Origin of the sequence: Streptomyces sp. NPDC051183, assembly GCF_040682455.1 — a bacterium.
Lineage (GTDB): Bacteria > Actinomycetota > Actinomycetes > Streptomycetales > Streptomycetaceae > Streptomyces.
Map to the genome: position 1 here is coordinate 1 of NZ_JBFBBA010000004.1, position 227,132 is coordinate 227,132.

At 72.5% G+C, this 227,132-nt stretch carries 196 protein-coding genes, 1 other RNA gene, 4 pseudogenes and 2 riboswitches (1 of these 203 running past the window's edge); of the genes and pseudogenes, 108 read left to right on the plus strand and 93 right to left on the minus strand.

All coding sequences use genetic code 11. From position 1 onward, the window contains the following. Positions 1-202: 202 nt before the first annotated feature. Positions 203-1,417: an FG-GAP-like repeat-containing protein gene (locus tag AB0M99_RS04495; RefSeq protein WP_365917376.1), complete on the plus strand. Its 1,215-nt coding sequence runs from the start codon at positions 203-205 to the stop codon at positions 1,415-1,417. Between the two features lie 98 nt (positions 1,418-1,515). On the opposite strand, the gene AB0M99_RS04500 is transcribed toward AB0M99_RS04495, so the two are convergent. Both AB0M99_RS04500 and AB0M99_RS04505 read right to left on the minus strand, forming a co-directional pair. Next, a complete protein-coding gene (locus AB0M99_RS04500; protein WP_365917168.1) occupies positions 1,516-2,157 on the minus strand; it encodes a class I SAM-dependent methyltransferase in 642 nt (213 codons plus the stop codon). Between the two features lie 100 nt (positions 2,158-2,257). Continuing rightward, positions 2,258-2,671 (minus strand): ATP-binding protein, encoded by a 414-nt coding sequence (locus AB0M99_RS04505; RefSeq protein ID WP_365917169.1) that lies wholly within the window; start codon positions 2,669-2,671, stop codon positions 2,258-2,260. Between the two features lie 84 nt (positions 2,672-2,755). On the opposite strand from AB0M99_RS04505, the gene AB0M99_RS04510 reads away from it, so the two are divergent. The 5 genes from AB0M99_RS04510 to AB0M99_RS04530 all read left to right on the plus strand — a co-directional run bounded on the left by AB0M99_RS04510 (position 2,756) and on the right by AB0M99_RS04530 (position 9,308). Then, on the plus strand, positions 2,756-3,604 hold the full coding sequence (locus AB0M99_RS04510) for a helix-turn-helix transcriptional regulator (protein WP_365917170.1): 849 nt from the start codon (positions 2,756-2,758) through the stop codon (positions 3,602-3,604). Further along, complete coding sequence (locus AB0M99_RS04515) at positions 3,564-3,899, plus strand: DUF397 domain-containing protein (RefSeq protein WP_365917171.1); 336 nt, start codon at positions 3,564-3,566, stop codon at positions 3,897-3,899. The genes AB0M99_RS04510 and AB0M99_RS04515 overlap by 41 nt, the downstream gene beginning before the upstream one ends. Before the next feature lie 44 nt (positions 3,900-3,943). Beyond that, positions 3,944-5,845: a serine/threonine-protein kinase gene (locus tag AB0M99_RS04520; protein WP_365917172.1), complete on the plus strand. Its 1,902-nt coding sequence runs from the start codon at positions 3,944-3,946 to the stop codon at positions 5,843-5,845. A 106-nt stretch (positions 5,846-5,951) separates the two neighbouring features. Further along, positions 5,952-8,102: an acyl-CoA dehydrogenase family protein gene (locus AB0M99_RS04525; RefSeq protein WP_365917173.1), complete on the plus strand. Its 2,151-nt coding sequence runs from the start codon at positions 5,952-5,954 to the stop codon at positions 8,100-8,102. 15 nt (positions 8,103-8,117) lie between these two features. Then, entirely contained in the window at positions 8,118-9,308 is a 1,191-nt protein-coding gene (locus AB0M99_RS04530; RefSeq protein ID WP_365917174.1) for a lipid-transfer protein, read from the plus strand. A gap of 162 nt (positions 9,309-9,470) precedes the next feature. Here the strand turns inward: AB0M99_RS04530 and AB0M99_RS04535 are convergent, their stop codons facing one another. After that, positions 9,471-9,830: a DNA-binding response regulator gene (locus AB0M99_RS04535; protein WP_365917377.1), complete on the minus strand. Its 360-nt coding sequence runs from the start codon at positions 9,828-9,830 to the stop codon at positions 9,471-9,473. Between the two features lie 253 nt (positions 9,831-10,083). Between AB0M99_RS04535 and AB0M99_RS04540 the strand changes: the two genes are divergently transcribed. From AB0M99_RS04540 to AB0M99_RS04550, 3 genes are read left to right on the plus strand one after another with little or no spacing between them, the layout of a single operon-like run. Further along, positions 10,084-10,938, plus strand: a complete 855-nt coding sequence (locus AB0M99_RS04540; protein WP_365917175.1) for a MaoC/PaaZ C-terminal domain-containing protein — start codon at positions 10,084-10,086, stop codon at positions 10,936-10,938. Between the two features lie 22 nt (positions 10,939-10,960). Further along, complete coding sequence (locus AB0M99_RS04545; protein ID WP_365917176.1) at positions 10,961-12,037, plus strand: Zn-dependent alcohol dehydrogenase; 1,077 nt, start codon at positions 10,961-10,963, stop codon at positions 12,035-12,037. A gap of 24 nt (positions 12,038-12,061) precedes the next feature. Beyond that, positions 12,062-13,003 (plus strand): 3-oxoacyl-ACP reductase, encoded by a 942-nt coding sequence (locus tag AB0M99_RS04550; protein ID WP_365917177.1) that lies wholly within the window; start codon positions 12,062-12,064, stop codon positions 13,001-13,003. 100 nt (positions 13,004-13,103) lie between these two features. On the opposite strand, the gene AB0M99_RS04555 is transcribed toward AB0M99_RS04550, so the two are convergent. Further along, the gene (locus AB0M99_RS04555) at positions 13,104-14,186 is read right to left on the minus strand and encodes a hypothetical protein (protein ID WP_365917178.1); all 1,083 of its coding nucleotides are present in this window, start codon (positions 14,184-14,186) and stop codon (positions 13,104-13,106) included. 208 nt (positions 14,187-14,394) lie between these two features. Here AB0M99_RS04555 and AB0M99_RS04560 point away from each other — a divergent pair, with 208 nt between their 5' ends. The 4 genes from AB0M99_RS04560 to AB0M99_RS04575 all read left to right on the plus strand — a co-directional run bounded on the left by AB0M99_RS04560 (position 14,395) and on the right by AB0M99_RS04575 (position 18,457). Next, on the plus strand, positions 14,395-15,438 hold the full coding sequence (locus AB0M99_RS04560; protein ID WP_365917179.1) for an iron-siderophore ABC transporter substrate-binding protein: 1,044 nt from the start codon (positions 14,395-14,397) through the stop codon (positions 15,436-15,438). 87 nt (positions 15,439-15,525) lie between these two features. Next, positions 15,526-16,392 carry a Nif3-like dinuclear metal center hexameric protein gene (locus tag AB0M99_RS04565; protein ID WP_365917180.1) on the plus strand — a complete coding sequence of 289 codons (867 nt, stop codon included), beginning with the start codon at positions 15,526-15,528 and terminating at the stop codon, positions 16,390-16,392. Then, positions 16,389-17,132 carry a C4-type zinc ribbon domain-containing protein gene (locus AB0M99_RS04570; RefSeq protein ID WP_365917378.1) on the plus strand — a complete coding sequence of 248 codons (744 nt, stop codon included), beginning with the start codon at positions 16,389-16,391 and terminating at the stop codon, positions 17,130-17,132. The genes AB0M99_RS04565 and AB0M99_RS04570 overlap by 4 nt, the downstream gene beginning before the upstream one ends. After that, a complete protein-coding gene (locus tag AB0M99_RS04575; RefSeq protein WP_365917181.1) occupies positions 17,132-18,457 on the plus strand; it encodes a bifunctional RNase H/acid phosphatase in 1,326 nt (441 codons plus the stop codon). Before AB0M99_RS04570 ends, AB0M99_RS04575 begins: the two co-directional genes overlap by 1 nt. A 68-nt stretch (positions 18,458-18,525) precedes the next feature. On the opposite strand, the gene rnpB is transcribed toward AB0M99_RS04575, so the two are convergent. Then, positions 18,526-18,928, minus strand: an RNA gene (rnpB, locus tag AB0M99_RS04580) — RNase P RNA component class A. A gap of 76 nt (positions 18,929-19,004) precedes the next feature. Here rnpB and AB0M99_RS04585 point away from each other — a divergent pair. Further along, positions 19,005-19,742, plus strand: coding sequence for a MerR family transcriptional regulator (locus AB0M99_RS04585; RefSeq protein ID WP_365917182.1), 738 nt, complete (start codon positions 19,005-19,007; stop codon positions 19,740-19,742). Continuing rightward, positions 19,739-20,629, plus strand: a complete 891-nt coding sequence (locus AB0M99_RS04590) for a hypothetical protein (RefSeq protein WP_365917183.1) — start codon at positions 19,739-19,741, stop codon at positions 20,627-20,629. The genes AB0M99_RS04585 and AB0M99_RS04590 overlap by 4 nt, the downstream gene beginning before the upstream one ends. Before the next feature lie 130 nt (positions 20,630-20,759). Here the strand turns inward: AB0M99_RS04590 and AB0M99_RS04595 are convergent, their stop codons facing one another. Then, positions 20,760-21,647 carry a helix-turn-helix domain-containing protein gene (locus tag AB0M99_RS04595; protein ID WP_365917184.1) on the minus strand — a complete coding sequence of 296 codons (888 nt, stop codon included), beginning with the start codon at positions 21,645-21,647 and terminating at the stop codon, positions 20,760-20,762. 130 nt (positions 21,648-21,777) lie between these two features. Next, the gene (locus AB0M99_RS04600; RefSeq protein WP_365917185.1) at positions 21,778-23,220 is read right to left on the minus strand and encodes an RNB domain-containing ribonuclease; all 1,443 of its coding nucleotides are present in this window, start codon (positions 23,218-23,220) and stop codon (positions 21,778-21,780) included. 102 nt (positions 23,221-23,322) lie between these two features. Here AB0M99_RS04600 and yaaA point away from each other — a divergent pair, with 102 nt between their 5' ends. Next, positions 23,323-24,123: a peroxide stress protein YaaA gene (yaaA, locus tag AB0M99_RS04605; protein ID WP_365917186.1), complete on the plus strand. Its 801-nt coding sequence runs from the start codon at positions 23,323-23,325 to the stop codon at positions 24,121-24,123. 21 nt (positions 24,124-24,144) lie between these two features. Here the strand turns inward: yaaA and AB0M99_RS04610 are convergent, their stop codons facing one another. The 3 genes from AB0M99_RS04610 to AB0M99_RS04620 all read right to left on the minus strand — a co-directional run bounded on the left by AB0M99_RS04610 (position 24,145) and on the right by AB0M99_RS04620 (position 26,501). Further along, on the minus strand, positions 24,145-24,726 hold the full coding sequence (locus AB0M99_RS04610; RefSeq protein ID WP_365917187.1) for a GNAT family N-acetyltransferase: 582 nt from the start codon (positions 24,724-24,726) through the stop codon (positions 24,145-24,147). Next, entirely contained in the window at positions 24,723-25,631 is a 909-nt protein-coding gene (locus AB0M99_RS04615; RefSeq protein ID WP_365917188.1) for a PhzF family phenazine biosynthesis isomerase, read from the minus strand. Before AB0M99_RS04615 ends, AB0M99_RS04610 begins: the two co-directional genes overlap by 4 nt. Before the next feature lie 108 nt (positions 25,632-25,739). After that, the gene (locus AB0M99_RS04620; RefSeq protein WP_365917189.1) at positions 25,740-26,501 is read right to left on the minus strand and encodes an SDR family oxidoreductase; all 762 of its coding nucleotides are present in this window, start codon (positions 26,499-26,501) and stop codon (positions 25,740-25,742) included. A gap of 108 nt (positions 26,502-26,609) precedes the next feature. Between AB0M99_RS04620 and AB0M99_RS04625 the strand changes: the two genes are divergently transcribed. Beyond that, positions 26,610-27,968 carry a Bcr/CflA family multidrug efflux MFS transporter gene (locus AB0M99_RS04625; RefSeq protein ID WP_365917190.1) on the plus strand — a complete coding sequence of 453 codons (1,359 nt, stop codon included), beginning with the start codon at positions 26,610-26,612 and terminating at the stop codon, positions 27,966-27,968. Positions 27,969-27,993: 25 nt separating this feature from the next. Beyond that, positions 27,994-29,019, plus strand: coding sequence for a small ribosomal subunit Rsm22 family protein (locus tag AB0M99_RS04630; protein WP_365917191.1), 1,026 nt, complete (start codon positions 27,994-27,996; stop codon positions 29,017-29,019). 28 nt (positions 29,020-29,047) lie between these two features. Here the strand turns inward: AB0M99_RS04630 and ddaH are convergent. Beyond that, positions 29,048-29,884: pseudogene (ddaH, locus tag AB0M99_RS04635) on the minus strand (dimethylargininase); the annotation flags it as partial. A gap of 98 nt (positions 29,885-29,982) precedes the next feature. Between ddaH and AB0M99_RS04640 the strand changes: the two are divergent. Next, complete coding sequence (locus AB0M99_RS04640) at positions 29,983-30,597, plus strand: TetR/AcrR family transcriptional regulator (RefSeq protein ID WP_365917192.1); 615 nt, start codon at positions 29,983-29,985, stop codon at positions 30,595-30,597. Positions 30,598-30,760: 163 nt separating this feature from the next. Next, entirely contained in the window at positions 30,761-31,510 is a 750-nt protein-coding gene (locus tag AB0M99_RS04645) for a bifunctional DNA primase/polymerase (RefSeq protein ID WP_365917193.1), read from the plus strand. Between the two features lie 88 nt (positions 31,511-31,598). Here the strand turns inward: AB0M99_RS04645 and efeU are convergent, their stop codons facing one another. The 6 genes from efeU to AB0M99_RS04675 all read right to left on the minus strand — a co-directional run bounded on the left by efeU (position 31,599) and on the right by AB0M99_RS04675 (position 38,312). After that, positions 31,599-32,435, minus strand: coding sequence for an iron uptake transporter permease EfeU (gene efeU, locus AB0M99_RS04650; RefSeq protein WP_365917194.1), 837 nt, complete (start codon positions 32,433-32,435; stop codon positions 31,599-31,601). 22 nt (positions 32,436-32,457) lie between these two features. Beyond that, a complete protein-coding gene (gene efeB / locus AB0M99_RS04655) occupies positions 32,458-33,759 on the minus strand; it encodes an iron uptake transporter deferrochelatase/peroxidase subunit (RefSeq protein WP_365917195.1) in 1,302 nt (433 codons plus the stop codon). A gap of 32 nt (positions 33,760-33,791) precedes the next feature. After that, complete coding sequence (efeO, locus tag AB0M99_RS04660) at positions 33,792-34,946, minus strand: iron uptake system protein EfeO (RefSeq protein ID WP_365917196.1); 1,155 nt, start codon at positions 34,944-34,946, stop codon at positions 33,792-33,794. Positions 34,947-35,134: 188 nt separating this feature from the next. Then, a complete protein-coding gene (locus AB0M99_RS04665) occupies positions 35,135-35,998 on the minus strand; it encodes a heme ABC transporter ATP-binding protein (RefSeq protein WP_365917379.1) in 864 nt (287 codons plus the stop codon). Positions 35,999-36,015: 17 nt separating this feature from the next. Next, positions 36,016-37,296 carry an iron ABC transporter permease gene (locus tag AB0M99_RS04670; RefSeq protein WP_365917197.1) on the minus strand — a complete coding sequence of 427 codons (1,281 nt, stop codon included), beginning with the start codon at positions 37,294-37,296 and terminating at the stop codon, positions 36,016-36,018. Then, positions 37,296-38,312 carry an ABC transporter substrate-binding protein gene (locus AB0M99_RS04675; RefSeq protein WP_365917198.1) on the minus strand — a complete coding sequence of 339 codons (1,017 nt, stop codon included), beginning with the start codon at positions 38,310-38,312 and terminating at the stop codon, positions 37,296-37,298. The genes AB0M99_RS04670 and AB0M99_RS04675 overlap by 1 nt, the downstream gene beginning before the upstream one ends. A 115-nt stretch (positions 38,313-38,427) precedes the next feature. Here AB0M99_RS04675 and AB0M99_RS04680 point away from each other — a divergent pair, with 115 nt between their 5' ends. From AB0M99_RS04680 to AB0M99_RS04690, 3 genes are all read left to right on the plus strand, one after another. After that, a complete protein-coding gene (locus tag AB0M99_RS04680) occupies positions 38,428-39,879 on the plus strand; it encodes an HtaA domain-containing protein (protein ID WP_365917199.1) in 1,452 nt (483 codons plus the stop codon). 70 nt (positions 39,880-39,949) lie between these two features. Beyond that, positions 39,950-41,401, plus strand: coding sequence for an HtaA domain-containing protein (locus tag AB0M99_RS04685; protein WP_365917200.1), 1,452 nt, complete (start codon positions 39,950-39,952; stop codon positions 41,399-41,401). Between the two features lie 19 nt (positions 41,402-41,420). Continuing rightward, positions 41,421-42,113: a PhzF family phenazine biosynthesis protein gene (locus tag AB0M99_RS04690; protein WP_365917201.1), complete on the plus strand. Its 693-nt coding sequence runs from the start codon at positions 41,421-41,423 to the stop codon at positions 42,111-42,113. A 95-nt stretch (positions 42,114-42,208) separates the two neighbouring features. Here AB0M99_RS04690 and AB0M99_RS04695 read toward each other — a convergent pair whose 3' ends face one another. Together AB0M99_RS04695 and map are read right to left on the minus strand one after the other, a co-directional pair. Continuing rightward, the gene (locus AB0M99_RS04695; RefSeq protein WP_365917202.1) at positions 42,209-42,856 is read right to left on the minus strand and encodes a biliverdin-producing heme oxygenase; all 648 of its coding nucleotides are present in this window, start codon (positions 42,854-42,856) and stop codon (positions 42,209-42,211) included. A 137-nt stretch (positions 42,857-42,993) separates the two neighbouring features. Then, positions 42,994-43,851 (minus strand): type I methionyl aminopeptidase, encoded by an 858-nt coding sequence (gene map / locus AB0M99_RS04700; RefSeq protein WP_365917203.1) that lies wholly within the window; start codon positions 43,849-43,851, stop codon positions 42,994-42,996. Between the two features lie 72 nt (positions 43,852-43,923). Here map and AB0M99_RS04705 point away from each other — a divergent pair, with 72 nt between their 5' ends. Then, entirely contained in the window at positions 43,924-44,160 is a 237-nt protein-coding gene (locus AB0M99_RS04705) for a hypothetical protein (RefSeq protein WP_365917380.1), read from the plus strand. 66 nt (positions 44,161-44,226) lie between these two features. Here AB0M99_RS04705 and AB0M99_RS04710 read toward each other — a convergent pair whose 3' ends face one another. Next, the gene (locus AB0M99_RS04710; RefSeq protein WP_365917204.1) at positions 44,227-44,832 is read right to left on the minus strand and encodes a hypothetical protein; all 606 of its coding nucleotides are present in this window, start codon (positions 44,830-44,832) and stop codon (positions 44,227-44,229) included. 85 nt (positions 44,833-44,917) lie between these two features. On the opposite strand from AB0M99_RS04710, the gene npdG reads away from it, so the two are divergent. The 3 genes from npdG (at position 44,918) to AB0M99_RS04725 (ending at position 46,683) form a co-directional block, all read left to right on the plus strand. Further along, positions 44,918-45,634 carry an NADPH-dependent F420 reductase gene (gene npdG / locus AB0M99_RS04715; protein ID WP_365917205.1) on the plus strand — a complete coding sequence of 239 codons (717 nt, stop codon included), beginning with the start codon at positions 44,918-44,920 and terminating at the stop codon, positions 45,632-45,634. Positions 45,635-45,733: 99 nt separating this feature from the next. After that, positions 45,734-45,922: a hypothetical protein gene (locus AB0M99_RS04720; protein ID WP_365917206.1), complete on the plus strand. Its 189-nt coding sequence runs from the start codon at positions 45,734-45,736 to the stop codon at positions 45,920-45,922. A 125-nt stretch (positions 45,923-46,047) separates the two neighbouring features. Continuing rightward, a complete protein-coding gene (locus AB0M99_RS04725) occupies positions 46,048-46,683 on the plus strand; it encodes a VOC family protein (RefSeq protein ID WP_365917207.1) in 636 nt (211 codons plus the stop codon). Positions 46,684-46,714: 31 nt separating this feature from the next. On the opposite strand, the gene AB0M99_RS04730 is transcribed toward AB0M99_RS04725, so the two are convergent. After that, the gene (locus AB0M99_RS04730) at positions 46,715-47,515 is read right to left on the minus strand and encodes a site-2 protease family protein (RefSeq protein ID WP_365917208.1); all 801 of its coding nucleotides are present in this window, start codon (positions 47,513-47,515) and stop codon (positions 46,715-46,717) included. Between the two features lie 61 nt (positions 47,516-47,576). On the opposite strand from AB0M99_RS04730, the gene AB0M99_RS04735 reads away from it, so the two are divergent. After that, positions 47,577-50,936 (plus strand): BTAD domain-containing putative transcriptional regulator, encoded by a 3,360-nt coding sequence (locus AB0M99_RS04735; protein ID WP_365917209.1) that lies wholly within the window; start codon positions 47,577-47,579, stop codon positions 50,934-50,936. A 60-nt stretch (positions 50,937-50,996) separates the two neighbouring features. Here AB0M99_RS04735 and AB0M99_RS04740 read toward each other — a convergent pair whose 3' ends face one another. From AB0M99_RS04740 to panB, 3 genes are all read right to left on the minus strand, one after another. After that, on the minus strand, positions 50,997-51,851 hold the full coding sequence (locus AB0M99_RS04740) for an ABC transporter permease (RefSeq protein WP_365917210.1): 855 nt from the start codon (positions 51,849-51,851) through the stop codon (positions 50,997-50,999). Then, complete coding sequence (locus AB0M99_RS04745) at positions 51,848-52,849, minus strand: ATP-binding cassette domain-containing protein (RefSeq protein WP_365917211.1); 1,002 nt, start codon at positions 52,847-52,849, stop codon at positions 51,848-51,850. Before AB0M99_RS04745 ends, AB0M99_RS04740 begins: the two co-directional genes overlap by 4 nt. Positions 52,850-52,946: 97 nt before the next feature. Then, entirely contained in the window at positions 52,947-53,807 is an 861-nt protein-coding gene (panB, locus tag AB0M99_RS04750) for a 3-methyl-2-oxobutanoate hydroxymethyltransferase (RefSeq protein WP_365917212.1), read from the minus strand. A 297-nt stretch (positions 53,808-54,104) separates the two neighbouring features. Here panB and AB0M99_RS04755 point away from each other — a divergent pair, with 297 nt between their 5' ends. Further along, positions 54,105-55,133: an endonuclease/exonuclease/phosphatase family protein gene (locus AB0M99_RS04755; protein ID WP_365917213.1), complete on the plus strand. Its 1,029-nt coding sequence runs from the start codon at positions 54,105-54,107 to the stop codon at positions 55,131-55,133. Between the two features lie 121 nt (positions 55,134-55,254). Here the strand turns inward: AB0M99_RS04755 and tnpA are convergent. Next, positions 55,255-55,588 (minus strand): annotated as a pseudogene (gene tnpA, locus AB0M99_RS04760) (IS200/IS605 family transposase). A gap of 26 nt (positions 55,589-55,614) precedes the next feature. Here tnpA and AB0M99_RS04765 point away from each other — a divergent pair. Further along, positions 55,615-55,995 carry a zinc ribbon domain-containing protein gene (locus AB0M99_RS04765; protein ID WP_365917214.1) on the plus strand — a complete coding sequence of 127 codons (381 nt, stop codon included), beginning with the start codon at positions 55,615-55,617 and terminating at the stop codon, positions 55,993-55,995. 126 nt (positions 55,996-56,121) lie between these two features. Here the strand turns inward: AB0M99_RS04765 and AB0M99_RS04770 are convergent, their stop codons facing one another. The 4 genes from AB0M99_RS04770 to AB0M99_RS04785 all read right to left on the minus strand — a co-directional run bounded on the left by AB0M99_RS04770 (position 56,122) and on the right by AB0M99_RS04785 (position 61,663). Then, positions 56,122-57,876: an NAD+ synthase gene (locus AB0M99_RS04770; protein ID WP_365917215.1), complete on the minus strand. Its 1,755-nt coding sequence runs from the start codon at positions 57,874-57,876 to the stop codon at positions 56,122-56,124. An 83-nt stretch (positions 57,877-57,959) separates the two neighbouring features. Then, positions 57,960-59,081: a hypothetical protein gene (locus AB0M99_RS04775; protein WP_365917216.1), complete on the minus strand. Its 1,122-nt coding sequence runs from the start codon at positions 59,079-59,081 to the stop codon at positions 57,960-57,962. 308 nt (positions 59,082-59,389) lie between these two features. Then, complete coding sequence (locus AB0M99_RS04780) at positions 59,390-61,060, minus strand: multicopper oxidase family protein (protein WP_365917217.1); 1,671 nt, start codon at positions 61,058-61,060, stop codon at positions 59,390-59,392. 90 nt (positions 61,061-61,150) lie between these two features. Further along, positions 61,151-61,663 carry a hypothetical protein gene (locus tag AB0M99_RS04785; RefSeq protein ID WP_365917218.1) on the minus strand — a complete coding sequence of 171 codons (513 nt, stop codon included), beginning with the start codon at positions 61,661-61,663 and terminating at the stop codon, positions 61,151-61,153. Between the two features lie 71 nt (positions 61,664-61,734). Between AB0M99_RS04785 and AB0M99_RS04790 the strand changes: the two genes are divergently transcribed. Together AB0M99_RS04790 and AB0M99_RS04795 are read left to right on the plus strand one after the other, a co-directional pair. Beyond that, positions 61,735-62,451: a DUF998 domain-containing protein gene (locus tag AB0M99_RS04790; protein ID WP_365917219.1), complete on the plus strand. Its 717-nt coding sequence runs from the start codon at positions 61,735-61,737 to the stop codon at positions 62,449-62,451. Positions 62,452-62,453: 2 nt separating this feature from the next. Next, positions 62,454-63,377 carry an alpha/beta hydrolase gene (locus AB0M99_RS04795; RefSeq protein WP_365917381.1) on the plus strand — a complete coding sequence of 308 codons (924 nt, stop codon included), beginning with the start codon at positions 62,454-62,456 and terminating at the stop codon, positions 63,375-63,377. On the opposite strand, the gene AB0M99_RS04800 is transcribed toward AB0M99_RS04795, so the two are convergent. The 4 genes from AB0M99_RS04800 to AB0M99_RS04815 all read right to left on the minus strand — a co-directional run bounded on the left by AB0M99_RS04800 (position 63,362) and on the right by AB0M99_RS04815 (position 65,726). Next, positions 63,362-63,781, minus strand: a complete 420-nt coding sequence (locus AB0M99_RS04800) for a CBS domain-containing protein (RefSeq protein WP_365917220.1) — start codon at positions 63,779-63,781, stop codon at positions 63,362-63,364. The two genes, AB0M99_RS04795 and AB0M99_RS04800, sit on opposite strands and share 16 nt — an antisense overlap. A gap of 154 nt (positions 63,782-63,935) precedes the next feature. Then, on the minus strand, positions 63,936-64,601 hold the full coding sequence (locus AB0M99_RS04805; RefSeq protein ID WP_365917221.1) for a DUF305 domain-containing protein: 666 nt from the start codon (positions 64,599-64,601) through the stop codon (positions 63,936-63,938). Further along, positions 64,598-65,251, minus strand: coding sequence for a DUF3105 domain-containing protein (locus AB0M99_RS04810; protein WP_365917222.1), 654 nt, complete (start codon positions 65,249-65,251; stop codon positions 64,598-64,600). Before AB0M99_RS04810 ends, AB0M99_RS04805 begins: the two co-directional genes overlap by 4 nt. Before the next feature lie 58 nt (positions 65,252-65,309). Continuing rightward, positions 65,310-65,726, minus strand: coding sequence for a hypothetical protein (locus AB0M99_RS04815; RefSeq protein WP_365917223.1), 417 nt, complete (start codon positions 65,724-65,726; stop codon positions 65,310-65,312). Between the two features lie 173 nt (positions 65,727-65,899). Here AB0M99_RS04815 and AB0M99_RS04820 point away from each other — a divergent pair, with 173 nt between their 5' ends. Further along, positions 65,900-67,261 (plus strand): glutamine synthetase family protein, encoded by a 1,362-nt coding sequence (locus AB0M99_RS04820; protein ID WP_365917224.1) that lies wholly within the window; start codon positions 65,900-65,902, stop codon positions 67,259-67,261. Positions 67,262-67,585: 324 nt separating this feature from the next. Continuing rightward, positions 67,586-69,337, plus strand: a complete 1,752-nt coding sequence (locus AB0M99_RS04825; protein ID WP_365917225.1) for a serine/threonine-protein kinase — start codon at positions 67,586-67,588, stop codon at positions 69,335-69,337. Positions 69,338-69,386: 49 nt separating this feature from the next. Here the strand turns inward: AB0M99_RS04825 and AB0M99_RS04830 are convergent, their stop codons facing one another. The 3 genes from AB0M99_RS04830 to AB0M99_RS04840 all read right to left on the minus strand — a co-directional run bounded on the left by AB0M99_RS04830 (position 69,387) and on the right by AB0M99_RS04840 (position 75,819). Beyond that, positions 69,387-70,292 carry a hypothetical protein gene (locus AB0M99_RS04830; RefSeq protein ID WP_365917226.1) on the minus strand — a complete coding sequence of 302 codons (906 nt, stop codon included), beginning with the start codon at positions 70,290-70,292 and terminating at the stop codon, positions 69,387-69,389. A gap of 122 nt (positions 70,293-70,414) precedes the next feature. Then, entirely contained in the window at positions 70,415-72,511 is a 2,097-nt protein-coding gene (locus AB0M99_RS04835) for a PIG-L family deacetylase (protein WP_365917227.1), read from the minus strand. A gap of 158 nt (positions 72,512-72,669) precedes the next feature. Next, positions 72,670-75,819, minus strand: a complete 3,150-nt coding sequence (locus AB0M99_RS04840; RefSeq protein WP_365917228.1) for a PIG-L family deacetylase — start codon at positions 75,817-75,819, stop codon at positions 72,670-72,672. Positions 75,820-76,446: 627 nt separating this feature from the next. Here AB0M99_RS04840 and AB0M99_RS04845 point away from each other — a divergent pair. Continuing rightward, the gene (locus tag AB0M99_RS04845) at positions 76,447-79,434 is read left to right on the plus strand and encodes a bifunctional [glutamine synthetase] adenylyltransferase/[glutamine synthetase]-adenylyl-L-tyrosine phosphorylase (protein ID WP_365917229.1); all 2,988 of its coding nucleotides are present in this window, start codon (positions 76,447-76,449) and stop codon (positions 79,432-79,434) included. A gap of 19 nt (positions 79,435-79,453) precedes the next feature. Here the strand turns inward: AB0M99_RS04845 and AB0M99_RS04850 are convergent, their stop codons facing one another. Then, a complete protein-coding gene (locus AB0M99_RS04850) occupies positions 79,454-80,215 on the minus strand; it encodes a CAP domain-containing protein (RefSeq protein ID WP_365917230.1) in 762 nt (253 codons plus the stop codon). A 385-nt stretch (positions 80,216-80,600) separates the two neighbouring features. Continuing rightward, the gene (locus tag AB0M99_RS04855) at positions 80,601-81,224 is read right to left on the minus strand and encodes a 1,4-alpha-glucan branching protein (protein WP_365917231.1); all 624 of its coding nucleotides are present in this window, start codon (positions 81,222-81,224) and stop codon (positions 80,601-80,603) included. A gap of 157 nt (positions 81,225-81,381) precedes the next feature. Between AB0M99_RS04855 and AB0M99_RS04860 the strand changes: the two genes are divergently transcribed. Beyond that, positions 81,382-82,971 (plus strand): amidohydrolase, encoded by a 1,590-nt coding sequence (locus AB0M99_RS04860; protein WP_365917232.1) that lies wholly within the window; start codon positions 81,382-81,384, stop codon positions 82,969-82,971. A gap of 89 nt (positions 82,972-83,060) precedes the next feature. Here the strand turns inward: AB0M99_RS04860 and AB0M99_RS04865 are convergent, their stop codons facing one another. The 3 genes from AB0M99_RS04865 to AB0M99_RS04875 all read right to left on the minus strand — a co-directional run bounded on the left by AB0M99_RS04865 (position 83,061) and on the right by AB0M99_RS04875 (position 86,769). Beyond that, a complete protein-coding gene (locus tag AB0M99_RS04865; RefSeq protein ID WP_365917233.1) occupies positions 83,061-83,960 on the minus strand; it encodes a phosphatase PAP2 family protein in 900 nt (299 codons plus the stop codon). A 125-nt stretch (positions 83,961-84,085) separates the two neighbouring features. Beyond that, positions 84,086-85,120, minus strand: coding sequence for a LacI family DNA-binding transcriptional regulator (locus AB0M99_RS04870; protein WP_365917234.1), 1,035 nt, complete (start codon positions 85,118-85,120; stop codon positions 84,086-84,088). A 26-nt stretch (positions 85,121-85,146) separates the two neighbouring features. After that, positions 85,147-86,769, minus strand: a complete 1,623-nt coding sequence (locus AB0M99_RS04875) for a glycoside hydrolase family 13 protein (protein ID WP_365917235.1) — start codon at positions 86,767-86,769, stop codon at positions 85,147-85,149. A 222-nt stretch (positions 86,770-86,991) separates the two neighbouring features. On the opposite strand from AB0M99_RS04875, the gene AB0M99_RS04880 reads away from it, so the two are divergent. Next, complete coding sequence (locus AB0M99_RS04880) at positions 86,992-88,266, plus strand: extracellular solute-binding protein (RefSeq protein ID WP_365917236.1); 1,275 nt, start codon at positions 86,992-86,994, stop codon at positions 88,264-88,266. On the opposite strand, the pseudogene AB0M99_RS04885 reads toward AB0M99_RS04880, so the two are convergent. Then, positions 88,250-89,023 (minus strand): annotated as a pseudogene (locus AB0M99_RS04885) (RNA-guided endonuclease TnpB family protein); the annotation flags it as partial. The gene AB0M99_RS04880 and the pseudogene AB0M99_RS04885 sit on opposite strands and share 17 nt — an antisense overlap. A gap of 130 nt (positions 89,024-89,153) precedes the next feature. On the opposite strand from AB0M99_RS04885, the gene AB0M99_RS04890 reads away from it, so the two are divergent. The 6 genes from AB0M99_RS04890 to pulA all read left to right on the plus strand — a co-directional run bounded on the left by AB0M99_RS04890 (position 89,154) and on the right by pulA (position 102,337). Beyond that, positions 89,154-90,167, plus strand: coding sequence for a sugar ABC transporter permease (locus tag AB0M99_RS04890; protein WP_365917237.1), 1,014 nt, complete (start codon positions 89,154-89,156; stop codon positions 90,165-90,167). A gap of 2 nt (positions 90,168-90,169) precedes the next feature. Further along, positions 90,170-91,009 carry a carbohydrate ABC transporter permease gene (locus AB0M99_RS04895; RefSeq protein WP_365917238.1) on the plus strand — a complete coding sequence of 280 codons (840 nt, stop codon included), beginning with the start codon at positions 90,170-90,172 and terminating at the stop codon, positions 91,007-91,009. Between the two features lie 62 nt (positions 91,010-91,071). Then, positions 91,072-92,661, plus strand: coding sequence for a glycoside hydrolase family 13 protein (locus AB0M99_RS04900; RefSeq protein WP_365917239.1), 1,590 nt, complete (start codon positions 91,072-91,074; stop codon positions 92,659-92,661). Further along, the gene (locus AB0M99_RS04905; RefSeq protein WP_365917240.1) at positions 92,649-93,668 is read left to right on the plus strand and encodes a LacI family DNA-binding transcriptional regulator; all 1,020 of its coding nucleotides are present in this window, start codon (positions 92,649-92,651) and stop codon (positions 93,666-93,668) included. The genes AB0M99_RS04900 and AB0M99_RS04905 overlap by 13 nt, the downstream gene beginning before the upstream one ends. 1,454 nt (positions 93,669-95,122) lie before the next feature. Next, on the plus strand, positions 95,123-96,877 hold the full coding sequence (locus AB0M99_RS04910; RefSeq protein ID WP_365917241.1) for a carbohydrate-binding module family 20 domain-containing protein: 1,755 nt from the start codon (positions 95,123-95,125) through the stop codon (positions 96,875-96,877). A gap of 138 nt (positions 96,878-97,015) precedes the next feature. Next, positions 97,016-102,337: a pullulanase-type alpha-1,6-glucosidase gene (pulA, locus tag AB0M99_RS04915; protein WP_365917382.1), complete on the plus strand. Its 5,322-nt coding sequence runs from the start codon at positions 97,016-97,018 to the stop codon at positions 102,335-102,337. Between the two features lie 93 nt (positions 102,338-102,430). Here pulA and AB0M99_RS04920 read toward each other — a convergent pair. The 8 genes and pseudogenes from AB0M99_RS04920 to AB0M99_RS04955 form a co-directional block, all read right to left on the minus strand. Further along, positions 102,431-102,514, minus strand: a pseudogene (locus AB0M99_RS04920) (hypothetical protein); the annotation flags it as partial. 75 nt (positions 102,515-102,589) lie between these two features. Continuing rightward, complete coding sequence (locus AB0M99_RS04925; protein ID WP_365917242.1) at positions 102,590-103,114, minus strand: GNAT family N-acetyltransferase; 525 nt, start codon at positions 103,112-103,114, stop codon at positions 102,590-102,592. Positions 103,115-103,138: 24 nt separating this feature from the next. After that, positions 103,139-103,918 (minus strand): TetR/AcrR family transcriptional regulator, encoded by a 780-nt coding sequence (locus AB0M99_RS04930; protein ID WP_365917243.1) that lies wholly within the window; start codon positions 103,916-103,918, stop codon positions 103,139-103,141. Positions 103,919-103,968: 50 nt separating this feature from the next. Beyond that, a complete protein-coding gene (locus AB0M99_RS04935) occupies positions 103,969-105,015 on the minus strand; it encodes a PDR/VanB family oxidoreductase (protein WP_365917244.1) in 1,047 nt (348 codons plus the stop codon). Further along, positions 105,012-105,908, minus strand: coding sequence for a metal-dependent hydrolase (locus tag AB0M99_RS04940; protein ID WP_365917245.1), 897 nt, complete (start codon positions 105,906-105,908; stop codon positions 105,012-105,014). The genes AB0M99_RS04935 and AB0M99_RS04940 overlap by 4 nt, the downstream gene beginning before the upstream one ends. 98 nt (positions 105,909-106,006) lie before the next feature. Next, positions 106,007-107,971, minus strand: coding sequence for a hypothetical protein (locus AB0M99_RS04945; RefSeq protein ID WP_365917383.1), 1,965 nt, complete (start codon positions 107,969-107,971; stop codon positions 106,007-106,009). A 65-nt stretch (positions 107,972-108,036) separates the two neighbouring features. Next, the gene (locus tag AB0M99_RS04950) at positions 108,037-108,837 is read right to left on the minus strand and encodes a tyrosine-protein phosphatase (protein ID WP_365917246.1); all 801 of its coding nucleotides are present in this window, start codon (positions 108,835-108,837) and stop codon (positions 108,037-108,039) included. A gap of 52 nt (positions 108,838-108,889) precedes the next feature. Then, complete coding sequence (locus AB0M99_RS04955) at positions 108,890-109,468, minus strand: rhomboid-like protein (RefSeq protein WP_365917247.1); 579 nt, start codon at positions 109,466-109,468, stop codon at positions 108,890-108,892. A gap of 176 nt (positions 109,469-109,644) precedes the next feature. Here AB0M99_RS04955 and AB0M99_RS04960 point away from each other — a divergent pair, with 176 nt between their 5' ends. Further along, positions 109,645-110,274 (plus strand): hypothetical protein, encoded by a 630-nt coding sequence (locus AB0M99_RS04960; RefSeq protein ID WP_365917248.1) that lies wholly within the window; start codon positions 109,645-109,647, stop codon positions 110,272-110,274. A 75-nt stretch (positions 110,275-110,349) separates the two neighbouring features. Continuing rightward, on the plus strand, positions 110,350-111,822 hold the full coding sequence (locus AB0M99_RS04965) for a PepSY domain-containing protein (RefSeq protein WP_365917249.1): 1,473 nt from the start codon (positions 110,350-110,352) through the stop codon (positions 111,820-111,822). A 73-nt stretch (positions 111,823-111,895) separates the two neighbouring features. Here the strand turns inward: AB0M99_RS04965 and AB0M99_RS04970 are convergent, their stop codons facing one another. Both AB0M99_RS04970 and glnII read right to left on the minus strand, forming a co-directional pair. Further along, on the minus strand, positions 111,896-112,477 hold the full coding sequence (locus AB0M99_RS04970; protein WP_365917250.1) for a winged helix-turn-helix domain-containing protein: 582 nt from the start codon (positions 112,475-112,477) through the stop codon (positions 111,896-111,898). Between the two features lie 498 nt (positions 112,478-112,975). Beyond that, positions 112,976-113,995, minus strand: a complete 1,020-nt coding sequence (gene glnII, locus AB0M99_RS04975) for a glutamine synthetase (RefSeq protein ID WP_365917251.1) — start codon at positions 113,993-113,995, stop codon at positions 112,976-112,978. A gap of 263 nt (positions 113,996-114,258) precedes the next feature. Between glnII and AB0M99_RS04980 the strand changes: the two genes are divergently transcribed. Next, positions 114,259-115,179: a Gfo/Idh/MocA family oxidoreductase gene (locus AB0M99_RS04980; protein WP_365917384.1), complete on the plus strand. Its 921-nt coding sequence runs from the start codon at positions 114,259-114,261 to the stop codon at positions 115,177-115,179. Positions 115,180-115,253: 74 nt separating this feature from the next. On the opposite strand, the gene AB0M99_RS04985 is transcribed toward AB0M99_RS04980, so the two are convergent. Together AB0M99_RS04985 and AB0M99_RS04990 are read right to left on the minus strand one after the other, a co-directional pair. Continuing rightward, complete coding sequence (locus tag AB0M99_RS04985) at positions 115,254-115,814, minus strand: hypothetical protein (protein ID WP_365917252.1); 561 nt, start codon at positions 115,812-115,814, stop codon at positions 115,254-115,256. 97 nt (positions 115,815-115,911) lie between these two features. After that, complete coding sequence (locus AB0M99_RS04990; RefSeq protein ID WP_365917253.1) at positions 115,912-116,283, minus strand: ArsC/Spx/MgsR family protein; 372 nt, start codon at positions 116,281-116,283, stop codon at positions 115,912-115,914. Between the two features lie 106 nt (positions 116,284-116,389). Here AB0M99_RS04990 and AB0M99_RS04995 point away from each other — a divergent pair, with 106 nt between their 5' ends. Further along, complete coding sequence (locus tag AB0M99_RS04995; protein ID WP_365917254.1) at positions 116,390-116,653, plus strand: hypothetical protein; 264 nt, start codon at positions 116,390-116,392, stop codon at positions 116,651-116,653. A 41-nt stretch (positions 116,654-116,694) separates the two neighbouring features. Here AB0M99_RS04995 and AB0M99_RS05000 read toward each other — a convergent pair whose 3' ends face one another. Then, entirely contained in the window at positions 116,695-117,771 is a 1,077-nt protein-coding gene (locus AB0M99_RS05000) for a PP2C family protein-serine/threonine phosphatase (RefSeq protein WP_365917255.1), read from the minus strand. Positions 117,772-117,847: 76 nt separating this feature from the next. Here AB0M99_RS05000 and AB0M99_RS05005 point away from each other — a divergent pair, with 76 nt between their 5' ends. The 3 genes from AB0M99_RS05005 to AB0M99_RS05015 all read left to right on the plus strand — a co-directional run bounded on the left by AB0M99_RS05005 (position 117,848) and on the right by AB0M99_RS05015 (position 121,809). Beyond that, on the plus strand, positions 117,848-118,534 hold the full coding sequence (locus AB0M99_RS05005) for a VIT family protein (protein WP_365917256.1): 687 nt from the start codon (positions 117,848-117,850) through the stop codon (positions 118,532-118,534). A gap of 929 nt (positions 118,535-119,463) precedes the next feature. Then, entirely contained in the window at positions 119,464-120,366 is a 903-nt protein-coding gene (locus tag AB0M99_RS05010) for a TIGR01777 family oxidoreductase (RefSeq protein WP_365917257.1), read from the plus strand. Positions 120,367-120,582: 216 nt separating this feature from the next. Beyond that, a complete protein-coding gene (locus AB0M99_RS05015) occupies positions 120,583-121,809 on the plus strand; it encodes an NAD(P)/FAD-dependent oxidoreductase (protein ID WP_365917258.1) in 1,227 nt (408 codons plus the stop codon). 59 nt (positions 121,810-121,868) lie between these two features. Here AB0M99_RS05015 and AB0M99_RS05020 read toward each other — a convergent pair whose 3' ends face one another. Then, positions 121,869-123,308: a regulator gene (locus AB0M99_RS05020; protein WP_365917259.1), complete on the minus strand. Its 1,440-nt coding sequence runs from the start codon at positions 123,306-123,308 to the stop codon at positions 121,869-121,871. Between the two features lie 173 nt (positions 123,309-123,481). Here AB0M99_RS05020 and AB0M99_RS05025 point away from each other — a divergent pair, with 173 nt between their 5' ends. The 5 genes from AB0M99_RS05025 to AB0M99_RS05045 all read left to right on the plus strand — a co-directional run bounded on the left by AB0M99_RS05025 (position 123,482) and on the right by AB0M99_RS05045 (position 126,896). Continuing rightward, a complete protein-coding gene (locus AB0M99_RS05025) occupies positions 123,482-123,757 on the plus strand; it encodes a hypothetical protein (RefSeq protein ID WP_365917260.1) in 276 nt (91 codons plus the stop codon). 76 nt (positions 123,758-123,833) lie between these two features. Further along, positions 123,834-124,631, plus strand: coding sequence for a lipoyl(octanoyl) transferase LipB (gene lipB / locus AB0M99_RS05030; RefSeq protein ID WP_365917261.1), 798 nt, complete (start codon positions 123,834-123,836; stop codon positions 124,629-124,631). A 109-nt stretch (positions 124,632-124,740) separates the two neighbouring features. Continuing rightward, positions 124,741-125,694, plus strand: coding sequence for a lipoyl synthase (gene lipA, locus AB0M99_RS05035; RefSeq protein WP_365917262.1), 954 nt, complete (start codon positions 124,741-124,743; stop codon positions 125,692-125,694). A gap of 295 nt (positions 125,695-125,989) precedes the next feature. After that, the gene (locus AB0M99_RS05040; protein WP_214937012.1) at positions 125,990-126,187 is read left to right on the plus strand and encodes a hypothetical protein; all 198 of its coding nucleotides are present in this window, start codon (positions 125,990-125,992) and stop codon (positions 126,185-126,187) included. Between the two features lie 10 nt (positions 126,188-126,197). Then, positions 126,198-126,896, plus strand: coding sequence for a DUF4191 domain-containing protein (locus AB0M99_RS05045; RefSeq protein WP_365917263.1), 699 nt, complete (start codon positions 126,198-126,200; stop codon positions 126,894-126,896). A gap of 90 nt (positions 126,897-126,986) precedes the next feature. On the opposite strand, the gene AB0M99_RS05050 is transcribed toward AB0M99_RS05045, so the two are convergent. Next, positions 126,987-127,454 carry an RDD family protein gene (locus AB0M99_RS05050; RefSeq protein WP_365917264.1) on the minus strand — a complete coding sequence of 156 codons (468 nt, stop codon included), beginning with the start codon at positions 127,452-127,454 and terminating at the stop codon, positions 126,987-126,989. A 184-nt stretch (positions 127,455-127,638) separates the two neighbouring features. On the opposite strand from AB0M99_RS05050, the gene glnA reads away from it, so the two are divergent. Next, on the plus strand, positions 127,639-129,048 hold the full coding sequence (glnA, locus tag AB0M99_RS05055; RefSeq protein ID WP_365917265.1) for a type I glutamate--ammonia ligase: 1,410 nt from the start codon (positions 127,639-127,641) through the stop codon (positions 129,046-129,048). Positions 129,049-129,132: 84 nt separating this feature from the next. Continuing rightward, entirely contained in the window at positions 129,133-129,450 is a 318-nt protein-coding gene (locus AB0M99_RS05060; RefSeq protein ID WP_365917266.1) for a MazG-like family protein, read from the plus strand. A gap of 45 nt (positions 129,451-129,495) precedes the next feature. Here the strand turns inward: AB0M99_RS05060 and AB0M99_RS05065 are convergent, their stop codons facing one another. After that, positions 129,496-130,149: a TetR family transcriptional regulator gene (locus AB0M99_RS05065; RefSeq protein ID WP_365917267.1), complete on the minus strand. Its 654-nt coding sequence runs from the start codon at positions 130,147-130,149 to the stop codon at positions 129,496-129,498. Between the two features lie 87 nt (positions 130,150-130,236). Between AB0M99_RS05065 and AB0M99_RS05070 the strand changes: the two genes are divergently transcribed. After that, on the plus strand, positions 130,237-131,007 hold the full coding sequence (locus AB0M99_RS05070) for an SDR family oxidoreductase (RefSeq protein WP_365917268.1): 771 nt from the start codon (positions 130,237-130,239) through the stop codon (positions 131,005-131,007). Here the strand turns inward: AB0M99_RS05070 and AB0M99_RS05075 are convergent, their stop codons facing one another. The 8 genes from AB0M99_RS05075 to AB0M99_RS05110 form a co-directional block, all read right to left on the minus strand. Then, a complete protein-coding gene (locus AB0M99_RS05075; RefSeq protein WP_365917269.1) occupies positions 131,008-131,526 on the minus strand; it encodes a DUF4240 domain-containing protein in 519 nt (172 codons plus the stop codon). Positions 131,527-131,644: 118 nt separating this feature from the next. Beyond that, entirely contained in the window at positions 131,645-134,329 is a 2,685-nt protein-coding gene (aceE, locus tag AB0M99_RS05080) for a pyruvate dehydrogenase (acetyl-transferring), homodimeric type (protein WP_365917270.1), read from the minus strand. Between the two features lie 232 nt (positions 134,330-134,561). Next, positions 134,562-135,185 (minus strand): GntR family transcriptional regulator, encoded by a 624-nt coding sequence (locus tag AB0M99_RS05085; protein ID WP_365917385.1) that lies wholly within the window; start codon positions 135,183-135,185, stop codon positions 134,562-134,564. Between the two features lie 107 nt (positions 135,186-135,292). Beyond that, entirely contained in the window at positions 135,293-139,090 is a 3,798-nt protein-coding gene (locus tag AB0M99_RS05090; RefSeq protein ID WP_365917271.1) for a caspase family protein, read from the minus strand. Beyond that, positions 139,083-140,501 carry a hypothetical protein gene (locus tag AB0M99_RS05095; protein ID WP_365917272.1) on the minus strand — a complete coding sequence of 473 codons (1,419 nt, stop codon included), beginning with the start codon at positions 140,499-140,501 and terminating at the stop codon, positions 139,083-139,085. The genes AB0M99_RS05090 and AB0M99_RS05095 overlap by 8 nt, the downstream gene beginning before the upstream one ends. A 92-nt stretch (positions 140,502-140,593) precedes the next feature. Further along, positions 140,594-142,363, minus strand: coding sequence for a 2-oxoglutarate dehydrogenase, E2 component, dihydrolipoamide succinyltransferase (gene sucB, locus AB0M99_RS05100; protein ID WP_365917273.1), 1,770 nt, complete (start codon positions 142,361-142,363; stop codon positions 140,594-140,596). Between the two features lie 54 nt (positions 142,364-142,417). Beyond that, entirely contained in the window at positions 142,418-143,806 is a 1,389-nt protein-coding gene (gene lpdA / locus AB0M99_RS05105) for a dihydrolipoyl dehydrogenase (RefSeq protein WP_365917274.1), read from the minus strand. Between the two features lie 336 nt (positions 143,807-144,142). After that, entirely contained in the window at positions 144,143-145,681 is a 1,539-nt protein-coding gene (locus AB0M99_RS05110; protein ID WP_365917275.1) for a leucyl aminopeptidase, read from the minus strand. Between the two features lie 354 nt (positions 145,682-146,035). Here AB0M99_RS05110 and AB0M99_RS05115 point away from each other — a divergent pair, with 354 nt between their 5' ends. The 5 genes from AB0M99_RS05115 to AB0M99_RS05135 all read left to right on the plus strand — a co-directional run bounded on the left by AB0M99_RS05115 (position 146,036) and on the right by AB0M99_RS05135 (position 152,706). Next, complete coding sequence (locus AB0M99_RS05115) at positions 146,036-148,066, plus strand: hypothetical protein (RefSeq protein ID WP_365917386.1); 2,031 nt, start codon at positions 146,036-146,038, stop codon at positions 148,064-148,066. Positions 148,067-148,158: 92 nt separating this feature from the next. Further along, positions 148,159-149,673, plus strand: a complete 1,515-nt coding sequence (pelF, locus tag AB0M99_RS05120; protein WP_365917276.1) for a GT4 family glycosyltransferase PelF — start codon at positions 148,159-148,161, stop codon at positions 149,671-149,673. Then, complete coding sequence (locus AB0M99_RS05125) at positions 149,670-151,202, plus strand: hypothetical protein (protein ID WP_365917277.1); 1,533 nt, start codon at positions 149,670-149,672, stop codon at positions 151,200-151,202. Before pelF ends, AB0M99_RS05125 begins: the two co-directional genes overlap by 4 nt. 23 nt (positions 151,203-151,225) lie before the next feature. Continuing rightward, positions 151,226-151,873, plus strand: a complete 648-nt coding sequence (locus tag AB0M99_RS05130; protein ID WP_365917278.1) for a spherulation-specific family 4 protein — start codon at positions 151,226-151,228, stop codon at positions 151,871-151,873. Further along, the gene (locus AB0M99_RS05135) at positions 151,870-152,706 is read left to right on the plus strand and encodes an endo alpha-1,4 polygalactosaminidase (protein WP_365917279.1); all 837 of its coding nucleotides are present in this window, start codon (positions 151,870-151,872) and stop codon (positions 152,704-152,706) included. Before AB0M99_RS05130 ends, AB0M99_RS05135 begins: the two co-directional genes overlap by 4 nt. A 181-nt stretch (positions 152,707-152,887) precedes the next feature. Here AB0M99_RS05135 and AB0M99_RS05140 read toward each other — a convergent pair whose 3' ends face one another. The 5 genes from AB0M99_RS05140 to AB0M99_RS05160 all read right to left on the minus strand — a co-directional run bounded on the left by AB0M99_RS05140 (position 152,888) and on the right by AB0M99_RS05160 (position 159,204). Then, complete coding sequence (locus AB0M99_RS05140) at positions 152,888-154,114, minus strand: histidine kinase (RefSeq protein ID WP_365917280.1); 1,227 nt, start codon at positions 154,112-154,114, stop codon at positions 152,888-152,890. Between the two features lie 29 nt (positions 154,115-154,143). Continuing rightward, a complete protein-coding gene (locus AB0M99_RS05145; protein WP_365917281.1) occupies positions 154,144-154,869 on the minus strand; it encodes a hypothetical protein in 726 nt (241 codons plus the stop codon). Beyond that, positions 154,866-156,734 carry a phosphatidylglycerol lysyltransferase domain-containing protein gene (locus AB0M99_RS05150; protein ID WP_365917282.1) on the minus strand — a complete coding sequence of 623 codons (1,869 nt, stop codon included), beginning with the start codon at positions 156,732-156,734 and terminating at the stop codon, positions 154,866-154,868. Before AB0M99_RS05150 ends, AB0M99_RS05145 begins: the two co-directional genes overlap by 4 nt. Positions 156,735-156,844: 110 nt before the next feature. Then, on the minus strand, positions 156,845-157,912 hold the full coding sequence (gene cobT, locus AB0M99_RS05155) for a nicotinate-nucleotide--dimethylbenzimidazole phosphoribosyltransferase (RefSeq protein ID WP_365917283.1): 1,068 nt from the start codon (positions 157,910-157,912) through the stop codon (positions 156,845-156,847). A gap of 83 nt (positions 157,913-157,995) precedes the next feature. Continuing rightward, the gene (locus AB0M99_RS05160; RefSeq protein WP_365917284.1) at positions 157,996-159,204 is read right to left on the minus strand and encodes a bifunctional adenosylcobinamide kinase/adenosylcobinamide-phosphate guanylyltransferase; all 1,209 of its coding nucleotides are present in this window, start codon (positions 159,202-159,204) and stop codon (positions 157,996-157,998) included. Positions 159,205-159,308: 104 nt separating this feature from the next. Here AB0M99_RS05160 and AB0M99_RS05165 point away from each other — a divergent pair, with 104 nt between their 5' ends. Then, positions 159,309-159,521, plus strand: coding sequence for a hypothetical protein (locus AB0M99_RS05165; protein WP_365917285.1), 213 nt, complete (start codon positions 159,309-159,311; stop codon positions 159,519-159,521). 86 nt (positions 159,522-159,607) lie between these two features. Here AB0M99_RS05165 and AB0M99_RS05170 read toward each other — a convergent pair whose 3' ends face one another. Then, entirely contained in the window at positions 159,608-160,315 is a 708-nt protein-coding gene (locus AB0M99_RS05170) for a methyltransferase domain-containing protein (protein WP_365917286.1), read from the minus strand. A 101-nt stretch (positions 160,316-160,416) separates the two neighbouring features. Next, positions 160,417-161,025, minus strand: a complete 609-nt coding sequence (locus AB0M99_RS05175) for a DUF3043 domain-containing protein (protein ID WP_365917287.1) — start codon at positions 161,023-161,025, stop codon at positions 160,417-160,419. A gap of 253 nt (positions 161,026-161,278) precedes the next feature. Here AB0M99_RS05175 and AB0M99_RS05180 point away from each other — a divergent pair, with 253 nt between their 5' ends. Both AB0M99_RS05180 and AB0M99_RS05185 read left to right on the plus strand, forming a co-directional pair. Continuing rightward, positions 161,279-162,073: a PspA/IM30 family protein gene (locus tag AB0M99_RS05180; RefSeq protein WP_365917288.1), complete on the plus strand. Its 795-nt coding sequence runs from the start codon at positions 161,279-161,281 to the stop codon at positions 162,071-162,073. A gap of 13 nt (positions 162,074-162,086) precedes the next feature. Continuing rightward, positions 162,087-162,365, plus strand: a complete 279-nt coding sequence (locus AB0M99_RS05185) for a hypothetical protein (protein WP_365917289.1) — start codon at positions 162,087-162,089, stop codon at positions 162,363-162,365. Between the two features lie 78 nt (positions 162,366-162,443). Here the strand turns inward: AB0M99_RS05185 and AB0M99_RS05190 are convergent, their stop codons facing one another. Beyond that, entirely contained in the window at positions 162,444-163,220 is a 777-nt protein-coding gene (locus tag AB0M99_RS05190; RefSeq protein WP_365917290.1) for a hypothetical protein, read from the minus strand. 70 nt (positions 163,221-163,290) lie between these two features. Between AB0M99_RS05190 and AB0M99_RS05195 the strand changes: the two genes are divergently transcribed. The 3 genes from AB0M99_RS05195 to AB0M99_RS05205 all read left to right on the plus strand — a co-directional run bounded on the left by AB0M99_RS05195 (position 163,291) and on the right by AB0M99_RS05205 (position 168,116). Continuing rightward, the gene (locus tag AB0M99_RS05195; RefSeq protein WP_365917291.1) at positions 163,291-164,112 is read left to right on the plus strand and encodes an adenosylcobinamide-GDP ribazoletransferase; all 822 of its coding nucleotides are present in this window, start codon (positions 163,291-163,293) and stop codon (positions 164,110-164,112) included. A gap of 29 nt (positions 164,113-164,141) precedes the next feature. After that, positions 164,142-164,849 (plus strand): response regulator transcription factor, encoded by a 708-nt coding sequence (locus tag AB0M99_RS05200; protein ID WP_365917292.1) that lies wholly within the window; start codon positions 164,142-164,144, stop codon positions 164,847-164,849. A 156-nt stretch (positions 164,850-165,005) separates the two neighbouring features. Then, entirely contained in the window at positions 165,006-168,116 is a 3,111-nt protein-coding gene (locus tag AB0M99_RS05205; RefSeq protein WP_365917293.1) for an efflux RND transporter permease subunit, read from the plus strand. Between the two features lie 93 nt (positions 168,117-168,209). Here the strand turns inward: AB0M99_RS05205 and nadA are convergent, their stop codons facing one another. Beyond that, positions 168,210-169,397, minus strand: a complete 1,188-nt coding sequence (gene nadA, locus AB0M99_RS05210; RefSeq protein WP_327735092.1) for a quinolinate synthase NadA — start codon at positions 169,395-169,397, stop codon at positions 168,210-168,212. Between the two features lie 320 nt (positions 169,398-169,717). Between nadA and erpA the strand changes: the two genes are divergently transcribed. Further along, complete coding sequence (erpA, locus tag AB0M99_RS05215) at positions 169,718-170,074, plus strand: iron-sulfur cluster insertion protein ErpA (protein ID WP_214949940.1); 357 nt, start codon at positions 169,718-169,720, stop codon at positions 170,072-170,074. An 87-nt stretch (positions 170,075-170,161) separates the two neighbouring features. Here the strand turns inward: erpA and AB0M99_RS05220 are convergent, their stop codons facing one another. Next, on the minus strand, positions 170,162-171,652 hold the full coding sequence (locus tag AB0M99_RS05220; protein WP_365917294.1) for a hypothetical protein: 1,491 nt from the start codon (positions 171,650-171,652) through the stop codon (positions 170,162-170,164). A 95-nt stretch (positions 171,653-171,747) separates the two neighbouring features. After that, positions 171,748-171,963 carry a hypothetical protein gene (locus tag AB0M99_RS05225; protein ID WP_365917295.1) on the minus strand — a complete coding sequence of 72 codons (216 nt, stop codon included), beginning with the start codon at positions 171,961-171,963 and terminating at the stop codon, positions 171,748-171,750. A 133-nt stretch (positions 171,964-172,096) separates the two neighbouring features. Between AB0M99_RS05225 and AB0M99_RS05230 the strand changes: the two genes are divergently transcribed. Continuing rightward, entirely contained in the window at positions 172,097-173,074 is a 978-nt protein-coding gene (locus AB0M99_RS05230; RefSeq protein ID WP_365917296.1) for a carbohydrate kinase family protein, read from the plus strand. 79 nt (positions 173,075-173,153) lie between these two features. On the opposite strand, the gene AB0M99_RS05235 is transcribed toward AB0M99_RS05230, so the two are convergent. Beyond that, complete coding sequence (locus AB0M99_RS05235; RefSeq protein WP_365917297.1) at positions 173,154-174,533, minus strand: aminotransferase class V-fold PLP-dependent enzyme; 1,380 nt, start codon at positions 174,531-174,533, stop codon at positions 173,154-173,156. A gap of 283 nt (positions 174,534-174,816) precedes the next feature. On the opposite strand from AB0M99_RS05235, the gene coxB reads away from it, so the two are divergent. The 4 genes from coxB to AB0M99_RS05255 all read left to right on the plus strand — a co-directional run bounded on the left by coxB (position 174,817) and on the right by AB0M99_RS05255 (position 179,295). After that, positions 174,817-175,791 carry a cytochrome c oxidase subunit II gene (coxB, locus tag AB0M99_RS05240; protein ID WP_365917298.1) on the plus strand — a complete coding sequence of 325 codons (975 nt, stop codon included), beginning with the start codon at positions 174,817-174,819 and terminating at the stop codon, positions 175,789-175,791. Further along, complete coding sequence (gene ctaD, locus AB0M99_RS05245; protein WP_365917299.1) at positions 175,788-177,518, plus strand: cytochrome c oxidase subunit I; 1,731 nt, start codon at positions 175,788-175,790, stop codon at positions 177,516-177,518. The genes coxB and ctaD overlap by 4 nt, the downstream gene beginning before the upstream one ends. Then, positions 177,515-177,913: a cytochrome c oxidase subunit 4 gene (locus tag AB0M99_RS05250; RefSeq protein ID WP_365917300.1), complete on the plus strand. Its 399-nt coding sequence runs from the start codon at positions 177,515-177,517 to the stop codon at positions 177,911-177,913. The genes ctaD and AB0M99_RS05250 overlap by 4 nt, the downstream gene beginning before the upstream one ends. Before the next feature lie 137 nt (positions 177,914-178,050). Beyond that, on the plus strand, positions 178,051-179,295 hold the full coding sequence (locus AB0M99_RS05255; RefSeq protein WP_365917301.1) for an Ig-like domain-containing protein: 1,245 nt from the start codon (positions 178,051-178,053) through the stop codon (positions 179,293-179,295). A gap of 124 nt (positions 179,296-179,419) precedes the next feature. Here the strand turns inward: AB0M99_RS05255 and AB0M99_RS05260 are convergent, their stop codons facing one another. Beyond that, positions 179,420-179,824, minus strand: coding sequence for a hypothetical protein (locus AB0M99_RS05260; protein WP_365917302.1), 405 nt, complete (start codon positions 179,822-179,824; stop codon positions 179,420-179,422). A gap of 221 nt (positions 179,825-180,045) precedes the next feature. Between AB0M99_RS05260 and AB0M99_RS05265 the strand changes: the two genes are divergently transcribed. From AB0M99_RS05265 to AB0M99_RS05295, 7 genes are all read left to right on the plus strand, one after another. Beyond that, positions 180,046-180,666, plus strand: a complete 621-nt coding sequence (locus AB0M99_RS05265) for a heme-copper oxidase subunit III (RefSeq protein WP_365917303.1) — start codon at positions 180,046-180,048, stop codon at positions 180,664-180,666. Between the two features lie 76 nt (positions 180,667-180,742). Further along, on the plus strand, positions 180,743-181,552 hold the full coding sequence (locus AB0M99_RS05270) for a c-type cytochrome (protein WP_365917304.1): 810 nt from the start codon (positions 180,743-180,745) through the stop codon (positions 181,550-181,552). After that, positions 181,549-182,607 carry a Rieske 2Fe-2S domain-containing protein gene (locus AB0M99_RS05275; protein WP_365917305.1) on the plus strand — a complete coding sequence of 353 codons (1,059 nt, stop codon included), beginning with the start codon at positions 181,549-181,551 and terminating at the stop codon, positions 182,605-182,607. Before AB0M99_RS05270 ends, AB0M99_RS05275 begins: the two co-directional genes overlap by 4 nt. After that, complete coding sequence (locus AB0M99_RS05280; protein ID WP_365917306.1) at positions 182,604-184,229, plus strand: cytochrome bc complex cytochrome b subunit; 1,626 nt, start codon at positions 182,604-182,606, stop codon at positions 184,227-184,229. The genes AB0M99_RS05275 and AB0M99_RS05280 overlap by 4 nt, the downstream gene beginning before the upstream one ends. A 184-nt stretch (positions 184,230-184,413) precedes the next feature. Continuing rightward, positions 184,414-185,478 carry an anthranilate phosphoribosyltransferase gene (trpD, locus tag AB0M99_RS05285; protein WP_365917307.1) on the plus strand — a complete coding sequence of 355 codons (1,065 nt, stop codon included), beginning with the start codon at positions 184,414-184,416 and terminating at the stop codon, positions 185,476-185,478. Between the two features lie 79 nt (positions 185,479-185,557). After that, a riboswitch (SAM riboswitch) is annotated at positions 185,558-185,674 on the plus strand. A 219-nt stretch (positions 185,675-185,893) separates the two neighbouring features. Beyond that, positions 185,894-187,291: an aminotransferase class V-fold PLP-dependent enzyme gene (locus tag AB0M99_RS05290; RefSeq protein ID WP_365917308.1), complete on the plus strand. Its 1,398-nt coding sequence runs from the start codon at positions 185,894-185,896 to the stop codon at positions 187,289-187,291. Positions 187,292-187,303: 12 nt separating this feature from the next. After that, the gene (locus tag AB0M99_RS05295) at positions 187,304-187,894 is read left to right on the plus strand and encodes a hypothetical protein (RefSeq protein WP_365917309.1); all 591 of its coding nucleotides are present in this window, start codon (positions 187,304-187,306) and stop codon (positions 187,892-187,894) included. A 10-nt stretch (positions 187,895-187,904) separates the two neighbouring features. Here AB0M99_RS05295 and AB0M99_RS05300 read toward each other — a convergent pair whose 3' ends face one another. Both AB0M99_RS05300 and AB0M99_RS05305 read right to left on the minus strand, forming a co-directional pair. After that, positions 187,905-188,186, minus strand: coding sequence for an Lrp/AsnC ligand binding domain-containing protein (locus AB0M99_RS05300; RefSeq protein WP_365917310.1), 282 nt, complete (start codon positions 188,184-188,186; stop codon positions 187,905-187,907). Then, positions 188,183-188,905: a rhomboid family intramembrane serine protease gene (locus AB0M99_RS05305; protein WP_365917311.1), complete on the minus strand. Its 723-nt coding sequence runs from the start codon at positions 188,903-188,905 to the stop codon at positions 188,183-188,185. Before AB0M99_RS05305 ends, AB0M99_RS05300 begins: the two co-directional genes overlap by 4 nt. A 127-nt stretch (positions 188,906-189,032) precedes the next feature. Here AB0M99_RS05305 and AB0M99_RS05310 point away from each other — a divergent pair, with 127 nt between their 5' ends. The 7 genes from AB0M99_RS05310 (at position 189,033) to AB0M99_RS05340 (ending at position 197,361) form a co-directional block, all read left to right on the plus strand. Continuing rightward, positions 189,033-189,272, plus strand: coding sequence for a hypothetical protein (locus AB0M99_RS05310; protein WP_008738811.1), 240 nt, complete (start codon positions 189,033-189,035; stop codon positions 189,270-189,272). Between the two features lie 40 nt (positions 189,273-189,312). Continuing rightward, entirely contained in the window at positions 189,313-190,677 is a 1,365-nt protein-coding gene (locus AB0M99_RS05315) for an NYN domain-containing protein (protein WP_365917387.1), read from the plus strand. A gap of 255 nt (positions 190,678-190,932) precedes the next feature. Next, a complete protein-coding gene (locus tag AB0M99_RS05320) occupies positions 190,933-191,955 on the plus strand; it encodes an NlpC/P60 family protein (protein ID WP_365917388.1) in 1,023 nt (340 codons plus the stop codon). A gap of 241 nt (positions 191,956-192,196) precedes the next feature. After that, complete coding sequence (locus AB0M99_RS05325; RefSeq protein ID WP_365917312.1) at positions 192,197-193,240, plus strand: NlpC/P60 family protein; 1,044 nt, start codon at positions 192,197-192,199, stop codon at positions 193,238-193,240. A gap of 25 nt (positions 193,241-193,265) precedes the next feature. Further along, a complete protein-coding gene (locus AB0M99_RS05330) occupies positions 193,266-194,402 on the plus strand; it encodes a hypothetical protein (protein WP_365917313.1) in 1,137 nt (378 codons plus the stop codon). A gap of 57 nt (positions 194,403-194,459) precedes the next feature. Beyond that, positions 194,460-195,602 carry a glycosyltransferase family 4 protein gene (locus tag AB0M99_RS05335; protein ID WP_365917314.1) on the plus strand — a complete coding sequence of 381 codons (1,143 nt, stop codon included), beginning with the start codon at positions 194,460-194,462 and terminating at the stop codon, positions 195,600-195,602. Positions 195,603-195,744: 142 nt separating this feature from the next. Beyond that, positions 195,745-197,361, plus strand: coding sequence for a GMC oxidoreductase (locus AB0M99_RS05340; RefSeq protein WP_365917315.1), 1,617 nt, complete (start codon positions 195,745-195,747; stop codon positions 197,359-197,361). 12 nt (positions 197,362-197,373) lie between these two features. On the opposite strand, the gene AB0M99_RS05345 is transcribed toward AB0M99_RS05340, so the two are convergent. After that, a complete protein-coding gene (locus tag AB0M99_RS05345; protein WP_365917316.1) occupies positions 197,374-199,170 on the minus strand; it encodes an AMP-dependent synthetase/ligase in 1,797 nt (598 codons plus the stop codon). Positions 199,171-199,398: 228 nt separating this feature from the next. Here AB0M99_RS05345 and AB0M99_RS05350 point away from each other — a divergent pair, with 228 nt between their 5' ends. The 6 genes from AB0M99_RS05350 to AB0M99_RS05375 all read left to right on the plus strand — a co-directional run bounded on the left by AB0M99_RS05350 (position 199,399) and on the right by AB0M99_RS05375 (position 204,441). Continuing rightward, entirely contained in the window at positions 199,399-200,193 is a 795-nt protein-coding gene (locus tag AB0M99_RS05350; RefSeq protein ID WP_365917317.1) for a metallophosphoesterase, read from the plus strand. Between the two features lie 79 nt (positions 200,194-200,272). Continuing rightward, positions 200,273-200,716, plus strand: coding sequence for an SRPBCC family protein (locus AB0M99_RS05355; protein WP_365917318.1), 444 nt, complete (start codon positions 200,273-200,275; stop codon positions 200,714-200,716). A gap of 113 nt (positions 200,717-200,829) precedes the next feature. Beyond that, positions 200,830-202,095 carry an ArsA-related P-loop ATPase gene (locus tag AB0M99_RS05360; protein WP_365917319.1) on the plus strand — a complete coding sequence of 422 codons (1,266 nt, stop codon included), beginning with the start codon at positions 200,830-200,832 and terminating at the stop codon, positions 202,093-202,095. Positions 202,096-202,171: 76 nt separating this feature from the next. After that, positions 202,172-202,627, plus strand: a complete 456-nt coding sequence (locus AB0M99_RS05365) for a DUF5304 domain-containing protein (RefSeq protein ID WP_365917320.1) — start codon at positions 202,172-202,174, stop codon at positions 202,625-202,627. A 61-nt stretch (positions 202,628-202,688) separates the two neighbouring features. Next, complete coding sequence (locus AB0M99_RS05370) at positions 202,689-203,630, plus strand: ROK family glucokinase (protein ID WP_365917321.1); 942 nt, start codon at positions 202,689-202,691, stop codon at positions 203,628-203,630. 67 nt (positions 203,631-203,697) lie between these two features. Continuing rightward, positions 203,698-204,441 carry an endonuclease/exonuclease/phosphatase family protein gene (locus AB0M99_RS05375; protein WP_365917322.1) on the plus strand — a complete coding sequence of 248 codons (744 nt, stop codon included), beginning with the start codon at positions 203,698-203,700 and terminating at the stop codon, positions 204,439-204,441. Positions 204,442-204,543: 102 nt separating this feature from the next. Here the strand turns inward: AB0M99_RS05375 and AB0M99_RS05380 are convergent, their stop codons facing one another. Further along, positions 204,544-205,095, minus strand: a complete 552-nt coding sequence (locus AB0M99_RS05380) for a hypothetical protein (RefSeq protein ID WP_365917323.1) — start codon at positions 205,093-205,095, stop codon at positions 204,544-204,546. Next, entirely contained in the window at positions 205,088-205,867 is a 780-nt protein-coding gene (locus tag AB0M99_RS05385; RefSeq protein WP_365917389.1) for an alpha/beta fold hydrolase, read from the minus strand. Before AB0M99_RS05385 ends, AB0M99_RS05380 begins: the two co-directional genes overlap by 8 nt. A gap of 166 nt (positions 205,868-206,033) precedes the next feature. Between AB0M99_RS05385 and AB0M99_RS05390 the strand changes: the two genes are divergently transcribed. From AB0M99_RS05390 to AB0M99_RS05410, 5 genes are all read left to right on the plus strand, one after another. Beyond that, entirely contained in the window at positions 206,034-206,798 is a 765-nt protein-coding gene (locus AB0M99_RS05390) for a 1-acyl-sn-glycerol-3-phosphate acyltransferase (protein ID WP_365917390.1), read from the plus strand. 40 nt (positions 206,799-206,838) lie between these two features. Further along, positions 206,839-208,047 (plus strand): DUF5931 domain-containing protein, encoded by a 1,209-nt coding sequence (locus tag AB0M99_RS05395; protein WP_365917324.1) that lies wholly within the window; start codon positions 206,839-206,841, stop codon positions 208,045-208,047. A gap of 50 nt (positions 208,048-208,097) precedes the next feature. After that, the gene (locus AB0M99_RS05400) at positions 208,098-208,742 is read left to right on the plus strand and encodes a response regulator transcription factor (protein WP_365917391.1); all 645 of its coding nucleotides are present in this window, start codon (positions 208,098-208,100) and stop codon (positions 208,740-208,742) included. A 145-nt stretch (positions 208,743-208,887) separates the two neighbouring features. Continuing rightward, entirely contained in the window at positions 208,888-209,916 is a 1,029-nt protein-coding gene (locus tag AB0M99_RS05405; RefSeq protein WP_365917392.1) for a 6-phosphofructokinase, read from the plus strand. Positions 209,917-209,987: 71 nt separating this feature from the next. Continuing rightward, a complete protein-coding gene (locus tag AB0M99_RS05410; protein ID WP_365917325.1) occupies positions 209,988-210,986 on the plus strand; it encodes a 2-hydroxyacid dehydrogenase in 999 nt (332 codons plus the stop codon). A gap of 40 nt (positions 210,987-211,026) precedes the next feature. Here AB0M99_RS05410 and AB0M99_RS05415 read toward each other — a convergent pair whose 3' ends face one another. Beyond that, positions 211,027-212,907 (minus strand): anthranilate synthase family protein, encoded by a 1,881-nt coding sequence (locus AB0M99_RS05415; protein ID WP_365917326.1) that lies wholly within the window; start codon positions 212,905-212,907, stop codon positions 211,027-211,029. 336 nt (positions 212,908-213,243) lie between these two features. On the opposite strand from AB0M99_RS05415, the gene AB0M99_RS05420 reads away from it, so the two are divergent. Together AB0M99_RS05420 and AB0M99_RS05425 are read left to right on the plus strand one after the other, a co-directional pair. Beyond that, the gene (locus tag AB0M99_RS05420) at positions 213,244-214,599 is read left to right on the plus strand and encodes a class II 3-deoxy-7-phosphoheptulonate synthase (protein ID WP_365917327.1); all 1,356 of its coding nucleotides are present in this window, start codon (positions 213,244-213,246) and stop codon (positions 214,597-214,599) included. 166 nt (positions 214,600-214,765) lie between these two features. Beyond that, the gene (locus AB0M99_RS05425; protein ID WP_365917328.1) at positions 214,766-215,026 is read left to right on the plus strand and encodes a (2Fe-2S)-binding protein; all 261 of its coding nucleotides are present in this window, start codon (positions 214,766-214,768) and stop codon (positions 215,024-215,026) included. A 35-nt stretch (positions 215,027-215,061) separates the two neighbouring features. Here AB0M99_RS05425 and bfr read toward each other — a convergent pair whose 3' ends face one another. After that, entirely contained in the window at positions 215,062-215,538 is a 477-nt protein-coding gene (gene bfr, locus AB0M99_RS05430; protein ID WP_112446344.1) for a bacterioferritin, read from the minus strand. A 173-nt stretch (positions 215,539-215,711) separates the two neighbouring features. On the opposite strand from bfr, the gene AB0M99_RS05435 reads away from it, so the two are divergent. Then, positions 215,712-216,344 carry a sulfite oxidase-like oxidoreductase gene (locus tag AB0M99_RS05435; RefSeq protein ID WP_365917329.1) on the plus strand — a complete coding sequence of 211 codons (633 nt, stop codon included), beginning with the start codon at positions 215,712-215,714 and terminating at the stop codon, positions 216,342-216,344. 13 nt (positions 216,345-216,357) lie between these two features. On the opposite strand, the gene AB0M99_RS05440 is transcribed toward AB0M99_RS05435, so the two are convergent. The 6 genes from AB0M99_RS05440 to thiO all read right to left on the minus strand — a co-directional run bounded on the left by AB0M99_RS05440 (position 216,358) and on the right by thiO (position 222,144). After that, a complete protein-coding gene (locus tag AB0M99_RS05440; protein WP_365917330.1) occupies positions 216,358-216,879 on the minus strand; it encodes a DUF4396 domain-containing protein in 522 nt (173 codons plus the stop codon). An 83-nt stretch (positions 216,880-216,962) separates the two neighbouring features. Next, a complete protein-coding gene (locus AB0M99_RS05445; RefSeq protein ID WP_365917331.1) occupies positions 216,963-217,835 on the minus strand; it encodes a deoxyribonuclease IV in 873 nt (290 codons plus the stop codon). Positions 217,836-217,844: 9 nt separating this feature from the next. Beyond that, on the minus strand, positions 217,845-219,761 hold the full coding sequence (gene pknB / locus AB0M99_RS05450) for a Stk1 family PASTA domain-containing Ser/Thr kinase (RefSeq protein WP_365917332.1): 1,917 nt from the start codon (positions 219,759-219,761) through the stop codon (positions 217,845-217,847). A gap of 192 nt (positions 219,762-219,953) precedes the next feature. Next, positions 219,954-220,748, minus strand: a complete 795-nt coding sequence (locus AB0M99_RS05455; protein WP_365917333.1) for a thiazole synthase — start codon at positions 220,746-220,748, stop codon at positions 219,954-219,956. Between the two features lie 5 nt (positions 220,749-220,753). Then, positions 220,754-220,966 carry a sulfur carrier protein ThiS gene (thiS, locus tag AB0M99_RS05460; protein ID WP_365917334.1) on the minus strand — a complete coding sequence of 71 codons (213 nt, stop codon included), beginning with the start codon at positions 220,964-220,966 and terminating at the stop codon, positions 220,754-220,756. After that, positions 220,963-222,144: a glycine oxidase ThiO gene (gene thiO, locus AB0M99_RS05465; protein ID WP_365917335.1), complete on the minus strand. Its 1,182-nt coding sequence runs from the start codon at positions 222,142-222,144 to the stop codon at positions 220,963-220,965. The genes thiS and thiO overlap by 4 nt, the downstream gene beginning before the upstream one ends. Beyond that, a riboswitch (TPP riboswitch) is annotated at positions 222,142-222,254 on the minus strand. (Overlaps the previous gene by 3 nt.) A 78-nt stretch (positions 222,255-222,332) precedes the next feature. Between thiO and AB0M99_RS05470 the strand changes: the two genes are divergently transcribed. From AB0M99_RS05470 to AB0M99_RS05490, 5 genes are all read left to right on the plus strand, one after another. Then, a complete protein-coding gene (locus AB0M99_RS05470; RefSeq protein ID WP_365917336.1) occupies positions 222,333-223,553 on the plus strand; it encodes an FAD-dependent oxidoreductase in 1,221 nt (406 codons plus the stop codon). Positions 223,554-223,650: 97 nt separating this feature from the next. Further along, positions 223,651-224,016: an Rv2175c family DNA-binding protein gene (locus AB0M99_RS05475; protein WP_053676030.1), complete on the plus strand. Its 366-nt coding sequence runs from the start codon at positions 223,651-223,653 to the stop codon at positions 224,014-224,016. 99 nt (positions 224,017-224,115) lie between these two features. Next, on the plus strand, positions 224,116-224,766 hold the full coding sequence (thiE, locus tag AB0M99_RS05480; protein WP_365917337.1) for a thiamine phosphate synthase: 651 nt from the start codon (positions 224,116-224,118) through the stop codon (positions 224,764-224,766). A gap of 80 nt (positions 224,767-224,846) precedes the next feature. Beyond that, entirely contained in the window at positions 224,847-225,761 is a 915-nt protein-coding gene (gene metF, locus AB0M99_RS05485; protein ID WP_365917338.1) for a methylenetetrahydrofolate reductase [NAD(P)H], read from the plus strand. A gap of 51 nt (positions 225,762-225,812) precedes the next feature. After that, positions 225,813-226,754, plus strand: a complete 942-nt coding sequence (locus AB0M99_RS05490) for a hypothetical protein (RefSeq protein ID WP_365917339.1) — start codon at positions 225,813-225,815, stop codon at positions 226,752-226,754. Here the strand turns inward: AB0M99_RS05490 and AB0M99_RS05495 are convergent. After that, positions 226,748-227,132 carry the 3' portion of an NAD(P)/FAD-dependent oxidoreductase gene (locus tag AB0M99_RS05495; protein ID WP_365917340.1) on the minus strand. 1,040 nt of this gene lie beyond the right edge of the window, so 385 of the gene's 1,425 nt are visible here — the last part of the coding sequence; its start codon lies off the right edge, out of view; the stop codon is at positions 226,748-226,750. The two genes, AB0M99_RS05490 and AB0M99_RS05495, sit on opposite strands and share 7 nt — an antisense overlap.

The following is a 227,132-nucleotide window of genomic DNA, read 5'->3' on the forward strand; positions in this document are numbered from 1 at the left end:
GAGCTTCGTTGCGTCCGGCGTGTCCAAACTGAAGGTCCGCCACACGGCTGTGACCTGCCGCTTCTCCTCACAGCCAAGACTATGAATCAGCCCTGAGCCCACCCCGCTGACCGCCGGCAAGCCAGCTCTCAAGGCCAAGGCGACGCTGAGCAATGGCCAGTCTCTCGAGATCACAGAGCTCGCCCCGCTCGCCGACCGGGACCTGGTACTGGCACGGCTGGCCGCTCCGGTCACCGGCATCGCAGCCGTCCAGCGTGCCAGCACCGCACCGGCAACCGGAACAGCCTTGACCTCAGCTGGGTTCGGGCGCACCAAGAGCGATTGGGTGCCCGGCAGGCTGCATACCGGGACGTTCACCACCAACGCGATCGATGCCACCACCGTCGCCATCACCGGCAGAGACACAGATGTCGTGTGCAAGGGCGACACCGGCGGCCCCCTCCTCAACACGGCCGGCGAGCTGGTCGGCGTCAACAGCCAGTCCTGGCAAGGCGGATGCCTGGACGCCAACCCCGCCGAGACCCGCACGAACGCGATCGCCGTGCGCGTCGATGACCTCGGCCAGTGGATCAGCCAGGTAACCGCTCCCCGCCGCTCCGCCGCCTCCAACGAGGCTGGCGGCAGTGAGCGGGTGCGGTGGGCGGACTTCGACGGGGACCGCAAGCCCGACTACATCACCATTGCCGACAGTGGCGAGGTCAAGGTCTGGCTCAACCGCGGCGGAGACCCGGCCGGAGCAGGCGGCTGGCAGCCCGTCGGGAAGGTGGCCGGCGGACTCACCACCGACCGCAGCCGCGTACGTCTCGCTGACTTCGATGGCGACGGAAAGGCCGACTACATCGTCATCGACGCGGGCGGCTCGGTGTACGTCTACCTCAACCGTGGCGGCGACACCGGCGGCGGCTGGCAGGCCGTTGGCAAGGTCGCCGTCGGCCTGACCAACGACGCGAGCAAGGTCCGCTTCGCGGACTGGGACGGCGACGGCAAGACCGACTACATCGTCCTCAGCGACACTGGGGCCGTCGAGGTCTACCTCAATCGTGGCGGCGACACCGGCGGCGGCTGGCAGGGCGTCGGCACCGTCACCACCGGCGCCACCACCGATCGCACCCGGATTCGGTTCGCCGACAACGACGGGGACGGCAAGGCCGACTACTACATCGTCAAGCCCGGCGGAGGCATCGACCTCTTCAACAACCGCGGCGGCGACACCGGCGGCGGCTGGAAGCCCATGGGCCAGATCGCCGTCGGTCTGACCAACGACCACCCCAAGGTCCAGTTCGTCGACTTCGACGCCGACACCCACGCCGACTACATCCTCGGGGACGCCAACGGCGGCGCCACCGTCTACTCCTGGAACGGCGGAGACGGCGCAGGCGGCTGGAACGGCCTCGGCAAGGTCGCCGGCGGCGCCTAATGGGAGCTATGGAACCAGGGATGCTTGGTTCCGTAGCCGCCGGTGAGTGAACGCTCTCCACGGACGCGCTGCCCTTCATTGGGTGGCGCGTCCGGCTGTTAGATGCCTGTTGACGTGCGGCGGAGGACTCGGAGGGAGTTTGTGGCCGAGACCTCTTCGAAGGCGCCCGAGGCCAGGGCGCGGAGGTAGATGCGGTACGGGGCCTGGCCGCCGTCGGCGGGGTCGGGGAAGACGTCGTGGATGACCAGGGTGCCGCCCACCGCGAGGTGCGGGGCCCAGCCTTCGTAGTCGCCGGTGGCGTGTTCGTCGGTGTGGCCGCCGTCGATGAAGACCAGGCCGAGCGGGCCGCCCCAGGCCGCCGCGACCTGGGGGGAGCGGCCGACCATCGCGATCACGTGCTCCTCCAGGCCGGCCCGGTGCAGGGTGCGGCGGAAGGTGGGCAGGGTGTCCATCAGGCCGATCTCCGGGTCCACGACCGTCGGGTCGTGGTACTCCCAGCCGGGCTGCTGCTCCTCGCTGCCGCGGTGGTGGTCGACGGTGATCGCCGGGACCCCGGCCTCGCGGGCGGCGTCGGCCAGGAGGATCGTGGAGCGGCCGCAGTACGTGCCGACCTCCAGCAGCGGGAGCCCGAGGGCGGCGGCCTCGGCTGCGGCCTCGTACAGGGCGAGGCCCTCGTCCACGGGCATGAACCCCTTGGCGGCCTCGAAGGCGGCGAGGGTCTCCGGCTTGGGGCTGGCCATGTGGTTCCTCCTGCTGAGCTGCGTGTGGGCGGCCCATGCTGCCCTACCGCCCGGTAGGGCGCCATGCCCGGGGTGCCGGGACCGGGAGGGCGCCGCCGCCTCATACGTCGCACTCGAACCAGACCGTCTTGCCGGTGGGCCGGGGCTCCGTGCCCCAGCGGTCGGCTACCGCCTCGACCAGGAGCATCCCGCGGCCGTCCTCCGCGAGGAGGTGCTTGCGGCCCCGGGTGACGCGCGGCGGGTGCGGGCAGCCGTCCGTGACCTCGACCCGCAGCCCCTCCGGCCGCCGCAGGATCAGCACCGCGCAGCCCCGCCCGGGCACGTGCCGTACGACGTTGGCGACCAGCTCCGTCAGCGCGAGCTCGGCGGCGTCCGTCAGCTCGGCGATGTCCCACTCCGCGAGGAACATGCGCAGGATGCGCCGCATGTGCCGGGCCGAGTGCTCACCGACGGTGAAGCCCATGTGGTAGCTGTCGCCAATCTCCGCCGGGAAGGCGTCAGTTGCGTGATTCATGCCACCAGGGTGGACGGGTCTGGTTACGCTCGGCTACGGGTTGAAACGAACGCCGCACCGCGTGAACTTGGGGGTGACCGCCTCATGGTCAACATCCGCGATCTCGATCCCAGCGCCTCACCGCTGGACTACTACGGCTCGGAACTCCGCCGCCTGAGAGAGGAAGCGGGGCTGAAACAGGGACAGCTCGGCGGCATCGTCTTCTGCACCGCCTCGCTGATCGGGCAGATCGAGACGGCGAGGAAGGTCCCGACCCGCGACTTCTCGGAGCGAGTTGACGCGGCCCTGGGGACCGGTGGGTTCTTCTCCCGGTTGGTGGGGCTCGTGCTGAGGAGTCAGCTTCCGGCTTGGTTCCAGGCATACGCGGAGATGGAGGCGAAGGCGTCGTACATCTCCACGTTCCAGCCGCAGCTGGTGTATGGGTTGTTGCAGACGGGAGAGTACGCACGAGCGGTGCTGGGTGTGCGCAAGGAGAAGAACCTCGACGCACGGGTAGAGGCCCGGATGGAGCGCCAGCGCATCCTGGACCGCGAGAATCCGCCACTGATGTGGATCGTGCTGAGCGAGGCCGTGCTCCGTCAAGAGATCGGCGGCCCGGACGTCATGCGGAACCAACTCGCGCACTTGTTGGCTCTGCGGGAGCGGGAGTGGGTGAAGGTACAGATCCTGCCCTTTGGGGCGGGTGCCCATGCCGGACAGATGGGCGAGTTCAACATTCTGCGCTTCGACGACGACCCGGACATTGTCTATACCGAGGACTTCATCCAGGGTCACATGACGGCTAATCCGCAGGCCCTCAGGGAGGGTTCGCTCCGTTACGATCACTTGCAGGCCGCCGCCCTCTCGCTGGAGGACTCGGCGGGGCTGATCGCCCGCGTAATGGAGGAGCGCTATGGACAGCATCCAGGACTTGAAGGGCGCGCAGTGGCGTAAGTCGTCGTACAGCGGCGACACCGGCGGGAACTGCGTCGAGTGCGCCCCTCTCGGCGGAGCCACCTGGCGGAAGTCCTCGTACAGCGGCAACACCGGCGGCGACTGCATCGAGTGCGCCCCCCTCGGTGGAGCCGCCTGGCGCAAGTCCTCGTACAGCTCCGACACCGGCGGCGAATGCGTCGAGATCGCCGCCCAGCCCTGCGTCGTCGCCGTCCGGGACTCCAAGAACCCCGACGGGCCGGTCTTCACCGTCGGCCCCGTCGCCTTCGCCACCTTCGTGGGGTCCGTTCGATAACAACGCTTACCCTGAGGCCAGTTCGGACGGCCACGGGGGGAAGCATGAGCAGCAGTGGGATCAGTGACGACGACGACAACGTCGACGGTGGCATAAAGCCGCTCACCGGCACGGATCCGAGCCGGATCGGGCCCTACCTGCTGCTCGGGCGGCTCGGGGCCGGGGGCATGGGGCGGGTGTTCCTGGCCCGGTCCGAGGGCGGGCGTACCGTCGCGGTGAAGGTGGTGCACGAGGAGCACGTCTCGAACGCGCAGTTCCGGGCCCGCTTCCGCCGCGAGATCGACGCGGCCAGACGCGTCGGCGAGCGGTACACCGCGCCCGTCATCGACTCGGATCCGGACGCCGACCGGCCCTGGGTGGCTACGGGTTACGTGCCCGGGCTGTCGCTGGAGCAGATCGTGCGCCGGCACGGGCCCCTGCCCGTGGAGTCCGTGCACGCGCTCGCCGACGGGCTGCTGCATGCGCTGGGGGACATCCACGCGGCCGGGATCGTGCACCGCGACCTCAAGCCGTCGAACGTGATGCTGACCGTCGAGGGCACCCGCGTCATCGACTTCGGCATCTCGCGCGCCCTGGAGACCTCCGTCGAGTCGCTGCTCACCAGCACCGGCATGGTCGTCGGCTCGCCCGGGTTCATGTCGCCCGAGCAGGTCCGCGGACAGCGGGCCGGGGTGAAGAGCGACGTGTTCACGCTCGGCTGCGTGCTGACGTACGCGGCCACCGGGCAGCTGCCCTTCGGCGCCGGGGCCAGCAACCAGCACGCGGTGATGTTCCAGATCGTGGAGGCCGAGCCGGAGCTGGACGGCATCGGGGACGAGGCGCTGCGCGCGTTCATCCGGCGCTGCCTGGTCAAGGGCGTCGACGAGCGGCCCGGCGTGGAGGAGCTGCTGGCGGACCCGGAGCGGGTACGTCCGGCCGTGCGCGGTGGTGCGTGGCTGCCGCCCAAGGTCGTGGCGCGCCTGGCCCAGCAGGCGGCCCAACTGCTCGACGCCGAGGCGGCGCCGCCGGAGCGGGAGGCGCCGGAGGCCGGGGCGCCCACCGACCGGGCGACGATAGGGCTGCGGCCGGAGGCGGGCTCTGCCGGGCCGGTGGTCGCCGCGCCCGCGCCCGCGCCCGGCGCAGGTACGGCCGAGGGCGAGCGGCGGCGGCGCAAGCGGCCGTGGACGGTCGCGGTGCCGGCCGTCTTCGTGATCTCGATCGGTGGCGGCACGGTGGCCCTGATCCAGCCGTTCGGCGGCGACGGGAACCGGGCGGCCTCGCCCCCGGCGAGCAGCGCCCCGGTGACGCCCGGCGCGACCGGCGGCTCCCCTTCCGCGGCGAGCGGTTCGCCGAGCGCGGGCGCGCAGAGCCCCCAGGCCCCCCAGAGCCCCGACGCCTCGGCGCAGGGCGCCCAGGTCGGCGGCGCCGCGCAGGGTGCCGCGGCGGGCGCGGGCACGCCCGGCGGCGGCTCCGGCACCCCGGGCGGGAGCGGTACGGGCAGCAGCGCCGGCAAGGAGACCAGCGCGGGCCCCGCCGCCGGGGGCGCGAACGGCGGCGGTTCTCCCGCGGGCGGCACCGGCACGCAGCCCACCACGCCCGGCGGCGGGGGCTCGCCCAGTGGCGGCGGTTCGTCCGGCGGTGACGCGGTCCCGGCGTACTTCGTCGGCACCTGGGTCTACAAGGGGCAGTTCAACATCGGTCAGCCGGACACGGTGACCGTCTCCCGCACCGGGGCCGTCCGCCTGATCTCCGACCAGAACATGGGCCATTGCGAGCACATCGCCAAGGTGGTGTCGGTGGTCGGGAACCGGATGAACATCAGCTCGGGGGCGGAGGACAAGAGCAAGTCCACCGGCCAGTTCTGCGGGACGCTCGACGCGTCGTTCTTCACCAAGAGCGAGCCGATCGGGCTCATGCACAACGTGGGGCCGTCCCACGGCGAGGGGTACTACTACGAACGCTCCTGACCCCTCCTCCTGACCTGCCGGCTCCGAGGCCCGCTCCGAGGCCCGCGCCGAGGAACACGTTCATCTGACCTTCCGTCAGATTGGAACGTGTTCTAGTCTGCCGCGCATGGGCATCGGAATCACGCAAGAGCAGCGGGAGTTGGCCGAGGCGGTGCGCGGCTGGGCAGCGCGCGCCGTACCGCCCGAGGAGGTGCGCAAGCTCCTCGACACCCCGCCGCAGGCCGGGGCGCGGCCCGCGTACTGGGACGGGCTCGCCGCCTCCGGGCTGCTCGCGCCGCACCTGGAGGGCGGCACCCTGCTCGACCTCGCCGTCGTCGCGGAGGAGGCCGGGCGGGCGGCGCTGCCCGGGGCCTTCCTCGGCAGCGCACTGGCCTCGGTGCTGCTGCACCGGGCCGGGGCGGAGGAGCTCACCGCCGCGCTGGCCGACGGCAGCCGGGTCGGCGCCGTCGCGCTGGGGCCCGGCAGCCTGACGGCCGTGGCCGTGGAGGGCGGCGGGTACCTGCTCGACGGCACCGCGCCGCCCGTGCTCGGCGCCGGGGAGGCCGACCTCGTACTGCTGGCCGCCGAGGCCGCGCACGGGACCCGCTGGTTCGCGGTGGACGCCGCCGCGCTGGACATCCGTACCCACGAGAGCGCCGACCCGACGCGGCCCACCGCCGAGGTGCACGCCCGCGGGGTCGTCGCCGGGCCCGGCCGGGTGCTGGAGCTGGACGCGGCCCTGGTCCGGGACCTGGCCTGCACGGTCTTCGCGGCCGATGCCTGCGGCACCGCGGCCTGGGCGCTGCAGACGGCCGCCGAGTACGCGAAGGTCCGCGAGCAGTTCGGGCGGCCCATCGGGCAGTTCCAGGGCGTCAAGCACCTGTGCGCCGACATGCTGGTGCGCCTCGAACAGGCGCGGGCCCTGGCCTGGGACGCCGCACAGGCCATGGAGGAGCCCGCCGAGGTGCGCTCGCTGGTCGCCGCCCTCGCCGCCGGGACCGCGCTCGACGCCGCCTACACCTGCGCCAAGGACTGCATCCAGATCCTCGGCGGCATCGGCTTCACCTGGGAGCACGACGCGCATGTCCACCTGCGCCGGGCCGTCGTGGCCCGCCAGCTGCTGGGCCCCGGCGACGGGCACCGGGTACGGGCCGTGCGGTGCGCGGCCGGGGGCGCGCGGCGGGAGCTGCGCCTCGAACTCCCGGCGGAGGCGGAGGCGTACCGGGCGAAGGCCCGTACCGCCATCGAGGACGCGCGCGGCCTCGACCCGGCCGCCGCCCGCCGGGTGCTGGCCCCCACCGGGTACGCGGCCCCGTACCTGCCGCCGCCGTACGGACTGGGCGCCGGGCCCGTCGAGCAGCTCGTCGTCCAGCAGGAGCTGCGGGCGGCCGGGGTCAAGGTCGCCGACCTCGGGATCGCGACCTGGGTCGTACCCTCGCTGCTCGCCTACGGGACCGAGGCGCAGCGCGACGCCTACGCGCTGGCGACCCTGCGCGGGGACGTCACCTGGTGCCAGCTCTTCTCCGAACCGGGGGCGGGCTCGGACCTGGCCTCGCTGCGGACCCGGGCGGAGCGCACCGAGGACGGCTCCTGGAGGATCAACGGGCAGAAGGTGTGGACGAGTTCCGCGCACAGCGCCGACTTCGGGATCCTGCTGGCCCGCACCGATCCGGAGGCACCCAAGCACAAGGGGCTCGGCTACTTCGTCGTCGACATGAGGAACAGCCCCGGCATCGACATCCGGCCGCTCAAGGAGATCACCGGCGAGGCCCTCTTCAACGAGGTCTACTTCGACGACGTGCTGCTCCCGCCGGACGCGCTGGTGGGGGCGGCCGACGACGGGTGGAAGGTCGCGCGCAACACGCTGGGCAACGAGCGCGTCCACATGGCCGACCAGATGACCTTCGACACCGGCCTGGAGGCGCTGATCGCGCGCAGCGCCGGGCTCGACGGGGCATACCGGGCGCGGATCGGGGCGCTGGCCGCCGAGGCGCACGCCCTGGCCTGCATCGGGCTGCGCACCACCCTCCAGCAGGTGTCGGGGCTGGAGCCGGGCGCGGGTGCGTCCGTACGCAAGCTCGTCCAGACCCCGCACCAGCAGCGGACCGCCGAGCTCGCGCTCGAACTGCTGGGTCCGGCGGGCGCGGTGTGCGAGGGGGCGGGGGAGAAGGCGGTGCACGGGATGCTCATGTCCCGCTGCCTGACCATCGCCGGGGGCACCACGCAGGTCCAGCTCAATGTCGTCGCCGAGCGGATTCTCGGCCTCCCGAGGGACTGAAGGGACACCAGGGGCATGAAGTCGTACATCGTGGGCGTCGGCATGACGAAGTTCGAGAAGCCGGAGTCGAGGGACTGGCAGTACTGGGACATGGCCGAGGAGGCCGGGTCCGCGGCGCTGGCGGACGCGGGGGTGGACTACGGGCTGGTCGAACAGGTCCCGGTGGGTTACTGCTTCCAGGCCTCCACGGCCGGCCAGCGGGCGGCGTACGAACTGGGGCTGAGCGGGGTCCCGGTCTACAACGTCAACAACAACTGCGCGACCGGGTCGACGGCGCTGATGATGGCGCGGCAGTTCGTGGAGGGGGGCATCAACGACTGCGTGCTCGCGCTCGGCTTCGAGAAGATGAAGAAGGGCGCGCTGGGCGGCGGGGCCGACGGGGGCGACTTCAAGACCTCCCCGGTGGCCCGGCACTACGGGATCATGGCCGCCGGGCACGGCTTCGAGATGTCGCCGCCGACCGCGCAGATCTTCGGGAACGCGGCGCGCGAGCACATGGAGCGTTACGGGACCACGGCCGCGCAGCTGGCGATGGTGGGCGCCAAGAACCACCGGCACTCGGCGAACAACCCGAACGCGCAGTTCCAGGACGTGTACTCGGTGGAGGAGATCCTGGCGGCGAAGTCGATCCACGAGCCGCTGACGAAGCTGCAGTGCTCGCCGACCTCGGACGGCGCGGCGGCCGCGGTGGTGGTGTCGGAGCGGTTCGTGGAGCAGCACGGCCTGGCCGACCGTGCGGTGGAGATCGTCGCCCAGTCCATGACCACGGACACGGAGGCGTCCTTCTCCTCCGGCTCCTGCATCGACGTGGTCGGCAAGCCGATGACCGCTGCCGCGGCCCGTCAGGTGTACGAGGCTTCGGGGCTCGGGATCGAGGACGTCGACGTGGTCGAGCTGCACGACTGCTTCTCGATCAACGAGCTGCTGACGTACGAGGCGCTGGGCATGTGCGAGGACGGCTCCGCCGGGGGCCTGGTGCAGTCGGGGGCGACCACCTACGGCGGGCGGTGGGTGGTGAACCCGTCGGGCGGGCTCATCTCCAAGGGGCACCCCCTCGGGGCCACTGGGCTGGCGCAAGCCGCGGAGTTGGTGTGGCAGCTGCGTGGGCAGGCCGGGGCCCGCCAGGTTTCGGGCGCGCGGGTGGGGCTGGCGCACAACATCGGCCTGGGCGGCGCGGCCGTGGTGACGCTGCTGCGGCGCCGCTAGGGCTGGGCCTGGGCCTGGCGCTGGGCCCGGGCCCTGCGGGCGCTGTCCCCTACCCGCCCTTCCGCCGTTCCCCGGGCTCTGCCCGGACCCGCGCCTCAAACGCCGGCGGGGCTGAAATTGCCCTTCGGGCAATCCAGCCCCGCGGGCGCCCCGCCAGTGTTTTCAGGGTTCGAGGGCGGGGTCCACCACCGTTTCGCCCATCGACGCGCGGCGGATCGAATCGGCCAGGTCCTCGATCGGGCCGTCGCGCAGGACCAGGCCCGCCGCGCCCGCCTCCAGCGCGGCCTCCCGCAGGCCCGGGTGGGCCGAGCCCGTCAGGACCAGGACCCGGCACTCCGGGTCCTCCCCGAGGAGCTCGGCGACCGCTCCGGGCTCCTCGACCAGCGCCACCGCGGGCCGGGCCAGCGCGGTGGCCACCACCTCGATGTCGGGCTGGAGCCCGAGCCGCACCGCCAGAGCCGCGGCGTCCGGGAACGCCAGCAGCACCCGCAGGGAGCGGGTCGGGCGGTGGTTCACGGGCATCTCGTCCACCCGGCCAGGGTAGGACCCCCTCGCCCGCACGGAACGTGCAACACGCCTCTCCGCCAGTGATTCTGACGTCAAGTCAGGAGTCTTCCCAACTGCTGGGGCGTGCGTTATACATTCCCTCACCGGATACCTAGAACGCGTTCTAGAGTGCCGGTCCCGCATACGACCTCGGTGCGGCCGACGGTGCGGACGGCCGCACCGAGGTCTTCCATCGCGTCGATTTCTCAAGACAGGGAGCAGCATCCCCATGCCGATCGATGCCGCCAGGGCCCTCGCCGCCGACCCCCGCCAGGGGGAGATCGCCTGGGACCACAAGGACATCCAGCTCTACCACCTCGGCCTCGGCGCGGGCCTGCCCGCCACCGACCCCGACGAGCTGCGCTACACCCTGGAGTCCAAGCTCCACGTGCTCCCCAGCTTCGCGACCGTCGCCGGCGCGGGCATGGCCATGATGGGCGGCCTCGCGGCCCCCGGCATCGAGGTCAACCTCGCCCACGTGCTGCACGGCGGCCAGTCCATCGAGCTGCACCGGCCCATCCCCGTCAAGGGGCAGGCCGCGTCCACCGCCAAGGTCGCCGCCGTCTACGACAAGGGCAAGGCGGCCGTGGTCGTCCTGCGCACCGAGGTCGCGGACGCCGACGGCCCCCTGTGGACCTCCGACGCGTCGATCTTCGTACGGGGAGAAGGCGGCTTCGGCGGCGACCGCGGCCCCTCCGTGAAGACGGAGCAGCCCGAGCGGGCGCCCGACCGCGTGGAGGAGCGGACGATCCGCGAGGAGCAGGCGCTGCTGTACCGCCTCTCCGGCGACTGGAACCCCCTGCACGCGGACCCCGAGTTCGCCAAGCTGGCCGGCTTCGACCGGCCGATCCTGCACGGCCTGTGCTCGTACGGGATGACCCTCAAGGCCGTGGTCGACACCGCCCTCGGCGGCGACGTGTCCCGGGTCCGCGCCTACCGCACGCGCTTCGCCGGGATCGTCTTCCCCGGCGAGACCCTGCGGATCCGGATGTGGCAGGAGCCCGCCCGCGTCCTGGTCTCGGTGACCGCCGTCGACCGGGACGACGCGCCGGTCCTCGCCGACACCGTCGTCGAACACCAGTAACACCGACACAAGGAGCCGCACCGTGCGCGCAGCACTGCAGAGCGAGATCGGCCAGGACAAGCTCGAAGTGGTCGACGACATGGAGGCCGTGGGCTTCGGTCCCGGCAAGGTGAGGATCCGCATCAAGGCCACCGGCCTGTGCCACTCCGACCTCTCCGCCATGAGCGGCGTCCTGCCGCAGCCCGCCCCCTTCATCCCGGGCCACGAGGGCTCCGGCGTGATCACGGACGTCGGCGACGGGGTCACCAGCCACAAGATCGGCGATCGGGTGCTCGTCTGCTGGCTGCCGCCCTGCGGGCACTGTCCGTCCTGCCGCCGCGGCCAGGGGCACCTGTGCCTGGAGGCCTTCGGCAACGTCGCCACCGCCAACTTCCGCCGCGCGGGCAGCGACATCTTCGGATTCGCCGGCACCGGCACCTTCGCCGAGGAGATGGTGGTCCCGGCGGGCTGCGCCGTGCCCATCCCCGACGACGTCCCCTTCGACATCGCCGCGCTGATCGGCTGCGGCGTGACCACCGGCCTCGGTGCGGCCATCAACACCGCCAAGGTCGAGGCCGGATCCTCGGTCGCCGTCATCGGCTGCGGCGGCGTCGGCATCTCCGTCATCCAGGGCGCCAAGGTGCAGGGCGCCGCCCAGATCGTCGCCGTCGACCCGGTCGCCTCCCGCCGCGAGGCGGCGCTGCGCTTCGGCGCCACCGAGGCGGTCGCCCCGGACGCCTTCGGCGACGCCAAGAACCGGATCACCGCCGGCGAGGGCTTCGACTACGTCTTCGAGGTGGTCGGCAAGTCCGCGACCGCGCACACCGCCTACGAGATGACCCGGCGCGGCGGGTCGGTGGTCGTGGTCGGCGCGGGCGCGCTCGACGACAACTACTCGATCAACATGTTCTCGCTGTTCTTCGACGAGAAGAAGATCCTGCCGTCGATGTACGGGGGCGGCGACGTGCTCCGCTCGTACGAGCGCACCATCGCGCTGTGGCGGGCCGGCCGGGTGGACCTGGCGGGCCTGATCACGCACCGGGTGCAGCTCGGCGAGATAAACGACGCCCTCGACCAGATGCGCACCGGCGTGGCCCTGCGCACCTGCATCGAACTCTGACCTGTTTCGAGAGGAACCGTACGGATGTCACTGCCACTTGAGGGACTCTCCGCCATCGTCACGGGCGCCGGCCGCGGTCTCGGCCGGGCGGAGGCGATCGAACTCGCCCGGCTCGGCGCGAGCGTGGTCGTCAACGACTTCGGCCAGAGCGGGCGCGACGGCTCCGGGGAGGCCTCGGCCGCCCCGGCGGAGGAGGTCGCCGCCGAGATCCGTGCCGCGGGCGGGCAGGCGGTGGCGCACCTCGGAGACGTGGCCGACTTCGAGCAGGCGCGCGAGCTGGTCGAGCTGGCGGTGGGCAGCTTCGGCAAGCTCGACATCCTGGTCAACAACGCGGGCATCCTGCGCGACCGGATGGTCTTCTCGATGTCGGAGGCGGAGTGGGACTCGGTCATCCGGGTCCACCTCAAGGGCCACTTCAACACCACGCACTTCGCCTCCGTGCACTGGCGGGAGCGGTCGAAGGCGGCGGGCGGCCCGGTCTACGGCCGGATCGTCAACACCTCCTCCGAGGCCTTCCTCGGCGGCTCCGCAGGGCAGCCGAACTACGCCGCGGCCAAGGGCGGGATCGTGGGTCTGACCACCTCGACCGCCCTGGCCCTGGCCAAGTACGGGGTCACGGCCAACGCCATCTGCCCGCGCGCCCGGACGCGTATGACGGAGGACGTCTTCGCGGGCTTCCAGGTCCCGGAGGAGGGCAAGCTCGACGCCCTCGCCCCCGAGCACGTCGCGCCGCTCGTCGGCTACCTGGCCTCGCCCGCCTCGGCCAGGGCGAACGGGCAGCTGTTCGTCGTGCACGGCGGCATCGTGGTCGTGATGGAGCGTCCGAAGGTGGCGGCGAAGTTCGACACCACCAAGGAGGCGTTCTCCTACGAGGAGCTGGACGAGGTCCTCACCCCGCACTACGAGTCCCGTCCGGCGAACGAGACCTTCGCCGCCGCGGAGGTGCTGGGCCTCAAGCACGGCTGACCGCGGCCGGTACGACCACGCGGGGGGCGGGCCCGGGGTGCTGACACCCCGGGCCCGGTCCGTCGTGCGGGCCCGGGCCGGGGCCCTTCCGCAGCGGCGCCTACCGCAGCGGCGCCTGCTGGAGCGGTACGGGCCTCGGCGCGGCCGCCGGGAGCGGCTCCAGCCGGACCGGCGGCGGCGGGGCCACCGGCAGGCTCATCCCGAGGATCCCGCACGGCACTTCCGCGGTCGCGTACGGCAGGTGCAGCCGGCCCTCCGCGCTCCACAGCCCCGTCCCGCCGAGCCAGCCGACGGGGCCGCCGAGCCGGAACACGTGCCGGTCGGCGGGGCGCCACAGGGCCAGGCCGCCGTCGTCCAGCCGCAGTGCGACCCCGCAGCTCTCGGGCATCAGGGCCTGCCCCGGCTGGACCGCGAACGGCACGGCCGTGGCGCCGTCGGCGCGCAGGCACTCCGGGAACCGCACCGGCCGGGCGCTGCCCAGCACCCCCCAGCCCAGGCGCTGTTCGCCCGGGGCGTCGGAGCGGATCAGCAGCAGCCCGCTGTCGGGGTCGGCCAGCAGCAGCCGGTCGGAGCTGCCCTCCGCGATCTGGAGCAGCGGGGAGACCTCGCCGCCGCGGCCCAGGTCGACGGCGACGGCCTTGACGACCCCGTCCAGTTCGCGGTCCAGCGCCAGCATCCGGCCCGTCCGGTCCAGCCAGACCCCGCCGGAGCAGCGCCCGGGGATCCGGGCCACCGGCTCGGGCCCGAACGGGGTGCCGGCCACCCGCCACACGGTGGTCCCGGAGTCGCCCGCGGCCAGGGCGAAGGCCCCGCAGCCGTCGGGGGACGGGGGCAGCAGGGTGACCCGTACGCCTTCGTCCTCGGGTACGACCGCGCCCAGCTCCAACTGCCCGGTCCGCGGGCCCGCCGCGGCGCCGCCCGTCGGGTACAGGAGCGCGAAGGCGTGCCGTTCCGCAACCCGCCGGTGGATCAGCACGCGTCCGTCGGCGAGCGGCAGCACCTCGCTGTCCGCCTCCTCGGGCTGCGCGAGCGGCAGCGGCACCGCGTACGGCTCGGGCCCGGTCAGGGTCCACCGCTCCGGGTAGCGCGCCTCACCGTCCCCGGCGAGCCGCGCGGCGTACGAGCCGTCCGCGGCGATGGTGAACGGGGCCGTCGTCGTGATCTCGATGGCACAGACAGTCATCTGCGCGTCACCTCCGGTTAGGGAAGCTAGTTTTCGCACTTCCTGCCGAACAACACGACTGCTCATGCTTCACACATACGGGTGGCCGGGCGGTGATTCGCCCATGGCCGTGGTGACGATTGTGCTGTGCGATATCGGGGCGTTTAGGGTAAGGAGCTGGTTAGGCTTGCCTAACTGCCGTGTCGCCCCCGACCCCAGGAGTTCTCCCATGTCCCTCCGACGCCGCTCAGCCGCAGCCGCAGCCGTCGCCCTCGCCACCGCCGCCGCGCTCGTCCTCACCGCCTGCGGCGGCAAGGACGACAAGGCGGGCAAGGACGCCCCGGCCGCGGGCGGCGAGAAGAAGGCCGTCGCCCAGGGTGGCAAGGACTTCTCGGAGGCGGCGAAGAAGACCGCGGCCTTCGGGACCACCGCCGCGGCCGGCCAGTTCCCGCGCACCGTCACCCACGCGATGGGCAGCACGGAGCTCAAGGCCGCGCCCAAGCGCGTCGTCGTCCTGGACGTCGGTGAGCTGGACAACGTTGTCTCCCTCGGGATGCAGCCCGTCGGCTACGCGCCCACCGAGGGCGACGACGGCATCCCCGCCTACCTCAAGAAGGACGCGGGCGAGCCCAAGTCCGTCGGCACCATCAACAACCTCAACCTCGAAGCGATCAACGCGCTCAAGCCCGACCTGATCCTGGGCAGCCAGCTCCGCTCCGCGGACAAGTACGACGCGCTCTCCAAGATCGCCCCGACCGTGTTCTCCATCCGCCCGGGCTTCCCCTGGAAGGAGAACTACCTCCTCAACGCGGCGGCGCTCGACAAGACCGCCGAGGCCAAGGCCGAGCTCGACGCCTACCAGGCCAAGGCGAAGGAGCTCGGCGACGACCTCGGCGAGAAGAAGCCGACCGTCACGATGCTGCGCTTCATGCCGGGCAAGACCCGCCTGTACGCGGGCGCCTCCTTCATCGGCACGATCCTGAAGGACTCCGGCATCCCCCGCCCGCAGAACCAGCAGGCAGAGGACCTCGCGGTCGAGATCAGCCCCGAGCGCATGGACGAGGCCGCGGCCGACTGGATCTTCACCGGTGTTTACGGCGCCCAGGACAAGACCAAGCGCGACTCCGCCGAGGGCAACCCGCTCTGGAAGGGCCTGGAGGCCGTGAAGAAGGGCCAGGCCAAGGACGTCCCGGACGAGACCTGGTACCTGGGCCTCGGCGTGACCGCCGCCGACAAGGTCCTGGACGACCTGCGCGGCTTCCTCGTGAAGTAGCGGCCCGCCCCGGCCCCGCCCGACCGCCCGGCCGGTCCCCGAAAGGGGGAACGGCCGGGCGGTCGCCACGGACGGTAGCCTTGGCCCGTGCCCCGTCTCTCTGAAGTCATCGCCGCGCTGGACGCTCTCTGGCCCCCCTCGCGGGCCGAGCAGTGGGATGCCGTCGGCACCGTCTGCGGCGACCCCGACGCCGAGGTCTCCCGGGTGCTGTTCGCCGTGGACCCCGTACAGGAGATCGTCGACGAAGCCGTGAAGCTGGGCTGCGACCTGGTCGTCACCCACCACCCCCTCTACCTGCGGGGCACCACCACCGTCGAGGCCGGCACCTTCAAGGGCCGCGTCGTGCACACGATGATCAAGAACGACATCGCGCTGCACGTCGCCCACACCAACGCCGACACCGCCGACCCCGGGGTCTCCGACGCCCTCGCCGGCGCCCTGGACCTGCGCATCACCGGCCCCCTCGTGCCCGACCCCACCGACCCCGAGGGCCGCCGCGGCCTCGGCCGGATCTGCGAGCTGGACCACCCCGAGACCCTGCGCGAGTTCGCCGCCCGCGCCGCCGCCCGGCTCCCGCACACCGCGCAGGGCATCCGCGCGGCCGGCGACCCGGACGCGCTCATCCGTACCGTCGCCGTCAGCGGCGGCTCCGGCGACAGCCTCTTCGCGCAGGTCCGCGCCGCGGGCGTGGACGCCTTCCTCACCGCCGACCTGCGCCACCACCCGGTGTCCGAGGCCCGCGAGCAGAGCCCGCTCGCCCTCGTCGACGCCGCCCACTGGGCCACCGAGTGGCCCTGGTGCGAGCAGGCCGCCGCGCAGCTCGACGCGATCTCCGAGCGCCACGGCTGGGGTCTTCGCACCCACGTCTCGCGCACGGTCACCGACCCGTGGACGGCCCACGCGCCGTCCGTCGTTTCCTCACCCCCCTCTTCTATCTCAGGAGCCCCCAACTGAACGCCGAGCCCGCCGACCAGATCCGACTTCTCGACGTCCAGGCCCTGGACGTGCGGCTGTCTCAGCTCGCCCACAAGCACAAGTCGCTGCCCGAGCACGCCGAGGTCGACTCGCTGACCAAGGACCTCAGCCAGCAGCGCGACCTGCTCGTCGCTGCCCAGACGCAGGCGAGCGACGCCGCCCGCGAGCAGACCAAGGCGGAGCAGGACGTGGACCAGGTGCGCCAGCGCGCCGCCCGCGACCAGGCGCGCCTGGACTCCGGCACCGGCGTCTCCGCCCGGGACCTGGCGAACCTGCAGAGCGAGGTCGTCTCCCTGGCCAAGCGGCAGGGTGACCTGGAGGACGTGGTCCTGGAGGTCATGGAGCGCCTGGAGGCCGCGCAGGAGCGGGTCACCGGGATCACCGAGCGCGTCGCCGCCCTGGAGGCCAAGCTGGCGGACGCCACCGCGCGCCGCGACGCCGCCACCGGCGAGATCGACGCCGAGGTCGCGGGCATCGCCAAGGACCGCGAGGTCATCGTCGCGTCCATGCCGGCCGCGCTGATCGCCCTGTACGAGAAGATCCGAGTCAAGCAGGGCGGCGTCGGCGCCGCGCGCCTGTACCAGCGCCGCTGCGAGGGCTGCCGCCTGGAGCTCGACCTCGCCGAGGTCAACGAGATCAAGGCCGCCGCCCGCGACCAGGTCGTCCGCCACGAGAGCTGCGGCCGCATCCTGGTCCGTACGGCCGACTCGGGCATCTGATGCAGAAGCCCGTCCGGTTCGTCGTCGAGGCCGACGGGGGCTCCCGGGGCAACCCGGGGCCCGCCGGCTACGGCTCGGTGGTCCTCGACCCGGTGACGGGGGAGACGCTGGCCGAGCGCGCCGAGTACATCGGCGTGGCGACGAACAACGTCGCCGAGTACAAGGGGCTCATCGCCGGGCTGAAGGCCGCCCGCGAACTCGCCCCCGACGCGGTGGTCCTCGTCCGCATGGACTCCAAGCTCGTCGTCGAGCAGATGTCGGGCCGCTGGAAGATCAAGCACCCGGACATGAAGCCGCTCGCGGCGGAGGCGGCGACCATCCTGCCGCGCTCGCAGGTGAAGTACGAGTGGATCCCGCGAGAGAAGAACAAGCACGCGGACCGGCTCGCCAACGAGGCCATGGACGCGGGCAAGCGCGGCAAGCAGTGGGAGCCTTCGGCCTCGTCGGCCGCGCTGGACTCCTCGGCGGCGAGGGCACTGGCCGGGCCTCCGGGTGACGCGGCGAAGGGTGCCGCGGCCGTACGGGCGGCCCTGGCCTCCGCCTCTGCCTCCGGCGGCGGTACGAGGACGGGCGCGGCCGAGGCCCGGTCCGCCGAAGCGGGCGGCGCCGACACGCTGTTCGGCGAAGCCGGGGCCCGTGTGCCCGGCCAGACCGGTACGGAACCCGCGCCGGGCGCCGCGAACGGCTGGGGGCCCGACATGGGGACCCCCGCCACCTTCGTGCTGCTGCGGCACGGGGAGACCGCGCTCACCCCGCAGAAGCGCTTCTCCGGCAGCGGCGGCACCGACCCGGAGCTGTCCCCGGCCGGCCGCCGCCAGGCCGAGGCCGTCGCCGGGGCGCTGGCCGCGCGGGGGACCGTACAGGCCGTGGTCAGTTCCCCGCTGCGCCGCTGCCGGGAGACCGCCCAGGCCGTGGCCGACCGCCTCGGACTGGAGGTGGTGGTCGAAGAGGGCCTGCGCGAGGTGGACTTCGGCGCCTGGGAGGGGCTCACCTTCGCCGAGGTGCGGGAACGCTTCCCCGACGACCTCCAGGCATGGCTGGACTCCCCGAAGGCGGCCCCGACCGGTGGCGGCGAGAGCTTCACGGCCGCCACCCGCCGCATCTCGGCGACCCGGGACCGGCTGCTGGCCCGGTACGCGGGCCGCACGGTGCTGCTGGTCACGCACGTGACCCCGGTCAAGGTCCTGGTGCGCCTCGCGCTGGGGGCGCCGCCGGAGGCGCTGTTCCGCATGGAGCTGTCGGCGGCCTCGCTGTCGGCGGTGGCCTACTACGCCGACGGCAACGCCTCGGTCCGGCTGCTGAACGACACCTCGCACCTGCGCTGAGGCGCCGTACGCGATACGCGGAAGGACCCCCGCCCATCGGGCGGGGGTCCTTCTTCCGTGTGTGACGGCAGACGAGCCGGCCTGTACGCCGGGTTCTGTCACCCGGAGACCTCGCGGTCGCCGGGGAGACGGCCATCCATCTAGGACCGGCGTTGCCGCCGGTCTCGTGCGGTCTACCCGCGAACATCGGGCGGGCAGCCCTCAAGCGTTCGCGCAGACCCGTCCGGGGACGGATCCTCTTGACCTTGCTCCAGGTGGGGTTTACCTAGCCGCCTGAGTCACCTCAGGCGCTGGTGGTCTCTTACACCACCGTTTCACCCTTACCGGGGACCGAAGCCCCCGGCGGTCTGTTTTCTGTGGCACTGTCCCGCGGGTCACCCCGGGTGGGCGTTACCCACCACCCTGCCCTGTGGAGCCCGGACGTTCCTCGGCGGGATCCGGGGACCCCGACGCGGCCGCCCGGCCGACTCGTCTGTCGTGCCGACCATGCTACCTGCAACGTGTAAGCGCTTGACCTTGACGCAGCGGCAGGGTTTCTACTGGGCCCATGCGGATCGGAGAGATCGCCGCGCTCGTCGGGGTCACCACCCGGGCGGTCCGGCACTACCACCATGTCGGCCTGCTCCCGGAGCCGGAGCGGCGCCCCAACGGCTATCGCGCCTACAGCGTGCGCGACGCCGTCCTGCTCGCCCGCGTGCGCCGGCTGACCGAGCTCGGGCTGAGCCTCGACGAGGTGCGCGACGTGCTCGCGGACGACGCGGGGCGCGAGCTGGCCGACGTACTCGAAGAGCTCGACGCCGACCTCGCGCGGCAGGAGGCCGAGCTCCACGAGCGCCGCAGCCGCCTCGCGGTGCTGCGGGCCGCGCCGCCCGGGGAGGGCGAGCCGCTCTCGCCGCAGCTCGCCGCACTGCTGGCGAAGGCGCCGCCGACGGACTCACCGGCCGCCGCCAAGGACCGCGAGCACCTGACGCTGCTCGACGCCTCGGGCACGATCGGCGACGGGGTCTATGCCGCACTGGGGCAACTCGCCGCCGATCCGGGCGTGCTCGCGCTCTACGAGCGGCTGGACGAGCTGGCCGACGCCCCCGCCGACGACCCGCGGATCGTGCCGCTCGCCGCCGCGCTGGTGGCGGCCGTCCCCGACGAGGTGTTCGAGCTGATCGAGACCGACGGCAGGCCGGTCGTGGCCGGGTTCAAGGAGGCGCTGCTCGCCGAGTACGCCCCCGCACAGGCGGAAGTCGTACGCCGGGTGATGGAGGCGTTCATGGAGAGGGGCCGGGGATGAGCGGCAACGGCAACGGCAACGGCAACGGCAACGGGAGCGGGCCCGCGCGGCTGCGGGGTCTGCGCGCGGCGCGGCTGGCGGCGGCCGCCGTCGTGCCCGGCGAACTGGCCCTCGTCCTGTGCCTCGTGGCCGGGGTGCGGCCGCCCGGGTGGCTCCTCGCCGTCGCCGAGGCGCTCGTGCTCGGGGTCCTCGTCCTGGAGGCCGCGGTACTGCGCGGCCTGTACGCCGGGCAGCGCGCGGGCGGCGCGGCTCCCCGGGCGGCCCTGCTGGGGGCGGTCCGGGCCGTCGTACCGGCGCCGGTGCGGCGGCTCCTGCTGCACGAGCTGCGGGCGGGCGCCGCACTCGTACGGTGGGTGCTGCGCCGGCCGCCGCACGGGGTGCGCCCCGGCGACCTCGGCGCCGCGTACACCGGACCGCAGACGGCCATGATGTACGGGATGGCCTTCGTGTCGGTGATCGAGACCGTCGCGCTGGGCTTCCTCATCCCCTGGCCGGCCGTCCACCGGGTGGTGCTGGTCCTGGACCTCTACGGGGTCGCGCTCGTGCTCGCGCTGCACGCGGCCTGCGTCACCCGGCCGCACGTGGTCCGCCCCGACGGTTCGCTGCGCATCCGCTACGGCGCGCTCTTCGACCTGACCGTCCCGCCGGACGCGGTGGCCTCGGTCCGGGTGGACCGCCGCTACCCCGAGGGCCGGCTGGTCACCGTGTCCGAGGACGGGGTCCTCGACCTGATCGTCGGCAGCCAGACCACCGTCACCCTGGAACTGTCCCGGCCGCTCGGCTTCACCCGCCCGCTCGGGGCCCGGGCCGAGGCCCGCACGATCCGCTTCCACGCCGACGACCCCCGCGCGCTGGTGGCCGCACTGCGGCAACCCGCACCCCCGTGACGGGCTGCCGCAGTGCGTGGGGACTCTCCGGGGGGAGGAGGAGTCGTACGCCGAGCGTGGCAAGCCCGACCGGCCCTGTCTTGTCAAAAACGGCACTCCGGCCGGGCCGGTCGCAGTACTCGGCGGGGGCTCAGCCCGCCAGCACCACGCTGGTGATCCGGCCGGGGAGCCGGTCCAGGGCCGACCCCGGGGGCAGGCCGCCGCGGAGCCTGACGAAGCCCGACGGGGACAGCCCCGTCATGGCCTTCACCTCCCGGCTCAGGTGCGCCTGGTCGTGGAAGCCGCAGACGGCCGCGACCTGCGCCCCCGCCATCCCCGCCGACAGCAGCCGCAGGGCGTGCTGGAGCCGGAACACCCGCGCCATGCCCTTGGGGGACAGGCCCACCTGCTCGCGGAAGCGCGCCCGCAGGTTGCGCGCGCTCCACCCGGTCTCGGCGGTCGCCCGGGCCAGCGACCCGCTGTCGGCCCACAGCAGGGCGAGCGCCCCGCGCACCTCCGGCGCGGCGGCGGGACCGCGCTCCAGCCGCCCGCAGAACACCTCGTCGAGCAGGGCGAAGCGCTCCGGCCAGGAGGGGAGCGACTGCAAGCGGTCGGCGAGGTGGCCGCCCGAGGGGCCGAGCACGTCGAGCAGGTCCACGTGCGCGTCCTCGAAGTGCGCCATCGGGATGCCGAACAGCCGGTAGGCGCCGAGGGGGCTCATGTTCACCTCCAGGCCGCGCACCGCGCCCGAGTGGACCCCGATCGCGGGCACCGTGCGCGGGCCGCTGATCATGGCCCGGGAGGCGGGTCGCAGCCGGGTCGTGGCGAGCCCCTCCGTACGGGTCACCCACAACCCCTCCGTGAAGGTGAAGACCAGGGTCACGAACCCGGTGGGCAGCTCCAGTCGGCGGCGCGGTGCGGTGAACTCCGTCTCGAATCCGGTGTAGTTGACGATGAACGGCCGCAGCGCGGCGGCCGGCCGGCGGCGCGCCCCGCGCAGACCCGCCGGGGGCGGCTCGTGCACGTCGACGGACCCCATGTCCGGGCCCTCCCCTGCCGTTGCCAGCGGTCCCTCGGACCGCGCGGTGCGCAGATGATGACAGGCCCGGGGCCGTCGTGCCAGAGCCGTGGCGCCGGAGCCGTCGGGAAGCGGGGGAGGGCCGGACCGGTCAGGCCGGGGCAAAAAGGATCTTCGAGGTCCCCGGGTCGGCCTGTGTGAGCCGGACCCTGATCCGGTCGCCCAGCGGCAGTTCCCCCGAGGAGGACTCGATGCGGCCGACGACCGCGGGCTCCACCAGGTGGACGGTGCCGACCAGCGGCTCCCGCTCCTTGACGTCGATCACGGTGCCCTCGAAGGTCTCCCCGACGCGGTCCTTGAGCAGCGCCGCCTCCACCAGGTCCACGCACTCCCGCTCCACCGCGTTGGCCCGCCGGCCGCCGTCCGCCATCTCCCGCGGCAGCGCCTCCAGCGCGTCCAGCGCCCACTGCGGCGGCTCGGCGCCCGCGGCCGCCGCCACGCACAGCTCGCCCGTGTACCGGTCGACGAGCCGGCGCAGCGGCGCGGTGCAGTGGGCGTACGGGGCGGCCACCGCCGCGTGCAGGACCGGGTCGGGTGCCTGCCCGCCGCTGAAGGCGGTGTACCCGGCGCCGCGCAGCAGGGCGGTGCACTCCTGGAGGAACGCCGCGTGGGCCGGCAGGTGCGGGTCGAGGGAGCGGACGAGCTCGGAGTACGGGACGTGGTGCGGCCAGTCGATCCGCAGGGCCTTCGCGGCCCGCCGCAGCCGGCCGACCGCCCCGTCGGGGGCGCTGGGCAGGGTCCGCAGGATGCCGGTGCCGGCGGCGAGCATCAGCTCGGCGGCCGCCATGCCCGTCATCAGGGAGATCTGCGCGTTCCAGCCGTCCGCCGGGAGCGGGGCCCGGTAGGCCAGGGAGTACGAGCCGTCCTGCGCGACGATCTCCTGCTCGGGCACGTTCAGCGAGATGCCGCCGCGCTCCTGCTCCAGGGCCTCGCGCAGCCGTCCGACGTCCTTCAGGAGGGCCGGCGCCTCCTCCGCCGTACCGGTGTCGATGGCCTTCTGGACGCCGTCGTAGTCGAACTTGGCCCGGCTGCGGACCAGGGCCCGGCGTACGTCGGTGGTCTCCACCCGGCCGTCGGAGTCCAGGTCCAGCCGCCACAGCAGGGCCGGGCAGGTCTGGTCGGGCAGCAGGCTGGCCGCGCCCTCCGAGAGCACGGCCGGGTGCAGCGGGACCCTCTCGTCGGGGAAGTAGAGGGTGCTGATCCGCCGGTGGGCCTCGGCGTCGAGGGCGCCGCCGGGGGTGACGTAGGCGGCGACGTCGGCGATGGCGTAGTGCACGCGGTAGCCGCCGCCGGGCCGCTTCGCCAGGTGCATGGCCTGGTCCAGGTCCCGGGAGGCCGGCGGGTCGATCGTGAAGAGGGGGACGTCGGTGGCGTCGAGGTCCGGGAGGCGCGGACCGGCGACCGCGCGCTCGGCCTCCGCGAGTGCCGCGGCCGGGAACTCCTCCGGCACCTCCAGCTTCGTCCGCAGTTCACGCAGCGCGGCCCGCAGGGCAGCCCCGTCTGCGCCGGTCATGCTCATGTGACGGCGTGGCATGGACCGAGCCTATGGCGGCGGGGCCGGGGCGGCGCGGCGAGAGCCTTACCCTGGGCCGGGGGCCGCACCCCCTGCGCCGCGTCGTACCGAAGGAGAACCACCGTGCTCGTGCTGCTGCCGCCGTCCGAGGGAAAGGCCGCCGGCGGGCCCGGCGTACCCCTGGAGCCGCAGACGCTGTCGCTGCCGGGACTGGCCGCCGCGCGCGCTGCCGTACTGGAGGAGCTGGTCGACCTGTGCGCGGGGGACGAGACGAAGGCCCGTGAGGTGCTGGGCCTGAGCGAGGGGCTGCGGGGCGAGGTCGCCAAGAACGCGGAGCTGCGCAGCGCCGCCGCCCGCCCGGCGGGGGAGATCTACACCGGAGTCCTGTACGACGCGCTGGGCCTGGCCACCCTGCCGGCGCCGGCGCGCTCGCTCGCGGAGGAGTCCCTGCTGGTCTTCTCCGGGCTGTGGGGCGCGGTGAAGGTCACGGACCGCATCCCCTCCTACCGCTGCTCGATGGGTGTGAAGCTGCCCGGCCTGGGCGCGCTGAACGCGTACTGGCGCGAGCCGATGGCCTCGGTGATGCCCGAGGCGGCGGGGGAGGACCTGGTCCTGGACCTGCGCTCCTCCGCGTACGCCTCGGCCTGGAAGCCGAAGGGGGAGACGGCCGGCCGGACGGCCACGGTGCGGGTGCTGCACTCGCAGATCGTGGACGGGGTGGAGAAGCGGTCGGTGGTCAGCCACTTCAACAAGCACACCAAGGGCGTGCTGGTACGCGAGCTGCTGCTGGCGGGCGCGCGGCCCGGATCCCCGGCGGAGCTGGTCACGGCCCTGCGGGACCTGGGCTTCACGGTGGAGGCGCAGGCCCCCGCCAAGGCGGCGAAGGCCTGGTCCCTCGACGTGGTCGTGACGCAGATCCACTGACGGGCCCGCCCCCCGGCAGGGTCACCAGAGGCGGTCGACCGTGCCCGGGTGGAGCGGGATGCGGGCACCGGTGAAGGCGGCGCGGTCCGCGGCCGGGTCGGCGGTGAAGAAGGCCGCCAGGACGTTCTTGTCGAAGCCCGGAGCGTCCGTGGCGAGCGGGTCCGGGTCCTGCGGGGTCCCGCCGACCAGGACCGCGCCCGGCAGGACGGCGAAGCCGGCCGCCTCGTAGAACGGGGTCAGCTCCCGGTCGCAGCTGAACAGCGCCACGTCCACGGCCGGGTCGGCGGCGAGCGCCGCGCGGGCCGCCGCCACCAGCCGCCCGCCGTACCCCCGGCCGCGCGCGGAGGCCCGGGTCACCACCGAGCTGAGCCCGGCCGCGCGGTACGTCCGGCCCGCGAGCGGCACCGGCTTGTACAGCAGCGCCAGCGAGGCGGCGACCGCCCCGGCCCCGTCCAGCAGCACCATCGCCCGCGGCGCGAGCGCCGGGTCGTGGCCGGACTGCGACCCGGGCCAGGCGTGCGCCTCCAGGGCGGCGACCTGTGCGGCGACTGCGGCGGGCAGGGCGTCGGCCGCGTACGTCTCGATGGTGGGGCCGGGCGTCACGGGATCCGCACTCCGGCGCCGCCCACCCGGACCCGGGGATCGCCCGCCCGCAGCTCCACCGTCAGGACCCCGGGGCGGCCCATGTCCTCGCCCTGGTGGAGGGTGAGCTCCGCGTCGGCCGGGACCAGGCCGAGCTCGCGGGCGTACGCCCCGAACGCGGCCGCGGCGGCTCCGGTGGCGGGGTCCTCGACGACGCCGCCGACGGGGAAGGGGTCCCGTACGTGGAACACCGCCGGGCCCGCCCGGTGCACCAGCTGGACGGTGGTCAGGTCCAGGCGCCGCATCAGCGCCTCCAGCCGGGCGAAGTCGTACGCGAGGTCCGCGAGCCGGGCCCGGGTGGCGGCGCCGAGCACGAGGTGGCGGGCGCCGGCGTAGGCGATCCGGGGCGGGATGCCCGGGTCCAGGTCCGCGGCGGGCCAGTCCAGCGCGGCCAGCGCCTCGGCGAGGCCGGCGTCCGAGATCGCCTCCACGTGGGGTTCCACACTGGTCAGCGTGGCCCGCAGGCCCGAGCCGCCGTCCTGCGAGCCGGTCGCCGAGCCGGTCGCCGACCCGGTCACCGAGACGGGCACGGTCCCGGCCCGGGTCGCGAAGAGCAGCTCGCCGGGGCCGATCCGCTCGCCCAGCGCCACGGCGGTGGCCACGGTGGCGTGCCCGCAGAACGGGACCTCGGCCTTGGGGCTGAAGTAGCGCACGGTGAAGGCCCGGCCGGGCTCGCCGCCGAGTGCCTCCGGCGGTGCGGTGAGGAAGGCGGTCTCGCTGTAGCCCAGCTCGGCGGCGATGCCGAGCATGGCGGCCTCGTCGAGCCCGGACGCGTCGAGCACGACCCCGGCGGGGTTGCCGCCCGCCGGGTCGGCGGAGAAGGCGGTGTAGCGCAGAACCTCGGGCGTTGCGGCAGTCTCGGTCATGATCGCCTCAACTCCGCGCTCCGGCCCGGCATTCCTCACGCGGCCCCGGGTCCGCACCCGGCCCCGGCCCCGGCCCCGGTCCCGGCCCGGCCCGGCCCGGGCCGGGGGTCACCCGCGTCCGATGTACGGCATGGCCGTGGCCATCACCGTCGCGAACTGCACGTTCGCCTCCAGGGGGAGCTCCGCCATGTGCAGGACGGTGCGCGCCACGTCGGCCGCGTCCATCACCGGCTCCACCGCCAGCTGCCCGTTGGCCTGCATGATCCCGGTCTGCATCCGCTCGGTCATCTCGGTGGCCGCGTTGCCGATGTCGATCTGCCCGCACGCGATCCGGTGCGGGCGCCCGTCCAGCGACAGGGACTTCGTCAGGCCGGTCATGGCGTGCTTGGTCGCGGTGTAGGCGATCGAGTTCGGCCGCGGCACGTGGGCGGAGATGGAGCCGTTGTTGATGATGCGGCCGCCCTGCGGGTCCTGGGCCTTCATCTGGCGGAAGGCCGCCTGGGCGCACAGGAAGGCCCCGGTGAGGTTGACGTCGACCACCGAGCGCCAGGCCTCGTAGGTGATGTCCTCCAGCGGGACGCCGCCCGGCCCGAAGGTGCCCGCGTTGTTGAAGAGCAGGTCGAGGCGCCCGTACCGCTCCCGTACGGCCTCGAACAGCGCGGCCACGTCGGCGGGGTCGGTCACGTCGGCCCGTACGCACAGCACGTCCGCGCCGTCGCCGGCCATACCGGCCGTCTCCTCCAGCGGTTCGGTGCGGCGGCCGGCGGCGGCCACCGCCCATCCGGCGGCGGCCAGGGTCAGGGCCACGGAGCGGCCGATCCCGGAGCCGGCCCCGGTCACCACGGCGATCTTCTTCCCACTTGCGTTCATGGGGCCGCAGGGTACGTCACAGCGGGCACGGGCCCCGGGAGGGTCCGATTGCTGAGAGCATGGGTCGGTCGGGGGTGTGAGGAAACGATAAAAGGACTGGAGTTCCGTATGTCGGAGAGAGGCCCCGCGACGGCCCCCTCGGAACCGTCGCCCGCGACGCCCTCCACCACCACACCCGCCGCACCCCTGACGGCCGCCCGCCGTACGGGACTGCTCGTCACCTTCATCCTCGGCGGGCTCAGCGCCCTGCCCCCGCTGTCCATGGACATGTACCTCCCGGCACTGCCGGAGGTCACCAACGCCCTGAACAGCCCCGCCGCGACCGTCCAGCTCACCCTCACCGCCTGCCTCGCCGGCATGGCGCTGGGCCAGCTCGTCATCGGCCCGATGAGCGACAAGTGGGGCCGCCGCAGACCCCTGCTCGCCGGCATGGTCGTCTACGTCCTCGCCACCGCGATCTGCGCCCTCGCCCCGAGCGCCGAGCTCCTGATCGGCTTCCGCCTGCTCCAGGGCCTGGCCGGCGCGGCCGCGATCGTCATCGCGCGGGCCGTCGTGCGCGACCTGTACGACGGGGTCGAGATGGCCAGGTTCTTCTCCACCCTGATGCTCATATCCGGCACCGCCCCGATCATCGCCCCGCTCATCGGAGGCCAGGTGCTGCGCTTCGCGGACTGGCGGGGGGTCTTCGTCGTGCTCACCGCCGTCGGCACCGTGCTCACCCTGGTCACCTGGCGCTGCCTGGGCGAGACCCTGCCGCCCGAGCGCCGGCAGACAGGCGGGGTGGGCGCCGCGCTGCGGACCATGCGCGGCCTCCTCGGCGACCGGGTCTTCGCCGGGTACACCCTGGCGGGCGGCTTCGCCTTCGCCGCGCTCTTCGCGTACATCGCGGCCTCGCCGTTCGTGGTGCAGGAGATCTACGGGGCTTCGCCGCAGGCCTTCAGCCTGCTGTTCGGCCTCAATTCCATCGGCCTGATCGCCGCCGGCCAGGTCAACGGCAAGCTGCTGGTCGGCCGCGTCAGCATGGACAAGGTGCTGGCCGTCGGCCTCGGGCTGATCACGGCCGCCTCGGCGGCCCTGCTGCTGATGTCGGCCGGGGCGTTCGGCGAGGTCGGGCTCGTGCCGATCGCCGCCGGACTGTTCGTGCTGATGTCGGCGATGGGCGTGGTCCTGCCGAACACCAACGCACTGGCCCTGATGCGCACCCCGCACGCGGCCGGGTCGGCCTCCGCGCTGCTCGGCACCTCCTCCTTCCTCGTCGGGGCCGTCGCCTCGCCGCTGGTCGGGATCGCGGGCGAGGACACGGCGGTGCCGATGGCCGTGGTCCAGGTGGCGTGCGCGCTGCTGTCGGTGGCCTGCTTCCTCGGCATGTGCCGGCCGTGGCAGAACCGGGAGCCGGCCGCCGCCCAGCCGTCCGCCGAGCGGTCCGCCGAGCGGTCCGCCGAGCGGTCCGCCGAGCGGTCCGGGTGACCCGCGGGAGCCGTAAACTTCGGAGGTGAACGACTCCGCCGCCTCCGCCTCCTCCACCACCGCCGCAACGCTGCGCAGCGCGCTCGGCGGACTGCTCGACGGGCTCCCGCCGAAGCAGGCCGCGGCCGCCGTCGAGCGGCTGATCGCCAACTACCGCGGGCAGACCCCGACCAACGCCCCCGTGCTGCGGGACCGCTCCGACGTGGCGGCGTACGCGGCGTACCGGATGCCGGCCACCTTCGAGGCCGTACGGGCCGCCCTGGACGCACTCGCCGAAGCGGCTCCGCAGTGGGTCCCGGGCTCGCACGTGGACGTGGGCGGCGGCACGGGAGCGGCGACCTGGGCCGTGGACGCCACCTGGGACGGGCCGCGGACCACCGCGGTACTGGACTGGGCGGAGCCGGCGCTGACCCTCGGCCGTGAACTGGCGGCGGCGTCCGGCTCCCCGGCGCTGCGCGGCGCCGACTGGCGGCGGGCCGTCATCGGAGCGGGACTGAAGCTCCCGGAGGCGGACCTGGTGACGGTCTCGTACGTGCTGGGCGAGCTGACGGCGGAGGCCCGCCGGGCGGTCGTCGCCGAGGCGGCCCGCGCCGGGCAGGCCGTGGTCCTGATCGAGCCGGGCACCCCGGAGGGCTACCTGCGCATCCGCGAGGCCCGCGACCAGCTGATCGAGGCCGGGCTGCGGGTCGCGGCCCCGTGCCCGCACGACGGGACCTGCCCGATCGAGGTCGGGCAGGACTGGTGCCACTTCTCGGCGCGGGTCAGCCGCTCCTCCCTGCACCGGCAGGTCAAGGGCGGCTCGCTCCCGTACGAGGACGAGAAGTTCAGCTACGTCGCCGCGACGCGCTTCCCGGTGGAGCCGGCCGCCTCCCGGATCACGCGCAGGCCGCAGATCCGCAAGGGGCTCGTCCTGCTGGAACTGTGCGGCCCGCAGGACGGTGACACGCCGGGCCTGACCCGGGTCAACGTGACCAAGCGCCACGGGGACCTCTACAAGGCGGCGCGGGACGCCGACTGGGGTCAGGCCTGGCCCCCCGCCACCGAGGGCTAGCGCCACCGGGAGCCGGTGCCTGCGCGGATCAGGGCCGTAGCTCCTGGGTGCAGCACTTCACGCTGCCGCCGCCCTTGAGCAGCTCGCCCAGATCCATCGGCACCGGCTCGAACCCCCGGTCGCGCAAGGGCCCCAGCAGTCCGGTGGCCGCCTGCGGGAGCAGGACGTGCAGTCCGTCCGAGACGGCGTTGAGCCCGAGGGCCGCCGCGTCCTGGCCGTCGGCGATCAGCGCGTCCGGGAAGAGCCGCCGGAGCACGGCCTGGCTCCCCGCGGAGAACGCGGGCGGGTAGTACATGACCTCGTCGCCGTCGAGGACGGACAGCGCGGTGTCGAGGTGGTAGTAGCGCGGGTCCACCAGGTCGAGGCCGATGACCGGACGGCCGAAGAACTCCTGGGCCTCGTCGTGCGAGAGCGGGCTGGAGCGGAAGCCCCGGCCCGCGAGGATGTAGGTGGCGGTGACGGCGAAGTCGCCCTCGCCCTCGTTGACGTGGGACGGCTCGTGGACCTCGGGGAAGCCGTTGGCCCGGAACCAGTCGAGGTGGACCTCCGCCTCGGGGGCCCGCTCCGGGTACGCGAACCGCGCGCCCAGCACCCGGCCGTCGACGACCAGGGCGCCGTTCGCCGCGAAGACCATGTCGGGCAGCGCGGGGTCGGGCACGAGGGTCTCGACGGTGTGGCCGAGGGAGCGGTAGCGGTCCCTCAGGTCTTCCCACTGGGCGAGTGCGAGGGGCAGGTCCACCGGTTTCGTGGGGTCCATCCACGGGTTGATGGAGTACGTGACCTTGAAGTGCGCGGGCGGGCACATCAGGTAGCGCCGGGGTGTGGCGTCTCTGCGCAAAGAAGGCTCCTCACGATGATGAGAAGAGAATCGTCTCTCCTCAACGCGGACGGCGCAGTGAACTGATTGGGTGGTTTCCGGGACGGCTGAAAGACGAGAGGTCCCGGGTTGGTAAATTGCCGAAAATGAACCCCAAGTCTCCCGACGCGTCGCGCCGTAGCGACCGGTCCCGGCGCGCGATCCTCGACGCAGCGCTCGCCCTGGTCGGGGAGGTCGGCTACAACAAGCTGACCATCGAGGCCATCGCCGCCCGGGCCGGCGTGGGCAAACAGACCATCTACCGCTGGTGGCCGTCGAAGGCGGCGGTCCTCCTGGACGCCTCGCTCGCGCTCGCCGGGGACTCCGAGGCGGAAGCCGGCTGGGCAGGCTTCCCGGACACCGGGGATCTGGCGGCCGACCTCAAGCACGTACTGCGGCTGACGGTGGACGAGTTCAACGACGAGAAGTACGAGGCGCCCGCGCGCGCCCTCACCGCGGCCGGCGCGACCGACCCCGAGCTGGGCGCCCGCTTCACCGAGCAGCTGCTGGAGCCGCAGCTCGCCCTGTACGAGGTGCGGCTGCGCGCCGCCCGGGAGGCCGGGCAGATCGACCCGGACGTGGATCTGCGCCTGGTGGTCGAGATGCTGCTCGGGCCGCTGACGTACCGGTGGCTGCTGCGGACGGCTCCGCTGACGCACGCCCATACCGACGCGCTGGTGGACCGGGTCCTGGGCGGCGTGGGAAAGGTCACCGGCGTGTAGGGGCCAGATCAATGGCCGAGAACTTATGGCCGATTTCTGTGCTTATGTAGGGGCTGCCAGTGCCCTGTCCGCAACCCCCCGGTTGAGGAGAGCGGTCACCCGGGGCGCAGGATGGTGGGACCATGTGAGGGTCCGCCGGGGCAACGGTGAGGTGAGGGGATAGATGGGGTCCGAGTCCGGCCGCGTCAAACGCGGCGAGCAGAGCAGGATTTCGCAGTGGCTGCGCCGCAGGCCGAAACCCGCTCCCGAGGACCCCGGCAGGGAACGCGAGGCGCTGCTCCTGGCCGTCGCCGCCGCAGGCCTCCCGATCGCCCCCGCCGCCCATCCCGCCGGCTACCGCTGCTCCTGCGACCGGATCGGCTGTCCGACGCCCGCGCGGCACCCGCTCTCCTTCGCCTGGCAGACCCAGTCGACCACCGACCGCGCCCAGGTCGAACGCTGGGCCCGCAGCCAGCCGCAGGCCAACTTCATCACCGCGACCGGCATGGTCCACGACGTCCTGGACGTCCCGCTGGAGGCCGGCGCCGCCGCTCTGGCCCGGCTGCTGGCCGCCGGCGTCGAGGTGGGACCGGTCGCCGAGTCCCAGGGCACCGGGGACCAGGCCCGCATGCTGTTCTTCACGGCCACCCGCGGCACCCCCGAGGACGAGGACGAGTGGTGGCCCTGCGAACTGGACTGCCACCCCGAGACGATGGACGAGCACCCGGGCCTGCGCTGGCACTGCCGCGGCAGCTACGTCCTCGTACCGCCGGCCGCACTGCCCGGTGACCAGGCGGTCACCTGGATCCGCGGCATGGAGCACCCGCTCCCGGACCCCCTCACCCTCCTGGAGACCCTGACCGACGCCTGCGCCCAGTACGCCGGCGCCTCCGAGCAGACCCCCGCGGCGGTCGCCTGGCCCCTGGGCCGCTGACGCCCGGTCCGCACGACGAAGGCCCCGGCCGCGCGCACCGCGCGTACCGGGGCCTTCGTCATGCGTGCCCGTCATGCCTTCCGCGTACTCAGGAGCGGCTCGGCTGCGGCTGCGCCTTGCTGCGTGTCACGGCCGGGGCCAGGAAGAGCGCCAGCACGGGGATCAGGTACAGCGCCCACACCGTCAGCTGGACCACCGTCGGGTCGGGCTGGAAGTTGAACACGCCCTTGAGCAGGGTCCCGTACCAGCTGTCCGGCGGGACGGCCGAGCTGACGTCGAAGGCCTTGTCGTTCAGGCCGCCCAGGAAGCGGGCCTCCTGGAGGTCGTGGACCCCGTACGCGAGGACGCCCGCGGCCACGATCACCAGCATGCCGCCGGTCCACTTGAAGAACCTCGCGAGGTTGATCCTCAGGGCGCCCCGGTAGAACAGCCAGCCCAGCACGAGGGCCGTGGCGATGCCCAGCAGCACCCCGATCAGCGGCGCCGAGGAGCCCTCGCCGCTCGCCCGGACCGAGGCCCACACGAACAGCGCGGTCTCCAGCCCCTCGCGGCCCACCGCCAGGAAGGCGGTGGCGACCAGCGCACCGGTGCCCATGGCCAGCGCCGTGTCAAGCTTGCCGTGCAGCTCGCTCTTCAGGTGCCGCGCGGTGCGCTTCATCCAGAAGACCATCCACGTCACCAGGCCGACCGAGACGATGGACAGGCTGCCGCCCAGCAGCTCCTGCGCCTCGAAGGTCAGCTCCTGGCTGCCCCAGGTCAGCAGGGCGCCGAAGGCCAGCGAGATCGAGCAGGCGATCGCGATGCCCAGCCAGACGGGGCGCAGCGCCTCCCGCCGATCGGTCTTCACCAGGTACGCCACGAGGATGCAGACGACCAGGCTGGCCTCCAGCCCCTCGCGCAGGCCGATCAGATAGTTGCCGAACACGGCGGTTCCTCTCCGGCGGGGACTACGCGAACAGCGTCCGGCCCCACCAGTCGTCCTTGTCGCGGACGCCCGGCGGGACGGCGAAGACGGCCGAACCCACGTGCTGGATGTATTCGTTGAGGACGTCGGACTTCGCCAGATTGCGCTGGATCGGGACGAAGCCCTTGCGGACGTCGCGCTGGTAGGCCAGGAAGAACAGGCCCGCGTCGAGGCGGCCCAGACCGTCCGTGCCGTCCGTGAAGGAGTAGCCGCGGCGCAGGATCGTCGCACCGTTGTTGGTGTCCGGGTGCGCGAGGCGGACGTGCGCCTCCGGCTTCATCGCCTTCAGGAACGGCTCGTCGCGCTCCTTGGACTTGCCGACCGGTGCGCCCTCGCCCTTGTCGCGGCCGAAGATGTCCTCCTGCTCCTGCAAGGAGGTGCGGTCCCAGGTCTCGATGTGCATCCGGATGCGCCGGGCCACCAGGTACGAGCCACCGGTCAGCCAGTCGCTGCCGTCGCCCGGGCCGACCCACACGTGCTTCTCCAGGGCCGCCTTGTCGGTGCCCGAGATGTTCCGGGTGCCGTCCTTGAAGCCCATCATGTTGCGCGGGGTCTGCTCCTCGGGCGTGGTCGAGGAGGTCTTGCCGAAGCCCAGCTGCGACCAGCGCACCGCCACCCTGCCGAAGCCGATGCGGGCCAGCTGGCGGATCGCGTGCACCGCGACCTGCGGGTCGTCGGCGCAGGCCTGCACGCAGAGGTCGCCGCCGGAGCGGGCCGGGTCCAGGTTGTCGCCGGGGAACAGCTCCAGGTCGACGAGCGCCTCGGGGCGCTTGCCCTCCAGGCCGAACCGGTTCTTGGCGAACAGGCCCGGACCGAAGCCGATGGTCAGGGTCAGGCGGGAGGCCTTCAGGCCCAGCGCCTCGCCGGTGTCGTCCGGCGGAGCCTCGGGCAGGCCGCCGAAGCCGCCCTCGCCCACCGGCCGGCCGGCCGTCATCCGGCGGGCCGCCTCGGTCCACTCCTTCAGGAGCTCGACCAGCTCCGCGCGGTCCTTCGTCTTCACGTCGAAGGCCGCGAAGTGCAGGCGGTCCTGCACCGCGCTCGCGATGCCGGCCTGGTGCTCGCCGTGGAACGGCACGGCCGCCCCGGCCGCGGCCGCCGACACCATGTCCGAGCCGCCGCCGAAGGCCGCCGCCGCACCGCCGGCCGCGGCGGCGCCGAGCGCGAGCCCCGCCCCGCCCCAGCCCAGGACGGAACGCCGCGAGGGCGCGGCCGCTGTCGTCGCGGCGCTGTCGTCGCCGTCCTGCTGCTGCGGCTGCTGCTGCGCCGCCGACTCGGACCCGCTCATCCTGCTCTCCCGCCTGCTTCTGTCTCTGCCGGTTACTTCGCGACCGCGGCGGCGAGCTTGGAGAGCGGCTCGCCGAGGGCGCTGACGCCGTCCGAGAGCTCCTTGCGCTCCGGCTCGCCGACCTTGTCGTACGAGGTGAACTCGTAGGAGGCCTTGTCGGTGCGGTACTTGTCCAGGAGGGTGTTCATCGCCGCGAACTGGGTGTCCAGCTGCTTGGCGAGCTCCGGGTCGTTCTTCGCCGCGATCGGCTTGAGCAGCTCGTACGCCTTCTGCGCGCCCTCGACGTTGGCCTTGAAGTCGACCAGGTCGGTGTGGGAGTAACGCTCCTCCTCACCGGTGACCTTGCCGGTGGCGACCTCGTCGAGGAGCTCCTTGGCGCCGTTGGCCATCGAGGTGGGGGTGATCTCCGCCTGGCCGACCTTCTTCTGCCAGTCGGTCAGGTCCGCCATCAGGGTGTCGGCGAGCTTCTTCTCCTCGTCGCCGATCTTGTTGTCGACCCACAGGGCCTTCTCCAGGCGGTGCCAGCCGGTCCAGTCCTTCGCGGGGTCCTGGCCGGCCTCCAGGCCGTCCTCGCGGACGTCGACCTTCGGGTCGATGTCGCCGAAGGACTCGGCGACCGGCTCGGTGCGCTCCCAGCCGATGCGGGAGGGCGCGTACAGCTTCTTCGCGGCCTCGACGTCACCGGCCTTGACGGCGTCGGCGAAGGCCTGCGCCTTGGGGAGGGTCTCCTCGGCCTGCGTGACCACGTACGCGCGGTAGGCGGCGACCGCGGCGTCCGCCTCGGGGCTGCGCTTCTCCTCGGCGGCACCCTTGCCGGTGGCCTTGACCTTCTGCTTGATGCCGTCGCCCTTCATGCCGGGCTTGCAGACGATCTCGTAGTCGCCCGGCTTGATCTCGGCGGTGATGGAGGCCTTGGTGCCGGGGCCGATGTTCTCGCGCTCGGTCACGATGCGGGCGTCCGGGAAGAGGACGTAGACCTCGGTGACCTTCGAGCCCTTGTTCTCGACGTCGATCTGCACCTTGCCCGCGGGGAACTCGGTCTTCGACACCTCGCAGGCGCTGTCGGAAGCCGCCACCTTGATCGCGTCGTCGCCGCCCGCGTCGCTCTTCTGGGAGCAGCCGGTGACGGCGGTCAGAGCGGCCACCAGGGAGGCGGCGGCGACGACGGTGAGGCGAGCGGGGCGCATGGGGGGCTCCTGGGCGTCGGGCGAAGGGGCCGTCCCAACAGGGAAAGGCCGGTGAGGCGGACCTAACTTAACCGAGGCTTACCTGACCCATACCCACTCGTCCAGTGATTCAGCGCACACCTGCTACCGCCGGATACAGGGCGATCACGGGCCACCCATGGGCCCCCCAATCCCGGGTCAAAAGCAGGTCAAGCCGCCGGATGCCCGTTCCGTACAGCGGAACGGGCACCGTCCGGGCCGCGGACGGGAACCACCAGCGGGGCCCCGGTGCGCGGGTGCGGGAAGACCTCGACCGGCTGCCGGTAGACCAGGCTGAGCAGGTCGCCGTCGAAGACCTCCGACGGCAGGCCGTCCGCCGCGACGCGCCCTTCGTGCAGCACGGCCGCGCGGTCCGCGTACGCGGCGGCCAGGCCCAGGTCGTGCAGGACGACGACCACGGCGTCCCCGGCCGCGGCCCGCTCCCGGCAGATCCGCAGCACCAGCTCCTGGTGGCGCAGGTCCAGCGCGGCGGTGGGCTCGTCGAGCAGCAGCAGCGGGGCCCGCTGGGCCAGTACGCGGGCCAGCGCGACGCGGGCCCGCTCGCCGCCGGAGAGCGCCGAGAAGGGGCGGTCGGCGAAGGCCGTCACCTCCGTGGCGGCCATGGCGGCGGCCACCGCCTCCTCGTCGGCCTCGGCGTACGGGGTGCCCGCCCAGGGGGCCCGGCCCATCCGTACGACGTCCCCGACGGGAAAGGGGAAGGACAGTTCGGCCGACTGGGGGAGTACGGAGCGCCGCAGGGCCAGCTCGGGCGCCGACCAGTCGCCCACCGGGCGCCCGTCGATCCGTACGACCCCGGAGGTCGCCGGCAGGTCCGCGGCGAGCGCGGCCAGCAGCGTGGACTTGCCGGCGCCGTTCGGGCCGACCAGGGCCAGCACCTCGCCCGCCCGGGCGGTCAGGTCGATCCCGGCGAGGACCTCGCGCTCCCCGAGCCTGACGTGCAGGTCCGCGATCTCGGCGAGGGCGTCCCCGGGGGCCGGGCGGGCCGGAACGGTGCGCTTGTGGCGGCCGAACAGCCCGGTCAGCTTGCTGGTCACGCCCAGCCTCCTTGCTTGCGGCGGGTGCGGCGCAGCAGCCAGAAGAAGAACGGGCTGCCGATCAGGGCGGTCAGCACGCCGAGCGGGAGCTCGGCGGGCCGGGCGATCGTACGGGCGGCCAGGTCGCCCGCCATGAGGACGACGGCGCCGGCCAGGGCGCTGCCCGGCACCAGGAAGCGGTGACCGGGACCGTTGGCCATCCGCAGCAGGTGCGGGACCAGCAGCCCGACGAAGGTGATGACCCCGGCCACGGCCACGGCGGCGGCGGTGAGCAGGGCGACGACCAGGATCAGGGCGAGCCGCAGCCGCTCGACGTCGATGCCCAGGTGCCGCGCGGGCCGCTCGCCGAGCGCGAGGAGGTCGAGGCGGCGGGCGTAGAAGGGGGCGGCGAGCAGGCCGGCCAGTGCGCAGGGCAGGACGGCGAGCACCTTGGGCCAGGTGGCCTGGGCGAGGGAGCCGAGCTGCCAGAAGGTGATCTGGTTGACCTGGCCGCTGTCCGCGAAGAAGACGAACAGGCCGATCAGGGCGCCGGCGAAGGCGTTGACCGCGATCCCGGTGAGGATGAGCGTGACGACCTCGGTCTTTCCGCCGTTGCGGGAGAGGAGGTAGACGGAGGCGACGGTGATCAGGCCCGCGACGAACGCGCAGACGGTGATGGTCCAGTTGCCGAAGAAGCTGAGCCCGAGGCCGATGGCGGCGACCGCGCCCACGGCGGAGCCGGCCGAGATGCCGATCACGCCCGGCTCGGCGAGGGGGTTGCCGAAGACGCCCTGCATGAGCGCGCCCGCGCAGCCGAGGCTCGCGCCGACCAGCAGCGCGAGCACGACCCGGGGGAGCCGTACGTTCCACAGCACGCTCTCGCCGACCCGGTCGAGCGGAGCTCCGCCGAGGCCGACGCGGTGCTGTACCGAGGCGAGCACGTCGCCGAGGGGGATCTCGTACGCGCCGACTCCTGTGGAGAGCAGGGCGAGCAGGAGCAGGGTGCCGACCAGCCCGGCGGTGAGCAGTGCGGCCTTGCGGCTGCGCGGCTTCCCGGGTTCTGCGGCTGGATCTTTACCGGTGCCGATGCCGCTTGTCTGCGGGCCCGGTGCCGGCGGGGCAACCTCGGGTCCGTGGGCGCTGGACCGCCCGCCGGGCAATGGCGGCGCCGCCTGACAGGAATCAGCCTCGCCGGCGTTTGAGGCGCGGGGTCCGGGGCGGAGCCCCGGGTCTTTGAGCCGCGCGGGCTGAGCCGCCGCGGCGTCGGCGAGTGCGTCGGAGTCGTACGGCAGGGTCATCACGCGGCCTTGCCGTAGAGCTGCGCGACCAGGGAGGAGAGCACCTGGTCGGTGCGGGGCCCGTAGTTGAGCAGGACGCCGTCGTCGATCGTGACCACCCGGCGGTCCATGCCGGCCGGGGTCTGGGCGACGCCCGGCACCTTGACCAGGCCGTCGACGCCGCCGACCGATTCGAGGCCCTTCGACATGACCAGGATCGCGTCGGGCGCGGCGGCCGCCAGGGCCTCGCTGGTGATCGGGGTGAAGTCCTTGCCCAGCCCGGAGTCCTTGCCCGTGTCGACCGCGCCGGCCGCCTCCAGCAGTGAGGCCGCGCCGGAATCGGAACCGCCCAGCAGGTAGACGGAAGCGGTGCCGCGCAGGTAGAGGAAGGCCACCCGGGGCTTCTTGGCCGAGGCGGTGGCCGGAACGTCCTTGCGGGCGGCGGCGATCCGCTCGGCGGTGCGCTGGTTCAGCCGGGCCCCGGCGTCCTTGACGCCCAGCGCGGCGGACACCGCGTCGATCCGCTTCGGTACGTCGTCGAGGCTCTTGGCGGGGGCGAGGACCAGGACCGGGATGCCGGCGTCGCGGATCTGCTGAATCGCTTCTGCGGGACCGCTGGTGGTCTCCGCCAGCACCAGCGTCGGGCGGAGCGAGAGCACGCTCTCCGCCGAGACGTCGTGGCCACGTGTCACCACCGGCAGTGCCGAGGCCTGTTCGAAGGTGGCGGTGATGTCCCGGGCCACGACCCGGTCGCCGAGCCCCAGCGTGTGGACGATCTCGTTGAGGCTGCCGGTCAGCGGTACGAGCCGGTCCGCCGAGGCGACCGTGACCCGGGTCCCGTCCACCGAGGGCACGGTCACCGGCAGAGCCGGAGCCGGCGCCGGGGTGAGCGGCTCCACCCGGTCCGGGGCGGCGGCGGGGCGGGCGGATGAGCCCGGAGTGGTGGCCGTACCTCCGCAGCCCGTGAGCGCAAGTGCCAGTGCTGCCAAGGCAAGAGCGATACGGGGAATGCGGTGTGACGCGGCGGGCGTAGGCACGAAGGCACCGTCCTGATCGTCCGACTGAGGTTGTGGGGACCGGGGGGTTCCGTACCCGGCCGGGGATAGCTTAGGTTAGCCTAACCTTGCTTGCTAGACCCTGGAGGGGACATTCATGCCCGCAAGACCCGCCCGTACCCTCGCAGTCGCCCTGTTGGCGGCCCTGCTGGGGGCCCTGCTCCCGGCCGCCGCCGCCCATGCGGGCACCGTGCAGGGGGGTCGGCTCGACTGGGGCATCAAATCGTCTTTCCAGAGTTATGTCACCGGGCCGGTGGCGAAAGGTTCTTTCAAGCTGAAGAGCGGCGCCGCCACCGTGGGCGGCAGCCTGTTCCGCTTCCACTCGGCGAGCGGCTCCTACGACCCGGACTCCGGCACCTTCGAGGCCTCTTACTCGGGAGGGGTCACCTTCCAGGGGCACCAGAAGCCCGACGGCGCCCACGAGCTCGACATGACCGTCAGCCGGCCCACCGTCAAGATCTCGGGCGGCCGCGGCACTCTGTACGCGGACGTCTCCAGCAAGGCCAAGGACACCGGCGCGGTCACCAGCCAGTCCCAGGTGCCCTTCGCCACGCTCGGCGTCGGCGGCATCGACATGAAGGGCGGCCGCAGCCCGCTGACCCTCACCAACGTCCCGGCGACCCTGACCGATCAGGGCGCCAAGGCCTTCGCGGGCTACTACGCCGCCGGTGCGCAGCTCGACCCCGTCTCGCTGTCCGCCGACGTCAAGACCGCCCCGGCCGCACAGCAGCCGACGGCGCCCACCGGGACCCCGCAGGCACCGCAGACCCCCGAGACCTCGCAGGCCACCTTCGCCGACGCCGCCGTCGACTGGGGAGTGCGCCGCACCTTCCGCGAGTACGTCACCGGCTCCATCGGCCAGGGCAAGTGGACCCTCGCCGAAGGCGCCCAGGACGGCGGGGCCCTGTTCCGCTTCCCGCAGGGCAAGGGCTCGTACGACGGCCAGAAGGGCGTCCTGGACGCGGCCTTCGCGGGCACGGTCCGGTTCACCGGCGCCGACCTGGACCTGAAGTTCGGCAAGGTGAGCGTCAAGGTGGAGAACGGCAAGGGCGTCCTGTCCGCCGACGTCACCACCGCCGCCGGGACCAAGAACGCCGTCGCGCTGGTGGAGTTCGACGCCGGGGGGCTGAAGACCGAGGGCAAGCTCGCCACGCTGACCGAGGCCCCGGCCACGCTCACCGAGGGCGGGTCCGAGGCCTTCAGGACCACGGCCCTGTCCTCCATGTACAAAGCGGGCACCGAGATGGACCCCGTCTCGCTCGCCGTCGCCCTGGAGTCCGGCGCGCAGCTGCCGGCCCTGCCCGACCTCGGCTCCACGGCCCCGCCCGCGGCAGCCTCGCCGAGCGCCCCCGCTCCCGCCGCCACCGGAGCCGACGCGGAGGGGTCCTCGAACACCGGGCTGTACGTCGCCCTCGCGGTGGCCCTGCTGGTCCTGGCGGGCGGTGCCGCCTTCCTGGTGGTCCGCAAGCGCCGTACGACCGGTGCGACCGGTGCGGACGCCGCGACGGACGCGCCGGCCGAGGCCCCGGCCCCGCCCGGCGCGCCGTAGCGCCGCACCGCCCCGCCCCGCCCCGCCCATCTCGCCTTCCTCTTCCCTCTGCTTCAGGAGACCCCCAGCCATGTCCTCGAACCGCCGCCCGATCAACCTCGCGGCCGCCGTCCTCACCGCCGCCGCCCTCGGTGTCACCGCCTTCGCCATACCCGCTACGGCCGCGGGCGAGGCGGCCCCCGGCGCGGCCCCCGCCGCGGCACCGGTCATGAAGGTCATCGGCGGCACGTTCGACTGGGGCGTCCTGGAGCGGTACCGCAAGTACGTGACGCGCCCGGTCGAGCAGGGCGGCGCGGGCGGAACCATCACGGGCTCCGACGGGGCCAGGGTGAACGCCGACGGAACTTTCCAGCTGGGGGCGGTCGGTGGCGCGTACGACCCCGCCGCGCACACGGTGAAGGCCGCCTTCAAGGGTGGAGTCACCTTCGCCTCGCCGGCGCACGGCTTCGAAGTCACGCTGTCCGACTTCCGGTTCGACACCGCCACCCAGAAGGTCACGGCCGACGTGGCGAAGAAGGGCGCGGAGACCAAGCAGGACGTGCCGCTCGCCGACTTCGTCGCCGGCCGCAGCACCGAGAACCTGCCCACCAAGATCACGGAGCAGGCCGCGGCCGAACTCGGCGGCCCCTACAAGGGCGTGGACGGCGACCCGCTGACGGTGAAGCTGGAGTTCGAGAAGCCCGCCTCGCCGAGCGCCACGCCCAGCTCGACCCCGTCGTCCAGGCCCACGCCCACCCCGACCCCCACCCCCACCCCGTCGAGGACGGCGACCACCACCGCGCAGCCCACGGCGACGGCGACCGCCGACGGCCCGCAGAAGGTGCTCGGCGGCAAGCTGACGTGGGGCGTGAAGGAGTCCTTCCGCCGCTACGTGCAGAGCGCGGGCTCGATCACCCCGGCCGGCGGGGCCGTCAAGAGCGGTGACCTCTTCGACTTCGCCTTCGGCAAGGGCGAGCTGGACGCCAAGAAGCAGAAGCTGAGCGCCTCCTTCGAGGGCAACCTCCGCTTCCAGTACGCGGCCCACGGCATCGACATGAGCTTCGCCAACCTCCGCGTCGAGGCCACCGGCAAGGCCGGCACCCTGTACGTCGACGTCACGAACGCCTCCGGCACCAAGGCGGGCGTCCCCTTCGCGACGCTCGACCTGTCGAAGACCGACTACAGGACCAAGGGCGGCGTGCTCGCCCTGAACGCGGTCCCGGCGGCCTTCACCGCCGAGGGCGCGGCCACCTTCGCCAACGCCACCACCGGTTCCATGTACCACGCGGGGGACCCGGTCGACCCGGTCAGCTTCTCCGTGGCCGTCGACAAGGACGCCACCCTCTCGGCCACGGGCGGCACCACCGGTGGGACCGCCGCCGGCGGTTCCACGGCCGGAGGCGCCGGTTCCGTCGGCGGAAACCTCGCCACCACCGGCTCCGAGATCCCGGCGGGGACCCTGCTCGGCGCCTCCGCCGCGGTGATCGCGGCCGGTGCGGGCGCGGTGTTCCTCGGGCGCCGCCGCCGCACGGTGCTGAGCTGACCCGTGTTTGAATGCCCGCGTGAACGATCTCGATGTCCTCAAGGTCTTCTGCGCGGGTGACGGCCGGTACGGCAACCTGCTCGGTGTCGTGCGCGACGGCCGGACCTGCCCCGACGACCGGTCGCGGCAGGAGCTGGCCGCCGAACTCGGCTACAGCGAGACGGTGTTCGTCGACGACCCCGAGCGCGGGGTCGTCGACATCCGCACCCCCGGCACGCGGATGACCTTCGCCGGTCATCCGCTGGTCGGGGTCGCCTGGTTGCTCGACATCGGGGAGCTCCAGCCGCCGGCCGGTTCCGTATGGGCCCGCGACGACGGGGAGTTCACCTGGATCACGGCCCGCCCCGAATGGGTCGCGGGCAAGCGCACCGAGCAGTACGCCACCGTCGCCGAGGTCGAGGCGCTGCCCGCCCCGCCGCCCGGCGAGGGCTGGCTGTACGCCTGGGCCTGGGAGGACGAGGCCGCGGGGCGGGTCCGCGCGCGCGGCTTTCCGCGCCGACATTCGTGCGGCGACAGCCGCTCCTGTGGAGCCGGGGCTTGCCCCGGGGGAGCCATCGTCGAGGACGAGGCCACCGGCTCGGCGGCGATCCTGCTGACGGCCGAGCTGAACCGCGCCCTGAACATCACCCAGGGCGCGGGCTCCCAGATCCTCACCGCCCCCGGACCGGACGGCACGGTGGAGATCGGCGGCCGCGTCCGCTTCGCGTCGTAGGGCGGCGCCCGCACTTCACGGGACGTACGCGAGAGGGCCGGCCCGGTGCGCCGTGCACCGGGCCGGCCCTCTCGCCGTAGGCCTCGCCGTTCTTGCTACGCGCTCAGCGGGAACTGCTCGCCCAGCTCGCGGAAGACCGCGCCGTTGAAGTCGAAGGCGCGCTTGCACTCGTCGATGATGCGCTGCTTCTCCAGGTCGTCCGCGGCGATCGCGTCCAGCAGCTCGCGGTAGGTCCGCTTGAAGGCCGCCGGGTTGGAGATGTCCGCGAAGACGTAGAAGCGGACGCCGTCGCCCTTGCGCTCGAAGCCCCAGGTCCGCTCGGCCTTGTCGCGGATGATCTGGCCGCCGGAGAGGTCGCCCAGGTAGCGGGTGTAGTGGTGGGCGACGTACCCGCCCGGCCACTGGGCGGCGCACTCCGCCACGCGGGCGGCGTAGGCCTCCGTGGCGGGCAGCGCCACGACGCTCTCGCGCCAGTCGGCGCCCAGCAGGTGCGCGAGGTCCCGCTCGATCTCGGCGACGCGCATCAGCTCGGGCTGGATGAACGGGCCGGCCACCGCATCGTCCTTCAGGGACTCGGCGGCGTCCTCCAGGGCCCGGTAGACGAACCACAGCTGCTCGGTGTAGCGCGTGTAGGCGTCCACCCCGAGCCGGCCGCCGAGCAGGTCGCTCATGAAGGTCGAGGTCTCTGCCTCGGTGTGCTGCTCGTGCGACGCGACACGGATGACGGTCGAGAAGGCGTCCAAGACGGACCTCCGGAGGAAGAGGAAACGGGCGTGGCAGCACTGCCGCCACACCTGATCCTCTTACTTAGGCTTGCCTAAGTCAATGTGTTCCCGACGCCTTGTCGGTAAAAAAATTCCAGCCGGGCTCCACCGGAGGGCTACGGCAGGGTCAGGATCTCCGTCCCGGTGTCCGTCACCACCAGGGTGTGCTCGAACTGCGCGGTGCGCTTGCGGTCCTTCGTGACGACCGTCCAACCGTCCGCCCACATGTCGTACTCGTGGGTGCCCAGGGTCAGCATCGGCTCGATGGTGAAGGTCATCCCGGGCTCGATGACGGTGGTGGCGTGGGGGCTGTCGTAGTGCGGGATGATCAGGCCGGAGTGGAAGGACGAGTTGATCCCGTGGCCGGTGAAGTCACGGACCACGCCGTAGCCGAAACGCTTCGCGTACGACTCGATGACCCGGCCGATGACGTTGATCTGGCGGCCCGGCTTGACGGCCTTGATGGCCCGGTTCAGAGCCTCGCGGGTGCGCTCCACCAGCAGCCGCGACTCCTCGTCCACGTCGCCGCACAGGTACGTGGCGTTGTTGTCGCCGTGCACTCCGCCGATGTACGCGGTCACGTCGAGGTTCACGATGTCGCCGTCGCGCAGGACGGTCGAATCGGGGATGCCGTGACAGATGACCTCGTTGAGCGAGGAGCACAGGGACTTGGGGAAGCCGCGGTAGCCCAGAGTGGAGGGGTACGCGCCGTGGTCGCACATGTACTCGTGGGCGACCCGGTCCAGCTCGTCGGTGGTCACCCCCGGCGCGATCAGCTTGGCGGCCTCTTCCATCGCCCGGGCGGCGATGCGGCCGGCGATGCGCATGGCCTCGATGGTCTCGGCCGTCTGCACCTCCGGTCCGGTGTACGGAGTGGGCGCGGGCTTGCCCACGTACTCGGGCCGGCGGATGTTTCCGGGAACGGAACGGACGGGAGAAAGCTCGCCTGGTACGAGCAGTGACTGGCCAGACATGCAAGCGAGTGTATCCAGCGGGGATGGGGCAGCATGGCGGCAGAGAGCGGTATCGAGAGGAGCCTGACGACGATGGCCGTGTTCAAGAAGCGCCAGGTGGGCAAAGCGGGCGAGTGGTACTACTGCCTGGTCCACCACAAGGTCGAAGAGGGACCCGAGTGCCCCGCCAAGGACCGGTTCGGCCCCTACGGCACCCCCGAGGAAGCCGCACGCGCCATGGAGACGGCGCAGGAACGCAATCTCGAATGGCAGAACGACCCGAAGTGGAACGACAAGACCCGTGAGGAAGAAGAGGGCACGGCCCAGTAGCGGGGCCCGGGTCCGCTCCTGGGCCCGGGTCCGGATCCGGCCCCGGGTCCGCCGCCCTCGGACCGGCTACCAGCGGCTGGGCGGCGGCGCGGTCAGCTGATCGGCCAGCCGCGCCAGCCGGTCCCGCAGCCCGCGCGGCCCGCGCTGCACGGGCAGGCTGTTCTCCCCGGCCGCCGCGCTGACCAGGTGCTGCACCGTGTCCAGGTCCAGCTCGGCGGAGCCCTCCGGCACCGACAGCGCGTCGTGCGCGAGCGTCCCGAGATCCGGATCGCCGCCGTCCAGGGACAGCACGGTCGCTCCCGCCCGGCGGGCGTCGTGGACCCGCTCCAGCAGCCCCTCGCCGGGCCGCTCCGGAGCCACCACCAGCAGGGTGTGCCCGCGCCGGGCCGCCTCCAGCCGGCTCAGCCCGACCGACAGGTGCGCCGGCTCCCCCGGCAGCACGCGGTGGCGTACGAGCGTGGGCGCCAGCTCGGGAAGCCCGGACCAGGCGGCCTCGTCCACCAGGTGGGCCGCCAGGTGCCAGGGCTCGTACTGCGCGGTCCCCACGAGCAGCAGACCACCGCCGGCCGGCACCACGGCACGCCTCAGCGAGCCCGCGAAGCGCCGCGCGGCACCCGGCCACTGCGTACCGGCCAGCACCTCGCGCAGCAGCGCGACTCTCACGGCGTCCATACCGGCATCCTGCACCATGCAACGGACATACGGGAGCGCTTCCCCGCTCTTCGACTGTGCGGTACTCGGCAGTACCCTCGCCCCCATGACCTCCACAGACAGCACGCAGCAGACCCCCGCCAAGGCGCCGGCCAAGGACCCGTGGGACCTGCCGGACGTCTCCGGCCTCGTCGTCGGCGTCCTCGGCGGCACCGGCGACCAGGGCCGCGGCCTCGCCTACCGGCTCGCCCGCGCCGGACAGAAGGTGATCATCGGCTCCCGCGCCGCCGACCGCGCGCAGACCGCCGCCGACGAGCTGGGCCTCGGCGTGGAGGGCGCGGACAACGCCGAGTGCGCGCGCCGCAGCGACATCGTGATCATCGCCGTGCCGTGGGAGGGCCACGCCAAGACCCTCGAAGCACTGCGCGAGGACCTCGCGGGCAAGCTCGTGGTGGACTGCGTCAACCCGCTGGGCTTCGACAAGCAGGGCGCGTACGCCCTCCAGGTCGAAGAGGGCAGCGCGGCCCAGCAGGCCGCGGCCCTGCTCCCGGACTCCCGCGTCACCGCGGCCTTCCACCACCTGTCGGCGGTCCTGCTCCAGGACGAGTCCATCGACGAGATCGACACCGACGTGATGGTCCTCGGCGAATCCCGCGCCGACACCGACCTCGTCCAGGCCCTGGCCGCCCGCATCCCGGGCATGCGCGGCGTCTTCGCCGGCCGCCTGCGCAACGCGCACCAGGTCGAATCCCTGGTCGCCAACCTGATCTCCACCAACCGCCGCTACAAGGCCCACGCGGGCCTGCGCCTCACGGACGTCTGAGCCGCACGGCGGGGGCCCGCGCCCTTACACGGGCACTGCGGGGCATGGGGGACACTGGAGGGGCTCGACCCGCTTCAGTGTCCCCGAGGAGTTCCTTCCATGCCGCGCCTTGCCGTGTTCGCCATCGTCGTCTGCGTCCTCGCCATCGCCGCGGCCGTGGTCGCCTTCGTGGAGGGCAGCTTCCTCGGCATCGTCTGGGTGCTCATGGCGGGTGTGACGTCCAACATGGCGTGGTTCTACATGCGCAAGGCCAAGGCCCAGAAGGCCGCGGGCGCCGCCCGGCGCTAGGCCGTCTCTTGAGGATGACCGATCCGCTCCGCGGCTGAATCCGCGGCTGAAGCCGCCGGGGGACGCGGCCGGGGCGGCGGGCGTGGCGTCGGGATTTGTGCGGGTTGCCGGGTGATGATGGCGCGGTGCGACTTGATCACGTGTCCTATGCGGTGGCCCGCGACAGCTTCGTCTCGACCGTCCAGTGGATCGGATCGGCCCTCGGTGCCGGGTTCGTCGACGGGGGCGTGCACCCGCGGTTCGGCACCCGCAATTTCATTCTCCCGCTGAGCGGCGGCACCTACGTCGAGGTCGTCACCACGCTTGACCACCCCGCCGCCGACCGCGCACCCTTCGGCCAGGCGGTCGCGCGCCGCGCCGCCGAGGGCGGCGGCTGGCTCGGCTGGGTGGTCTCCGTCGACGACATCACCCCGGTCGAGGCCCGCCTCGGACGCACCTCGGCCGAGGGCCACCGTGTCCGCCCCGACGGGTTCGACCTGAGGTGGAAGCAGATCGGCCTGCTGGAGCTGCTGGAGGACCCGCAACTGCCCTACTTCCTCCAGTGGCTGGTCCCCACCGAGGAGCGCCCGAGCGCCGAACCGCGCACCCCCACCACCATCCACGGGGTCTCCATCGCCGGCGACGCCGCCTCCATCGCCGAATTCCTCGGCGAACCGGCCGACCACCCCCTCGACCAGATCGACGTCACCTGGGTCGAGGACGAGGAACCGGGCCTGGTCTCGGTCGAGTTCGCCACCGTCCACGGCCCCGTCACGATCTGACCAGGGGCCCGACCGTCCCGCCAGACACCCCCTAGTCGACCGGGACCGCGCAGAAGCCGTCGCCGTCCTGCCAGAAGCGGTAGAGGTCGCGGCCGCAGTACGTCTCCAGGTCGGTCACGCCCAGCGCGGAGAGGACGCCGTTCACCGCGTCGAAGAAGAACGCGTTGACCTCCGGGATCCACAGCAGCGCGAAGACGGCGATCAGGCCGAACGGGGCCAGTGGCGCCACCTCGCGGCGGACCCGGTAGGAGAGCCAGGGCTCGATGATGCCGTAGCCGTCGAGGCCCGGCACCGGCAGGAAGTTCAGGATCGCCGCCGAGACCTGGAGCAGCGCGAGGAACGCGAGCGCGAAGCGGAACGGCACCGGGACCCCGTCGAGGGCGTTCAGCCAGAACGGGGCGGTGCACACGGCCGCGAAGGCGACGTTCGTCAGCGGGCCCGCCGCCGAGATGAGGCTGTGCTTCCAACGGCCCTGGATCCGGTCGCGCTCGATGTACACCGCACCGCCGGGCAGGCCCAGCCCGCCCATGATCACGAAGAGCACCGGCAGGATGATGCTGAGCAGCAGGTGCGTGTACTTGAGCGGATTCAGCGTCAGATAGCCCTTGGCACCCACCGACAGGTCGCCGCTGTGCAGGGCCGTGCGGGCGTGCGCGTACTCGTGCAGGCACAGCGAGACGATCCACGCCGACGTCACGAAGAGGAAGACGGCCAGGCCGGTGCTCGTCGAGTACCCCGTCCACACGGCCCACCCGGTCACCGCCATGACGGCCGCGATGCCGAGGAATACGGAACTGATCTGCCGCTCGCCGCGGCTGCCCTGGTGACCCATGCGGCGAAACCTATCCCGGGCCCCGGCCCGGCCGGGGCCCGGGGCCGGGGACAATGGGCCGGTGCGCTACGTGATTCTCGGCACCGCCCAGGCCGCCCGCGACGACGGCACCCCCGTCGCCGTCGGCGGAGCGCGCCTGCGCGCGCTCCTGACCGCGCTCGCGCTGCGGCCGGGGCGCGCGGTGCCGGCGCCGCTGCTCGTCGACGAGGTCTGGGCCGGGGACCCGCCCGCCGACGGCGTGGCCGCCCTCCAGGCGCTGGTCGCGCGGCTGCGGCGGGCGCTGGGGCACGGGGCCGTGCGTTCCGAGGAGGGCGGGTACGTCCTGGCCGCCGCCCGGGAGGACGTCGACCTCTACCGCTTCGAGCGCCTCGTACGCTCCGCCGCGGCCGAGCCGGACCCCGCAGGCGCCGCCGCACTCTACGACGAGGCCCTCGCGCTGTGGCGCGGCCCGGCGCTCTCGTCCCTCCCCGACCCGGTCCGGGAGGCCGCGCGCTGGGAGGCCGTACGGATGGACGCGCGCCGGGGCCGACTGGAGGCGGCCCTGGCCCTGGGCGAGGCGGAGCGGGCCCTGCCCGAGCTGGCCGCACTGTGCGGGCAGCAGCCGCTGGACGAACCCCTGCACGCGCTGCGCATCCGGGCGCTGCGGGACGCGGGCCGCCCGGCGGAGGCACTGGCCGCCTACGAGGAGGTCCGGCGCGACCTCGCCGCCCGCCTGGGCACCGACCCGGGACCCGCCCTGCGCGCCCTGCACGCGGAACTCCTGGTCCCGGACCCGGCCCCGGTGGCCCCGGCCGCAGTGGCCCCGACGACCCCGGCGCCGAGGCCCGTACCGCCCGACCAGGGCAATCTGCGGGCCCGGCTGACCACCTTCGTCGGCCGCGAGGAGGACATCCGGGCCATCGGGGAGGACCTCGCGCGGGCGCGGCTCGTCACCCTGCTCGGCCCCGGCGGAGCCGGCAAGACCCGGCTCTCGCAGGAGGCCGCCGAAGCGCACGCCGCCAAGGCGCACACCGAGGAGGGCGGCTGGCCCGACGGGGTGTGGCTCGTCGAGCTGGCACCCGTCGACGGACCGGCCGACCCCGAGGAGGTGGCCGAGGCGGCGCTCGCCGCGCTCGGCGCACGCGAGACCAAGCTGCGCGGCGCCTCCGCCGAGGAGCTGCGGGCACTGACCGACCGGGCCGGGGACGAACCGCTCGGCCGGCTCGCCGAACACTGCGCGCGCCGCCGCCTCCTGCTGCTGCTCGACAACTGCGAGCACGTCATCGACGCCGCCGCCGAGCTCGCCGAACGCCTCCTCACGCACTGCCCCGGCGTGCAGATCCTGGCCACCAGCCGCGAACCCCTGGGCGTCCCCGGCGAGCTGCTGCGCCCGGTGGAACCGCTGCCCGACCCGGTCGCGCTGCGGCTGCTGGCCGACCGCGGGGCCGCCGCCCGCCCCGGGTTCACGCCGGACGAGGACCCGGCCGCCGCCGCGGAGATCTGCCGGCGCCTCGACGGGCTGCCGCTCGCGATCGAGCTGGCGGCCGCCCGGCTGCGGCTGCTCACCCCGCGCCAGATCGCCGACCGGCTCGACGACCGCTTCCGCCTGCTGACCACCGGCGCGCGCACCTCCCGTACGCTGCTGCCCCGCCAGCAGACCCTGCGCGCTGTCGTCGACTGGTCCTGGGACCTGCTGGACGCACCCGAACGCACCGTCCTGCGCCGCCTGTCCGTCTTCGCCGGCGGCTGCGACCTGGCCGCCGCCGAGGCCGTATGCGCCGAGGACGACGGCCCCGAGGGCGACGGCCCCGCGGCCTGGGACGTGGCCGACGTACTCGGCTCCCTCGTCGACAAGTCCCTCGTCGTCGCCGCCCCCGGACCCGACCGCTCCGGGATGCGCTACCGGCTCCTGGAGACCGTCGCCGAGTACGCCGCCGAGCGGCTCGCCGAGGCCGACGGCGACCGCGAGGCCACCGAGCACCGCCACCTCGTCCACTACCGCGAGCTCGCCCGGACCACCGAGCCGCTGCTCCGCGGCCACGGCCAGCGTGCGGCGGCCGACCGGCTCGGCACCGAGTACGAGAACATCCGTACCGCCCTGCGCCGGGCCGTCGCCACCCGGGACGCCGACGAGGTGCTCTGCCTCATCCACTCCTTGGGCTGGTACTGGCACATGCACGACCTGCGCAGCGAGTCCCGGCACTGGACCGAAGCGGCCGTCGGACTGGGTCCCGACCCCTTCGTGGCGCCCGTCGTCCCCGCGGAGCCCGTGTACGAGCGGCTCGTCGACACGCCCCCGCCCTACAGCGGCGAAGTGCTCACCGAGGCCTGGCGCGCGGTCCACCTGGTCCGGCTGGCCGCCCGCGACCAGACCAACGAGGAGTGGAACACCCCGGGGGTCCGCGCCCAGGTCGACGGCATGCTCGCCACCTACCGGCCCGGACTCCCGCAGACCTGCCGGACGCCCGCCTCCCTCTGGATCTACGCCGTCATGATCTCCGGCGACCCCGGGCTGCTCCAGCTGGTCGTCGACGAGACCGTCGCCACCGCCCGCGCGCTCGGCTACCGCTGGGAACTGGCCTCCGCGCTCCAGCTCCGCGCCAACATCCTCGCCAACCGGGCCGACTGGGCCGGCGACGCCTCCCGCGACGCCGACGAGAGCCTGGCCCTGTTCCGCGAGCTCGGCGATGCCTGGGGCTGCGCCGAGGCGCTCTCCGCCCGCGCCGAGTCCCGGGAGAAGCGCGGCGAGTACGGCCTGGCGGCCCGGGACTTCCGCGAGGCGATCGCGTACGCCGAACGGCTGGGCGCCAAGGCCCAGGTGACGGTCCTGCGGGTGCGGATGGCCGGGACCCTCGTCGAGAGCGGCGAGATCGCGGAGGCCGAGGAGATCCTCACCGAGATCGTCGCCACCGTGGCGAAGTTCGGCAACGAGGCCATGCCCGCCGCCCGGATGTTCCTCGCGGGCATCCTCGGCCGCACCGGGCGGATCCCCGAGGCCCGCGCCCAGCTCCGCATGCTGCGCGAGGAGTTCGCCTTCGGCGCCTTCGCCATCTTCGACGGCTTCCTGCTCGGCACCATGGCCTGGCTGGACAACCAGCAGGGCAGGTACGAGGAGGCGCTCGCACACCTCCGCCAGGCCGTGGGGACCGTCCAGGACCCGCTGGTCCGGATGGTGGCCCCGCAGATGCCGGCGGTCTACCTGATGACCGCGGCCGTCTCGCTGGTCTCGCTCGGCGGCCCGCGGCGGGAGTACGACGCGGCCCGGCTGCTCGGCGCCTACCGCGCCCACCTGCCGCCCCGGCACTTCCCCGTCACCACGGAACGCGAGGACGCCGCCCGGGCCGAGGAGCTGGCCCGGGCGGCGCTCGGTGACGCCGCGTACGAGGCGGCGCACGCCGAAGGCGGCGGCCTCACCCTGGAGGAGGCCACCGCCCTGGTCTGACCCGGCCCCCCGTGCGGGGCCCGTCCCGGGACGCGATCCGGACCGGACCTTCGTCCCGGATCAGGTCTTCTGGCGGAACTTCCGTACCGCGAGCGGCATGGTGACCGCCGTGATGGCCAGCGACCAGCCGAGGGTCATCCACACGGAGTGGGCGACCGCTCCGCCGTTGATCAGGCCGCGCGCCGCGTCGGCCAGGTTGGACAGCGGGTTGTAGTCGGTGAAGGACTGGAGCCAGCCCGGCATGGTGGACGGCGGGGCGAAGATCGAGCTGCCGAACTGGAGCGGCATCAGGACCAGCATCGCCATGCCCTGGACGGCCTGAGCGGTCTTCATCGTCAGACCGAGCAGGATGAAGATCCACATCAGCGAGGCGCCGAAGACGGTCGACAGGCCGATCGCCAGGAACAGGTCCAGCACCGAGGTCTTGATCGACAGGCCCAGGATGAAGCCCACCGACAGCAGGATCGTGATCGCGACGAGCATCCGGCCCACCTCGACGACGATCTTCGCGAGGAGCACGGAGGACCGCGCGATCGGCATGGACCGGAAGCGGTCCATGACGCCCTTCTTGAAGTCGTCGTTGACGCCGGTGCCGACCGCCATCGAGATGTTCATGCCCATCATGGCCATCAGGCCCGGGATGACGTAGTTGACGTACGCCTCCTGGTTGCCCTTGCCGGAGATCGCGCCGCCGAAGACGAACACGAACAGCAGCGTGAAGATGATCGGCATGAGCACGGCGTCGAACATCGACTCCGGGTCCTGCTTGATCTGCAGCGCGTTGCGGCGCACCAGGGCGCCGATGTGCCGCAGGTTGGCCCGCAGGCCGATGCGGCCCTCGTCGGGCGGCTCGGCGGCCGGGACCCGGGCGGGCGCGGTGTCGGCGGGCTGCTTCGTCGTGGTTACGGTGCTCATGCCGCGACCTCCTCGGTCATCTCGATGGTGGGCTTCTGGCCGGTGATCGACAGGAACACCTCGTCCAGGCTGGGCAGGTAGGTGCCGAGGTCGGCGATCGCGTACCCGCGGGCGGCCAGCAGGCCCACCACGGCGGTCAGCTGCTCGTCGCTCAGGATCGGGACCAGCAGCACGCCCTCGTCCGGCACCGCCTGGGAGCCGGCGAGCCCGTCCAGCCCGGTCTCCGCCAGCGCGCGGGCCATCCCGGGCAGGTCGGAGGGGTCGACGGGGCGGACCTTCAGGGTCCGGCCGCCGACGCGGGCCTTCAGCTCGTCGACCTTGCCGTTGGCGATGACCTTGCCGCGGTCGATGACCGTCAGCTCGCTGGCGAGCTGCTCGGCCTCCTCCATGTACTGGGTGGTGAGCAGGACGGTTGCGCCCTCGGCGACCAGCCGCTGCACCTCGTCCCACACCTCGTTGCGGGTGCGGGGGTCCAGGCCCGTGGTCGGCTCGTCCAGGTAGAGGACGGCAGGGTTGCCGATCAGCGAGGCGGCCAGGTCCAGCCGGCGGCGCATGCCGCCGGAGTAGTTCATGGCGGCCTTCTTGGCCGCCTCCGTCAGGGAGAACCGCTCCAGCATCTCGTCGGCGCGGGTCCGGGCGTCCTTGCGGGACAGGTCGAGCAGCCGGCCGATCATGTAGAGGTTCTCCCAGCCGGAGAGCTTCTCGTCGACCGAGGCGTACTGGCCGGTCAGGCCTATGGTGCGGCGCAGCTGCCGCGGCTGGCGGACCACGTCGAAGCCCGCGACCGTCGCCGTTCCGGCGTCGGGGGTGATCAGGGTGGAGAGGCAGCGTACGAGGGTGGTCTTGCCGGCGCCGTTGGGGCCGAGGACCCCGAGGACGGTGCCCTCGCGGACATCGAGGTCCACACCGTCCAGGGCTCGTGTTCCCTGAGGACCGCCGTAGTGCTTGACCAGCCCCCGCACCACCACGGCATTGGGGTTCTTGTCGTTTCGCGTCATGTCCACCATGGGACCAGGCGCCACTGACAGCCCGCCGACAGATGACCGACAGCCCGCCGATGGACGCATCGGCGGGCTGTCGGTACCGGTGGACGTACTAGTGGAAGGCGTGCTCCGCCTGCGGGAACGTTCCGCCGACCACGTCCTCGGCGAAGGCCTTCGCCGCGTCGCCCATCGTCCGGCGGATGTTCGCGTACTGCTTGACGAAGCGCGGCAGCTTCCCGCTCGTCAGGCCCATCATGTCCGTCCACACCAGCACCTGCGCGTCGCACTCCGCGCCCGCGCCGATGCCGACCGTCGGAATGTGCAGGGACCGGGTGACCTCGGCGGCCAGCTCGGCCGGGACCAGCTCCAGCACCACCGCGAAGGCGCCCGCGTCCTGCGCGGCCTTCGCGTCGCGCAGCAGCTGGTGCGCGGCCTCGTCGCCGCGGCCCTGCACCCGGTAGCCCATGGCGTTCACGGACTGCGGGGTCAGGCCCAGGTGCGACATGACGGGGATGCCGGACTGCACGATCAGCTCGGTCTGGGCCAGCGAGCGCTCGCCGCCCTCCAGCTTGACCGCGCCGACCCCGGCCTCCTTGACGAGGCGGGTGGCGCTGCGCAGCGCCTGCACGGCGCCTTCCTGGTACGAGCCGAACGGCAGGTCGCCGATGATCAGGGCCCGGCTGGTGCCCCGCACCACGGCCGCCGACAGCAGGGTCATCTCGTCCATCGTGACCGGGACGGTGGTCTCGTAGCCGAGGTGACAGTTGCCCATCGAGTCACCGACGAGCATGACCGGGATGCCGGCCTCGTCGAAGACCGACGCGGTCATCGCGTCGTAGGCGGTCAGCATGGGCCACTTCTCGCCGCGCTCCTTGGCGAGGGTGAGGTCGCGGACGGTGATGCGCCGGGTGCCCGTGCCTCCGTACAGGGTGGGGGAGGCGGCTTCGCGGGCAGGCGAAACGGCATGCGTCATTGCAACTGCTCCTTGATGTCATCTCGAGGCGCCCTCACGGCGTCCCCGGACTCACTCACCATGGTGGCACTCGTCCGGCCCGGGGCGGAAGTGGCGCGAGGCCCGGTTCGTCACACTCCTGGCCGGCCCCAGGGGTGCGCGAGCGAATGTGCGCGTTTCGTGACAACCGGAACTGCGTCCGCATGGCCGTTCGTCCTCCCGGACGTACGGCCGGGACAAACGGCACGGAAGGCTCCGCTCATCGCCTAGGGTCAAGAGGCGGGAACGGAGCGCGAGCACGGCAGCGAGGGCAGTGGCATGGCACAGGCGTACATGACGGAATCGGGGAACGGCGGCTCGGATCCCGAGCCCTCCGGATCCCCGTTCCGGCGCCGGCTGGCCGAACTGAGGCGCGACCCGGGCATCTGGCGCCGCGGGCTCGTACTGGCCGGCCTCGCCGCGCTGCTCTCCCTCGTCATGATCTTCCACGCCGAGCTGCCCAACGACGTCGGCAACCTCGGCAGCCTCACCGAGACCTTCCTGCCCTGGCTGGGCCTGGCCGTCCCGGTCCTGCTGGTCGGCGCCGTGATCCGCAAGTCCGCCACCGCGCTGATCGCGATACTGCTGACGGCCGTGGTCTGGGCGAACCTCTTCGGCGGCCTGGTCACCGACAAGTCCGGCTCCGGCGGAAACCTCATGGTCGCCACCCACAACGTCGACGCCGACAACACCGACCCCCGCGGCACCGCCGAATCGGTCGCCAAGTCCGGCGCCGACATCCTGGCCCTGACCGAGCTCAAGGGCAGCGCCGTCCCCGTCTACGAGAAGGCCCTGGCGGGGACGTACAAGTACCACTCGGTCGAGGGCACGGTCGGCCTGTGGAGCAAGTTCCCGCTGACCGCCAGCCAGCCGGTCGACATCCGGATGGGCTGGACCCGCGCCATGCGCGCCACCGTGGACACCCCCCACGGGCAGGTCGCCGCCTTCGTCGCCCACCTGCCCTCGGTACGGGTCAAGCTGAAGGCCGGCTTCACCGCCAACCAGCGCGACAACAGCGCCGACGCGCTGGGCGCCGCGCTCGCCGCCGAACCGCTGAAGAACGTCATCCTGCTCGGCGACCTCAACGGCACCATGAACGACCGCGCCCTGTCCGAGGTCACCTCGCAGATGCGCTCCACCCAGGGCGCGGCGGGCGACGGCTTCGGCTTCAGCTGGCCCGCGCAGTTCCCGATGGCCCGCATCGACCAGATCATGGTCCGCGGCATCAAGCCGGAGGCCTCCTGGACCCTGCCCCGCACGGGCAGCGACCACCTCCCGGTCGCGGCCCGCCTCACCGTCAAACCGTAGCGGGTACGCCGTGCGCGGGTCTCCGGTGAGACCCGCGCACAGCTGCTACCGGGACTAGTCGCAGTGCATCGGGCTTTGGCCCGGTGGTGAAGCGATTCTCAGGACTGCTCTGACCCGCGCGTCACGGCGGGCGATTCTGCTGCTCGATGTACTGATGGACCATCGACAACGAGGCCCCGCCGAACTGACCCGGCAAAGTACGAGCCGGACCAGAGTCGTTGTGCCCGCCAGAAGTGGCGGACGAGGCCGGGGAACTCCTGGCGGAGTCGGCGGGAGCTGACGCCCTTCAAGCTGTTGACCAGCTTGGACAGGGCGGCCTTCGGGGGGAGGTTCACCAGGGGGTGGACGTGCTGGTCGTTGAAGACCTTGTGCCGGTACTTCGTCACGAAAACCAAGTGGGCGTGGAGGATGAAAGTGCAGTGCCGACCTGTGCGGATGTTCTGATAGTCAGCCATAAACCAACCGTAGTACGATCGTTGGTATGCAGCTGCGGTACTCCTTCCGCGTGTACCCGCACGCCACCCAGCGCACGGCGTTGGCAAGGGCGTTCGGGTGCGCCCGCGTGGCCAAGGGCAAGCGCGGCAAGTCCGTCCACGACCAGTCCCCCGGCATGTTCGCCCGCACCCTCGAAGCCAAATGCGCACGGTACGGGCGTACCTTCGCCAAGGTCTCCCGCTGGTTCCCCAGCACGCAACTGTGCTCCGCCTGCGGATCGATCGAGGGACCCAGGGGACTGGAAGGACTCAAGGTCCGCCACTGGGTGTGCTCCTGCGGAGCAGTCCACGACCGGGACGAGAATGCAGAACTCAATCTCCGCCGCGAAGGACGGCGCATCGTGGCCGAGGGACGCCCGGACACGTGAAACGCCTGCGGAGCCCACGTAAGACCCGGCATGCCGGGCGGCGGGTGATGAAACAGGAACCACCACGCACCCGCTGGAAGCAGCGGCGGCACGGTGGGAATCTCCCGCCTTCAGGCGGGATGAGCGTCAAGCCTGCTCGCGCCACCCGTTCGTGATCGGGAGGCGGCGGTCCTTGCCGAAGCCCTTCGCGGAGATCTTCGTGCCCGGCGGGTACTGCCGGCGCTTGTACTCCGCCGTGTCCACCATGCGCAGGGTCTTCGCGACCAGCTCGCCCTCGAAGCCGGCCTCGACGATCGCCTCCAGCCCCTGGTCGCGGTCCACGTACATCGCCAGGATCGCGTCGAGGACGGGGTAGTCCGGCAGCGAGTCCGTGTCCACCTGACCCGGGCGCAGCTCGGCGCTCGGGGGCTTCACGATGGAGTTCTCGGGGATCGGCGGGGTCTCGCCGCGCTCGGCCGCCGCCCGGTTGCGGTACTCGGCGAGGCGGAAGACGTCCGTCTTGTACACGTCCTTGATCGGGCCGTACGCGCCCACCGAGTCCCCGTACAGGGTGGAGTAGCCCACGGCCAGCTCCGACTTGTTGCCCGGCGCCAGCACGATGTGGCCCTCCTGGTTGGACACCGCCATCAGCATGGTGCCGCGCAGCCGGGACTGGAGGTTCTCCTCCGCCAGGCCGGTCAGGCCCAGCGAGCCCATGTACGCGTCGAACATCGGCTCGATCGGCACCGTGCGGAAGTTCAGGCCGGTGCGCTCGGCCAGGTCGGCCGCGTCGCCCTTGGAGTGGTCCGAGGAGTACTTCGAGGGCATCGAGATGCCGTACACGTTCTGCGCACCGATCGCGTCGCAGGCGATGGCCGCCACGAGCGCCGAGTCGATGCCGCCGGAGAGCCCGATCAGGACGGAGCGGAACCCGTTCTTCCTGACGTACGCGCGCAGGCCCACGACCAGCGCGTCGTAGATCTCCTCGTCGTCGTCGAGGCGGTCGGCGTAGCCGCCGGTCACGACCGGCTCGTACGGCTCCACCGGCTCCTCGGAGAGGATCACCCGGTCGATGCGCAGCCCGTCGTCCACCACGCCCTCGGGGGCGTTCGCGGCGGCGGCCGGCAGGTCCAGGTCCACGAGGACGCAGCCCTCGGAGAACTGCGGGGCGCGCGCGATGACCTCGCCGGAGCTGTCGACGACGATCGAGTCGCCGTCGAAGACCAGCTCGTCCTGGCCGCCCATCATCGCCAGGTAAGCCAGGGTGCAGCCGGCCTCCTGGGCCCGCTTCTGCACCAGTTCCAGGCGCAGGTCGTCCTTGTTGCGCTCGTACGGGGAGGCGTTGACGGAGATCAGCAGCCCGGCCCCGGCGGAGCGGGTGGCCGGGACCCGGCCGCCCTCCTGCCAGAGGTCCTCGCAGATGGCCAGGGCCACGTCCACGCCGTGCACCCGGATCACCGGCTGGGTGTCGCCGGGCACGAAGTAGCGGAACTCGTCGAACACGCCGTAGTTGGGGAGGTGGTGCTTGGCGAAGCGCAGGACGACCTCGCCGCGGTGCAGCACGGCCGCCGCGTTCTCCGGGGAGCCGGCCGGGCGGCCGAGCCGGGGCGTCGCCCTCTCGGTGCGGTCGAGGTAGCCGACGACGACCGGCAGTTCGCCGAGCCCCTCGGCCGCCAGCCGCGCGGCGAGCTCGCGGAGTGCGGCGCGCGAGGCCTCGACGAAGGAGTCGCGCAGGGCGAGGTCCTCTACGGGGTACCCGGTCAGCATCATCTCCGGGAACGCCACCAAGTGGGCGCCCTGCTCGGCGGAGTGCCGGGTCCAGTGGACGACCGAGTCGGCGTTGGCGGCGATGTTGCCGACATGCGAGTCGATCTGATTCAGAGCGAGGCGAAGTTGAGGCACGGGGCCCAGTCTAATCGTCTTTCTGACGCGATGTCCTGGGCCCCGCTCTTTTCGTGCCGGAGTCGGGCGGTCCGGCGGCCGGCTCAGCCGACCGGGCCCGCGTACTTCACGGCGGGCAGCAGGCCTCCGGGGGTGATGTCGGCCGTGACCTCCCGGCTGCCCTCGGGGACCTCGAAGGCGACGACCCCGCTGGCCGATGCGCCCGGCAGGATGTCACCCCTGATCATCTTCGGCACGGTGCCGTCGAAGACCGGCTTGCCGGTCATGCCGTCCGCGCCGCGGAGGTTGGGGACCGCGTAGATGACGTTGATGGTCTGGGACGAGCCGTTGGTGATCGTGACGGTCGTCTGCACCGCGTTGCCGACCTTCTGGTAGTCGTTCTTCGTGACGTATTTCTTCGGCTTCGACAGGCTCACCTTGACGCCGTTGGGGTACGTGAACGTTTCGCCGAACGGCAGCGCGCTGGTCAGGCCGGGGACCTGGGAGGGCGACGGGGACGGCTTCGGCGCCGGCGCCGACGGCCGGGTGCTCGGCAGTTCGGGGTACTGGTCGAGGCTCTGCCGGTATTCGCGGTCGAGGTCCCGGTCGATCCGCTCGAAGACAGCGCCGGTGAGGAAGAAGCCGCCGACCGACGCCCCGAGTCCGAGGACGGCGAGGACGGTGCCCACGGTGGCCATCGTGCCGCGCGGGGCGCCGGAGCGGGAGCGGACCACGGCTGCGATGCCGAGGCCGACGCCGACGGCGGACAGGAGGCCGCCGAACCAGAAGACGATCGGGATGGGGCCGATGACGAGGCCCAGCAGCCCGAGGACCAGCGCGGCGACGGCCAGGCCGTTGGTGTCCTGCGGGGCCGGGTAGCCGGGGTACGGCGCGCCGCCCCAGCCGGGGCCGCCGGGGCCGCCGGGGCCGCCGGCGGCGGCGGTGTACGGGGCTCCGGGCACGGCGGCGTACGGGGCTCCCGTGGGAGCGGGGGCCACGGGGGCGAACGGCGCGGGGGCGGGGGGTATGGGCTCCGCGACCGGGGTGGGGACGGCGTTCGCCTCGGCCGGGTTGGCCGGGGTGGGCTCGGGGGCCGGGGTCAGGGGCTTCTCCAGCGACGGGGGATTCGCGGGGGCCGGTATGGAGGCGGTTTCGGGTACGGATGTGCCCGTGGGCTCCGCCGGCGGACCGGGCGGGGTGCTGGGCGGGTTCGGCGGGGTGCTCATACCGGGTGAATCCTCGTGTCGCAGTCGCAGTGGGCGCGTGATGATCACCACCCTGCCACGTCACGGAGCGGGCCCGCCCCTGCTTTCGGGCCCGGCGGCCGGGTCCGGCCCGGCGCGAACCCCGCGCCGGGCCGGACCGCGGGGACCTAGCGCCGCGTCGGGCAACGTTCGCCCGTCGCGGCGTCCGGCACGCACTCTCGCCGCACCGGCCGCAAGCCCAAGTACGTCCAGTACGAGGGCTTGCGGCCGGCACGCCGAGAGCACGCACCGAACGCCGCTCCTCGGGGCAAACGTTGCCCGACGCGGTACTAGCGCCGGTACCCGAGCACCGTCATCATCCCGGCCTCCGAGTGGTACACGTTGTGGCAGTGCACCATCCACAGCCCGGGGTTGTCGGCGTCGAAGTCGGCCGTCAAGGTCCCGTTCGGCAGGACGATCGCGGTGTCCTTGCGGGCCCCGCCGGCCCGCCCGCCGAGGGCGAAGGTGTGCCCGTGCAGGTGGAGCGGGTGCCACATCGACGTGGAGTTGCTGAACTCCAGCCGGACCCGTTCGCCCGCCTTCACGGGGTGCCGCTGGTCCGCCGCGTACGGCTTGCCGTCGAAGGCCCAGTCGTACGCGGCCATCCCGCCGGTCAGCTTGATCCTGACCGTACGGTCGGGCTCGCGCGGGGCGAGCGCGGCCGGTTCGGCGGCCTTCAGCCCCTCCGCCGTCAGCGGTCGCCCGGACAGCTCGGCGGGCCGGGTCGCGGCGGTGGGCGCCGCGCCCGAACCGGTGCGCAGCAGCGCGAGTGCCGAGCCTCCCTTGCCCTCGGCGAGCGCCGTCAGCGGGAACACCCCGTCCCCGGCGGTGACCAGGACGTCGTACCGCTCGCCCATGCCCAGGAGCAGGGAGCGGGCGGTGACGTGCTCGACCGGGTAGCCGTCGGTGTGGGTGACCGTCAGCTCGTGGCCGCCGAGGGCGATGCGGAAGGCGGTGTCCCCGCCCGCGTTGACGATCCGCAGCCGGATCCGCTCGCCGGGGCGCGCGGTGAAGACCGACGGGTCCTGCGGGGTCCGGCCGTTGACGAGGTAGTGCGGGTACGCGACGTCCCCCGCGTCCTTGCCGAGCACGTCGCTGTCGCCGCCCATGAGGACGCGGGACGGGCCGCCGGTGGCGGGAGCGGCGCTGCTCCCCGTACTGCCGTGGCCCGCGTGGCCGCCGCCGGATCCGCCGGATCCGCCCGAGCCCGTGCCCATGCCCTTGCGGAGTTCGGCGAGCACGGCGTCGGGGGTGGAGCCCTCGACCCCGTCGAGCCAGTCGTCGAGGACCACCACCCACTCCTTGTCGTAGGAGAGCGGCTCCTTCGGGTCCTCGACGATCAGCGGGGCGTACAGTCCGCGGTCCTGCTGGACCCCGGAGTGCGGGTGGAACCAGTACGTCCCCGGGTGCGGGACGGCGAAGCGGTACGTGAAGGAGCCGCCCGGGGCGATGTCCCGCTGGGTCAGCCCCGGGACACCGTCCATGTCGTTGCGCAGCGCCAGGCCGTGCCAGTGCAGGGAGGTGGCCTCGGGGAGGTGGTTGGCCAGGGTCAGGGCGAGCGTGCCGCCCGCGGCGACCCGTACCTCCTGCCCGGGGAGCCGGTCCCCGTACGCCCATGAGCGGACGGAGAGCCCGCCGCCGAGGTCGAGCGGGGTGGCGGTGGCCGTGAGCCGGACCTCGGTGAGCGGGCCGGAGGCCTTGCGGGCGGCCTCGGCGGCCCGGACCTCGGGGCCGGCCGGGTCGACGTAGCCGCCGGGGGCGGCCGGGGCGGCGGAGGCGCCGCCGTGGTCCATGGAGCCGGAGCCGTGGTCCATGCCGGCCATGCCGGACCCCCCGGAGCAGGCGGCGAGCAGCCCGGAGCCGGCGACGGCCGCGGTGGCGCCGAGCACGGCGCGGCGGGAGGGAAGGGAGCGGAGGGAGGGGAGCGAGGGGAAGGTGTGGGGAGCGCGGGAAGAGCGCATGGTGGAGCACCTCGTGGCTGTGTGGTGCGGTCGGATGGGCGCCGTCTGCCGCCGCCCCGCGGGCATGCGGGGGCGACAGCGGGGCCCGTCCTATACGCGCAGCACCGCCAGCCGGGTGAGGAGTTCACGGGGTGGCGGCGGGTCCGGACCGCCGGACCGGCCCGGCGCGCGGGCCGCGCCCCCGAGCGGCGCGGCACGGCGCGGGCCGGCCGGTCCGGCTCCGAGGAACAGCAGGGTGAGCCCGGCCAGTACGGCGAGGCAGACGGACATGGGGTCCATGCCGATGCCGGACAGGGGCGCCCCGGCTGCCGGCTGGTCCGCGAGGACACCGGGTGCGAGGGCGGGCGCAAGGCCGTGTGCGAGGCCGGGCGTGTGCGCAGTGCCGCCGGGTGCGTCCGGTGCACCGGGTGTGTCGGCACCGGCCGGTGCGTGCGCGGCGGCGCGGGCAACGGAATGGCCCGTCGGTGCGTCCTCCACGGCGTGGCCCTGCGCCGGATGGCCCAGCGTGTGCATGGTCACGATGCCGAGCAGCAGCGCGGCGAGCAGCAGCAGCCGGGGCCACCGGACAGCTCGTCGCGCGAAACGCAGGGCAGGGCGTGTCATGGACGGAACCCTACCCGGGGTGGGTATCCGATCGTAGGACCGGTGCCGCCGTGTTTAGGATTAGTCACATTATGTCCATCAGGTCTCGTGACAACAGCGCCCGCACCGCGCCGCACTCATGGCCGGTCGCCGCCCTCATCGGCCTCGGCGCCGCGGCCTACACCGCGTGGGTGCTCGAAGTCGTGCTCTCCACCGGCCTCAACCCCATCGAGACGTACGTCAGCGAACTCGCCGCCCAGGACCAGCCGCTCGGCGGCCTCTTCCGGGCCACCGACTTCACCGCCGGACTGCTCGCCTTCCTCGGCGGGGCGCTGGCCCTGCTCCGGCTCGTCCGGCGCCCCGAGTCCCGCCGCCCCTGGGCGGTCGTCGGCTGGGCCGGCGTCACCCTCTTCGGCGCGGCCACCGCCGCCGATGCCTGGCTGCCGCTGAGCTGCACGCCCACCGCGGACCCGGAATGCGCCGCCCGGGAGACCGCCGGACTGGTCCCCGCCACCCATCAGGCCCATGCCGTCAGCAGCAGCCTCGCCATGACCGGCGCGCTCGTCGGGATAGTCGCCCTGATGGTCGCCGCCCGCCGCTACGGCTGGTTCGCGCCGCTCGCCCGGTTCGGCCCCGCGGTCGTCGTGCTCGAACTGCTCGCCACCGTCTGGACGCTGTCCGCCATCGCCCTGTTCACCGCCGGCCGCGGGACCTGGGCGCTCGGCGCCGGACAGCGGCTACAGGTGCTGCTGGTGGCGGTCTGGCTGGCGCTGCTCGCGTACTCCGTGCACAAGGAGCGCCGTACGTGACCATGACTGCGAACGCCGATGGCGTCGGCCGGTTCGTCCGGGTCGGCGGGGTCCCGCTGCACGTGGTCGTCGAGGGCGAGGGGCCGGTGTGCGTGCTCAGCGCCGGGCTGGCCATGGCCTGGTTCGACTGGGACCCGGTAGCCGAACTGCTCGTCGCCGCGGGCCGTACGGTCGTCCGGTTCGACCGCCCAGGACACGGCCTGAGCGGCCCGGCCGCCGAGCCGCCGACCGCCGCCGGGGAGGCCCGCCGGATCGCCGGGCTGCTGGACGCGCTGGGCCTGCCCGGCCCGGTGACCGTGGTCGGGCACTCCATCGCCGGGTTCCACGCCGAGGCCTTCGCCCGCCTGTCCCCGGAGCGGACCGCCGCCGTGGTGCTGGTCGACTCCAGCGTCGAGGAGGCCCCCCGTGCGCTGCTGCCCGCCGGGCTGCGCACCGGCGCCGCCCGCGCGTTCGGCCGGGCGCTGACCGCCGCCGGGCTGCCGGCCGCGCTGGGGCCGTGGGCCCGGCGGGCCACCGTACGGGCCTCCCGCGCCGGCGGCGGCGACCCGGCCGCGCGGGACCTCGTACGCCGCTGCTACCGCACCGGCCGGGTCTGGCGGGGGGCCCTGCTGGAGAACTCCCGCTACCTGGACGTGGCCGCCGAGGTCCCGGCCCTGCGCCGGACGCACGCGCTGACGGCCCCCGCCACCGTGCTCGTCGGGTACGACGGCTCGGCGCGCGCGGGCGCCCTGCGCTGGCTCGCCCGCCAGGCGGAGCTCGCCGACGTGCTCGGAGCCCGGTTCGAGGTCGCCGAGCCGGCCGGGCACCTGGTCATGCTGGACCGCCCCGGCCAGGTGGCCGGGGCGGTCCTCAACACGGCGGACGCGGCCTACGCAGCCGACGCGGACGCGGTCGGTGCGGCCGACGGGCCTCAGCTGCGGGCGTAGACCTTCTCCGCCCAGCCCGCTATCTGCTGATCGGAGAGGTGCTTGGCCAGGTCGGACTCGCTGATCATGCCCACGAGCTTCTTGTTCTTGATCACCGGCAGTCGCCGGATCTGGTGGTCCTGCATCTCCTCCAGCACCTCGGAGACGTCGGCGCCCGCGTCGATCCAGCGCGGCGTGCCCCGGGCCATGTCGCCCGCGGTGACCTTCGACGGGTCGTGGCCTTTGGCCACACAGCCGACCACGATGTCGCGGTCGGTGAGGATGCCGCAGAGCCGTTCCGTCTTGTCGCTGATGGGCAGCGCGCCCACATTGAGGCGCGCCATCAGCTGAGCGGCCCGGTCCAGGGTCTCGGTGGCGGGGATCCACTGGGCCCCGGGATGCATGATGTCTCCGGCGGTGGTCATCGCGTAAACCTCCCTGCGCCGTGGCGACCGGACGCGGACGCGCTCCGGTCCCGGCGTCTCCATCGTCGTGCCGCCGTTCGGACCGCGCGACTCCAAACGGGGGAACGCACGCCCGTACGGGTGACCGTACGGGCGTGCGTTCCGCTCCTTCGGGTCAGCCGCGCGGTGCGGCCCCGCGCTTCGCCAGCATGTCGGCCATCAGGGTGAGCTCCGACTCCTGCGCCGCCACCATGCCCTGGGCCAGCGCCCGCTCGGTGGGGGTCTCGCACTGGGTGGCGCAGCCCTGCGCCATGGTGACGCCGCCCTTGTGGTGGTCGGTCATCAGCTGGAGGTAGAGCACCTCCGCGTCCCGGCCGCTCAGGGTGCCGAGCTGCGCCAGCTCCTCCTTGGTGGCCATGCCGGGCATCAGCGCGCCCGGCTTGGCCTCGTGCGCGGAGTGCGCGGAGTGCTCGCCACCGGTCCCCATCCAGGACATCGGCGGCTCGTCGGCCACCACCTTCGGCAGCCCCCACAGGTCCAGCCAGCCCAGCAGCATGCCGCGCTGGTTGGCCTGGGTGTTGGCGATGTCGTAGGCGAGGCTGCGCACCGCCTCGTCCCCGGTGCGGTCGCGCACGATGAAGGACATCTCCACCGCCTGCTGGTGGTGCACCGCCATGTCCCGGGCGAAGCCGGCGTCCGGCGAGTGGAGCCCCGGGGCGCGGGAGGACGTACCGGAACCGCCTGCCCCGGTGCCGCCGCTCGCGGTGGCGACCGTGGCCCCCACCGCGAACAGCAGCGCCAGGACGACGGCCGCGCCCGCGGCCCAGTACGTACGGCTCACTTGTCGGCCAGCCCGTTCGTGCAGGCCGCGCCGGGCTCGGGGGTCTGCGGGCCCTGCACGTACTTGGTGAAGAACTGCGCGACGCGGGGGTCGGCCGCGTTCTCGACGGTCAGCTGCTTGCCCCACGCGCTGAGCATGATCGTCCCGGCCTGCTCCTTGTCCGGGCTCATCAGTGTGTACGGGGTCTTGCCGACCGTCTCGGCGAGCTTGTCGACGTCGGCCTTGGCGGCCTTCTCGTTGTACGTCACCCAGACCGCGCCGTGCTCCAGCGAGTGGACCGCGTTCACCTGGGGGAGCGGGTTCTTGTAGACGTCGCCGTTGCAGTTCATCCAGCGGGGGTGGTGGTCCCCGCCGACGGGCGGGTTCATCTCGTACTTCACCGGGGTCTCGACGTGGTTGCGGCCGAGCTTCGCGGCGTCCCAGCTCTGCTCGCCGTTGACGGGGGCCTTGCGGGCCGCCTCCTCGGCGTCCTTCTTGTTCTGCTGGTCGATCATCACCCAGGCGCCGAAGCCGATGAGCCCGGCGACGACGGCCGCCGAGACGGTGATCGCGATGGCCTTGTTGCGCCGGTCGCGCGCCCGCTCGGCGCGGCGCATCTCGGCTATGCGCGCTTGACGGGAGTTGTTGCTGTCGGACGTCCTGCTGGCCATGTGCCCTGATTCCTTCTGCTGAGGGGGGTGGAGGAGAGATGTGACGACGCCGGACCCGTCAGGTCCGCAGGACTTGGAGTGCGTACAGGTCAGGGGCGCGCGCGAGCGTCCCGGGCGGGCGGCCGCGACCCGTGTGCGCGGGCCGGGCGGCCGGGACCGGGCCGGTCCCCGCCACGGCCACGGCGGGCGGCGGGACGGGCAGCACGCCGGGGGTCGCATGCGCATGGGGGCCGCAGCCGGGCAGGTCGTACGGGGACGCGCAGAAGGCGTGCGTGCCGTGCGGGTCGTGCGCGGCGTGGGCGTCGAGCACCGCGAACCGGTCCTCGGCCGGGGCCGCGCCGGGCCGGGCGCACAGGAGCCCGGTGGCGAGGAACACGGCGGCGAGGAGGAGCACCCCGAAGGCACCCGGCAGAACGGCACGCCGAGCCGCGGTACGCCTGTGGCGTACCCCCTCGGCCTGCTCCCAGCCCCCCATGGGCGCCGATGGTAATGCTCATGACGGGTGCTGGGTCAGTGCGGGGGTGCCACGAGGTTTGCGGGGTGCGTAATGTGGCGGAAACCACCGCTGGCGATACTGGGCCGGCCCGACTGTGCCCCCGAGACCCGGGGCAGTGGTGCACAGGCCGCCTGAACTGCGAGGATGAAGGTATGGACAAGCAGCAGGAATTCGTCCTCCGGACGCTCGAGGAGCGCGACATCCGCTTCGTGCGCCTGTGGTTCACCGACGTACTGGGCTTCCTCAAGTCCGTCGCGGTCGCGCCCGCGGAGCTGGAGCAGGCCTTCGACGAGGGCATCGGCTTCGACGGCTCCGCGATCGAGGGCTTCGCACGGGTCTACGAGTCGGACATGATCGCCAAGCCGGACCCGAGCACCTTCCAGATACTGCCGTGGCGCGCCGAGGCCCCCGGGACCGCCCGGATGTTCTGCGACATCCTGATGCCGGACGGCTCGCCGTCCTTCGCGGACCCCCGCTACGTCCTCAAGCGCATCCTGGCCAAGACCTCCGACCTGGGCTTCACCTTCTACACCCACCCGGAGATCGAGTTCTTCCTGCTGAAGGACAAGCCGCTGGACGGCACCCGCCCGGTCCCCGCCGACAACTCCGGCTACTTCGACCACACTCCGCAGAACGTGGGCATGGACTTCCGCCGCCAGGCGATCACCATGCTCGAATCCATGGGCATCTCGGTGGAGTTCAGCCACCACGAGGGTGCTCCGGGGCAGCAGGAGATCGACCTGCGCTACGCCGACGCGCTCTCCACGGCCGACAACATCATGACCTTCCGCCTGGTCATGAAGCAGGTCGCCCTGGAACAGGGCGTCCAGGCCACCTTCATGCCGAAGCCGTTCTCCGAATACCCCGGCTCGGGCATGCACACCCACCTCTCCCTCTTCGAGGGCGACCGCAACGCCTTCTACGAGTCGGGCGCCGAGTACCAGCTCTCGAAGGTCGGCCGCTCCTTCATCGCGGGCCTGCTGCGCCATGCCGCCGAAACGGCGGCGGTCACCAACCAGTGGGTCAACTCCTACAAGCGCATCTGGGGCGGCTCCTCGCGCACCGCCGGCTCCGGCGGCGAGGCCCCCTCGTACATCTGCTGGGGCCACAACAACCGCTCCGCCCTGATCCGCGTCCCGATGTACAAGCCGGGCAAGACCGGCTCCTCGCGCGTCGAGGTCCGCTCGATCGACTCGGGCGCGAACCCGTACCTCACGTACGCCGTCCTCCTGGCCGCGGGCCTGAAGGGCATCGAGGAGGGCTACGAACTCCCGGCGGGCGCCGACGACGACGTCTGGGCCCTCTCCGACGCCGAACGCCGCGCGATGGGCATCGAACCCCTCCCGCAGAACCTCGGCGAGGCCATCGCCCTGATGGAGCGCAGCGAACTGGTCGCCGAAACCCTCGGCGAACACGTCTTCGACTTCTTCCTCCGCAACAAGAAGCAGGAGTGGGAGGAATACCGCTCGGAGGTCACGGCCTTCGAACTCCGCAAGAACCTCCCGGTGTTGTAGGGGCAGGTCAAAGCCTCTCGGGGCGGGTACGGCATTCCGGGCCGGCGGTCGGTGACCGCCGGCCCGGAGTCGTGTCGTCCGCCCCGGGGGCGGCGGGGCGGACCGGTGATCCGCGGTCACCCGTTCGGTCGAACCTGTGCGGCAGGGCGCCCGACTTGGGGATGCCGCCCGTGGCCGTTTCGACGCGGCCCCGGGGCTCTGACCGGGTGGTTCCGGCGTGGGTTCTCCGTTTGCCCGGCTATCAGACGGTATGCGATACCTGTGGAGAGGGGGCTCACACCGATCGCCGGGGAACCTGCTGGCCATCCTGGAAGAGGCAGAGCCATGACAGGAGCACACGAGGCCGCCGGGCGCGTGATCGCCGGGCGGTACCGGCTCTTGCGCCAGCTCGGCGCCGGAGGCATGGGCAAGGTGTGGCTCGCCTACGACCAGGAACTGGCGTGCGAGGTCGCCCTCAAGGAGATCGCCCTGCCGCCGGACCTCCCGGAATCCGAGGTGGGCAGCCGGATCGCCCGGGCCCGCGGAGAAGCCCGCCACGCCGCGCGGCTGCGCGACCACCCCCATGTGGTCACCGTGCACGACATCGTGGAGGACACCGGCCTGCCGTGGATCGTCATGGCGTTCGTCCCCGGCGCGACCGATCTGGACGCGGTCGTGCGCGCGGACGGGCCGCTGCCGCCCCGGGAGGTCGCGCGGATCGGGCTGGCGGTCCTGGACGCCCTGCTGGAGGGCCACCGGCTCGGGATCCTGCACCGCGACGTCAAACCGGCCAATATCCTCCTGACGCGCTCCGGCGTGAATTCCGGGCAGTACGCCGAGCGCGGCAAGGTGTTCCTCGCCGACTACGGCATCGCACTCGAACCGAGCTCCGGCGACCCGCGCCTGACCGGCACCGCGGGCATCCTCGGCTCCCCGCCCTACATGGCGCCGGAGCGAGCCCGCGGCGAACCGCCGACCCCAGCGGCCGACCTGTTCGCACTCGGCGCGACCCTGTACTTCGCGGTGGAGGGGGCCGGTCCCTTCGAACGGGACTCCGCCTCCGCCACGCTGGCCGCCCTGCTCACGGAGGACCCCACCCCGCCGCTCCGGGCAGGGGAGCTGGCCCCGGTCATCCAGGGGCTGCTGGCCAAGGACCCCGCGCAGCGGATGGAGGGGGAGGAGGCGGTGCGCAGGCTCGGCCTCATCGCCGACCGGCTCAACCCGGTTCAGCAGACCGTCGTTTCGGAGGCGCCGCCGCCCGAGCACCCCAGGCCCCCGGTGATGACGACCCTCATGGGATCGGCCCCGCCCCCGGGCTCTCGCCCGCCGCCCGATCAGGCCGGCCAAGGTCCCGCTCCCACTCCCGCGCCCCGTCCCGAACCCTCCAGGAAGCGTTCTCGGCGGAGCGTCGCCCTGGTCGTCACCGGGGTGGCCGTGGTGCTGGCGGTGGGCTTGGCGCTGCTGATGCGAGGCGGCGGCGGTCCGTCGAAGGGGGGTGATGCGCCGTCTTCCCCGGACACCACGTCCGCGGTCGCGGAGGCGCACAAGATCGTGTCGGCGGTGCCGCTCTCACCCGCGGACTGGGGCGCCGGCTACGTGCGGAGCGACCCGTACGAGTACGACCCGGCCCCGGAGACCACGGTCGGGGCCGATTGCGAGCTGTTCGAGAAGCCCGCCCGGACGGGCACCCTCGCCACGGTCCTACGCGCAGTGCAGCACGACGAACAAACCCTCTCGGCCACCTCTCAGGCGGCGGTGTACGTGGACGACCGCACGGCACACGAATTCGTCGCCGACTACAAGGACGCGGTCCATCGCTGCACGGCGCCGCGCATGGGCAAAGCCCGCTGGGCGGACGTGCACGAATCGATCGCCCCGCAACTGTCCGGCTTCGACGAGGTGTTCTCCGAGGACGGCAAGCTGACCGCCTACGACGACGGCACCAAGGCGAACGTGTCGTACGTCCTGCTGATGGGCCGGACGGGGCACAAAGCCGTCTCCGTCTACATGGGCGGCCCGCCCGAGAAGCTGGCAGAGGTCCGGAAGAAGGTCGCCGAGGTCATGGCGCTGATGCGCACCCGCCTCGGCGCCCAGTAGAGGCCTCCGGCTGCCCCGGGGCGCGGTCGCGCCCCGGGGATGGGCCGGGTCAGCCCTTCGAGAGGGTCACGACCTTGACCACCGCGGGGGAGATGCTGCCCTGGCCCGTCTCGGGGTCATCGGCGTACGTGTGCAGTTCGGCGCGGACCTGGCCCTTGGTGAAGCGGCTGTTCGGCTGCCAGGGGAGGTTCACCTCGCCCTGCCAGGCGACCGCCTTGCCCGGGGTGCAGGGAACCGAGACCCCGATGACGCCGTTCAGTACCTCGGTGTTGGTGACCTGGGTGACCGGGCCGTTCACGTACACGCTGGTCGGCTTGTTGCAGGTGACGGTGCCGTGCAGGAGCGCCTTGCCGTTCGAGGACAGGGCCTTGCCGGTGCCCGCGATGGTGACGCCGGTCTTGAGCGGGACGGGCGTCGGCGTCACGGTGGAGCTCAGGCTCAGCGTGCCGGACAGGACGTTGCGGTCGTCGCAGTCCTGCTCGAAGCGGGCGTTGAGGGTCTTCAGCTTGCCGTCCGCGCCGAACTCCAGCGCACCGATCCAGAAGCCGCCGGTCAGGCTGTCGCAGCCGGCGCGGTAGCCGTTGACGAGCATGGCCGGGGCGCCCGAGTCCGCGGGGGCCGGGAAGTGCACGGCCTCCGTGTACGAGCCCACCGCGAGCGCCTGGCCGGCCGGCGCGGCGAACTCGGCCGTCCACGGGTCGCCCGCGCGGTTGATCGTGACCCGGATCGAGTTGCGGTCGGCCGAGGTGGTGACGTCGAAGCGGTCGCCCTGCTTGGTGTCGTACCAGCGGGCCTGGTCGTCGCCGCCCTCGCCCGGGTCCCCGGCCCAGTGGAACTGGCCCGTGCCGACCGGGGCGGCCTGCGCCGCGGTGGTGCCGAGGAGCCCGGCCGCCAGCGGCAGGGTCAGCGCCACCAGGGCGGCCGAGCGGGTGAGTCTGCGGGCGCGCGTGGACATGCGGAAGTGCACTCTGGATCCCCCGTGAAGTGTGCGTCAGGAAGGGCCGGTGATGATCACCGGCCCGGCCCGAGTCTGCCAAGGAGGACGGGCTGACACAACATCTTTGCCCCTTAAGGGAGTTATCGCGCAGAGTCGGGGACCGCCCGGTGCCAGACGGTACGGGCGGGATGGGGCAGGGAGCCCACGACGTGGAGCTCTGCGTCCAGCCCCAGGACCGCCGTCGTGGTCGCGCCGTCCGCCTCCTGGACGCCCGCCGGGGCACCCGCGAACAGCATCCGGGACTCCGTCCACGCGGGCGGCCCGCCCAGGCCCGTCGTGCTGACGGTGCCGGAGTCCGCGCGCCCGGACAGCAGCCGGCCCGCGACGCCGACCGCGCCGTAGCCGGCCCGCCCGCCGGCCTCCGAGACGCTGGAGACGGCCGGCTTCCCGGTACCGCCGCCGCCCGCCGTGGCCAGGGCGGTACGCACGACCCCCGAGTCCGGCCGCCGGAAGTACAGGCGGACGCCCGCGCCCTCCGGCGCCGCCGTCAGCGGGACGGTGGTGGCGGGCAGCCCCGTCGGGAACGGGCCCCGCAGCGCGCCGGCCGCGTCCGCGGAGGTCCAGGCCAGTACCGACTTGGTGGTGGTGGCGTACAGGTGGCGCCGCCCGGCGGCGTCCGTCACCGTCACCGGATCGCTCTGCAGGTCCTCCCCGCCGAGCCGCAGCCACTCGCCGAAGCCACCGCCCGGCTGCTGCTCGCGGGCCCGCAGCGTGCGGTGCGCGTCGCGGACGTACACGGCCAGGCGGCCGTCGGCCGTCACCGCCGCCGAGGGGGTGCTGATCGCCGAGGTGCCGTCCTCGTCGTCCGCCTCGGGGGTGCCGAGCGACTGCCACGTCCCGAACGGGCCGCCGGGCGCGGACTGGACGGCGTACACGATCTCGCGCCGGTAGTCCTGCGGCCGCTCGCCCAGGACCGTACGGGTGGCGAGGACCGCGACGCGCCCGTCGGGGAAGCGGGCGGTGGTCGCGCCCGGGTCGATGCCGGTGCCGGGCAGCAGGGCCGGTCCGGTCCAGTCGGCCCCCGGGCCCGGGCCGCGGCTCCAGACGGCCATCCGGCCGTCCAGCGGGGAGAACGCGTACAGCCGGCCGGGCACGCCCTCCACCAGCCACGACGCGCTGTCCCCGCGGGCGTAGCGCAGCGACTGCGCCCAGTTGCGGCCGGTCGGGCTGCCCGCCACCTTGCGGTCGCCGCAACCCGAGGGGCTGCCGCAGTAGTTCTCGCGGTCGTGCCAGGCGTACGTCTTCAGGTAGCCGGTCTTCGTCTCGGCCGTCTGCGGGTCCAGCGCGTGCGGGAGGGTGCTGTTGTGGTAGCCGAGGTAGTTCTGGACGGTGAACCGCGGCCGCTCCCCGACCGGCACGTCGGCGGCGTACCGTGCCGTCGCGGCCTGCGCGAACCGCGCCCCGTACATGTGGTCCTGGTGGTCGGTGTACCTGCCGGTCTCGGCGTACCGCCCCGGGGTCGGATCCTGTATCCGTATCGTCGTCGGCCGGTACTGCCCCAGGAGTCCGGCCATCGCCCGTATCACCTGGTCCTTGGTGTACGTGTACGGCTGCCGGACCGGGGTGCCGTTGGCCAACTGGGGCTCCAGCGCCGGTATCCGGCCGTTCCACAGGCCGCGCAGGCTGTCGGGGTTGTCGCTGAAGGAGTTGCGGGCCTCGCGCAGTTGCAGCCAGACGAGGTTGACCTGGGGCCGGGCGACGAGCACGTCGAGCTCGGCCCGGCCGCCGCCGGCCGTGGCTATGACCGTGCGCTGCCAGGGGGCGGCGCGGTCGCCGGTGGCCATCTGGGCGTAGGCGGAGCGGATGCCGTTCTGCCGGGCCTCCGCGTAGTGGGCGCGGTCGGCGGGCTGGTCCGGGTCCTTGGCGGCCGCGCCGTGGGCCTGGTTGCGGCCGTCGGACTCGCCGGAGGTGAGGTAGACGGTGGTGACCGGGGTGCCGGCCGTCAGCGAGCGGCTGAGGTCGGGGTTCATGAAGAACAGGTCGTCGTCGGGGTGGGCGACGATCTGTACGACCGATCCGGCCGTGGTGCTCACGGGCAGTTCGGCGGCGGGGTTGCGCGTCTGGGTGGCCTCGGCCGCCGTCTGCTGGCCGGAGGCGACGGCGAGTACACCGGTGGCACCTGCGGTGAGCATGGGCAGCACGGCCGCGAGGAGGAAACGGCGGCGGGAAACGGGCATCGCTAACCCTTGAGGTCGTTCCGGACGGGAAGAACCGCTGTGCAGTCAGTGAGAGGCCGAACGGGGGGAGTTGGTTCACCGGGATCGCCGATGACTTTGGATGTGGTCCACGGCGCCCGGTGGTCTGCGGCGCCCGGTTGTCCACGGCGCCCGGTGGTCTACGGCGCCTGGTTGCGCGGGCCCACCGGCAGCCACGGCGCGAGGTACGCGTCGGGCTCGTCCGCCGACGAGGTCACGTACAGCCGCGCGTCGAGCCCCACCACCGCCAGGCTGACCGTGTTCCTGCCGGTCATCGTGGACGACGGCGCGCCGACGAACATCAGCGGCGACCGCCGCCACGGCCGGCCGGAGCCCACGTCCGCACCCAGCAGCCCGCCCGCCGAACGGCCCGCGAGGACGTGCCCGCTCGCCGTGACCGAGCCGAAGCCCTGCAGTCCGCCGAGGTCCGTGAGGCTGTTGACCTTCAGTCCGCCCTCGCCCGTGACCAGGGCCGTACGCACATTGCCCGAGCCCGGCTTGCGGAACCACAGCCGTACCCCGCCCTCGCGGCCCTCCGCGGTGAGGGGGAGCGTGGTGTCCGGCAGCCCGGTGGGCGTGGCCGGGCCCAGCGGGGCGCCCGGCTTCGGCTGCACCCACCCCAGCACCGTCTTGGTGGTGGACACGAACACCATGCGCCGCCCGGCCCCGTCGGTCGCGGCCGCCGGTGTGCCGTGCAGGTCGGAGCCCCCGTACTGCTCCCAGGGGCCCCAACTGCCGTCCGCCGCCTGCACACGGCCTCGCAGGGTGTACGAGCCGTCGCGCACGTACGCCGCCAACTGCCCGGCCCCGTCGACCGATACGGCGGGCGCGCTGATGTCGGAGGTCCAGTTCTCGTCGGCGGTCTCCGGGGTGCCGAGGGACTGCCAATCCCCGAACTCCTCGGAGCCGGGGCCCTTCTGGAGGGCGTAGACGACCTCGCGCTTGTAGTCGGTGGGCTTGGCGCCGAAGGACGTACGGGTGCCGAAGGCGGCGATCCGGCCGTCCTTCAGGGTGACGGTGGAGATGCCCTGGTCCATGCCGGTGCCGGGGAGCAGGCGCGGCCCGCTCCAGGTGCCGATCGGCCCGGCCCGGTGCCAGACGGCGACCTGGCCGTCGAGCACCTTGAAGGCCCACAGGCCGTGGCGGCTGTCGGAGGTCAGCCAGGAAGTGCTGGTGCCTCGCGCGTAGTTGATGGAATCCGTCCACCGGTTGCCCGCCGGGTGATCGGCGACCTTGAGGTCTCCGCAGCCGGCGTCGCTGCCGCAGTGGTTCTGCTTGTCGAGCCAGGCGTAGGTGTCCAGGATGTCCAGCTTCGCCTTGGCCTCGTCCGGGTCCAGCGCGCTGGGGAGCGACCCGTTGAAGTAACCGAGGTAGTTCTGCACCGCGAAGTGCGGGCGGTCCTTGACGTCCTTCGCGTACGAGGCCAGCGCGAGCTGCGCGAAGCGGGCGCCGTAGAAGTGGTCCTGGTGGTCGGTGTACCGCTTGGTGTCCGGGAACCGGCCGGGGGTCGGGTCCTGGGAGCGGATGGTCGTCGGCTTGTACTGCGCGAGGAAGCCGACGAGGGTCTGGACGACCTGGTCCTTCGTGTACGTGAACCTCTGCTTGACCGGGGTGCCCGAGGCGAGCATCGACTCCAGGCGGGGGACCTTGCCGTCCCACAGGCCGTGGAGGCTGTCGGGGACGTCGGCGTAGACGTGGCCGGCCTCGCGCAGTTGCAGCCAGACGAGGTTGACCTCGGGCTTCGCGACGAGGACGTCGACCTCGGCGTGGCCGCCGCCCTTGGTGGGGACGACGGTGCGCTTCCAGGGGCTGCTGCGGTCGCCGGTGGCCATCTGGGCGTAGGCGGCGCGGATGCCGTTCTGGCGGGCCTCGGCGTACGCGGGCTTGTTCGCCGGGGTGGAGGCTTCCTTGGCGGCGCCGGCGTTGATGCCGTCGGCTTCGCCGGAGGTCAGGTAGACCGAGGTGACGGGGTGGCCGGCGGCTATGGAGTACCGCAGGTCCGGGTTCATGAAGTAGAGGTCGTCGTCGGGGTGCGCGACGATCTGGAGCACCCGGCCGGGGTCGGGCGCGTCGGCGGGGGCGGCCGCGGCGGGTTTTCCGTGCGGGGCGGTGGGGGCGCCGAGGCCGGCGAGGGCCTCGTTGCCCCGGAGTATGAGCATGCTTCCGGCGGCGGTGGCCGCGCAGAGGGCGACGACCTTGACGAGCCGGGCCCTGCCGTGTGCCCTGCCGGGCGGTACGGGGGCACCGGGCGCCGCGGACCCGGCGGCGGCTGCCGCGCGGCGCGCGGCTCGCCCGGGCGCCTGCCGCGCAGGCGGGGAGCCGTGGCCGCCGGTGCCGTCCTGCGGGTCGTCGCCCTGCCCCGCCGCCCCGTACGACGACGCGCCTCGGCGCCCCGGCCCGGGCCGCCGGGCGTCGTGACCGGCGGGGCCGCCGGGGTCGGGGTGCCCGGCGGCGCCGTGCGACGGGTTGGGGCGCGGGGCGCCTCGGCCGTCGGGGCCGGGGTGCGGGGCGTGGTGGCCGGTGGGGCCGCGGTGTCCGGCGGTGTGGTCTGACGGTCCGTACTGCGGCGCGCCGTGGCCGACTTGGTCGGGGTACCAGGGGGCCTGGGCGGCGGGGCCGGACTGCCAGGGGCCGTGGCCGAACGGGTCGGGGTGCCCGGGGAGGCCTGACGAGCCGTGGTGCGGCGCGCCTCGGCCGTCCGGGCCGGGCTGCCAGGGGCCCTGGGCGGCGGGGCCGGGCTGCCAGGGGCCGGGGCTGACCTGGTCGGGGTGGCCTGACGGGGTGGGGTTCCAGGAGCCGGGGCTGACCCGGTCGGGGTGGTGGGCGCTCCGGCCGGCCGGGTCGGGGTGGTGCGCGGGGTGACCGTAGGGTTCGGTGTGCCGGGGACCGTGGTCGAACTGGTCGGGGTGGCCGAACGGCCCGGGCTGCCAGGGGCTCTGCGTGGCGGGGTCGGGGTGGCCCACGGGGTGGTTCGACGGTCCGGGGTGCCAGGCGCCGTGGCCGGAGGGGGCGGACTGCCAGGAAGTGGCGCCGGGCGGCGCGGACTGCCAGTCGTGGCCCACCGGGTCGTAGGGCCGGGGGGCGTGGCCGTCCGGGCCGGGGTGGTGGGCGCGGTGGTCGTCCGGGCCGGGGTGCCAGCCGTGGGCGGCCGGGGCGGGCTGACCGGTGGAGTGGTCGGCCGCACCCGGGTGCCAGGAGGCTTCGCCGGCCGGGTCGGGCTGCCAGTTGGGGGCCGTGGGGTCGGTGTGCCACGTGGGGCCGTTGGTGCCCGGGGAGTCGTGGTCGGGCATGGGCTCCTCCGTGGCCGGGCGGCGGGCGGGGAGCGAACCCCATTCCATTGCATGTACTCGGATAGTCCGATAATCCGCCTCATGATAAGGCCCAGAATCCGAACACCTGCTCCAGGTGCGCGCGTCACCGCCCCGCCCCGACCCGCAGACCCGACCCGACCCGAGGGCACAACTAGTCCGTGGACGCGCCCGGGGGACGCACCCGAGGGGCGCCGGGCCGCCGGCTGCTCGGGAACCCGAGCCGGGCCCCGCCCGAGCAGGCGCCCCGGGCGCAACCCGTCCCCGGGCGCGACGTGGAGGCACCACCAGGGGGCACGGTCCGGGAACGCACCCCGGGTGCGCAGGGCGGCGCAGGCGCTGGCCCCCACTCGGCCACGCCATCCGGGTCGCGCCCCGGGCGCCCGGGACGCACCGCCCGGCCGGCCCCCAACACCACGGAACAGGCCCCCGCCCGAGCACGCGCTCCGGGTCGCAACCCGCCCCCGCCGCGCCACCGGCGGTCCCGCCCCCGCCGCCCCGGCCCACGGTGGTGTGCCAGCGCCCCCGGCCTGGGTGAGGACGTAGGCTCGGGCTGGCGCGCCGGTGTGCGCCGGGGCAGTGGCAGCGACGTACTCGGGAGGCGGCGGGATGACAGTCCCGGGACGCAGGAGCAGTACCTTCAGCCGGCTGCTGCGCAGCGGCTTCACCGACCCCTCCACCGCGGCCCGGCTGCTCGACGCCGACGCGCTCGCCGCCGTACGCACCGACCCGGTGCTCCTCGACGCCCTCGGGGCCACCGCCGATCCCGACCTCGCCCTGCTCGGGCTGGTGCGGCTCGCCGAGGCGCAGGCGCCCGACGAGCTGCCGGTGCTCCTCGACACCCTCGTCAGCGCCAAACCGCTGCGCGACCGCCTGCTCGGCGTACTCGGCGCCTCCGAGGCGCTCGGCGACCACCTCGCCCGCCACCCCCGCGACTGGCGGAGCCTCGTCACCTACGAGGCCGCCGACCTGCACCCCGGGCTCGCCGAGTTCGAGCGCGGCCTCGCCGGCGCGCACGACCCGGTCCAGCTCCGCGTCGCCTACCGGCGCTGCCTGCTCTCCATCGCCGCCCGGGACGTCTGCGGCACCATCGACGTGGCCGAGACCGCCGCCGAGCTCGCCGACCTCGCCACCGCCACCCTCCGCGCCGCCCTGCGCATCGCCTGCGCCGCCGCCCCCGCCGACGCGGCGCAGTGCCGCCTCGCCGTCATCGCGATGGGCAAGTGCGGCGGCAACGAGCTGAACTACGTCTCCGACGTCGACGTGATCTTCGTCGGGGAGGCGGCCAACGGCACCGACGAGGGCAAGGGCATCCAGGCCGCCACCCGCCTCGCCTCCCACCTCATGCGGATCTGCTCGGAGACCACCGTCGAGGGCACCATCTGGCCCGTCGACGCCAACCTCCGCCCCGAGGGCAGAAACGGTCCGCTCGTGCGGACCCTCGCCTCCCACCTCGCCTACTACCAGCGCTGGGCCAAGACCTGGGAGTTCCAGGCCCTCCTCAAGGCCCGGGCCGTCGCCGGCGACGAGGCGCTCGGCGCCGAGTACGTCGAAGCCATAACGCCCCTCGTCTGGCAGGCCGCCGAACGCGAGAACTTCGTCGCCGACGTCCAGAAGATGCGCCGCCGCGTCGTCGACAACATCCCCGCCGCCCAGGTCGACCGCGAGCTCAAGCTCGGCCCCGGCGGCCTGCGCGACGTCGAGTTCGCCGTGCAGCTGCTCCAGCTCGTGCACGGCCGCAGCGACGCCACCCTGCACTCCGGCACCACCCTCGACGCCCTGCACGCCCTCGCCGCCGGCGGGTACGTCGGGCGCGCCGACGCCGCCCAGCTGCACGACGCGTACCGCTTCCTGCGCGCCATGGAGCACCGCATCCAGCTCTACCGGCTGCGCCGCACCCACCTCGTCCCCGAGGACGAGAACGACCTGCGGCGCCTGGGCCGCTCGCTGAGCCTGCGCACCGAACCCGTCTCCGAGCTCAACAAGGCCTGGCGCCGGCACGCCTCCGTCGTCCGCCGCCTGCACGAGAAGCTCTTCTACCGGCCGCTCCTCGACGCCGTCGCCCAGCTCGCCCCCGGCGAGACCCGGCTCTCGCCCCGCGCCGCCGGGCAGCGCCTCGAAGCCCTCGGGTACGCCGACCCGGCCGGGGCCCTGCGCCACCTCGAAGCCCTCGCCTCCGGCGTCACCCGCAAAGCCGCCATCCAGCGCACCCTGCTGCCGGTCCTGCTCGGCTGGTTCGCCGACTCGGCCGACCCCGACGCCGGCCTGCTCGGCTTCCGCAAGGTCTCCGACGCCCTGGGCAAGACCCCCTGGTACCTGCGGCTGCTGCGCGACGAGGGCGCCGCCGCCGAGAACCTCGCCCGCGTCCTGTCCGCCGGCCGCCTCGCTCCCGACCTCCTGATGCGCGCCCCCGAGGCCGTCGCCCTGCTCGGCGACCCCGAAGGCCTGGCGCCCCGTACGCACGAGTCCCTGGAGCAGGAGGTCCTCGCCGCCGTGGGCCGCGCCCCGAACCCCGAGGCCGGCGTCGCCGCCGCCCGCGGGGTCCGCCGCCGCGAGCTCTTCCGCACCGCCGCGGCCGACATCATCGGCTCCTACGGTACGGAGGACAGCCCGGCCGAGGAGGACCACGGAGCCCTCGTCGACCGGGTCGGCAGCGCCGTCTCCGACCTCACCGCCGCCACGATCGCCGGAGCCCTGCGCGCCGCCGTCCAGGGCCACTGGGGCGACACCCTGCCCACCCGCTTCGCCGTCATCGGCGTCGGCCGCTTCGGCGGGCACGAACTGGGCTACGGCTCCGACGCGGACGTCCTGTTCGTCCACGAACCCCGCGAGGGCGTCGACGAGCAGGAGGCCGCCAAGGCCGCCCAGGCCGTCATCGCCGAGATGCGCAGGCTGCTCCAAGTGCCCACCGCGGACCCGCCGTTGCTGATCGACGCCGACCTGCGCCCCGAGGGCCGCTCCGGACCGCTGGTGCGCACCCTGGGCTCGTACGCCGCGTACTACCGGCGCTGGTCCATGACCTGGGAGTCCCAGGCCCTGCTACGCGCGGAACCGGTCGCGGGCGACGCCGAGCTGGGCGCCCGCTTCATCGAGCTCATCGACCCGCTGCGCTACCCGGTGGAGGGCCTGGGCGAGGACGCCGTACGGGAGATCCGCCGGCTCAAGGCCCGGATGGAGTCCGAGCGGCTGCCGCGCGGCGCCGACCCGACCCTGCACACCAAACTGGGCCGCGGCGGCCTCAGCGACGTCGAGTGGACCGTCCAGCTGCTCCAGATGCGGCACGCCTGGGCGGAGCCGGGCCTGCGCACCACCCGCACCCGCCCGGCGCTGGCCGCGGCGCACGCGGCCGGGCTGATCCCGACCGAGGAGGCGCAGATCCTCGACGAGGCCTGGGTGCTCGCCACCCGGGTCCGCAACGCGGTGATGCTGGTGCGCGGCCGCGCCGGGGACACCTTCCCCTCCGAGGCCCGCGAGCTGGCGGCGGTGGGCCGCTACCTCGGCTACGCCCCGGGCCGCGTCGGGGAGGTCCTGGACGACTACCGCCGCATCACCCGCCGCGCCCGGGCGGTGGTGGACGAGCTGTTCTACGGAGCCTGACGCCGCGGCGCCCGCTGGCTCAGCGCGACGCGCCGAAGGCCTGCGTCCAGTAGTTGTTCGGCTGGGCCAGGCCGATGCCCATCTCCTTGAAGGAGCAGTTCAGGATGTTCTGCCGGTGGCCGGGGCTGTTCATCCAGCCCTCCATGACCTTCTCGGGAGTGCTGTACCCGTAGGCGACGTTCTCGCCGTACGTGCTCCACGCGTATCCGGCACGGGTGATGCGCTGGCCCGGGTCGGAGCCGTCGGAGCCCGTGTGGGACATGTTGCTGTGGGCGGCCATGTCCTCGCTGTGGGCCTGCGCGGCCTTCGAGAGCGTCGCGTTGATGGTGACGGCCGGGCACCCGGCCGCGGCGCGCTCCTGGTTGACGAGCGAGAGGACCGCGGCGACGGCGCCGGAGGCCGGCGGGGCCGCGGTCTTCGGGGGCTCGGGCGCCTGCGGCTTCTTGGTGACGGCCGGCGGCTTCGGCGCCTGCGTCTGCGGGGGCGCGGGCGGGGACGTCTGCACGACCGGCTGCGCGGAGGCCACGGGGCTGCTGGGGGAGGCGGCCGGGGTGCTGCTCGGGGACGGGACGTCCACGGGCACCACGGGGGCCTGGGAGGTGGCGGCGGCCGGGGACGCGTCCTGCCACGGCCGGCTCTCCGGCCGGCTCTTGGCCTGCGTGCGACCCGTGTCCTGCGTGTCGAAGCAGGCGATGGCGGCGGTGGGGACAGCCACGATTCCCAGAGCGCCGACGGCGATGGCTATCTTCTTGAGCGGTTTCTTCTTCCGATGCTTCTGCATGCGTGACCTCATTCAGTGATCGCGAAGCTTCCGGTGCCCGAATCGCGAGGCGCCGGAGGAGCCGCCATTCTTAAAAGCCCGCCAACGGCCTGGCAAGTTTCGCCTGATCGTCCACCACGGGGATTCGACGTGCGGCTTGAAACGGGCTCGTGATCGTGCATGGTCACGATTCGGTCACTCCTGCAACCGCCTGAGGGGCATTCAGAAAAGCCTGTGACCAGGCCGGTCGGGGGTGACCCGATCGGTACCGCGGATTCCGTTTCCGCCGGTGAGGGGAATGTCGATCCCAAAACAGACAAATATCGAAATGTCGGCGGTATGGCGCCCCGTGAGGGGCGCCCGGCACCGACCTACGGGCCGTGACGCATGTCACGAATTCCCGGTCCTACGCGGTCGCCCGCCGCAGGACCGCGAATACGGCGCGGGAGGACTCGCCGTCCGGGGCGTGCCACTCGGCCGTGACGCGGGCGCGGTCGGCCCCGTCGGCGGGGGACCGCGGGTTCAGGACGCGGGTCACCGTCACGGCGAGCCCGTCGTCCGCGGCCGGGTCCCGGTCCGGCAGGTCCGCGCCCTCGACCCCGCCGGCCTCGACGGTGACCGTGGGGTCCGGCGTGCCGCTCTCGCTCTGCATCTGCGGCACGGCCTCGCCGCGCAGCAGCGCCCGGAGCCGGGCCACCAGCACCGGGTCCCGCGTGCCGTCGTACACCCAGCGCAGCCCCAGCACGCCGTGCTCCGACGTGCCGACGAGGGCCTGCTCGGCGCCGTCCAGCGGGGCCCCGCGGTACGTCAGCGGTACGTGGTAGGCGACCGGGGTGCCGTCGGCGGTATCGGTGACGACCATGAATTCGATGCCGACCTCGCCCTCGGGGTCGTCGAGCCGGAAGCCGCCCGCCTTGGCCAGCTGCGGGTCCCGGCCGGGGAGACCGGCGTACCAGGGCTGCGCCGGCAGCCAGGAAGCCAGGAGCTCCAGCTTGCCGGGGGTCATGGTGGTGCGGTGGATGACTGCCATGCCGGGTGACTCCTCGGTGTCGTACGGAAGTTGATCAGCCGGTGGGGGAGTGTAGCCGCCGGCGGCACCCGCTTCCCGTACGGGCGGACGTTGCCTGCCGCGTATTAGGTTGGTCGGCGCCCGCCCCGTAGCCCGCCGGCCCCGAAGGAGCACCGCAGTGCCCGCTGCCGACACCGTCCTCACCGGAGCCCGCGTCCGCACCCTCGACCCGGCCCGCCCCGAAGCCCGCGCGGTGGCCCTCGCCGACGGCCTGATCACGGCCGTCGGCGACGAGCACGACGTACGCGACTGGCGCGGCCCCGGCACCGAGGTGATCGACCTCGGCGGCGCCACGCTCACCCCCGGCCTCACCGACGCCCACAGCCACCCCGTCTGGGGCATCGAGATGGCCACCGGAACCGACCTCTCCGCCGTCCGGGACCTGGACGGACTCCGCGCCGCCCTGCGCGCCGCCCGCCGGGCCCCCGGCGACTGGGTGGTGGGCTTCGGCCTCGACCACAACGCCTTCGGCGGCCGGCCCGTCGACCGGGCCCTGATCGAGGAGGCCCTCGCCGGGGCCCCCGCCTTCCTGCGCCTCTACGACGGCCACTCCGCCCTCGCGAGCGGCGCGGCCCTGCGGGCCGCCGGGATCACCGGCCCCCGCGGCTTCGCCCAGCGGTCCGAGATCGTCTGCGACGCCGAGGGGCGCCCCACCGGGCACCTGGTCGAACACGCGGCGATGGCCCTGGTCGGCGCCCTGCTCCCGAAGCCGACCCACGCCGAGCGCCGGGCCCGCCTCGTCGGGCTGCTCGGCGACATGGCCGCCACCGGCCTCACCGGCGCCCACGTCATGGACCTCGGCGACGGAGACGTACCGGCCCTCCTCGCCACCGTCGAGTACGAGGGGCACCTGCCGCTGCGGCTGCGCCTGGCGCCCTGGTGCATGCCCGGGGCGGGGGCGCAGGAGCTGGCCGAGCTGATCGCGCTCCAGGGGACCGGCGGCCGCCACTGGCGGGTCGGCGGGGTGAAGCTCTTCATGGACGGCACCGTCGAGGGCGGCACCGCCTGGCTGGAGCACGCCGACCGCCACGGCCGGGGCACGGACGCCTTCTGGCCCGACCCCGAGGCCTACTCGGCGGCCGTACGGGCCCTGGACGCGGCCGGGGTGCCCACCGCGACCCACGCCATCGGCGACGCGGCGGTGCGGCACGTACTCGACACCGTCGCGGCGCTGGGCGGCCGGGCGGCCCGGGCCCGGCACCGGATCGAGCACATCGAGACCGTCCCCGACGACCAGCTGAAGCGGTTCGCCGAGCTGGGAGTGGCCGCCTCGATGCAGCCCCCGCACACGGCCTACACCCGGGCGGACCACACCGACGAATGGTCGAAGCGGCTGGGGGAGGAACGTGCGGCGCGCGCCTGGCGCTGCCGCGACCTGCGCGACGCCGGGGCGGTGCTCGCCCTCGGCTCGGACTGGCCCGTCGCCCACCACGACGCCCGGCAGGTGCTGGCCACCGCCCGCAGCCCGCTGGGCGCGGCCGCGGCCGGGCGGGCCCTGACCGGGCTGATGGCGGTGGAGGGCATGACCTCGCACGCCGCGCTCGCGGCGGGTGAGGAAGCGGTGGCGGGCCGGATCGCGCCCGGCTGCCGCGCGGATCTGACGGCCTTCGTCCTCGACCCGGTGACCGCCCCGCCGGACGAGCTGGCCGGGACCCCGGTCCGGCTCACCGTCTCGGGCGGCCGGATCACGCACCGCGAGGGGGCCTGAGGGTCCGGGAGCCTTGAAGACCGGGAGCCTTGAAGACCGGGAGCCTTGAAGACCGGGACCCAGAAGACCGGAACCCCGGGGCCCGGACCTCAGCGCCGGAAGCGGCTCATCACGGCCGCGGCCACCGGGTGGCGGCCCGTGTGCTCGGGCTCGCGCGGCAACCGGTGCGGGAGCGCCCCGTACCAGGCGCGCGAGACGGCGAAGCCGAAGGCCAGGCAGACCATGCCGCCCACGGCGTCGAGCCAGAAGTGGTTGGCGGTGGCCACGATCACGATCAGAGTGGCCGTCGGGTAGAGCAGGCCGAGGATCCGTGCCCAGGGAGCGGAGGCGACCGCGAAGATCGTCAGCCCGCACCAGAGCGACCACCCTATGTGCATCGAGGGCATGGCCGCGTACTGGTTCGACATGTGCTTGAGGTTCCCGGAGGCCATCGAGCCCCAGGTGTGGTGCACCAGCACGGTGTCGATGAAGTCCTGCCCGTTCATCAGGCGGGGCGGTGCGAGCGGGTAGCAGTAGTAGCCGAGCAGGGCCACGCCCGTGGTGGCGAAGAGGACCAGCCGCGTCGCCGCGTACCGCCCCGGATGGAAACGGTAGATCCACACCAGTACGCCGATGGTCACCACGAAGTGGAGCGTGGCGTAGTAGTAGTTCATGCCCACGATCAGCCACGTCACCGAGTTGATCGCGTGGTTGACCTGCTCCTCGACGGCGATGCCGAGGGTGCGCTCCAGGTTCCACAGCCAGTCGGCGTTGGCGAGCGCGGCCGACTTCTGCTCGGGCACCGCATTGCGGATCAGCGAGTACGTCCAGTAGCTGATCGCGATCAGCAGTACCTCGAACCAGATCCGCGGCCGGCGCGGAGAGCGCAACCGGGACAGGAGGGACTCGCCCTCGGCAGGCGCTGCCACCGGGCGGGCATCACTGTCGGTCACGGGTGGTGACGAGACGTCCGTCCGGGTTTCCAGTGTCTTCACGCTCGATTCACCCATGGGGGAAGAGTCTGCCAGATGCGTTCTCGCCTCCGATCATCCCTCGGGACGGTCTTCGGCGCAGCCTCTCCCCCTCGGGTACTACTGGAGCCGTGACGCCAGGGGTCCGTGGGGCCGGATCGCGGTTACGGGGCGTCCCGGCGCTGGCGCGGCCCGGAGGCCGTGGAGCCCCGGACGACCAGCTCCGGCAGGAAGACGAATTCGCTGTGCGGGGCCGGCGTACCGCCGATCTCCTCCAGCAGGGTCCGCACCGCGGCCTGGCCCATGGCCTGCACGGGCTGGCGGATGGTGGTGAGCGGCGGATCCGTGAACGCTATGAGCGGGGAGTCGTCGAAACCGACCACCGAGACGTCCTGCGGGACCCGCAGGCCCTGCTGCCGGGCCGCCCGGATCGCGCCGAGCGCCATCATGTCGCTCGCGCACACCACGGCCGTGCAGCCGCGCGAGATCAACGCCGCCGCGGCGGCCTGGCCGCCCTCCAGGGTGTAGAGGGAGTGCTGGATCAGCTCCTCGACCTCGGCCTCGCCGAGTCCGAGCCGCTCCTTCATGCCGAGCCGGAAGCCCTCGATCTTGCGCACGACGGGCACGAACCGCTTGGGTCCGACCGCGAGGCCGATCCGGGTGTGCCCGAGCGCGGTCAGGTGGGTCACCGCGAGCTGCATCGCGGCCCGGTCGTCGGGGGAGACGAAGGGGGCCTGCACCTTGTCGGAGAAGCCGTTGATGAGGACGTACGGGACGCCCTGGCCGCGGAGCTGGTCGTAGCGGCCCATGTCGGCCGTGGTGTCGGCGTGCAGTCCGGAGACGAAGATGATCCCGGAGACACCGCGGTCGACCAGCATCTCGGTCAGCTCGTCCTCGGTGGACCCGCCCGGGGTCTGCGTGGCCAGCACCGGCGTGTAGCCCTGCCGCGTCAGCGCCTGGCCGATGACCTGGGCGAGCGCCGGGAAGATGGGGTTGTCCAGCTCGGGGGTTATCAGGCCGACGAGTCCCGCGCTGCGCTGGCGCAGCCGTACGGGCCGCTCGTAGCCGAGGACGTCGAGCGCGGCCAGCACGGACTCACGGGTGCCCGCGGCCACACCGGGCTTGCCGTTGAGCACGCGGCTGACTGTGGCTTCGCTGACCCCCGCCTGGGCTGCGATGTCGGCTAGCCGTGCGGTCACGGGATTGGACTGTACCGGTCGCGGGTTCACACTGACCACCACGTGCACGAATCCGCGGGAAGCCGGACGGTACGGCCGTCCGTCTCGACCGGCGAGCTGGAGAGTACGGGGCGTCCCGGCGAGGGCAGTTCGAGCGCGGCGGGGCGGGTGTTGAGGGTGCAGGCGAAGCCGGGCCGGGTGAACAGGAGCACGCCCTCGGGCGCCGGCTGCCAGGTCAGCGGCCCGGCCTCCGGGGCGCCGAGGCCCGGCAGCGCACGGCGCAGTTCCAGCGCTGCGCGGTACAGCTCCAGGGTGGAGTGCGGGTCGCCGGTCTGGGCGGCGACGCTGAGGCCGCCCCAGCCGGCGGGCTGCGGGAGCCAGCTGCCGGCCGGGCCGAAGCCGTACGGGGGCTCCGTCCCGGACCAGGGCAGCGGGACCCGGCAGCCGTCGCGCAGCCCGTCCTGTCCGGCGGTGCGCAGGAAGGCCGGGTCCTGGCGCACCGCGTCGGGGAGGTCCAGCACCTCGGGGAGTCCGAGCTCCTCGCCCTGGTAGACGTACGCCGAACCCGGCAGGGCCAGCATCAGCAGCGCGGCCGCCCGGGCCCGGGCCAGGCCCCGCGCGCCGTCCCCGTAGCGGGTGACGTGGCGTACGACGTCGTGGTTGGACAGCACCCAGGTGGTCGGCGCGCCGACGGAGGCGGTGGCGGCCAGGGACTCGTCGATGACGGTGCGCATCGCGTCCGGGTTCCACGGGCAGTTCAGGAACCGGAAGTTGAAGGCCTGGTGCAGCTCGTCGGACCGTACGTACAGGGCGAGCCGCTCGGAGGTCGGGGCCCAGGCCTCGGCGACGCCGATGCGGTCGCCCGGGTAGGAGTCCAGCAGCCGGCGCCAGGAGCGGTGGATCTCGTGCACCCGGTCCTGGTCGAAGAAGGGCAGCGGCTCGGTGCCGATCAGGGTGGCCTGGGCGCCGCGGCCGATGTCCGGCAGGCCGGGGGCCTTGACCATGCCGTGGGCCACGTCGACGCGGAAGCCGTCGACGCCGAGGTCGAGCCAGAAGCGCAGGACGGAGGCGAACTCGGCGGCGACCTCGGGGTGGTCCCAGTTCAGGTCGGGCTGCTCGGGGGCGAAGAGGTGCAGGTACCAGTCGCCGTCGGGGGTCCGGGTCCAGGCGGGGCCCCCGAAGACGGACTCCCAGTCGTTGGGCGGTCCGGCCCCGTCCGCGCCCCGCCCCGGGCGGAAGAGGTAGCGCTCCCGCGCGCCCGGCTCCCCGGCGAGGGCGGCGCGGAACCAGGGGTGCTGTTCGGAGGTGTGATTCGGCACCACATCCACGATGACCCGCAGGCCCAGCGCGTGGGCGGCCCGTACGAGGGCGTCCGCGTCGGAGAGGTCCCCGAAGAGGGGGTCGACGGCCCGGTAGTCCGCGACGTCGTAGCCGCCGTCGGCCTGCGGGGACACGTAGAAGGGGGTCAGCCACACCGCGTCGACACCGAGCCGGGCCAGGTGCGGGAGGCGCTCGCGCACCCCGCGCAGGTCCCCGACGCCGTCTCCGTCGCTGTCCGCGAAGGAGCGGACGTAGACCTGATAGATGACGGCATCGCGCCACCAGCCACCGCTCCCGGTGCCGTTGCTGGAAGCGCTTGCAAGCCGTGATGCCGTCAACTCGTGGGTCATATCGGGGTCAACGCGAGCACACGTCCCCTGGTTGCGGGCCTGGGCAGTCGAAGACTCTTCGAACTAACAGCAAGCTGCGGCAACCGTACGGACACACGGATGTAACGATCAGCCTCTCTTGCAGAAAATTGCCGCAAGCTCTTTCGGACGGCTTGCAGGCTTGTTACGTTCCTGGCAACTCGGGACCGCGAGGGCGCGTCCGGGATCATCGAAGGAGTTCATATGCGGCGTGGCATAGCGGCCACCGCGCTGGTCGCGGCCCTGGCGCTCGCGGCGACGGCTTGCGGTGGGGACGACAAGAACGCAGCTGAGGACACCAAGGCCGGCGGAGAGCTCTCCGGCACGGTCACCTGGTGGGACACCTCGAACGACACCGAGAAGGTGTCGTTCCAGAAGATCGCCGAGGCGTTCACGGCCAAGCACCCCAAGGTGACCGTCAAGTACGTCAACATCCCGTACGGCGACGCGCAGAACAAGGTCAAGAACGCCTTCAACAGCGGTTCCGAAGCCCCTGACGTGATCCGCGCCGACGTCGGCTGGGTCGCCGACTTCGCCTCGCTCGGCTACCTCGACGAGGTGCCGGCCGAGACCGTGAAGAAGATCGACGCCGAGTTCCTGCCCAAGGCCGCCGCCAGCGGCAAGTACGAGGGCAAGACCTACGCGGTCCCGCAGGTCATCGACACCCTGGGCCTCCTCTACAACAAGAAGATGCTCGCCGACGCCGGTGTGCAGCCCCCCACCACGCTGGAGGAGCTGAAGACCGCCGCCGCGGCCGTCAAGGCGAAGACCGGCAAGGCCGGCCTGTACCTGCGCGGCGACGACAGCTACTGGTTCCTGCCCTTCATCTACGGCGAGGGCGGCGACCTGGTCGACGCCAAGAACAAGACGGTCACCGTCGACGGCCCGGCCGGCGTCAAGGCCCTCAAGGCCGCCCGTGACCTCGTCGCCTCCGGCGCCGCCGTCACCAACGCCACCGACGGCTACGCCAACATGCAGACCGCCTTCAAGTCCGGGGAGGTCGCGATGATGATCAACGGCCCCTGGGCCGTCGCCGACACCTACGCGGGCGACCAGTTCAAGGACAAGGCCAACCTCGGCGTCGCCACCGTCCCGGCCGGCTCCGTCAAGGCGGGCGCCCCGCAGGGCGGCCACGACCTCGCCGTGTACGCCGGTTCCAAGAACCGCGCCGCCTCGCACGCCTTCGTCGAGTACATGACCTCCCAGGAGGTCCAGGTGCAGGCCACCAAGGAGCTCAGCCTGCTCCCCACGCGGACCGCGGCCTACGAGCAGCCGGACGTCAAGGGCAGCGAGATGGTGCAGTTCTTCAAGCCCGCCGTGGACAAGGCCGTCGAGCGCGCCTGGATCCCGGAGAACGGCTCGCTCTTCGAGCCGCTGAAGGTCGAATACACCAAGGCGGTCACCGGAGCGTCGAGCCCCGAGGACGCGGCCAAGGCGGCCGGAGTCGAGTTCCGCAAGATCCTCAAGGGCTGGAATTGACGTGCTCCCCGGCCGCGTGGCGGCCGGGGATTACCGCAGCGGCCGGGTGACCGTCGGGGATGCTTCCTGTTTCATCGCGCTGTGCCGGGATCGCTCCCGGTCCTACCGACGCTCCACAGGCGTTTAGCCTGTCCGCCCGTCCGGCGGCCAGGGTGTTGGTGGCGGCATTCTCGTCACGATCGTGGACGGTCTCACACTCGGGGCAGGTCCACACGCGAATACGAAGGGGTTTGGGGCCGTCGTTATGTCCGCACGTCGAGCACAGTTGGGAAGTCGGCACGAAGCGGCCGATCTTTCCGAAGTGCCTGCCGTGCTTGGCGGCCTTGTACTCCAGCATGTTGACGAAAGAGGTCCATCCCGCGTCGTGCACGGACTTGGCCTGCCTGGTGCGCGCAAGGGCGGAGACCGAAAGGTCCTCCACATACACCGCTTGGTTGTCGCGGATGAGTCGTGTGGATTCCTTGTGGTGCCAGTCCCGGCGCCGGTCGCGGACTTGTGTGTGCTGTTTGGCGAGTCTGATGCGGGCTTTCGCCTGGTTCTTCGAGCCCTTTTCCTTCCGCGACAGGTCCCGCTGCGAGCGCTTGAGTTTTCTCTCCGCCCTGCGCAGGAACTTCGGAGAGGAAATCTTGGTTCCGTCGGAGAGGACGGCGAAGGTGGTCAGTCCGAGGTCGATGCCGACTTCGGCGTCCGTCTCGGGCAGTGCCTCGGGTTCGGTCTGCACGACGAAGCTGGCGAAGTATCGACCCGCGGAATCTCTATGTCCGAAGCCCGGCACATTGTTCGCAAGCGCCAAAACGGACTGAAATTGCCCACCTCGGCCATATTTATGATGAGACAGGGACACGGCGTGTTCATTTCGGAGTCGGCACATAGGCAGGTCGACTGACATGACTGCTCACACCAGCCAGTCGGTGGCGAAGGCCGCGGGCGACGACGTCGCCCGCGGCCCGAGCCGCAGGACTGACAGCGGGAAGCGCGGTGGACTGAAGCGAGCGCTCGCCACCCACTGGTACGCCTGGACGATGGTCACCCCCGTGGTGCTCGTCCTCGGCGTGATCATCGGCTGGCCGCTCGCCCGCGGCGTCTACCTCTCGCTCACGGACGCCAACGAGCGCAACGTCGGCCGGACGATCGGCGCCAACCACATCGAGGCGACGTACCAGTTCGTCGGACTCGACAACTACACGGCCGTCCTCAGCGACCCGGTGTTCCTGCAGCGGCTGGTGTGGACGGTGACGTGGACCGTCGCCTGCGTGTCGATCACCTTCACGCTCGGCCTGGCCCTCGCCAACATGCTCAACCGGGAGTTCAAGGGCCGCGCCGCCTACCGGATGGCGCTCATCCTGCCCTGGGCCGTCCCCGGCTTCGTCTCCGTCTTCGCCTGGCGGTTCCTCTTCAACCGCGACAACGGCATCCTCAACAAGATCCTCGAAGGCGGCGGCATCTCCGCCGTCCCCTGGCTCGACGACCCCACCTGGGCCAAGGTCGCGGTCATCGCCGTCAACGTCTGGCTCGGCGTCCCCTTCATGATGGTCGCCCTGCTCGGCGGGCTCCAGTCGATCCCCGGCGAGCTCTACGAGGCCGCCGAGATGGACGGCGCGAGCGCCTGGCAGCGGTTCCGCCACATCACCCTGCCCGGGCTGCGCGCGGTGAGCATGACGGTGATCCTGCTCTCCACCATCTGGACCTTCAACATGTTCCCGGTGATCTTCCTGCTCACCCGGGGCGGACCGGGCGACTCCACCGAGATCCTCGTGACCCAGGCCTTCCGCGAGGCGTTCGTGGAGAGCCCGCGCGACTTCGCCGGCTCCGCCACCTGGGGCGTGCTGATCCTCCTGCTGCTCGTGATCTTCGCGCTGGTCTACCGGCGCTCGCTGCGCAAGCAGGGAGAGGTGTGGTGACCATGACCACCAGCACTCGGGGCCGCCGCGGCCCCCTCGCCTCCGTCGGCCTGCACGCCACCCTGATCGTCGCGTCCGTGATCGCCGTCTTCCCGGTGCTGTGGGTCCTGCTGACCTCCCTCAAGCCCGCGAAGCAGGCCATCAGCACGGACTTCGTGAAGGACCCGACCCTGGAGAACTACCGCTACCTGGTGGAGTCGACCTCCTTCTTCACCTGGTTCGGCAACTCCGTCCTGGTCGCCGGCATCACCACCGTCCTCGGCGTGTTCATCGCCGCCACCACCGGATACGCGGTCAGCCGGTTCAAGTTCCCCGGCATGAAGCCGCTGATGTGGACCCTGCTCATCACGCAGATGTTCCCCATGGCCATCCTGATCGTCCCGCTCTACAACCTCATGGGACAACTGGGGCTGCTCAACCAGCCGGTCGGACTGATCGTCACGTACCTCACCATCGCCGTGCCGTTCTGCGCCTGGATGATGAAGGGCTTCTTCGACACCATCCCGGTGGAGATCGACGAATCCGGCCGCGTCGACGGGCTCAACCCCTTCGGCACCTTCTGGCGGCTGATCCTGCCGCTGGCCAAGCCCGGCCTCGCCGTCACCGGGTTCTACTCCTTCATCACCGCCTGGGGCGAAGTCGCCTACGCCTCCGCCTTCATGGTCGGCGACGAGAACCTCACCCTGGCCGGCGGACTGCAGACCTTCGTCACCCAGTACACCGCCAACTGGGGCCCGATGACCGCCGCCTCGGTCGTCATCGCGATCCCCGCAGCACTCTTCTTCGTCTTCGCCCAGCGTCACCTCGTCGCCGGGATGACGGCAGGCGCGACCAAGGGCTGACCACCCTACGACCACCCGCGCCCGCCCCCTCTCACCCCCGGCCCGATCTCTCCAAGGACGACATGACCCAGCACCTCGCCGACGCACTCGACACCCCGACCGGCACCCAGCCCGGTTGGTGGAGAGAAGCGGTGATCTACCAGGTCTATCCGCGCAGCTTCGCCGACTCCGACGGGGACGGCATGGGGGACCTCGAAGGCATCCGCAGCCGACTGCCCTACCTCAAGGAGCTGGGCGTCGACGCCGTCTGGCTCAGCCCCTTCTACGCCTCCCCGCAGGCCGACGCCGGCTACGACGTCGCCGACTACCGGGCCATCGACCCCATGTTCGGCACCCTGCACGACGCCGACGCCGTGATCCGCGAGGCCCACGCCCTGGGCCTGCGCATCATCGTCGACCTCGTCCCCAACCACTGCTCCGACCAGCACGAATGGTTCAAGCAGGCCCTGCGCGAAGGGCCCGGCACCCCGCTGCGCGAGCGCTTCCACTTCCGCCCGGGGCAGGGCCCGACCGGGGAGCTCCCGCCGAACGACTGGGAGTCCATCTTCGGCGGCCCCGCCTGGACCCGCGTCGCCGACGGCGAGTGGTACCTGCACCTCTTCGCCCCCGAGCAGCCCGACTTCAACTGGGAGCACCCCGCCGTCCAGGACGAGTTCCGCTCCATCCTGCGCTTCTGGCTGGACCTGGGCACCGACGGCTTCCGCATCGACGTCGCCCACGGCCTCGTCAAGGCCCCCGGCCTGCCCGACCTCGGCCGCGACGAGCAGCTCAAGCTGCTCGGCAACCAGGTGCTCCCCTTCTTCGACCAGGACGGGGTCCACGAGATCTACCGCTCCTGGCGCCTGATCCTCGACGAGTACGCGGGCGACCGCATCGGCGTCGCCGAGGCCTGGACCCCCAGCGCGGAGCGCACCGCGCTGTACCTGCGCCCCGACGAGCTGCACCAGGCCTTCAACTTCCAGTACCTGAACACCGGCTGGGACGCCGAGGCGCTGCGCGCCACCATCGACGAGTCGCTCGACGCGATGCGCCCGGTCGGCGCGCCGACCACCTGGGTGCTGTCCAACCACGACGTCGTACGCCACCGCACCCGCTTCGGCAGCCTGGAGCGCGCCCGGGCGGCCGCGCTGCTGATGCTGGCCCTGCCCGGATCGGCGTACGTCTACCAGGGCGAGGAGCTCGGCCTGCCGGAGGTGCTGGACCTCCCGGACGAGGTGCGCCAGGACCCCTCCTTCTTCAAGGAGAACGGCCAGGACGGACTGCGCGACGGCTGCCGCGTGCCGATCCCGTGGTCCGGCGACCAGGCCCCGTACGGCTTCGGGACGGGCGGCAGCTGGCTGCCGCAGCCCGCCGAGTGGGCCGGGCTGAGCGTCGAGGCGCAGACCGGCGACCCGGCGTCCACGCTGGAGCTGTACCGCGCGGCCCTGCGGGTGCGGCGCGCGCACCCGGCACTGGGCGCGGGCGACGCCGTGGAGTGGCTGCCCGCACCGCAGGGCGTACTGGCCTTCCGCCGCGGTGACTTCGTGTGCACGGCGAACACCACGGGCGAGGCCGTACGGCTGCCCGCGCCGGGCACGGTCGTGCTGGCGAGCACGGACCTCGCGGAGCCGGGCCTCCTTCCGGCGGACAGCACGGTGTGGTGGCAGGGGTGACTTCCCCGCTGCGGCTGACGGACATCGCTGCGCAGGCCCAGGTCAGCGAGGCGACCGTCAGCCGGGTGCTCAACGGCAAACCGGGCGTCGCGGCCGGCACCCGGCACAAGGTGCTGGCCGCGCTCGACCTGCTGGGCTACGAGCGGCCCGTACGGCTCAAGCGGCGCAGCAACGGCCTGGTGGGACTGCTGATCCCGGAGCTGACGAACCCCATATTCCCGGCCTTCGCGCAGGTCATCGAGCAGGCGCTGGCCGGGCACGGCTACACCCCCGTGCTGTGCACGCAGACCCCCGGCGGGGCCACCGAGGACGAGCTGGTGGAACAGCTGGAGGAGCGCGGGGTCACGGGGATCGTCTTCCTGTCGGGCCTGCACGCGGACTCGGCGGCCGACCCCGCGCGCTACCAGCGACTGGCGGCGCGCGGGGTTCCCTTCGTCCTGATCAACGGCTTCAACGAGAGCGTCAACGCCCCCTTCATCTCCCCGGACGACCGGGCGGCCGCGGATATGGCCGTACGGCACCTGGAGGACCTGGGCCACCGCCGGATCGGGCTGGCGATCGGGCCGACGCGCTACGTGCCGTCGGCGCGCAAGGAGCAGGGCTTCCTGGGGGCGCTGCCGTCGGCCGAGTCGGAAGGCCTGATCCAGCGCACGCTGTTCACGGTCGAGGGCGGCCACGCGGCGGGCATCGCCCTGCTGGACCGAGGCTGCACGGGCATCGTGTGCGGCAGCGACCCGATGGCACTCGGCGTCATCCGCGCGGCGCGCGAACGGGGCCTGCGGGTCCCCGAGGACGTGTCGGTGGTCGGCTTCGACGACTCGCCGCTGATCGCCTTCACGGACCCACCGCTGACAACGGTCCGCCAGCCGGTGCGCGCGATGGCGACGGCGGCGGTGGGCGCACTCCTGGAAGCGGTCTCCGGCACGCCGGTCCAGCGCACGGAATACGTCTTCCAGCCGGAACTGGTGGTGCGCGGGTCGACCGCGCAGGCACCGGGGGTGGGGTAGCGGCGCCGGGCCTGGGGGGTGGGGTTGAACGGGGCCTGGGGTGGCTTTGAATGGGGCTCGGGGGTGGGGGATGTCTGGTACGGGTGTGCGGGGTGGCGTTGAACGGGGCTCGGGGGTGGGGTGATGTCCGGTGCCTCGCCTGCTCGGTGGCGTTGACGGGGTCCGGGGGCGTCCCGTCAGTCCACTGTCCTTCCGGGCCGGGCCGGTCCCTCAAGGGCGCTCCCTGCGGTCGCGTCGCTTCGCGATGGCCTTCGGCCACCCTTGACCGACCGACCCGTCCCGGAATGCCAGAAGCCTGCCGGGAAGCCCCCAAGGAATGGCCGGGTTCCATCGTGTCCAGGGACGGGGAGGGCCAGGGACCCGCGAGGGACTCCCGGACCGGCCTGACTGCTCCCCGGGCCGACCAGATCAGCCTGGCGGGAGGCCAGGCGCCCCAGATCGCTACGCGCTCCTCCCGGCCAAGCGTCTACAACGCGCCCGGGGCTGGGAATAGGCCGCCAACGATCGCTACGCGCTGCCCGAGGACTGCGTCCGACGGCAGTCTGGGGCAGGGAATAGGCCGCCCATGGAAGGGATCGGGGTCTGACGTCGTCTGGCGGCGATCAGACCGACCATCTGTATGGCAATCCATCCCGGTGGTCCCTGACGGGTGCCGGATGGCCCCGGAAGTCGGCCTGATCGTCGCCAAATGGCCTCAGACCCCGATCCCTTCCCTGGGCGGCCTATTCCCAGCTCCAGACTGGTCGCAGTCGCGGTCGTCGGACACCGTCCGGTCCCTGGGCGGCCCCTCCCCAGCCCCAGACGACCGTCGGGCGCGGTCGTCGGACACCTTCCGGCCCCTGGGCGGCCTATGTCCAGCCCCAGACGACCGTCGGACGCGGTCGTCGGGGAGCGCGCAGCGATCGTTGGCGGCTTATGTCCGGCCCCAGACGGTCGTCGGACGCTGAGAAATGAGGAGCGCGTAGCGATCTGGGGCGCCTGGCCTCCCGCCAGGCTGATCTGGTCGGCCCGGGGAGCAGTCAGGCCGGTCCGGGAGTCCCTCGCGGGTCCTTGGCGGGGGCCGTCCCTGAACACGTAAACCTCCCGGCCATTCCTTCGGGGGCTTCCCGGCAGGCTTCTGGCATTCCGGGACGGGTCGGTCGGTCAAGGGTGGAGCGCAGCGACATCGCGCAGCGACGCGACGAAGGAGCGCCCTTGAGGGACCGGCCCGGCCCGGAAGGACAGTGGACTGACGGGACGCCCCCGGATCTCGTCAACGCCACCGAGCAGGCGAGGTACCGGACATCACCCCACCCCCGAGCCCCGTTCAACGCCACCTCCCACCTCCCACCCCCCACCCCCGCCAGGACACGCGCAAGAAACAATTCTGCAATTTCTTGCGCAAGGTATTGCAGGGCTGTTGGCGTGCCCCTACGGTCGCCAGCAATCCCCACCTCTCCGCCAGGAGGCCCCACATGCCCCGCACCGGCACCCCCACCGGCAACGCACGAGCAACAAGAGCAACAAGAGCGACAAGACCCGCCGGCGCCCTGCTCGCGGCCGCCCTGCTCGCGGCCGCGACCCTGACCGTCGTCGCGCCGCAGGCGCAGGCGGCGGCTCCCGGGGAGAAGGACGTCACCGCCGTGCTCTTCGAGTGGCGCTTCGACTCCGTCGCCGCCGCCTGCACCGGCAGCCTCGGGCCCGCCGGTTACGGGTACGTCCAGGTCTCGCCTCCCCAGGAGCACATCCAGGGCGCGCAGTGGTGGACCTCGTACCAGCCCGTCAGCTACAAGATCGCCGGGCGGCTCGGTGACCGGACCGCCTTCAAGAACATGGTCGACACCTGTCACGCCGCCGGCGTGAAGGTGGTCGCCGACTCCGTCATCAACCACATGGCGGCCGGCGACGGCACCGGGACGGGCGGGAGTTCGTACACGAAGTACAACTACCCGGGCATCTACTCGGGTTCCGACATGGACGACTGCCGGGCCACGATCTCCAACTACCAGGACCGCGCCAACGTCCAGAACTGCGAGCTCGTGCAGCTGGCCGACCTCGACACCGGCGAGGACTACGTACGAGGCAAGATCGCCGGGTACCTGAACGACCTGCTGTCCCTCGGCGTCGACGGCTTCCGGATCGACGCCGCCAAGCACATGCCCGCCGCCGACCTCGCCAACATCAAGTCCCGGCTGACGAACCCGAACGCCTACTGGAAGCAGGAGGCGATCCACGGGGCCGGAGAGGCCGTGTCGCCCGCCGAGTACCTCGGCAGCGGGGACGTCCAGGAGTTCCGGTACGCCCGCGACCTCAAGCGGGTCTTCCAGAACGAGAACCTCGCCTACCTGAAGAACTTCGGCGAGGCGTGGGGGCACATGGCGAGCGGGCAGTCCGCCGTCTTCGTCGACAACCACGACACCGAGCGGGTCGGCGACACCCTCAACTACAAGAACGGCTCGGCCTACACCCTCGCCAGCGTGTTCATGCTGGCCTGGCCCTACGGCTCCCCGGACGTGCACTCCGGCTACGAGTGGACCGACAAGGACGCGGGCCCGCCCAACGGCGGTGCGGTGAGCGCCTGTTACGCCGACGGCTGGAAGTGCCAGCACGCCTGGCGGGAGATCTCCTCCATGGTCGCGTTCCGCAACACCGCGCGCGGCCAGGCCGTCACCAACTGGTGGGACAACGGCGGCGACCAGATCGCCTTCGGGCGCGGCTCCAAGGCGTACGTCGCCATCAACCACGAGGCGGGCGCCCTGACCCGTACCTTCCAGACCTCCCTCGCGGCCGGCGACTACTGCGACGTCCAGAGCGGGCGTGCCGTGACCGTGAACTCCGGCGGCCAGTTCACCGCCACCCTCGCCGCCGGTACGGCCGTCGCCCTGCACACGGGGGCGCGCACCTGCTCCGGCGGTACGACTCCGCCGCCCTCGCAGACCTCCGGTGCCTCCTTCGCCGTCAACGCCACCACCGTCCTCGGCCAGAACGTCTACGTCGTCGGCGACCGCGCCGAGCTCGGCGCCTGGAGCACCGGCAGCGCGCTCAAGCTCGACCCGGCCGCCTACCCCGTCTGGAAGCTCGACGTCACGCTCCCGGCCGGCACGTCCTTCGCGTACAAGTACATCCGCAAGGACGCCTCCGGGAACGTCACCTGGGAGAGCGGCGCCAACCGTACGGCCGTCGTCCCCGCGAGCGGCAGAGTCACGCTGAGCGACACCTGGCGCAGCTGACCGCCCGCCCCACAGACCAGGGCCGCCCGGTACCACCTTCCCCGCCACCACCGGGCGGCCCTTATTCATGCGACACGTGACACGTACACAAGGAGACCCGCCTTGATACGCCCTGCCGCAGGAGTCCTCGCCGCCGCCATGGCCGTGACGCTTCTGCCCGCCCTCCCCGCCGCGGCGGCCGCCGCGAGGCCGCCGGCCCCGCCCTCGGACGCGAAGCTGGCCGCCGAGGCCGCGCGGCACGACCTGACCCGGGAGCAGTTCTACTTCGTGCTCCCGGACCGGTTCGCCAACGGCGACCCGCGCAACGACCGGGGAGGCCTGACCGGTACCCGGCTGGAGACCGGCCTGGACCCGACGGACAAGGGCTTCTACCAGGGTGGTGACCTGAAGGGGCTGACCGACCGGCTGGACTACATCAAGGGGCTCGGCACCACGGCCATCTGGATGGCGCCGATCTTCAAGAACCAGCCGGTGCAGGGCAAGGGGACCGACGTCTCCGCCGGCTACCACGGCTACTGGATCACCGACTTCACGCAGGTCGACCCGCACTTCGGCACCAACGCGGACCTGGAGCGGCTGATCGACAAGGCGCACGGGAAGGGGATGAAGGTCTTCTTCGACGTCATCACCAACCACACCGCCGACGTCGTGGACTATCGGGAGGCGTCCTACTCGTACCTGTCGAAGGGGGCCTTCCCCTACCTCACGAAGGACGGCGTGCCCTTCGCGGACACCGACTACGCGGCCGGGAAGGGGAAGTTCCCGAAGGCCGACGCCGACTCCTTCCCGCGGACGCCCTTCGTCCAGGACGCGAAGAAGAACCTCAAGTCCCCGGCGTGGCTCAACGACCCGGCGATGTACCACAACCGCGGTGACTCCACCTTCGCCGGCGAGTCCTCGGACCAGGGCGACTTCTTCGGTCTCGACGACCTGTGGACCGAGCGCCCCGAGGTCGTCGCGGGGATGGAGAAGATCTACGAGAAGTGGGTCGAGGACTTCGACATCGACGGCTTCCGCATCGACACGGTCAAGCACGTCAACACCGAGTTCTGGACCCAGTGGGCGACCGCCCTCGACAAGTACGCGGCGCGCCACGGCCGGGACGACTTCTTCATGTTCGGCGAGGTCTACTCCGCCGACACCGCCGTCACCTCCCCGTACGTGACGCGCGGACGGCTCGACGCCACCCTCGACTTCCCGCTCCAGGAGGCGATCCGCTCGTACGCCTCCCAGGGCGCGGCGGCCGGGCGGCTGGGCTCCGTCTTTGCCGACGACTACCGGTACACCACCGACAAGGCGAACGCCTACGAGCAGGTCACCTTCCTCGGCAACCACGACATGGGCCGCTTCGGGACCTTCCTGAAGCAGGACCGCCCGGGTGCGGGGGAGCAGGAGCTGCTGGACCGGTACCGGCTCGCCAACGAGCTGATGTTCCTCTCCCGCGGCAACCCCGTCGTCTACTCCGGTGACGAGCAGGGCTTCACCGGCGCGGGCGGCGACAAGGACGCGCGCCAGCCGCTCTTCGCCGCGCGGGCGGCGGACTACCTGGACGACGACCAGCTCGGGACGGCGCGCACGCATGCGAGCGATGCTTACGATCCGGGACACCCGCTCTACAAGCAGATCAGTGCTCTCTCGAAGCTGACGAAGGACCACCCGGCGCTCCGGGACGGCGTGCAGAGCGAGCGACCCGCCGGCGGCGCCGACGGCTCCGTCTACGCCTTCGCGCGCACCGACCCCAAGACCCGCACCGAGTACCTGGTCGCCGCCAACAACGCCGCCGAGTCCCGCACGGTGGAGATCGACGCCCCGGCCGGCTCCCAGTACCGCACCCTGTACGGCGGCTCCGCGCAGCTGCGCGCCTCCGCCGCCGGGAAGCTCACCGTCACCGTCCCCGCCCTCGGCTCCGTGGTCCTCCAGGCAACCGGCCCGGCGGCCGCGCCCGCCACCCGGCCCGCGCTGACCCTCAAGGCCCCCGCCCCCGGCGCCAACGGAACCGTCGAGCTCTCCGCCGAGGTCACCGGCGGCGCGCTGAACCGGGTGGTCTTCGCCGCCCAGACCGGCAACGGCAAGTGGCAGGTGCTCGGCTCCGCCGACCACGCCCCGTACAAGGTCACCCAGCACGTCACCGCGCCCGCCGGGACCGCCCTGCGCTACAAGGCCGTGGTCGTCGACTCCGCCGGCCGCACCGCGAGCGCCCTCGCCGAGTCCGCCGCCGGCCAGGCCCCGCCCGCCGAGGTCCCCACCGCCACGCAGCGCGACTACGCGGTGGTCCACTACAACCGCCCCGACGGCGACTACACGAACTGGCGCCTCTACGCCTGGGGCGACATCGCGGAAGGGGAAGCCACTCCCTGGCCCGCCGGGCACGACTTCACCGGCCGCGACGCGTACGGGGCCTTCGCCTACGTCCGGCTCAAGCCCGGTGCCTCCTCGGTCGGTTACCTCGTCATCGACAAGGACGGCAACAAGGACGTCGCCGCCGACCGCACCATCGACGTGACCAGGACCGGCGAGATCTGGCTGGAGCAGGGCAAGGAACCCGCCCGCACCGACCGGCCCGCCCACCCGCCGCAGGACACCTCCAAGGCCGTCATCCACCACCGGCGCACCGACGGCGCCTACGACGGCTGGGGCCTGCACGTCTGGACCGGCGCCGCCGACCCGACCGAGTGGTCCAAGCCGCTGCTCCCGTCGCGCACCGACTCCTACGGCGCCGTGTACGAGGTCCCGCTCGCTCCCGGTGCCACCTCGCTCAGCTACATCCTGCACAAGGGCGACGAGAAGGACCTGCCCACCGACCAGTCCCTGGACCTGAAGGCCACCGGCCACGAGGTCTGGGCGCTCGGCGGCCAGGAGAAGTACCTCCTGCCGCAGCCCGCCGGCTCGGCCGCCGCCCTGGACCTCACCAAGGCGCACGCCGTCTGGATCGACCGCGACACCGTCGCCTGGAACGCCCCGGCGGCCGCCGCCTCCCTCCAGCTCCTCGCCTCCGCCGACGGCTCCGTCAAGGCGGAGAACGGCACCCTGACCGGCCGGGCGCAGTGGCTGAGGCTCGGCAGCTCCCGGCTCACGGAGGCCCAGAAGCAGAAGTTCCCGCATCTGGCCGGGTACGCCGCCTTCACCATCGACCCCCGCGACCGGGACCGGGTCCGGGACGCCCTGCGCGGCCAGCTCGTCGCGAGCGCCCGCGCCGCCAACGGCGCCGTCCTGGCCGCCACAGGCGTCCAGCTCGCCGGGGTGCTCGACGACCTCTACGCCAACACGACCGCCCTGGGCCCGGTCTTCAGGGACGGCCGCCCCACCCTCTCCGTCTGGGCCCCCACCGCCCAGCGCGTCGACCTGGAGCTCGACGGCCGCACGGTCGCCATGCGCCGCGACGACACCACCGGCGTCTGGTCGGTGCGCGGGGAGCGCGGCTGGGCCGGCAAGCCGTACCGCTACGCCGTGACGGTCTGGGCCCCGAGCGCGGGCCAGGTCGTACGGAACCTGGTGACCGACCCGTACTCCACGGCGCTGACCACGGATTCCGCGTACAGCCTGGCCGTTGACCTCACCGACCCGAAGCTCGCCCCGCCCGGCTGGCGCGAGCTGCGCAAGCCCGCGGCCGTCCCCTTCACCTCGGCGCAGATCCAGGAGCTGCACATCCGGGACTTCTCGGTCGCCGACCGCACGAGCGGCCACCCCGGCCAGTACCTGGCCTTCACCGACACCGGTTCGGCGGGCATGCGGCACCTGCGCGACCTGGCCGCCGCGGGCACCTCGTACGTCCACCTCCTCCCGGCCTTCGACATCGGCACCATCCCGGAGAAGGCGGCCGACCGCACCGAGCCCGCCTGCGACCTCAAGGTCTACGCGCCCGACTCCGAGGAGCAGCAGGCCTGCGTGGCCGCCGCGGCCGCGAAGGACGCGTACAACTGGGGCTACGACCCGCTGCACTACACGGTCCCGGAGGGCAGCTACGCGAGCGACCCGGACGGCACGGTCCGTACGGTCGAGTTCCGCAGGATGGTCCAGTCCCTGAACGGTGCCGGTCTGCGCACGGTGATGGACGTGGTCTACAACCACACCGTCGCGTCCGGCCAGTCGGACAAGTCGGTGCTGGACCGGATCGTGCCGGGCTACTACCAGCGCCTGCTCGCGGACGGCTCGGTGGCCACCTCCACCTGCTGCGCCAACACCGCCCCCGAGAACGCCATGATGGGCCGGCTCGTCGTGGACTCGGTCGTCACCTGGGCGAAGGAGTACAAGGTCGACGGCTTCCGCTTCGACCTCATGGGACACCACCCGAAGGCCAACATCCTGGCCGTGCGCGCGGCCCTGGACGCCCTGACACCCGCGAAGGACGGGGTCGACGGGAAGAAGATCGTCCTCTACGGGGAGGGCTGGAACTTCGGCGAGGTCGCGAACGACGCCCGCTTCGTCCAGGCCACCCAGCAGAACATGGCCGGCACCGGCATCGCCACCTTCTCCGACCGGGCCCGCGACGCGGTGCGCGGCGGCGGCCCCTTCGACGAGGACCCGCGCGTGCAGGGGTTTGCGTCGGGCCTGTTCACCGCCCCGAACGGGTCTCCGGCGAACGGCACCGCGGAGCAGCAGCGGACCCGGCTGCTGCACGACCAGGACCTGATCAAGGTCGGGCTGAGCGGCAACCTCGCCTCGTACGCCTTCACCGACAGCACCGGCCGCCGGATCAAGGGCTCCGAGCTGGACTACAACGGCGCCCCGGCCGGGTACGCGGCCGCCCCCGGCGATGCGCTCGCCTACGTGGACGCGCACGACAACGAAACCCTGGCCGACGCCCTGTCGTTCAAGCTCGCGCCGGACACCCCGGCGGCCGACAAGGCCCGCATGCAGGTCCTGGCGATGGCCACGGCGGCCCTCTCGCAGGGTCCGGCCCTGTCCCAGGCGGGCTCCGACCTGCTCCGCTCCAAGTCCCTGGACCGCAACTCGTACGACAGCGGGGACTGGTTCAACGCCATCCACTGGGACTGCCGGGACGGCAGCGGCAACGGCTTCGGCCGGGGCCTGCCGCCGGCCGCCGACAACCGCCCGAAGTGGCCGTACGCGAAGCCGCTGCTGGTGGCGCCCGCCCCCAGCTGCGCGGACATCACCGGCGCGGGGTCCGCCTACCGGGACCTGCTCAGGATCCGTACGACGGAACCCGTCTTCGCCCTCGCGACGGCTCAGGCGGTCCAGGACCGGCTGGCCTTCCCGCTGTCGGGCCCCGAGGAGACCCCGGGCGTGCTCACCATGACGCTCGGCGACCTCGTGGTGGTCTTCAACGCCACCGCCGCGGCGCAGACGCAGCGGGTCCCGGCCGCCGCGGGCGCCGGCTACGCCCTGCACCCGGTGCAGGCGGCCGGCTCCGACCCGGTGGTCAAGCGCTCCGCCTACGACCCGGCGAAGGGGGAGTTCACGGCGCCGCCCCGCACGGTGGCGGTATTCAAGCGCTCCTGACCCGCTGAGGGACACGGAGGCGGCGGTGCGGGCCGCGGACCGGCACCGCCGCTTCCTCATGTGCGGGACCGGGCGTCGGGCCCAGATGCGTACGGCCTCCATGCGCCGCGACTGGCCGGTGGTGCCGACCCCCACGACGTCGCCGTCCTTGCCGCAGGCCCAGCCCTGCCGGCCGATGTCGGCGACGTGGGCGGCGTAACAGACGACCCGTGCGCCTCGACGGCCGAGCCGCCGGTGCCGGTGCCGGCACGGTCAGGGCGCCAGGCGCCGCTCCAGCAGGATCACCCCGTACACGCGGCCGTCCTTGCCCGTCTTGTTGGGCAACTCGCCGACCACCCGGTAGCCCGCCTCCCGGTAGTACGCGAGCAGCCGCGGGTTGGTGGACACGCAGTCCAGCCGTGCCCGCTCCCGCCCGGTGCGGGCGACGCGGTGCTCGGCGTGCTCCAGGATGCGCAGGCCGGTGCCGGCGGGGGCTGCCTCGCGCTCGACCATGAGCCGGTGCACGTAGCCGGCCACGGGCGGCTGGACCCCCCAGGCCTCCTCGTCCGACCACCACAGCTCGTACGCCCCGATGACCCGGCCGTCGGCGTCGTGGGCGAGCCACACCTCTCCCTCGCGCATCTTCGACCGGAAGTGCGCGACGTCCTTGTCTCCCGGCTTCCACTGCTCGATGCCGTTCGCCCGCATCCAGCGCGCGGCCCGGTCGTACAGCTCCACCAGCGTGCCGGCGTCCTTCTCCTCGGCCTGCCGGAACAAGATTCCGTCATCAATCATCACGCGGGCATTATCACCAAAGCATGATCATCGTGGGTGGGGGACCGTCTCGGAAACCACCTCGGAAGCCGCCTCGGAGACCATTTCGGATGCGGATCCGGCGCCTTCGGCGCCCCCGCCCGGCGCGAGCGCGGCCAGCCTGCCGACCAGCTCCCCGAAGGGCCCGTCGGCCGGCTCCTGGGCCAGGATCCGTACGAGGATGTCCGCCATCTCGGCGTCGTATGCGGCGCTCACGGCCGCCAGCGCGGCGAAGTCGTGCACCAGCTGGAGTTCCAGCTCGGCCCGCGGGATCTCCCGCCCGTCCAGCCACAGCAGCGCGGTGGTCTCCGCCAGCGACACCCACGAGCGCACGACGAGCGCGAGGCGCGCGGGCGGCCTCTCGACCCCGAGGTGGCTGAGGATCTGCTCGTACGCGGCGCGGCGGACCTCGTCGACCATGGCGTTGGTGCGGCTGCTCCCGGCCGCCGGCCCGCCCCGCATGAGCGCCGAGAAGCCGGGGCCGTGGTCGTCGACGAACGCGAAGAAGCGTCCCATCACCCGCAGCAGGCGCGCCCCCAGCGGACCTTCCCGCGGTTCCACGAACCGAAGGGCCAGCTCGTCGGCGGCCCGCCGCAGCGCGGCCTCGTAGAGGCTCAACTTGCCCGGGAAGTAGTGGTAGACGAGGGGCCGGGATATCCCCGCGGCCGCCGCGATCTCGTCGATGGACACGTCGTCGGGCGACCGGTTGCTGAACAGCTCCAGGGCAACCCCGATCAGCTGCTGCCGCCGCTCCTCGACACCCATCCTGCGCCGCACCCCGGTTGTCATGCCGACACCCTACTTCGCCTCCGGCGGGGCCCGTTCTCCCGTCCGCCCGGCTACAGGTCCAGGACCAGGCGCTGCGAGGCGGCGCGGGAGACGCACAGGAGCAGGGAGTCCTCGCGTTCGCCGTCGGTGAGGAGTTCGTCGCGGTGGTCCACCTCGCCCGCCAGGAACCGGTGCTGGCAGGTTCCGCAGAATCCCTGTTCGCAGGAGTACGGGGTGTTGGGGAGCTCCCGGCGGACCGCGGCCAGCGCGGTCTCCGCGGCCCCGACCTCGATCGTGCGTCCCGAGCGGCGGAGTTCGACCGTGAACGGCCTCGCGTCCCCGGTCGCCGCGGCCGGGGTGAAGCGCTCCAAGTGGACCGCGGTGCCCGCCGGGGCGGCCTCGGTGACCGCCTGCATCAGGGGGCCCGGGCCGCAGCAGTAGATCAGCGTGCCCGGCTCGGTCCCGGAGAGCGGGGCCAGGTCGGGGAGGCCCGCCTCGTCCTCCGCAACGATCGTGACGCGGTCGCCGTACGCCTCCAGTTCGGGGAGGAAGGGCATCGCCGCCCGGGAGCGGCCGCAGTAGAGGAGGGTCCACCGGGCTCCGGCGGCCGTGGCGGCGCGGAGCATCGGCAGCACCGGCGTGATGCCGATGCCGCCCGCGACGAACACGTAGGCGGGGGCGGTGGCCAGCTCGAAGCGGTTGCGCGGCGGCCGGACCGCCAGCTCGGCGCCCTCCGCCAGCAGCGCGTGGGCCTCGCGGGAGCCGCCGCGGCCGTCCTCGACCAGCCGGATCGCGATGGTGTAGCGGCCCGCCGCGGCGGGATCCCCGCACAGGGAGTACTGGCGGACCAGGCCCGAGGGGAGGGTCACATCCACGTGCGCACCCGGGGTCCACGGCGGGAGCTCCTGCGACTCCAGGGTCAGTTGGAGCACGCCGGCCGCGGGCTGCGTACGGGACACGATCAGGGTGCGGATCCACCGGCGCGGCGAGTAGCCCGAGACCGGGGTCTCCAGCGCGGGCAGCGGCCACAGCGGGGAGCGCTCGATCCTCTTGCGCAGCGCGCGCCGGGACACCCAGGCGGCGCCCGCCAGCGCCGTCACCGTCAGGGCGCGGTTCATGCGTGCGCACCGCCGTTCGCGCCGGGGGAGGAGGCCAGGTAGGCGACGGCCTGGGCCGTCGAGCCCTCCTGCGAGGGGTGGTACGTACGGGAGAGGTACGTCGGTATGGACTTCAGCATCGAGCCCGTCGAGGGCAGGACGCCCCGGCGGCCCGCGCGGTGGAACTGGCCCAGGGAGGCCTTGCCGTCCTTGAGCGAGGGGTCGTTCTCCATGAAGAAGCGGGCCCCGCGCTGCCACAGGAAGACCAGCGCGGCGAAGGCGGTGGCCCAGGTCCGGGCCCGTCGGCGGTAGCCGCCGTCCACGTGCAGGAAGAGGTCGAAGGCCACCGAGCGGTGCTCGACCTCCTCCGCGCCGTGCCAGCGCAGCAGGTCCAGCATCATCGGGTCCGCGCCCCGCCGGTCCAACTCGTCGGCGTTGAGCACCCAGTTGCCGAGGAAGGCGGTGTAGTGCTCGATGGCCGCGATCATGGCGACCCGCTCCATGAGCCACCACTTGCGCGCCTTGCCCGGCGGGAGGGTGCGGTCGCCCAGCATCTTCTCGAACAGCCAGTCCACCTGCGCGGTGTAGGGCGTCGGGTCCAGGCCGAGCCGCTTCAGGTGGGGGAGCACGTCGTCGTGGGCGGCGGCGTGCATGGCCTCCTGGCCGATGAAGCCGACGACGTCCGCCCGCAGCCGCTCGTCCTCGATGTACGGCAGGACCTGCTTGTAGACGTGCACGAACCACCGTTCGCCCGCCGGCAGCAGCAGGTGCAGCACGTTGATGGTGTGGGTGGCGAACGGGTCGCCGGGCAGCCAGTGGAGCGGGGTGTCCTCCCAGTCGAAGGACACGTTCCGGGCCTTGAGGTCTATGTGTTCCGACGCCACGGGGGCGGGCGCGAGCGGCGTATTAGACATGGCGTCAATGTACTGATGGGTAAGAGGGAGGGAAACCCCTCTGCACCCACTTCCTGAGGCCCGCGCCGCACCGCCCCGCACCGGAGCGAAGCGGGCTGCTAGCGCAGTACCCCCGCCTTGGTGCCGTCCGTGAGCTTGCCCGACAGGTCCACCTGCGCCCCGGCCGGTGCCTTCACCGCCAGCCGGTTGCCCGCCGTCGCCCCGTTCACCCCGCCGCCCGACACCGACAGCGAGGCGAACTGGGCGCTGCCCGCCGCCAGTACGTACCACTGGCCCGCCCGCGACTTCCACAGCACGCCCGCCAGCACCCGCGGCTCCCGGGGCCCGCACGCGGGCGAGCCCTCCGCCTTCGCCGCCTGCGCCGCGGGAGCCGTGCCCGGGGCGAGGAACTGCGCCTGCACCCGGTCCGCCGTGCCCTGCCAGGTCTCCGCGCGCGTGCACAGCCAGGTCGCGGTGCCGTCGCCCTCGGGCAGCGGCTGCTTCGCGTACGTCCAGGCGTTGACCGTACGGACCCCGTGCGAACGCACCGACGGCAGCAGGCAGGCGGTCCGCGACCACTCGCCGAGCTCCGCGCCCTCCGTCACGTTCCGCTCGGCCCCCGGCGCGCCCGAGGTCAGCCGCGCCGGGGTCAGCTCGCCCAGGTCGGTGACCAGCCGGGTCGCCCCGTCGCCGGTCAGGGCCAGCGCGTTCCAGCTCGTACAGCTGCCGTCCGGGGCCGGGCCGGCGACCGGCGGGGTGATCCCGTCCGTCAGCTTCAGCGTCGCCGGGGCCTCGCCCGGCTTGAGCAGGTCCCGCAGCACGGCTCCGGTGACCCAGGGCGCCGCCAGATAGCGGACGTTGCCGTCGACCCGGCTGAGCACCAGGGCGGTGGCCGTGTCCGCCGAGGCGCCGTCGGTCCGGGCGAAGTCGAGGGCGGCGATGTCGGTACCGCTGCGCGGTTCGGCGTAGCGGACCACGCGCAGCCCGTCGTACAGCAGGACCACGACGGCCTGGTCGACGGCGCCCGCGAACAGCAGCTGCGGCGGCCCCATCGGCGGTCCGGACGGCGTGCCCGGGGTGGCCGAGACGACCACCGAGGAGCCGGGCCGCGCCCAGACGGCCAGCGCCCGGCGCAGCAGTTCGGCGTCGTCGGCGCGGTCGCCGCGCGCGGGCCAGCCGGAGTAGTCGGTACGGGAGGAGGTACGCCAGACCGTGGGCGCGACCCGGACCAGCTGCCCGGGGTCCAGGGCCTGCTCCGCCGCGGCGTTGCGCGCGTACAGCGGGGCGGCGGCCCCGTCCGCGCCCCAGCCGCCGCCCGGCAGCGCGAGCAGCGCCCCGCACACGGCGAGCGCGGCCCCGGCGGCCAGCGCGGCCCGCACCAGGCGGCGGCGCCGCAGCAGGTCGGTGGGGCGGGCCTGGAGCACGCACGGGTCGAACTCGGGGGAGGCGAACAGCGCGTCGTTGGCCGGGTCCCCGGACTCCGCGACCGCGGCGGCCGGGTTCACGACGCCGACCTCGGTCAGCACCCGCAGCACTTCCGCCTCGGGCAGCCGCTCCAGGGCCCGCAGCACGCAGGCGGCCCGGCCGGGCCCGTCGAGGGTGGCCAGCCACTGGTCCAGCGCCAGCTCCTCGGCGCCCCCGGAGCGCGGGAACAGCCGCAGCCCCCACACCTGGGGGAGCAGCGGCGGGAGCTGCGTGCGCCGGGGCAGGGCGCGGAAGGTCAGCGGGATCCCGGCCTCCAGTGCGGCCCGCAGCACGCGCAGGCGCACGTACGCGTATCCGGACTCGCCCGAAGCGCCGCCGCGCTGCCCCGGGACTCCGCCCTGCTGCCCGGCGGCGGCCTGCGCGCCCGCCCCGGCCCGCCGCCCGCGCGGCAGCGCGCGCTGGGTGAGGGAGTGGGCGGTGAGCACCCGCCGGTTGCGCCCGAGGGTGGGTGGCAGCACCAGGTAGGCGAGCCGCACCAGCCGCGGGTAGTGCTCGACGATGGCGGCCTCGGCCTGCTCGACGTCGGGGGCCCCAGAAGGTTCTGAAGGCTCGGCAGGCAGGGGGCGGGTGGCGGTATCCGGCGCAGTCACGTTCAGCAGAACGAGCGAATCGTCGGATGGTCACCCGTCCCCAGCGCACACGTTCGGGTGTTGATCGGTGTGGATCAGACCGTCAGGCGGACGCGCAGCGCCTCGACCGTCTCGTCGGAGACGGCGAGGCCCTCGCGGACGTACTTCTCCATCGAGCCGTAGCGCGTGCTCACCTCGTCCAGCGCGGCCTCCAGGTACGAGGGGAAGACGCCGATCAGGGCGAGCGCGATGTCCGGGTCGCCGCCGGCGGCCGTGAAGCCCTCGATCATCGGCGCGAAGGCCAGCCGGACCGCGGCGTTGACCGAGAGGTACTCGGCCGTCAGGGTCTCGTCGTCCGCGCCGAGGAGCGACAGGACCACCGTCGCGCCCCAGCCCGTACGGTCCTTGCCGGCCGTGCAGTGGAAGAGGAGCGGGCCGGCGTCCGGGTCGGCGAGCTCGGTGAGCAGCAGCCGGTACGCGGCCTGCGCGGAGCCGGAGTTGACCAGGGACCGGTAGACGTCGGCGAACAGCGCCTGCGCCTTGCCGCCGCCCAGGTGCTCCTCGGCCACGGCCGGGTCGGAGAGCAGGTCCTTGAGCTGGGCCGCGGCGGGCGTCCTGCCGGCGCCGGGGGCCATCTTGTCGGCGAGTGCGTCGGCCACCAGGAGGCGTACGCCGGCCGGCAGCCGGTCGGGGTGCGCGGCGCGCTCGGTGCCGGTGCGGAAGTCGATGACCGTACGCAGGTCCAGCGCGGCCACCGCGGGGTCGGCGTCGAGGTCGAGCCGGTCGAGCTGGCCGGCGCGCAGGGCCAGCCCCGGGCGGACGCTGCGGCCGCCGGGGAGCGCGGTGCCGCCGAGGTCCCGCAGGTTGGCGACGGTGGTGGCGGGGATGGCGGTCATCGTGGCGGCTCCAGCGGTGTGCGAGTGACGTGGGTGCGCCACTTGTGCGTATCTATATGATTTTCGGAGATTTTGGCCCGGAAAGGTAATCGACGGCCAGCGAGAAGCCGACGCCCAGCCCCAGCGCCACCAGGTGCCCGGCGTCCGTGAAGGTCCGCTCCCGCTTCAGCAGCGGCTGGGCGACGAGCGCCAGCAGCCCCACCCGGGCGGTGGTGCGGACCGCCCCGCGCGGCAGCGCCGAGGTCAGCGCGCCGAGCACCGCGTTGAGCCCGTAGCTGGTGCCCACGTCCAGGGCGCGTCGGGTCCGCGGACCGGCCGTGCCGCGCAGGGCGCCGTACACCAGCAGCGTCGCCGCCGTGTGCCCGAGCAGGAAGACCCCGGCGGTCCACCAGGCCCCGTACGCGTACTCGGCGTATCCGAGGACCGCGACCAGCAGCAGGGCGTACGGCAGGGGCATTGGCTCCTCGACGACGAACGCGCTGCTCAGGAGCGTGTCCCAGCGTCCGGCGGCGAGGTTGTCGACGTTGGTCGAGCACCGGCGCAGCACGCGCTCGCGCTCCGCCGGATCCAGCCGTTCCAGGGCGTGCGCCCCCAGCTGGACGCCGCCCGCGTACACCGCACCGACTGGCAAGGGCCATGGCAATGGATTCACCCGATCATGATCGGATACCACCCTCCGGCGGGTGTCACCGGGCCCCGTGCGAGCATGTTCCAGCCATGCTCGAGAGTCCCGCGCCGATGCGCGCCGCACGAGCCGCGATGTTCGCGGCGGTGTGTGTCGCTTTGGGTGCGGTGGGGCATTCGTACATGTCTGGCACGGACATCCCTCTTACGGGTCTTCTGGCCGCCTTCGGGCTGACCGGCGGGCTCGCCTGGCTCGGCGCCGGGCGGCGACGCGGGCCCCTCTCCATCGCCGCGGCCCTGCTGGGCGTCCAGGCCGTGCTGCACGGCGTCTTCTCCGGCGGCCGGGCGGCGGCGCCCGCCCCCGCGGCCGGGGGGATGCAGGCGCACCACCACGTGCCGGGCATGGAGATGCCGATGGGCATGCCCGTGGCGGGGGCGGGCGCGGAAGGCATGGACGGCATGGCGGGGATGGCCGCGCACGCCCACGGGCACGGCGGCCTCGGCATGATCGCCGCGCACGTCCTCGCGGGGCTGTTCTGCGCCGCCTGGCTGGCCTGGGGCGAGGCCGCCGTCTTCCGGCTCGCACGGGTTCTCGCGGCCGGCGCGCTGCTCGCCGCCCGGCCGCTCTCCCGGGCCCTCGCACTGCTCCGGGCGCGGGTGGCTCCCGTACCGCGGCAGCCCGCACCGCGCCCGGCGTACGAACGGCCGCGCACCCTGCGCGGAGCCGTGCACGCCCACGCCCTGGAACGGCGCGGCCCGCCCGGCCGGCGAACGACCCGAGCCACGGCCCCCGGCCGTCCTGCCCGCGCCTGACCGGCGCACCTCCTCGGCGAGGGGGCGAGGACCTGGGGCCGATCACCCATGTCTTCGCCAACACCTAGGACCCACATGTCCCTCGACGAGGTTCAGGAAGTCCGCGCAGCGGACTCCGACGTACCCGAGGCCCAGAGCCAGACCCCTGCCCCTGCCACCGCCAGGTCCCGCCCCGGCGGCTGGTCGGCCCTGCGGCCGCTGCTGCTGCGCCTGCACTTCTACGCCGGGCTGCTCATAGCCCCGCTGCTCTTCGTCGCCGCCGCCACCGGCCTGCTGTACGCCGGGTCCTGGCAGGCCGAGAAGATCCTCTACTCCGACCAGCTGACGGTCGCCCGCGTCGGCGACGACACCCGGGCGCTCAGCGCCCAGGTCGAGGCCGCCAAGGCCGCCGCGCCCCAGGGGAAGGTCGTCTCCGTGTGGCCCGCCCCCGAGGCGGAGGCCACCACCCGCGTGATCATGGAGAGCCCGGGGCTCGCGGAGGGCGAGACCCTCACCGTCTTCGTCGACCCGTATACGGCCGAGGTGCGCGGACAGCTCACCACCGCCGGGGACGCGCTGCCCCTGCGGGCCTGGCTGAGCGAGTTCCACTCGAACCTCCAGCTCGGTGAGTTCGGCCGGAACTACAGCGAACTCGCCGCCAGCTGGCTGTGGGTGGTCGCGCTGGGCGGCCTCGTCCTGTGGATCGGCCGCCGGCGCAAGCGCGGGGCGGAGCTCGTCCTGCCGGACCGCAAGGCCACCGGCCGCCGCAAGACCCTCTCCTGGCACGGGACCGTCGGCCTCTGGGCCGCCGCCGGGCTCGTCGCGCTCTCCGCGACCGGTCTGACCTGGTCGAAGTACGCCGGTGAGAACATCGGGGAACTCCAGGACAGCCTCGGCGGCGCCACCCCGTCCGTCTCCGCCAAGCTGAGCGCCGGTGCGGGCTCCGACGGCTCCGACGAACACGCCGGGCATGTCATGACCGAGGGCATGGAGATGCCCCCGCCCGCCCCCACCGCCGACATCGGCATCGACCGGGCGGTGGAGGCCGCCCGCGCCGCGGGCGTCACCGAGTACCTCCAGGTGACGCTGCCCGCCAAGGGCAAGGGCTACGTGGTCAAGGAGAAGGACAAGCAGGTGCCCGTGCACCTGGACGCCGTCGCCGTCGACCCCGCCGACGGCCGGGTCATGGACGAACTCCGCTTCGCCGACTACCCCCTGCTCGCCCAGCTGACGCGCTTCGGCATCGACCTGCACATGGGCCTGACCTTCGGACTCGCCAACCAGCTGGCGCTCGCCGCGCTCGCCGTCGCGGTGATGTTCATGGTCTTCTGGGGCTACCGGATGTGGTGGCTGCGCAGGCCCACCAAGGAGCTGAGGCTGTCGGCCGGCCGCGCCCAGCCGCGCGGTGCCTGGCGGAAGCTGCCGGTGACCCTGGTGCTGCCGCTGGCCGCGGTGACGGCCGTCGTGGGCTGGTTCATCCCGCTGCTCGGGATCACCCTGGTGGCGTTCCTGGCGGTCGACGTCCTGCTCGGCTTCGTGGCGGCGCGCCGCGCCGAGGCCGCGGTCTAGGACGGGACGGAACGGCAGGTGGGCCCGTACTCCCGGAGGGGAGTGCGGGCCCACCGTCGTGTCGACGCGGGCCTCAGGGGGTGTACTTGTAGCCCACCCGGCGCACGGTCTGGATCGCACCGCGGTGCGCGGTGCCCAGCTTGCGGCGCAGCCGGGCGATGTGGACGTCGACGGTCCGGCCGTCACCGACGTGCCCGTAGCCCCACACCGTGGTCACCAGCTGGTCCCGGCTGTGCACGCGGTGCGGGTTCGCGACCAGGTGGGCGAGGAGTTCGAACTCCAGGTACGTCAGGTCGAGCACCGCACCGTCCACCTCGGCGGTGCGCTGCGCCGCGTCGATGCGGACCAGGGCGTCACCGGTGGTGCCAGGGGCCGAGGGGGCCGCGGAGGTCGCGGGGACCTGCGGGGCGAGGGCGAGCGGCGGCTGCTGGTCGGCGGGTACGAGGACCAGGTAGCCGACCATCGGCGGCTGGCCCGGCAGCGCCGGCAGGGTGTGCTGGGGGGCCGGGAGCCAGGTGGCGCCGGGCGGGAGGAGGTCCACGACACGGGCCACCTCGTCCCGGTCCACGGCCCGCAGCCGGTGGCGCGGACTGGGCGGGAAGGTCAGGGTCGCGGTCGCAGCGGAGGCGGAAACGAGGGAACGGGTGTGGGACATGAGTGGTCAGCTCTTTCACGCGGAGTGGTCGGCAGGAGACGTGCGTACGTCGTCGTTGTCGTACCGCGCAGACCGAAGGCCCCGGGGAAGGTCCGGTGGGAGATCCCGAAGGGCTTTAGAGGGCCGGCGCGTTCTTCGCGCGGCAACACACCCGGTCGAAATCGTGATCCTGACGGGACGGCCAGAACGGCTCGAGGTCGCTGCGACCTGTCGAGGGGTGTGAGTGGCTGGCCATGGATCCATTCAAGCAGATGTGGTGGGTCCGGGGCGTATCCCGTCTCACTCCGTGGATCGGAGTCTCATATTCCGTGATCAAGGATTCGTCAGGCCGCCACAATCCCGACAAACCGTCAGCCGGTCGGCGGCTGGGGCCAGTACGCACGGCAGAACGGCAACGGCGCCCGCCGGGCCACAGGGGCTCGGCGGGCGCCGTTGTCGGTGCGGTCGGCGATCGTCAACGATCGTCAACGATCGTCGGAGATCACTGCCGGTCTGCGCTCAGACCAGGCCGTCCTTCTCCAGGCCGGCGCAGCAGGTGTCCGTGATCAGACGGGTCACCACGTACGGGTCCACGTTCGCGTTCGGGCGGCGGTCCTCGATGTAGCCCTTGCCGTCCTTCTCCACCTGCCACGGGATGCGGACGGAGGCGCCGCGGTCCGAGACGCCGTAGCTGAACTCGTTCCAGGGGGCCGTCTCGTGCAGACCCGTCAGGCGCTCGTCGATGCCCGCGCCGTAGTTCTTGACGTGGTCCAGCGGCTTGCTGCCCTCGCCCAGCGCCTCGCACGCGGAGATGATCGCGCGGTAGTCCTCGCGCATCGCCTTCGTGGAGAAGTTGGTGTGCGCGCCCGCGCCGTTCCAGTCGCCCTTGACCGGCTTCGGGTTCAGCGTCGCGGAGACGTTGAAGTCCTCGGCGGTGCGGTAGAGCAGCCAGCGCGCGATCCACAGCTGGTCGGAGACCTCCAGCGGCCCGACGGGGCCGACCTGGAACTCCCACTGGCCGGGCATGACCTCGGCGTTGATGCCGGAGATGCTCAGGCCCGCCGCGAGGCAGTGGTCCAGGTGCTTCTCGACGATGTCGCGGCCGAAGATCTCGTCCGAGCCGACGCCGCAGTAGTAACCGCCCTGGGCGGCCGGGAAGCCGTTGACCGGGAAGCCGAGCGGGCGGGTGCCGTCGAAGAAGGTGTACTCCTGCTCGATGCCGAAGATCGGCGCCTGGGCGGCGAACTTCTCGGCGACCGGGCGGAGCAGCGCGCGGGTGTTCGACTCGTGCGGGGTCATGTCGATGTTCAGGACCTCGCACAGGACGAGGACGTTGTCCCCGCCGCGGATCGGGTCCGGGCAGGAGAACACCGGCTGGAGCACGCGGTCCGAGGCGTGGCCCTCGGCCTGGTTGGTGCTGGATCCGTCGAAGCCCCAGATCGGCAGCTCGTCGCCGTCGGCGAGGATCTTCGTCTTGGAGCGCAGCTTCGCCGTCGGCTCGGTGCCGTCGATCCAGATGTACTCAGCCTTGTAGCTCACGGGCCCCATCCTTCGGTGCGTCGCTCCGGCGCAGACTCTGCGGGCGCTGCGGATTCGTGCGGTGTAGACCAGAGCGTGCCCGCTCGCGATTTCTCTTCCGTTGCCCGTATGTGAACCCCGTGTTACCGAGGTTTGCACCGCAGGTCGGGTGGGTTGTGCGGGTTGGCGGCCGTGCGCCCGTGCGAGTGCGGCAGACTGAGCGGGTGAGCATTTCGTACGATTTGAACGCCGCCGGCGGCTCCGGCGACGCCGCCGCCGCGGCCATCGAGGAGGCCGCCCATGAGGCCGCCTCCCGCCCCCGACCCCGGGTCGGGCTCCTGGGCACGGGTCCCTGGGCCCGCCGCACCCACGCCCCCGCCCTCGCCGCGCACCACGGCTCCGAATTCGTCGGGGTGTGGGGCCGGCGCCCCGAAGCCGCGGCCGAGCTGGCACTCGCGTACGGCGTGAAGGTGTACGAAGACCCCGACGCGCTGTTCGCCGACTGTGACGTCGTGGCCTTCGCCCTGCCCCCCGACGTACAGGCCCCGCTCGCCGTGCGCGCGGCCGCCGCCGGATGCCACCTGCTGCTCGACAAGCCCGTCGCCACCACCGTGGAGGACGCCCGCGCGGTGGCCGGGGCCGTCGCGGAGCACCGGGTCGCCTCCGTCGTCTTCCTGACCCTGCGCTTCGCCGAGCCGACCGCGGGCTGGGTCGAGGAACAGGCCGGCCGGTCGGGGTGGTTCACCGCCAGCGCCCACTGGCTCGGCGCCGTCTTCCCGCCCGACGGCGCGCCCAGCGCGTACGCCGACTCGCCCTGGCGCAAGGCCAAGGGCGGGCTGTGGGACGTCGGCCCGCACGCCTTGTCGGTCCTGATCCCGGTGCTGGGCGAGGTCACCTCGGTCAGCGCCACCCGAGGTCCCTCCGACGTGGTCCAGCTCGCGCTGCGCCACGCCTCCGGCGCGGCGAGCACCGCCGTCCTCAGCCTGGGCGCCCCGAGCGCGGCCGCCGGGGTGGGGCTGGAACTGCGCGGGGCCGAGGGCGTCTTCGGGCTGCCGGACTGGAGCGACGTACCGGGGGCGTACGGGCGGGCGCTGGACGCGCTGCTCACGGCGGCCCGTACCGGGGTGCCGGATCCGCGGGGGGCCGGGTTCGGGGCGCGGCTGACGGAGATCCTGGCGGAGGCGGAGGCGCAGCTGCCGGGCTGAGGGGCGCCGGGCGGCCGAGCGGCCGCCCCGGCCGGGCGGGGCCGGCTCCGGTCGGCTCGGGCCGGCTCGGGCCGCTACTTGATCAGGGCGTTGGCCACGATGATGGCCAGGCCGATCGTGGCGTCCGCCAGGCCGATCAGCAGCGCGGAGCTGAGCCGGTAGCCGACCCGGATCGCCACGAAGGACCCCCAGGCGAACAGCAGCGCGGTGTTCAGCCCGAGCCCGACGGCGGTCACCCCGTGCGAGTCCCAGCCGGTGAGCCCGGCGAGGACCAGCAGCAGGACGGTGGGAAGGGTGGCCGCGATCATCGGCCACTCGTTCCACAGCGCCCGGGCCAGGACCCGCCACCGGTGCCCGGCGGAACCGGCCTGGTGGGTGGTCATGTGGTGCGAGTAGCCGTGCGCGAGCGCGGCCGTGGCCGCCGTGACGACCACCCAGCTGGCGTCGTAGAAGGGGGTGTAGGGCCCGTCCTTCTGGTCCAGCGCGGCCAGCAGCCCGCTGGCGAGCACCGTCCCGTACACCCCGCCGAACATCCAGTCGGCGCCGCGCCGGGGCGGGGGGAGGTGCTGCGGGCTCTTCGGCTGGGGCTGGGGCTGCGGCTTCGGCTGGGGCTCCGGCGACTGCTCGGCGTTCACGGTGCGCGGTCCTCGGGTGCGGTATATCCCCTTTCGGGCTGACTTCGGCAAGCGTAGGTGCTGCGGGGTGGGCTCCGCGTGAGCGCGGCCAGCAGTACTAGGCCTTGCGGGAGAGGGCCTCGTGGACTGCCTCGTCGGAGCGGGCGACCACGGCCGTGCCGTCCTCGGCGGTGATGATGGGGCGCTGGATCAGCTTCGGGTGCGCCGCCAGGTGCGCGATCCAGCGCTGCCGGGCCTCCTCGGTCTCCTCGCGCGGCAGCTCCCGTACGCCCGTCTCCTTGGCCAGCGGGTCCGACGTGCGGGTGATGTCCCACGGCTCCAGGCCCAGGCGGCCCAGGACCTCGCGGATCTCGGCCTCGGAGGGGACGTCCTCCAGGTAGCGCCGGACCGTGTACTCGGCTCCCTCCGCGTCCAGCAGGGTCAGTGCGCTGCGGCACTTCGAACAGGCGGGGTTGATCCAGATCTCCATGCCGGAAAGCTTAGCGAGGCGGTGTCTGGCCAGGGCCTTTGTCAGTGGTCGCCGGTAAAATCTAAGAAGAACGACAGGAAGCCAACTACCGTTTGGGAGGCTGTAGATGGCCACTGCCAGGACCGCTGCCACCATCCAGCACGTCAAGAAGAAGCCGCTGCCGGCGGGGCTGCCCCGCGAGTGGTACGAGAGCCACAACCGGCGCCTGAAGGCGATGCGGTTGGCCATATCCCTGCTCGACTCGGGGACGTATGACGCTCAGCGCGCCACCAACCGGAAGATCCGCACGATGGCCGTGCGGACGGGGATACACCGCCCGTCCAATGTCACCTGCAAGATGGTCCGCTCCTTCATCCGCGAAGCCGGCTGAGGGGGAGCCCGGGGGTCCACGGGGCCGGGGGTACGGGGCGGTCACTCCAGGGACAGCACCAGCAGGGCCACGTCGTCGCGCGGCCCGCCCCCGGTGAAGGCCGCCAGGTCCCGCCACACCGCGCGGGCCAGGCCGGCCGGATCCGTCGCCAGTACGGGGATCCGGTCGGCCAGCGGGTAGAAGTGCCCGGCCGCGTCCCGGGCCTCGGTGACGCCGTCGGTGTGCAGCAGCAGCCGGTCCCCGGCCCGGACCTGGATCTCGGCGACCGTGGCCGGGTCCGGCCCGGCCAGGCCCAGGCCGAGCGGGGGCCCGGGTTCCACGACGAGCTCGCGGACCGCGTGGTCGCGCAGCAGCAGGGCCGGGGGGTGCCCGCACGACAGGATCCGCACCAGGTCCCGCCCGGGCGGGACCTCCAGCAGCACCGCGGTCGCGAACAGCTCCGGATGCTGCACGGAGGCGGCCGCCGAATCCGCCAGCAGCCGGCGGTCCAGGCGGGCCGCCACCGCCGCGAGTTCCGCGTCGTCCAGGACCCCCTCGCGGAAGGCGCCGAGCAGCGCCGCCACCGTGCCGACCGCGGCGAGGCCGTGGCCCTGGACGTCGGCGACGATCGCGCGGACCCCGTACGGCCCGACCCGTACGTCGTAGAGGTCTCCGCCCACCAGGGTGCCGCGCTGCGCCGCGCGGTACAGGCCCGAGCAGCGGACCGGGCCGACGCGGTCCGGCACGGGCGGGAGCACGGCCAGCTGGGCGGCCTCGGCGACGGTCCGCACGCTCACCAACTGGGCGTCCCGGCGCCGGCGGACCCAGGCGATCACCACGCTGAGCAGGCCGATCGCGGCGACGGTGGCGAGGTCGGAGCCGCGGGCGTGGGAGATGCCGATCACGGGCAGGCCGAGGAGCACGAGGACGAGGCCGGCGAAGACGGCGGTGCCGGCGGCGTCGTAGGCGAACGCGGCCACCGGGGGCAGGCCGGCCAGGAAGTAGCCGAACTCGACGTCGCCCGGGGTGGCGCGCTGGGCGAGCACCAGCACGACCAGCGCCACCGCGGGCGCGAGCCGGGCCCAGCGCGGCGGCGGCGCCCCGCGCAGCCAGCCCGGCTCCTCGCGTCCGCGTCTCACCCCTCCACCCTGGTACGCGGTGCGGGGCGGCGCACGCCGGGTGGCCCCTTATGGCCCCGGCCGCGACAGTGGTGGCGTGACGGAGACGCAGAGCGCGGAGATCAGCACCCGGCTGAACTGGCTGCGCGCGGGGGTGCTCGGAGCCAACGACGGGATCATCTCCACGGCCGGTCTGGTGGTGGGCGTGGCCGGGGCGACGACCTCGCGGACGGCGATCGTGGCGGCGGGCGTGGCCGGGCTGCTGGCCGGGTCCCTGTCGATGGCGGCGGGGGAGTACGTATCGGTGAGCTCGCAGCGGGACTCCGAGAACGCGGCGCTGGAACTGGAGCGGCGGGAGCTGGTCGAGTCGCCGGAGGCGGAGCTGGAGGAGCTGACCGACCTGCTGGCGGCCAGGGGCCTGTCCCCGGCCGTGGCCCGGGAGGCCGCGGAGCAGCTGACGGAACGGGACGCGCTGCGGGCGCACGCGCGGGTGGAGCTGGGGATCAACCCCGACGAGCTGGCGAACCCGTGGCACGCGGCCCTGGCGAGCCTGATCGCCTTCACGGTGGGGGCGCTGCTGCCGCTGCTGGCGATCGTCCTGCCGGGGGCTTCCAGCCGGGTCCCGGTGACGGCGGTCGCGGTCCTGGCCGCGCTCACCCTGTGCGGGGTGATCAGCGCCCGCCTGGGCGGCGCCCCGGTCCCCCGCGCGGTCCTCCGCAACGTCACGGGCGGCGCCCTGGCCATGGCCGTCACCTACGCAGTAGGCACCTGGCTGGGCACCTGACCCCAGCCGCCCCGCCCCGCCGCGTCGGGGAGTCGCCGGGCAGGCGCGCTGCCCCGCCCTGCCGGGTCGGGGGAGTCGCCGGGCAGGCGCCTGCCCCGCCCCGCCGCTTCGCGGCCATCGCCCGGGGGCGCCCCCTCCCGGCCCCGCGGCTATGGCGCCGCCGGAGGCTAGGCGCCCCTGGCGGGGCGGGTCCGCCCGACGGGCTGTCCAGCCGCGGCCATCGCCCGCCGCCCGCGGGGAGGCGCCCCTGGGCAGGGTCGCCTCGCTCTACGGGGGCATCGCCGGGGGCGCCCCGTCCTCGCCCCGCCGCGGCCGGGGCGCCGCCTGCGGGGAGGTACACCTGGCGGGGCGGGTCCGCCCGACGGGCACCTCAGCCTCGCCGGCGTTTGAGGCGCGGGGTCCGGGGCCGAGCCCCGGGAAACGGAGAAAGGGCGGGGCGGGGACCAGCTCCGCACAGCGGCACCCCGCACCGCCGGGACGCGCGCCGACCACCGCGGGGCGGCAGCACCTGTGCCGGGCACTCCCCGGCGGCGGGACGCCGGGCGGAACCGGCAGCGGCAGCCCGCGCCGCTGGGACGGGCGCCCACACCCCGGGGCGGTGGCAGCGCGCGGCGTCGGGGCGGGTGTCGGCACCTGGGGTGCCGGGCACTTCCGGGCGCACGCCAGTGCGGGAAGCCGGGTGGCACCCGGCGGCAGCCGCCCGCGCCGTCGAGGTGGGCGGCGGTGCGAGGGACGGGGCACTCCCGGGCGCGCCCCGGCGGCGGGACGCCGGGTGGCACCCGGCGGCGGTAGCCCGCGCCGGCACCCCGGGGCGGCAGCGCGGGGCGGTGCACCCGGGCGGCGGTGCGTGGGCCAGGGGCTGCGGGGGGCGCGGGCCGGGCTGCGGGGGCGCGGCCCGGCGGGGGGTGTTCGGGCGGCAGGATGGGGGCATGCGCATCGCAGTCACCGGTAGCACCGGCCTCATCGGGCAAGCCCTCGCACAAGACCTCCGCGGCGACGGCCACGACGTCGTCCGCTTCGTACGGCGCGAGCCGCAGTCGGCCGACGAGGCCCGGTGGGACCCCGCCCGGGACTACGTCGACCCCTCCGGCCTGGCCGGCTGCGAGGCCGTGGTGCACATGGCCGGGGCCGGCGTCGGCGACCACCGCTGGACCGCCGCGTACAAGCGGGAGATCCGCGACAGCCGGGTCAACGGCACGCGAGCCCTCGCCACCGCCATCGCCGCGATGCCCCGGCCGCCGGCCGTCTTCGTCAGCGGCTCCGCCATCGGGTACTACGGCGACACCGGCGACCGCGCCGTCGACGAGGACTCCCCGGCCGGCGAGGGCTTCCTCGCGGAGGTCTGCGTCGAGTGGGAGGCGGCGGCGGCTCCCGCCCGGGCGGCCGGGGTCCGGACCGTGTTCGCCCGTACCGGCCTGGTCGTGGCCCGCCAGGGCGGGGCCTGGGGCCGGCTGTTCCCCGTCTTCCGCGCCGGCATCGGCGGCCGGCTCGGCAACGGCCGCCAGTACTGGTCGCACATCTCGCTCCGGGACGAGATCGCGGCCCTGCGGCACATCATCGACACCCCCGCCCTGTCGGGGCCGGTCAACCTCACCGCCCCAGAACCGCTGACGAACCGCCAGGTCACCGCGGCCATGGGCCGGGTGCTGCGGCGGCCCGCGGTGATCCCCGTACCGGCGATCGCCCTCAAGGTCGCGCTCGGCCAGTTCGCCGAGGACGTACTAGGCAGCCAGCGGGTGCGCCCCGCGCGGCTGTTGGAGTCCGGGTTCGTGTTCCGCGATCCGGGGATCGAGGACTCCATCCGCGCGGCGCTCGACGAAGGGGCGCACTAGCGATCGTCGCGCGACCACCGTGCGACCGTTCGTGACCCGAATGCGACCGCCGTGCGACCGGAGCCGACCGCAATCGCCCGCCCGACTCGGGTTCCGCTGGAGCCGGTTGGGGGAAGGAGGACGAAACACAGCCGCGCCGACCTCGGGGAGGGGCACGTGCTCAGCAGCACACGCAGCACACGCAGCACAAGCGCACACCATGCGGACGTCGTCATTGTGGGAGCCGGAGTCTCAGGACTCGCCGCCGCGCACCACCTGATCGCAGCGGGGGTCACCGTCACCGTCCTGGAGGCCGCCGGGGACCCCGGCGGCCGGATGGCCACCGAAGCCGTGGACGGCTTCCGGCTGGACCGGGTCGGCCAACTGCTCAGCACCGCCTACTCGGAGCCGGCCCGCACCCCGGGGCTGGAGGGCCTCGTCCTGCGGCCCTTCGCGCCCGGGGTCCTCGTCCACACCGAGGGCAAACAGCTGCGCGCCGGGGCCCTCACCCCCGCCCGCGCCCTGGCCAGCGGCTCGCTCGACCAGGCCCGGCTCAGCGCCGTCCTCGGCCGCCTCGCCGCCCTGCCCGAGGAGCGCCTCCTCGCCCGGCCCGAACGCACCGCCGACGCCGCCCTGCGGTCCGCCCGCGGGCTGCCCCCGCGCTCCCTGAACGCCGTACTGCGCCCCCTGCTCGCGGCCCTGCTCCGCGATCCGGAGCTCACCACCTCCAGCCGCGTCGCCGACCTGGCGCTGCGCACCTTCGCCCGCGGCCGGCTCGCCGTCCCCGAGGGCGGCGCCGCGACCCTGCCCGACCTGCTCGCCGCCGGGCTGCCGACCGGCACCGTGCGCACCGGGGTCCGGGTCCGCTCGGTGGCGACCAACCTCGTCACCACCGAGGACCACGGCGACTTCAGCTGCCGCTCCGCGGTCCTGGCGACCGGCGCCCGCGCCGCCGCCGAACTGCTGCCCGGGCTGCGGGTGCCGGACTTCCACGAGGTCACCGTCATCCACCACGCCACCGCCGCCCGGCTGCCCTGGGACGGCTCGCTGCTCCTGGACGGCGACCCCAAGTGGCCCGTCGCCCACACCGCCGTGATGAGCGCGGTCGACCCGACGCGCGCCCCGGCCGGCCGCAGCCTGGTCACCACCACCGTGCTCGGTCCGCCGCCACCCTCGCGCACCGTCGCCTCGCGCCTGGCCCGGCTCTACGACACCACCACCCGGGACTGGGAGCTGCTCGCCCTCCACCACACCCCGGAGGCCGTGCCCGCCATGCCCCCGCCGCACGACATGCGCCGCCCGGTACGGGTCCTGGCCGGGCTGTACGTGTGCGGCGACCACCGCGACACCAACACCGTCCAGGGCGCCCTGCGCTCGGCCCGCCGCGCCGCCACCGCGGTCCTGCGCGACTTCGGCATCCCGCTGCCCGCACCCGCGCGGCCCGCACTTCCGGTGGCGGCCTGAGAACCACCGAACCAGGGGCCCGGACCCGACCCGACCCGACCCGGGCCGGGCCCCGCACCTCAGGACAGCGCCGCCACTCGGTCGCGGTACGTCCGCACGGCCGAGGCGTCCCGGTACGGCTCCAGCCGGCGCTCGAAGTCCCGTACGTACTCCACCGCGCGCACCGACCGCATCTCCATCGCCTGCTGCGCCGCCTCCGCACCCAGTGCGCAGGCCTGGTCCAGTTCGCCCAGCCCCAGCCGCGCGGTGGCCAGCACCACCCGGCAGAACAGCCGCGAGCGCGCGTACCCGGGCGCCCGCAGCTGCAGCGAGCGCTCCGCGTGCTGCGCCGAGGCCCGGTACTGCTGGAGGTCCCGGTGGCAGTGCCCGAACTCGTCCGCCAGCTGCGCCTCGTCGTAGTCCCGCGCCCAGTGCGGTACGTCGTCCGCCGGCCGGGCGGCGCCCAGCGCCCGCTCGGCCCGCACCAGTGAGGCCGTGGACGCCCGCACCTCGCCGAGCACCGCGTGCCCCCGCGCCTCCGCCGAGTGCAGCAGCGCCTGCACCACCGGCGGGGGACCCGAGCCGACGCCCTGCTGGGCCACCCGGGCCAGCTGGACCGCCTCCCGGCCGTGGCCGAGGTAGACCGCCTGGCGGCTCATCGTGACCAGCACGTACGACCCGTACGGCCGGTCCCCGGCGGCCTGCGCGAGCCGCAGCGCCTGCACGAAGTAGCGCTGGGCCAGCCCGTGCGCGGCGATGTCGTACGAGGTCCAGCCCGCGAGCCGGGTCAGGTCGGCGGCGGCCGCGAACAACCGCCGCCCGGTGGTCTCCCCGTAGGTGCCGCGGAGCATCGGCTCGGCCTCGTGCTCCAGGTAGCGCACCAGGGCCTGGCGGGCGTGGCCGCCGCCGTAGGCGTGGTCCAGGGTCCGGAACAGCTCGCTCACCGACCTCAGCGCCGCGATGTCGCCGCCGGTGACCCGCTGCCCGGGCCCGCGGTCGATCTGGCGCTGCCGGGGCACCGAGGCCCGGCCCTGTACGGGCACCCGCGCGGCGCTCTGGTCCGCGCCGCGCCCCACGCGCTCGTCGGCCCGGCCGATCAGCCAGTCCCGGCTGGGCACGACCAGCCCGGCCGGGGTGAAGGCGATCTTCCGCAGCTCCGCGTGGGAGCCGGAGTCCTTGCGCCACAGCCCGCTCGCGATGTCCACGGCCTCCTCGGGGGTGGCCGCGAACTCCAGACCGGCGTAGACGGGGGCACACGCGTCCAGGCCCAGGTCCTGCGCGGACAGGCGCCGCCCGAGGCGCCGGGTGAAGACCTCCGCGATCAGCGCCGGGGTCGTGCCGCGCGGCTGCTGCCCGCGCAGCCACCGGGTCACGGAGGTCTTGTCGTACCGCAGGTCGAGACCGTGTTCCAGCCCGAGCTGGTCGACTCGGCGGGCTAGCCCGGCGTTGGAGAAGCCGGCTTCCGCGATCAAGGCCGCGAGCTGCCGGTTGGGGACGCGCTGGGCAGGTCGTTCCGTCATCGGCTCCACGGTCTCCTGACGTGACGGACCGGAGTCCCGGCCCTGTGAACGGCGTGAATGTAGCGGCGAACTCCGCTCAGACCGCCCGCTCTGCCCCACATTCATCCGATCGTGTGCAGAATCGGTGGGGCCCTTTACGGACCGGACCCCTCTGTCGGCGTACGCTGCGCCCCATGACCCGCCGGCCCAACGGGGTGCGTCCCCCTGTCGAGAGAACTGCCGAGTCCACCGCGCCGCTGCCGGCGCCGGAGCTGACCGAGGCGGAGTGCCGGCGGTGCGGGACGTACATCGCCGGACTGGACGGGCGCTACGCCTGCGGGGTGTGCGGCTGGGTCAACGACCACTCCGAGGGCCACCGGCGGCTGCCGCGGGCCGACGAGGACCCGGACCGGCCCCCGCAGGGACGCAGGCGGCCCAGGCAGCTGCCGGGCCCGCCGGCAGGCGCCTGAGGCCTCCCGCACGGCCCGCCGTACCCTTGCCTGGTGCGATACGTGCACACAGCAGGTTCAACGAGGAGGCGCTGCGGTGGCTGAGCTTGGGTTTGTCCATCTGGGCTTCGGGCCGGAAGCCGTCGAGTACACCGAGGCGTGGGAAGAGCAGCGCCGGGTGCACGCGGCCCGCTTCGCGGACGAGGTCGGGGACACCTGCCTCCTGCTGGAGCACCTGCCGGTCTACACCGCGGGTCGGCGCACGGCGGACAGCGAGCGTCCGCTGGACGGCACGCCCGTCGTGGACGTGGACCGCGGCGGCAAGATCACCTGGCACGGCCCGGGCCAGCTGGTCGGCTACCCGATCATGAAGCTGCCCCGCCCGGTGGACGTGGTCGCCCACGTCCGGCGCCTGGAGGACGCCCTGATCCGCACCGCCGCGGAGTTCGGGCTGGAGACCACCCGCGTCGAGGGCCGCTCCGGGGTCTGGGTCCTCGGAGACCCCGTCGAGGAGCGCCCCAGGCTCGGCGGCCTCTCGCTCGACTTCGACCCCCGGCTGCACGACGAGGAGTTCGACGCGCGCCTGAACGGCCCCGAGTACGCCCCGTCCAACGCCGGCCAGCGCCGCGAGGACCGCAAGCTCGCCGCCATCGGCATCCGCGTCGCCAAGGGCGTCACCATGCACGGCTTCGCGATCAACGTGAACCCGGACAACACCTGGTTCGACCGGATCGTCCCCTGCGGGATCCGGGACGCGGGTGTGACCTCGCTCTCCTACGAGCTGGGCCGCGAGATCACCATCGCCGAGGTGCTGCCCGTCGTCGAGCGGCACCTGACCGAGGTGTTCGAGCACGCGGAGCTGCGGCCCCGCGAGATAGAGCCGGCCGCCGGCTGACGGCCGGGGAATGCGGCCACCCCCTCGCAGGTTGGCCGACGTAAGAGCGTATGAAATTACGGGCGTACCCTGGTGGGCGCCGAAGAATCGAAGTCACAGGGAGCCGGTCGTGTCCGCAGTCGCACCCGACGGACGCAAGATGCTGCGCCTCGAGGTCCGTAACGCCCAGACCCCCATCGAGCGCAAGCCCGAGTGGATCAAGACCCGGGCGAAGATGGGTCCCGAGTACACCAAGATGCAGGCCCTGGTGAAGGGCGAAGGACTGCACACGGTGTGCCAGGAAGCCGGCTGTCCGAACATCTACGAATGCTGGGAGGACCGCGAGGCCACCTTCCTCATCGGTGGCGACCAGTGCACCCGGCGCTGTGACTTCTGCCAGATCGACACGGGCAAGCCCGAGGCCCTGGACCGGGACGAGCCGCGCCGCGTCGGCGAGTCCGTGGTCACGATGGACCTGAACTACGCCACCATCACGGGCGTCGCGCGCGACGACCTGGCCGACGGCGGCGCCTGGCTGTACGCGGAGACCGTGCGCCAGATCCACCAGCAGACGGCGGGCCGCGAGGCCGGCCACACCAAGGTCGAGCTGCTGGCCCCGGACTTCAACGCGGTCCCGGAGCTGCTGGAGGAGGTCTTCGCCTCCCGCCCCGAGGTCTTCGCGCACAACGTCGAGACCGTGCCGCGCATCTTCAAGCGGATCCGCCCCGGCTTCCGCTACGAGCGCTCGCTCGACGTGATCCGCCAGGCCCGCGCCTACGGCCTCGTCACCAAGTCCAACCTGATCCTGGGCATGGGCGAGGAGCGCGAGGAGGTCTCGGAGGCGCTGAAGGAGCTGCACGAGGCGGGCTGCGAGCTCATCACCATCACCCAGTACCTGCGGCCCTCGCCGCGGCACCACCCCGTCGAGCGCTGGGTGAAGCCGGCCGAGTTCGTGGAGCTGGCGAAGGAGGCCGAGGAGATCGGCTTCTCCGGTGTGATGTCCGGGCCGCTGGTCCGGTCCTCCTACCGTGCGGGCCGTCTCTACCAGCAGGCGATGGAGAAGCGCAGCCGAGCTGGAGCGTAGGTTGCGGGTCTGCCCGAGGTACGAGGGCAGGCACGCGGCCGGAGCGGTAGCGAGGCGGAGCTCGACCGACGGAACAGAGAAGCGTGCGACTGTGTGAAGTCGCGCACAAAATCTTACTAACGAGTAACACCGCAGCGGCGCGGCCCCTAGGCTCTTTCCAGGAAGAGTCCGGCGGGCCGCGTCAATGTTTCACAACGTTTGACCGCCGAGCCACACGCTGGTAACACCAGTCAGTGACGATTGCTCCACGCACCGCACACACCACCGAGTGAGCACCGTGAAAGGGATCGACATCATGCAGGCCGCGCCCGTACGCGCCATCGCCATCCCGTCCTTCACCGACGCCTTCCGCGGCATAGAGTCGCTGCTCATGAGCGGGGCCCGTCGCAACGCCTGGACCGCGGTGCTCGAAGACCGCCGCCGGGCCAAGGACCGCGTCGAAACCGAGCACGTACTCGAGGCCGCGGCGACCCGGACCCCGCAGGCCACGTAAACTTCGCTGTATGGCGAGGAAGTCAAACGCAGAGACTGCTGCGAACCCCGGGCGACTGAAGCAGATCGCCCTGACGTACAAGATGACGCGCAAGGCCGACCCGAAGGTCGGTCTGATCGTCGCGGGCGTGGGAATCGTCACCTTCGGTGTCTTTCTTGCGATCGGCTTCCTGATCGGCCACCCGGTCTACCTGGGCATCCTGGGCTTCCTGGTGGCGTTCCTCGCAATGGCGATCGTCTTCGGACGACGGGCCGAGCGGGCTGCCTTCGGGCAGATGGAGGGACAGCCGGGCGCGGCCGCGGCCGTACTGGACAACGTGGGCCGGGGCTGGACGACCACCCCCGCCGTCGCGATGAGCAAGCAGCAGGACATCGTCCACCGTGCCGTCGGCAAGGCGGGCGTCGTGCTGATCGCCGAGGGCAACCCGAACCGGGTCAAGCCCATGCTCGCGAACGAGAAGAAGAAGCTGGCCCGGATCATGCCCGACATCCCGGTCCACGACTTCATCGTGGGCAACGGCGAGGGCGAGGTGCCGCTCAAGAAGGTCCGTACGACCCTGCTGAAGCTGCCCCGGGTACTGGCCGGCCCGCAGATCACCGCGGTCAACGACAAGCTCCGGGCCATGGGCGACCTGATGAGCAACATGCCGATCCCCAAGGGCCCGATGCCCAAGGGCATGCGCATGCCGCGCGGCGGAAAGATGCGCTGACCCGCTTTTCGTATACAACACACAGGGGCGCCCCCGAGCCGAACGGCTCCGGGGGCGCCCCTGTGCGATGCGGAGGGGGAGCCGGACGGCTCAGATGCGGACCTGGACGGCGCGGCTCAGCCGGTCGTGGAGGCCGCGGCCGTCGCGGTCCCAGACGATCGCCGGGATGACCAGGGCCAGCAGTACGGTGCGCAGCACCACGCGGCCGAAGCCGAGGCGCCCGCCGTCCTGCGAGACGACCCGCAGCCCCAGCATCCGCTTCCCAGGGGTGAAGCCCACGGTGCCGACGGTCAGGATGCTCAGGGTCACGAAGAGCGCCAGCGTCCAGTTGCCCGTGGCACCCGCGTCGCGGCCCGTGATCAGCCCGTATGCGATCAGCTGACAGCCGATCCAGTCGATGGCCACGGCGCCGAACCTGCGCCCGAACCGCGCCACGGAGCCGGGCCCCTGCTGCGGCAGGCCGAGCTGCTGGCCGGGGTAGCCGAAGTCGACGCCCATGTCCTCGGCGGCCGCGCGGGGGCCGGAGAGCCAGGATCCGATTGCTTGCCTCTTGTCCACCCGACCAAGGTACCCGTGCTGCTCCCCGGCATTCCGGCGGGACCCTGGTTAACTTGTGCGAAACAAATGGGTCATGCTTGAGAAATCCCGCCTGCTTATGGTCGGGTCAGCGTGCGGCACCGCACTGACGCACCACGAGCTATAAAGCCCGTCCCTGCCCCGGGGTGGGAGTAGGAGGAGTTGGATGTTCCAGAACGCCGACGAAGTGAAGCAGTACATCGAGGAGAACGACGTCAAGTTCGTCGACGTCCGCTTCTGCGACCTGCCTGGTGTGATGCAGCACTTCACCATCCCGGCTCGGGCATTCGACCCGGCGGAGGAGCTCGCCTTCGACGGCTCCTCGATCCGTGGCTTCCAGGCGATCCACGAGTCCGACATGGCGCTGCGTGCCGACATCACCACCGCGCGTCTGGACCCGTTCCGCAAGGACAAGACGCTCAACATCAACTTCTTCATCCACGACCCGATCACGGGCGAGGCCTACAGCCGCGACCCGCGCAACATCGCGAAGAAGGCCGAGGCGTACCTCGCCTCCACCGGCATCGCCGACACCGCGTACTTCGGCCCCGAGGCCGAGTTCTACGTGTTCGACAGCGTGCGCTTCGCGACCTCCGCGAACGAGGGCTTCTACCACATCGACTCCGAGGCCGGCGCCTGGAACACGGGCTCCGAGGAGAACAACCGTGGTTACAAGGTCCGCTACAAGGGTGGTTACTTCCCCGTAGCCCCGGTCGACCACTTCGCCGACCTGCGCGCCGAGATCTCCCTCGAACTGGACGCCCAGGGCCTCCAGGTCGAGCGTCAGCACCACGAGGTCGGCACCGGTGGCCAGGCCGAGATCAACTACAAGTTCAACACGCTGCTCGCCGCGGCCGACGACCTGATGCTCTTCAAGTACATCGTGAAGAACGTCGCCTGGCGCAACGGCAAGACCGCGACCTTCATGCCGAAGCCGATCTTCGGCGACAACGGCTCGGGCATGCACGTGCACCAGTCGCTGTGGGCGAACGGCGACCCGCTGTTCTACGACGAGGCCGGCTACGCGGGCCTGTCGGACACCGCGCGCTACTACATCGGCGGCATCCTCAAGCACGCCCCGTCGCTGCTGGCCTTCACCAACCCGACGGTGAACTCCTACCACCGCCTGGTGCCGGGCTTCGAGGCGCCGGTCAACATGGTGTACTCGCAGCGCAACCGCTCCGCCGCCATGCGCATCCCGATCACGGGCTCGAACCCGAAGGCCAAGCGCGTCGAGTTCCGCGCCCCGGACCCGTCGTCCAACCCGTACCTCGCCTTCGCGGCGCTGCTGCTCGCGGGCCTCGACGGCGTCAAGAACAAGATCGAGCCGATGGAGCCGATCGACAAGGACCTCTACGAGCTCTCGCCCGACGAGCACGCGAGCGTCCCGCAGGTCCCGACCAGCCTCGAGGACGTCCTCAAGGCCCTGGAGGAGGACCACGAGTACCTCCTGGCCGGCGGTGTCTTCACCCCCGACCTGATCGAGACCTGGATCGACTACAAGCGCACGCACGAGATCGCCCCGATCGCGCAGCGCCCGCACCCGCACGAGTTCGAGCTCTACTTCGACCTCTAAACAGCGCGTGTGACAGCGTCCGGAGCCCCGCCGGTTCTCCTCGGAGACCGGCGGGGCTCCGTCGTGTCCGGCTAGGTTCCCCCCATGGAAGATCCCTGGAAGACCATCGGCGCGCTCGTGGCGCGGTTCGACGAGCACGACCGGGAGCGGGGGGTCGCGCACGAGGAGAGCGTGACGCTGCAGATCCTGAAGATCGGGGAGGAGTTCGGCGAGGCCGCGCAGGCCGTCATCGGGGCCAAGGGGACCAATCCGCGCAAGGGGAACTCGCACACCTGGGGCGATGTGGAGGCGGAGGTCGCCGACGTCATCGTGACGGCCATGGTCGCCCTCGCCCGGATGCGGCCGGACGCCCCGGAGTTCTTCGCCGCCCACCTGGCCGCGAAGTCGCGGAACTTCCTCTGACTCCGGCGCCGGCCCCGACCCCGACGCCGACGCCGGCTCCGGCCGTCAGCGCAGCAGCGGCATGGCGCCCGTCAGGTCCCGCAGGCAGCGGACCGCGAGTTCCGCCGGTGAGCCGGGGCCGCTGACCGGGGCGTCGGTGGTCGACCAGAGCTCCAGGGCGATGCGGATCGCGTCGGTGGCCGCCGCCGCGAGGAGGCGTACGCCGAGCGCGTCGGCGTCCGGGCCGGCCAGCCGGGCCACCACGGGGACCAGGCGCTCCTCGGAGTCCTGGTTCACCTTGTACCAGACCGCGCGCAGGGCCTCGTCGGTCGCCGCCGCGCGCAGCAGCCCGCGGGTGACCTCAAGGCCCTCCTCGACGGCCTGGAGGTCGGTCAGCGAGCGCGTGACGGCGCGTTCCAGGGCCTCGGCGAGCGGGGTGCCGGGGTCCTCCTCGGCGAGCAGGGCGCGCCAGGCGTCGCCGCCGCCCGCGAGCAGCGGGGCCACCGCCTCCTGCTTGTTGCGGAAGTAGCGGTAGAACGTCCGCAGCGCCACACCCGCCCGGTGGGCGATGTCCTCGGCGGTGGTGGCGTCGGGGCCGTGCTCGGCGAACAGTTCGCAGGCCGCGCGGGCGATGTCGAGCTGGGTGGCGGCCTTGCGGCGCTCGGTCAGCGACTGGGCTCCGGGGCCGGCCTGGGGAGAGTACGGACGTGGGGATCTCACTAGGGAAGAGTACTCCCCGGACCCACCAGCAACTGCACTGTTTGTCACTCTGGCAAAATGTGTCATCCCACCGGTACGCTCGTCCCCATGAACCGTTACGAAGGACGTCGAGTCCTCATCACCGGCGGCGGCTCCGGCATCGGCCAGGCCACCGTCCACCGCATTCTGTCGGAGGGCGGCCGCGTCCACACCGTGGACGTCAGCGAGGCCGGCCTCAAGGCCACCGCCGACCGCGCCGCGGCCGAAGGGCACGGCGCGCGGCTGACCACCGCCGTACTCGACATATCCGACGAGGCAGCCGTACGGGCCGGCATCGCCGCCGCCGTCGAGAGCCTCGGCGGGCTCGACGTACTGGTCAACGCGGCGGGCATCCTGCGCTCCGCGCACACCCAGCAGACCACGCTGGAACTCTGGAACCAGGTCATCGCGGTCAACCTGACCGGCACCTTCCTGGTCATCCGCGAGTCGCTCCCGGCGCTGCTGGAGGGCGACCAGCCGGTCGTCGTCAACTTCAGCTCCACCTCGGCGTCCTTCGCCCACCCCTACATGTCCGCCTACGCGGCCAGCAAGGGCGGCATCCAGTCCATGACCCACGCGCTGGCCGCCGAGTACAGCAAGCAGGGCCTGCGCTTCGTCGCCGTCGCGCCCGGCTCCATCGAGAGCGGCATGACCACCGGCAACGGCCCCGGCCTGCCCGAGGACACCGACTGGAGCCTGTTCGCCAAGCTCGCCCCCGCCATCGGCCAGGGCTTCGCCGGCCCGCAGACCGTGGCCGGCGTCGTCGCCATGCTGGGCTCCGAGGACGGTGCCTTCATCACCGGTACGGAGATCCGCATCGACGGCGGCACGCACTACTGATCAGGCGCGGAACCGGTCCCACAGCCGGGGGAAGCGCTCCGCCAGCACGGCTTCGTTCTCGAAGTCCAGCGGTGCGCCCTCCGGCTCCGCCGCCTGCAGCGGGATCCCCAGGTCCGGCGCCACCGACCCGGTCAGCTGCTCGTACGCCTCGTCGGCCGCGTACCCCAGCTCCTCGCCGTCCCCGTCGATCTCCTCGTCGAACTCGCCGAGCAGCTCCGCCAGCTGGTCCGGGTCGTGCACCCCGCCCTCGAAGACCTCCCGCCCCTGGCCGATCAGCCAGCACCGGAAGTAGTCGAACGCGTCGTCGCTCGCCCCGTCGAGCAACACCCACGCGGCGCCCCACAGGTCCCACGTGTAGGCCCGGTTGTACCGCGACTCGAAGTGCCGGGCGAAGTCCAGGACGGAGTCGGGATCGAGCTGGGCCAGCCGCTCCACGAGCAGTTCGGCGTGCTCCTCGGGGTCGCCCTCGGCGGCCTCGCGGGTACGGTCGACGATCTCCCAGAACTCCGTCTCGTCCATCACCGCTCCAGCATCACGGGTCCGCCGCCGCACCGCCACCGCGCATACGGCGAAAGGCCGGTGTCCAACCCCCTTGGCGGGGTGGACACCGGCCTTTCGCCGTATGCGTTCCTGTGCCTTACAGGCCGTAGCGCTCGCGCGCCTCCTTGATGGCGGACGCCGGGACCTCGCCGCGGCGGGCGAGCTGGGCCAGCGCGGCCACCACGATCGACTGGGCGTCCACACCGAAGTGGCGGCGGGCGCCCTCACGGGTGTCGGACAGGCCGAAGCCGTCCGTGCCCAGCGAGGTGTAGTCCTGCTCGACCCACTGGCTGATCTGGTCCGGGACCTGACGCATCCAGTCGGACACCGCGAGGACCGGGCCCGCGGCACCTTCCAGCGCGCGGGTGACGTACGGGGTGCGCACCTCGCCGCGCAGCAGCGCCTCGTCGCACTCCAGCGCGTCGCGCCGCAGCTCGCCCCACGAGGTGGCGGACCAGACGTCGGCGGAGACGTTCCAGTCGGCGGCGAGCAGCTGCTGCGCCTCCAGCACCCAGTGGATCGCCGTGCCCGAGGCCATCAGCTGGACCTTCGGGGCGTCGGCGGCCGGGGCCGCCCCGTCCAGGTCGGCCGCCGTGTTGAAGCGGTAGAGGCCCTTGAGGATGCCCTCTTCCACGCCCTCGGGCATGGCCGGCTGCACCTTCGGCTCGTTGTAGACCGTCAGGTAGTAGAAGACGTCTTCCGGCTTCTCGCCGTACATCCGGCGCAGACCGTCCTTGACGATCACCGCGATCTCGTACGCGAAGGCCGGGTCGTAGTTGAGCGACGCCGGGTTCGTGGACGCGATCAGGTGCGAGTGGCCGTCCGCGTGCTGCAGGCCCTCACCGGTCAGGGTGGTGCGGCCGGCGGTGGCGCCGACGATGAAGCCCTTGCCGAGCTGGTCGGCGAGCTGCCACATCTGGTCCGCGGTGCGCTGCCAGCCGAACATCGAGTAGAAGATGTAGAACGGGATCATCGGCTCGCCGTGCGTCGCGTACGACGTACAGGCGGCGATGAAGTCGGCCATGGCGCCGGCCTCGGTGATCCCCTCGTTGAGGATCTGGCCGTCCTTGGCTTCCTTGTAGTACATGAGCTGGTCGCGGTCGACCGGCTCGTACGTCTGGCCGAGCGGCGAGTAGATGCCGGCCGACGGGAAGAGGGACTCCATACCGAAGGTGCGGGCCTCGTCCGGGACGATCGGCACCCAGCGCTTGCCGGTCTCCTTGTCCCGCATCAGGTCCTTGACGAGCCGGACGAAGGCCATGGTGGTGGCCATCTCCTGCTTGCCGGAACCCTTGAGGAGCGGGGCGAAGGAACGGTCCGCCGGGGCGGGCAGGGCCACGTGCTTGACCTTGCGGGCCGGGGCCGGGCCGCCGAGCGCCGCGCGGCGCTCGTTCAGGTACTGGACCTCGGGGCTGTTCGCGCCCGGGTGGCCGTACGGGACCTGGCCGTCGGCGAAGGCGCTGTCCGGGATCGGGAGGCCAAGGAGGTCACGCATGTCCTTGAACTCGTCGATCGTCAGCTTCTTCATCTGGTGGTTCGCGTTCTTCGACTCGAACCCGGCGCCCAGCGTGTAGCCCTTGACGGTCTGCGCGAGGATGACCGTCGGCGCGCCCTTGTGCTCCAGGGCGGCCTTGTACGCGGCGTAGACCTTGCGGGGCTCGTGGCCGCCGCGGGAGCTGTGGAAGCACTCGGCGATCTTCGCGTCGGAGAGCACGCCGGCCAGCTGCACGAGCTCGGCGTTGGCGCCGAAGAAGTGCTGGCGGATGTAGGCCACGTCGCGGGTCGCGTACGTCTGGAACTGCGCGTCCGGTACCTCGCGCAGGCGGCGTACCAGGGCGCCCGTGGTGTCGAGCTGGAACAGCTCGTCCCAGGCGGAGCCCCACAGCGACTTGATGACGTTCCAGCCGGCGCCGCGGAACTGGGCTTCCAGCTCCTGCACCACGCGGAAGTTGGCGCGGACCGGACCGTCGAGGCGCTGCAGGTTGCAGTTGATGACGAAGGTCAGGTTGTCGAGCTGCTCGCGGGAGGCGAGGGCCAGGGCGGCGGTCGACTCGGGCTCGTCCATCTCGCCGTCGCCCAGGAAGGCCCAGACGTGCGAGTTGGCGGTGTCCTTGATGCTCCGGTTCTGCAGGTAGCGGTTGAAGCGCGCCTGGTAGATCGCGGAGAGCGGGCCGAGGCCCATGGACACCGTCGGGAACTCCCACAGCCACGGCAGGCGCCGCGGGTGCGGGTAGGACGGCAGGCCGTTGCCGCCGGACTCCTGGCGGAAGTTGTCGAGCTGCTGCTCGGAGACCCGGCCGTCGAGGAAGGCGCGGGCGTAGATGCCGGGGGAGGCGTGGCCCTGGATGTAGAGCTGGTCGCCCGATCCGTCGGCCTCCTTCCCGCGGAAGAAGTGCTGGAAGCCGGTCTCGTACAGCCACGCGGCGGAGGCGAAGGTGGCGATGTGGCCGCCGACGCCGTACTTGGAGCCGCGGGTGACCATGGCGGCCGCGTTCCACCGGTTCCAGGCGGTGATCCTGGCTTCCATCGCCTCGTCACCGGGGAACTCCGGCTCGGCGGCGGTGGGGATGGTGTTGACGTAGTCCGTCTCCAGCAGCTTCGGCAGCGCGAGGCCGGCGGCCTCGGCGTGCTGGAGCGTACGGCGGAGCAGGTATTCGGCGCGGCGCGTACCGGCGGCCTTTGCGACGGCGTCGAGGGAGGCCGCCCATTCGGCGGTCTCCTCGGTGTCGCGGTCCGGGAGCTGGTCGAGCTCGCTCGGAAGCTTTCCTACGGGGTCGGACATCGGTGTGCGCCGCCTTCCGGACAAAGGAGAGGTGGTGAAGAAAATCCCTGACGGGCAGGACAGGGTCGTTGGACCTGGTTGAGGTCCGCGACGACTGTAAATCGCTGATCGATGATCGATCAAATAAAAGTGACGAAGAAGCGTCCATATGACAAAAGTCGGCACCGGGTGCCATGGATCTAGGCACCCGGTGCCGGGTAAATCGGTACAAAAAGGTGCGGTCCGGGGATGATCAGGCGCGCGGGGCGCACCCCAGGACATGCCGCTTCACCAGCACCCCGATGTCGGGATCCCGGCTGCGGAACGCCTCGACGAGGGCCTCGTGCTCCTCGGCGTAGGACTTCTGGACGGTTCCCAGCCACCGGATGGACAGGGCCGTGAACACCTCGATGCCCAGGCTCTCCCAGGTGTGCAGCAGCACGCTGTTCCCCGCCGCCCGCACCATCTCCCGGTGGAAACCCACCGTGTGGCGCACCTGCGCCGTGCCGTCAGCGGCGCGGTCCGCCTCCCACAGCGCCGCCACATGCGGCTCCAGGGCCGAGCAGTCGCTCGCCAGCCGCGGCGCGGCCAGCTCGGCCGCGATCTGCTCCAGACCGGCCCGGACCGGGTAGATCTCCTCCAGGTCGGCCGCCGACAGGTTCCGTACGCGCACGCCCTTGTTCGGCGCCGACTCGATCAGCCGCAGCGTCTCCAGCTCGCGCAGGGCCTCGCGCACGGGCGTCTGGCTGACCTCCAGCTCCACGGCGATCCGGCGCTCCACGATGCGCTCGCCGGGCTTCCAGCGCCCGCTGACGATCCCCTCCACGATGTGCTCGCGGATCTGCTCGCGCAGCGAGTGCACGACGGGTGGGGTGATCATCGGCGGTTCATCTCCTGTGGGGTTCGCACGGGTCGATGCGTAGACAATACGGCGGTGTCGGCCCGGTGAGATGCGTTCCCGACGGTGACCCCGGGTGAGGCTGGTTACAAGGGCTGGGGGGCTCCCGAGGCGCGGATGCTCCGGATCAGGCCGCCCAGGACCTGGTCGTGCCCGGAGTGACGCTCCAGAACCGACCTGATCTCCTCGATCACCCTGGTCTGTTCGGTGAACTCGTGGGGATGCCACCGCTCGTCCCCGAGGGCCATTCCCGCCAGCGCGAGGGCGAGTTGTATGTGGACCTGGCCGGTGAACGCCTCGCGGTGCTCCGTGAACTCCAGGACACCGATGGCGAAGAGGAGATCGGGGTCCGGCTTCTCGGGCGCGGCCAGCAGCCGCCCGCACCGGTCGCGCAGCGCGCCGCGGTCCACGACGTACTGGTACGCGGCCGCGATCCCGTCGGCGCGCGCCAAGGTCACCACGGCGTAGTGCTCGGCCCGCCGGCTGGCCTTGACCTCGGACCACAGGAGGTCGACGGCCTGGTCGCTGAGCAGGAACTTCGCCTGCGCACCGAGGTAGTTCCGGGCCTCCTCCCAAGTCGGCAGTGCCTTCCAGACCGTGACGCATTCGGCCGTGAGATACGGGAAGAAGGCGCTGTCGGGGTCCCTGGAGTCCGCCTCCCGGGCGACCTCCAGGCGTTGCGTGGCGAGCCTGTCGACGAGGGCGATCTCCTCCACGGCCGTGACGACCTCGGCCGAGCGCAGGAGGCCGGCGTGCTCCTCCCAGAAGGCGCGGGCGGCTGCCCAGGTGGGGCACCGGACCCACTCGGCCGCGAGGTCCGCCGTGGCCTGCGGGATCCCCAGCCAGTCGGGCGGCTCGGTACGGGCAACCGTGCGCCACAGCTCGTCGACCCGCGCGGCACTGGCCTCGTCGCTGCGGCGGTGGGCCCGGAGCAGCCGCCGGGCCTCGACGGCCGTGTCGGCGGCCTCGGAACGCCCGGGCGGATCCGCGAGGGCGATGAGGGTGCTGATGCCGGGGCCCGGGTCCTGGAAGGTGAGGAGCAGCTTCGCGCGCCGGAGCGCGAGGCGGCGGGCCGCGTCCGGATGCCCGGCCAGCCCTCGCTCCATCTCGGTGTAGACGGTGACGGCCTGCCGGTCGGTGACCAGGCCGACGAGCAGGTCCAGGGCGGCCGAGAGGCTGCCGAAGTGGGTGGTGGGGTCGTTGCGCGCCAATGTCAGGTAGATGCCGACGGCCTCGGAGGCGTCGGCGAACGCGCGGCCCGGGTCCCCTCCCTCGCCGCGGATGAACGACAGGTCGTAGAGGGCCCGGGCGAGGTCGGGAAGGTAGGCGGCGGGGTTGTCCCGCGCGACGAGCCGGTAGAGGGTGGCGGCCTCGGTCATCGCCTCGAGCGCACCGTGCCGGTCCCCGCAGCGCGCGCGGATGTCGGTGAGGTTGTACAGGCACAGGGCCAGGTCCGGGCGGCGGGCGGCCGGGTTCTTCGCGGCCAGCGCCCGGAACAGGCCCACGGCTTCGGTGACGGTGGCGAGTGCGGTCGGCAGGTCCCCGTTCTCCGCGTTGATGTGGGCCAGGAACATGAGCGACTGGGCGTGGTACGGGACGTAGGCCGGATCCCGCTCGGCCAGGACCCGGAAGAGTTCGCAGCCCTCCCGGGCGAGCGGGACCGCCTGGTCCGGCCGGTCCGCGGACAGCGCGAACGCGACCTCGGCCAGCGCTTCCGCCAGGTCCGGGCGGAACAGCTCCGGGTCCAGATCGAACAGTTCACGGGCCAGCCCGATGCCTTCGGTCCCCGCCATGACCACGTGCTCGGACAGCGCCCTGCGCAGGTACGGGTTCGCCCTCCCGATCCTCGTGGCGTCGGCGCTCTGGATGTGCAGGAGCTTGACCACGGCGCGGGCGACGCGGCACGCGGGATTCTCCGGCAGGCCCGTCGCGGGATCCACCGGCAGATAGGTGCCGGACTCGACGCGGAGGTAGCTGACGAGTTCGTGGTGGTAGAGCCGGTAGACGGCCTGGGCCTCGTCCCCGTCCTCCACGACGTAGCGCCCGTAGTTGTTCAGCAGCCAGTCCACGTCCGCGGGGCGGTAGCGGACCCCCTCCGCGCTGAGCGCGGAGGCGACGGCCTCCCAGACGCCCTGCGCCGGCATACCGCTGCCGGAGCTCCACGCGAGTGCCGTCAGGAGGTCCTCTGCCGCGTACGGGAGGTTCTTGCCGTCGCGCTCCCGCTTCGGACCGCTGCGCAGGTCATCGGCGAAGGCGTCGCCGAGGGAATCGGGAACGACCTGGTTCCAGTCCTGTCTGCCGGACGCTCCCGACCGCCTGATCACGGACCGGACGGCCATGCTGGCGTACAGGAAGGCGCCGCTGCTCGCGCCCGCCCGCTCGGAGATGACCACCGCCGCCGTGTAGGCGTCGTCCTCGGGCAGGTCCGCGGCGGACAGCCGGCGCCGGCTGTAGCGCCGGATGTCGCCGGCGGTGTCCGTCTCGTCGTCCAGGCCGTACGCGCGGGCCCGGGTGCCCAGCAGGCGGCTCAACGTCTGGCCGAGCGGTTCCCCGGGCCCGGCCTCGCCCCGGAACGGCCTGTCGCGGGAGCCGAGCAGGACGCACGTCAGCCGACTCAGCGGGGCCAGCAGGTCCTTCATGATGCGGGGGATCTGGTCGGGCTGGGCCTCGTCGAGACCGTCCAGTACGAGGACCAGGGGGTACTCGGGATCGGGCCATTCGCTCTCCACCTCGGCGATCAGCGCAGCCGGGGTCAGCGGCGGTGGCAGCTTCAGCGCGCGGGCGATCGCCTCGGCGAGCTGCTGGACGCCGAGGCCGCGCAGGTGGAACGAGGCGTCCACCGAGTCCGGGCCCGGGTCCGGGTCGTCGTCCGCGAGGGCATCGTGCTTCAGGATGTCCGCACGGTGTGCCGGCTCGGACAGGGTCCAGATCCTGCCCAGCACGGCGGACTTCCCGCTGCCCGCGCTGCCCGTGACCAGGAACAGCCCGGGCTGCCGGTCCTCCAGCCACTTCGTGATCTCCGTGAGCACCCCGTGGCGGCCGCTGAAGAACCACCCCTCGTCGACCCGGTCGGCCCCGCGTGCCGCCCTCACCAGGTGCTCCACCAGCTCGGGCGCCGGATCGTTCGCGGTCGGCCGGCGTGGATTCGCGAACATGGCCTGCGGAACCCCGGCGGTGACCGGATGCATGAGCTGACCTGTCCACTGCGGCCACTGCTCCGCGATGTCCTCCAGGAGGTTCTGCCCGGTGATGTGGGGGTTCCGGGTGCTGAACGCGTGCCGGTACCTCCCCGCCCGGGGGCCCTTGCTCAGCACCCTGGCGGCGGTCTCCAGCAGCATGCCGGAGTCCTCGGCGGTCTCGTCCGGCCGGCAGCACGCGATGGCCCCGAGCCATGCGGACCGGCCGGGCGGCAGACTGTCCTCGTCCAGCTTGCGCAGCCACCGCTTGACGACGTCGGGGACGCCCGCCCCCGCGTAGCAGGTGTCGATGAGCAGGAGCACCTGGTCCGCCCTGCTGAGCAGGACGGCGTTCGCCAGGAAATCGGGTGAGTAGGTCTGCTCCAGATCCTCCACGTCGTCCGTGTCGTGCACGATCAGACGCAGCTCCCGGTCCTGGAGCACGGCGTGTCCGGACCACAGGACCACCGCCGGACCGTGGTTGCCCGTGGCGGCCCATTGCCGGCTCCAGCCCGTCAACGACTTCCTGAGGCGCTTGCGGCTCGGGTCCACCAGCACCGTCGACCTGTACCCGTACCTCTCCAGCAGGGCGCAGAGGTTGCGCATCTGGTCGGCGGCCCCAGCCAGGCGCGTGAACCGGTCGCTGCGGTAGTTCTCCACCACGATGCCGAGCACCGTCCCCCGGATGCGCCTGCCCTGCTCATTCATGGTTCCCACACACCAGCGTCAGCGCCGTCACCGCCGCCCCCGGATGCTTCACCGCCCGCACCGCCACCCGGTAGCCGCCCGGTTCCGGGGCGGGGAAGGCGGTGGCGTACCGCCCGCCGCCGAGATTGCGCAGCGAGCGGGAGGCCGCGGGTCCGCCGTCGGCGGGGCGCAGCTCGGCCGTGATCAGCAGCTCGTCGTGGCGGGGCATCTCCGGCGGCACGGTGACGGCCACCGGGTACGGCTCGCCCGGCTCCAGCAGCGGGGGCGCGAGCACGCCGAGCGGCACGGAGCCGTCCTCGTCGCCCCGGCGGAACACCGGCTCCCGGCCGAGCAGGCGCCACAGGACCTCGCGCACGCCCGCGTTGTTCTGGAGCGAGCCGTGCTGTTCGCAGGAGGTGTGGGACTCGGCCGTGGCGTAGCCGCTGCCGGAGGCGTTCGCGGGGCGGGCCGAGAGGCGGGGGACCGTACCGTCGCCGCCCTCGTCCTCGCCCTCGATGTCCCACAGCGGGACGAGCAGGCCGTCGGCGTACTCGACGGTGGTGGCGGTCTGCTGGAGCACGCCGGTGACGGCGTCCAGCGTGGTGGGGACGGCGCGGTCGGCGGCCCGGCGCAGGGCGGCGTGGAACGCGGCGGCGTCCGAGAGCAGAGCCGGATCCACACCGGGCAGTCCCGGCAGGTCACGGGCGTACGCGAGCTTCCCTCCGGGGCCCTTCACGCACGCGTAGTCGGGGGTCAGCTGGTGCAGCGAGGGCAGGCTGCGGGCGAAGGCGCGCAGGTCCAGGCCGAGCGGGCCCCACCCCTTGCGCAGGCCGTTGGCCAGATTGGTGAGGGCGTGCACCGAGCCCCGGTGCGGGGTGCCCAGAGTGATCACGCGGCGGGTGATCTCGTGGCCGTCGAGGCACTCCGTGTAGTGACGGGCCACGAGGCCGCCCATGGAGTGGCAGACGAACACCGTGCGGGCCTCCCCGCGGTCGGGCGCGGAGGCCCGCCACCGGTCCAGTTCGCTCTCGGTACGGTCCTTCAGGAGCCCGGCGTTGTAGCGGCAGGACAGCCGCCAGTCGTACGCGAACTCCAGGAGGTTGCCCGGCGCCCCGGGAGTGGGGCGGGCCAGGGCGAAGGACCGCTCCAGCCAGTCCAGCAGTGCGGTGTAACCGTCCACCGGGTGCCAGACACCCGGGATCACGTGCACGCTGCGCAGGACGCCCGCGGGGACGATCCCGTCCCCGGGATGGCCGTCCCCGAGGTCCGCCGGGAGGCGGAGCCGTTTCAGGGAGCCCCCGAGACTGCGGACGGCCTGCCACAGGGCGCCGCCCGACACGTCCCACACCGGTTTGCCGTCGGCGTCGGCCAGCCGACTGCCCATGATCCCCGGCAGCACCACGACGAGATCTGTCACGGGTGCGCGCGCCATGTCTTCAGGCTAGGACGACGACGGCGCCCCCGCCCGGGGAGATCCCGGACGGGGGCGCCGTCGTACGACAGGTGGTGCTGTACCGAGGAGCCTTACAGGCCGAGCTCGACCTCGAACTCGCCGGCCTCGAGGATGCCCTTGACAGCCGAGAGGTACCGGGCCGCGTCCGCGCCGTCCACCAGGCGGTGGTCGTAGGACAGGGTCAGGTACGTCATGTCGCGGACGCCGATGACGGTGCCCTCGGGGGTCTCGATGACCACCGGGCGCTTGACCGTGGCACCGATGCCCAGGATGGCGACCTGGTTCGGGGGCACGATGACCGTGTCGAACAGCGCACCGCGCGAGCCGGTGTTGCTGATCGTGAAGGTCGCGCCCGACAGCTCGTCCGGGGTGATCTTGTTGCCGCGGACCTTGGCGGCCAGATCGGCGGTCGCCTTGGAGATGCCCGCCAGGTTGAGGTCACCGGCACCCTTGATGACCGGGGTCATCAGGCCCTTCTCGGAGTCGACGGCGATGCCGATGTTCTCCGAGTCGAAGTAGGTGATGGTGCCCTCGTCGTCGTTGATCCGGGCGTTGACGACCGCGTGGGCCTTCAGCGCCTGGGCAGCGGCCTTGACGAAGAACGGCATCGGCGAGAGCTTGACGCCCTCACGGGCCAGGAACGCGCCCTTGGCCTTCTCGCGCAGCTTCATGATCTTGGTGATGTCCACCTCGACCACGGAGCTGAGCTGCGCCTGCGAGTGCAGGGCCTTCATCATGTTGTCGCCGATGACCTTGCGCATGCGGGTCATCTTGACCGTCTGACCGCGCAGCTCGGAGACCGCGGCGGCCGGAGCCTTCGCGGTCGGAGCGGCAGCAGCCGGGGCCGGGGCGGCAGCGGCGGCCTTGGCGGCCTCGGCGGCGGCCAGGACGTCCTGCTTGCGGATGCGGCCACCGACACCGGTGCCCGAGACCGTGGACAGGTCGACGCCGGACTCCGAGGCGAGCTTGCGCACCAGCGGGGTCACGTACGCGCCCTCGTCACCGGCGGAAACCGGGGCGGCGGGGGCGGCAGCCGGGGCGACCGGAGCCGGAGCGGCGACCGGGGCCGGAGCGGCGACCGGGGCCGGAGCGGCCACGGGGGCCGGGGCGGCGACCGGAGCGGCGACGGCCGGGGCGGCCACGACCGGAGCCGGAGCGGCGACCGGGGCGGCAGCCTGGACCGGAGCCGGGGCGGCAGCGGCGGGGGCGGCCGCGGGGGCTGCGCCGGCCACGCCGATGACGGCCAGACGGGCGCCGACCTCGGCGGTCTCGTCCTCGCCGACCAGGATCTCCAGCAGGGTGCCGGCGACCGGGGCGGGGATCTCGGTGTCGACCTTGTCGGTCGAGACCTCCAGCAGCGGCTCGTCGGCCTCGACCGACTCGCCGACCTGCTTCAGCCAGCGGGTGACGGTGCCCTCGGTGACGGACTCGCCCAGGGCGGGGAGAACGACATCGGTACCGGCGGCGGCCGGGGCGGCCGCGGCGGGCGCCTCGGCGACGGGAGCCGGGGCCGCGGGGGCCTCGGCGACCGGAGCCGGAGCGGCCGGGGTCTCGATGACGACGGTCTCGGCGGCCGGGGCGGCAGCCGCGGCCGGAGCGCCGGAGCCGTCGTCGATGACGGCCAGCTCGGCGCCGACCTCGACGGTCTCGTCCTCGGCGACCTTGATCGAGGCCAGGATGCCCGCCACGGGGGAGGGGATCTCGGTGTCGACCTTGTCGGTCGAGACCTCGAGCAACGGCTCGTCGGCCTCGACGCGCTCGCCCTCGGCCTTCAGCCAGCGGGTGACAGTGCCCTCGGTGACGCTCTCACCGAGCGCCGGAAGGGTTACGGAAACCGACATGGTTTCTGTTGCTCCTAACGAAAGTGCGGAAGTGGTCGTCGCGCCCAGGGACGATTAGTCGTGTGCGTGCAGGGGCTTGCCGGCGAGGGCCAGGTGGGCCTCGCCCATCGCCTCGTTCTGCGTCGGGTGCGCGTGGATGAGCTGCGCGACCTCGGCCGGCAGAGCTTCCCAGTTGTAGATCAGCTGGGCTTCGCCGACCTGCTCGCCCATCCGGTCACCGACCATGTGGACGCCGACCACGGCACCGTCCTTGACCTGGACGAGCTTGATCTCGCCCGCGGTCTTCAGGATCTTGCTCTTGCCGTTGCCCGCAAGGTTGTACTTCAGGGCCACGACCTTGTCCGCGCCGTAGATCTCCTTGGCCTTGGCCTCGGTGATGCCGACGGAAGCGACCTCGGGGTGGCAGTAGGTGACGCGCGGGACACCGTCGTAGTCGATCGGGACGGCCTTGAGGCCGGCCAGACGCTCCGCGACCAGGATGCCCTCGGCGAAGCCGACGTGCGCGAGCTGGAGGGTCGGGACGAGGTCACCGACGGCCGAGATGGTCGGCACGTTGGTCTGCATGTACTCGTCGACCAGGACGTAGCCGCGGTCCATCGCGACGCCCTGCTCCTCGTAGCCCAGGCCCTGCGAGACCGGGCCGCGGCCGACGGCGACCAGCAGCACCTCGGCCTCGAAGGTCTTGCCGTCGGCCAGCGTGACGCGCACGCCGTTCTCGGTGTACTCGGCCTTGTCGAAGAAGGTGCCGAGGTTGAACTTGATGCCGCGCTTGCGGAAGGCCCGCTCCAGCAGCTTGGAGCTGTTCTCGTCCTCGACCGGAACGAGGTGCTTGAGGCCCTCGATGACGGTGATGTCGGAGCCGAAGGACTTCCACGCCGAGGCGAACTCGACGCCGATGACGCCGCCGCCCAGGACGATCGCGGACTCGGGCACGCGGTCCAGGACCAGCGCGTGGTCCGAGGAGATGATGCGGTTGCCGTCGATGGCCAGGCCCGGCAGCGACTTCGGCACGGAGCCGGTCGCCAGCAGCACGTGGCGGCCCTGGATGCGGCGGCCGTTCACGTCGACGGAGGTCGGGGAGGAAAGGCGGCCCTCACCCTCGATGTAGGTCACCTTGCGGGAGGCGACCAGGCCCTGCAGACCCTTGTACAGGCCCGAGATGATCTCGTCCTTGTACTTGTGGACACCCGCGATGTCGATGCCCTCGAAGGTGGTCTTCACACCGAACTGGGCGGCCTCGCGAGCCTGGTCCGCGATCTCACCCGCGTGCAGCAGAGCCTTCGTGGGGATGCAGCCGTTGTGCAGGCAGGTGCCGCCGAGCTTGTTCTTCTCGATCAGGGCAACGTCCAGACCCAGCTGGGATGCGCGCAGCGCCGCGGCGTAGCCGCCACTGCCACCGCCGAGGATCACTAGGTCGAAAACGGTGCTGGCGTCGTTCGCCACGTCACGTCCTCCATGCATGTGCGCCGGGCACCGGTCCTCTGTGACCGGGCGGCGGCTGGTAATCGGCCGCTTGTTTCTTCGGCCCTGTGGTGGGGGCCCTGTCCTGCCGAGAACCCATCTTCGCATTTGTCGGGGGAACGCGGGACGCCGGGCCCGGCATCCGGCGGGCCGATCTGCCCGAAGTGAGGGTTACCGGTGCGTAGAAACCTACGGATTTCGTTGTAGGTGAACACATCCCGAGCGCACCCCGAGCCTTGGTCGAGTGCCGACCAAGGCCCGGGTGTGCGTCACGTCTCACACGGAGTACGTCTCACAAGGAGTGCGTCGCGGGCTGCGTCAGCCCAGGTCGCCCGTGGCCGTACGCTCGGCCAGCCGCACCAGGGTGCGCACGGCCGAGCCGGTGCCGCCCTTGGGGGTGTAGCCGTACGGGGCGCCCTCGTGGAAGGCCGGGCCCGCGATGTCGAGGTGGGCCCAGGTGATGCCCTCGCCGACGAACTCCTGCAGGAAGAGGCCGGCCACCAGGCCGCCGCCCATCCGGACACCCATGTTGGCGATGTCGGCGGTGGGGGAGTCCATGGACTTGCGCAGGTCCTCGGGGAGCGGCATCGGCCAGGAGGCCTCGCCGACCTCCTCGGCGATCTCGTGGATGGAGGTCCGGAAGGCGTCGTCGTTGGCCATGATGCCGAAGGTCCGGTCGCCCAGGGCCAGCACCATGGCGCCGGTCAGGGTGGCGACGTCGACGATCGCGTCCGGGTTGTCCTCGGAGGCCTTGGTCAGCGCGTCACCCAGGACCAGGCGGCCCTCGGCGTCCGTGTTGAGGACCTCGACGGTCTTGCCGCTGTACATGCGCAGCACGTCACCGGGCTTGGTGGCGGAGCCGGACGGCATGTTCTCGGCGAGGGCGAGCCAGCCGGTGACGTTGACGCGCAGGCCCAGCTTGGCGGCCGCGACGACGGCGGCGAACACGGCGGCGGCGCCGGACATGTCGCACTTCATCGTCTCGTTGTGGCCGGCCGGCTTCAGGGAGATGCCGCCGGAGTCGTAGGTGATGCCCTTGCCGACGAAGGCGAGGGTCTTCTCCGCCTTGGCGTGGGTGTAGGAGAGCTTCACCAGGCGCGGCAGGTTCTCGGAGCCCTTGCCGACGCCCATGATGCCGCCGTAGCCGCCCTTGATCAGCGCCTTCTCGTCCAGGACCTGGACCTTGATGCCGTTCTCCTTCGCGGTCGCGGAGGCGACCGCGGCGAAGGCCTCGGGGGTGAGGTCGTTCGGCGGGGTGTTGATCAGGTCACGGGCGATGTTGACCTCGGCCGCGACGATCGCGGCGCGCTCGGCCGCGGCCTTGTGCTCCTTGTCGCGCGGCTTGGCGCCCAGCAGGGCGACCTCGGCGAGCGGCTGCTTCGGGCCGCTGTTCTTGCCGCCGTTGCCGGCCTTCTTCTCGCCGCCCTGGTAGGCGGTGAAGGCGTACGCGCCCAGCAGCGCGCCCTCGGCGACGGCGGTGACGGCGGAGGCGTCGTCCAGCGGGAGGGCGAAGGCGGCCTTCTTGCTGCCGTGCAGCGCGCGGGAGGCGGAGCCGGCGGCGCGGCGCAGCGCCTCCTCGTCGTACGACTCGTCCTGCTCCGGGACCGGTCCCAGTCCGACGGCCAGCACGACCGGGACCTTGAGGCCTGCCGGAGCGGGCAGCTTGGTGGTCTCGCCTTCGGCGCCCGAGGCGCCGAGCGCGTCGAGCACAGCGGCGAGCTTTCCGTCGTACGCCTTGTCCACGGCCTCGGCGCCGGCGGCCACGACGAGCCCCTTCGGGCCCTTCGCCACGCCGACCACGAGGGCGTCGGCGCGCAGCGTCGCCGCGCCGGCAGTGCTGAGAGTCAGAGCAGTCACGGTGGTGAAGTCTCGCTTCCGTTTGTTTGTGAGGGCTGCGGTCGCGTCGGGGTCGCCGGCCGCTCCGCAGCGATCGTAATCCGGCCCGACGGCCGCCAGAAATGAGCGTACGCGTACGCGCTCGTCCGCACGTCACTCGAAGGTTTGGCAAGTTGTTCGATCAACAGGGCGGCAGGTTCACCCATCTGTGGTCTCTGTTCCAGGTTTGCCCTTTAGACCTGACGAGGTCCGAGAGACTCGAGCCACTCTCGCAAGGGGACGCGGGGTCCCTTTGCATGATTTCCACAGAGCCTCCCCGGCCGGCCCACCCCACAGGGCCGCAGTCGGAGGATGCCTGCGGGGGGAAAGGCCGACATGGTCAACAAGAAGAACCGGATGAACAGGGCCGCAGCCGTCTGCGCGGCGGCAGCCCTGGTGTCCGTGGCACTACCCGCCGTGGCCGCCCGGGCGGCGACGGCACCGCGCATCGACCTGAAGGTGCTCGTCGTCGACGACGGCGGCAGCTCGGTCGCGGCGATCACCGCGGAACTCCGCGACACCGGAGTCCCGTTCACCCGCGTCCAGCTGGGCAGCAGCGGCCGCCCCGTCATCAACGCGGCGTACCTCAGCGACACGGTCGACGGCCGCCCGCGCGCCAAGTTCCAGGGGGTGGTCCTGCCGAACGAGAACCCGTTCGGGGAGGGCTCGGCCGAGATGGCCGCGCTCGCCGCGTACGAGACGGCCTACGGGATCCGCCAGGTGGACGCCTACACCTGGGCCCACCCCGGCGTCGGCCTGGAGTACACCGACAACGGCGGCTACAGCGGCACCCTCGACGGCACCCCGGCCACCGTCACGGCGGCCGGCAAAACGGGCCCCTTCGGCTACCTCGGGGGCCAGGTCACCTTCGAGGACAACTCGCCGCTGGTCCCGGAGAGCTTCGGCTTCATGGGCAAGCCGCGCACCGGCTACACCAGTTACCTCGACGCCCCCGTCGGCTCCGGACGCGCCTCGCTCGTCGGCGAGTACACCCACGACGGGCGCAGCGAACTGGTCGTCACCTTCGGCTACAACCAGCACCAGCAGCAGTTCCGGCTGCTCGCCCGCGGCATCGTCGAGTGGCTCACCCAGGGCATCCACCTCGGCCAGGAGCGCAACTACTTCGCGGTCCACGTCGACGACGTCTTCGCCCCGGACGCCCGCTGGAACAAGGAGCTCAACTGCACGCCCGGCGACTACGCCTGCGCGGGCGGCGAGGGCAAGGAGAGCACCATCCGCATGAGTGCCGCCGATGCCCAGTACGCGGCGCAGTGGCAGACGGCCAAGTCCTTCAAACTGGACTTGCTCTTCAACGCCGGCGCCGGCGAGGAGTGGAAGGCCGAGAACGGCGGCACCGACGCCATGACGGCCCAGCTGGTGGCCGACCGGGCCAAGTACCGCTGGATGAACCACACCTACACCCACCCCTTCCTCGGCTGCGTCCAGGACACCACCACCGTCCCCTGGACCTGTACGAAGAACGCCCAGGGCGCCGTGAACTGGATGAGCCGGGCCGAGATCTCCGCGCAGATCCGCGACAACAACAACTGGGCGGCGTCCAAGGGCATCGTCACCGACCGGTCCGAACTCGTCACCGGCGAGCACTCCGGCCTCAAAACCCTCCCGCAGCAGGGCCAGGACAATCCCAACCTGGCCGGCGCGCTCGCGGACAACGGCGTCAAATGGGCCGGCAGCGACAACTCCCGCGAACCGGCGCAGCGGGCGGTCGGCGCCGCCCTCACCGTCCCGCGCCACCCGATGAACGTGTACTACAACACGGGCACCAACGCGGAGATGGCCGACGAGTACAACTGGATCTACACCAGTAGGGCCGACGGAGGCAGCGGCGTCTGCGAGGACAACCCGGCGACCTCCACCTGCCTGCCGGACCCGCTCGACACCGCCACCGGCTACCTGGACCACATCGTCCCGCAGGAGGCCCGGACCGCCCTGCGCCACGTACTGGCCAACGACCCGCGGCCGCACTACGTCCACCAGAGCAACCTCGCCGAGGACCGCACCCTCTACCCGGTGCTCAACCAGGTCCTCGACACCTACCGCTCGCTCTACGCGCCCAGCGCGCCGATCGTCAACCAGAGCATGAAGGACACGGGCGTCGAGCTCAGCCGACGCGCGGCCTGGGACAAGGCGCTCGCCGAGAACAAGGTCACCGCCTACCGCATCGGCACGGTCGTCACCGTCAAGGCGCCCGCCGGAGTCGTCGCCCCGGTCACCGCACCCGCCGGCACCAAGAAGCAACTCCTCCTCGGCACCGCGGACTTCGGCACCGCCTACGCCGGCACCCGCTCCGCCTGGACCTCGCCCGAGCTGCTCCAGAGCGCCGTCACGCTCAAGCTGCCCAGCTGACCGTCCCGAAAGCCGCCACGAGTACCACCTAGCGCCGGCGCTCCGCGAACCACGGGCGCCGGCCCCTTTTCCGTCCTGGGGGGACACACCGCATGAGCCATGGGCGTCACGTCACCATGCTCACCGAAGGCACCTACCCGCACGTCCACGGGGGCGTCAGCACCTGGTGCGACCAACTGGTACGCGGCATGCCGGAGGTCGACTTCAACGTCATAGCCCTGACCGGCTCCGGACGCGAGCCGGTCACCTGGGAACTGCCGCGCAACGTCTACCGCCACACCGCCGTCCCGCTGTGGGGCCCGCCGCCCGCCCGCGGACTGCGCCGGGCACTGCGCGGCAAGGCCCAACGCCGCTTCACCGAGACCTACGCCTCCTTCCTGCTCTCCCTGCTCGACCCCGGGCAGGGCGGCTTCTGCGAATCCCTGCGGGAACTGGCCCAGCTCGCCCGGGCCGGCCGGCTCGCCCCGGCCCTGCGCTCCGAGTCGGTCCTGCGCCTGCTGATGAGCCTGTGGACCCGCCCCGGCCTGGTCACCGCGGACGCCGAGCCCACCATCCACGACGCGCTCACCGCCACCGACCTGCTGGAACACGCCCTGCGCCCGCTCTCCGTACGGATCCCGCCCGACAGCGTCGCGCACGCCGTCAGCAGCGGACTCGCCACCCTGCCGGCCCTCGCCGCCAAACACCTCGACGGGGTCCCCTTCCTCCTCACCGAGCACGGGATCTACCTGCGCGAGCGCTACCTCGGCTACCGCAGCGCCGCCCAGCGCTGGCCCGTCAAGGCCCTCATGCTCGGCTTCTACCGCGAGCTCAACACCGAGGGCTACCGCCAGGCCGACCTGATCACCCCGTGCAACCAGTACAACCGCCGCTGGGAGGAGCGCGGCGGCGCCGACTCCGAGCGGATCCGTACCGTCTACAACGGCGTCGACCCGCACGCCTTCCCCGAGGCCGGCCCCGAACCCGAGGTGCCCACCCTCAGCTGGTGCGGACGCATCGACCCGATCAAGGACCTCGAAACCCTCATCCGCGCCTACGCGTTCATGCGCGCGGAGCTCCCGGCCCTCAGGCTGCGCCTCTTCGGCCCGGTCCCGGCCGGCTGCGAGGACTACCGGATCCGCCTGGAGAAACTCGCCGCCGAACTGGGAGTGAGCGACGGGATCACCTACGAGGGCCGCATCGAGCAGGTCGCCAAGGCCTACGCGGCCGGCAGCATCGTGATGCTCTCCTCCATCAGCGAGGGCTTCCCCTTCAGCATCATCGAGGCCATGTCCTGCGGCCGCACCACCGTCTCCACCGACGTCGGCGGGGTCCGCGAGGCCGTAGGCGACACCGGCCTCGTCGTCCCGCCGCGCGAGCCCGAGACCATGGCCCGCGCCACCCTCGCCCTGCTGCGCGACGACGAACGCCGCGCCGAGCTGGGCCGGGCGGCCCGCAAGAGGGTGGTGGAGAAGTTCACCCTCCACCAGTCCGTGGACGGCTTCCGCCACATCTACCGCGAACTCGCCGGACAGCCCGTGCTGCCCGTCCACGAGGGCGACGACTGGACCCAGCGGCTCGCCGACCCCTGGTACCGCGAACTGGCCGCCGACGGGAGCCTGTGGTGAGCGGATCCCTCTGGCTGCGCGTCCCCGGCGGCGACACCCTGCCCGCCATCCCCCGGCCCCGCCGCACCGGACCGGGCGACCCCGCCGCCGACCCGATGGACGAACTCGCCGACCGGCTCGGCGGGTTCATCGCCGCGGCCGTCCACCCCGACGAGATCGCCGCCATCCTCGAATCCGACGGGATGACCGACGAGCACATCCGGCTCACCTACGGCCGCCACGACTCCTTCGGCCTCGCCGAGGAGCTCTACGAGCGGGTGCCCCGCGCCTTCCCGGAGCCCGAGGACACCCCCGACCCGTGGAAGGTCTCCCTCACCGCCTGCCTGCTGCGCGGGCTCATCTTCGCCCTCCCCGGCCTCGCCTACGTCCTCGGCGCCCCCCTCCTGGAGGGCCCCAAGGACCGGCTGGGCCTGCCCGCCGGAACCCTGACCCTGCTCGCCGGGGCCCTCATCGGCTGGGTCTGGGACCAGACCCTGTCCCACCGCGCCTACTCCTGGCTCGGCCTCGGCGACCGGCCCGCCGCCGGGCGGACCCTGCTCGCCGGGGCCCCCGCCGGGGCCCTGCTGGGGACCGCCGCCGCGCTGACGGTCCCCGGCGGGCCGCCGTTCTCGTACGCCTTCGCCGCCGGTCAGGCCCTGTACGTCGGGGCCGCCACCGTGCTGCTCGTCCTCGGCCGCGAACGGCTGCTGCTCGCCGCGCTCGCCCCGATGGCCGCCGGGTCCGTGCTCGCGTTCTTCCTCGACCTGCCCCTCCCGGTCCGGATCGGCCTGCTGCTGGTGTCCCTGCTGGCCGCCTGCACGCTGGCCGTACGGGAACTGCCCGTCGCCGACGGGACCCGGGCCGCCGCACGGCGGATCCGGGGCTGGTCGCAGCGCCGCCCCGGCGAGGGCCCGGTGCGCTGGCGGATGCTGCGGGGTGCCGAGGAGGAGTTCGCACCGCGCGGGCCCCGCCTCGGCGAATCGGTTCCGTACGGGGTCTTCGGCCTCGGCACCGGCCTGCTCGTGCTGTACGCCGCCCTCGGCGAGGTCCTCGCCGGCGGCCCCGCCGAGGCAGTCGCGGCCCCCTCGGCGGTGGCGCTGACCCTCAGCATGGGTCCCGCCGAATGGCTGCTCCACCGGTTCCGCAGCGGCAGCCTCGCCGGGCTGCGCGGCGCCCGCTCGCCGCGCGCGTTCCGGCTGCGGATGCTCGCCACCCTGACCCAGTGCCTCGCCGCCTACCTGGCGGTGCTGCTGGCCCTCGGCGTGGCCGGCACCCTGCTCTGGCCCGGCGCCCCCGGCCTGACCGGGATCCGCGTCGCCACCCTGCTGCTGCTCGGCGCCGTGATGTGGACCGGGCTCCTCCTCCAGTCCTTCGGGGCCGTACGGCCCGCCGCGGTCGTCTGCGCCTCGGCGGCCGTCGCGCAGAGCCTGGCCCTGCTCACCGGCACGGGCCAGCCGCGCGTGGTCCAGCTGGTGGTGGCGGGCGTGGCCGCGGCCGCCCTCGCCGTACTGGTCTGCCTCCTGCTGGGCCGGGCCACCGCCCACCGCTGAATCCGTACCCGAAGAAGGACCACATGCTGCTGGTGCCCCTCTACGAGCACCCCGCCGACCAGCCCGAGGCCTGGGAGCGGCTCATCCGCTCCGCGGGCCGGCTGCACTCGGTCGTGCTCAACCCCGACAGCGGGCCGGGCCGGGCCCCCGACGAAAGGTTCGCCGCCGTCGCGGCGCGACTGCGCGAGGCCGGGGTGCCCGTCCTGGGGTACGCCGACACCGACTACGGGCGCCGCCCGCACGCGGCCGTCGTCCAGGACCTGCTGCGCCACCGCGACTGGTACGGCGCCGACGGGGCCTTCCTCGACCAGGTCTCCTCCGACTCCCGGAGCCTGCCCCACTACAACCGGCTCGCCGTCGCCGCCCGGGCCGCCGGGGCCCGTACCCTCGTCCTCAACCACGGGGTCCACCCCCACCCCGGGTACGCCGAACTCGCCGACCTGCTCGTCACCTTCGAGGGGCCCTGGGACGCCTACCGGGACGCGGCCGTGCCCCCCTGGACCGCCGACCACCCCGCCCAGCGGTTCTGCCACCTCGTCTACGCCGTCCCGCCGGGCGCCCCGACCGCCGAACTCGCCGAGCAGCGGCGCGCGGGCGTGCACTGCGCGGTCCCCGGGACCGGCGCACACCCGTGGGGGACCCTCCCGTACGCCCTGGAGGCCACCGGATGAAACGCCCGTCCTCCCGCAGCCGACTGCTGCTCCTCGTACCGCTCCTGCTCCTCGCGGCCTGCACCGCAGGGGAGTCCGACGACGACGGGCCGGACGACGTGTCGCCCGCTCCGGCGCCCGGCGAGCGCTGGCAGCCCAGGCCCGGCGTCAGCTGGCAGTGGCAGCTCACCGGGAAGCTCGACACCTCGGTGAAGGCGGCCGTCTACGACGTCGACGGGTTCAACACCACCAAGGAGCAGGTCGACACGCTGAAGCGGGCCGACCGCAGGACCATCTGCTACCTCTCCACCGGGGCCTGGGAGGACTTCCGCCCGGACGCCGCCGACTTCCCCACCTCGATGCTCGGCGAGGGCAACGGCTGGGAGGGCGAGCGCTGGCTGGACATCCGGCGGCTCGCGGAGCTGGAGCCGCTGATGGCCAGGCGCATCGACATGTGCCGGGACAAGGGCTTCGACGCCGTCGAGCCCGACAACATGGACGGCTACGCCAACAAGTCCGGCTTCCCGCTCACCGCCGACGACCAGCTGCGCTACAACCGCCTGATCGCGAAGCTCGCCCACGACCGGGGCCTGGCGGTCGGGCTGAAGAACGACCTCGGCCAGATCCCGGAGCTGGTGGGCGACTTCGACTTCGCGGTCAACGAGGAGTGCATGGACCACGACGAATGCGGGCTGCTCGACCCGTTCGTCAAGGCCGGTAAGGCCGTCTTCCACGTGGAGTACGCGAACCGGATCGGGCAGTGGTGCGCCCGCTCGCAGGCGGGACGGCTCAGCTCGCTGCAGAAGAAGGCCGAGCTGGGTGTCTGGCGGCAGGTCTGCCCCGCCAGACCCTAGGGCCTGTCGTCAAACTCCCGCCTGCCCCGCGACGCCTGGCACGCGCTCTCGCCGCACCGGGCGAAAGCCCGAGTACGGTCCAGTACGCGGGCTTCCGCCCGGCACGCCGAGAGCACGCACCAGACGCCGCGGGGCCGCCCTTCGGGCGACGACGGGAGTTTGACGACAGGCCCTAGGGAGCTCAGGCCACCGGCAGGATGGCGTGCACCCGGTAGCCGCCCCCGTACCGGGGCCCGGCGAAACAGGAGCCGCCCAGGGCGCCGGCCCGCTCGCGCATGCCCAGCAGGCCGTGGCCGCCGCCCTCGTCCTCGCCCGGGTCCTCCGGCGAGGGGTCCGCGCCGGTGCCGCCGTCGTCCAGCACGGTCACCTCCACCGACCCCCCGACCCGGACCACGCTCACCTCGGCGCGGGCCCCCGGCCCCGCGTGCTTGCGCACGTTGGTCAGCGCCTCCTGGATCACCCGGTACGCCGCCAGGTCCACGGCGGCGGGCAGCGGATCGCGCCCCCGGCCCAGTTGGACGATGACCTGCACCGGCAGTCCCGCGTGCAGGAAGGTGTCCACCAGCTCGTCCAGCACGGCCAGCCCCGGCGCGGGTTCCGTCGGCGCCTCCGGATCGCCGGACTGGCGCAGCAGCCCGACGGTCGCGCGCAGCTCGTTCAGCGCCGAGCGGCTGGCGTCCCGTACGTGGGCCAGGGCCTCCTTGGCCTGGTCCGGGCGCTTGTCCATGACGTGCGCGGCCACGCCCGCCTGGACGTTGACCAGGGCGATGTGATGGGCCACCACGTCGTGCAGGTCCCGCGCGATGCGCAGCCGCTCCTCGGCGACCCGCCGCCGGGCCTCCTCCTCCCGGGTCCGCTCGGCGCGCTCGGCCCGCTCCCGGATGGCGTCGACGAACGCCCGCCGGCTGCGCACCGCGTCCCCGGCGGCCGCGGCCATGCCGGTCCAGGCGAAGATCCCGATGTTCTCCTGCGCGTACCAGGGCAGGGGTCCGGCCAGCATGGCCACGCCGGTCAGCCCGGCCATCGTGAGCAGGCCGATCCGCCAGGTGGTGGGGCGGTCGGTGCGGGCGGCCACCGTGTACAGGGCGATCACGGTGCACATGGCGACGGGCGCCCGCGGCTCGCCGGTGGTCAGCTCCGCCAGCGACAGCGCGCAGGTGACGGCGAGCACGGTGCGCGGCCGCCGGCGCCGGAAGGCCAGGGCCGCCGCGCCCAGCACCATCAGCAGGAGGGAGAACGGCTCGGGGGTCCGGGTGCCGAAGGTCGGCCCGTGCGGCCCGTGCGGGTCGGCGAAGGAGCCGACGACCATGGAGACGAGCGCCCCGAGCGCGAGCACGGCGTCGGTGGCGAGCGGATGGGCCCGCAGCCACTGCCGCGTGGGGGCCAGCGGCCCGAGGTGTGTCGTCACCCGGATACGGTACGGCCCCGCGGACGGGCTCAGTCCCGCCGAGGCGGCGGCAGCGGGGCGGTCGCGGGCGGGGGCCGCCGGCCCAGCGGGGTGCGGGAGCGCGCGGGGCCCCATTTGGCGCGGACGACGCAGACCGCCATGACCGCGGCGATGGCGGCCAGGTGCTCCTTGCCCGCCAGATTGTCCTTGAACAGCAGCTCGCCGATCATCACCACGATCACGACGGCCCCGGTCAGGTAGGCCCGGTACCGCCAGCACACGTAGATCGCGAGGCCCACGACCGCCGCCGAGGGCCCGGTGTCGTTGACGATCCTGTCCGACACCGGCAGGCCGAAGGGGTGGTCGGGTCCGAGAGAGAGCCCGATCCGCGCGTACGTCGTCCCGGCGAGGGTGGCGACGTAGCCGATCAGCAGGGTGCGCCACCAGCCGATGCAGATCTCCGAGATGCCGAAGACGAGCAGGATCTGCGCGAGCGCCCCCCAGACCGGCAGGTCGAGCGCCGGCACGAACAGCGACAGGGGGGTCCGCAGCAGGGCCAGCCAGAGCGGGTCGGCGGCTTTGACCGACCCGAGGTTCTGGACCGGCTGGAAGCCCCATGACGTGTTCTGCACGATCTGGAAGACCGAAGTCAGGCAGACCGCGCCGAGAGTCATCGGGATCGCCCGCCACTTCTCGTGGACGAGCGCGTCCCGGACGGTCCAGAACAGGGGCCCCCACTCGCGGCGGGCGAACCGCCGCAGTGAGGCAGTGGTCAACGCTTGCTCTCCAGATGTCTGCGGTGCATCCATTTCGGCAGGCCGGGTGCCTCCAGGAAGCCCTCGGCCCGGCCCGCCGCGATACCGATCCGCAGCAGGTCCGAACTCTTCTCGAAGAGCATGAACCGCGGTTCCCAGATCGGCCGGTATTTGGCGTTGGCCCGGTAGAGGGACTCGATCTGCCACCAGCGCGAGAAGAAGCTCAGCAGCGAGCGCCACATCCGCAGCACCGGACCGGCACCGAGCTTCGACCCACGTTCGAAGACGGAACGGAACATCGCGAAGTTGAGTGAGACCTGTGTGACGCCGATCTCCTTGGAGCGCTCCAGGAGTTCGATGACCATGAACTCCATCAGGCCGTTCTCGGAGTCCCGGTCACGGCGCATCAGGTCGAGCGACAGACCCTTGGGTCCCCACGGCACGAAGGACAGCACGGCCCGCAGATCGCCCTTGCCGTCGGTGCACTCCAGCATCACGCACTGGCCGTCGCCGGGATCGCCCAGTCGGCCCAGCGCCATCGAGAAGCCGCGCTCGGTCGCGCCGTCGCGCCAGTCGTCGGCCCGCTTGAGGAGTACGTCCATCTCCTCGGGCGGGATGTCGGCGTGCCGGCGGATGCGGACCGTGTAGCCGGCGCGCTTGACGCGGTTGTACGCCTGGCGGACGGTCCGCATGGCGCGGCCCTCCAGGGTGAACTCCGCGGTCTCCACGATCGCCTCGTCGCCGAGTTCCAGCGCGTCCAGGCCGTGCCGGGCGTAGATCTGCCCGGCCTCCTCGCTCGCGCCCATCACGGCCGGCACCCAGCCGTGCTCGCGGGCCTCGGCCAGCCACGGCTCGATGGCGCCGGGCCAGGCCTCGGGGTCGCCGATCGGGTCGCCGGAGGCCAGCGAGACCCCGCCGACGACGCGGTAGGTGACCGCGGCCTTGCCGGTGGGGGACCAGATGACGGACTTCTCGCGGCGCAGCGCGAAGTAGCCGAGCGAATCGCGGTCGCCCTGCTTGGCGAGCAGCGCCCGCAGCCGGTCCTCGTCGTCCTCGGTGATCGGGTCCACGGCGCGCCGCGAGCGGAAGGCCGCGAACAGCACGGCGATCAGCAGCAGCGTCGACATGACGTTGATGAAGACGTCCACCCAGCCGGGCGTGGTGATCGTGCTGCTGATCTTCTCGTCGGGGGCGAGGGTGATCAGCCGCATCACGCCGTACCGCCAGCGGGCCAGGAAGGTGGCCTCGGCGCGGTTGGGGTCGATGTTCGAGGCCCCGACGAGCAGGGCCGCGGTCAGCGAGGTGACCAGCAGGCCGATGGAGGCGACGGCGGTGGCGAGCGCCGGGTTGGAGCGGTCGCCCTTGGCGTAGAACTCCCGGCGGCCCAGCAGCAGGGCGCCGAAGAAGGCGGCGGTCATGCCGAGCGAGACCCAGTTCTGCGCGTGCTCCCGCATCTCCGGGTAGTCCGGGTTGCAGAAGGCGTACACGAACACGGCGAGCGTGATCCCGCTCAGCACCGTGTTCAGGACCCAGGCGGCGCGCTTGCGGCGGCGCATGGTGACCGCGAGCAGCAGCGAGAACAGTCCGGGGGCGAAGCCGGGCGCGAGCAGGTACGGGGTGTAGAAGTCACCGGTGTTGTGGCTGCGCAGGTCCTGTCCGAGCGACACCCACACCGCGCTGAGGAAGTTGACGAACGTGACGGCGCGCAGGTACCAGACCGCGAACGCGGCGCCGCGCTTCGACCGGGCGCTTCCCCCGCCGGTCTCCCGGCCGCCCCCCGCCTTGCCGGCGTCGCCGCCGGTCTCTCTCCTGCCGCTCGGTACCCCGCCGGTTCCGCGGTCGGTCTTCCGGTCGGTCTCTACGCTGGTCAAACGGACCTCTCCCATGAAAAGCGATGATATGGGGCGCCGCCCGTCCATGCCGGTGTCCCCCGGACGGAGTCCGGGAGCCCGGTCCGGGGGGCCACGGCCTGGTCAGGGTCGCGGGCCCCGATGGCTCATTCCGCCGGCTCGTCCGCCGCCGCCCGCTCCGGGAGTTCCGCCGCGAGTGCGGCGGCCGCCTGGACCAGGGGAAGTGCCAGCAATGCCCCGGTTCCTTCTCCCACAGTGACGCCGTGGTCGAGCACGGGGTTGAGTGCCATCCGGTCCAGGGCCTTCGCCTGGCCCGGTTCGCCGCTGGCCTGTCCGGCCAGCCACCAGTCCGGGGCCCGGAACGCGGCCCGCTGGGCCACCAGTCCGCAGGCCGCCGAGACGATCCCGTCGAGGATGACCGGCGTACGGCGCACAGCGCACTGGAGCAGGAAGCCGGTGATCGCCGCCAGGTCGGCCCCGCCGACCGCCGCGAGCAGGGCGACCTGGTCGCCGAGTACGGGGCGGGCCCGGCGCAGCGAGTCGCGGATCGCCGCGCACTTGCGCATCCAGGCCAGGTCGTCGATGGGCGCACCGCCGCGGCCGGTGACGACGGAGGCGTCCGTTCCGCACAGGGCGGCCACCAGCGTCGCCGCGACGGTGGTCCCGCCGACGCTGAGGTCCCCCAGGACGACGAGATCCGTACCGGAGTCGGCCTCCTCGTCGGCGATCCGCATCCCGAGCCGCAGCGCGGCCTCGGCCTCCTCGGCCGTCAGCGCGTCCTCGATGTCGGTGCGCCCGCTGCCGCGCCGGACGCGGTGGCGGGTGATGTCCTCGGGGAGCAGCTCCGGGTCGCAGTCCAGTCCGGCGTCGACGATCCGTATGGTGGCGCCGAACCGCCCGGCCAGGATGGCGACGGCGCTGGTCCCGTCGAGCACGCCCCGGACCAGTTCGTGCGCGCTGCCGGCGGGCCGGGCGGAAACGCCCAGCGAGGCAACGCCGTGGTCGGCGGCGAACAGTACGACGCGGGGCCGCTCGACCGGCTTCACCGGCACCTGCCCCTGCGCGGCGGCGAGCCACTCCGCGAGTTCGTCGAGCCGCCCCAACGCCCCGGTCGGCACGGCCAGCCGCTCACGGCGTTCCTCGGCATCACGACGGACGCCCCCGTCGGGGCGCTCGATCAGATCGGAGAAGTCGTCGAGATTCAGCGTGGTCATCTGCCAGAGCGTACAGCCGGTAAGGCCCTCCCCAAGCCCGGCCCCGCGCCTGTCGGGCCGAGCCGATCGAGCGCCCCGCGGGGTCAGTCCTTCAGGACCACCGCCTGTCCGGCCACCAGCAGCAGGACGTGCTCGCACTCGGCGGCGACGGCCGCGTTCAGTCGGCCCAGCTCGTCGCGGAAGCGCCGGCCCGACGCGGTCGCCGGGACCACTCCCGCCCCCACCTCGTTGCTCACCAGCACCACCGTCCGCCGGGTCGCCCGTACCGCCGCGACGAGCGAGGCGGTGCGCTCGGCCAGCTCCTTGCGGCCGCGTTCCGCCCAGACCGCGTCGTCCCAGGCCCCGGCCCGGTCCATCGCGTCCGTCAGCCACAGCGCCAGGCAGTCGATGAGCAGCGGCGGCCCCGCGGAGTCCGCCAGCAGGGGCACCAGTTCGCAGGTCTCCACCGTCCGCCAGGCGCCCGGCCGCCGCTCCCGGTGCAGGCCGATCCGCCGGTCCCACTCCGGGTCCCCGTCGCGGGTGCCGCTCGTGGCGGCGTAGACCACCTCGGGGAAGGAGTCCAGCCGCCGCTCGGCCTCGTACGACTTCCCCGAGCGGGCCCCGCCCAGCACCAGGGTCCGGCGCGGCACGTCCGGCCCCGGGTGGTAGGCGCCGACCAGCACCGTGGTGCCGTCCGGCACCGTACGGGCCCCCGCCGCCGCGCAGCGGCGCTCCGACTCGGCTCCCGGCGGGGTGTCGTGGTCCAGGTGCACGGCGATCACGTCGGTGGCCGGGCCGATCGCGCCGCTCGCCCGCAGCCGCGCCAGCGCCTCCGGCCGGCCCTGCACGTCCGCGAGGACCATGTCGTACGGGCGCTGCCCGACCAGCCCGTTGGTTCCGCCCGGCGCCCCGCCGGGCGGCAGGTACAGCAGCCGGCTGCCGTCCGGGCCCGTCACCTCGTACCCGGTGCCCGGCGCGTCCATCGGCACCGCCCGCACCCGGTGCCCGGAGATCACCGACAGCTCCCGGCCGTCCGGCACCCGCCCGGCGGCCGGCAGCCCCGGCGGCAGCTCCACCGGCGGACCGTCGTGCGGGTGGGTCAGCAGGACCTGCCGTACGCCGGCCAGCGAATGCCCCGCACGGGCACCCGCCAGCACCGCCCCCGGGGTCAGGTCGAGCAGCAGCGCCCCGTCGACGAGGACGGACGTCGCGGCGCGGGACCGGGTCCCGACGGAGACCGCGCAGGCCGCGCAGGGACAGCCGGGGCGGGGCAGTCCTTCGGGTGTGCCGGTGCCGAGCAGAGTGAGTTCCACAGGATGATCCTCCCGCGTCCCCGAGAGTGGTGCGCGCCCGGTTACTCTGCGGGCAGACTTCGAGTGAGAAGCGTGCGAGCAGCTGACGAGCAACGGAGGCGGACATGGCGTGGACGTGGCGGTTCGAGACGGCCGATGGCAGCGAGACGACCCCGTCGGTGGTACCGGAGGAGTTCACCACGCAGGGCGACGCCGAGTCCTGGATCGGTGAGTACTGGAAGGACCTGCTGGAGGGCGGTGCCGAGCAGGTGAAGCTGTCCGACGACAGCGGCGTCGAGCTCTACACGATGAGCCTGCGCGCGGCCCTGGACGCCTGAGGTTCCTGCGGACGCCTGAGGTTCCTACGGCGAAGCCCGGGCCCCCTCGGGGTCCGGGCTTCCGCACGTCCGCGCCCCGGTCCGGGTCAGCCCCGGACGCCGCACAGGTGCAGCAGGGCCGCGACACCGCGGTACGGGTCGGTCCGGCCCGCGCGCTCCTCGGCGGCGAGCAGGCGCTCCAGCTCGTCGTCCGGGGGCAGCTGCTCGCCGGCCTCGGTGCCGTCGGTGAAGACGCGTACGCCGTACCAGGCCTGGAGCGGGGCGCCGATCCCGGACAGCGTGGCCGTCAGCCCGGACAGCCGGTCGGCCCGTACGTCAAGGCCCAGCCGGTTCGTGTAGTCGACGGTGTCGAAGGCGGCCAGCGCGGCCGGCCAGTCGCCGCCCATGCCCGGCCGCATGGCGAGCGCGTCGCCGTTGCGCACCAGGAGGGACAGCAGGCCGCCGGGGGCCAGCATCCGGGCCAGCCCGGCGAGCATGGCGTCCGGCTCGGGCACGTACATCAGCACTCCGTGGCACAGCACCACGTCGAAACTGCCCGGCAGGAAATGGGCTCCGGTCTCGCGGCCGTCGCCCTCCATCAGGCGGACGCGGTCGCGGATGCCGGCCGGTTCGCCCGCCAGCGCCTCACGGGCGACTTCGAGCATGCCCGGGTCCTGTTCGAGACCCGTCACCTTGTGCCCGGCGCGGGCCAGGCGCAGCGCTTGCGTGCCCTGGCCCATGCCCACGTCGAGGACGCGCAGCCGCTGCCCGACCGGGAAGCGGTGTGCGATCTGTTCCTCGACCTGCCGGCCCACGAGTTCCTGGCGGACGGCGTTGCGCAGTCCGCCGAGGCCCTCGAGCCACAGCCGGGCTCCCCCCGAAAAGCCTTCCCCCGACGCTCCGGGCGTCCCTCGGCTCAGGGCCGTTCCCCGCGCTTGACCTGCGGCTTCGGGAGACGAAGCCGGCGCATCTGGAGGGTGCGCATCAGGCCGTAGGCGACGGCTCCGCGGCGCCGCTCGTCCGGGAAGCGCTCGGCGAGCGCCTTGCGGAGGCGGAACACCAGGCCGATGGAGTCCAGGATGATCAGGACGATCACGCCGAGCCACAGCATCAGCGCGATGGACTGGATCGACTGCACGCGGACCATGCTGAGCACCAGGATGACCACGGCCAGCGGCAGGAACATCTCGGCCACGGAGAAGCGGGAGTCCACGAAGTCGCGGACGAACCGGCGTACGGGGCCCTTGTCGCGGGCGGGCAGATAACGCTCGTCGCCATTGGCGAGTGCCTCGCGCTGCTTCGCCATCTCTTCGCGGCGGCGCTCGCGGGCTCGCTTGGCATCCTCCTTGCGATTGCCGGTCGATGCCACGACGGCCTTGCGCTGCGACTGGGCCACAGCACGCTTCGGCGTCGGGCGGCCCTTCGGGGCCTGCGGGTCACGGGGCTGCGAGAGGTCGGCGCTCACCTTGTCGGCGGCGGCGGCCTTCTCTTCCTTGGAGGAGCGGCTACCAAACACAAAACCCAAGGGTACGTGGTTGCGGGCACGGGCCCCACCCCGGCGGGGAACGATCCGGCAACGGCGGGCGTCTTCCCTGTGTCGGGCGTTCCCGCCCGTCGGGGAAGCACCTACTCCTTACGCCTGATACGGACGGTGCGTAGTCGTCCTGGAGGAGGAGCGCATCCGTCCTCGAACAGTGCGGTAATGGAGACAGGGCCCGTACTGTGGGTTCTGTTGGTGACCTGGAGCGAAGTCCGTCAGAAGGGGGCGCGCGAAGCCCATGAGCGGTGTCATGAAGCGTATGGGGATGATCTTCCGCGCGAAGGCGAACAAGGCCCTTGACCGGGCCGAGGACCCGCGCGAGACCCTTGACTACTCGTACCAGAAGCAGCTGGAGCTGCTTCAGAAGGTGCGCCGCGGCGTCGCCGATGTGGCGACCTCCCGCAAGCGCCTGGAACTGCAGCTGAACCAGCTCCAGGGCCAGTCCTCCAAGCTGGAGGACCAGGGCCGCAAGGCCCTCGCCCTGGGACGCGAGGACCTGGCCCGCGAGGCCCTGTCCCGCCGCGCCTCGCTCCAGCAGCAGGTCAGCGACCTGGAGGTGCAGCACCAGACGCTGCAGGGCGAGGAGGAGAAGCTCACCCTCGCCGCGCAGCGCCTGCAGGCCAAGGTGGACGCCTTCCGCACGAAGAAGGAGACCATCAAGGCCACCTACACCGCGGCCCAGGCCCAGACCCGGATCGCGGAGTCCTTCTCGGGCATCTCCGAGGAGATGAGCGACGTCGGCCTGGCCATCCAGCGGGCCGAGGACAAGACCGCGCAGTTGCAGGCCCGCGCCGGCGCGATCGACGAGCTGCTGGCCTCCGGCGCGCTCGACGACCAGAGCGGCCTCGGCTCCAAGGACGACATCCAGGCCGAGCTCGACCGCCTCTCCGGCGGCACGGACGTGGAGCTCGAACTCCAGCGCATGAAGGCCGAGCTGGCGGGCGGCCCCTCCGCCCAGCAGCAGGCCATCGAGGGCGGCGCACCCGGCACCGCCCAGCCGTCGCAGAGCCAGCACCGGTTCGACAAGCAGTAGGACGGGGCCCGTCATGATTGTCCGCATCATGGGGGAAGGTCAGGTGGAGTTGGCCGACGGCCACCTCGCCGAGCTCAACAAGCTGGACGACGAACTGCTCGCGGAGATGGAGAGCGGTGACGAGGAGGGCTTCCGGCGCACGCTGGGCGAGCTGCTCGAAGCGGTACGGCGGCTCGGCGAGCCCCTTCCCGACGAAGCGCTGGAGCCGTCCGAGCTGATCCTGCCCGGGCCCGACGCCTCGCTCGACGAGGTCAAGGAGATGCTCAGCGACGACGGCCTGATCCCGGGCTGAGCCGCCGCTCGCCACGACCGGCCGGGGCGCCTGCCCGGCCGGTCGCCGCGCGGCCTCGGGCCGGTCGGGGCCCCGCGGTCAGCTCCCGGGGGGCTTCTCGCCGGCGACGGGCACCCGCTCCGGGTCGGGGGTCCCGCCGATGAAGTTCTCGAACCTCCGGCGCGGCGCCGCCCAGCGGCGGTCGTGGTGGAAGGCCCGCAGCCCGGCCTTGGCGCGGGCCCGCGGGCGGTTCGCGTAGAACCGCTTCGCGTACGGGGAACCGGGTCTGGCCAGGCGGACCGCGCCGATCAGCGCCACGAACGGCACGACCGTGCCGAAGAAGGCCGTGCGCGCCTTGCCCTTCCACAGCGCGATCAGGGCCAGGAAGAAGTTGGTCGCGGTGTTTATGACGACGAGCCCGCGGCTGTGCCGCTCCTCGGCGCTCAGGTCATTGACCCCGAAGGGCAGGAAGCCGCCCAGTACCAGCGCGACCAGCGCGGCCGTGAGGACCACGATCTCCACGCTCTTGCGGCCCTGTTCGCTCCAGTAGACGTCGTCCAGGTGCAGGATCAGCGCGAACTCGTCCAGCACCAGACCGGCCCCCAGCCCGAAGATCACGGCGGAGAGCCCCGCGCCGAAACTGTGCTGACCGCTGCCGACCGCACCGAACCCGCCGATGATCACCAGGATCACGCCGGGCACCACGTGGTGGACGTGCAGACCGCCCGGGGTGACGTTCTTGAACGGCCCCTTCCCGGCCCGGATCAGCCGCGTGATCACGCGCGTGACCAGGAATGACGTCACGAATGCGAGCAAGGCGAGCAGGAGCGGCAGCTTCCCGGGCTCGACGATGTTCCGATACCACCAGTGACCCATCACACGAGCTCCCCATTTGGCACGTAATGGGTAATTTACCGCTCTGTGTGAGCAGGTAGCGTTCGCGCCGATGACTGATTCCTACGACGGTCCGCCGCAGACACCGCCCCCGGACCGCGCCTCGCTGCGCGACGGGCTGTGCTTCGCCTTCGGCACGCTCACCGTCCTGCCCGCCCGCATCACCCGTTGGGACCGCCCGGCCGCCCGTACCGGCATGGCCTGCGCGCCGGTCGCCGGGCTGGTCGTCGGGCTGCTCGCCGCCCTGCCCGGGGTGCTCCTGCTGCTCCTCGACGGCGGCCCGCTGCTCGCCGCGGCCGTCACCGTCGCCGTCCCGGCGGCCCTGACCCGGGGCCTGCACCTGGACGGCCTCGCGGACACCGCGGACGGCCTGGGCAGCGCCAAACCGGCCGACGAGGCGCTGCGCATCATGAAGCAGTCCGACATCGGGCCCTTCGGCGTGGTCACCCTGCTGTTCGCCCTGCTGATCCAGGTCGCCGCCCTGTCGAACGCGTACGCCGACGGCTGGTTCCGCGGGGCCCTGGCCACCGTGGTCGCCGCCGTCACCGCCCGGCTCGCCATGACCCTGGCCTCCCGCGACGGGGTTCCGGCGGCCCGCCCCGAGGGCCTGGGCGCGGCGGTCGCCGGCGTGGTCCCGCGCCGGGCCGCCGCCGAGGTCGCGGGGCTCGTCGTACTCCTGGCGGCCGTGGCCGCGCTCCCGCTCGGCCTGCCGGCCGCCGGCCGGCACACGGCCGCGGTCCTCGTGGCCCTGCTGGTCGCGGAACTGCTGCTGCGCCGGTGCGTGCGCCGCTTCGACGGGGTCACGGGGGACGTCTTCGGAGCACTGGCCGAGGTCGCGGCCACCGCCGTCCTGGTGGTCCTGGCCCTGGGTTAGCGGCGCGGGGGAGCGCGTAGGGTCGGGGCGTGGAAGAGACCCCGACGCCCAGACCCATCAGGGTGCTGCTCGCCGACGACCAGGCGCTGCTGCGCAGCGCGTTCAAGGTGCTCGTCGACTCCGAGCCCGACATGGAAGTGGTCGGGGAGGCCTCCGACGGAGCGCAGGCCTTCGCCGCCGCGCGCGAGACGCGCCCCGACGTGGTCCTCATGGACATCCGGATGCCGGGCACCGACGGGCTCGCCGCCACCCGGCTGATCACCGCCGATCCCGAACTGGCCGACGTGCGCGTGGTGATGCTGACGACCTTCGAGGTAGACGAGTACGTCGCCTCCTCGCTGCGGGCCGGCGCCTCCGGGTTCCTCGGCAAGGGCGCCGAGCCCGAGGAACTGCTCAACGCCATCCGGGTCGCCGCCGCCGGGGAGGCGCTGCTCTCCCCGGCCGCCACCAAGGGGCTCATCGCCACCTTCCTCGCCCAGGGCGGCGGCGCCGGCCCCGCCGCGCCCGCCGCGGTGCACGCCGAGCGGCTCGCCGCGCTGACCGTCCGGGAGCGCGAGGTCCTCGTACACGTGGCCGCGGGGCTCTCGAACGACGGGATCGCGGGACGGCTGGAGGTCAGCCCGCTCACCGTCAAGACGCACGTGAACCGGGCGATGGCCAAGCTCGGCGCCCGCGACCGGGCGCAATTGGTGGTCATCGCGTACGAATCGGGACTGGTCCGGCCGCGCGCCGAGTGAGGCCGCGGCGGCGGCGCGGGCGCGCAGTACGACGGCGTACTGCGGACGCGGTATGCCGCACATAAGGACGGGACCTGGGAGCGACGTGGCGGCCCCGCGGGGTGCGGAAGGCTGAAGTGCCCGCGAGTACGCCACTGCAGAGAGATCCCCATACCCATGTTCCGGCTGTCCCGATTCAGCCTGGCCCAAAGGGCGTTGATCGGCCTCGTGTCGCTCGTCGCGCTCCTCTTCGGCGCCATAGCCATCCCGCAGCTCAAGCAGCAGCTGCTGCCGTCCATCGAACTGCCGATGGTGTCCGTGCTCGCGCCGTACCAGGGCGCCTCGCCCGACGTGGTGGAGAAGCAGGTCGTCGAACCGATCGAGGACACGCTCAAGGGCGTGGACGGCATCACCGGCATCACCTCCACCGCCAGTGAGGGCAACGCCCTCATCATGGCGACCTTCGACTACGGCGACAGCGGCACCAAGCAGCTCGTCGCCGACGTCCAGCAGGCCGTCAACCGGGCCCGCGTCCGGCTGCCCGCCGACGTGGACCCGCAGGTGGTGGCCGGTTCCACCGACGACATGCCGACCGTCGTCCTGGCGGTCACCTCCGACAAGGACCAGCAGGCCCTCGCCGACCAGCTCGACCGCTCCGTCGTCCCCGTCCTGGAGGACATCGCGGGCGTCGGCCAGGTCAGCGTCAACGGCGTGCAGGACCTCCAGGTCACCGTCACCCCGGACGAGGCCGGGCTCGCGGCCGCGGGCCTGGACGGCGCCTCGCTCGCCCAGGGCCTCCAGGCGGGCGGCGCGACCGTCCCCGCCGGCTCCTTCGACGAGGCGGGCAAGAACCGCACCGTGCGCGTCGGTTCCGGCTTCACCTCGCTCGCCCAGCTGGAGGACCTGCGGCTGAGCCCCGGCCCCGGCAGGCCGGCCGTCCGCCTCGGTGACGTGGCCGCGGTCAAGCAGGAGTCCGCGAAGGCCGACTCGATCACCCGTACCAACGGCAAGCCCAGCCTCTCCCTCGTCCTCACCATGGACAAGGACGGCAGCGCCGTGGCGATCTCGGACGCCGTCAAGGACAAGCTGCCCGGACTGCGTTCCACCCTCGGCTCCGGCGCCGAGCTGACCGTGGTCAGCGACCAGGGCCCGGCCGTCGCCAAGTCCATCTCCAGCCTCACCACCGAGGGCATGCTCGGCCTGCTCTTCGCGGTGATCGTGATCCTGGTCTTCCTCGGCTCGGTGCGCTCGACCCTGGTCACCGCGGTCTCCATCCCGCTGTCCGTCGTCCTCGCGCTGATCGTGCTGTGGACGCGCGACCTGTCGCTGAACATGCTGACGCTCGGCGCGCTCACCATCGCCGTCGGCCGGGTCGTCGACGACTCGATCGTGGTCCTGGAGAACATCAAGCGCCACCTCGGCTACGGCGAGGAGCGCGAGGCCGCCATCATCACCGCGGTCAAGGAGGTCGCGGGCGCGGTCACCTCCTCCACGCTCACCACCGTCGCGGTCTTCCTGCCCATCGGGCTCGTCGGCGGCATGATCGGCGAGCTCTTCTCGCCCTTCTCGATCACCGTCACGGCGGCCCTGCTGGCCTCGCTGATCGTCTCGCTGACGGTCGTGCCGGTGCTCTCGTACTGGTTCCTGCGGACGCCGCAGGGCGCGGCGGCCGATCCCGGCAGGGCCCGGCGCGAGGCCGAGGAGAAGGAGGCCCGCAGCAGGCTCCAGCTGGCCTACGTACGGGTCCTCGGCTTCGCCACCCGGCGCCGCCTGACCAGCGTGGGTATCGCGGTCGCCGTGCTCTTCGGCACCTTCGGGATGACCCCGCTGCTGAAGACCAACTTCTTCGACCAGGGCGAGCAGGAGGTACTGACGGTCAAGCAGCAGCTGGCCCCCGGCACCTCGCTCGCGGCCTCCGACGAGGCGAGCCGCAAGGTCGAGAAGGTGCTGGCCTCCACCGAGGGCGTCAAGAGCTACCAGGTCACCGTCGGCTCCTCCGGCTTCATGGCCGCCTTCGGCGGCGGCACGGGCTCCAACCAGGCCTCGTACCAGGTCGGCCTGAAGGATGCGGGCGATGCGGATGCGGTGAAGAAGCACATCGAGGCCGAGCTGGCCAAGCTCGACGGCATCGGCGACACGACCATCGCCGCGGGCGACGGCTTCGGCAGCCAGAACCTCAGCGTGGTCGTCAAGGCCGGTGACGGCGAGGTCCTCGCCAAGGCCGCCGAACAGGTCCGCGCCGAGGTCGCGGAGCTGAAGGACGTCACCGACGTCCAGAGCGACCTGTCCCAGTCCGTGCCCCGGATCTCGGTGACCGCCAACGCCAAGGCCGCCGACGCGGGCCTGAACCAGGCGGCGCTCGGCGCGATCGTGGCCCAGGCCGTACGGGGCAACCCGGCGGGCAAGGCCGTGCTCGACGACACCGAGCGGGACATCGTCATCAGGTCCGCGCAGCCGGCCACCACCCTGGCGCAGCTGCGGGAGCTGCCCGTCGGCCCCGTGAGGCTCGGCGACATCGCCGAGGTCGAGGAGGTCCCGGGCCCCGTCGCGATGACCCGGATCGACGGTGCCCGCGCCGCGACCATCACCGCGCGGCCGACCGGTGACAACACCGGCGCCGTCAGCGGCGCGCTCCAGACGAAGATCAAGGCGCTGGACCTGCCCGAGGGGGCCACGGCCACCATCGGCGGTGTCTCCTCGGACCAGTCCGAGGCCCAGAGCTCGCTGGGCCTGGCCATGCTCGCGGCCATTGCGATCGTGTTCATGCTGCTGGTCGCGACCTTCCGCTCGCTGGTCCAGCCGCTGATCCTGCTGGTCTCCATCCCGTTCGCGGCGACCGGCGCGCTGGGCCTGCTCATCGCCACCGGCACCCCGATGGGCGTCCCGGCGATGATCGGCATGCTGATGCTCATCGGCATCGTGGTGACCAACGCGATCGTCCTGATCGACCTGGTCAACCAGTACCGCGCCCAGGGCCTGGGCGTCGTGGAGGCGGTCATCGAGGGCGGCCGGCACCGGCTGCGCCCGATCCTGATGACGGCCCTGGCGACGATCTTCGCGCTGCTGCCCATGGCGCTCGGCGTGACGGGCGAGGGCGGCTTCATCTCTCAGCCGCTCGCGGTCGTGGTCATCGGCGGCCTGATCAGCTCCACCCTGCTGACGCTGCTCCTGGTGCCGACGCTCTACACGATGGTCGAGCTCCGCAAGGAGCGCCGCCGCGAGAAGAAGCGGGCCCGCCTCACGGTGGTCCCGTCGCAGCCGGCGGAACAGGACCCGGTCAAGGTCTGACCCACCGGCAGAGCGAAGGGGCGCCCGGCTGCTGCCGGGCGCCCCTTGGTGCGTGCATGCGTATCCGCGTATCCGCGTACCCGCGTACGAGTGCTACGGCAGGGCGAGCATCCGCTCCAGCGCGAGCTTCGCGAAGCTCTCGGTCTCCTTGTCGACCTGGATCTGGTTGACGAGGTTGCCCTCGGCCAGCGACTCCAGGGTCCACACGAGGTGCGGGAGGTCGATGCGGTTCATCGTCGAGCAGAAGCAGACCGTCTTGTCGAGGAAGACGACTTCCTTGTCCTCGGCGGCGAATCGATTCGCCAGGCGGCGGACGAGGTTCAGCTCGGTGCCGATGGCCCACTTGGAGCCGGCCGGGGCCGCCTCCAGCGCCTTGATGATGTACTCCGTCGAGCCGACGTAGTCCGCGGCAGCCACGACCTCGTGCTTGCACTCGGGGTGGACGAGGACGTTCACACCGGGGATCCGGGCGCGCACGTCGTTGACCGAGTCGACCGAGAAGCGCCCGTGCACCGAGCAGTGCCCGCGCCACAGGATCATCTTGGCGTTCCGCAGCTGCTCGACGGTCAGGCCGCCGTTCGGCTTGTGCGGGTTGTAGAGCACGCAGTCGTCCAGGGACATGCCCATGTCGCGGACGGCGGTGTTGCGGCCCAGGTGCTGGTCCGGGAGGAACAGGATCTTCTCGCCCTGCTCGAAGGCCCACTCCAGGGCCTTCTTCGCGTTGGACGAGGTGCAGATCGTGCCGCCGTGCTTGCCCGTGAAGGCCTTGATGTCGGCGGAGGAGTTCATGTACGAGACGGGGACCGTCGTACCGGCGATGCCGGCGTCCGTCAGCACGTCCCAGCACTCGGCGACCTGCTCGGCGGTGGCCATGTCGGCCATCGAGCAGCCGGCCGCGAGGTCGGGCAGGACGACCTTCTGGTCGTCGGAGGTCAGGATGTCCGCGGACTCGGCCATGAAGTGCACGCCGCAGAAGACGATGTACTCGGCCTCCGGCTTGGCGGCCGCGTCCTTGGCCAGCTTGAACGAGTCACCGGTGACGTCGGCGAACTCGATGACCTCGTCGCGCTGGTAGTGGTGGCCGAGGATGAAGACCTTGTCCCCGAGCTTCTCCTTGGCCGCGCGGGCGCGCGCCACGAGGTTCGGGTCCGACGGCGAGGGCAGGTCGCCGGGGCACTCCACCCCGCGCTCGCTCTTGGGGTCGGCCTCACGGCCGAGCAGCAGCAGGGCAAGGGGCGTCGGCTGGACGTCCAAAGGCTGGGCGGTGGTCACGACACGCACCCTTTCTGTTCTGCGACAAGGGACTTCTGGGAGACATCGCGTCGACTTCTCGTCTATTTGACGCTATCTATCATAACCGCTTCACGTCACTTTGACGATGCCGATAGTGTCCATGTGACGAATTCGCCCGCGCGCCCCAGCGCCGCACGAGCCGCTCGTCCGCGGGACCACCCGTCCGCGAGGGTGTGCGAGCATGAATATCTGAAACAAGCGTCGGGTCCCGGAATGAATCCGCGGTCCCGCTCGTTGCCACCGACGGCAAGAGTCCGACGTTTCCCTGCCGCCGCGCGGGGAGCCGCCCACTTCGGGAGTGAATGCAGATGTCCGTACAGGACGAAAAGACCACTGTGAGCGACGGCATCCTCCTGTCCGACGCCGCCGCCGAGAAGGTCAGGACCCTGCTGGAGCAGGAAGGCCGCGAGGACCTGGCGCTGCGCGTCGCCGTCCAGCCCGGCGGTTGCTCCGGCCTGCGCTACCAGCTCTTCTTCGACGAGCGTTCCCTCGACGGCGACGTCGTGAAGGACTTCGACGGCGTCAAGGTCGTCACGGACCGCATGAGCTCCCCGTACCTCCACGGTGCCTCGATCGACTTCGTCGACACCATCGAGAAGCAGGGCTTCACGATCGACAACCCGAACGCCACGGGCTCCTGCGCCTGCGGCGACTCCTTCAGCTAAGCCTGTAGGACCACGCGAGGGGGCCACCGGTCGGATTCGACCGGTGGCCCCCTCGCGCATGTGCGGGTGCCGGCGGGTGCCGGGCGGCTACTGCCGGGGCAGCGCCTTGCCCGTCGTCGCGTCGACCACCTTCCGGTCGCCGAGCGGCTCCCGGAGCGTGGCGGTCAGCGACATCTCCTGCGCGAGCATGATGCAGGCCTGGTCCGGCTTGTTCGGGGTGTCCGTGATCTTGACCATGACGGATCCGGCCTCCTCGCGGGCCTCCAGCGCGTACGTGCTGCACACGCCGCCCCAGAACGTCACCGTCAGCTTCCGGTCGGCCTCCGCGTAGGAGAATCCGGGCACGGTACGTCCCTTCGGGGGCGTCGGGGCGCTGTCGTCGGCCGCCGCGGGCTGGGTCACCGTGCGGCCGGGCCCGCCGTTCTTGCCCGCCACCTCGAACAGCCAGGCCGGGACCAGGCCGCGCGCCCCGTCGACCGTCCCGGGGACCAGCCCGAGCACGGCCCCCCGTACGGTCTCGGTCCGCGGGGGCTTCATCGGGCGCGGCTCCGGGTTGCACGGCAGCGTGTCCGTGGCTCCGACCGGGGTGTCCGGGGACACCGGGACGGTGGTCGCGCAGCCGCTGGGGCCGGGGCCCGTCCCGTCGGAGCCCGACGACGCCGCGTTCAGCCGGGCCAGTGCCTCGACGGCACCCACCACCGGCTGCTCGGCGGCCCGTACCGGCGTCTTCAGCTCGCCGCTGCCCGCCACCACCCGGGAGTCCGCGCCGACGCTGACCCTGGTGGACCAGCCCGCCGTGGGCAGCCCGCCGATCACCGGGTCGGCGCTGACCACGCGGAGCGAGCCCTGGGTGAGGTGCGCGTCCAGCTTGGCGCCGCTCTGGCCGGCCGCCGCGAGGACGGGCGCCGCGGCGGCCTTGGCGGCCTCCTCGGTCACCGGCTTGCCGCTCTTGCCCGCGCCGCTCCGGCTGCCCGGGTTGCCCTGGCTGCCCCGGTCGCTCTGGGGGAGGGTGGCCGGACCGCAGGTGTCCTTGCCGCGCACGCAGTCGTCCCCGGCGCCGTTGCCGTTGCCGCCGTCCCCCTGGAAGCGGGAGAAGCTCCAGGTACCGGGCGCGGTACGGGTCACGGTCAGCCGGGGGCCCGAGCCGTCCGCGGTCTCCCCGGCCTGCCAGAGGTCGCCCGTGAGCCGCGGGGCGCCGGAGATGCCGAGGGCCGTCGCGAGCCGGGCCACCTCGGCGGAGCCCACCTCGCCGCCCGCCGTGAAGGAGGGCGCGGTGGCCGGACCCTCCGGGAGCTTGACCTCCGCCTTGTACGTGACCGGGCCGCCTGACGGGTCCGGTTCGCCGGGGGCGATGCCGGGGCCCGACGGGCCGGTGGCGACGCGGGGCGCGGAGGCCGCGCTGTCACCCGTACGACTGCCGCCCGATGAGCCGTCGCCGTAGGCGGTCGACGCCCAGTACGCCGTGCCGCCGCCGGCGAGCAGGACGGCGGCGGCGATCGAGCCGACGGCCCAGGCGGGCCGCCGCCGCGTGGCGCGTGATGTGTCGGGTGTGTCGGTGTCGGGTTGTTCGCTGGTCACCGCATCGCTCCTTTTCCCGTCCCGGCCCACTTCTTCGTGGTGCCGGTGTGACGGAACAGACGCCGATCCGGTTCCGCGGTGCCCGTTCGCCCCTTCTAGTCGCCGTATTCGGCGGTGGAGGCGATCAGGCGGGCCGAGGCCGGCGGGACGCTGATCCCGTGGATCTGCGAGGGCGCCACCCGGTCCGGACGGGGGTCCGCCGGGACTGCCCAGTGCGGGGCCATCCTGGCGCAGTCGCCCAGGAGTCGTGCGAAGCCGGGCCGCGCGTCGGCGGCGTTGTCGGCGTACCCGAAGCCATCGGTGTAGGTCATGGGGGCACGTTAGGCACGCCACGCTGCGGTAAGAAAGAGCTACTACGGGGTAGTTTCGGCAGGTCGGCCACATGCCGATGACCGGGTAGTTTTGAATGTCCCCCCAGCCATCCTCCGCAGGAGCATCCACGCCGTGCGCATCGCAGTCACCGGCTCCATCGCCACCGACCACCTCATGACCTTCCCGGGCCGCTTCGCCGACCAGCTGGTCGCGGACCAGCTGCACACGGTCTCGCTCTCCTTCCTCGTCGACAACCTCGACGTCCGGCGGGGCGGGGTCGGCCCGAACATCTGCTTCGGCATGGGGCAGCTCGGCACCCGCCCGATCCTGGTCGGCGCGGCCGGCTCCGACTTCGACGAGTACCGCGCCTGGCTGGACCGGCACGGCGTCGACACCGAGTCCGTCCGGATCTCCGAGGTGCTGCACACCGCGCGCTTCGTCTGCACCACGGACGCCGACCACAACCAGATCGGCTCCTTCTACACCGGTGCGATGAGCGAGGCCCGGCAGATCGAGCTGAAGGCCGTCGCCGACCGGGTGGGCGGGCTGGACCTCGTCCTCATCGGCGCCGACGACCCCGAGGCGATGCTCCGCCACACGGAGGAGTGCCGCACGCGCGGGATCCCCTTCGCCGCGGACTTCTCGCAGCAGATCGCCCGGATGGACGGCGAGAACATCCGCACCCTGATGGAGGGTGCGACGTACCTCTTCTCCAACGAGTACGAGAAGGGCCTCATCGAGTCGAAGTCCGGCTGGACCGACGAGGAGATCCTCGCCAAGGTCGGCACCCGGGTCACCACCCTGGGCTCGCAGGGCGTGCGCATCGAGCGGGTCGGCGAGGAGCCGCTGCTGGTCGGCTGCCCCGACGAGACGGCGAAGGTCGACCCGACGGGCGTCGGCGACGCGTTCCGCGCGGGCTTCCTGACCGGGCTGGGCTGGGGCGTCGGCCTGGAGCGTTCCGCGCAGCTGGGCTGCATGCTGGCGACGCTGGTCATCGAGACGCTGGGCACGCAGGAGTACACCCTGGCCCGTGCGCACTTCATGGAGCGCTTCACGAAGGCCTACGGCGAAGAGGCCGCGGCCGAGGTCCGCTCCCACCTCGCGGCCTGACCTCCGGAGCTCGAACGCCGGCCGGGTCGGCCCCGCCGGCGTTCGAGGCGCGGGGCCCCGGGGGGTGCGGCCCGCGCGGTCAGCGCAGGCGGCGGACCGTGTACGCCGAGCCCGCCGGGCGGGGGGCTTCGCCGAGGTAGGCGTGGCCCCGCATCGCGCACCAGGCCGGGATGTCCAGCCGGGCCACCTCGTCGTCCGACAGGACGGTGACGGTACCGCCGACCGGCACCTGCCCGATCGCCCGGGCCAGCTCGATCACCGGCTGCGGACAGCGCAGCCCGAGCGCGTCCAGCTCCAGGTCATCGGCGACCGGCGGCACCGCCGACGGCTCCGTGACGCCCAGCTGCTCCCGCACCCCGGCCACCGCGCCCGGCAGCACCTCCAGGAACCCGTTCACCTCCGCCGCGGTCGTCCCGGCCGGCAGGGACACCCGTACGTTCCCCTCCGACAGCACGCCCATCGCCCGCAGCACGTGCGACGGCGTCAGGGTCGAGCTGGTGCAGGAGGATCCGGAGGAGACCGAGTAGCCCGCCCGGTCCAGCTCGTGCAACAGCGTCTCCCCGTCCACGTAGAGACAGGAGAAGGTGACCAGGTGCGGCAGCCGCCGGTCCGGGTCGCCCACCACCTCGACGTCCGGGACCAGCCGGGCCACCCGCCGCCGGAGCCGGTCGACCAGTACCCGCAGCCGCGCCGCCTCCGCGTCCGCCTCGGCCCGCACCGCACGCAGCGAGGCCGCCGCCGCGACGACCGCCGGGAGGTTGACGAAACCGGGGGAGCGGCCCGACTCCCGTTCGTCGGCGGGGCCTTGGGGGGAGAACCGGACCCCCTTGCGCACCGCCAGCAGGCCGACCCCCGCCGGTCCGCCCCACTTGTGCGCACTGGCGGCCAGCGCCGACCACGCCCCCTCCACCGGGCCCCAGCCCAGCGTTTGCGCCGCGTCCACGAGCAACGGCACGCCGGCCGCCGCGCAGACCTCGGCCACCTCCGCCACCGGCTGGACGGTGCCCACCTCGTGATTGGCCGACTGGAGGCAGGCCAGCGCCGTGGCGGGGCCCACCGCCTGCGCGTACCCGGAGGCCGAGACCGCGCCGAGGCGGTCCACGCCGACCTCGGTGACCGTCCCGCCACCCGCCCGGTGGAGCTCCGCCGCATGCAGAACGGAACTGTGCTCGACCGCCGATACGACCAGACGCCCGCCGACACGCCGCCGCCCGGCGAGGACCCCGGCGATGCCCGTGTGAACCGCGTGCGTCCCCGAAGGGGTGAACACCAGCTCGTCGGGGCGGCACCCCACCGCCTCCGCCGCGGCCTCCCGCGCCGCGTCCAACAGCAGCCGGGCCCGCCGCCCCTCCCGGTACAGCCGGGCCGGGTCGGCCCAGCCCTCGTCGAGCGAGGCCTGCAACGCCTGCCGGGCCACGGGATGCAGGGGGGCGGCGGACGCGGTGTCGAAGTACGGCATCCGGTCACGCTAGCCCCCGGTCCGGTCCGCCCGAGGTCAGGGGCCGTCAGATGTGTTCCGGAGCCCGCCATTCGGGGGTGCCGGGGCCGTCCCCCGTACGGCGGATCCATCCCTTCGGGGGCAGTAGCGGCGCGTTGGGCACCCTCCCCGCGCGACCCCAAATAGCGTCCAGTAGGGTTTGGTCCGCATAAACATCCAAACCCCTGCCTGCGTCAGGGCCGGCGACCGACCCGAATGCGGCCGCGGCCGGCCGCGCGGGCCGAGACTCTCGGGAAGGCGCTACGTGAGTCCCTACGGCTCCGACCGCTCGCCGCGGCGCCCGATGCGGCGGAAGCTGCTGCAGGCGCTGACTGCGGGCGTGGTCCTGGCGACCGCCACTGGTTGCAAGTACAACTGGGAAAGTTTCCCCCGCCTCGGATTGCCCCGCCCGGTCACGGAGGAGGCGCCTCGCATCCTCTCCCTGTGGCAGGGGTCGTGGGCCGCCGCTCTGATCACCGGCATCCTCGTGTGGGGCCTGATCATGTGGAGCGTCATCTTCCACCGGCGCAGCCGGACCAAGGTCGAGGTTCCCCCGCAGACCCGGTACAACATGCCCATCGAGGCGCTGTACACCGTGGTCCCGCTCATCATCGTCTCGGTGCTCTTCTACTTCACCGCGCGTGACGAGTCGAAGCTGCTCGCCCTCTCCGACAAGCCGGCTCACACGATCAACGTGGTCGGCTACCAGTGGAGCTGGGGCTTCAACTACATCGAGAACGTGGACGGGGACGCGGCCACCCCCAAGGGCAGCGAGGTTCCCAAGGAGCTCGCCGCCATCCCGGACCGTTTCACCAAGGACTTCCCCAAGGGCGCCGAAGGCGTCTACACCAAGGGCGTCCCCAGTGACCGGAACGAGGAGAAGGGCTGGCCCGGACCGACCCTCTACCTGCCCAAGGGCGAGAAGGTCCGCTTCATCCTGTCGTCCAACGACGTCATCCACTCCTTCTGGGTGGTCCCGTTCCTGTTCAAGCAGGACGTCATCCCGGGCCACACCAACGTCTTCGAGGTCACCCCGACCGAAGAGGGCGTCTTCATGGGCAAGTGCGCCGAGCTGTGCGGCGTGGACCACTCCCGGATGCTCTTCAACGTGAAGGTCGTCTCGCCGGAGGAGTACCGCGCGCACCTCAAGGAGCTGGCCGAGAAGGGGCAGACCGGCTACCTCCCGGCCGGCATCAAGCAGACCGAACCGGCCCGGAATGCGGAAGTGAACAAACTGTGAGCATCCTCAACGAATCCCAGGGTGCCGCCGCCGACTCGTATGAGAACGAGCTGCCGGTGCGGCGCAAGCAGCCGGGCAATGTGGTCGTGAAGTGGCTGACCACGACCGACCACAAGACCATCGGCACGATGTACCTGGTCACGTCGTTCGTGTTCTTCATCATCGGCGGGATCATGGCGCTGTTCATGCGCGCCGAGCTGGCCCGTCCGGGCACGCAGATCATGTCGAACGAACAGTTCAACCAGGCCTTCACCATGCATGGCACGATCATGCTGCTGATGTTCGCCACCCCGCTGTTCGCCGGCTTCGCGAACTGGATCATGCCGCTGCAGATCGGCGCGCCCGACGTGGCGTTCCCGCGGCTGAACATGTTCGCGTACTGGCTGTACCTCTTCGGCTCGACCATCGCGGTGGCCGGCTTCGTCACCCCCTCGGGTGCCGCCGACTTCGGCTGGTTCGCCTACTCCCCGCTGTCGGACGCGGTCCGCTCGCCGGGCATCGGCGCCGACATGTGGATCATGGGTCTGGCCTTCTCCGGCTTCGGCACGATCCTCGGCTCGGTCAACTTCATCACCACGATCATCTGCATGCGCGCCCCCGGCATGACGATGTTCCGCATGCCGATCTTCACCTGGAACGTGCTGCTGACCGGTGTTCTGGTCCTGCTCGCCTTCCCGGTGCTGGCCGCCGCGCTGTTCGCGCTGGAGGCCGACCGCAAGTTTGGTGCGCACGTGTTCGACTCGGCCAATGGCGGCGCGCTGCTGTGGCAACACCTCTTCTGGTTCTTCGGACACCCAGAGGTGTACATCATCGCGCTGCCGTTCTTCGGAATCATTTCCGAGGTCATCCCGGTCTTCTCCCGCAAGCCGATGTTCGGTTACATCGGTCTGATCGCGGCGACGATCTCGATCGCCGGTCTCTCGGTGACCGTGTGGGCCCACCACATGTACGTCACCGGCGGTGTGCTGCTGCCGTTCTTCTCCTTCATGACCTTCCTGATCGCGGTACCGACCGGTGTGAAGTTCTTCAACTGGATCGGCACCATGTGGAAGGGCTCGCTGTCCTTCGAGACACCGATGCTCTGGGCCGTCGGCTTCCTGGTCACCTTCACCTTCGGTGGCCTGACCGGCGTCATCCTGGCCTCGCCCCCGATGGACTTCCACGTCTCCGACTCGTACTTCGTCGTCGCGCACTTCCACTACGTCATCTTCGGCACCGTGGTCTTCGCGATGTTCTCCGGCTTCCACTTCTGGTGGCCGAAGTTCACGGGCAAGATGCTGGACGAGCGCCTGGGCAAGATCACCTTCTGGACGCTGTTCGTGGGCTTCCACGGCACGTTCCTGGTGCAGCACTGGCTGGGCGCCGAGGGCATGCCGCGTCGTTACGCGGACTACCTCGCGGCCGACGGCTTCACCCTGCTGAACACGATCTCCACGATCAGCTCGTTCCTGCTGGGCCTGTCGATGCTGCCCTTCATGTACAACGTCTGGAAGACGGCGAAGTACGGCAAGAAGATCGAGGTCGACGACCCGTGGGGTTACGGCCGTTCGCTGGAGTGGGCGACTTCCTGCCCGCCGCCGCGGCACAACTTCCTCACCCTGCCGCGGATCCGTTCCGAATCCCCGGCGTTCGACCTGCACCACCCGGAGATCGCGGCCCTCGACCACCTTGAGGACCACAGCGTGGCCACCAAGGCAGTCACCGGTGGCAAGGAGGCCGGCAAGTGAAGATCCAGGGCAAGATGTTCCTCTGGCTCTCCTTCTTCATCCTGATCATGGCCGTCGTGTACGGCGTGTGGTCGAAGGAGCCCGTAGGCACCACCGCGCTCTTCCTGGCCTTCGGCCTGAGCGTCATGATCGGCTACTACCTGGCCTTCACGGCCAAGCGCGTGGACGAGATGGCCCAGGACAACAAGGAGGCCGACGTCGCCGACGAGGCGGGCGAGCTGGGGTTCTTCGCCCCGCACAGCTGGCAGCCGCTCTCGCTGGCCATCGGTGGCGCGCTCGCCTTCATGGGCGTCGTCTTCGGATGGTGGCTGATGTACTTCTCGGCTCCGATCATCCTGATCGGCCTGTGGGGCTGGGTGTACGAGTACTACCGCGGCGAGAACCAGAACCAGTAGCCGCACCACGCGCCGCGCCTTGAGCGGCGGCGCCGCCAGGCACTTGGGGCCCGGACACCTCGGACAGAGGAGTCCGGGCCCCTCGTTTGCAGTCATCCCGCGCGCCGTAATTGTCATACCTTCATAGCGTTGGCTCCATGAAGCACTCACCGCGTCTTTGGACGGTACTCAGCTGCTCCCTGCTGGTCGCGTCCCTCGGGGCCGGCGCCACCGCATGCGGGTCCGGCGACAACCCGCTGTCTGCCCGCCCGTACGACGCGGGCGATCAAGTCGCCTTCAACCAGGCCTCCGGCAGCCGCCCCGTCGACCCCGACAAGCCCCTGGAAGTGACCGCCAAGAGCGGCGACGGCCGGATCACCGACGTCAGCGCCGTGGACAGCCACGGCCGCCGCCTGGCCGGCGAGCTGTCGGCCGCGGGCGACCGCTGGCACAGCACCGTCCCGATGGCCGCGGGCGTCCGCTACACGGTCATCGTGGGCACGGAGGACCAGCGGGGCGCCCCGGGGCAGCGCACGCTGACTTTCGACACCACCCCGGCCAAGAAGGTCCTCAAGGTCGAATTCGGCCCCGACGAGGGCAAATACGGCGTCGGACAGCCCCTCACGGCCGAACTCGACGAGCCGGTGAAGGACAAGGCGGCCCGAGCCGTCATCGAGCGGGGCCTGATCGTCACCGCCCCGCCCGGAGTCGTGGGCGCCTGGTACTGGGTGGACGACAAGACGCTCCACTACCGGCCCAAGGACTACTGGCCCGCCAACACCGAGGTCTCCGTACGGAGCAACCTGGAGGGCATCAAAATCGCCGAGGACCTCCACGGAGCCGCTGCAAAGCCGCTCAAGCTGGAGATCGGCGACCGCGTCGAGGTCACCACCGACGCCTCTTCGCACTACCTCACCTTCAGGCGCAACGGAGAAGTGATCAACACCATCCCGGTGACCACCGGGAAGCCGGGCTTCTCCACCCGCAACGGCGTCAAGGTCGTGCTCGGCAAGCAGTACTACGTCCAGATGCGCGGCGACACGGTCGGCATCGGCGGCAGCGAGTACTACAACCTGCCCGTCTACTACGCGACCCGTGTCACCTGGAGTGGTGAATACGTCCATGCCGCACCGTGGTCCATCGACTCCCACGGCTACGCGAACGTCAGCCACGGCTGCACCGGCATGAGCACCGGCAACGCCGCCTGGTTCTACGAGAACATCACCGAGGGCGACATCGTCAGAGTGATCAACAGCATCGGCGACGACATGGACAACTTCGGCAACGGCTACGGCGACTGGAACGTCGACTGGAAGGACTGGCGCGAGGGCAGCGCCCTCCTCAAGGGCACCCAGGAGGGCCGCAGCCCCATCGACCAGGCGCGCCTGCGCCCGCAGGTCTGAGCCCCGGGCGGCCGCGAGGGGGCCAGGAGGGCCCCGGACCGGGCCGCAGAGGCCCGTACGGCCACCTACCGGCGCGCGGGAGTCCCAAGGGGCTCCCGCGCGCCGCCGCGTGCGTGCGGGGCGGCTACGCGGCCGAGGAGGACAGCCGGGCGCGCAGCAGACCCGCCAGGGCGGCCGCGAACTCCACAGGATCCACCGGAAGGGTGACGGCCGCGTCCGCGCGGCTCCACGTGGCCAGCCAGGCGTCCTGCGGCCGCCCCATGAGCAGCAGCACCGGCGGGCAGTTGAAGACCTCGTCCTTGATCTGCCGCGCCACGCCCATGCCCCCGGCCGGGGCCGCCTCGCCGTCCAGCACGCAGACGTCGATCCCGCCCGCATCCAGTTCCGTCAGGACAGCCGGCAGCGTGGCGCACTCCAGGAACTCCACGGGCGGCAGGTCCGCGGCCGGCCTGCGCCCGGCCGCCAGTCGTACCTGCTCCCGGGTGCCCGCGTCGTCGCTGTAGACCAGAACCCGCGCAGTCGCCCGCATTTCGTTCCTCCACGTATCCGCGAAAAACGCTGATGATGCGCGGGATGCTACTCCGTCTGCCCCGGTGTCAACATCGGTTCGGACAGCCTCGCCCGCAGACTTCCCGCGGAGTTCCCAGCCGCTCCCGGAGGGCGATCTGATGGGCCGTTCGGGCCTTGCACACGCCCCTGACACTCCGAACGGCACCCCCCGGGGTGAGGGCGGGATAAGCGACCGACATAATGTCGGTCGTGGCGACAGCAACGACAGTAGATACCGGGCACGCGCACCCGACGGTCAACCGGCCGAACCTCGTCAGCGTCGGAACCATCATCTGGTTGAGTTCCGAGCTGATGTTCTTCGCGGCCCTCTTCGCGATGTACTTCACCCTGCGATCCGTGATGGGCGCCGAGTACTGGTCAGAACAGGCTTCGTTCCTGAATCTGCCCTTCTCGGCGACGAACACCACGATCCTGGTGCTCTCCTCGCTCACCTGCCAGCTCGGCGTATTCGCAGCCGAGCGCGGTGACGTGAAGAAGCTCAGGACGTGGTTCATCATCACGTTCGTCATGGGTGCGATCTTCATTGGCGGCCAGGTGTTCGAGTACACCGAGCTGGTCAAGCACGAGGGCATGAGCCTCTCGTCCGATCCGTACGGCTCGGTGTTCTACCTGACCACCGGCTTCCACGGTCTGCACGTGACGGGCGGTCTCATCGCCTTCCTGCTGGTCCTCGGCCGGACGTACGCGGCCAAGAGGTTCACCCACGAACAGGCCACGTCGGCCATCGTCGTGTCCTACTACTGGCACTTCGTCGATGTCGTCTGGATCGGCCTCTTCGCGACGATCTACCTGATCAAGTAGCGAACCCGTTGCCGGGTCCGACCCGGCACTCCGTCCAGACACACCGACGCAGAAGATCCTGACACCGGGGTAATCCGTGAAAAAGCTCTCCTCACGACGACGCCATCCGCTGGCGGCGGTCGTCGTTCTACTCCTCGCGCTGGCGGCCACTGGGGGGCTTTACGCCGCCTTCGCCCCCGCGGGCAAGGCGCAGGCCGATGAAACCGCCCAGTCCCTCGCCATCGAGGAGGGCAAGAAGCTCTACGCCGTGAGCTGCGCAAGCTGCCACGGAACCGGCGGTCAGGGTTCCTCTGACGGCCCGAGCCTGGTCGGCGTCGGCTCCGCGGCCGTCGACTTCCAGGTGAGCACGGGCCGCATGCCGGCCCAGCAGCCCGGCGCCCAGGTGCCGAAGAAGCCCAACATCTACACCCAGGCGCAGATCGACCAGCTCGCCGCGTACATCGCCTCCCTCGGCGCCGGCCCCATCACGCCGACCGAGAAGCAGTACGACCCGGCGGGTGCCGACATCGCCAAGGGTGGTGAGCTGTTCCGCAACAACTGCGCGCAGTGCCACAACTTCACTGGTGAGGGCGGCGCGCTGACGAACGGCAAGTACGCCCCCAACCTCGAGGGCGTCGAGCCGAAGCACATCTACGAGGCCATGCTCACCGGCCCGCAGAACATGCCCTCCTTCCCGGACAGCACCATGCCGGAGAAGCAGAAGAAGGACATCATCGCGTACCTCCAGACCGTGAACGGCGAGAAGTCGACCAGCCCCGGTGGCCTCAAGCTCGGCGGCCTCGGCCCCGTCTCCGAGGGTCTGTTCGGCTGGGTCTTCGGTCTGGGTGCGTTGATCGCTGTCGCCGTCTGGGTCGCGGCCCACACCGCTAAGGCCAAGAAGTCATGAGTAGCCAAGACATTCCCGAAGAGAAGCACCTGCCGAGCGAGCAGGGCGACGCGCACCACGGTGGTGTAGCGGTCGCGGACGACCCGTTCGCCGACCCGGGCCTGCCGGTCCACAAGCCCCGCATCCAGGACATCGACGAGCGGGCGGCCAAGCGTTCCGAGCGCACGGTCGCGATGCTGTTCACGCTGTCGATGCTGGCCACGATCGGCTTCATCGCCTCCTACGTGAGCATCCGGGTCGACAAGATCGTCTACATCTTCCCGATCGGGAAGGTGAGCGCGCTCAACTTCGCCCTGGGCATGACCCTGGGCGCGGCCCTCTTCTGCATCGGCGCGGGCGCGGTCCACTGGGCCCGCACCTTGATGTCCGACGAGGAGATCGCCGACGAGCGCCACGAGATCGCGGCTCCGGCCGACGTCCGGGCCAAGGTCATGCAGGACTTCGCCGATGGCACGGACGAGTCCGCCATCGCCCGTCGTCCCCTGCTGCGCAACACGATGCTCGGCGCGCTGGCCCTGCTGCCGCTGTCCGCCGTCGTGATCCTGCGCGACCTGGGCCCGCTGCCCGAGGACAAGCTCCGCAAGACCATCTGGGCCAAGGGCAAGCTGCTCATCAACCAGAACACGATGGAGCCGCTGCGTCCCGAGGACGTCATCGTCGGTTCGCTGACCTTCGCCATGCCGGAAGGCCTGGAAGAGCACCAGCACGACTTCCAGGTCCAGATCGCCAAGGCCGCCCTGATGATCGTCCGGATCAAGCCGGAGGACATCAAGGACAAGCAGGAGCTGGAGTGGTCCCACGAGGGCATCGTGGCCTACTCCAAGATCTGCACCCACGTCGGCTGCCCGATCAGCCTGTACGAGCAGCAGACGCACCACGTGCTCTGCCCGTGCCACCAGTCCACCTTCGACCTCTCCGACGGCGCCCGAGTCATCTTCGGCCCGGCTGGTCACGCGCTTCCGCAGCTGCGGATCGGCGTCAATGACGAAGGCTTCCTCGAGGCGCTCGGCGACTTCGAAGAGCCCGTCGGCCCTGCTTTCTGGGAGCGCGGATGAGCACTGCCACTGACACTGAACGCAAAGCGCCGGCCGGCGAGCGCGTAGCCGACTGGGCGGACGGCCGCCTGGGCATCTACACCCTCGCCAAGGCGAACATGCGCAAGATCTTCCCGGACCACTGGTCCTTCATGCTGGGTGAGATCTGCCTCTACAGCTTCACGATCCTCATCCTCACGGGTGTGTACCTGACGCTGTTCTTCCACCCGAGCATGAACGAGGTCGTGTACCACGGCTCGTACGTCCCGATGCAGGGCGTCACGATGTCCGAGGCCTTCGCCTCGACGCTCGACATCAGCTTCGACGTCCGCGGCGGTCTGCTCATCCGGCAGATCCACCACTGGTCGGCGCTGATCTTCGTCGCCGCGATGCTCGTGCACATGATGCGCGTGTTCTTCACGGGCGCGTTCCGCAAGCCGCGCGAGGTCAACTGGATCTTCGGCTTCCTGCTGCTGGTCCTCGGCATGTTCACCGGTTTCACCGGTTACTCCCTGCCGGACGACCTGCTCTCGGGCACCGGTGTCCGCTTCATGGAGGGCGCGGTCCTGTCCGTGCCGGTCGTCGGCACGTACCTGTCGTTCTTCCTCTTCGGCGGCGAGTTCCCGGGCGGCGACTTCGTCGCGCGCTTCTACTCGGTGCACATCCTGCTGCTGCCGGGCATCATGATGGGCCTGATCGTGGCCCACCTGATCCTCGTCGTGTACCACAAGCACACCCAGTACGCGGGTCCCGGCAAGACCGAGAAGAACGTCGTCGGCATGCCGCTGCTGCCGGTCTACATGGCCAAGGCCGGAGGCTTCTTCTTCCTGGTCTTCGGTGTCATCGCGGCCATCTCGGCCATCGCGTCGATCAACCCGATCTGGGCGCTCGGCCCGTACCGCCCGGACCACGTGTCCACCGGTGCGCAGCCGGACTGGTACATGGGCTTCTCCGAGGGCCTCATCCGTGCCATGCCGGGCTGGGAGATCAACCTGTGGGGCCACACCCTCGTCCTGGGCGTGTTCGTCCCGCTGATCATCTTCCCGCTGGTCCTGGTCGCGATCGCGGTCTACCCGTTCATCGAGTCCTGGGTCACCGGCGACAAGCGCGAGCACCACATCCTGGACCGCCCGCGCAACGTCCCGACCCGCACGGGCTTCGGTGTGGCCTGGCTGACGTGGTACGTCGTTCTGCTGATCGCCGGTGGCAACGACATGTTCGCGCAGTACTTCCACATGTCGATCGAATCGATCACCTGGTTCGCCCGGATCGGCTTCTTCGTCCTTCCGGTGATCGCGTTCATCATCACCAAGCGGATCTGCCTCGGCCTCCAGCGCCGGGACCGGGACAAGGTGCTGCACGGTCGCGAGACCGGCATCATCAAGCGCCTGCCGCACGGTGAGTTCGTCGAGATCCACGAGCCGCTCTCGCAGGGCAAGCTGCACACGCTCACCTCGTACGAGCAGTACAAGCCGGTCGAGATCGGCCCGACGGTCGACGAGAACGGTGTCGAGCGCAAGGTGAAGCTCACCGAGAAGCTCCGCGCGAAGCTGAGCAAGGGCTACTTCGGCGAGGACAACCAGATTCCGAAGCCCACGGTGGAGGAGTACAAGGAGATCCAGAGCGGCCACGGCCACCACTGATCCCCGCACGGCTTGAACGCATGAGGGACTGATTTCGGTCAGTCCTGGTGTCGCCACGGTGAGAGCCCCGTCCAATCATTGGACGGGGCTCTTTGCCGTTCACCTGCGCTGGATAGGCTGAGACCCTTCCCAATCGACGCGGGCGGCTAGTACGGGGGCGGCCCACCAGCAGCAGGAGCGGACCATGAACGTTGTGACCCCGGCAGGCGGCGACAGCGTGGCGGCCCGTGGCTGGCCGGGCGTCCTCGACGCCCTGCTGAACGGCCAGGACCTGCACGCCGACGACACGGCCTGGGCCATGGACCGGATCATGCGCGGGGAGGCCACCGACGCCCAGATCGCCGGCTTCGTGGTCGCGCTGCGGGCCAAGGGCGAGACGGTCGCGGAGATCACCGGCCTGGTGCGCACCATGTACGAACACGCCAACCTGATCCAGGTGCCGGGCCGGACGGTGGACATCGTCGGCACCGGCGGCGACGGCGCCAAGACGGTGAACATCTCCACGATGTCGGCCGTCGTGGTGGCCGGTACGGGTGCCAAGGTGGTCAAGCACGGCAACCGGGCCGCGTCCTCCGCGAGCGGTTCCTCGGACGTCCTGGAGAAGCTCGGGGTGAACCTCGACCTCACCCCGCAGCGGGTGGTGGAGGTCGTGGAGGAGGCCGGGATCACGTTCTGCTTCGCCGTGAAGTTCCACCCGGCGCTGCGACACGTGGCGGCGGCCCGCAAGGAGCTGGGCATCCGGACCACCTTCAACTTCCTCGGCCCGCTGACCAATCCGGCCCGGGTGCGGGCGCAGGCGACCGGTGTGGCCGATGCCCGGATCGCGCCCATCATGGCGGGCGTGCTGGCCGACCGGGGCTCCTCCGCGCTGGTCTTCCGGGGCGACGACGGCCTGGACGAGCTGACCACGACCGCGACCTCGCGGGTGTGGTGGGTCCGCGACGGCAAGGTCGCGGAGCAGACCTTCGACCCCCGTGACGTGGGCATCTCGCTGGTCGACGTCTCCGCGCTGGGCGGCGGGGACCCCTCGTACAACGCGGACGTCGCCCGCCGGCTGCTGGCCGGCGAGACGGGTCCGGTCCGCGACGCCGTGCTGCTGAACTCGGCGGCCGCGCTGGTGGCCCTGGACCCCGGTACGGGCACGCTGGAGGAGGAGCTGCGGGCCGGCATGGCCCGGGCGGCCGAGGCCATCGATTCGGGCGCGGCCCGGGCGGCGCTCGCCCGGTGGGTGCAGGCCAGTAACCGCTGATCATTTTCGGCCAAGATCCCGGTCCGGAATGTGGACCGGGGTCTTGCGCCGGAGGGATCTTGTGGCAGGATGCTCAGCAGGTCACGAGTGACAGCGTTTAGGCCCCGGCTTGCTGTCCGGCAACCCTCCTTCCGTGGCGGGGTGCCCCGGGTGATGACCAGGTCGTAGGCAGCGAGGTCTACGGCAAGCGCGGATCCCTCGACACCAGGGGTCCTGGTCTCTCGAGGAGTTCCTTCCGTGAGCAAGCGAATGCGATAGGGCGAATCCGCCCCCACTTCAACCCTCGGAACAGGGTCACTTTCGTGTACTCCCGTTCGTTTCCGAGGACTTTCCCGTACCCCGGACGGCCGTAGCGCCGTACCCGCGTACGGGCACTTTCGAAGCCATTCAGCCCTGCCTGCCGGGAGATACCGCCATGTCCGCATTCCTGAACGCCGTCGCCACCACCACCGCCACCTCCGTCGCCGCCGAGGCCGACCCCGCCTGTGCCGCGCCGCTGCCGGTCCTCGGCCGCGACGTCACCGTCCCGCTCGTCACCGGCGGCGAGGTCACCTACGCCGCCCTCGACTACGCGGCCAGCGCCCCGGCCCTGCAGCGCGTCTGGGACGACGTGGCCGCGTACGCCCCGTACTACGGCAGCGTGCACCGCGGCGCCGGCTACCTCTCGCAGCTCTCCACCGACCTCTTCGAGCAGAGCCGGGTCACGGTCGCCGAGTTCCTCGACTGCCGGCCCGCCGACCAGGTCGTCTTCACCCGGTCCACCACCGACTCCCTGAACCTCCTCGCCGCCGTGCTCCCGGCCGGCTGCCAGGTCTTCGTCTTCGAGACCGAGCACCACGCCTCGCTGCTGCCCTGGACGAACGCGCAGGTCACGTACCTCAACGCACCCCGCACCCCGGACGAGGCCGTCGCCACCCTGGAACGGGCGCTCGCCGACCGGGAGCCCTACGGCCCGGCGCTGGTCTGCGTGACCGGCGCGTCCAACGTCACCGGCGAACTGTGGCCGGTGAAGGAGCTCGCCGCCGCAGCGCACGCCCACGGCGCGCGCATCGTCCTGGACGCCGCCCAGCTGGCCCCGCACCACCCCGTCTCGGTGCAGGACCTCGACGTGGACTGGGTCGCCTTCTCCGGGCACAAGCTGTACGCCCCCTTCGGCTCGGGCGTGCTGGCCGGCCGCGCGGACTGGCTCCAGCAGGCCGAGCCGTACCTGGCCGGCGGCGGAGCCTCGCGCAAGGTCGCCCGGCGGGAGGACGGCGGGGTGGACGTCGAGTGGCACACCACCGCCGCGCGGCACGAGGCCGGCTCCCCGAACGTGATCGGCGTGTACTCGATCGCCTCCGCGTGCAGGGCGCTCACCGAGGCCGGCTTCGACACCCTGGTCGCCCGCGAGCAGGAGCTCATCGCCAAGGTCCGCGAGGGCCTGGCCGAGGTCCCGGCGGTCCGGATCCTCTCCCTGTTCGGCGAAGACGCCCCGCGCGTCGGCGTCATCTCCTTCGTCGTCGACGGCTGGAACAGCTCGCACTTCGCCGCCGCGCTGTCCGCCGAGTACGGGATCGGCGTGCGCGACGGGCTGTTCTGCGCCCACCCGCTGGTCCGCACCCTGCTGGGCAGCGAGCCGCAGGCCCAGGGCGAGTGCGGGGCCCCGGAGGCCGCCCCGGGCGAGCGCTCCCTCAACGCCATCCGCGTCAGCTTCGGCGCGGGCACCCCCGACGAGCACGTCGAGCGCTTCGTCCGCGCGGTGCGCGAGCTCGTCCAGGACGGTGCCAAGTGGCAGTACCGCACCGAAGAGGGCCGCTGCGTCCCGGCCGTGTGACAGGGTCGGGCCATGACGTACTGGGACCCGATACCCACAGCCCGCGCGGCGCGGACCGGACCGCTGCCCACCCCGGACGGCGGTACGTGGCTGCCGGATCCGGCCCACGGCGGGTACTGGAACACCAGGCCGGACCGGTGGGACGGGCGCAACTGGCGCAATGTCCCGGGCCCCTTCTACGGCTCCGGGACCGACAGCTGCTGGATGGGCCGGCTGATCGCGCCCGCCAACGTCCTCTACGACGACGAGTGGGGCGAGGAGTTCGTCTACCGCCAGCCCCGCGACGCGCACGAGACGCTCGCGGTGCTCGGCGCGGCCGCCCAGGACCCGATGGTGGGCTACGCCTGCGACGGTGACGACCACTGGACCCCCGAGCTGGTCCGCGCCTGGTGGCGGGACCGCGGCCGGGTGCGGGAGTGGGCCGTCGCCCTGGACCGCACGTGGTCGGCGTCGGCGGAGGCCCAGGAGCGCGAGGCGGCCGCCGGGGCGCGCGACTACGTCGCCCACATCGACGGCGGCCTCGAAGACCACCTGCGCGGCTACCTGTTCCGGCTCTCCGAAGGCCGCCCGGCGGCTCCCGGCGAGAGCCTGCCGGGCCTGTAGGCGTAGGCCCCTACGCGTCCAGGCCGATGGCGAAGGCCGCTTCCAGGTCGTGCTGGGAGTAGGTGCGGAACGCCACGTGGGTGTCCGTCACCTCGACGCCCGGGATCTTGCTGATGCGGCCGGGGATGATGTCCGCCAGGGTCTCGTGGCGGGCGACGCGGACGAGCGCGATCAGGTCGTACGTACCGGTGACGGAGTAGACCTCGCTGACGCTGTCCAGCGCGGCGATGGACTCGGCGATCTCAGGAATGCGGTCCACGCTGGTCTTGATGAGCACGATCGCGGTGATCACGGTTGGCTGTCTCCCTCGCTGGCCGTCGCTGGTCGTCTCACTCTAGTCGTACGCCGGTAGCGCACCCACGCGTAGAGGAACCCGAGCGAGAAGCCCACCACGTGGGCCAGATAGGCGACGCCCGGGCCGCTGCCCGCGCGGTGCGCCGCCAGCCACTGGAGGCCGAACCAGAAGAGCAGGACGATCCACGCCGGGAAGCGCAGCGGCAGGAAGAAGAGGAACGGGAACAGGCTCGTCACCCGGGCCCTGGGGAACAGGCACAGGAAGGCGCCCAGGACCGCCGAGATCGCCCCGGAGGCGCCGACCAGCGTCTGGTCCGAGGAGGCGTTGGCCGCCGCGTACGCGGCCAGGGCCAGGTAGCCCGTACAGACGTAGAAGCAGAGGAACTCCGTCCGGCCCATGCGCTCCTCGGTCATGGCGCCGAAGACGTAGAGGAAGAGCATGTTGCCCAGCAGGTGCAGCCAGCTGCCGTGGATGAACAGCGCCGTGAGCGGCGTCAGCAGGGCGCGGTGGGCCCCCGTGAACAGCTCGTCGGGGACCACGCCCCAGCGGCGGAAGTACTCCGTCCCCGAGACCAGCAGCTCCCCGCCCGTCCCGTAGCCCGGGTTCAGGCCCGAGGCCGGGCCGAGCAGGAACACCACGCAGCACGCGGCGATCAGCGAGTGCGTGACCACCGGGCCCCGGGAGGCCTCGCGCAGGGCCTGCCACCTTACGATCATGCGACCGAGCATGACCCAACCCGACCCACTTGGAGCGGTGGCAGGCCGTAGGGTTACGAGCTGCGCAGTCCGCCGGGTCGTGCGGGCGGCTTTTGATTGAATGAACCATGAAGGAGAGAGCGGCCTGATGACGGTTCCCCTGCCTACCGACACCACCCGGTGGCGCTGCACCCTGTGCGGCAACCTCACGCGGTTCGACGTCACCCGTTCGTCGAAGGTCGTGGAGTACGTCCACTTGGACCTCGCCGGGGAGCCGAAGGTCGAGGAGCGCGAGGTGGTCAATGAGACCATCGAGTCGGTCCGCTGCCGCTGGTGCAACGCGGTGGACCAGATCGAACTCGTGGACAGGCCGGGCGCGGACTCCTGACGGAGCCGTGCCCACACGTACATCACGGTAGGGGTGACGGATTGTGGAGCCAGCAAGCGGCGCTGAGCCGGCCGACGCGGCCGGCGACGCCGCAGAGGTGCTCGACCGCCCGCTGCCGGAAGGCGTGCGGCGCCGGGTGGTCGCGCTCGTCTCGGACGCCTTCGGCGGTCTGACGGTCGCGGACCTCCCGGCGCAGTTGCGCCAGTACGCCCGTTTCACCCCGACCCGGCGCGCCAAGTTCGCGGGCAACGCCATGGCGACGGCGGTCGAGACCGACCCCGTCTTCCGCGGCCGGGTCGCCGAGAAGTTCCGCGAGGCGCAGGCCGAGCTCGCCGGGGCGCTGGACGCGGGCGCCCCGCCCGCGGCCGCCGATCCGCTGGACGTGGCGGCCGCCGCGTACGTCCTGCGGCCGGTCGGCTGGGTCAAGCTGGTGGCCGCCGCGGGCGAGGAGGCGCAGCGCGCCGATGCCGAGCGGGTGGGCGAGGAGACCCGGCGGGAGCTGGACCGCCTCCGCGAGGAACTGGTCCACGTACGGGAGCTGCAGCGCACCGGCGGCGAGCAGGTGCGGGTGGAGCTGGACGCGGCCCGCAAGGAAGCGGAATCGCTTCAGCGCAAACTGCGCAGCGCCCTCAGCGACGTCAAGCGGGGCGAGGCCGCCCTGCGCAAGGTGAACGCCGAGATCGACGGCATCCGCGGTGAGGCGGCCGCGCAGGTGGCCGCAGCCGAGAGCGAGACCCGGCGGCTCAAGTCCCGCCTCGCGGAGGTGGAGACGGCGCTGGAGACCTCGCGCCGGGCCACCCGCGAGGGCCGCAGCATCGAGGACATGCGGCTGCGGCTGCTGCTGGACACCGTGCTGGACGCGGCGGCGGGGCTGCGCCGCGAGCTGGCGCTGCCGCCGGTGTCCACGCGGCCGGCGGACACCGTGGACGCGGTGGAGCCGGGCCTGATGACCCCCAAGGACATCGCGGCGCGCGCCCTGTCGGAGACCGATCCGGCGCTGCTGGACCAGTTGCTGGCGCTGCCTCAGGCGCACCTGGTGGTCGACGGCTACAACGTGACCAAGACGGGCTATCCGACGATGCCCCTGGAGAAGCAGCGCCTGCGGCTGCTGGGCGGGCTGTCGATGCTCGCCGCGCAGACGGGTGCGGAGATGACCTGTGTCTTCGACGGTGCGGAGCTGGCGGCCCCCGTGCTGCTCGCGCCGCCGCGCGGGGTGCGGGTGCTGTTCTCCAAGGCCGGTGTGACGGCGGACGAGCTGATCCGCCAGCTGGTGCGCGCCGAGCCGCCGGGCCGGCCGGTGGTCGTGGTCTCCACCGACCGCGAGGTCGCCGACGGGGTGGCCAAGGCCGGGGCCCGGCCGGTGGCGTCCGCCTTGCTCCTGAAGCGGCTTTCACGCGTTTCGTAACTGCTGAGTCGAATGCCGGAATTGGCAGGACTTCGAGGGAACGTACCGTCAAGTGCCCTGCACGGAGCGTGCGCTGTAGGTAAAGAAGCTGGTCGGAGACCGAGTTTTTTCCCTGCAGGATTTGAACTGATCACAGAAGGGTCACTAGGGTCAGCTCAAACCTTCGTGCGGTAGATCACTCATTCGGGGTGTCGGCGAAGGTGTCGCCGAGTCTTGAGTTCCTTCGGCGGCTCTAGGAAGAAGGAGCTCGCCTTCGTGGCGTCCCACCGTCGACCCAAGCAGCCGACCCGCACTCGTGTGACCGTGCTGACCGCGACCGCAGCAGCGGCCGTCGCCCTCTCCTCCCAGGGTGCCTCCGCGGCTCCGGCGAAGCCGAGCAAGGACGAGGTCAAGACCCAGGTCGACGCCCTCTACGAAGAGGCCGAGCAGGCCACCGAGAAGTTCAACGGGGCCCAGGAGCGCCAGGACAAGCTGGAGAAGGAGATAGGCCAGCTCCAGGACCAGGTCGCCCGCGGCCAGGAGGAGCTCAACGTCCTGCGCGGCACCATCGGTTCGATGGCCAGCGCGCAGTACCGCACCGGCGGCATCGACCAGTCCCTCACGCTGTTCCTCTCCGCCGACCCCGACAACTACCTCGACAAGGCCTCCACGCTGGAGCAGTTGAGCGGCAAGCAGGTCGAGGCGGTCCAGAAGATCCAGGCCAAGCAGCGCAGCCTGGCGCAGCAGCGCCAGGAGGCCGCCGGCAAGCTCGCCGACCTCGATGCGACCCGCAAGGAGCTCGGCGAGAAGAAGAAGATCTCGTCGGACAAGCTCGCCCAGGCCCAGGCCCTCCTCAACACGCTGACCGCGCAGGAGCGCGCGCAGCTCAAGGAGGAGGCCAAGAAGGCGGGCGGCAGCGCGGCCGAGCAGGCCGAGCTCAGCAACGTCAAGGGCTCCGGCCGGGCCGCGGACGCGCTGCGCGCCGCCGTGACCAAGAACGGCGCGTCCTACGTCCGCGGCGGCACCGGACCGAACGCGTTCGACTGCTCCGGCCTCACGCAGTGGGCGTACCGGCAGGCCGGGATCAAGATCGGCCGCACGACCTACGACCAGGTCAAGGACGGCCAGAAGATCAGCCTGAGCGAGCTCCAGCCCGGAGACCTGGTCTTCTACTCCAACCTCCAGCACGTCGGGCTGTACGCGGGCAACGGCAAGGTCTTCCACGCCGCCAACCCGAGCGCCGGCGTCCTGTACGGATCCCTCAGCGGCTTCGCCTACGGGGTCCGCGTCGGCAGCTGACGCCCCCCGCCCCGTCGGGACGCGCCGCACACCGCCCATCCGGGCGAATTCCGGAGCCCCGATCTGACCACACGCCCCGCCGGTGACCTGCGTCTCCGGCGGGGCGTCACTGTGTGTGGCCCTCGGCGGTCGTTGGCCGGTGCGTGTCCGCGCGGCTACTGTCTGCCAGCGCGGAACCCGGCACACGGCCGTCCACGGGGGGCGGACCCGGGCACCGCGCAGCGGAAGGGAGCGGTTGCACGTGGCGTCCCATCGCCGGCCCGGGCCCAGTGCCCTCGACCGGAACACCAAGGTCACCGTCCTCACCGCCGCCGCGGCAGGAGCCGCGGTCGCCATGACGGGCGCCCCCGCGAGCGCGGCCCCCGGTCTGCCCCACGACCCCCCGGCCGGCGCCCGCGCCCGGGTCGACCGGCTCTTCGAGGAGGCCGAGCAGGCCACCGAGCGCTTCAACGAGGCGGGCGCGAAGGCCGACAGGCTCCGGGCCGAGGTCAACCGGACCCAGGACGCGGTGGCCCGCGGCCAGGACCGCATCAACACCATGCGGGGCATCCTCGGCGCCTTCGCCGGGGCCCAGTACCGCTCCGGCGGCATCGATCCCGCCGTGGAGCTGATGCTGTCCGAGGACCCGGACGACTACCTGGAGAAGGCCGCCGCCCTCGACCGGCTCACCGGCGCCCAGGCCCGTCGGCTCGACGAACTGCGCTCCGAGCAGCGCCGGCTCGGCCAGCAGCGCCAGGAGGCCTCCCTCAAGCTCGCCGAACTGGACGCCGTACGCGCGGACGTGGCCAGGCAGAAGCGCGCCGTCACGGCCAAGCTCGCCGCGGCCCGCCGGCTGCTGAACGCGATGCCCACGCAGGAGCGCGCCGACTTCGAGCGCGCCTCGCGGTCCGGCGGCCGCCCCGAGGGGCTGCCCGACCTGCCCTCCGCGGGCCCCTCCTCGGGGCGCGCCGGGGCCGCGGTGATGGCGGCCCGGTCCGCGGTCGGGCGCCCGTACATCTGGGGCTCCACCGGCCCCTCCGGCTTCGACTGCTCCGGGCTGATGGTGTGGTCGTACCGGCAGGCGGGTGTCGCCCTGCCGCGCACCTCGCAGGCCCAGCGCTACGCCGGCCGGCAGGTGCCGCTCTCGGAGGCGCGGCCGGGCGACCTGGTGACGTACCGCTCGGACGCCAGCCACGTCGGCATGTACGTGGGCAACGGCCAGGTGGTGCACGCCCCTTACCCGGGGGCCCGGGTGCGGTACGACCCCGTCGGGATGATGCCGGTGTCGTCGGTGACCCGGCCCTGAGTCCCGCCGTGCGTACGATCGGCTGATGCTGTCGGCGCACCTCCTCCTCCGTCGTACCCTCCTGCGGGCCCTGCCGGCCCTGCTGTGCGGGCTGCTCGCCGGGTGCGGGTCCGGGGCGCGGCCGGCCGGCGCCGCCGGGCAGGAGGTCCGGCGGGCCGTGGCCGAGTGGTCCGCGGCCCCGCCCGAGGCGCTCGCCGGGGTCCCGCTGGAGGGATGGTCGTACGAGGTCACCTCCGTGCGGGAGGACGGCGTACGGGCCTTCGCGCGGGCGGAGCTGCGCTACCGGCTCGCCGGCTTCGACGCGGCTCCCGCCGGGTCGGCCCGCGAGGTCGAGCTGGCGGCGGGGCCGGGCGGGCGGTGGCGGGTCACCGCGGACCGGCCGGCGCCGGGCGCCCTGCCGCAGCTGTGGGACCAGGGCCCGGTGACGGTACGCCGGGGCGCGCACGCGCTGGTGCTGGGCGGCGCCGGCCAGAGCCCCGAGACCCTGGAGGCCGTCGCCGCCGAAGCCGACCGGGCGGTCCCCGCGGTGAGCGCCGCCTGGCCGGAGCCCTGGGCGGGGCGGGTCGTGGTGGTGGTCCCCGGATCGCTGGAGCGGATGGCGCAGCTGCTGGGCCGGCCGGCCGACGAGTACCGGGGCCTGGGAGCGGTCACCGTGGGGCGGGTCGGCACCGCCCCGGCCGCCGCCGACCGGGTCGTCGTCAACCCGGAGGGGTACGGGCAGCTCACCGCCGAGGGGCGGCGGATCATCCTGACCCACGAGACCACGCACGTGGCCACCCGCGCGGCGACCACGGAGACGACCCCGCTGTGGCTCTCCGAGGGCTTCGCGGACTGGGCGGCGTACCGGGGGACCGGCAGCAGCCCGGCGCAGGCCGCGCCGGCACTCGGCCGGGCGGTGCGGGCCGGGGAACTGCCGGGCGCGCTCCCCGTGAACGGGGCGTTCGCCTTCGGCGGGGACTCGGACGCGCTGGCGCGGGCGTACGAGGGCGCGTGGCTGGCCTGCCGGCTCGTCGCGCAGGAGTGGGGGGACGCGGCCCTGGTCGCGCTGTACGGGAAGGCGGGGCGGGAGCCGCTGCCGACGGCCCTTCAGGAGACCCTGGGCACGGACCCGGCGGGGCTCACCCGGGCCTGGCAGGACTACCTGCGCCGCGAGCTGCGCTGAGTCGCGCGGGGTTCGTCCGGCAGGGGCGGGCGGGGGGTCCGGTAGGGTCGGCAGGCGATGCACAAGACCCTGATCGTGACCAACGACTTCCCGCCGCGACCGGGCGGCATCCAGGCCTTCCTGCACAACATGGCGCTGCGGCTGGATCCCGACCGGATCGTCGTCTACGCCTCCACCTGGAAGCACAGTGCGGAGGGCCGCGAGGCCACCGCGGCCTTCGACGCGGAGCAGCCCTTCCAGGTCGTGCGCGACCGCACGACGATGCTGCTGCCGACGCCGCGGGTGACCCGGCGGGCGGTGGGCCTGCTGCGCGAACACGGCTGCGAGTCGGTGTGGTTCGGCGCGGCGGCCCCGCTGGGTCTGATGGGCCCGGCGCTGCGGCGCGCGGGGGCCCGGCGGATCGTGGCGACCACGCACGGGCACGAGGCGGGCTGGGCGCAGCTGCCGGCCGCGCGGCAGCTGCTGCGGCGGATCGGCGAGGGCACGGACACGCTGACGTACCTGGGGGAGTACACGCGCTCGCGGATCGCCTCGGCGGTGACGGACCGGGCGGCGGCACGCATGGTGCAACTCCCGCCGGGGGTCGACGAGAAGACCTTCCACCCCGGGTCGGGCGGCGCGGCGGTCCGGGCCCGGCTGGGGCTCACCGACCGGCCGGTGGTGGTGTGCGTGTCCCGGCTGGTGCCGCGCAAGGGGCAGGACACCCTGATCGAGGCGATGCCGCGGATCCTGGCGGCGGTGCCCGACGCGGTGCTGCTGGTGGTGGGCGGCGGCCCGTACGAGGCGGACCTGCGGGCGCTGGCCGCGGCCAAGGGCGTCGCGGACTCGGTGGTCTTCACGGGGGCGGTCCCGTGGTCGGAACTGCCCGCGCACTACGGCGCCGGGGACGTCTTCGCGATGCCGTGCCGGACCCGGCGCGGCGGGCTGGACGTGGAGGGGCTCGGCATCGTCTACCTGGAGGCGTCGGCGACGGGCCTGCCGGTGGTCGCGGGCGACTCCGGCGGGGCGCCCGACGCGGTGCTGGACGGGGAGACGGGCTGGGTCGTGCGGGGCGGCGCCCCCGAGGACGCGGCGGACCGGATCACCACCCTCCTCCAGGACCCTGCCCTGGCTGCCCGCATGGGCGCCGCCGGGCGGGCGTGGGTCGAGGAGAAGTGGCGCTGGGACCTCCTGGCGGAGCGCCTGCGCGAGCTGCTGTAGCCGCCCGCGGGCGGGGCTGCCGACGGGCCACTGCCAGGCCGCTGCCGGGTCGCTGCAGGGGTCCAGCCACGCCTGACTGTCTCTCAGATGCCTGTCAAGACGGCGTCTAGCTGGAAGGCCGGATTCCGCCCATGATGCGCCCATGACACCAAACCTGACGCGTCGTCACCTTCTGGGCATCGGCGCCCTCCAGACGGCTGCGGCCCTCGGCTTCACGCGGATCGGCCTCGCCTCCGCCTCCGCCGTCGAGCCGGGCGCAGCGCACTACGCCCCCGCCATCGTCGTGGGCTCCGGATACGGATCCGCCGTCGCCGCCCTGCGCCTCGGACGGGCGGGAGTGCGTACCGTCGTCCTGGAGATGGGACGGCTCTGGGACACCCCCGGTCCCGACGGCAAGGTCTTCCCCTCCACCTCCGCCCCCGACCAGCGCTCCATGTGGTTCCGCAACCGCACCGAGGCCCCCCTCGCGCAGTTCCTCTGGCTGGACGTCGTCAACCGCAACATCACCCCGTACCCCGGCGTCCTCGACCGCGTGAACTACGGCGACATGTCCGTGTACGTGGGGCGCGGGGTCGGCGGCGGATCGCTCGTCAACGGCGGGATGGCGCCGACGCCCCGGCGCTCGTACTTCTCCGAGGTGCTGCCCCAGGTCGACGCCGACGAGATGTACGGCACCTACTACCCCCGCGCCCGCGCCATGCTCGGCGTCAACGACATCGACCCCGCCTGGTTCGAGTCCACGGAGTGGTACCGCTTCGCCCGCATCTCCCGCAAGCACGCCCAGAACACCGGCCTGAAAACCACCTTCGTCCCCAACGTCTACGACTTCGAGTACATGAAGCGCGAGGCCGCCGGCACCGCCACCAGGTCCGCGCTCGCCGGGGAGGTCATCTACGGCAACAACCACGGCAAGAAGAGCGTCGACAAGACCTACCTCGCCGCCGCCATCGGCACCGGCAACGTCACCATCGAGACCATGCAGCGCGTGGTCGCGGTACGCCGGGACCCCGCCGGGGGGTACGTACTGACCGTGCAGACCAGCGACGTCACGGGAAGGGTCGTCCAGGTACGCGAACTCGGCTGCCGGCAGCTCTTCCTCGGCGCCGGGAGCCTGGGGACCACGGAGATCCTGCTCCGGGCCCGGGAGACCGGCACCCTCCCGGCGCTGAACGACAAGGTCGGGCTCGGCTGGGGCCCCAACGGCAACGTCATGACCGCCCGCGCCAACCACCTGTGGGACACGGTCGGCGCCAACCAGGCCACCATGCCCGCACTCGGCATCGACGACTGGGACAACGCCGCGAACCCGGTCTTCGCCGAGATCGCCCCGCTGCCCATGGGGATCGAGCACTGGATCTCGATGTACCTGGCCATCACCAAGAACCCCGAGCGCGGGCACTTCACCTACGACGCGGCCAGTGACTCGGCGCGCCTGAACTGGACCCGGGACCAGAGCACGCCGTCCGTCCAAGCGGCCAAGTGCCTCTTCGACCGGATCAACCGGGCCAACTTCACCATCTACCGGTACGACCTGTTCGGCGGCAACAAGGCCTTCGCCGACAACTTCACCTACCACCCGCTCGGCGGCTGCGTTCTCGGCGCCGCGACTGACGACTTCGGCCGCGTCAAGGGCTACCAGGGGCTGTACGTCGTCGACAGCTCCCTGATCCCGGGGTCCCTCGGGGTGAACCCGTTCGTGACCGTCACCGCCCTCGCCGAGCGGAACATGGCCCGGATCCTCGCCGAGGACCCCCGCTAGGCCACGGGGGCGTCAGCCCCGGTACAGCGCCTCGATCTCGTCAGCGAAGTCCTTCGCCACCACGTTGCGCTTCAGCTTCAGCGACGGCGTGATGTGGCCGGACTCCTCCGTGAACTGGGAGGGAAGAATGCGGAATTTCCGCACCGATTCCGCCTTGGAAACCGCCGCGTTGCCGTCGTCCACGGCCTTCTGGACGGCGGCGATGAGGTCCGCGTCCTCGCGCAGCTCGGCTGCCGTGACCCCGGCGGGCTTGCCGTTGTCCGCGGCCCACTTGCCGAGGAACTCCTCGTCGATGGTGACCAGCGCCGCCACGAACGGCCTCGCGTCACCCACCACCATGCACTCCGCGACCAGCGCGTGCGCGCGGATCCGGTCCTCGATCACGGCGGGCGCCACGTTCTTGCCGCCGGCCGTGACGATGAGCTCCTTCTTGCGGCCGGTGATCGCGAGGTAGCCGTCCTCGTCGAGGGTGCCGACGTCGCCGGTGTGGAACCAGCCGTCGGTCAGGGCCTCGGCGGTGGCCGTCTCGTTCTTCCAGTACTCCTTGAAGATGTGCTCGCCGTGCAGCAGCACCTCGCCGTCGTCGGCGATCCGCACCACCGAGCCCGGCAGCGGCTGGCCGACCATGCCGATCTTCTGGCGGTCCCACGGGTTGAAGGCGGTGGCCGCGCAGGACTCGGTCAGGCCGTAGCCCTCCAGCACCGTGAAGCCGATGCCGCGGAAGAAGTGCCCGAGCCGCTCGCCCAGGGGCGCGCCGCCGGAGATCGCGTACTCGCCGCGGCCGCCGAGGACCCCGTGCAGCTTGCTGTAGACCAGCTTCGTGAACAGCTTGTGCTTGAGCCGCAGCCCGAAGGACGGGCCGCCCGGGTTGTCCAGCGCACGGCTGTACGCGATGGCCGTCTCGGCCGCCGCGTCGAAGATCTTGCCCTTGCCGTCGGCCTGGGCCTTGGCGCGCGCCGAGTTGTAGACCTTCTCGAAGACGCGCGGGACCCCGAGGATCAGCGTCGGCCGGAAGGACTGGAGCTCGTCGGTGAGGTTCTTGATGTCCGGTACGCAGCCCAGCCGGATCGGCGCCAGCACGGCCGCCACCTCCACCAGGCGCCCGAAGACGTGCGCGGCCGGCAGGAACAGGAGCACCGAGCACTCGCCGGTGCGGAAGAGGGGCTTCAGGCGCTCCACCACGTTGCCGCACTCGGCGAAGAAGTTGCGGTGGGTCAGCACGCAGCCCTTGGGGCGGCCGGTGGTGCCCGAGGTGTAGACGATGGTGGCGGCGTCGTCGGCACCGGCGAGGCTGCTGCGCTCGTCGACCTCGGCGTCGGTGACCCCGGCGCCGGCGGCCTTGAGGGTCTCCAGCGCGCCCTGCTCGATCTCCCAGACCTCGCGCAGCTCGGGCAGCCGGTCGCGCAGGGCGGCCACGGACGCGCCGTGCCCGGGGGACTCCACGACGACCGCGACGGCGCCGGAGTCACCGAGGATCCACTGGATCTGCTCGGGGGAGCTGGTCTCGTACACGGGGACGGTGACGCCGCCCGCGCTCCAGATCGCGAAGTCGAACAGCACCCACTCGTAGCGCGTGCGGGAGATCAGCGCGACGCGGTCGCCGGGGCGGACGCCGGAGGCGATCAGGCCCTTGGCCGCGGCACGGACCTCGGCGAGGAACTCGGTCGCCGTCACGTCCAGCCACTTGCCGTCGACCTTGCGGGCCATGACGGCGGTGTCTGGATGCTGAGCGGCGTTGCGGCGGATGAGATCCGTCAGGTTCCCGTCCGACGGGACCTCGTACAGGGCCGGAAGGCTGAACTCGCGCAAGACTGCTGCTCCTCTGGGCGCCATCGCCACGTGTGGACCGACCGGACGTTACCCACCGGTAGTGGGTTCCCGATAGAGGGAACCGGCCAGATGTTCCCTGCGTCACATGACGCGGCCTTATCGTGCCGACGATAGTCGACCCCGCTCGAGACTCGGAAGTAACCGCAGGTCCGGCTGGTTGGAGGGGTGCCCCTACCCCGCGTGGCCAAGCGCCCCTAGGGTTGGCGCATGGGTGGCAGCATGCGTGGCGGGAAAAGCGGCAATCGGATCCACGTCGTCAGCGACGTCCACGGCAACACGGGGGCCCTCGCCCGGGCCGGCGACGGCGCCGACGCGCTGATCTGCCTCGGTGACCTGGTCCTCTTCCTCGACTACGCGGACCACTCGCGCGGCATCTTCCCCGACCTGTTCGGCGTCGGGAACGCCGACCGCATCGTCGAGCTGCGCACCGCGCGCCGCTTCGACGAGGCGCGCGAATTCGGCCGCCGGCTCTGGGACGGGCTTGACCGGGAGCGGCTGATCGAGGGCGCGGTGCGCCGCCAGTACGCCGAGATGTTCGCCGCCTTCCCCACTCCCACGTACGCCACCTACGGCAACGTCGACGTCCCGGGACTGTGGCAGGAGTACGCGGGCCCGGGCCTGACCGTCCTCGACGGCCAGCGGGCGGAGATCGGCGGCCTGGTCTTCGGCTTCGTCGGCGGCGGCCTGCCCTCGCCGAGCCGCACCCCGTACGAGATCCCGGAGGAGGAGTACGCCGCCAAGGTGGAGGCGCTCGGCGAGGTCGACGTACTGTGCTCGCACATCCCGCCCGAGGTGCCCGAGCTCTGCTACGACACGGTCGCGCGCCGGTTCGAACGCGGGAGCGAGGCGCTTCTGGCCGCGATCCGCCGGACCCGGCCGCGGTACGCGCTCTTCGGGCACGTGCACCAGCCGCTCGCCCGGCGGATGCGGATCGGCGGCACGGAGTGCGTGAACGTCGGGCACTTCGCGGCGACCGGACTGCCATGGGCCCTGGAGTGGTGAGGTCTGCGCGCGCGGTAGCCTTCGAGCGGCGGCCGGAGGCCGCACACTTCCTCGAACACTCCCCGGAGGAGCGACCGCGATGGCGGAACACACCAGCTCAAGCATCACGATCGAGGCTGCGCCGGCCGACGTGATGGCCGTGATCGCCGACTTCGCCCGCTACCCCGAGTGGACCGGCGAGGTGAAGGAGGCCGAGGTGCTGGCCGCCGACGCCGAGGGCCGGGCCGAGAAGGTACGGCTGCTGCTCGACGCCGGAGCGATCAAGGACGACCACACCCTCAGCTACACCTGGAAGGGTGCGGACGAGGTCAGCTGGACCCTGGACAAGTCCCAGATGCTCCGCCAGCTCGACGGCTCGTACCTGCTGGCCCCGCTGGACGGCGGCAAGCGTACCGAGGTCACCTACCAGCTGACCGTGGACGTCAAGATCCCGATGCTGGGCATGATCAAGCGCAAGGCGGAGAAGGTCATCATCGACCGCGCCCTGGCCGGCCTGAAGAAGCGCGTCGAGTCCGGAGCCTGACCTCCTGCGGGGGACCCCGGTTCCAGCCCCGCCGGCGTTCGAGGCGCGGGGGTACGGGGGCGGAGCCCCCGCAGTGCCGCGCAGCGAAACCACGACCCCGGAGCACCCGCACCATGAGCATGCTGCTGATCACCGGCCCCGGAGGGGCGGGGCGGACGACCGTCGCCGCCGCCACGGCCCTCGCCGCGGCCCGCGGCGGACAGCGGGTGCTGGTGCTCTCCGGGGACCCCGGCGACCCGATGGCCGCCCTGGTCGGCGCGCCGGCCGGGGAGCCCGCCGAGCTCGCGCCGGGACTCCGCGCCGCACCGGTCGCGCCGAACCTGTGGGCCGGCCGCATCGACTCCGGCGAGGAGTTCCGCCAGGAGCTCGTCGCCCTCCAGGAGCGCGGCTCCGCCCTCCTCGGCATGGTCGGGGCCCGCCCGCTCGGCGCCGAAGAGCTCACCGAGCTGCCCGGCGCCGAACAGTTCGCGCTGCTGCGCGCCCTGCGGCGGGCCGCCGCCCTGCCCGCCTTCGACCTGGTCGTCGTGGACATGCCCCCGCTGCACGAGGCCGTGGCCACCCTCGCCCTCCCCGCACAGCTGCGCCGCTACCTGGCCCGGCTGCTGCCCCGGGAACGGCAGGCGGCCCGCGCCCTGCGCCCCGTACTCGCACAGCTGGCCGGGGTGCCGATGCCCGCGCAGTGGCTGTACGAGGCCGCCGCGCGCTGGGACGAGGAGCTGGCCGCCGTCCAGGCCGTCGTGGAGGCCGCCACCACCCGTGTCCGGCTCGTCGCCGAGCCGGGTCCGGCCGCCCGCGCCGCCCTGCGCACCGGAGCGCTCGGGCTCGCCCTGCACCAGGTCCGGATCGGCGACCTCGTCGTCAACCGGCTGGTGCCGAAGGACTCCGCCGATCCGTGGCTCGCCTCCCTCGCCGCCCAGCAGCGCGCATTCGCCGACCAGTGGGGCCCCGACGTGCCCCTGCGGGAACTCGCCCACCTGGGACGGGACCCGCGCGGCCCCGCCGACCTGGCGGAGCTGGCCGGGTCGCTGGAGCCGGCCGGCTCCGCCGGGGAGACCGGGGAGACCGGGGAGACCGGGGAGACCGGGGAGACCGGGGAGACCGGCGCCGCCGACGGGCCCCGGCCCGCCTGGCCCGTCGAGGACCGGCTCGCCGATGACGGGGTACTCGTCTGGGCGGTTCCGCTGCCCCGGGCCGAGAAGCGCGACCTCGACCTGGTCCGCCGCGGCGATGAGCTGCTGCTCACGGTGGGCCCGTACCGAAGGATCGTTTCGCTGCCCGGGGCGCTGCGCCGCTGCACGGTCTCCGGCGCGGCCCTGGCGGACGACGAGCTCCGCATCCGCTTCACCCCGGACCCGGATCTGTGGCCCCGCGCGCGCTGAACGCCGTACCCCCATTCGGGTAACGTCGGAGGTAGCCCGTACCGCCCGCCCAGCAGCCGCCGCAGGAGAGTCCGCCATGAGCGAGGCCACCGACCGCCCCACCGACGACGACGCCTGGGCCAAGGCCTGCGCCGAGGACCTGGCCGCGGAGAAGGAGCGGCGCCGGGCGGACCAGGGCGCCGGGGCCACGGGGACCGCCGCCGAGGAGCTGTTCAAGCTCTTCGGAGCAGTCGCCGACAAGGTCTCGGCCCTCAACAACCCGCTGCTCGGCGTCGCGGCCCAGGGCGCCGTGCGCCAGATCGTCGACCAGGCGAAGAACGCGGCCAAACCCGTCATCGAGCGCAACCCCGAGGTCTTCGACCACCTCGCCGCGGCCGGATCCGAGCTGCTCGCCGCCTACCGCTCGGCGGTCGAGGGCCACGAGCGCCGCTGGACCCGCGACGAGCCGGCCGCCGGCCGGGAGAAGGACCCCCGCGACGACCCCCGTGACGAGGGTGACGGCGGTCCCACCGAGCGGATCGATCTCGACTGATCCTCTTGTTCACTCGGGTACCGTTGGCGACGGCGGGGTTTGACCGGAAACCGAGGGACTAATGGGACTCACCATCGGCGTCGACATCGGCGGCACGAAGATCGCGGCCGGCGTGGTCGACGAAGAGGGCACGATCCTTGAGACGTACAAGGTGCCCACCCCGCCGACCGCGGACGGAGTGACGGACGCGATCTGCGCCGCCGTCTCCGAAGTCAGCAGCAACCACACCATCGACGCCGTCGGCATCGGCGCCGCCGGATACGTGGACGACAAGCGCGCGACCGTGCTCTTCGCGCCGAACATCAACTGGCGCCACGAGCCGCTGAAGGACAAGGTCGAGCAGCGCATCGGCCTGCCGGTCGTCGTCGAGAACGACGCGAACTGCGCGGCCTGGGGCGAGTACCGCTTCGGCGCCGGCCAGGGCCACGAGGACGTCATCTGCATCACCCTCGGCACCGGCCTGGGCGGCGGCATCATCATCGGCAACAAGCTGCGGCGCGGACGCTTCGGCGTCGCCGCCGAGTTCGGCCACATCCGGGTCGTCCCGGACGGCCTGCTCTGCGGGTGCGGCAGCCAGGGCTGCTGGGAGCAGTACGCCTCCGGGCGCGCGCTCGTCCGGTACGCGAAGCAGCGCGCGAACGCCACCCCGGAGCGGGCGCAGATCCTCCTCGCGCTGGGCGACGGCACGCCCGAGGGCATCGAGGGCAAGCACATCAGCGAGGCCGCGCGGCAGGGCGACGCCGTCGCGGTGGACTCCTTCCGCGAACTGGCCCGCTGGGCCGGCGCGGGTCTCGCGGACCTGGCCTCCCTCTTCGACCCGTCGGCGTTCATCGTCGGCGGCGGGGTCTCCGACGAGGGCGAGCTCGTCCTCGACCCGATCCGCAAGTCGTTCCGGCGCTGGCTGATCGGCGGCCAGTGGCGGCCGCACGCCCAGGTGCTCGCCGCGCAGCTCGGCGGCAAGGCGGGCCTCGTCGGCGCCGCGGACCTGGCCCGCCAGGGCTGACCCGTACGACTCGAACTGCCCGCCGCGCCCCCTGGGGAGCGGCGGGCAGTCTGGCTATGTTGCCCGTATGGATTTGCCGAACTCCCACACTGCCGCAGATGGTTCCGCCGTGATCCGGGTGCTCAGCTACAACATCCGCTCGCTGCGCGACGACGAGGAGGCGCTGGCCCGGGTGATCCGGGCCTGCGCGCCCGACCTGGTGTTCGTACAGGAGGCGCCGCGGTTCTTCCGGTGGCGCAAGCACGCGGCGAGGCTGGCCGCGAAGTCCGAGCTGGTCGTGCTGTCGGGCGGCGCCACCGCCGCCGGGCCGCTGCTGCTGTGCTCGCTACGGGCCTTCGTGGAACGCACCGAGGACGTGCTGCTCCCGCTGACGCCCGGCCGCCACCGGCGGGGCTTCGCCACCGCAGTCGTCCGCTTCGGGCAGGCGCGGGTCGGGGTCGTCAGCGCCCACCTGTCGCTCGACCCCACGGAGCGGCGGGCCCAGGCGGACCTCCTGCTGGAGCGCCTCGCGGCGATGGATGCGCCGTACGGGATCGCGGCCGGCGACATCAATGAGGGCCCGGCCGGCCCCTCGTTCACCCGGCTCGCCGGCGCCCTCCAGGACTGCCACGCCGTCGCCCCGTGGGGAGGGGGCCCGACCTTCCCTTCACGGGCCCCGGACCGCCGGATCGACGCCGTGTTCGCCACGAGGAACGCGAAGGTCCTGGCCTGCGGGGTCCCTGCGGGGCTGCCTGGCGTGACCCCCGCCGACTTCCCCGCGGCTACGGACCACCTCCCGGTCCTGGCCTCCCTGCACCTGCGGGCCCCGTAGCCCTGGGGCTCCGCCCCGGACCCCGCGCCCCCGCCCCGCGCCCGCCGGAGTCCGGCGCAGCGGCCCGAAGCCCGCGAAGCGGTGCGGGGGGCGCGCGGAAGGTCAGACCACGGCGCCGCGGCCCGGGTCGTCGTCATCGTCGTCGCCCTGCGACATACGGGCCACCAGCGTCGCGAACCCGCCCAGGAAGCCCCCGATGCCCAGGGTCGTCAGCCACCAGGTCATCTCCCACTGGAGGACGACGGCCAGGAGCAGCAGCACCGGCCCGCCCACCACCGCCAGCCACGCGAACTTCGACGTCGTGTCCGCCGGCGGCAGCTCCGGCTCCGGCGGGACGAAGTGGCCCTCCTCCGCCCGGTCGGCCTCCGTCAGGTCCCCGTCCTCGGGCTCCGCCAGCGAGTGGTCGCGGGGGCCGCCCACCCCGACGCCCGGGGCGAACACCACCGAGCTGCCCAGCGGCGCGGCCGCCGCCGGCGGCTCTTGCGGCTCCGGCTTCACGTCCTCCTCCGGGAGCAGCAGGTTCTCGATCGGCTTGAACGGCCGCGACCCCGGCGGGTCCGGCGGCTCCTGCCCGTACCCGGCGACGATCGCCGCCCACGCCGCTTCCTCGTCCAGCGGCGGAACACCGCCGGACTGCTCCTCGTGCTCAGCCACCCGCCTCCGCCCCCTCCCTGCCCACGCTCTCCGCCAGTCGGCCGACGAACGCATAGCTGTCCGCGAAGATCCGCTCCGCGTCATGGTCCAACGTCGCGACGTGGTAGCTCTGTTCCAGCAGGGTCTCGGTGACGTCCGTCGACGAGACCCGCGCCAGGATCCGCGCCGAGTCGGCCGGCGGCACGACGTGGTCCTGCGGGCTGTGCAGCAGCAGCACCGGCTGCGTGACCTGCGGCAGTTCGGCGTCCACCAGCTGCAGGAACTTGCGCAGCGAGTGCGCGGCGCGGGTCGGGACGCGGTCGTAGCCGACCTCCTCGGAGCCCGGCTTCGCGATGTCGCTGGCGATGCCCGGCGTGGAGCGGATGAGGTGCTTGGTGACGGGAAGGGTGACGGCCAGCGGGTCGTGCACCTTGTTGGCCGGGTTGACCAGCACGATCCCGCTGATCGCGTCCCCGTGCTTGGCCGCCAGCCGCAGCGTGAGCGCGCCGCCCATCGACAGCCCGAAGACGAACACCTGCTCGCATCGCTCCAGCAGCTCCCGCAGCGCGCGGTCCACCTCGGCGTACCAGTCCTGCCAGCCCGTGAGCTGCATGTCCTGCCAGCGCGTCCCGTGTCCGGGCAGCAGGGGGAGGGACACCGTCAGCCCCTGCCCGGCGAGATACTCGGCCCAGGGACGCAGGGACTGCGGGGAACCGGTGAAGCCGTGGCAGAGGAGGACGCCGACCTCTCCGCCCTCGTGGCGGAACGGCTCGGCTCCAGGGAGGACGGGCACCAGGATCTCCTTGGTCATGAGGGTTGGCGGGTGCGTTGCTCTGTGTGACTTCACCGTACGCGACCGGGATGGCACCGACCAGGGTCGTCGGGCCGCTCCGGGCGGAGCCAGGGGATAAGGTCTGTTCGACAGACACAGGAAGGCTTTCGAGTTGATCTACGGCGCAATGAAGTTCTCCATCGGCGGTTCCCTGAAGCTCGCCTTCAGGCCGTGGGTGGAGGGCCTCGAGAACATTCCCGCGGAGGGGCCGGCGATCCTCGCGAGCAACCACCTGTCCTTCTCCGACTCCTTCTTCCTCCCGGCCGTGCTGGACCGGAAGGTCACCTTCATCGCGAAGGCGGAGTACTTCACCTCCCCGGGTGTCAAGGGCAGGCTGACGGCCGCCTTCTTCAAGGGCGTCGGCCAGCTCCCGGTGGACCGCTCCGGTGCGCGCGGGGCCGGCGAGGCCGCGATCAAGAGCGGCATCGAGGTCATCGAACGCGGGGAGCTGTTCGGTATTTACCCCGAGGGCACGCGTTCACCCGACGGCCGCCTCTACCGCGGCAAGCCCGGCGGTCTGGCCCGAGTGGCCCTGGCCACCGGCGCACCCGTGATCCCCGTGGCGATGATCGACACGGAGAAGATCCAGCCGCCCGGCAAGGTGGTCCCCAAGCTGATGCGCCCGGGCATCCGGATCGGCAAGCCGCTGGACTTCAGCCGCTACCACGGCATGGACGGCGACCGCTTCATCCTCCGCTCGGTGACCGACGAGGTCATGTACGAGATCATGAAGCTGTCGGGCCAGGAGTACGTGGACATCTACGCGACGGCGGCCAAGCGCCAGATGGCCGACGCCGAGAAGGCCGCCAAGAACGAGAGGGCCGCCGAGAAGGCAGCCGCGGACAAGAGCGCCGAGGCCGACAAGAACGCGGCCGACAAGAGCGCGGAGTAGCAGTACGGGCGGTACCGCCCGCGAAGTGTGGGTGGGGGAGATGGCCAAACGCGAGCGCGTCGTACGCATGTCGGTCGAGCAGCCGCTCTGGCGGGCGCTGACCGCCTACCGGTTGCTCACCATGGTCTACGCGGTACTGCTCTTCGCCTCCGCGTACAAGGAGTTCGACCGGCCCTGGATAGCGATCGGCTACCTCGCCCTCCTCGCCGTCTGGACCCTGGTCACCCTCCCCAAGGTGGCGAACGCCGCCAGCTGCACCAAGCGCTTCCTCTGCGCCGACCTCACCGTCGCCTGCGTGGGGATCCTGCTCACCCCGCTCGCGGACGCCCACGAGCGGATCGTCGCCGGCGGCCCGACCCTGCCCACCATCTGGACCGCCGGCTCCGTCCTCGCCTTCGCCATCAAGGGCGGCTGGCGCTGGGCCTGTTTCGCCTCCAGCTTCGTCGCCGCCGCCAACATCGTCCAGCGGGGCGCCCCCACCCGGGACACCCTGCACAACGTCCTGCTGGTCTGGGTCGCCTCCGTCGCGATCGGCTACGTCGTCGAGGTCGCCCGGGCCAGTGAGGCCACCCTCGCCCGCGCCCTGGAGATCGAGGCCGCCACCCGCGAGCGCGAGCGCCTGGCCCGCGACATCCACGACGGGGTCCTCCAGGTCCTGGCCATGGTCCAGCGGCGCGGCACCGACCTCGGCGGGGAGGCCGCCGAGCTCGGCCGGATGGCGGGGGAGCAGGAGGTCGCGCTGCGCACGCTGGTCTCCAGCGGGCTGCTGCCCGCCTCCCGGATCTCCCGCGACGAGTCGCGGGGCGCGCTGGTGGCCGCGTACGAGGTGGAGGAGCCGGGGGCCGACGAGGGCGAGCTGGATCTGCGCACGCTCCTCGCCCCGCACGCCGGCTCGCGGGTGAGTTTCGCCGAGCCGGGCACCCCGGTACCGCTGCCGGTTCCCGCCGCGCGGGAGCTGGCCGCGGCGGTCGGAGCCGCCCTCGACAACGTGCGCAAGCACGCCGGTGAGGGGGCCAGGGCCTGGATCCTGGTCGAGGACTGGGGCGACGAGGTGATCGTGACCGTCCGGGACGACGGCCCGGGCATCCCGGCCGGCCGGCTCGACCAGGCGGAGGGCGAGGGCCGCATGGGGGTGGCCCTGTCCATCCGCGGCCGGCTGCGGGACCTCGGCGGCAGCGCCGAGCTGGTGTCCGTCCCCGGGCAGGGCACCGAAGTGGAACTGAAAGTACCGAGGGGGAGAACCCAGTGAACGAGCCGAGCCAGCCGAGCCACCCGAGCGTGCCGGGCGACATCAAGGTGATGGTCGTCGACGACCACCCCATGTGGCGGGACGCGGTCGCCCGCGACCTCGGTGCCGCGGGCTACGACGTGGTGGCCACCGCCGGCGACGGCCCCGAAGCGGTACGCCGGGCCCGCGCGGCCGCCCCCCACGTGCTGGTCCTCGACCTCAACCTGCCCGGCATGCCCGGGGTCCAGGTCTGCAAGGAGCTCGTCGGCGCCAACCCGGCCCTGCGGGTGCTCGTCCTGTCCGCGAGCGGAGAGCACGCCGACGTCCTGGAGGCGGTGAAGTCCGGCGCGACCGGCTACCTGCTGAAGTCGGCGGGCGCCCAGGAGCTCATCGACGCCGTCCGCCGCACGGCGGCCGGCGACCCGGTGTTCACCCCGGGCCTGGCCGGCCTCGTCCTCGGCGAGTACCGCCGCCTGGCCACCGACCCGCTCCCGGCCGCCGCCGACGTCCCCAAGGCACCGCAACTGACCGACCGCGAGACCGAGGTGCTGCGACTGGTGGCCAAGGGCCTCTCGTACAAGCAGATCGCGGAACGCCTGGTCATCTCCCACCGCACGGTGCAGAACCACGTGCAGAACACCCTGGGCAAACTCCAGCTGCACAACCGCGTCGAGCTCGTCCGGTACGCGATCGAGCGCGGCCTCGACGACGCGTAGGCGCGGTCGTACGTCGTACTTACGTCCTCGTACGAGTGAACGGGCGTACGCAACGCCCCGTGATTCCACCGGAATTGACCCATCCGGCGCCCTTGCTGTGACCTGAGTCACCACTAGCGTGGCCGTCATGGCGAAGGGAGATTCAATGAAGGTCGGAGTGCTGACCGGTGGCGGCGACTGCCCCGGGCTCAACGCGGTGATCCGGGGCGTGGTCCGCAAGGGCGTCCAGGAGTACGGCTACGGGTTCATCGGATTCAAGGACGGCTGGCGCGGTGCGGTCGAGGGGGACACCGTCCCCCTGGACATCCCCACCGTACGCGGGATCCTGCCCCGCGGCGGGACCATCCTCGGCTCCTCGCGCACCAACCCGCTCAAGCAGGAGAACGGGGTGCGCCTGATCAAGGAGAACCTCGCCAAGTACGAGGTCGACGCGCTCGTCGCGATCGGCGGCGAGGACACCCTGGGCGTGGCCGCCGAGCTGTACGGGGAGTACGGCATCCCGTGCGTCGGCGTCCCCAAGACGATCGACAACGACCTCTCGGCCACCGACTACACCTTCGGCTTCGACACGGCCGTCGGCATCGCGACCGAGGCCATCGACCGGCTGCACACCACGGCCGAGTCGCACATGCGGGTGCTGGTCGTCGAGGTGATGGGCCGCCACGCGGGCTGGATCGCCCTGCACTCGGGGCTGGCGGGCGGCGCCAACGTCATCCTCATCCCCGAGCAGCGCTTCGACATGGACCAGGTGTGCGCCTGGGTGACCTCCCGGTTCAAGGCGAGCTACGCGCCGATCGTGGTCGTCGCGGAGGGGGCGATGCCCAAGGACGGGGAGCTGGTCCTCAAGGACGCCACCAAGGACTCCTTCGGGCACGTCCGGCTGTCGGGCGTGGGCGAGTGGCTGGCCAAGGAGATCGAGGCGCGGACCGGCAAGGAGGCCCGTACGACGGTGCTCGGGCACGTCCAGCGGGGCGGCACGCCGAGCGCGTTCGACCGGTGGCTGGCGACCCGGTTCGGGCTGCACGCGATCGACGCGGTGCGCGACGGCGACTTCGGCATGATGGTCGCGCTGAAGGGGACGGACATCGTGCGGGTGCCGATCGCGGAGGCGACGGCGAAGCTGAAGACGGTGGATCCGGCGCTCTACCAGGAGGTCGGGGTCTTCTTCGGCTGAGCCGGGGCGCGAGGGCGGACCATGGGTCGTAAGGTGACAAAAGACCCATGGTCCGAGGTACGGGAGCAAGCGTGGAGATCCTGGCATTCGGTGTCACCGCCGACGAGAAGCCGCTCCTGGAGCGCGCCTTCGCGGGGCAGCACGAGGTCCGCTGTCTCGACGTCTTCCTGAGCGAGGACACCGCGCCCATCGCGGCCGGGTACGAGATCGTCTCGTCGAGCGTGAACGCCGACCTGAACGGCCGGGTGCTGCGCACCCTGGCGGCGGGCGGGACGAGGATGATCGCCCAGCGGTCCACCGGCTTCAACAACATCGACCTGGACGTGGCCCGGCAACTGGGCATGACGGTCAGCCGGGTCTCGTACTACTCGCCGTACTCGGTGGCCGAGTTCGCCTGGACCCTGGCCATGGCCGTGAACCGGCGGATCGTCCGGGCCTCGAACCGGACGCGCGACTTCGACTTCCGGCTGAACGGACTCATGGGCCGGGACATGCGCGGCCGTACCGTGGGCGTGATCGGCACCGGCAAGATCGGCGAGGCGTTCACGCGGATCGCGCACGGCTTCGGGATGAACCTGCTGGGCTGGGACGTCGCGCAGAACCCGGCCTGCGTGGAACTGGGCATGAAGTACGTGGACAAGGACGAGCTGCTCGCGTCGGCCGACCTGATCAGCCTGCACGTGCCGCTGCTGGAGTCGACGCACCACATCATCGACTCGGCGGCGCTGAAGACGATGAAGGACGACGCCCTGCTGGTGAACTCCAGCCGGGGCGGACTGGTGGACACCGACGCCCTGGTGGACGAACTGCGCGCCGGCCGCTTCGCGGGCGTCGGCCTGGACGTGTACGAGGCGGAGGCCGGGGTCTTCTTCCTGGACAAGTCCCTGGAGGCGGTGGAGGACGACACCCTGGCCCGGCTGATCACCTTCCCGAACGTGGTGGTCACCTCGCACCAGGCGTACTACACGCACGACGCGGTGGGCCAGATCATCGACACCACCGCGCGGAACGTGGCCGACTACACGGCCGGCCGCCGCTCCGAGAACACCCTGGTGCCGCCGGCCCCCTGACGCGGGGAGGCGGGGCCGGGCCCCGCCTCCCGCACAGCGGTCAGGCCGGGGTGCGGACGCCCGTCAGCAGGTCGCGCACCAGCTCCGCGCCCCGCAGGGTGAGCACCGACTCCGGGTGGAACTGGACCCCCGCGAAGCCCGACGCGGAGCGCAGGGCGTGGACCTCGCCGGTCGCGGTGTCGCGGGCGATCTCCACCCCCGACAGTGCCAGCCGGGCCTCGTTGGCGTCGTCGCAGTGCGCCGTGAACGTGTTGTAGAACCCGACGACCTCCTGCGCCCCGAACAGGTCGATCCGGGTCTGCGCGCCCTGGGCCGGCTCCGCCTTGCGGATCAGCGGCAGGCCCAGCTCCGCGGCCAGCAGCTCGTGCCCGAGGCAGACGCCCAGGATCCCGCCCCGGTGCGAGGCCAGCAGTTCCGCCGCCAGGCCGCGCAGCAGCCTCATCTTCGGGTCCGCCGACTCCGCCGGGTTGCCCGGACCGGGGCCCAGGACTACGGGTCCGTCCCAGGCCAGGGCGGCGGCCCGCAGCCCCGGGTCGTCGAAGCGGCGTACGGTCACGTCCAAACCGGCAACCCGCAGCACGTGGCCCAGCATCGCCGTGAAGGTGTCCTCGCCGTCCACCACCAGCGCGTGGCCCGTCACCGGCACCGGCCGTTCCTGCATCCGGAGCCAGAACGGCGCCAGGTCCTGCCGGCGTGCCGCGAGGGCCGCCTGGACCCGGGGGTCGTCGGCCAGCCGCGCCCCGCCGAAGGCCGGCCGGGGGGCCGCGGGCCGCACCCCGAGCGCCGCGAGCACCCCGGCCGCCTTGGCGTGGGTCTCCGCGACCTCGCCCGCCGGGTCGGAGTGGCGCACCAGCGTCGCGCCGACCGGCACCCGCAGGGTCCCGTCGGCGGCGATGTCCGCGGTGCGGATCAGGATGGGGGAGTCCACCGTCTGGCCGCCGGAGGAGTCCAGCCCCAGCAGGGCCAGCGCGCCCGCGTAGTAGCCGCGGCCGCCGGTCTCGTACCGCTCGATCACCCGGCAGGCGTTCTGCACGGGGGAGCCGGTCACCGTCGCGGCGAACATCGTCTCGCGCAGCACCTCCCGCGCGTCCAGCGAGGTCCGGCCGCGCAGCTCGTACTCGGTGTGCGCGAGGTGGGCCATCTCCTTCAGGCGCGGCCCGACGACGACGCCGCCGCGGTCGCCGACCGTGCACATCATCTTCAGTTCCTCGTCGACCACCATCGACAGTTCCTCGGTCTCCTTGCGGTCGCCGAGGAAGGCGAGGAGCGACTCGGCGGTCGGACCGCCGGCCGGATAGCGGTAGGTGCCGCTGATGGGGTTCATCACGACGGTTCCGCCGGTCATCCGCACGTGCACCTCGGGGCTGGCCCCGACGAGCGTGCGGTCGCCGGTGTGGACGACGTACGTCCAGTACGCGCCCCGCTCGCCCTCCAGCAGCCGCCGGAACAGGGCGAGGGCGTCGGCCCGCCCGAAGCCGTCGATCCGGCCCTCGTAGGTGCGCCGGATGACGAAGTTCGCGCCCTCGCCGCGGCCGATCTCGTCCTCGATGACGCGCTCGACGGTGGCCGCGTACTCCTCGTCGGGGACGTCGAAGCCGCCGCCCTCGACCCGTACGTCGTGCGCGGGCAGCGCGGCGAGCGCCTCGGCGAGCGGGATCTCGTACGCCTCCTCGGCGGCCAGCACGCTCAGCGGCGTGCCGTCGTCGCGTACGTCGAACCCGCGCTCCCGGATCTGCCGGAAGGGGACGAGGGCGAGGGTGGGCAGCTCACGGACGGGGAGGTCGGCGAGCCGCTCCGCCTCGTGGACCGGGCCGATCAGGACCTCGACGGTGTCGTGGTCCCGGCCCGGGGTGCGCCGGCGCAGCAGGGCGAACGGCGGGCAGGAGTCGTCGAGCAGGCGGCTGAGCTTGCTGGGTCGCATGGGACTGGGGCGTCCTTCCGGTGGAGGTGGGAGGGACGGCCCGGTGACTCGGCGCAGATACGCCGAAGGCCGCCCCTCGGGGCGGCCTTCGCGTCGCTGTCAGTGTGTACGCGCGAGAGGTGGGCCGCCGGGAGCGGTCCACCACCAGTTCTGGTTCGCTTGCGAGTACATGCACCGCACCCTAGTCCAAGTCGGCCCCATCGCGCTGTACTGAACCCATACCGGCCCCTGAACCTTGGATTCCGTTCATCCGGGGGGTCCGAACCTTCGAGAATCTTCGTCTCACCTGGTGGGCGGCTGGCCAGAGGGGCCCTGTTACGCCGTAATGTGTACGGGGTGACCGTGAACGCTGAGACCCAAGCCCTCGCCGCCAAGGCGACCTGGCGAGACCTTCCCGCGGCGCAGCAGCCTTCGTACCCCGATGCCGAGGCTGTGCGCGCTGTCGTCGCGGACCTCGAGTCGTATCCGCCGCTCGTCTTCGCAGGCGAGTGCGACCAGCTGCGCGCCCGCCTGGGAGCCGTCGCCAAGGGCGAGGCGTTCCTGCTGCAGGGCGGCGACTGTGCCGAGGCCTTCGACGCCGTGTCCGCCGAGCACATCCGCGCGAAGCTGAAGACGCTGCTCCAGATGAGCGCCGTCCTGACGTACGCGGCCTCCGTGCCCGTCGTCAAGGTCGGCCGCATCGCCGGCCAGTACTCCAAGCCGCGCTCCAAGGACACCGAGACCCGCGACGGCGTCACCCTGCCGACCTACCGCGGTGACTCCGTCAACGGCTTCGCCTTCACCGAAGAGGCCCGGATCCCGGACCCCGAGCGGCTGAAGCGCATGTACCACGCGTCGGCCTCGACGCTGAACCTGGTGCGCGCCTTCACCACCGGTGGTTACGCCGACCTGCGCCAGGTGCACGCCTGGAACCAGGACTTCGTGAAGTCGTCCCCCTCCGGACAGCGCTACGAGCAGCTGGCCCGCGAGATCGACAACGCGCTGAACTTCATGAAGGCCTGCGGCACCGACCCGGCCGAGTTCAAGGCCGTCGAGTTCTACGCCTCGCACGAGGCGCTGCTGCTCGACTACGAGGGCGCGCTGACCCGCACGGACTCGCGTACCGGCAAGCTGTACGACACCTCCGGCCACATGGTCTGGATCGGTGAGCGCACCCGCCAGCTGGACCACGCGCACATCGAGTTCTGCTCGCAGATCGCCAACCCGATCGGCATCAAGCTCGGCCCCACCACCACGGTGGACGAGGCGCTCACGTACATCGACCGCCTGGACCCCGAGCGCGAGCCGGGCCGGCTGACGTTCGTCGTCCGCATGGGTGCCGACAAGGTCCGCGAGAAGCTCCCCGAGCTCGTCGAGAAGGTCACCGCTTCGGGCGCGACCGTCGTCTGGGTCACCGACCCGATGCACGGCAACACCTTCGAGGCGGCCTCCGGCCACAAGACGCGCCGTTTCGACGACGTGCTCGACGAGGTCAAGGGCTTCTTCGAGGTCCACAAGGACCTGGGCACGCACCCGGGCGGCATCCACGTCGAGCTCACCGGTGACGACGTCACCGAGTGCGTGGGCGGCGGCGACGAGATCTTCGTCGACGACCTGCACCAGCGCTACGAGACGGCCTGCGACCCGAGGCTCAACCGCAGCCAGTCCCTGGACCTGGCGTTCCTGGTCGCGGAGATGTACCGCGACCAGTAGGGATCAGTCAGTAGGTTCATACGGCGCTGGGGCGCGGATCGATGTGATCCGCGCCCCAGTGCCGTATCCGGGTCTTTTAGGGAACCCTAAGTTTGGGTAGGGTTAGGTAAGCCTCACCGAATAGGGGATGGCTCGCTCGACCATTCCGCTCAGGGAGGTGAACCGCGTGTACGTCTGCTCTTGCTTCGGGATCACCGACAAGCAGGTCAAGGATCACGCGGCCGCCGGTGCCTGCACCCCCCGCCAGATAGCCTCGGCCACCAAGGCCGGAACCGACTGCGGCTCCTGCGTGCGGACCATCCAGGGCCTCCTCGGCCGCGGGGCCTGCCCGCGCCGGGAACTGCTGGAGAAGGGCAATGCGGCGGCCGTGCTCGCCGCCGACCCCCTGACCGCGGAGCCGGAGCCGGCTCTGGTCGAGGCCGCCTAGCCCGTCGGTCGCCCGGCCCGGCGGTCCGCGCCGGTCTAGCTGGGCTGCTCGATCAGCTGTGCGATGTAGAGCGCCTCACCGATGCTCTCGATGAGCTCCAGCTGGGTGTCGAGGTAGTCGATGTGGTGCTCCTCGTCCTCCAGGATCTCCTCGAACAGCCGCGCCGAGGTGACGTCGCCCTTGCCGCGCATGACCTCGATGCCGCGCTTGAGGCGGTCGATGGCCTCGACCTCGACCTGCCGGTCCGCCTGGAACATCTCGGTGAGGGTCTGGCCGACCCGCACGTGGAAGAGGCGCTGGTAGTTCGGCAGACCGTCGAGCATCAGGATGCGCTCGGTGATCTTGTCCGCGTGCTTCATCTCATCGATGGACTCTTCACGCGTGTACTTGGCGAGCTTGGTCCAGCCCTTGTTGTCCTGGATCCGGTAGTGGAGCCAGTACTGGTTGATGGCCGTGAGCTCGCCGGTCAGCTGCTCGTTGAGAAACTCAAGGACCTCGGGGTCGCCCTGCATTGCAGAGGCTCCTTCCAGGCAATGTCAGCTATGTGACGGGGCAGGTGCGCGCATCCTTGCACCGCCGCAAGGGGCCGTCCAGTAAGTGCCTCCTTAGTGGGAGTTGCCGTGACTTGCCCGAATCGGGCCGAACCTGGTCATGACCACCCCGGCAAGTCTGTCACCATGGAGTCATGGGTCAGCCGGAAAGCCGGGAATCTCCGGGGTCAGAGCAACTGGAGCTCCCTCCCGGGCAGCGGTTGCAGCGGGGCTGGCCGGTCACCCATTACGGGCCCGTGCCCAAGTTCAAGCCGGACCGCTGGGAGTTCCGCGTATTCGGCGCGACGGCCGACGGCGAGAAGCACTGCTGGAACCACGAGGAGTTCACGGCCCTGCCGTTCGACTCGGTCGTGGCGGACCTGCACTGCGTGACGAAGTTCAGCATGACGGGTGCCGAGTGGGGCGGTGTGCTCACCCGCCGGATCCTCGAACTTGCACCCCCGGCCCCGCAGGCCACCCACGTGATGGTGTGGGCCGAGTACGGCTTCAGCTCCAACATGCGACTGGCCGACTTCGCTTCCGAGCGGGCCCTGTTCGCCACCCACCAGGGCGGTGAACTGCTCACCGCCGAGCACGGTTTCCCGCTGCGGCTCGTGGTCCCGCACCTGTACGCCTGGAAGGGCCCCAAGTGGGTGCGCGGCATCGAGTACATGACCGCCGACCGGCGGGGCTTCTGGGAGGAGCGGGGCTACCACAACATCGGCGACCCCTGGCGCGAGCAGCGCTACTCGTACCAGGAGGAGCCGGGGGACGGCCCCGAACTCTGATCCCGCCCGGGGTTCAGTGGTGGTACCGGTGGACGACCGCGTGGCCCTTGCCGCGGCCGATCATCCACTTGTTGACCGGGGTCGTCACGACGAACGCGAAGGCGAGCGAGAGGGCGAGCACGGTCCAGAACAGCGGCTCCGAGAGGTGTGCGTCCATCGCACCCGGCCATGTGGCGATCACGCCGTTGTCGACCAGTTCCATGACGGCGATCGAAAGGGTGTCCGCCGCGAGCGCCACCCGGACGGCCGTACGGAAGTCCACTCCGGCGGCCAGGATCCCGCGCAGTGTGAGCGCGTAGCCGAAGAAGAAGGCCAGGACGATCGCCAGGGCCATCGTCGGCAGGTTCCCCCAGCCCAGTGCGGTGCCGATGACCATCCCGAGCACCTCGCCGATGGCGCATCCCGTGAGGCAGTGGAGGGTGGCCCGTGCGGCCATGGCCCAGCTGACCTTGCCGGCGCCCGTGTGGTTCCCGTGTGCGTGCTGGTGCTGGTGTGCGTGCTGGTGTGAGTGCTCGTGCGTGTGCTCGTGCTCCATGACGACCCCCAGGTGGGAATGGCGTACAGCGGCTCTGCCGATATGACAGAACCGTATACCCCCCTGGGGTATTCCTCAACGGGTCACCCGAGCTCGCGCAGCTCCTTCAGCAGGGCGATGTCCGCCGCGTGTCCTTCCTTGCCGCCCGGCGTCTCGATGATCAGCGGCACGCCCTCCATCGCGGGATGCGTGAACAGCTCGGCGAAGGCGTCCCGCCCGATGTGGCCCTGGCCGATGTTCGCGTGCCGGTCCTTGTGGGCGCCCACGCCCTCCTTGGAGTCGTTCGCGTGCACCAGCTTCAGCCGGCCCTCGCCCACCGTCTCCACCAGCAGGTCCAGCGTCTGCTTCGCCCCGCCCGGCTCCGCCAGGTCGTGCCCCGCCGCGAAGATGTGGCAGGTGTCCAGGCAGATCCCGAGCTTCGGATGGTGGTCGAGCGCCTCGAAGTACGGGCCGAAGTCCCAGGTCCGCGAACACAGCGAGGAACCCTGCCCGGCCGTGGACTCCAGCAGCAGGAACGGGTCGTCGTCGTGCGTCAGCTCGTCCAGCAGCGGCAGCATGTGCTCCCTGACCTGCGCGTACGCCGCCTCGCGCGGCCGACCGCCGGTCGCCGAGCCGGTGTGCACGACCACCCCGAGCGCGCCGATCTCCCGGCCGCGGCGCAGCGAATGCCGCAACGACTCCACCGACTTCTCCACCGTGGCCTCGGTGTGCGAGCCGAAGTTGATCAGGTACGGCGCGTGCACGTACGCCGGTACGGAAGCGGCCGCGCACTGCTCGCGGAAGAGCTCGTCCTGCGCGGGATTGCCGACCGGGGTGGCCCAGCCGCGCGGATTGGCGACGAAGACCTGGACGGCCTCGGCGCCCATCTCGCGGGCGTACGTCATCCCGACCGAGGCGAGCCCGCCCGCGACGGGGATGTGCCCGCCCACTGGATTGCGGCCCATTGAATTGCTCATGGCGTGCGCTTACAGCCCCTTGGTCCTGATGGTGATCGTGCCGCCCTCGGGGGCGTTCTGGCCGCCCGGTACCGACTGGGAGTCCACGGTGTTGCTGAAGGACAGGAAGGGCCGGTCCACCTTCACCTTGAAGCCGGCCGCCTCCAGCGCCTTGCGGGCCGTGTCCACGTCCTGGCCGGTCACGTCCGGCACCGGCAGCTGGCGGGGGCCCTTGGACACGGTGAGCGTCACCGTGTCACCGGCGGCGGCCTGGGTGCCGGCGCCGACCGACTGACCCGCGACCGTGCCCGCCGGCGAGGGGGAGTTGACCTGGTCGGGAGCCGTCTCCACCTTCAGCCCGAGGCTCTCCAGGGCCGCCCGGGCCTGGTCCACGCCCTTGCCGGACACGTTCGGGACCGGCACCGGCCGGCCCTTGCTCACCACCAGCGCGACCGCCGTGTCGGGGGCCCGCTTCTGGCCGCCCGCCGGGTCGGAGCTGATCACCGAGCCCTGGGCCACCTCCTGGCTGAAGGCCTGCGTGACGATCCCGGGCGCCAGACCGGCGGACGTCAGCTCGGCCTTGGCCGCCTCCAGCGGCTTGCCCTTGAGGTCGGGCACCGGGATGACCTGGGGGCCGCGGGAGATGGTCAGGACCACCGCCCCGTTGCCGCGGATGCGCTTGCCGCCCGGGGGATCGGTGTTCATCACCGTCCCGCGGTCGAAGGCGTCGCTGAACTTCCGGTCGACCCGCTTCACGCCGAGGCCCGAGGCGGCCAGCTGGGCCTTGGCCTGCGCCTCGGTCTTGCCCAGCAGGTTGGGGACCTGGGTGAACTGGCCGACGCTGATGTACCAGACGCCCGTACCGAGACCCAGGGCCAGCAGGACGCCCGCGATGACCAGCAGCGTGCCGCGGCGCGGTCCGCGCCGCCTGCCCGGCGCCGGGGCCGGGGCGGGGGGCAGGACCGGCGGCACCGCCAGCCGGGAGGTGTGGTTCACGGACTGCTGCCGGTCCGCCACCGGGCGCGGGATCACGCTGGTGCGGTCCTCGGCGGCGGTCCGCACCTCGGCCGTCGCCTGCGGCGGTACGGCGTCCAGCTCGGCGTCGCTGAGCTGCGCGCGGGCCTCGATGGCCAGGCCGAGGAGGGCGGCGGCGTCGTAGGGGCGCAGCTCGGGGTTGCGGGCGGTCGCGGTCAGGGCGAGCTGGTCGAGGCAGGCGGGCAGCCCGGGGACGGCGGCCGACGGGGGCGGGACGTCCTCGTTGAGGTGCTGGAAGAGCACCTGGGCGGGGGAGTCGCCGGTGTGCGGCTTGGCGCCGGTGAGCATCTCGTACAGGACGACACCGCAGGCGTAGACGTCCACGCGGGTGTCGGTGACGCCGTTCTCGATCTGCTCGGGCGCGAGGTAGGAGACGGTGCCGAGGACGGAACCGGTGGTGTTGGTGACGGAGTCGACGGACCGGACCAGCCCGAAGTCGGCGACCTTGACCCGGCCGTCGTCGCCGATCAGGACGTTCTCGGGCTTCATGTCCCGGTGCACGAACCCGGCCCGGTGCGCGGCGCCGAGCGCGGCGAGGACGGGTTCGAGGATGTCGAGGGCGGCCCGCGGCTGGAGGGCGCCGCGCTCGCGGAGCACGTCGCGCAGGGTGCAGCCGGAGACGTACTCCATGGCGAGGTACGTGTACGGGCCGTCGGTGCCCTGGTCGAAGACGGCCACCACGTTGGGGTGGGCGAGGCGGGCGACGGACTTGGCCTCGCGGATGAAGCGGTCGACGAAGGCGGCGTCGGCGGCGAGCGCCGGGTGCATGACCTTCAGCGCGAGGACGCGGTCGAGGCGGGTGTCGACGGCCCGGTAGACCGTGGCCATGCCGCCGGCCGCGATGCGGGCGTCGACGCGGTAGCGGCCGTCGAGCACGCGCCCGACGAGGGGGTCTTCCAGGGTCGTATCCACCCGGCCGATTCTACGAGCGCGGCATGTCCCCCCGGACCGGGTGGTCCACCCTTGCAGCGCACCTGTGACTTCTCCGGCTCGACGCGCCGCCCGCGAGGCCCGGTGCGGGGCCCCGGGCGGGGCTCCGCCCGGGCCCGGACCTCGAACGCCGGACGGGCTGGAACCACCCGCCCCGCCAGGGGCGCCGCGAGGTCAGAACGCCGGGCGTTCCGGGTCCAGGGCGGCGCGGCCCTCCGTCGGGGAGGAGGGGTCCGCGAAGCGGCGCTGGGGGATGCGGCCCGCGCGGAAGGCCAGCCGGCCCGCCGAGACGGCGTCCCGCATGGCCGCCGCCATCAGCGCGGGGGACTGGGCCCGGGTGACGGCCGAGGCCAGCATGACCCCCGCACACCCCAGCTCCATGGCCAGGGCGGCGTCCGAGGCCGTACCGGCGCCCGCGTCCAGGATCACCGGGACCCCGGCCCGCTCCACGATCAGCTCGAAGTTGTGGGGATTGCGGATCCCCATCCCCGACCCGATCGGAGAGCCCAGCGGCATGATCGCCGCGCAGCCCACGTCCTCCAGCTTCCGCGCCAGCACCGGATCGTCGTTCGTGTACGGCAGCACCGTGAAGCCCTCGTCCACCAGGACCTCCGCCGCGTCCAGCAGCTCGACCCCGTCCGGCAGGAGGGTCCGCTCGTCCGCGACGACCTCCAGTTTGACCCAGTCCGTACCCAGGGCCTCCCGCGCCAGCCGCGCCGTCAGCACGGCCTCGCCCGCCGTGAAGCAGCCCGCGGTGTTCGGCAGGACCGCGATGTCCAGCTTCGAGAGCACGGACAGGACCGAGCCCTGGACCGTCGGATCCAGCCGGCGCATCGCCACCGTGGTGAGTTCGGTGCCGGAGGCGACCAGGGCCCGTTCCAGGACGTCCAGGCTCGGGGCCCCGCCCGTACCCATGATCAGGCGGGAGGAGAAGGAGCGGCCGCCCAGCAGGAAGGTGTCGTCGCTCATGCCCCTCAACCCCCCTGGACCGCGGTGAGGATCTCGACCCGGTCGCCGTCGCCCACCGCGGTGGCGGGCCACTGGCCGCGCGGGACCACGGTCTCGTTGAGCGCGGCCGCGACCCCGGACGGGGCGGTGGTCAGCGCGGCGACCACCGTGTCGAGGGTGGTGCCGGCGGCGACCTCGCGCGGCTCGCCGTTGACCGAGACGGAGACGGAGAGGGTCATGCGTACGACTCCTGACGGGTGAGGGCGAAGCGGCGCGGGGTGAAGGGGCGTGCGATCTCCGGCAGTTCGCCGGTGGTCAGCAGCTCCGTCATGACGTCCCCGGTCAGCGGGGTCAGCAGCACCCCGTTGCGGTAGTGCCCGGTGGCGAGGTGGAGGCCCGGCAGTTCGGTCGGGCCGAGCAGCGGCGCGTTGTCCGGTGAGCCCGGCCGCAGTCCCGCCCGCGTCTCGGTGAGCGGGAGCTCGGTGATGCCGGGCACCAGCTCGTGGGCGTCGCGCAGGAGTTCGTAGACCCCGCCGGCGGTGACGGTGGTGTCCCAGCCGAGCTCCTCGCTGGTGGCGCCGACGACCAGTTCGCCGTTCTCGCGCGGGACCAGGTAGATGTGGCTGCCGCGCACCACGGCCCGTACCGTCCGGGACAGGAACGGCGCGTACGCGGGAGGCACGGACAGGCGCAGCACCTGCCCCTTCACCGGCCGTACGGGGGGCACCGCCTGCGCCGGTACGCCGGCCAGCCGGCCGCTGAGCGAGCCCGCGGCCAGCACCACCTGGTCGGCGAGCAGCTCCGTACCGCCGTCGAGCCGCGCACCGCCGGCCCGGTCGGCGGTGACGAGCAGCCGCTCGGCGCCCGCCCGGTGGATGTCCACCCCGGCCCGCTCGCAGGCGGCCAGCAGCGCCGCCGCCAGCCGGCGGGGGTCCACCTGGTGGTCGCCGTCCACGCGCAGGCCGCCGCGGACACCCGGGGCCAGCATCGGCTCCAGGCGGCGGCACTCGCGCCCGGTCAGCCACTCCGACTCCAGGCCGCAGCGGCGCTGCAGGGCGTGCAGCTCGCGCAGGTGGAGGCGGTCGTCGGCGTCGAGGGCCACGGCGAGGGTGCCGCAGGCCCGGTAGCCGATGTCCAGCCCGCCGCTCGCGTCGGCGAGTTCGGCGGCGAACTCCGGGTAGCGCGCGGCGGAGGCGAGGTTCAGCCCGAGCAGGGTCTCCTCGCCGTAGTGCAGCTCGGTGACGGCGGCGAGCATGCCCGCCGCGACCTGGGCGGCGCCGCCGCCGGGCGCCGGATCGGCGAGCGCGGTGCGCAGCCCCGTACGGGCCGCGCGCCAGGCGGTGACCAGGCCGATGATCCCGCCCCCGATGACGAGGACGTCGTATCCCGGTTTTCCGCTTCTTCGGTATGCGTGCATGGGCGTCCAGCCCCTCCCTTCGCCGGCATGACCCGGATCAGGTTCGTACGGTCGGAGGCCGGCCAGCCTCCCTCTCAGCCCGGTGCGCCCGGACTCCCGCGATAGGTACGGTGGCCAGACTAACCCCGCCGCCGAAGCCGGGTAAGGCTGCCTCCCCGTCTCGCCCCCCACCCCCTAACCTGGGCGGCGTGAGCGAGCAGACGGAAGAGACTGACAGCGGCGTCGTCATAGTGGGCGCCGGAATGGCCGGGGTGCAGACGGCGGTTGCCCTCCGGGAGCAGGGCTACACCGGCCCCGTCACGCTGCTGGGTGCCGAACCCCACCAGCCCTACGACCGCCCCCCGCTCTCCAAGGCGGTGCTGCTCGGCAAGGCCGAGGACTCGGCGTTCGACATCGACTTCGAGGCGCTCGGCATCGAGCTGCGGCTGGGGACGACGGTCACCGGGCTGCGGGCCGCCGAGCGGCTGCTCGACACCGAGGCGGGTCCCGTCCCGTACGGGGTGCTCGTGCTGGCGACGGGCGCCGAACCGGTGACCCTCCCGGGCGCGGAGGGCGTCCCCGGGGTGCACCTGCTGCGCACCCTGGACGACGCGGCCCGGCTGAAGCCGGTACTGGCCTCGGCCCCGGCGGTCGTGGTCGTCGGGGCCGGCTGGATCGGCGCCGAGTTCACCACGGCCGCACGCGAGGCGGGCTGCGCCGTCACGGTGGTCGAGGCGGCGGACCGGGTCCTCGCGGGGGCGCTGCCCGCCGAGGTCGCGGCCCCGATGGCGCGCTGGTACGGGGAGGCCGGGGCCGAGCTGCTCACCGGCGCAAAGGTGGCCGCGGTCGAGGCCGGCCGGGTGCTCCTCGCGGACGGCCGCGAGCTGCCGGCCGGCGCGGTGGTCGTGGGCATCGGGGCCCGCCCGGCGACGGCGTGGCTGGCGGGGTCGGGGATCGAGCGGGGCGCGGACGGCTCGGTGACGGCCGACGCCCACCTGCGCACCTCCCTGCCGGGGGTGTACGCGGTCGGCGACTGCGCGTCGTTCCCGTCGGGCCGGTACGGGGCCCGGCTGCTCGTGCACCACTGGGACAACGCGCTGCAGGGCCCCCGGGCCGTCGCGGCGAACATCCTGGCGGGGGAGCCCGTACGGGTGTACGACCCGGTGCCGTACTTCTGGTCGGAGCAGTTCGGGAGGTTCGTGCAGTACGCCGGCCACCACGGCGGGGCCGACGCCATGCTGTGGCGCGGCGACCCGGCGGAGCCGTCCTGGTCGGTGTGCTGGGTACGGGACGGGGCGCTCGTGGCGGTGCTGTCGGTGGGCCGCCCGCGCGACCTGGCGCAGGGACGCAAGCTCATCGAGTCCGGGGCCGCGGTCGACCCGGCCAAGGTCGCCGACCCCGCCACGCCCCTCAAGGCGGCCACGGCGTAGTCCCCGGCAGCCCCCCGACCCCCGGGAGGGGGCCGGGGAGACCCGGACGGGGCGGCTCGGGTACCGGGGGCGAGTCCGAGATGGCAGGCTTGTGCCCGTGACCGAGATTGACGCAAAGATCGACGCCCTTGTCCCCGCCTGGCTGTACCTCCCCGACATCGCGGAGATGCTCGACATCGAAGTGACCCGGGTCCGCCAGCTGGTCAAGGAAGGTCAGCTGCTCGCCGTGCGCCGCGGCGAGAACCGCTCCCTCCAGGTACCCGCCCCGTTCATCGACGGCGACAAGGTCGTCAAGGGCCTGGTCGGCCTGCTGACGGTGCTCCGCGACGACGGCTTCTCCGACGCGGAGATCCTGGAGTGGATGTTCACCGCCGACCCGACCCTGCCCGGCACCCCCGCCCAGGCGCTGAGCGAGAATCGCGGCACGGAGGTGAAGCGCCGCGCTCAGGCGCTCGCCCTCTGAGCGCTTGAGCTGAGACACGATCCATCCGTGGTGTACGGGCGGGGGCGTACGCGCCGTCCGGCCCGTACACCGCGTACCGCTTACCACCCGGGGGTACCCATGTCCGCCAATGCCCAGCTGTCCGACGCCCGGCTCTACCTGTGCACGGACGCCCGCAAGCGGCAGGGCGACCTCCCCCGGTTCCTGGACGCGGTGCTCGCCGGAGGCGTGGACATCATCCAGCTCCGGGACAAGGGCATGGAGGCCGGCGAGGAGCTGGAGCACCTCCAGGTCTTCGCCGACGCCGCCCGCCGGCACGGCAAGCTGCTCGCGGTCAACGACCGCGCCGACGTCGCGCACGCCATCGACTCCGACGTCCTGCACCTCGGCCAGGGCGACATCCCCGTCCCCGCCGCCCGCGCCATCCTCGGCGGGGACGTGCTGATCGGCCGGTCCTGCCACGCGGAGTCCGAGGTCGACGCCGCCGTCGCCGAGCCGGGCGTGGACTACTTCTGCACCGGCCCCTGCTGGCCGACCCCCACCAAGCCCGGCCGGTACGCCCCCGGCCTCGACCTCGTCCGGTACACCGCCGCGCTCGCGCAGGACCGGCCCTGGTTCGCCATCGGCGGGATCGACGGTACGAATCTGGACGAGGTCCTCGACGCCGGCGCCACCCGCGTCGTCGTCGTCCGCGCCATCACCGAGGCCTCCGACCCGGGCGCGGCCGCGGCCGACCTGGCCAAGCGGGTCCGGGCGCGCGTCAGCGGCTGAACGTCCGGGGCGTGTCCAAAAACGTGTCCAAGGGATGGACTGGGCTTCGGTGTCCGCCGGGCCGCGTCTAACCTGCCCGTATGGCCCTTGGTACCGCTTCCACCTGGTCGGATCGTGCACACACGGTCCGCGACCTCCTCGCGTCCGGGCGCTCGTACTCCTTCGAGTTCTGGGCCCCCAAGACGGAGAAGGGTGAACGCAACCTCTGGAACGCCCTGCGCCGGGTCGAGGCGGTATCCCCCAGCTTCGTCTCCGTGACCTACGGAGCCGGCGGCTCCACCCGCGGCGGCACGGTCAAGGCCACCCAGGAGATCGCCTCCGACACCACCCTGACCCCGGTCGCGCACCTCACCGCCGTGGACCACTCGGTCGCCGAGCTGCGCAACGTGATCGGACAGTTCGCCGACGCGGGCATCCGGAACATGCTCGTCGTGCGCGGAGATCCGCCGGGCGACCCCATGGGCGAGTGGGTGGCGCACCCCGATGGCGTCCACTACGCAGCCGATCTGGTCCGGCTGGTCAAGGAGTCCGGCGACTTCTGCGTCGGCGTCGCGGCCTTCCCCGAGATGCACCCGCGCTCCGACGACTGGGACACGGACATCCGGCACTTCGTGGACAAGTGCCGTGCGGGAGCCGACTACGCGATCACCCAGATGTTCTTCGATCCGGAGAATTATCTGCGGCTGCGCGACAGCGTCGAGAAGGCGGGCTGCGAGACCCCGATCATCCCCGAGGTCATGCCTGTTGTGGCCGTCAAGCAGCTCGACCGGCTTCCGCAACTCAGCAACGCAGTCTTCCCCGCTGCTGTGAAAGAGCGCATGCTCGCCGTCAAGGACGATCCGGCCGCTGTACGCTCCATTGGCATCGAGTTCGCCACGGAGTTCTGCGCGCGGCTGCTGTCCGAGGGTGTCCCGGGGCTGCACTTCATCACGCTGAACAATTCCACGGCGACTCTCGAGATCTACGAGAATCTGGGTCTGCACCAGCGGGCCTGATCGGCCGGCCCCCGTCTCCCGGGCGGTCGTCCGCACCGAGAGGGGCCATGCATGGGAATGACGGTCCTCTACATCGCGTTCGGTTTCGTCGCGCTGTGGCTGCTTGCCGAGGTCCTGATGCAGTACAAGGCCCGGCTGCGCTGGCGCCTGCTCGCCTTCGCCGGCTTCCTCGGCGTGGTCGCGGGCGTGGTGCTGCCGTCCGTACTCGTCATCGCCGCGGGAGCGGCCGCCTTCGCCGTGGGCCAGACCCTGGTGACGCTCTCCTTCCGCAAGGGCTTCGTGGCCGGCTGGGCCGTGCGCCGCGGCGGCGTGCCCGTCGTGCAGCCGCCGCCGACCCGCCGGCGCCGGGCCGCGGGCGGCAAGCGCCAGGAGCCCGCGCTCCGGGTCACCGCGCTGGAGTACGAGCCCGAGGCCGGGCCGGAGCAGGAGTACGGCCCGCAGGGCGACTCCGCGGCCGTCGGGGCCCCCGCGGCCGAACGGCAGGCCGCGGACGGCCCGTCCGCCGGGGCCGGGGAGTTCTACAGCCCGCAGCCGCTGCCCGAGGACACCGGGTCGTACGGGATCCAGAGCTTCGCCCCGCAGTACAACGCCGCCGAGCAGGACTCCCACCAGTACGCCGCGTACTACGACCCCCAGGCCCAGGCCCAGGCCCAGGCCCAGGACGGCTCCGGCGGGTACGACTACAGCGCCGGCTACCAGGCGGGCGGCGAACAGCAGGTCTACGCCGCCTACTCGGACCCGTACATCGGCACCGGCGGCGGCGTCGCCCCGCAGCAGTCCTACGACTACGCCCCCTACGCCGAGTACACCCCCGACCCGTACGCGGCCGCGCAGCAGCAGCAGTACTCCATGGACACCCCGCCCGGCGGGGTCTGGGTCCCGCAGCAGCGCAACACCGACGAGTACGGCCGGCCCTACCCCGAGCAGGAGCAGGGACAGCAGCCGCAGCAGGGCTACCCGTACACCGGCGGGTACGAGCAGTACCGCTACTGAGAGCCGCGGAACTCCGCGCCCTCCACGATCAGCCCGGACACCAGGGCCCCCGTCATCCCGGCGTGCGCCAGCCCGCCGCCGGGGTGCGCCCAGCCGCCCGCGAGGTACAGGCCGGGCAGGGCCGCGGAGTTGGCCGGGTACAGGCCCCGGCCGCCGGCCCCCGCGAGGGCCGGCGGGGGCACCGAGCCGCCCAGCGCGCCCGTCGCGGCCTCGATGTCGGCGGGGGTGCGCACCTCGTGCCACAGCAGCCGCTCCCGCAGCCCCGGTACGGCCCGCTCGGCGAGTTCCAGCAGTTCCTCGGCCCCGGGAGCCCCGGTAGCGCCCGCCGGGCCGCAGACGGCGCTCACGGTGACGGCCTCGTGGTCGGCGTCGGGCCTG

What these genes read in the sequence shown, in the direction of transcription:
- AB0M99_RS04525 (WP_365917173.1), top strand. Translation starts at nt 5,952, where the DNA reads ATGGGCATCGGAATCACGCAAGAGCAGCGGGAGTTGGCCGAGGCGGTG.
- AB0M99_RS04995 (WP_365917254.1), top strand. Translation starts at nt 116,390, where the DNA reads ATGGCCACTGCCAGGACCGCTGCCACCATCCAGCACGTCAAGAAGAAG.
- AB0M99_RS05205 (WP_365917293.1), top strand. Translation starts at nt 165,006, where the DNA reads ATGTTCCGGCTGTCCCGATTCAGCCTGGCCCAAAGGGCGTTGATCGGC.
- AB0M99_RS05305 (WP_365917311.1), bottom strand. Translation starts at nt 188,905, where the DNA reads ATGATCGTAAGGTGGCAGGCCCTGCGCGAGGCCTCCCGGGGCCCGGTG.
- AB0M99_RS04505 (WP_365917169.1), bottom strand. Translation starts at nt 2,671, where the DNA reads ATGAATCACGCAACTGACGCCTTCCCGGCGGAGATTGGCGACAGCTAC.
- thiS (WP_365917334.1), bottom strand. Translation starts at nt 220,966, where the DNA reads ATGACCCTCTCCGTCTCCGTCTCGGTCAACGGCGAGCCGCGCGAGGTC.
- AB0M99_RS05375 (WP_365917322.1), top strand. Translation starts at nt 203,698, where the DNA reads ATGGATTTGCCGAACTCCCACACTGCCGCAGATGGTTCCGCCGTGATC.
- AB0M99_RS05165 (WP_365917285.1), top strand. Translation starts at nt 159,309, where the DNA reads ATGGCGTGGACGTGGCGGTTCGAGACGGCCGATGGCAGCGAGACGACC.
- AB0M99_RS05025 (WP_365917260.1), top strand. Translation starts at nt 123,482, where the DNA reads ATGACCCGCCGGCCCAACGGGGTGCGTCCCCCTGTCGAGAGAACTGCC.
- AB0M99_RS05355 (WP_365917318.1), top strand. Translation starts at nt 200,273, where the DNA reads ATGGCGGAACACACCAGCTCAAGCATCACGATCGAGGCTGCGCCGGCC.
- glnA (WP_365917265.1), top strand. Translation starts at nt 127,639, where the DNA reads ATGTTCCAGAACGCCGACGAAGTGAAGCAGTACATCGAGGAGAACGAC.
- AB0M99_RS05405 (WP_365917392.1), top strand. Translation starts at nt 208,888, where the DNA reads ATGAAGGTCGGAGTGCTGACCGGTGGCGGCGACTGCCCCGGGCTCAAC.
- AB0M99_RS04800 (WP_365917220.1), bottom strand. Translation starts at nt 63,781, where the DNA reads ATGACCACCGCCGGAGACATCATGCATCCCGGGGCCCAGTGGATCCCC.
- AB0M99_RS04575 (WP_365917181.1), top strand. Translation starts at nt 17,132, where the DNA reads ATGCAGAAGCCCGTCCGGTTCGTCGTCGAGGCCGACGGGGGCTCCCGG.
- AB0M99_RS04990 (WP_365917253.1), bottom strand. Translation starts at nt 116,283, where the DNA reads ATGGAGATCTGGATCAACCCCGCCTGTTCGAAGTGCCGCAGCGCACTG.
- AB0M99_RS05340 (WP_365917315.1), top strand. Translation starts at nt 195,745, where the DNA reads ATGACACCAAACCTGACGCGTCGTCACCTTCTGGGCATCGGCGCCCTC.
- AB0M99_RS04840 (WP_365917228.1), bottom strand. Translation starts at nt 75,819, where the DNA reads ATGCCCGACCACGACTCCCCGGGCACCAACGGCCCCACGTGGCACACC.
- AB0M99_RS04810 (WP_365917222.1), bottom strand. Translation starts at nt 65,251, where the DNA reads ATGGCCAGCAGGACGTCCGACAGCAACAACTCCCGTCAAGCGCGCATA.
- AB0M99_RS05115 (WP_365917386.1), top strand. Translation starts at nt 146,036, where the DNA reads ATGGTCAACAAGAAGAACCGGATGAACAGGGCCGCAGCCGTCTGCGCG.
- AB0M99_RS05040 (WP_214937012.1), top strand. Translation starts at nt 125,990, where the DNA reads ATGCAGGCCGCGCCCGTACGCGCCATCGCCATCCCGTCCTTCACCGAC.
- trpD (WP_365917307.1), top strand. Translation starts at nt 184,414, where the DNA reads ATGAACGTTGTGACCCCGGCAGGCGGCGACAGCGTGGCGGCCCGTGGC.
- metF (WP_365917338.1), top strand. Translation starts at nt 224,847, where the DNA reads ATGGCCCTTGGTACCGCTTCCACCTGGTCGGATCGTGCACACACGGTC.
- AB0M99_RS04775 (WP_365917216.1), bottom strand. Translation starts at nt 59,081, where the DNA reads ATGAGCACCCCGCCGAACCCGCCCAGCACCCCGCCCGGTCCGCCGGCG.
- AB0M99_RS04710 (WP_365917204.1), bottom strand. Translation starts at nt 44,832, where the DNA reads ATGGACGCCGTGAGAGTCGCGCTGCTGCGCGAGGTGCTGGCCGGTACG.
- AB0M99_RS05130 (WP_365917278.1), top strand. Translation starts at nt 151,226, where the DNA reads ATGCTGCTGGTGCCCCTCTACGAGCACCCCGCCGACCAGCCCGAGGCC.
- AB0M99_RS05010 (WP_365917257.1), top strand. Translation starts at nt 119,464, where the DNA reads ATGCGCATCGCAGTCACCGGTAGCACCGGCCTCATCGGGCAAGCCCTC.
- AB0M99_RS04960 (WP_365917248.1), top strand. Translation starts at nt 109,645, where the DNA reads ATGTCTGGCACGGACATCCCTCTTACGGGTCTTCTGGCCGCCTTCGGG.
- AB0M99_RS04930 (WP_365917243.1), bottom strand. Translation starts at nt 103,918, where the DNA reads ATGACAACCGGGGTGCGGCGCAGGATGGGTGTCGAGGAGCGGCGGCAG.
- AB0M99_RS04910 (WP_365917241.1), top strand. Translation starts at nt 95,123, where the DNA reads ATGCCCCGCACCGGCACCCCCACCGGCAACGCACGAGCAACAAGAGCA.
- map (WP_365917203.1), bottom strand. Translation starts at nt 43,851, where the DNA reads ATGTCTGGCCAGTCACTGCTCGTACCAGGCGAGCTTTCTCCCGTCCGT.
- AB0M99_RS05435 (WP_365917329.1), top strand. Translation starts at nt 215,712, where the DNA reads ATGGGTCAGCCGGAAAGCCGGGAATCTCCGGGGTCAGAGCAACTGGAG.
- AB0M99_RS04855 (WP_365917231.1), bottom strand. Translation starts at nt 81,224, where the DNA reads ATGGCAGTCATCCACCGCACCACCATGACCCCCGGCAAGCTGGAGCTC.
- AB0M99_RS04730 (WP_365917208.1), bottom strand. Translation starts at nt 47,515, where the DNA reads ATGGGTCACCAGGGCAGCCGCGGCGAGCGGCAGATCAGTTCCGTATTC.
- AB0M99_RS05290 (WP_365917308.1), top strand. Translation starts at nt 185,894, where the DNA reads ATGTCCGCATTCCTGAACGCCGTCGCCACCACCACCGCCACCTCCGTC.
- thiE (WP_365917337.1), top strand. Translation starts at nt 224,116, where the DNA reads ATGTCCGCCAATGCCCAGCTGTCCGACGCCCGGCTCTACCTGTGCACG.
- AB0M99_RS04970 (WP_365917250.1), bottom strand. Translation starts at nt 112,477, where the DNA reads ATGTCCCACACCCGTTCCCTCGTTTCCGCCTCCGCTGCGACCGCGACC.
- AB0M99_RS05255 (WP_365917301.1), top strand. Translation starts at nt 178,051, where the DNA reads ATGAAGCACTCACCGCGTCTTTGGACGGTACTCAGCTGCTCCCTGCTG.
- sucB (WP_365917273.1), bottom strand. Translation starts at nt 142,363, where the DNA reads ATGTCGGTTTCCGTAACCCTTCCGGCGCTCGGTGAGAGCGTCACCGAG.
- AB0M99_RS05225 (WP_365917295.1), bottom strand. Translation starts at nt 171,963, where the DNA reads ATGACCTACACCGATGGCTTCGGGTACGCCGACAACGCCGCCGACGCG.
- AB0M99_RS04740 (WP_365917210.1), bottom strand. Translation starts at nt 51,851, where the DNA reads ATGAGCACCGTAACCACGACGAAGCAGCCCGCCGACACCGCGCCCGCC.
- AB0M99_RS04550 (WP_365917177.1), top strand. Translation starts at nt 12,062, where the DNA reads ATGTCACTGCCACTTGAGGGACTCTCCGCCATCGTCACGGGCGCCGGC.
- AB0M99_RS05440 (WP_365917330.1), bottom strand. Translation starts at nt 216,879, where the DNA reads ATGGAGCACGAGCACACGCACGAGCACTCACACCAGCACGCACACCAG.
- AB0M99_RS04680 (WP_365917199.1), top strand. Translation starts at nt 38,428, where the DNA reads ATGCCCGCAAGACCCGCCCGTACCCTCGCAGTCGCCCTGTTGGCGGCC.
- AB0M99_RS04890 (WP_365917237.1), top strand. Translation starts at nt 89,154, where the DNA reads ATGACTGCTCACACCAGCCAGTCGGTGGCGAAGGCCGCGGGCGACGAC.
- AB0M99_RS04845 (WP_365917229.1), top strand. Translation starts at nt 76,447, where the DNA reads ATGACAGTCCCGGGACGCAGGAGCAGTACCTTCAGCCGGCTGCTGCGC.
- AB0M99_RS04815 (WP_365917223.1), bottom strand. Translation starts at nt 65,726, where the DNA reads ATGGGGGGCTGGGAGCAGGCCGAGGGGGTACGCCACAGGCGTACCGCG.
- AB0M99_RS04745 (WP_365917211.1), bottom strand. Translation starts at nt 52,849, where the DNA reads ATGACGCGAAACGACAAGAACCCCAATGCCGTGGTGGTGCGGGGGCTG.
- thiO (WP_365917335.1), bottom strand. Translation starts at nt 222,144, where the DNA reads ATGCACGCATACCGAAGAAGCGGAAAACCGGGATACGACGTCCTCGTC.
- AB0M99_RS04595 (WP_365917184.1), bottom strand. Translation starts at nt 21,647, where the DNA reads ATGGGGTCCGTCGACGTGCACGAGCCGCCCCCGGCGGGTCTGCGCGGG.
- AB0M99_RS04950 (WP_365917246.1), bottom strand. Translation starts at nt 108,837, where the DNA reads ATGACCGCCATCCCCGCCACCACCGTCGCCAACCTGCGGGACCTCGGC.
- pelF (WP_365917276.1), top strand. Translation starts at nt 148,159, where the DNA reads ATGAGCCATGGGCGTCACGTCACCATGCTCACCGAAGGCACCTACCCG.
- AB0M99_RS04685 (WP_365917200.1), top strand. Translation starts at nt 39,950, where the DNA reads ATGTCCTCGAACCGCCGCCCGATCAACCTCGCGGCCGCCGTCCTCACC.
- AB0M99_RS05295 (WP_365917309.1), top strand. Translation starts at nt 187,304, where the DNA reads ATGACGTACTGGGACCCGATACCCACAGCCCGCGCGGCGCGGACCGGA.
- AB0M99_RS04940 (WP_365917245.1), bottom strand. Translation starts at nt 105,908, where the DNA reads ATGTCTAATACGCCGCTCGCGCCCGCCCCCGTGGCGTCGGAACACATA.
- AB0M99_RS05455 (WP_365917333.1), bottom strand. Translation starts at nt 220,748, where the DNA reads ATGAGCGACGACACCTTCCTGCTGGGCGGCCGCTCCTTCTCCTCCCGC.
- AB0M99_RS05180 (WP_365917288.1), top strand. Translation starts at nt 161,279, where the DNA reads ATGAGCGGTGTCATGAAGCGTATGGGGATGATCTTCCGCGCGAAGGCG.
- AB0M99_RS04620 (WP_365917189.1), bottom strand. Translation starts at nt 26,501, where the DNA reads ATGAACGCAAGTGGGAAGAAGATCGCCGTGGTGACCGGGGCCGGCTCC.
- AB0M99_RS04530 (WP_365917174.1), top strand. Translation starts at nt 8,118, where the DNA reads ATGAAGTCGTACATCGTGGGCGTCGGCATGACGAAGTTCGAGAAGCCG.
- AB0M99_RS05135 (WP_365917279.1), top strand. Translation starts at nt 151,870, where the DNA reads ATGAAACGCCCGTCCTCCCGCAGCCGACTGCTGCTCCTCGTACCGCTC.
- AB0M99_RS04790 (WP_365917219.1), top strand. Translation starts at nt 61,735, where the DNA reads ATGTCCATCAGGTCTCGTGACAACAGCGCCCGCACCGCGCCGCACTCA.
- cobT (WP_365917283.1), bottom strand. Translation starts at nt 157,912, where the DNA reads ATGACCACGCTGAATCTCGACGACTTCTCCGATCTGATCGAGCGCCCC.
- AB0M99_RS05310 (WP_008738811.1), top strand. Translation starts at nt 189,033, where the DNA reads ATGACGGTTCCCCTGCCTACCGACACCACCCGGTGGCGCTGCACCCTG.
- AB0M99_RS05060 (WP_365917266.1), top strand. Translation starts at nt 129,133, where the DNA reads ATGGAAGATCCCTGGAAGACCATCGGCGCGCTCGTGGCGCGGTTCGAC.
- AB0M99_RS04535 (WP_365917377.1), bottom strand. Translation starts at nt 9,830, where the DNA reads ATGCCCGTGAACCACCGCCCGACCCGCTCCCTGCGGGTGCTGCTGGCG.
- AB0M99_RS04705 (WP_365917380.1), top strand. Translation starts at nt 43,924, where the DNA reads ATGGCCGTGTTCAAGAAGCGCCAGGTGGGCAAAGCGGGCGAGTGGTAC.
- AB0M99_RS04615 (WP_365917188.1), bottom strand. Translation starts at nt 25,631, where the DNA reads ATGACCGAGACTGCCGCAACGCCCGAGGTTCTGCGCTACACCGCCTTC.
- AB0M99_RS05265 (WP_365917303.1), top strand. Translation starts at nt 180,046, where the DNA reads ATGTCGGTCGTGGCGACAGCAACGACAGTAGATACCGGGCACGCGCAC.
- AB0M99_RS04875 (WP_365917235.1), bottom strand. Translation starts at nt 86,769, where the DNA reads ATGACCCACGAGTTGACGGCATCACGGCTTGCAAGCGCTTCCAGCAAC.
- bfr (WP_112446344.1), bottom strand. Translation starts at nt 215,538, where the DNA reads ATGCAGGGCGACCCCGAGGTCCTTGAGTTTCTCAACGAGCAGCTGACC.
- AB0M99_RS04820 (WP_365917224.1), top strand. Translation starts at nt 65,900, where the DNA reads ATGGACAAGCAGCAGGAATTCGTCCTCCGGACGCTCGAGGAGCGCGAC.
- AB0M99_RS05490 (WP_365917339.1), top strand. Translation starts at nt 225,813, where the DNA reads ATGGGAATGACGGTCCTCTACATCGCGTTCGGTTTCGTCGCGCTGTGG.
- AB0M99_RS04785 (WP_365917218.1), bottom strand. Translation starts at nt 61,663, where the DNA reads ATGACACGCCCTGCCCTGCGTTTCGCGCGACGAGCTGTCCGGTGGCCC.
- AB0M99_RS04780 (WP_365917217.1), bottom strand. Translation starts at nt 61,060, where the DNA reads ATGCGCTCTTCCCGCGCTCCCCACACCTTCCCCTCGCTCCCCTCCCTC.
- AB0M99_RS04645 (WP_365917193.1), top strand. Translation starts at nt 30,761, where the DNA reads ATGGGGTCCGAGTCCGGCCGCGTCAAACGCGGCGAGCAGAGCAGGATT.
- panB (WP_365917212.1), bottom strand. Translation starts at nt 53,807, where the DNA reads ATGACGCATGCCGTTTCGCCTGCCCGCGAAGCCGCCTCCCCCACCCTG.
- AB0M99_RS04510 (WP_365917170.1), top strand. Translation starts at nt 2,756, where the DNA reads ATGGTCAACATCCGCGATCTCGATCCCAGCGCCTCACCGCTGGACTAC.
- AB0M99_RS05330 (WP_365917313.1), top strand. Translation starts at nt 193,266, where the DNA reads ATGCTGTCGGCGCACCTCCTCCTCCGTCGTACCCTCCTGCGGGCCCTG.
- AB0M99_RS05075 (WP_365917269.1), bottom strand. Translation starts at nt 131,526, where the DNA reads ATGGACGAGACGGAGTTCTGGGAGATCGTCGACCGTACCCGCGAGGCC.
- AB0M99_RS04720 (WP_365917206.1), top strand. Translation starts at nt 45,734, where the DNA reads ATGCCGCGCCTTGCCGTGTTCGCCATCGTCGTCTGCGTCCTCGCCATC.
- AB0M99_RS05415 (WP_365917326.1), bottom strand. Translation starts at nt 212,907, where the DNA reads ATGCGACCCAGCAAGCTCAGCCGCCTGCTCGACGACTCCTGCCCGCCG.
- AB0M99_RS04795 (WP_365917381.1), top strand. Translation starts at nt 62,454, where the DNA reads ATGACTGCGAACGCCGATGGCGTCGGCCGGTTCGTCCGGGTCGGCGGG.
- AB0M99_RS05400 (WP_365917391.1), top strand. Translation starts at nt 208,098, where the DNA reads ATGGTCGTCGACGACCACCCCATGTGGCGGGACGCGGTCGCCCGCGAC.
- AB0M99_RS04835 (WP_365917227.1), bottom strand. Translation starts at nt 72,511, where the DNA reads ATGCCCGTTTCCCGCCGCCGTTTCCTCCTCGCGGCCGTGCTGCCCATG.
- erpA (WP_214949940.1), top strand. Translation starts at nt 169,718, where the DNA reads ATGTCCGTACAGGACGAAAAGACCACTGTGAGCGACGGCATCCTCCTG.
- AB0M99_RS05445 (WP_365917331.1), bottom strand. Translation starts at nt 217,835, where the DNA reads ATGAGCAATTCAATGGGCCGCAATCCAGTGGGCGGGCACATCCCCGTC.
- AB0M99_RS05395 (WP_365917324.1), top strand. Translation starts at nt 206,839, where the DNA reads ATGGCCAAACGCGAGCGCGTCGTACGCATGTCGGTCGAGCAGCCGCTC.
- AB0M99_RS04850 (WP_365917230.1), bottom strand. Translation starts at nt 80,215, where the DNA reads ATGCAGAAGCATCGGAAGAAGAAACCGCTCAAGAAGATAGCCATCGCC.
- AB0M99_RS05045 (WP_365917263.1), top strand. Translation starts at nt 126,198, where the DNA reads ATGGCGAGGAAGTCAAACGCAGAGACTGCTGCGAACCCCGGGCGACTG.
- AB0M99_RS05350 (WP_365917317.1), top strand. Translation starts at nt 199,399, where the DNA reads ATGGGTGGCAGCATGCGTGGCGGGAAAAGCGGCAATCGGATCCACGTC.
- efeB (WP_365917195.1), bottom strand. Translation starts at nt 33,759, where the DNA reads ATGAGCGGGTCCGAGTCGGCGGCGCAGCAGCAGCCGCAGCAGCAGGAC.
- AB0M99_RS04600 (WP_365917185.1), bottom strand. Translation starts at nt 23,220, where the DNA reads ATGCCACGCCGTCACATGAGCATGACCGGCGCAGACGGGGCTGCCCTG.
- AB0M99_RS05095 (WP_365917272.1), bottom strand. Translation starts at nt 140,501, where the DNA reads ATGGCGCGCGCACCCGTGACAGATCTCGTCGTGGTGCTGCCGGGGATC.
- AB0M99_RS04765 (WP_365917214.1), top strand. Translation starts at nt 55,615, where the DNA reads ATGCAGCTGCGGTACTCCTTCCGCGTGTACCCGCACGCCACCCAGCGC.
- AB0M99_RS04895 (WP_365917238.1), top strand. Translation starts at nt 90,170, where the DNA reads ATGACCACCAGCACTCGGGGCCGCCGCGGCCCCCTCGCCTCCGTCGGC.
- AB0M99_RS04625 (WP_365917190.1), top strand. Translation starts at nt 26,610, where the DNA reads ATGTCGGAGAGAGGCCCCGCGACGGCCCCCTCGGAACCGTCGCCCGCG.
- AB0M99_RS05335 (WP_365917314.1), top strand. Translation starts at nt 194,460, where the DNA reads ATGCACAAGACCCTGATCGTGACCAACGACTTCCCGCCGCGACCGGGC.
- AB0M99_RS05275 (WP_365917305.1), top strand. Translation starts at nt 181,549, where the DNA reads ATGAGTAGCCAAGACATTCCCGAAGAGAAGCACCTGCCGAGCGAGCAG.
- AB0M99_RS04520 (WP_365917172.1), top strand. Translation starts at nt 3,944, where the DNA reads ATGAGCAGCAGTGGGATCAGTGACGACGACGACAACGTCGACGGTGGC.
- AB0M99_RS05070 (WP_365917268.1), top strand. Translation starts at nt 130,237, where the DNA reads ATGAACCGTTACGAAGGACGTCGAGTCCTCATCACCGGCGGCGGCTCC.
- AB0M99_RS04880 (WP_365917236.1), top strand. Translation starts at nt 86,992, where the DNA reads ATGCGGCGTGGCATAGCGGCCACCGCGCTGGTCGCGGCCCTGGCGCTC.
- AB0M99_RS05150 (WP_365917282.1), bottom strand. Translation starts at nt 156,734, where the DNA reads ATGGGAGAGGTCCGTTTGACCAGCGTAGAGACCGACCGGAAGACCGAC.
- AB0M99_RS05260 (WP_365917302.1), bottom strand. Translation starts at nt 179,824, where the DNA reads ATGCGGGCGACTGCGCGGGTTCTGGTCTACAGCGACGACGCGGGCACC.
- npdG (WP_365917205.1), top strand. Translation starts at nt 44,918, where the DNA reads ATGACCTCCACAGACAGCACGCAGCAGACCCCCGCCAAGGCGCCGGCC.
- AB0M99_RS04755 (WP_365917213.1), top strand. Translation starts at nt 54,105, where the DNA reads ATGGCACAGGCGTACATGACGGAATCGGGGAACGGCGGCTCGGATCCC.
- efeO (WP_365917196.1), bottom strand. Translation starts at nt 34,946, where the DNA reads ATGCGCCCCGCTCGCCTCACCGTCGTCGCCGCCGCCTCCCTGGTGGCC.
- AB0M99_RS05235 (WP_365917297.1), bottom strand. Translation starts at nt 174,533, where the DNA reads ATGCCGTACTTCGACACCGCGTCCGCCGCCCCCCTGCATCCCGTGGCC.
- AB0M99_RS05190 (WP_365917290.1), bottom strand. Translation starts at nt 163,220, where the DNA reads ATGGGTCACTGGTGGTATCGGAACATCGTCGAGCCCGGGAAGCTGCCG.
- AB0M99_RS05020 (WP_365917259.1), bottom strand. Translation starts at nt 123,308, where the DNA reads ATGACGGAACGACCTGCCCAGCGCGTCCCCAACCGGCAGCTCGCGGCC.
- AB0M99_RS05195 (WP_365917291.1), top strand. Translation starts at nt 163,291, where the DNA reads ATGACTGATTCCTACGACGGTCCGCCGCAGACACCGCCCCCGGACCGC.
- pulA (WP_365917382.1), top strand. Translation starts at nt 97,016, where the DNA reads ATGGCCGTGACGCTTCTGCCCGCCCTCCCCGCCGCGGCGGCCGCCGCG.
- AB0M99_RS05370 (WP_365917321.1), top strand. Translation starts at nt 202,689, where the DNA reads ATGGGACTCACCATCGGCGTCGACATCGGCGGCACGAAGATCGCGGCC.
- AB0M99_RS04865 (WP_365917233.1), bottom strand. Translation starts at nt 83,960, where the DNA reads ATGGGTGAATCGAGCGTGAAGACACTGGAAACCCGGACGGACGTCTCG.
- AB0M99_RS04830 (WP_365917226.1), bottom strand. Translation starts at nt 70,292, where the DNA reads ATGTCCACGCGCGCCCGCAGACTCACCCGCTCGGCCGCCCTGGTGGCG.
- AB0M99_RS04560 (WP_365917179.1), top strand. Translation starts at nt 14,395, where the DNA reads ATGTCCCTCCGACGCCGCTCAGCCGCAGCCGCAGCCGTCGCCCTCGCC.
- AB0M99_RS04825 (WP_365917225.1), top strand. Translation starts at nt 67,586, where the DNA reads ATGACAGGAGCACACGAGGCCGCCGGGCGCGTGATCGCCGGGCGGTAC.
- AB0M99_RS04585 (WP_365917182.1), top strand. Translation starts at nt 19,005, where the DNA reads ATGCGGATCGGAGAGATCGCCGCGCTCGTCGGGGTCACCACCCGGGCG.
- AB0M99_RS04640 (WP_365917192.1), top strand. Translation starts at nt 29,983, where the DNA reads ATGAACCCCAAGTCTCCCGACGCGTCGCGCCGTAGCGACCGGTCCCGG.
- AB0M99_RS04555 (WP_365917178.1), bottom strand. Translation starts at nt 14,186, where the DNA reads ATGACTGTCTGTGCCATCGAGATCACGACGACGGCCCCGTTCACCATC.
- AB0M99_RS05185 (WP_365917289.1), top strand. Translation starts at nt 162,087, where the DNA reads ATGATTGTCCGCATCATGGGGGAAGGTCAGGTGGAGTTGGCCGACGGC.
- AB0M99_RS04670 (WP_365917197.1), bottom strand. Translation starts at nt 37,296, where the DNA reads ATGACCCTGCCGTACGACTCCGACGCACTCGCCGACGCCGCGGCGGCT.
- AB0M99_RS05390 (WP_365917390.1), top strand. Translation starts at nt 206,034, where the DNA reads ATGAAGTTCTCCATCGGCGGTTCCCTGAAGCTCGCCTTCAGGCCGTGG.
- AB0M99_RS04515 (WP_365917171.1), top strand. Translation starts at nt 3,564, where the DNA reads ATGGACAGCATCCAGGACTTGAAGGGCGCGCAGTGGCGTAAGTCGTCG.
- AB0M99_RS04935 (WP_365917244.1), bottom strand. Translation starts at nt 105,015, where the DNA reads ATGAACCGCGCCCTGACGGTGACGGCGCTGGCGGGCGCCGCCTGGGTG.
- AB0M99_RS04965 (WP_365917249.1), top strand. Translation starts at nt 110,350, where the DNA reads ATGTCCCTCGACGAGGTTCAGGAAGTCCGCGCAGCGGACTCCGACGTA.
- AB0M99_RS04540 (WP_365917175.1), top strand. Translation starts at nt 10,084, where the DNA reads ATGCCGATCGATGCCGCCAGGGCCCTCGCCGCCGACCCCCGCCAGGGG.
- aceE (WP_365917270.1), bottom strand. Translation starts at nt 134,329, where the DNA reads ATGTCCGACCCCGTAGGAAAGCTTCCGAGCGAGCTCGACCAGCTCCCG.
- AB0M99_RS04900 (WP_365917239.1), top strand. Translation starts at nt 91,072, where the DNA reads ATGACCCAGCACCTCGCCGACGCACTCGACACCCCGACCGGCACCCAG.
- AB0M99_RS05090 (WP_365917271.1), bottom strand. Translation starts at nt 139,090, where the DNA reads ATGAATGAGCAGGGCAGGCGCATCCGGGGGACGGTGCTCGGCATCGTG.
- AB0M99_RS05280 (WP_365917306.1), top strand. Translation starts at nt 182,604, where the DNA reads ATGAGCACTGCCACTGACACTGAACGCAAAGCGCCGGCCGGCGAGCGC.
- AB0M99_RS04500 (WP_365917168.1), bottom strand. Translation starts at nt 2,157, where the DNA reads ATGGCCAGCCCCAAGCCGGAGACCCTCGCCGCCTTCGAGGCCGCCAAG.
- AB0M99_RS05365 (WP_365917320.1), top strand. Translation starts at nt 202,172, where the DNA reads ATGAGCGAGGCCACCGACCGCCCCACCGACGACGACGCCTGGGCCAAG.
- AB0M99_RS05360 (WP_365917319.1), top strand. Translation starts at nt 200,830, where the DNA reads ATGAGCATGCTGCTGATCACCGGCCCCGGAGGGGCGGGGCGGACGACC.
- AB0M99_RS04590 (WP_365917183.1), top strand. Translation starts at nt 19,739, where the DNA reads ATGAGCGGCAACGGCAACGGCAACGGCAACGGCAACGGGAGCGGGCCC.